Raw genomic sequence first — 212,455 nt, 5'->3', positions numbered from 1 at the left:
GGGGCGTGCTACCGGAGTGGGGGGCGGCGGTGGCGGTGCGGTATCCAGCTCATCCGGGGCCAGCCCTTCCCAATCGATCTCGTCGAGGTCGAACCCAGTTTTGGCCTTTGCCTTCGGAACTGCCTTGCCGGACTTCTTCTGCGCACGCATGTCCATTCGCCGCTGCCGCTTCCACTGATGCAGCTGGAAATTGGCGACGGCGGCGGTAACGAGAATCAGCAGGAGGAAGAACAGCAGCATGCAGTGTGTGGCCCTGTGGATAACTGCCGCGGCGTGCGGGCAGTGGCGGGAGGCCACCCTAGCGGGACGCGATGGATCAGGCGGTAGGCCTGTTCCCGCTGCGTTGTAGGACGCAGCTGTATCCGAAAGAGTGGGCCGGCCTATGACCGGCCCATCCCGTTTCAGTTCAGGAACTGCTCCGCATGGTGGCAGGCCACCTGGCGCTCATCGAGCACGCGCAGCTCCGGCACTTCGGCCTTGCAGCGCTCGGTGGCGTAAGGGCAGCGCTTGTGGAAGGCGCAGCCCGTGGGCGGGTTGAGCGGGTTGGGCAGTTCGCCCTGGATCTTGATCTTCGGTTTGTCCGGGTCGGGGTGGATGGCCGGGGTGGCTGACAACAGTGCCTGGGTGTAGGGGTGCAGCGGGCGCTCGTAGAGCTTGTTTGCCGGGCCCATTTCCGCCGGGCGACCGAGGTACATCACCAGCACATCGTCGGCCACGTGGCGAACCACCGCGAGGTTGTGGGAGATGAACACGTAGGCGGTGCCGAACTCCTGCTGCAGGTCCATGAACAGGTTGAGCACCTGGGCCTGGATCGACACGTCCAGCGCCGAGGTCGGCTCGTCCGCCACCAGCACCTTGGGCCGTAGCATCATGGCGCGGGCCAGGGCGATGCGCTGGCGCTGGCCGCCGGAGAACATGTGCGGGTAGCGCTGGTAGTGCTCGGGGCGCAGGCCGACCTGCTTCATCATCGCCTGCACGCGCTCACGGCGTTCGACGCGGGACAGGCTGGTGTTGATCAGCAGCGGCTCGGCCAACTGATCGCCGATCTTCTGCCGCGGGTTGAGCGAGGCGTAGGGGTTCTGGAAGACCATCTGCACGTCGCGGCGCAATTGCTTGCGTTGCTCGTGACTGGCGCCTTTCACCTCCTGGCCGGCGATCTGCAGCGAGCCGGAGGTGGGCTCCTCGATCAGGGTCAGCGCGCGGGCGAGGGTGGACTTGCCGCAGCCGGACTCGCCGACCACGGCCAGGGTCTTGCCGGCTTGCAGGTCGAAGGATACGCCGTTCAGGGCACGCACCAGGGCGTGAGGCTTGAACAGGCCCTGGGAGATTTCATAGTGACGGGTCAGGTCGCGGGCGGTCAGAACGGCGTTCATCGGGCCACCTCGGTGTTCAGGTTGAGCGGGTAGAAGCAGCGCACGGCGCCGCGCTCATGGTTTTCCAGCGCCGGGCGTACGCTGCGGCAGTTGTCCTGCACGTAGGGACAGCGTGGCGACAGCAGGCAGCCCTGAGGGCGGTCGTATTTGCCGGGAACGATGCCGGGCAGGGTGGCCAGGCGCTCTTCACCGGCACTGTGTTCCGGGATCGCCTTGAGCAGCGCTTCGGTATAGGGATGGGTCGGCAGGTCGAACAACGCCGGCACCTGGCCGATCTCCACCGCCTGACCCGCGTACATCACACAGACGCGCTGGGCGGTCTCGGCGACCACGGCGAGGTCGTGGGTGATCAGGATCAGCGCCATGCCCTGGTCGCGCTGCAGGTTCAGCAGCAGCTCCATGATCTGTGCCTGGATGGTTACGTCCAGCGCGGTGGTGGGTTCGTCGGCGATCAGCAGCTTGGGTTCGCCGGCGATGGCCATGGCGATGGCGACGCGCTGGCTCATGCCGCCGGAAAGCTGGTGCGGGTAGGCGTCCAGGCGCTGGGCGGCGCCGGGGATTTCCACCCGTTCGAGCAGTTCCAGGGCACGCTGGCGCAGGGCTTTACCGCGCAGGCCGAGGTGCAGCTTGAGCACTTCCTCGATCTGGTAGCCGACGGTGAAGCTGGGGTTGAGCGCGGTCATCGGGTCCTGGAAGACCATGGCGATGTCCTTGCCGACGATGCGCCGACGCTCACGGCCTTTCAGGCGCAGCATGTCGGTGCCGTCGAACTGCATGGCGTCGGCGGTGATGATGCCGGGGGCGTCGATCAGCCCCATCAGGGCCATCATGGTCACCGACTTGCCGGAGCCGGACTCGCCGACGATGGCCAGGACTTCGCCCTTGTCCACCGAGAGGTCGAGGCCATCCACCACCGGGATGGCGTTGCGGTCGCCGAAGCGCACCGAAAGATTGCGCAGGTCGAGGAGGCTCATACGGCGGTCTCCATCAGGCTTGTGTTCTTTTTGCAGGAACGAGGGGGACGCCTTAGTCCTTGCTCGCGAACGGGGAACGCGGAGGAGTGCAGGTTCGCGAGCAAGCTCGCTCCTACAGAAAGCGGGAAGGTATTCATCTGTCTGCTCCTCACGCCGCGTTCTTCAGCTTCGGGTCCAGCGCATCGCGCAGGCCATCGCCCATCAGGTTGATTGCCAGCACGCTGAGCAGGATGGTCAGGCCGGGCAGCGAGACGACCCACCAGGCGCGCTCGATGTAATCGCGCGCGGAGGCCAGCATGGTGCCCCACTCGGGCGTCGGCGGTTGTACGCCGAGGCCGAGGAAGCCCAGCGCGGCGGCGTCGAGGATCGCCGAGGAGAAGCTCAGGGTGGCCTGCACGATCAGCGGCGCCATGCAGTTGGGCAGCACGGTGACGAACATCAGGCGCAGGGTGCCGGCGCCGGCCAGGCGCGAGGCGGTGACGTAGTCGCGGTTCAGTTCGCCCATCACCGCGGCGCGGGTCAGGCGTACGTAGGCCGGCAGCGAGACGATGGCAATGGCGACCACCGTGTTGATCAGGCCCGGGCCGAGGATAGCGACGATGGCGACCGCCAGCAGCAGCGAGGGCAGGGCCAGCATGATGTCCATCAGGCGCATGATCACCGGACCCAGGCGGGTCGGCGAGAAGCCGGCGAGCAGGCCGAGGAAGATGCCGGGGATCATCGAGATCAGTACCGAGGTCAGGCCGATCATCAGCGACAGCCGCGCGCCATGCATCAGGCGCGAGAGCAGGTCGCGGCCCAGCTCGTCGGTGCCCAGCAGGAATTGCGCACTGCCGCCCTCGAGCCAGAGTGGCGGGGTGAGCAGGAAGTCGCGGAACTGCTCGCTCGGATCGTGCGGCGCGACCCAGGGCGCGAACAGCGCGCAGAACACGATGACCAGCATGAACAGCAGGCCGCCGACCGCGCCCTTGTTGCGCGAGAATGCGTGCCAGAACTCCTTCAGCGGGGACGGATAGACCAGGCTCGGGTCGCTGGCGGGAGCTTGGGAAACGTTGCTCATGGCGTGCTCCTTAGCGCTGGTGACGGATACGTGGGTTCGCGAGGCCGTAGAGGATGTCCACGATGAAGTTCACCAGGATCACCAGGGTCGCCACCAGCAGGATGCCGTTCTGCACCACCGGGTAGTCGCGGCGGCCAATGGCGTCGATCAGCCATTTGCCGATGCCCGGCCAGGAAAAGATGGTCTCGGTCAGGACCGCACCGGCGAGCAGCGTGCCGACCTGCAGGCCGAACACGGTGAGTACCGGGATCATGGCGTTGCGCAGGGCGTGCACGAACACCACGCGCGCCGGCGACAGGCCCTTGGCGCGGGCGGTGCGCACGTAGTCTTCACGCAGCACTTCGAGCATCGACGAACGGGTCATCCGCGCGATCACCGCCAGCGGGATGGTGCCCAGCACGATTGCCGGCAGGATCAGGTGGCGCACGGCGTCCATGAAGGCGCCTTCTTCATCCGACAGCAGCGTGTCGATGAGCATGAAGCCGGTCTTCGGCTCGATGTCGTAGAGCAGGTCCAGGCGCCCGGATACCGGCGTCCAGCCCAGGGAAACGGAGAACAGCATGATGAGGATCAGGCCCCACCAGAAGATCGGCATCGAATAGCCGGCCAGGGAAATGGTCATCACCCCGTGGTCGAACAGCGACCCGCGCTTCAAGGCCGCGATCACCCCGGCGAGCAGGCCGAAGGTACCGGCGAACAGCAGAGCGGCCAGGGACAGTTCCAGGGTCGCCGGGAACAGCGTGAGGAATTCGTGCCAGACGCTGTCGCGGGTGGTCAGCGATTCGCCGAGGTTGCCCTGGGCGAGGTTGCCGATGTAGTCGAGGTACTGCTGGTAGAGCGGCTTGTCGAGGCCCAGGCGGTGCATGGCTTCGGCGTGCATCTGCGGGTCGACGCGGCGCTCGCCCATCATCACTTCCACCGGGTCGCCCGGGATCAGGCGGATCAGCGCGAAGGTGAGCAGGGTGACGCCGAAGAAGGTCGGTATCAGTAGCCCGAAGCGCCGGGCAATGAAGGACAGCATTGTGGGGAGTTCTCCACATGGGATGGTCACGGTTGGGCCGCGTCATGGGCGGCCCGTTCTTGTCGACATCGACCCTTTTGGGGCCTGGTCCTTGTCGTTATGGTCCCGGTGAGCCCTGTAGCTGCACGCGGGAAAAATTGTTCGAGCCCAATGGGCTCAGGGTAAAGCCACTAACGCCCGGACGCACCACGGCGAACTGCTTCGGGTAGGCCAGGGCGATCCACGGCGCTTCGCGCTGATAGATGGCCAGCGCCTGGCGATAGAGGTTCGCGCGGGCGGCCTGGTCGGTAATGGCGCGGGCCTTGCGCAGCAGTTCGTCGAACTCGGCGTTGCACCAGCCGGCCTGGTTCTCGCCGCTTTTCGCCGCTGCACAGGACAGGTTCGGCGTGAGGAAGTTGTCCGGGTCGCCATTGTCGCCGGCCCAGCCCATGAAAATCAGGTCGTGCTCGCCCTGTTTGGCACGCTTGATCAGTTCGCCCCATTCGAACACGCGGATGTCCGCCTGAATGCCGATCTGCCCCAGGTCGTTCTGCAGCATCTGCGCGCCGATGCCGGGGTTGGGGTTGGTCGGCCCGCCGCCGGGGCGGGTCCAGATCGACAGCTTCAGGCCGGGCTTGATGCCCGCTTCCTCCAGCAGTTGTCTGGCGCGCGCAGGGTCGTGGGGCCAGACCTTGAGTTGCGGATCGGAACCCCACAGCGTTGGCGGGTAAGGCGCCACGGCGAGAGTCGCGGCGCCTTCGCCGAATTGCGCGCGCAGGTAGGCGTTGCGGTCGAAGGCGAGGTTGATCGCCTGGCGCACGCGCACATCGTCCAGCGGCTTGTGCCGGGTATTGATGCCGACGTAGGCGACCAGCAGCGAGTCCAGTTCCTCGATCTTCAGCTTCGGCTCCTGGCGCAGCGCGGGGATGTCGGTGGGCTTGGGGTAGACGGCGATCTGGCAGTCGCCGGCCTTGACCTTCTGGATGCGCACATTCGGATCGGGGGTGATCGCCAGCAGCAGACGTTCGATCTTCGGCTTGCCGCCCCAGTAGTCCGGGTTGGCGGTGAAGCGAACCTGGGCATCCTTCTGGTAGCGCTGGAAGATGAACGGGCCGGTACCGATGGGCAGGTTGTTCAACTGCTCGGCCTTGTTGGCGGCCAGCAGCAGGTCGCCGTACTCGGCGGAATAGATGGAGGCGAAGCCCATCGCCAGGTCGGCGAGGAAGGGGGCCTCGGGGTGCTTGAGGGTAAAGCGCACGCGGTGGTCGTCGAGCTTTTCCACCGCGCTGATCAGGCCGGGCAGGCCCATCGCCTCGGCGTAGGGGAAACCGCGCGGGGCGAGTTTGTTCCACGGGTGCTGCGGGTCAAGCTGGCGCTGGAAGCTCCAGAGCACGTCGTCGGCGTCGAAGTCACGGGTCGGGGTGAAGTAGTCGGTGCTGTGGAACTTCACGCCCTGGCGCAGGGCGAAGGTGTACTGCAGGCCGTCGTCGCTGATTTCCCAGCTCTGTGCCAGCGCGGGCACCACGCGTGTACTGCCGGGGGCAAACTGCACCAGGCGCTCGAAGACCGTTTCGGCGGAAGCGTCGGCAGTGGTGGCAGCGGTGTACTGGGTGATGTCGAAGCCTTCCGGGCTGGCCTCGGTGCAGACCACCAGGGATTGGCCAAAAGCCTGCGCGCAGCCAAGCAGGCTGACGAGGGTCAGGCGGATAAGCGCTCTGTGCATGGCGGCTGCGCCGGGGGAGAAGGCCGCCGGGAAGCCCGGCGGCCGCTGGCCTTACTTGCCTACGCTGACGCCGTAGAACGAGTTCAGCGCGAACGGGCTGATCTTGAAGTCCTGCACCGTCTTGCGCATTGGCTGGTATACGGTGGAGTGTGCGATCGGGGTGATCGGCACCTGCTCCTTGAGGATGTGCTGGGCCTGTTTGTACAACTCGGTGCGCTTGGCCTGGTCCGGAGTGCGCTTGGCATCCTTGATCAGCTTGTCGTAGGCCGGGTCGCACCATTTGGAGAAGTTGTTGCCGTCCACGGCATCACAGCCGTAGAGGGTGCCCAGCCAGTTGTCCGGGTCACCGTTGTCGCCGCTCCAGCCGATCAGCATGGCGTCGTGCTCGCCGCCCTTGGCGCGCTTGATGTACTCGCCCCATTCGTAGGTGACGATCTTCGCCTTGATGCCGACCTTGGCCCAGTCGGACTGCAGCATCTCGGCCATCAGCTTGGCGTTGGGGTTATACGGGCGCTGCACCGGCATGGCCCACAGGGTGATCTCGGTGCCTTCGGCGACGCCGGCCTTCTTCAGCAGCTCCTTGGCCTTTTCCGGGTTGTAGCCGGCGTCCTTGATGCTGTCGTCGTAGGACCACTGGGTCGGCGGCATGCCGTTCACGGCGAGCTGGCCGGCGCCCTGGTAGACGGCATCGATGATCGCCTTCTTGTTCACCGCCATGTCCAGCGCCTCACGCACTTCGAGCTTGTCGAACGGCTTGTGGAGGACGTTGTAGGCGATGTAGCCGAGGTTGAAGCCCGGCTGCGACGGCATGTTCAGGTTCGGGTCCTTCTTCAGCGACTCCAGGTCGGCGGGGCGCGGGAAGAGGGTGACCTGGCACTCGTTGGCCTTGAGCTTCTGCATGCGTACCGAGGCGTCGGTGTTGATGGCGAAGATCAGGTTGTCGATCTTCACGTCGCCCTTGTTCCAGTAGTCCGGGTTGGCCTTGAAGCGGATCATCGCGTCCTTCTGGTAGCGACTGAACACGAATGGGCCGGTGCCGATGGGCTTCTGGTTGATCTCGCTGGCCTTGCCCTGCTTGAGCAACTGGTCGGCGTATTCGGCGGACTGGATCGAGGCAAAGCTCATCGCCAGGTTCTGGATGAACGCGGCGTCGACTTCGTTGAGGCTGAACTTGACGGTCTTGTCGTCGACCTTCTCCACCTTGGCGATGTTCGCGTCCATGCCCATGTCGGTGAAGTAGGGGAATTCGGTCTGGTACGCCTTACGGAACGGGTGGTTCTTGTCGAGCATGCGGTTGAAGGTGAACAGCACGTCGTCGGCGTTGAACTCGCGGGTCGGCTTGAAGTAGTCGGTGGTGTGGAACTTCACGCCGGAACGCAGGTGGAAGGTGTAGGTCTTGCCGTCATCGGATACGTCCCACTTCTCCGCCAGGCCCGGGATGACCTGGGTGCCGCCGCGCTCGAACTGGGTGAGGCGGTTGAACACGGTTTCCGCCGAGGCATCGAAGTCGGTGCCGGTGGTGTACTGGCCCGGGTCGAAACCCGCAGGGCTGCCTTCGGAGCAGTAGACCAGGTTGTTGGCGGCGTGGGCGAGCGGGGCGCTGGCGATCAGCCCAGCGGCAATCATGGAGCGGATGACGGCGTTCTTACGCATTTGGACCTCTGTTTATTCTGGTTGTCATCGAGGGGCAGCCTCGTGAGCTGCGTTGCGTGAAGCTATGCACGGCACATGCCGGGTGCAAGCGGCTGACCGGGGTGAGTGTAGAAGTTGTGACGCGGGTGCAAGGGAATGTCGCAATTTCGACAATGGGAACCGTGCGGTCGAGCAACGGCGCCCCGGTCCCCCGAGGCGCCGCGCTGGAAGCCCCCGCGGGTGTTACGGCATCTGCACCTCGATCGTGCCGTCGGCACTGACGGTGACCTGGCTGGTGCCGGCTTCGATTTCCTGCGCCGGTGCCGAATCCATGGAGGCGAACTTGGCGGCGGCCATGCGCATCACCGGCATCGGCCGTGGCGCGCCGGAGGTGTTCAGGTTCAGGCTGACCAGCTTGTAGCCCTTGCCGCCGAGCGCCTCGGTGAGGACCTGGGCGCGGGCCTTGAAGGCATCCACGGCGCCTTTCATCATCGCGTCCTCATTCTTCGCGCGGGTAGCGTCGGCGATGCTGAAGTCCATGCTGCCCATCTTCAACTTGCCCAGCAGATCGGCGGTGAGCTGGGAAAGGGCGGCGAAGTCGGTGCTTTCCAGGCGGATTTCCGCACGCTCGCGCCAGGCGGTGATCTTCTGGCCCTTGTCGTCATACACCGGGTAGCTGTTGCGGCTGCCCAGGCTGACGGTCACGCCCTTGACCTTGCGTGCCTGCTCCACGGCCGCATTCAGTGTGGTGGTGGTCTCGCTGGCCAGCTTCGCCGGATCGGTGGCCTGGCCCTCGCTGAACAGGGTTACGTGCATCAGGTCGTGGGCGACTTCCTGGCTGACCTCGGCGCGCAGCGAAACCTGGTTGTAGCGAGGTTCGTCTGCCATGGCCCCGAGGCTGGTGGCACACAGGGCGATGGCGGCGGCGATGGCGGTGAAGGGTTTCTTCAGTACAGACATGGATGACTCCTTGCTCCAGAAAATGTCCGGGCCACAGCTTAGTAGAGGCAGTGGCGAGGACTGTCAGACCCTTTGACGAGGATTGGTTCGCAAACGGGTTAAGGGTCGATGTCACTAATTGTTTCGGACTGAGGCGGCGGTCACAGGCTGCGCTGGAGTATGCTGTGGCGCTATGCCGCATAAAGGAGAGGGGGCTCTTGGCTATACTCGCGCAAATTCCGGAATTCACCATGCGCCCACCGGTTTTCCAGCTGTCCGCCAGTCGTCAGAACCTTCTGCATCTGACACTCATCCGTATTCTCGTGCTTGCCGCTCAGGCCGGTTCGGTCGGGCTCGCCTACAAGGCCCAGTTGATCCAGCTGCCCTGGCTCGCGCTCGGTGTGACCCTCGGCGTCTCCCTCGTGCTGTGCCTGGGAACTGCGCTGCGCCTGCGCGGCCCGTGGCCGGTGACCGAACTGGAATACGCCGTCCAGTTGGCCTGCGACCTGGTCATCCACAGTGTGCTGCTCTATTACTCGGGCGGCTCGAGCAATCCCTTCGTTTCCTATTACCTGGTGCCGCTGACCATCGCCGCGGCGACCCTGCCATGGCTCTACACCATTGCCCTGGCCGGCCTGGCGCTGGCCAGCTACACGGTACTGCTGGTCTGGTTCCATCCGCTGGAGATGGCCGCAGGGCAGCGTGACAACCTCCTTGTCTATGGCATGTGGCTGAGCTTCGCCCTGGCTGCTGCGCTGATCACCTTCTTCGTCGCCCGCATGTCCGAGTCGCTGCGTCGGCAGGAGCAACTGCAGGCCCAGCGCCGCGAGGAAGGCATGCGTGACCAGCAGCTGCTGGCCGTTGCCACCCAGGCCGCGGGTGCCGCCCATGAGCTGGGTACGCCGCTGGCGACCATGAGCGTACTGCTCAAGGAATTGCGCCAGACCAATGCGGATCAGCCGCTGCTGCAGGAAGATCTCGCCCTGCTGCAGGAGCAGGTCAAGCTCTGCAAGACCACCCTGCAGCACCTGGTGCGCGCCGCCGAAGCGGATCGTCGCCAGGCGGTGGAAGAGCAGGGCGCCAACGAATGGGTCGAGTCGGTGCTGCGGCGCTGGCACTTGATGCGCCCCGAGGCAAGCTATCGCTACCAGACGTTGGGCAAGGGCAAGGCGCCGCGGATGACGCCGCCGACCGACCTGAGCCAGGCGCTGCTGAACCTGCTGAATAATGCGACGGACGCCTGTCCGGACGATCTGGACATCCGCCTGGACTGGGATGCCGGGGAAATCTGCCTGAGCATCCGCGACCAGGGCCCCGGCGTGCCGCTGGCCATTGCCGAGCAGCTCGGCAAGCCGTTCTTCACCACCAAGGGCAAGGGCTTTGGCCTGGGGTTGTTCCTCAGCCAGGCCAGCGTGACCCGCGCAGGTGGAACGGTGAAGTTGTATAACCATGAAGATGGCGGCACTCTGACTGAGTTGCGTCTGCCCAGAAGCTATGGCGTGGCCTGATCGCCGCGCCCGCGAGGAAGTACCATGAGCGAAGAGATCCTGTTCGAAGGCGAAGAGCAGCCCCACCTGCTGCTGGTGGATGACGATGCCACCTTTACCCGCGTCATGGCTCGCGCCATGACCCGTCGCGGGTTGCGGGTGTCGGTCGCCGGCTCCGCCGAAGAAGGCCTGGCCATGGCCAAGGAAGATCTGCCCGACTACGCCGTGCTTGACCTGAAGATGGACGGCGATTCCGGCCTGGTGCTGCTGCCCAAGCTGCTCGAACTCGACGCCGAGATGCGCGTGGTGATCCTCACCGGCTATTCCAGCATCGCCACCGCGGTCGAAGCCATCAAGCGCGGCGCCACCAACTACCTGTGCAAGCCGGCCGACGCCGATGACGTGCTGACCGCCCTGCTGTCGCAGCATGCGGACCTTGAGTCCCTGGTGCCGGAAAACCCCATGTCGGTCGACCGCCTGCAGTGGGAACATATCCAGCGTGTACTTGCCGAACATGACGGCAACATCTCCGCGACCGCCCGAGCGCTGGGTATGCACCGGCGCACCTTGCAACGTAAGCTGCAGAAACGCCCGGTGAGGCGTTAAGCGATCGATAACACAAAGGAGCGCCAATGAGCGCTCCTTTTTATTTCCAGCCGTGCGAGCCGACCCATGACCGACAGCGCCGAGTACCGGGCCGCGAACGACGCCGTTCGCAGCCGCTTCTTCCACCGAGTCTGGCAACTCACCGCGCCCTACTGGCGCAGCGAAGAGAAGGGCATGGCCTGGCTGCTGCTGATCGTGGTGATCGCCCTGTCGCTGGTGGGCGTGGCACTCAGCGTCTGGCTCAACAGCTGGTACCGCGACTTCTACAACGCCCTGCAGAACAAGGACCTGAAGAGCTTCATCCATTTGATGCTGATGTTCTGCGGCATCGCTGCCGTGTTCATCCTCACGGCGGTCTACCGGCTCTATCTGACGCAGATGCTCACCATCCGCTGGCGCCGCTGGTTGACGGAGAAGCACTTCGCCGCCTGGCTGGGCGACAAGAACTACTACCGACTGGAGCAGCGCGGGCACACCGACAACCCCGACCAGCGACTCTCCGAGGACCTCAACAGCTTCACCGACACCACCCTGACCCTGGGACTTGGCCTGATCCGCAACATTGTCAGCCTGGTGTCCTTCTCGGTGATCCTCTGGGGCGTGTCCGGCAGCATCGAACTCTTCGGCATCAGCATTCCCGGCTACATGTTCTGGGCGGCGCTGCTCTATGCCGCGGTCGGTAGCTGGCTGACCCACCTCATCGCACGCCGCCTGATCGGCCTGAACAACCGCCAGCAACGCTACGAGGCGGACCTGCGTTTCGGCCTGGTGCGGGTGCGCGAGAATGCCGAAAGCATCGCCCTGTACAACGGCGAGGCGAACGAGAGCAACCGCCTGATGGGGCGCTTCCGCAATGTCTGGAGCAACTTCTGGGAACTGATGAAGGTGCAGAAGCGCCTGACCTTCTTCAGCTCCGGCTATGCCCAGATCGCTACCGTGTTTCCCTTCATAGTCGCTGCGCCGCGCTACTTCTCCGGGCAGATCCAGCTGGGCGAGCTCATGCAGATCAACTCCGCCTTCGGCAACGTGCAGGACGGCCTGAGCTGGTTCATCGATGCCTATGCCAGCCTCGCCAGTTGGCGCGCTACCTGCGACCGTCTGCTGAGCTTCCGCCAGACCATGGACGAGACTGCCCACGAGTCCGCCAACATTGACGTGCGCAAGACCGGCGAGAACCTGCAACTGCACAACCTGACCCTGAAACTCGGTAACGGCCGCGAGCTGCTGCAACCCACCAGTCTTGCGTTCAACCCTGGCGAGCACGTGCTGATCGGCGGTCCGTCCGGCGGCGGCAAGAGCACATTGTTGCGCGCCATGAGCGGACTGTGGCGCTATGGCGGCGGTGTGGTGCAGATGCCCGAGGCGCGCAGCCTGTTCGTTCCGCAGAAACCGTACCTGCCCATCGGCACCCTGGCCGAAGCGCTCTGCTATCCGGATGCGGGCGACGCTCATGATCCCGAACAGATGAAGCAGGTGCTGCACCTGTGTCGCCTGGATTCGCTGGTGCCGCGCCTGGATGAGGCCGATCACTGGCAACGCGTGCTCTCACCGGGCGAGCAGCAGCGCCTGGCCATTGCCCGCGCGCTGCTCTATGCACCACAGTGGCTGTTCCTCGACGAAGCCACCTCCGCGCTGGATGAAACCGACGAAGCCGCGCTGTATCAGGTGCTGATCGATCAACTGCCGGGCGTGACCCTGGTCAGTATTGGCCACCGGGCCAGCCTGAAGCGATTCCACCCGCGCCAACTGCGCCTGGAGGAGCATCGTTTGCAGGAGATCGAGTCTGTTTTGCCGGCGTAGTGGCAGTTTGATTCACTGGGATAATGTGATCGCGTTAGTGGGAAACATCTGAAAGTATTCTCAGACATGATGATTTCTTCTTATTTATTTACATTTTTCAGTGTTTAGCCGCTGCGAAGTTTCCAATAAAAGGTACCCTGTGCACCCCGGCGGCCACCCGCCGGGCTGAATGCATTCCAACGGTACCGCCATGAAATCCCTTTCTCCGTCACGGCAAGCCCTGACTCGCTCGGACCTGCGCCTGGTCGACACGCGCCGGTATGTGCTGGGTGCTGCCTGCGTAACGCTGGTGCTTGCCACGGCCGCCTTCGCTGGTGGGCTGTGGCTGGGTCGAGGCCAGACCCAGACGGTGATGGTGCCAGTGGCGCAGGCCGAAGAAGCGCCGGATGAGTCCGGCGAGCGCTTTGCCGCCGAGCGCATCGGCGAGCTGACCGGCCGTCTGCAGGTCCTGGAAAAGGACGCGGATTACCTGCTCAAGGCTGTCGACAGCCATCAGGAAATCGCCCGCAAGCTGTCCAAGGTCGATCCCGAACTGGTGCCCGCGCCCAAGGGCAAGTCCACATCCACCCGCAACGAAGGCGGCATCCTGCTGCCGCCCAGGGCCTGCGTCGATCCGTTGCCCGCATCGGCCGCTGACCTTGAGCGCAACGAGCAATCGGCTGCGTGCCTGCGCCGGGTCTTCGACCTGCTGATGGACCAGGTGGCCCGGCGCAATGCCGACTTCATGGCGATTCCCGCACGCCGTCCGTTGGAGCAGGCGCGCCTGGGTTCACCGTTCGGCAACCGCTTCGACCCGTTCAATCACCATCTGGCGTTCCATTCCGGCCAGGACTTCTCAGCGCCGACCGGCAGTCCGATCCACGCGGCGGCTGGCGGCCGGGTCATCGTTGCCGGGCCGAACCCTTCCTATGGCAATCGCGTGGAAATCGACCACGGTAATGGCCTGGTCACGCGCTACGCCCACGCCTCCAAGTTGTTGGTGAAAGTGGGCGATGTGGTGCTGCCGGGGCAGGAAATCGCCAAGGTGGGTTCCACCGGGCGCTCCACCGGCCCGCACCTGCATTTCGAAGTGCTCTACCACGGGGAATTCGTCGACCCGCAGAACTTCCTTTCCCTGGGCGGCATGGAGATCGATAGCGATGGCCTGGCCACGGACTAAACGGCCCTCCACCCGTCAGTTGCTGCGCGCCGAGCACCGTCCCCACGTGCCCCGTGGCTTTGCCTGGCTGGGCTGGGCGGCGCTGGTACTTCTCGTGCTGGCGGCGCTCGCGTTGGGCGCCTGGCAGCTGCGCGCCCGCGACGATGGCCAACTGCGTGAGCGCATCGATGCGCTCGAGGCGCAGAACGCCGAGCTGACGCAGGAGGTGGAGGAAAAAAGCCTGCAAGCCGAAGAGGATCGTGCCAACCGCGAGCAGTTGATGCTGCGGATCGACGCGATGTCCGCCGAAATCAAGAAACTCAAGACCGAGCTGGCCTTCTTCCGCCAGCAGAAACCTGGCAAGTAGTACGCGCGAGGAATTGTGATGTTCAGCAGCAGCAAGAAAAAGAGCCCGCAGGTCTCGGTGGACAAGTTCTCCAGCCTGCTCTCGGGTAATGTCGATCTGGTCGGCGATATGCAGTTCCAGGATGGCCTGAAAATCCTCGGCACGGTGAAAGGCAACGTCCGCCACAAGCCTGGTGCGGCCAGCCTGCTGGCACTCAGTGCGGAAGGCCGGATCGAGGGTAACGTCAGCTGCTACGACGCGCTGATCGACGGCACCATCATTGGCGACCTCTACGTCGAGCACCTGCTGGAGTTGCATTCCAATGCACGCGTGACCGGCAACATCCAGTACCGCCAGCTGAGCATGGAAAACGGCGCGACGGTGGATGGCAAGCTGACTCGGCTGGCCGAGGGCGAGGAGCCCAAGCCACTGGAAGCGAAGGTCTCGAAGATCGAGGCGACACCGGTGGCAGCGCCGCCAGCGACGCTTTTGCTGGAAGCCGAACCGGTCACGGAGCAGGGCTACGTGCCGGGTGCCCCGCGCAAGAACAAAGCCTGATCCCTTCGCGGGGGATCAAGGTGGAAACGCCACCTTGCCCTGTCGTTTGCCTCTGTGCTCGGGCTCACCGAGCACCTCCGGCGGCAATTGCCCATCTCTGGCAGGCGCCAGCGGCCGCTGTTCTGCAGCGCATACGGGGCCACCATGTTGTATTCGGTGAGCCGGTAGAACCGTTGTGAAGCCCCTGGCGGCCGCTGCCAGGAGGGACGGATGAGCAAGGCTCTGGCAGGGGCGCCATGCCAGCGCCAGCAGCATGGTGCAACCCGCTGCAGCGTCGTCCTGTGCCAACCCGTCGCCCCAGTGCGCGATAACCCTTGCTATCATCGCCGGCCCCACTGTTTTCGCTGTTGCGCCCATGCTCGCTCTGTTGCTCCAGACCTTCGCCATCACCGCCCCGGTCTTCGCCATGCTGTTCCTCGGAGTGCTGCTGCGCCGCGTAGGAGCGATCAACCCGGAGTTCATCCAGACCGCCTCTGCACTGGTGTTCAACGCCACCATGCCGGCGATGCTGTTCCTCGGCATCTACCACTCCGACCTGCACAGCGCAGCGCGCCCGCAAGTGCTGCTGTACTTCTGCGCAGCGACACTGGCAGGCTTCCTACTGGCCTGGGGCTGGGCCGTCTGGCGGGTGCCGCGGGAGGAGCGCGGCGTCTACGTGCAGGGCTCGTTCCGGGGCAACAACGGCATCATCGGTCTGGCTTTGGCCACCAGCCTCTATGGTGAGCACGGCCTGGCGCTGGGCTCGGTGCTCGCCGCGCTGGTGATCCTCTGCTACAACACGCTGTCCTCGGTGGTGCTGGCGATCTACAGCCCGAGCATGAAATCCGACCCGCTGAGCATTGCCCGCAACGTTATCTGCAATCCGTTGATCATCAGTGTGCTGGCGGCGCTGCCGTTCTCCTGGTTCGGAATTGGCTTGCCGGCGTGGCTGCTGACCTCCGCTGACTACTTTGCCCAGATGACCCTGCCGCTGGCGCTGGTGTGCATCGGTGGCACCCTGTCGCTGGCTTCGCTGCGCGAGAGTGGCGGACTGGCGATCAGCGCGAGCCTGATGAAGATGATCTGGCTGCCGCTGATCTGCACCACGGCCGCCTGGTTGCTGGGTTTCCGTGGTGCGGAACTGGGCGTGCTCTTCCTCTATTTCGCCAGCCCTACGGCGGCTGCCAGCTACGTCATGGCTCGTGCCGCGAATGGCAATCACGAGCTGGCGGCGTCGATCATCGTGATCACCACGCTGGTGGCGGCGCTGACCACCAACGTCGGCATCTTCGTCCTGCAATGGGGCGGCTGGATGTGACTCGCGCAGAGTCGAGATTCTTCCAATCGGTATTGCGCCAAAAGCCACTTGGCTTGTAGGAAATTTCTGAAAGATCGCGCTGCGTCGCAACGCCGAGCGATGGCTCGTTCCGCGCACCGACAAGACCGGTTACATTTGGCTCCCCCCGCCATGCACGATCAAGGAATGTTCATGCAGCTCTCGCGTCGGATGGTTCGTGCCGTCTTTTATCTGTCAGCCAGTCTCCTGGCTGCGACGGTGGCTGCCGAACCGAGTGCGGACCTGTCCAGCCCGACTGCCGGCTGGCGCTATTCCGGGCTGACCGATGATCCCAGCGTTCCGCGCGTGGCCTATCCCACGCCGCCCATCGACCGTGGTGGTGTTCGTGGCCGCAGCCTGATCGAAGGGCACCTGCGTGAAGTGTCCGGCGTTGACCGTGCCCAGCGCCTGGTGGTCAACGGCAATCCCCTCCCGCTCTACACTGATGCCGAAGGAAAATTCGTTCGCCCCTACAACTTCGGTGCGGGTAGCAACAGCGTTGCAGTCAGCAGCGACCAGGGCAAATCTCTCAAGCGCGTACAGTTCTACGAAGCCAACAATGGTCGCATCCCGCCGCGCATTCGCCTGGTGCTCGGCTGGAACGATCCCAAGGCCGAGCTCGACCTGCATATCGTCACGCCTGACGGCCAGCATGCCTTCTGGGCGCAGCCACGCCTGAGCAATGGCGGCGGCCTCGACCCGGATGGCGTGGATGGCCCCGGGCCGGAAATGTTCACCATGGCCGCACCGCTGCACGGTACCTACCTGGTCTACGTGAACTACTGGGGCAACTACAACGCCAGCCAGGGTTACAACTTCCAGGAAGGCAATCACGAGCAGGACGTGATCACCGCCGAGATCAACCTGGTGTTCAACGAAAATACCGTCAACGAGAAGCGCGAGACCTTCGTGGTGCCCATGCGCACCATCGGCGATCTGGTGCTGGTGAAGACCTTCAACTACTGAATTCGCCCCTCGCAGGGATGACACGGGACAAGCGATCCATGAGCGACATTACGCCCTCCAGCAGCCAAGACAGCACCTCCACGCCGCCGGCCGCGCAGCCCTCGCGCCGTGGCCCGTTGATCGCCATCGGGGCGCTTGCCGCCGCGCTGGTCGCCGGTGGCCTGGCCCTGGCCTTCGGCCTGATTCCCGCCTTTCACTCGGCGCCGGTGGGTACCCTGGAGGCGCCGGAAAGTCCGGACGTGGTGCGTGACCTCAAGCGCCCGGACGCGCTGATCGAAAGTGCCTCCCTCAGCCAGTTGCCCAAGGCCGTGCTGGAAGTGCCGCTGCTGCGCGACGTGCTCACCGAGGACTTCGTCTTCTATTACGAGAACAATGCCGACCGCCTGGGCCTGACCGGCACCCTGCGCCGCATCGTCTACGAACACGACCTGAGCCTGAAGGACAGCGTGATCGAGGAACTGCTCGACCAGCCGGCCCAGGTTGCCCTGTGGCGTGGCGCCGATGGCCGCCTGCGCGACTTCATGGTAGTGCTCAAGCGCGGCGGTCTGGCCAAGGTCCTGGAACCGCTGGCCAAGGTCGCGGCGGATGACACCCAGCTCAAGAAGGTCGCGGAAATCCAGGTGAAGGGCAGCGCCACGCCGGTTTACAGCCTGCGCTACGGCGCCGAGAAAACCCTGCTGTTCGTCTCCCGTGGCGATCAGATGCTGGTGCTGTCGAACCCGAAGATGCTCTTCCCCAATCCCGACTACGACAATCTGGGCGAGCCCGATGCCGCCGTCGTCAAGGACCTGGGCAGCGCGCTGGAAGGCGAGCCGCTGTTCGCCAAGGACTTCGCCCTGGAGCCACGCGGCGAACTGAAACAGCGCATTACCCTGGGTGCCGGTGTGCTTGCCATGGGTTACCAGCGGCTGATCCCGACCTTCGCCGGCGTGCGCTTCGAACAGGGCAAGGACGGTTGGCACAGCTATCTGGCACTCAATGAAGTCGCCCGCCAGCCGGACCTGGACTTCGCGCCGGTCTGGCAGGCCATGCCCATGGGCGCCAGTGCCTGCGTCGCGCTACCGGTCACGCCGGGCCTGTACGACAGCATGCTGGTAAAGCTGGGCGCCGAGCAGAAGATGGCCGCGGCCTTCTCCGAGCACCTCTCCGGCGCCGCCGGCCTGTGCTGGTACCCGGACTCGCGCCTGCACTCGCCGCTGCTGGCGGTGAAGCTCGACGCACCCGCCAGCCCCGAGCTGGACGAGCAACTGGGCAAGCTGTTCGGCAGCATGATCGGTGCCTACGAGGCCAACGTGGAGGCGGGTGCCTTCGAGGTGGAAAGTCGTGCCGAGGGTGAAGGTCGCCTGTGGCAGCGCCAGGTCAGCTCGCGCTTCGGGCAGTACCCGGCCAGCGCGGCGGAGAATCCCGACCAGGTCAGCGGCAATGGCTTCTTCCGTGTCAGCCTGTTGCGCGATGGCAACACCCTGCTGTTCTCCATCGACGACAAGCTGCTCGACAAGGCGCGCAATACCCTGGCCAAGCGCTACCCGCCGCTGGCCGATGTGCTGCCCAAGGATGCCCTGGTGCCGGCCTACCTGGCGCCCAAGACGCTGTCCGAACTGCTCAAGCGCGAAACCCTCGACAGCCTGCCGCAGGACCTCGAACCGGTGTTCCGCAATGCCGCCGACACGCTGCTCCTGCCGCGCCTGAAGACCCTCGCCGGTAATGGTTCCTACGCCCTGACGCTGCCGGCCGGCAGCGAACCGAGCGGCGAATGGGAGTGGCTGCCGCTGGACTGGAAGGCGCTGTGATCCGCAAGCCTCTGACGCTGCTCGCAGGCTGGCTCGTCGCCACGCTGGCGCACGCGGCCGAGCCGGCGCTGGATGCGCAGCAGACCCAGGTGTTCCGCGCCTGGTTCGTGCGTATCGCCGAGGAGCAGCTGCGTCGCGGGCCGAACCCGCGCTGGTACCAGCAGGATTGCGCGGGGCTGGTGCGCTTCGCCGCCAATGAGGCGCTGAAGGTGCATGACGCCAAGTGGCTGCGTGCCAATGGCATGTCCAACCGCTACCTGCCGCCGGAGCTGGAGCTGTCCGACGCGCAGCGCAACCTTGCGCAAAGCTGGCAGCAGGGCGGCGGCAAGACCGGGCCCTACGTCAACGCGATCAAACTCATTCAATACAACAGCCAGCTCGTTGGCCGTGACCTCAACCAGGCGCGCCCGGGCGACCTGATGTTCTTCGACCAGGGCGATGACCAGCATCTGATGATCTGGATGGGTCGCGACATCGCTTATCACACCGGCACTCGTACGGCGACCGACAACGGCATGCGCTCGGTCAGCCTGCAACAACTCATGACATGGAAGGACACCCGATGGATACCCGACGAATCCAATCCCAACTTTATCGGCGTCTATCGCTTGTCCTTCCTGACCCGATGAGCGCGCTGCGCGGCATTGCCGCTGCCCTGGCCTGCGCCGGCCTGTTCGCCGCCGCGCCCGCAATCGTGCAGGCGGACGACGACGTCCCGGCGAGCAACTACACGCCCATGGCGGGGGAGTCGTTCTTCCTGCTGGCCGACTCGAGCTTCGCTTCCGACGAAGTGGCCAAGGTGCGCCTGGAAGCGCCGGGCCGCGATTACCGTCGCTACCGCATGGAGCCTTACGGCGGAGCGGACATCCGCGTCTACCGCATCGACCAGCCGCTGGATTTCCTCAAGCGCCAGAAGAACCTGCACCGCGTGCTGTCCGAAGGGCAGTTCAAGGGCGAGGGCCTGTCCAACACCCTGGCTTACCTGTGGGACAACTGGTACCGCAAGTCGCGTCGGGTGATGCAGCGGACCTTCTCCTACGAGTCGCGCCAGCAGGTCACCGAAGTGGTGCCCGAGCTGAAGATGGGCAATGCCATGCGCGCTCCGACGCCGTATGACGCGCAGCCGCAGTACGCGCCGATTCCCGGCCTGCCGATGGTCAGCCAGTTCCGCTACCCGCTGTGGGACGCCAAGCCGATCCAGCCGCCGAAGGAAGTGACCCTGGCCGGTTCTTCCAGCGAGTTCATCAACGTCGCGCCGGGCAACGTCTACGTGCCGCTGGGCAAGTTGAAACCCGGCCTGTATCTGGTCGAGGCGCTGGTCGGCAAATACCGCGCGACCACCGTGGTGTTCGTTTCCAACAGCGTCGCGGTGAGCAAGATCGCCGGCAACGAGCTGCTAGTGTGGACCGCGCGCAAGCATGAAGGCACCCCGGTGGGCGGCGCCAAGGTGCTGTGGACCGACGGCCTGGGCGTGATGAGCAGCGGCAGCAGCGACGCCGATGGCCTGCTGCGCCTGCAGCACGTCAGCCCGGAGCGCTCCTTCGTGATCGGCGAAGACGCGGAGGGCGGTGTCTTCGTCTCCGAGAACTTCTATTACGACAGCGAAATCTACGACACCAAGCTCTACGCCTTCACCGACCGGCCGCTGTACCGTCCGGGTGACTGGGTATCGCTGAAGATTGTCGGCCGCGAGTTCAAGAACTCCCGTGAATCGCAGGCGCCGCAAGCTGCCCCGCTGCGCCTGTCGGTGATCGACGCCGCCGGCACCACGCTGCAGACGCTGGATCTCAAATACGACGCCAAAAGCGGTACCAGCGGCCGCTTCCAGCTGCCGGCCAACGCCGTGGCCGGCGGCTATGAGCTGCGCTTCGATTACCGCGACCAGACCTACAGCAGCGCCTTCCGCGTTGCCGAGTACATCAAGCCGCATTTCGAGATTTCCCTCGATCTCGCCAAGCCGGACTTCAAGACCGGCGAGCCGGTGAAGGGCAACCTGATCCTGCTCTACCCGGACGGCAAGCCGGTGGCCAATGCGCGCCTGGAGCTGAGCCTGCGCGCCCAGCAGCTGTCCATGGTGGATAACGAACTGCAGTACCTCGGCCAGTTCCCGGTGGAGCTGTCCAGCGCCCAGATCACCACCGACGCACAGGGCCGCGCCGCGCTGGACCTGCCGGCGGCGGAGAAGCCCAGCCGCTACATGCTCACCGTGTTCGCCAGCGATGGCGCCGCGTACCGCGTGAAGACCAGCAAGGAAATCCTCATCGAGCGCGGCGCCGCGCGCTACCGCGTGAGTGCGCCGCAGCGCTTCAGCGCCGCCGGTGACAAGGTCGAGTTCAGCTACGCTGCCGAACAGCAGACGCCGATCCAGCCGACCGCCTACCGCTGGTTGCGCCTGGAAGACCGCAGCAGCGGCGACGGTGCAGTGGCCGACGGCAAGTTCGCCATCACCTTCGACAAGCCCGGCACCTACAGTGTCGAGTTGCGCGACAAGGCCGGCCAACTGCTCGGCGGTACTGGCCACTCGGTCAGCGGCGACGGCGTGAAGGCCGTGCCGGGCACCGTGGAAATCGTTCTCGACAAGGCCGAGTACCAGGCCGGTGAAGAAGCGCTGGCGCTGATCACCTTCCCGGAGCCGGTGGACGACGCACTGCTGTCGCTGGAGCGCGACAAGGTCGAGGCCACCGCGCTGCTGTCCAAGGGCGGCGACTGGTTGAAGCTGGAGAAGCTCAACCCCACCCAGTACCGCGCGCGCATTCCGGTGAAGGCCGAGTTCTCGCCGAACCTGACCTTCTCCGTGCTCTACACCCGCAGCGGCGACTACAGCTTCCAGAATGCCGGCATCAAGGTCGCTGTGCCACAGGTGGAAATCGCCGTCAGCACCGACAAGGAACGCTACGAGCCGGGCGAGACGGTCACCGTCAATCTCGACACCAGCTACGCGGGCAAGCCCGTCTCCAGCTACCTCACCGTGAGCGTGGTGGACGAGATGATCTACGCGCTGCAGCCGGAGATCGCGCCGGGCATCGACCAGTTCTTCTACCACCCGCGCCGCAATAACGTGCGCACCAGCGCCAGTCTGTCGTTCATCAGCTACGACGTCGCCTTGCCGGGCACGCCCAGCGCACCCGGCCGCGCCAACCGCAGCGAGCGGGGCGTGAAGGTGCTGGAGCGCCCGCGCCGCGAGGAAGTGGACACTGCCGCCTGGGAGCCGGAACTGGTCACCGATGCCAACGGCAAGGCGCAGTTCAAGTTCCGCATGCCGGATTCCCTGACCCGCTGGCGCATCACCGCCCGGGCCATGGATGACCAAGGCCAGGTCGGCCAGAAGAAGCAGTTCATCCGCTCGGAGAAACCGCTGTACCTGAAGTGGAGCGGGCCGAAACGCTTCCGCAGCGGCGATGCGCCGGACCTTGGTCTGTTCGTCTTCAACCAGGGCGAGCAGGACACCAAGGCCGAACTGCTGATCCGCGCCAACGGTGCGGAAAAGACCCAGGCGCTGGACCTCAAGCGTGGCGTCAACTACATCGCTCTGCCGCAACAGCCGCTCAGCGATGGCGACTGGAGCGTGGAACTGCGCCAGGATGGCCAGGTGCGTGACAGCCTTGGCGTGCACTTCAGCCTGGTGGCCGATAGCTGGCAGGTGCTGCAGTCCAAGCCGTTGCAGGTCAACGCGCAGAACACCCCGCTGCAGCTGCCGGCGGATGCCCGCGACGTCAGCCTGCGCCTGGATGACAGCGCCCAGGCCCTGCTGCGCGGCAACCTGGATTCGCTGCTGGACTATCCGTGGGGTGGTGTCGAGCAGACCGCCAGCCAACTGCTGCCGCTGAGCGTCGCCTACCCGATGCTGGCCAACGGCGAGCCACGAGTACGTGACCGCCTGCGCCTGATCATGCAGACCAGTCGCCTGCGCCTGGTGCAGATGGCTGGCCCGGATGCCTACTTCACCTGGTGGGGCGGCGAAGACAACGACGCCTTCCTCACTGCGTATGCCTATTACGCCGACTGGTATGCCAGCCGTGCGCTGGAAATCCAGCTGCCGCCTGACCACTGGCAGCGCGTGCTGGAGCTCTATTCCGCGCGTGCCAGCGCAACGCCGCTGCTACAGCGTGCGCTGATCCTGGCCTTCGCCCGTGACATGCAACTGCCGGTGCAGACCCTGGTCAGCGGCCTGCTCACCGACCTGGAAAACGCCGGCAATGGCGAGGCAGCGAAGTCGGTGAACGACTTCGACAGCGACGACAGCCTGGTCATGGGCCAGCCGGACTCCGAGCTGGGTCTGGCAGTGGCTCGCGTGCTGACCGCCAGCCTGGCCGAGCAGAACAAGGTCGCGCTGCCGCCAGGCTTCGCCAGGCAACTGGATGGCGCACGCCTGAAGCTGAACACCAGCGACCAGCCATTCGCTCGCGCCGTACAGCTCTATAGTGGAACCGTCGATGCCAACCGCGCTCGCGCGTTGCTGCAGAGCCTGGCGCCGCAGCAGTCCACCGTCGAACGCGCGCTGGCGCTGACCTGGATGCAGCGCGCAGTGGCGGATGCGCCGGCAACTGAGCTGCCCAAGCCGGTAGCGGACTGGAAAGAAGGCCGCAGCACCACCGGTGACGCCTTCTGGCAATGGCAGGGCAAGGAAGTGCCAGCGCAGCTGGACCTGAGCGCCGCGCCGTCGCGTCCGCTCAACGCCTCCGTGACCTTCCGCAGCGCCGAAGCGCCGACCAGCCAGTTGCCGGTGACCATCAAGCGCCGTCTGTTGCGCCTGGTGCCGGGGGAAGACGCTTTTGCTTTCAGTGCGGAGCCGCTGGGTGACAAGCCGCTGTCCAGCGACGAGCTGTATCTGGACGAAGTGACCCTCACCACCGAGCAGGCGCAGGCCCTGCGCTACGGCATGCTGGAAGTGCCGCTGCCGCCGGGCGCGGACGTTGAGCGCACCACCTGGGGCCTGCAGATCAGCGGCCTGGGTGGCGTCGAGGCGACCAGTCTGGAGCGCGCGCGCAACGAACCGGGCGACCTGTTCTACGGCGTGCCGGTGGATACCCTCGGCGGCGAGCTGCGCTTCCGTCATCTGGTGCGTTTCTCGCAGAAGGGCGAGTTCGTCCTGCCGCCGGCGCGCTACCAGCGCCTCTATGCGCCGCAGGAGCAGGCGCTGGAGCAGCAGCCGGCCCTGGCGAAGATCAAGGTCCGGTAATCCATGCGCGCGCGCCTTGCCGGGCTGATCCTGCTGTTGCCGCTGAGCGCCCTCGCGGCGCCCGGCTCGCAAGAGCAGGCGCAGCTGGCCTGGCGCACTACGCAGGGTGATGAGCTGCTGCGCCTCGGGCCGCAGCAGGTAATCGATCGCCAGCCCTTGTCGGCTGAGCTGAAAGCGCCGCTGGGCAGCCTGTGGAAGCTGTTCGTCTATGCCTGGCTGAACGACACCCATCAGCAGGAGCCGGCCTATCAGTGCCGAGGCGAGAGCAAGGAAGAAGTCTATTGCTGCGCGGCCGGGCAGAGCATCGAGCGCGACGCCGCGCTGGTGAAGTCCTGCGGCCTGTACTTCCAGCCGCAGCGCCTGGGGATCGACGGCGCGGACTGGCGGCAGTATTGGCAGGCGCGCCACGCGCCGGTCTGGATCACCCAGCTGGACCAGTTGGCGCCGCAAACCGAAGTGCCGGTGGGCGAACTGCTCGATCAACTGCAACACCTGCCCGCTCAGGAGCAGGCGCAGAAAGTGCTGCTGGACGTCAGCCTCGCCGCCGATGAAGGCCGCGCTCCGGCTGCGTTGGGTGGGCGCCTGCGGGTGAAGACCTGGAGCTGGGATGAGCACGGCAAGCGCGAAGGCGGTTTCGCCGGTTGGCTGGTGGACGGTACGCCGCTCTGGGCGCGCGGACCAGGCACCAGCAAGACGGTGCTGGCGATGTACGGCAATGCCATCGGCGCCGCACTGCCGGCGCCCTGGCCGCGTGACCCGGGGCGCTGCGTGGAGGTCGGCCTGTTCAGCCGCTATCCGCTGAAAGAGGTCTACGATGCGCACAATCAACCTGCCGCCGAAGGCTTGCTGGCCGGCCGGCAGAATGTGTTGTTTGCCAATGGCGTGCGCCTCGACGTGAATAGCAGTGGTGACCTCTTTCTCGTGCGTGGTGCCAAGGGCCCGCGTCTGACGGCCCGTCTTTCCCGCGAGGAGTACGTCGCCCGCGTGCTGGATCGTGAAGCGTCGGCCACACCGCCAGAGGCAGCCAAGGCGCTGGCGGTGACCATTCGCACTTACCTGCTGCAGAACGGCGCGCCACGTGGCGACTGCCTGAGCATCGACGACAGCAGCCAGCGCCAGCGTGTGGCGCCGCGACCGGCCAGCGAGGCGGCGCGAGGTATCGCCGCCTGGACCGCCGATCTGGTATTGGCCGGCGGCACTGTCACTTATCACTCGGACGAGGCGGGGCAGTCGAGACTCTCCTGGCGCGACGCCCAGGACCAGGCCGCCAAGGGCCTGCGCTACGACGCCATCCTCGCTCGCGTTTTTCCGCGCACCAGCCTGAGCCGCTGGAGCAACCCGAGCGCCGCCTGCCAACCTCTGCCGGAAGCCGAGCGCTGGTTGCAGGCGCAGCGGCGCAATTGGCGGCAGCGGCTGGAAGGCGAGGTGGGTTACGAAGAATTGCAGTCCTTCGCCGTTTGCCGGCTGAGCAGTGGCCGGCCTTACGTCGACCGCGAACGCCAGCGTATTTTCGTGCGTGGCCTGTATTCCCAGCAGGACCGCCTTGACCTCGCTCATGAATACCTGCACCTGGCTTTCCAGGCGCACCCCAATGGACAAGACGAGGGCTACGTGGAAAGCCTGGCCCGTCGCCTGATACTGGAATGATCAGCATGAAACTCGCCCACGTGCTCCGCCTGTCCCTGCTCGCCAGCCTGATTGCGCTGGGCGCGCAGGCCGCCGAATCGCCTATCAGCCTGGACACCCCGCTGGGCGGCTGGCGCGCGGGCGACGGCGACAAGGCCGACTTCCGCCAGACGGTGAACTACCCGGCGTCGTCGGTGAACTCGCGGGACGACCAGTCCGACACTGCGCGCATCCGCGGTGAAATCCGTGGCCTGCCCAAGGACAGCAAGGAGCCGGCGCGCCTGGTGGTCAACGGCGTGGCGATGCCGATGAGGGTCGAAGGCGACGGCCGCTTCGACCGTCCATTCGCCTTTCCGGCAGGTTCCAACAGCGTCGAGGTGATCAGCCCGAACGGCCAGCAGCACAAGCGCGTGCAGTTCTACCACGGTGGTGGCGGCGGTGAAGTGGCGGCCAAGCTGCGGGTCTTGCTGTCCTGGGATTCGGACAATACCGACCTCGACCTGCACCTGGTGACGCCCGATGGCGGGCATGTCTGGTACGGCAACCGCTCGCTGCCCAACGGCGCGGCCCAGGACGTCGACGTGACCACCGGCTACGGCCCGGAAATCATCGCCAGCCCGACGCCGCTCAAGGGGCAGTACCTGGTCTACGTGAACTACTACGGTGGTGGCTGGAGCTCGGACGAGAGCTCCGGCGACGTGAATGCGGCCAAGCCGCTGACCACGGCGCAGGTGACCATCGTCACGGAGGAGGGCACGGTGAACGAGAAGCAGGAGTCCTTCCTGATCCCGATGCGCCAGCCGGGTGAGCTGACCCTGGTGAAGCGGTTCAGTTACCCGTAACGAAAGCTGAATACCTCGTAGGAGCGGACTCTGTCCGCGATGGCATCCGGCGCGATGCGTACCTATCGCGGACGAAGTCCGCTCCTACCTAGAGGTCGAGTCAGGCCTTCTGATCCGCTTGCCAGGCGTCGATCACTTCCTGCGCCGCGCGGAAGGCGTCAATGGCTGCCGGTACGCCGGCATACACCGCGCAATGCAGCAGCGCTTCGCGAATCTCTTCCACCGTGCAGCCGTTGTTCAGCGCGCCACGCACGTGGCCTTTGAGTTCCTGTGGGCATTTCAGCGCGGTCAGCGCGGCCAGGGTGATCAGGCTGCGGGTCTTGCGCGGCAGGCCTTCGCGGTTCCAGACGCCGCCCCAGGCGTGCTCGTTGACGAAGTCCTGCAGCGGCTGGGTGAACTCGGTGGCATTGCCCAGGGCGCGGTCGACGAAGACGTCACCCATCACTTCGCGGCGAACCTGCTCGCCGGCCTTGCGCTTGTCGTTGCTCACTTCTGACTCCTTCAGAGACCTTCCAGGCGCACCCGGGCGGTGCCGGAGCGCAGCATGTTGAGTTGCTCGGCGGCCGCTTTCGACACATCGATGATGCGCCCGCGGCCGAATGGCCCGCGGTCGTTGATGCGCACCACGACGCTGCGGCCGTTGTCGAGGTTGGTGACTTTCACCCGCGTACCGAAGGCGAGGGTACGGTGTGCGGCGGTCAGGGCGTTCTGGTTGAAGCGTTCGCCACTGGCGGTGCGCTTGCCATGGTGGGCCTTGCCGTAATAGGACGCGGTGCCTTCGGCGCGGTAGCCGCGGCCGGAGACTTCCGAGTCGCTGTCGTAAGACGTGGTGCTACAGCCGGCCAGCAGGGCCAGGCAGCCGACGAGGGCCATGGGTCGCAGCATCGAACCTCCGGACGAAAAAACGCCGGGCAAGCCCGGCGTCGTTGAAGTGTGGGCTCAGGCTTCGAGCTTCTTCTTCAGCAGTTCGTTCACTTGCGCCGGGTTGGCCTTGCCCTTGGCCGCTTTCATGGCCTGGCCGACGAAGAAGCCGAACATCTTGCCGCGCTTGGCTTCGTCGCTGGCGCGGTACTGTTCGACCTGCTCGGCGTTGGCCGCCAGCACATCGTCCAGCAGCTTCTCGACGGCACCGCTGTCGGTGTTCTGCACCAGGTCCTTGGCCTTGATGATCTCGTCCGGCGAGCCTTCGCCCTCGGCCATGGCGGCGAATACGGTCTTCGCGGCCTTGCCGTTGATGGTGCCGTCCTTCAGGCGCAGGATCATCTGGCCCAGGTGCTCGGCGGAAACCGGCGACTGCTCGATCTCCAGGCCGTCCTTGTTGAGCAGGCTGGAGAGTTCGCCCATCACCCAGTTGGCGGCCAGCTTGGCGTCGCCGCAGATGGTCTGGACCTGTTCGAAGTAGTCGGCCATCTCGCGGCTGGCGGACAGCACGCTGGCGTCATAGGCGGACAGGCCGTACTGGCTCTCGAAACGCTCGCGCTTCTGGTCCGGCAGTTCCGGCAACTGGCCGCGCAGGTCGTCGAGGAAGGCGCGCTCGATCACTACCGGCAGCAGGTCCGGGCAGGGGAAGTAACGGTAGTCGTTGGCTTCTTCCTTGCTGCGCATGGAGCGCGTTTCGTCCTTGTTCGGGTCGTACAGGCGGGTTTCCTGCACGACCTTGCCGCCGTCCTCGATCAGCTCGATCTGGCGCTGCACTTCGTGGTTGATCGCCTTCTCGATGAAGCGGAAGGAGTTCACGTTCTTGATCTCGGCACGGGTGCCGAACTCGGCCTGGCCCTTCGGCCGTACCGAGACGTTGCAGTCGCAACGCAGCGAGCCTTCGGCCATGTTGCCGTCGCAGATGCCCAGGTAGCGCACCAGCGCGTGAATCGCCTTGACGTAGGCTACGGCCTCCTTGGCACTGCGGATGTCCGGCTCGGAGACGATCTCCAGCAGCGGCGTACCGGCGCGGTTCAGGTCTATGCCGCTCATGCCGTGGAAGTCTTCGTGCAGGCTCTTGCCGGCGTCCTCTTCCAGGTGTGCGCGGGTGATGCCGACGCGCTTGACGGTGCCGTCTTCCAGGGTGATGTCCAGGTGGCCCTTGCCGACGATGGGGTGGTCCATCTGGCTGGTCTGGTAGCCCTTGGGCAGGTCCGGGTAGAAGTAGTTCTTCCGGGCGAAGACGTTGCGTTCGGCGATCTCGGCGTTGATCGCCAGGCCGAACTGACAGGCCATGCGCACGGCCTCCTGGTTCAGCACCGGCAGGGTGCCGGGCATCGCCAGGTCGATCAGACTGGCCTGGGTGTTCGGGGCGGCGCCGAAGGTGGTGGCGCTACCGGAGAAGATCTTCGATTGGGTGGAGAGCTGTGCGTGGATTTCCAGCCCGATCACGGTTTCCCATTGCATGTGTGTCGTCCTCAGAATCCAGCCGGTGCTTGTTTGTGCCAGTCGGTCGCCAGTTGGTACTGGTGCGCGACGTTGAGCAGGCGGCCTTCCTGGAAGTACGGCGCGAGCAGCTGGACACCTACCGGCAGGCCGTCGACGAAGCCGGCGGGCATGGACAGGCCCGGAATGCCGGCGAGGTTGGCGGTGATGGTGTAGATGTCTTCCAGGTACTGGGCGACCGGGTCGTTGTTCTTCTCGCCCAGTTTCCAGGCCGGGTTGGGCGTGGTCGGGCCGAGGATGACGTCGACTTCGGCGAAGGCGCTGGTGAAATCGTTCTTGATCAGGCGGCGAATTTTCTGAGCTTTCAGGTAATACGCGTCGTAGTAACCAGCGGAAAGCGCGTAGGTGCCGACCATGATGCGGTTCTTCACTTCAGCGCCGAAGCCTTCGGCGCGAGAGCGCTTGTACAGGTCCTGCAGGTCCTTCGGGTCCTCGCAGCGGTAGCCGTAGCGCACGCCGTCGAAGCGCGAGAGGTTGGAGCTGGCTTCTGCGGGCGCGATCACATAATAGGCAGGGATCGCATGCTGCATGTTCGGCAGGGATATTTCCTTGACCACTGCGCCGAGCTGCTTGAGCTGCTCGACCACTTTCATCACCGCGTCGGCGATGCGGCTGTCGAGGCCGGCGCCGAAATACTCTTTCGGCAGGCCGATGCGCAGGCCGGTCAGCGGCTTGGCCAGGGCAGCCAGGTAGTCATCGACCGGCTGGTCGACGCAGGTGGAGTCCTTCGGATCGAAGCCGGCCATGGCGCCGAGCATCAGTGCGCAGTCCTCGGCGGTGCGGGCCAGCGGGCCGCCCTGATCGAGGCTGGAGGCGTAGGCAATCATGCCCCAGCGCGAGACGCGGCCGTAGGTCGGCTTGATGCCGGTGAGGTTGGTCAGCGCGGCCGGCTGGCGGATCGAGCCGCCGGTGTCGGTGCCGGTGGCGGCCGGAATCAGGCGTGCGGCCACGGCGGCGGCGGAACCGCCGGAAGAGCCGCCCGGTACACGGGTGGTGTCCCAGGGGTTCTTCACCGCGCCGTAGTGGCTGGATTCGTTGGCCGAGCCCATGGCGAACTCGTCCATGTTCAGCTTGCCCAGGCTCACGGCGCCGGCGTCGGCCAGGCGCTCGACGACGGTGGCGTCGTACGGCGAGACGAAGGCGTCGAGGATCTTCGAGCCGCAGCTGGTGCGCACGCCCTGGGTGCAGAACAGGTCCTTGTGGGCGATCGGCGCGCCGAGCAGGGCACCGTTCTCACCTTTGGCGCGCCGCTCGTCGGCGGCCTTGGCCTGGGCCAGGGCGCTTTCTTCGGTGACGGTGATGAAACTGTTCAGCTGCGGGTCGAGCTGCTGGATGCGCGCGAGCAGGGCAGTGGCCAGTTCCTGGGCGGAGAATTTCTTGTCGGCGAGTCCGCGGGCGACTTCGGCGAGGGTCAATTGATGCAGCATATGTCCGTGTCCTTCTCGCTTACTCGATGACTTTCGGGACGAGGTAGAGGCCGTCTTCCACGGCCGGCGCGATGGCCTGGTAGGCTTCGCGGCGGTTCTCCTCGGTGACTGCGTCGGCACGCAGGCGCTGCGTGGCTTCCAGCGGGTGGGCCAGGGGCTCCACGCCGTCGGTGTCGACTGCCTGCATGGCGTCGATCAGGCCGAGGATATTGTTCAGGGTGTCGGTGGTACGCGAAATGTCGGCTTCCTCCAGGCCCAGGCGGGCGAGGTGGGCGATCTTTTCCACGTCGGAGCGTTCAAGCGCCATCGGGATCTCCAGCTAGAGCGGCCCGGTTCGAACTGGACCTGGCCGGAAGGAATGAGGGGGCGGGGAACAGAACCCGCGGCAGACGGTCGAAGGCCGCTGGGAAGGGCCTGCAGGCCCGAAAAACGAGGAATCTAGCATAAATTGCCGCCTTGCCCAAAACCCCCGTCATTGTTAGAGTTTGCCGCACTTTTTTACCCGCGCACTTTTCACCCACGCGCCACCAATGGGTTTCTTTCCAATGTTCAAAAAACTGCGTGGCATGTTCTCCAGTGATCTGTCGATCGACCTGGGCACTGCCAATACCCTTATTTATGTGCGCGAACGCGGCATCGTCCTGAACGAACCGTCCGTGGTCGCCATCCGTAGCCATGGCAGCCAGAAAAGCGTGGTCGCCGTTGGTACCGAAGCCAAACGCATGCTCGGTCGTACTCCGGGCAACATTGCCGCCATTCGTCCGATGAAGGACGGCGTGATCGCCGACTTCAGCGTCTGCGAGAAGATGCTGCAGTACTTCATCAACAAGGTTCACGAGAACAGCTTCCTGCAGCCCAGCCCTCGCGTGCTGATCTGCGTGCCGTGCAAGTCCACCCAGGTGGAACGCCGCGCCATTCGTGAGTCGGCCCTGGGCGCTGGCGCCCGCGAGGTGTACCTGATCGAAGAACCGATGGCCGCGGCCATCGGCGCCGGCCTGCCGGTGGAAGAGGCTCGTGGTTCCATGGTCGTCGATATCGGCGGCGGCACCACCGAGATCGCCCTGATCTCCCTCAATGGCGTGGTCTACGCCGAATCCGTCCGCGTCGGCGGCGACCGCTTCGACGAAGCCATCGTTACCTACGTGCGCCGCAACTACGGCAGCCTGATCGGCGAATCCACCGCCGAGCGCATCAAGCAGGAAATCGGCACCGCCTTCCCGGGCGGCGAAGTCCGCGAGGTGGACGTTCGTGGCCGCAACCTGGCCGAGGGCGTACCGCGCAGCTTCACGCTGAACTCCAACGAAGTCCTCGAGGCGCTGCAGGAGTCCCTGGCGACCATCGTCCAGGCGGTCAAGAGCGCCCTGGAACAGTCCCCGCCGGAACTGGCTTCGGACATCGCCGAGCGCGGCCTGGTGCTGACCGGTGGTGGCGCACTGCTGCGCGACCTGGACAAGCTGCTGGCCCAGGAAACCGGCCTGCCGGTAATCGTCGCCGAGGACCCGCTGACCTGCGTGGCCCGTGGCGGCGGCAAGGCGCTGGAAATGATGGACCGTCATTCGATGGACCTGCTTTCCACCGAATAAGGTAGGAAAGCTCTGTAAAGGTCGGTTGACGTTTCGCTCATGCTGGTGAAACTTCAACCGACTTCGCACAGCTAGGAGCCGGTCATCAAACCGATATTCTCCAAAGGGCCCTCGCTGGGCGCGCGCCTGCTGGTGCTCGCCGTCCTGTCGGTCGCCTTGATGGTGGTCGACGCCCGCTTTGATTACCTGAAACCGGTACGCAGCCAGATGGGCCTCGTGCTGAGCCCCTTCTATGGCATCGCCGATATCCCCGTACGAGCCTGGGAAGGTGTGCGCGACCAGTTCACCAGCCGCAGCGAGCTGCTGGCCGAGAACGAGCGCCTGAAGGCCGAGCAGCTGCTGATGCAGCGCCGTCTGCAGAAACTGGCCACGCTGACCGAACAGAACGTACGCCTGCGCGAGCTGCTCAATTCCTCCGCCCTGGTCGACGACAAGGTGCTGGTCGGCGAGTTGATCGGCGTCGACCCGAATCCCTTCACCCAGCGCATCCTGATCGACAAGGGCGAGAAGGATGGCGTGTTCCAGGGCCAGCCAGTGCTCGACGCCAGCGGCCTGATGGGCCAGGTGGTTGAGGTCATGCCCTACACCGCACGCGTGCTGCTGCTGACCGATACCACCCACAGCATTCCGGTGCAGGTGAACCGCAATGGCCTGCGCGCCATTGCCGTGGGCACCGGCAACCCGGAACGCCTGGAACTGCGCTACGTCGCCGATACCGCCGACATCAAGGAAGGCGATCTGCTGGTCAGCTCCGGCCTTGGCCAGCGCTTCCCGGCCGGCTATCCGGTGGCGGTGGTGAAGGAAGTGCTGCATGACACGGGCGGGCCATTCGCCACCATTCGCGCCGTGCCGACCGCCAAGATGAACCGCAGCCGTTACGTGCTGCTGGTGTTCAGCGACAGTCGCACCCCCGAGCAGCGCGCCACCGATGCCGCCGAAGCTCAGGCCGAGGCCGATCGCAAGGCCGCCGAGGCCGGTGTGCCGGCGCAGCCTGCACCAGGCGCTGCAGTCGCCCAGCCGCATGATGGCGCGCAGCCCGCAGCCCCGGCAGCTCCCGCTGCGCAGCCAGCTCATCCGGCTGCTACCAATGGTGCGACGCCAGCCGCGCCTGCCGGTGCCCCGGCATCGCACCCGGATGCAAGGACCCGTCACTGATGGCGGGTCAGGGCTCGAACAATGGCTGGGCCATCTGGCTCACCCTGCTCCTGGCGCTGCTGCTGTCGGTGGCGCCCATGCCCAGCTTCATGGAGATCGGCCGCCCGCTGTGGCTGGCGATGTTCCTCACCTACTGGGTGCTCTACCTGCCGCACAAGGTCGGCATGCTGACCGCCTGGGTGCTGGGTGTCGCCGAAGACGTGCTCTACGGCAGTCTGCTGGGGCAGAACGCCCTGATCCTGAGCCTGATCATCTGTCTGGTGCTGTCGCTGCACCAGCGCTTGCGCATGTTCCCCATCTGGCAGCAATGCCTGGTGTTGCTGGTGGTCTTCGGTCTCGCCCAACTGGTCCAGCTGTGGATCAGTGCGCTGACCGGCAACCGCCCGCCGACCCTGGTGTTCCTCCTGCCGGCTCTGGTCAGTGCCTTGCTCTGGCCCTGGGTCTACACATTGCTTCGGGCCCTGCGGCTGCGCCTGAACATCAACTGATCGCCCCCTTGCGGGGGAATCGCCGGGCCTGCGTTGCGCAGGCCCGCTTCGGAGTCCCTGATGGCCCAGCTGTACCTCGCCTCCAGCTCGCCGCGTCGCCGCGAGCTGCTCACCCAGATCGGCCTGCCATTCCACATAGTGCCCGCATCCATCGATGAAACGCCGGAGGCCGGCGAGTCGGCGTACGCCTATGTCGAGCGCCTCGCGCGCAGCAAGGCGCTGGCCGGGCTGAACTTTCTCGCCCAGCGCGCCGATGTCTGCGTGCTCGGCGCCGATACTGCCGTGGTGCTCGACGGGCGCATCCTTGGCAAGCCGGTCGATCGCGACGACGCTCTGGCCATGCTGCAGGCCCTGTCCGGCCGCGAGCACGAGGTACTGACCGCCGTGGCGGTAGCTGACCGGGATCGCTGCGAAGCGCGCGTAGTCAGCAGCCGTGTGACCTTCCGCGCGGTATCCGCCGAGGAAGCCGAGCGCTACTGGGAAACCGGCGAGCCGCAGGACAAGGCAGGTGGCTATGCTATCCAGGGGCTCGCGGCGGTCTTCGTCAGCCGCGTCGAGGGCAGCTACAGCGCCGTGGTCGGCCTGCCCCTGTGCGAAACCTCGGCATTGCTGGCTGACTTCTCCATCCCCAGCTGGCAGTCTTGATCACGAAGTAGCGCTGGCATCACTCCGGGCGCGATAAGGAAGGGCGCATGAGCGAAGAAATCCTGATCAATATCACGCCGATGGAATCGCGCGTGGCGGTGGTGGAGAACGGCGTCCTGCAGGAGGTCCACGTCGAGCGCACGCTGCGCCGCGGGATTGTCGGCAATATCTACAAGGGCAAGGTCGTACGCGTGCTGCCAGGCATGCAGGCGGCCTTCGTCGACGTCGGCCTGGAGCGCGCAGCCTTCATCCACGCCGCGGAGATTTCCACACGCGAGGGCAGTGCGGTGGAGAGCATCGGGGCGCTGGTCCACGAAGGACAGAGCCTGGTGGTGCAGGTCACCAAGGACCCCATCGGTACCAAGGGCGCACGGCTGACCACGCACCTGTCGATCCCTTCGCGATACCTGGTCTACATGCCGCGCACCAGCCATGTCGGCATCTCTCTGAAGATCGAGGACGAACACGAGCGCGAGCGCCTCAAGCAGGTGGTCGCCAAGTGCGTCGAGGCCGAGGGTATCGTCGAGCGCGGCGGGTTCATCCTGCGCACCGCCGCCGAAGGCGCCGGCGAGGACGAGATCCTCGCCGATATCCGCTACCTGCGCCGCCTCTGGGACCAGATCGACGCGCAGATCCAGACTGTCGGCGCTCCGACGATGATCTACGAAGACCTCTCCCTGGCCCTGCGCACCCTGCGCGACCTGGTGAACCCGCGCATCGAGAAGATCCGCGTCGATTCCCGGGAGAATTTCCAGAAGATCACGCAGTTCGTCGAAGAGCTGATGCCGGAAATAGCCGACCGCCTGGAGCACTACCCGGGCGAGCGGCCGATCTTCGACCTTTACGGGGTCGAGGACGAAGTGCAGAAGGCGCTGGAGCGCAAGGTGCTGCTCAAGTCCGGCGGCTACCTGATCATCGACCCCACCGAGGCGATGACCACCATCGACGTCAACACCGGCGCCTTCGTCGGCCACCGCAACCTCGAAGAGACCATCTTCAAGACCAATCTCGAGGCGGCCACTGCCATCGCCCGCCAGTTGCGCCTGCGCAACCTGGGCGGGATCATCATCATCGACTTCATCGACATGGAAGACGAGGAGCACCGCCGCCAGGTCCTGCGGACCCTGGAGAAGCAGCTCGAACGTGACCATGCCAAGACCAACATCATCGGCATCACCGAGCTGGGCCTGGTGCAGATGACCCGCAAACGCACCCGCGAAAGCCTGGTGCAGGTGCTCTGCGAGCCCTGCCCGAGCTGCCAGGGGCGCGGCATGCTGAAGACTGCCGAGACCATCTGCTACGAGATTTTCCGCGAGATACTCCGGGAAGCGCGCGCCTACCAGGCCGACTCCTACCTGGTGCTGGCCAACCAGAAGGTGGTGGATCGACTGCTCGACGAGGAGTCGGGTAACGTGGCGGACCTGGAGCTGTTCATCGGTCGCCCCATCAAGTTCCAGGTCGAGGCCATGTATTCCCAGGAGCAGTACGACGTGGTCCTGCTTTGAGCGGCGGATCGCACAACCTGGGATTCCGGCAGGAGGCCGCCGTGCAATGGGGTTTTTTGGAGCTTTGCCTGACGCACACTGTCAGACCAGGTTCGACCTTGCATGGCTGGGAGGCCGCTCGATGACTCTTCGCTTCACTTCACAGGCAGCCGGCTGACATGGAACGCGCCGGGCGCCTGTTCGCCACCTCGCTGCGCATCGTCCTCGGCCTTCTGGCGCTGGGGCTGGTGCTGCTCGCGCTGTACGTCAGCCTCGGTCGGCAACTGGTGCCGCTGGTGGCGGAGTATCGCGACGACCTGGCGCAGAAGGCCAGCGAGCAACTGGGCCTGCCGGTAGCCATCGGTGCGCTGGAGGGGCATTGGCATGCCTTCAGCCCGATCATCGTGGTGCGCGACATCCAGTTGGGTGAAGGCAATGATTCGCTGCGCCTGGAGCGCGTGCGCCTGACACCGGACATCATCGGCAGCGTGATGGCTCGCCAGCCACGCGTCGACAGCCTGGAGCTGGAAGGCCTGCACCTGACCCTGCGCGAGGACGAGGACGGCAAGTGGCATGCCGACGGCCTGCCCAGTCGGGGGGGCGATACCGATCCGCGCAAGCTCATCGATCTGCTGCTGACTCCCCGGCGCCTGTCGCTGATGGATAGCCAACTGACGGTACTTCCGCAGCAGGCCAACCCGCTGTCGCTGACTTATGTCGGCATGACTCTGCGCAGCGGCAGCCGCCAGCGCCTGGAAGCGCGCCTGAGCCTGCCTGGTGGCGAGCCAGTGGCGGCGCGCCTGGAAACCCGCTTGAACCGTGACGACTGGGCGAAGAGTTCGGCCCAGCTGTACCTGAGCCTGCCGCAGGCCGACTGGGCCAAATGGCTGCCCGAGCGCCTCACTGGCGCCTGGAAGCTGTCCCAGGCCAAAGCTGGCGGCGAGTTGTGGGCGACCATTGACAGGGGCGTACCGACCGCCGCCGTGGCGCGTCTGAACGCGCCGAAGATCACTGCGGCGCTGGGCGAGCGCAAGCCGGTGAGCCTGAGCGACCTGGGCGTCAGCCTGTTCTTCCAGCGCAATGGCGACGATCTGGACATGCGCGTCGCCGATCTTGCAGCGAACCTCGGTGATACCCGCTGGGGCGAGGTGGAACTCGAACTGACACGCCGGATGAAGGGTGAAGAGCACTGGCAGTTGCGCGCCGACCGCCTCGACTTGACTCCGCTGGGGCCGACCATCAGCGCCCTGGCCCCCCTGCCGGACAAGGCCATCGAGTGGCTTGATGGCCTGAAACCACACGGCGTGCTGCACAACGTCAACTTCGATTACTGGCCGCAGCGCGAGGGCGCCGAGCGCGTCGCCTATGCCACCAACCTGGAGAAGGTCGGGGTCAGCGCCTTCCACGACGTACCCGCCGTGGCCAACGTCGACGGCACCTTCAGCGGCAACCTCGGCGGCGGCACGCTGGACGCCAACGCCCAGGACTTCATGCTGCACCTGGCCACGCTGTTTCCCGAGCCCTGGCACTACCGCACCGCGCGCACGCGGATGTTCTTCCAGCTCAACGACGAGGCCTTCACGCTCGGCAGCCACCTGATGCAGGTGGAGGGCGACGAGGGAACCATCGCCGGCGACATCCTGATTCGCCTGATGCGCGATCCGGCGCAGGAAGACTACATGGACCTGCGCGTGGGCATGAGCAATGGCGATGCGCGCTACACCGGTAAATACCTGCCCACCGTCATCCCGCAGATGAGCAAGGATCTGGCTGCCTGGCTCAAGGGCTCGATCAAGAGCGGGCGCATCGAGCAGGGCTATTTCCTCTGGCAAGGTTCGCTGCAGAAGGGCTCGGCGCCCGAAGCCCATGCCATGACCCTGTACTTCAAGGTCCATGACGGCGTGCTCGACTACCAGCCGGGCTGGCCTGGCCTGAGCAAGGCCGAGGGCGAGGTGCGCGTGGAGGACACCGGCGTCAGCATCAACGCAACCAGCGGGCAGATTCTCAACAGCCAGGTGCGCGATGTCTCGGTGGAAATTCCCCATTCCAACCCGGGGGAAGTCGCCCACCTGCATGTGGACGGCGATATCGACAGCAACCTCGTCGATGGCCTGAAGATCCTCCAGGACTCGCCTATCGGTGCGACGCACACCTTCGCCGGCTGGGAAGGCAAGGGCGACCTCAATGGCCACCTCAACCTCGATATTCCGCTGGCCAAGGGCGAGGCGAGCAAGGCGCGGGTGATCGTCGATTTCGACACCGACAAGGCACAGCTGAAGATCGCCAAGCCCGAACTGAACCTCGAACAGGTGAAGGGTAAGTTCCGCTATGACACCGACAGCGGCCTGAGCGGGCAGAACATCTCTGCTCAGGTGCTGGGTAGCCGTATCACCGGCAGCATTCGCGCCGAAGGCCGCAACGGCGCTCCGCGTACACGGGTGCTGGTGGGTGGCCAGGTATCGGTGAAGACCCTGCTCGACTGGGGCAAGGTACAGAAACAGTTGCCGGTCGACGGCCGCGTCCCGTTCCAGCTCAACCTGCTGCTCGACGGCAAGGACAGCCAGCTGCAGGTCGCCTCGAACCTGCAGGGCGTCACCATCGATCTGCCGGCGCCGCTGGGCAAGGCCGCGCAGGAAACCCGCGAGAGCGAATGGCGCATGACGCTCGAGGGCGCCGAGCGACGCTACTGGGCAACCTACGGCGATCGCGCCAGCCTGGCCTACGCGGCTCCGGCGGACCAGCCGCTGGCCGGCCGTGGCGTGCTGCGCCTGGGTGGCGACCCGGCCGTGCTGCCCAACTGGAGTGGTGTCCAGGTGCGCGGCAAGATCGACGAAGTCGACGCCGACGCCTGGATGGCGGTCGCGAAGAAATACTCCAATACCGGGGTTGAGGGCGCCGCTGGCCTGTTGCGCGGCGCAGACCTGCAGATCGGTCGCTTCAAGGGCTTCGGCCAGACCCTGGAAAATCTCACGCTGGATGTGGTGCGTGTCGACAGCAGTTGGCAGGTCGGCCTAGTCAGCTCGCTGGTCTCCGGCAAGGTCACCCTGCCCGACAGCAAGGTGAAGCCGATCCAGATCGCCCTGGACCGCCTCGACCTGCCCAAGGGTGAGGCCATCGATTCCGCGAAGGCAGTCGAGCAGCCCGACCCGTTGGCGAAGGTCGACCCGCGCAGCCTGCCGCCGATGGACGTGTCCATCCGCCAGGTCCTCAAGGCCGGCAAGCCGGTCGGTGCCTGGAGCTTCAACCTGCGCCCGACGCCTACTGGGGTTGGCTTCAACAATGTGAATCTGGACCTGCGTGGCCTGTCGGTGAAGGGCAACCTGCGCTGGGATGGTCTTGAGGCGAGCGCGCGCAGCACCTTCCAGGGCAAGCTCGAGGGCAAGAACCTGGGCGACGTGCTGAAGGCCTGGGACTTCGCGCCCAGCGTGACCAGCGAGCGTTTCAGTGTGGACATCAACGGCAACTGGCCGGGGTCGCCGGCGGCGCTGAATCTGCGGCGGTTCGGCGGAACTCTGGACGCCAGCCTGCGCAAGGGGCAGTTCGTCGAAGTGGAGGGCGGCGCCAATGCCCTGCGGGTGTTCGGCCTGCTCAACTTCAACGCCATCAACCGCCGCCTGCGCCTGGACTTCTCCGACCTGCTGGGCAAGGGCCTGAGCTACGACCGGGTCAAGGGTGTGCTCACCGCCACCGATGGCGTCTACTTCACCCGCGAGCCGCTGCGTCTGGATGGTCCGTCCAGCAACCTGGAGCTCAACGGCACCCTGGACATGGCCCACGACGAGATCGACGCCAAGCTGCTGGTGACGCTGCCGGTGACCAACAACCTGCCGTTGGCGGCACTGATCGTCGGCGCTCCCGCCATTGGCGGCGCGCTGTTCGTGGTGGACAAGCTGCTGGGTGACAAGGTCGCACGCTTCGCCAGCGTGCAGTACAGCGTGAAGGGACAATGGCAGAGCCCGACCATCACCTTCGAGAAACCCTTCGAAAAACCTCACTGAACCGTCGGCCAAGCACAATGCCCGGGCATCGGTTAGCATGAAACCCAGGTATTCCCGGAGCTGACCATGTCCATCGCCGTCATCCAGATGGTCAGCCAGGACGATGTCCTGGCTAATCTCGCCACCGCCCGTCGCCTGCTGGAGCAGGCCGCCAACGGCGGCGCACGCCTTGCCGTACTACCGGAAAACTTCGCCGCCATGGGGCGCCGAGACCTCGCGGACATCGGCCGTGCCGAAGCCCTTGGCGAAGGCCCGATCCTGCCCTGGTTGAAAAGCACCGCCCGCGACCTCAGGTTATGGATAGTCGCCGGCACCCTGCCGTTGCCGCCGGAGAACCAGCCGGAAGCCAAGGCCAATGCCTGCTCGCTGCTGGTGGACGAGCGCGGTGAAGTGGCGGCGCGCTACGACAAGCTGCATCTGTTCGACGTGGACGTTGCTGATGCCCGTGGTCGCTATCGCGAGTCGGACGACTACGCCTTCGGCCAGCGCGTGGTGGTGGCGGATACGCCGGTCGGGCGGCTGGGGCTGACGGTCTGCTACGACCTGCGCTTTCCCGAGCTTTACACCGCGCTGCGCGAAGCCGGCGCGGAGCTTATCAGTGCCCCCTCGGCATTCACCGCGGTGACTGGCGCCGCGCACTGGGAAATCCTCATCCGCGCCCGCGCCATCGAAACCCAGTGCTATGTGCTGGCGGCTGGACAGGGCGGGACCCACCCCAAAGGACGGGAAACCTGGGGCCAGTCGGCCATCGTCGACCCCTGGGGGCGTATCCTGGCCCAGCAGGCCAAGGGCGAGGCCGTGCTGCTGGCCGAGCGCGACAGCGAGGAACAGGCGGCGGTGCGGCAGCGCATGCCGATTGTCCGGCACAGAAGATTTTTCCCGCCGGTCGAACCACGACCGGCGCGTACGGAGTGAATATGAGCGAACTGTTGTCATCCGTCAGCCAGCACCTGCTGGCCCCCGGTGGTCTGGATATCGACCAGCTGTCGCCGATCCTGCACGAGCTGAGCGGCCCCGGCATCGACGCCGCCGACCTGTACTTCCAGAGCCAGGTCTCCGAGTCCTGGATGCTCGAAGACGGCATCGTCAAGGAAGGCAGCTTCCACATGGACCAGGGCGTCGGCGTGCGCGCACAGTCCGGTGAAAAGACCGGCTTCGCCTACAGCAACGCGATCAACCACGAAGCGCTGATCCAGGCTGCCCGCGCTGCACGCTCGATCTCCCGAGCCGGGCAGAATGGCACGGTGCAGGCGTTCCAGGCCGTGGTGCCGACCCGCCTGTATGCCGGCGAGAACCCGCTGGACGTGATGAGCCGCGCCGAGAAGGTAGAGCTGCTGCAGAAGATCGACGCCGCTACCCGCGCCCTCGATCCGCGCATCCAGCAGGTCACCGTCAGCCTTGCCGGCGTCTGGGACCAGGTGCTGATCGCCGCGGCGGACGGTTCGCTGGCCGCGGACATCCGCCCGCTGGTGCGTTTCAACGTCAGTGTCATCGTCGAGCAGAACGGCCGCCGCGAGCGCGGTGGTCATGGCGGCGGCGGTCGCACTGATTACAAGTACTTCCTGCAGGAAGACCGCGCCATGAGCTACGCCCGCGAGGCGCTGCGCCAGGCGCTGGTCAACCTCGAAGCAGTTCCCGCGCCGGCCGGCAGTCTGCCGGTGGTGATGGGCGCCGGCTGGTCCGGCGTGCTGCTGCACGAAGCCGTGGGCCACGGCCTGGAAGGTGACTTCAACCGCAAGGGCAGCTCGAACTACAGCGGTCGTATCGGTGAGAAGGTCGCGTCCAGCCTGTGCACTATCGTCGATGATGGCACCATCGCTGGTCGCCGCGGTTCGCTGTCGGTGGACGACGAAGGCACGCCGACCAACTGCAACGTGCTGATCGAGAACGGCATCCTCAAGGGCTACATGCAGGACAAGCTCAATGCCCGCCTGATGGGCGTGGCGCGCACCGGCAACGGCCGCCGCGAGTCCTACGCGCACCTGCCGATGCCGCGCATGACCAACACCTACATGCTGGCCGGGCAGAGCGATCCGCAGGAAATCATCGCCAGCGTCGAGCGCGGCATCTACTGCGCGAATCTCGGTGGCGGCCAGGTGGATATCACCAGCGGCAAGTTCGTCTTCGCCACCAGCGAGGCCTACCTGATCGAGAACGGCAAGATCACTCGCCCGGTGAAGGGCGCGACCCTGATCGGCAACGGCCCGGAAGTGATGAGCCGGGTGTCCATGGTCGGCAACGACCTGGCACTGGACAGCGGCGTGGGCACTTGTGGCAAGGACGGTCAGTCCGTGCCGGTCGGTGTCGGCCAGCCGACCCTGAAGATCGACGCGATCACCGTTGGCGGCACGGGCGCCTGAGGTCGTTGCCCGTGAGGCTCGACGTGCTGAACGCGGCTGCTCAGCGCAGGCCGCGTTTGAGCTCGTCCAGCTCGCGGATGTACTTGAAGATCTTCCGCGCTGCGGCCGGAGGCTTGTTGTGAGCGGCCTCGTGCTGGGCGTGGCGGATCAGTTGGAGCAGATGCTGGCGGTCGCTTTCCGGGTATTCGCCGAAGAACGCGGACAGCGCTGCGTCACCGCCGGTGATCAGGTGGTCGCGCCAGCGCTCCAGGGCGTGGAAGCGTTCGTTGTACTGGCGGGTCGAGGTATCTACCTGTTCCAGCAGGGCGAGGATGGCCTCGACGTCCTGGTCGCGCATCAGCTTGCCGATGAACTGCCGATGGCGTTTCTTGGCGGCATTGGCCTTGTGCTTGGGTGCTTCTTCCAGCGCGCGGCGCAGCGGATCGGTGAGCGGCATGCGGTCGAGCATGTCGGCCTTGAGCGTGGTCAGGCGCTCGCCGAGTTCCTGCAGCGCGTGCATTTCGCGTTTTACTTGCGACTTGCTCTTCTCATCGAAGGACGAGTCGTCATCGTGAATTTCAGCCATGGCGGGGGTCTCTTTGAAAACGCCGCCATGATAACGAGTCAGGGGCCGCTTGTCCGGCCCGCGCCGGTTGCCGCCGCCTGATGGCGGGGCCGGAACATGAACAGGAGAGGCATGCAATGAGCGAACACAACCCGGCAGTGAGCCCGGAGGTCCTTCCCGAACTGCACGAGCAGGTCGAGCGGATCATTGCCGAGGCTTCCCGGCAGGGCGCCAGCGCCTGCGAGGTGGCGGTGTCGGTGGAGCAGGGGCTGTCGACCTCGGTGCGCCAGGGCGAAGTCGAGACCGTCGAGTTCAACCGCGACCAGGGCTTCGGTATCACCCTCTACGTCGGCCAGCGCAAGGGCTCGGCGAGCACCTCGGCGACCGGCGCGGACGCCATCCGTGAAACCGTGGCAGCGGCGCTGGCGATTGCCAAGCATGCTTCCGAGGATGACTGCGCTGGCCTGGCGGACCCTGCGCTGATGGCGCGGGACCTGCCGGACCTGGATCTCTACCACGGCTGGTCGATCACCCCCGACCAGGCCATCGAGCGCGCGCTGGCCTGCGAGGCTGCCGCGTTCGCCACCGACAAGCGCGTCACCAAGGCCGACGGCACCACGCTGAACACTCACCAGGGCTGCCGCGTCTACGGCAACAGCCATGGCTTCGTTGGCGGCTATGCCAGTACCCGCCACAGCCTGAGTTGCGTGATGATCGCCGAAGGCGAAGGGCAGATGCAGCGCGACTACTGGTATGACGTGAACCGCCGCGGTGAGCTGCTGGCGACTCCCGAATCCATCGGTCGCCGTGCCGCCGAGCGCGCCGCCAGCCGGCTCGGCGCGCGCCCGGTGCCGACCGCTGAAGTGCCGGTGCTGTTCGCTCCGGAAGTCGCGGTCGGCCTGTTCGGCCACTTCCTCGGTGCCATCTCCGGCGGTAGCTTGTACCGCAAGTCATCCTTCCTCGAAGGTGCGCTGGGCCAGCGGTTGTTCCCGGAATGGCTGACCCTGGACGAACGCCCGCTGCTGCGCGGCGCGCTGGGCAGCGCCTCGTTCGACAACGACGGCCTCGCCACCTATGCCAAACCCTTCGTCGAAGGCGGCGAGCTGGTTTCCTATGTGCTCGGCACCTACTCCGGGCGCAAGCTGGGCATGCCCAGCACGGCCAACTCCGGCGGCGTGCACAACCTGTTCGTCAGTCATGGTGACGAGGACCAGGCCGCCCTGATCCGTCGCATGGGCCGTGGCCTGCTGGTCACCGAGCTGATGGGGCAGGGCGTCAACCTGGTGACCGGCGATTACTCGCGCGGCGCCGGTGGCTATTGGGTGGAGAACGGAGAAATCCAGTTCCCGGTACAGGAAGTCACCATTGCCGCCAACCTGCGTGACCTGTTCCGCAACATCGTCGCCATCGGCAACGACGTCGAGTACCGCGGCAACCTGCACACCGGCTCCGTGCTTATCGAAAAAATGATGGTCGCCGGTAACTGATCCACCCGCCGCGGCCAGCATGGCCGCGGCTTTCAGTCCGTCCCAAAGCCCTTCTCCAGACTGGCCGCCCAGCGCATTGCGTTCGGGCGGCTTGTTTTTTTGATTCTCGCAAACAATAATCAATCTCATTATCGATTGAGGGATTGCCATGTTTGTCGAGATCGACAGCTCGATCACCGACCGCTGGTACCGCCTGGGGACCCGCATCCGCTGCGCCCTGGAGCCGGATGAGCCGCGTCTGGTCGAACAGTACTTGTGCGAGGCGCGTTACCTGGCGGCCTGGGAGCCGGTGCCGGCCTGGCGCCTCTTCGAGAAGTGCTTCCAGTTGCTGCTCGACAGCAGCCGCGACATCGCATTGCCCTGGCACTGGCGGGTGCTTTGCCTGGATCACGCCTATCTCCCTCTACGCGAACTGCAACGCCTGGCGACCTCTACCGCTCAGCGCCAACGCCTGTGCCTGCTCGGCCGGCGGATGGCGCAGCAGGAGATGGCGCCTTCCCTGAAGCTGCAAGAAGGAATCGAGAATGACTGACAGCCGTATCGAACGCGACAGCATGGGCGAACTGGAGGTGCCGGCTGCGGCGCTCTACGGGGCCCAGACGCAGCGGGCGGTGAACAACTTCCCGGTGAGCGGCCAGCGCATGCCGCGTCCGTTCATCCGCGCGCTGCTACTGGCCAAGGCCGCCGCGGCACGCGCCAATGTCAGCCTAGAACAGATGGACGCGGAAACCGGCGCCGCCATCGTTGCCGCCTGCGAGGAACTGCTGGCCGGCGACCTGCAGCAGCACTTTCCGGTGGATGTGTTCCAGACCGGCTCGGGCACCAGTTCGAACATGAACGCCAACGAAGTGGTCGCGACGCTTGCCAGCCGCCGCCTGGGCAAACCGGTCAACGCCAACGACCAGGTCAACTGCGGGCAGAGCAGCAACGACATCATCCCCTCGACCATCCACATCAGTGCGGCGCTGGAGATCCACCAGCACTTGTTGCCGGCGCTGGACCACCTGCATGCAACCCTGGAGAAGAAGGCCAGGGCCGTGCACCAGCATGTGAAGACCGGACGCACTCACCTGATGGACGCCATGCCGGTGCGCCTGAGTCAGGTGCTTGGCGGCTGGGCGCAGCAGGTACGCCAGGCCTCGCAGGGCATCGAGGGACAACTGCCGGCGCTGCAGCAGCTTGCTCAGGGTGGCACCGCCGTTGGCACTGGAGTGAATGCGCATCCACAGTTCTCCGCGCGCTTCTGCGAGGAACTCAATGGCCTGACCGGGCTGGTGTTCCGTCCCGGCGATGACTTCTTCGCGCTGATCGGCGCCCAGGACATTGCGGTGGCCACCTCCGGCCAGCTCAAGGCCCTGGCCGTGGCGTTGATGAAGATCGCCAACGACCTGCGCTGGATGAACTCCGGCCCGCTCGCCGGCCTCGCCGAGATCGAGCTCGAAGCGTTGCAGCCGGGTTCGTCGATCATGCCGGGAAAGGTCAACCCGGTCATTCCCGAAGCCACCGCGATGGTTGCCGCCCAGGTCATGGGCAACGACACCACCATCGCCGTCGCTGGCCAGTCCGGCAATTTCGAGTTGAACGTGATGCTGCCGGTGATCGCCGACAACCTGCTGCACAGCATCCATCTGCTGGCCAACGTCAGCCGCCTGCTCGCCGACAAGGCCATTGCCAGCTTCAAGGTCAACGAAGCGAGCCTGCGCGAGGCGCTGTTGCGCAACCCGATCCTGGTCACCGCACTGAACCCGATCATCGGCTACCAGAAGGCCGCGGAGATCGCCAAGCAGGCCTACCGCGAAGGCCGGCCGATCATCGACGTTGCGCTTGAAAGCTCTGATTTGAAAGGGACTGACCTGGACCGTGCCCGCCTCGAGCAACTGCTCGATCCCGAGAAGCTCACCGCCGGCGGACTCTGAGTCCGCCCCACCCGCTGGAGGAACCTGCCATGCGCCATTGGCAACGCACCATCGAACTGGGCAACCGCTGCTTCATTCGCAACGAGTTGATCGATGCCCGTGAGCACTACCTCCACGCCCTGGCGCTGGCGCAGGTGCTGCTGGATCGCTGGCATGACGCCGAGGAAGCGGTGATGGCCTTCGTCATCTCGCACCACAACCTCGGCGACCTGCACCTGCAACTGGGCCAACCAGAGGAAACCGCCGAGTACCTGTGCGCCTGCCACGAGCGCCTGCTGGTGCTGGGCGAGGACCTGCGCAAATGCTCGGATCTGCGCGCGGCGGCGGTGCAGCACAGCCGCCGTACCTACGTCGAACTGCTCAACTTCATCGGTGAGCACGGTACCTATCCGCGCACCCAGCGCCTGCTGCGTCGCCAAGGCGCGGTCGAGTTGCGCCCAGGGCTGTTCACTGCCGTTCAATCGATGCGTTATCACTGAGTCGATGCGCTACCACTGAAGAAGGTTCGAAGATGCCCCACGTCCTGCCTGCCTTGACCTACGCCTACGATGCCCTGGAGCCGCACATCGATGCGCAGACTATGGAGATCCATCACAGCAAGCATCACCAGACCTACATCAACAACCTCAACGCGGCGCTGGAAGGCACCGAGTTCGCCGAGGTTGCGGTGGAGGAACTGCTGCAGCAACTCGACCGCCTGCCCGATGCCCTGCGCGGCCCGGTGATCAACAACGGCGGCGGCCACGCCAACCATTCGCTGTTCTGGACCGTGATGGCGCCGGATGGTGGCGGCCAGCCGCAGGAAGAGCTGCGTCGGGCGATAGACACCGAGCTGGGCGGCTACGACGCTTTCTGCCAGGCCTTCACCAAGGCTGCGCTGACCCGCTTCGGCAGCGGTTGGGCATGGCTGTGCGTCGATCCGCAGGGCAAGCTGGTGGTCGAAAGCAGCGGCAACCAGGACAGCCCGCTGATGCAGGGAAACCTGCCGATCCTCGGCCTGGATGTCTGGGAGCATGCGTATTACCTGCGCTACCAGAATCGCCGGCCGGAATACATTGCAGCTTTCTACAACGTCGTGGCCTGGCCGGAAGTACTGCGCCGCTACCGGCAGGCGTTGCAGGCACGAGGGCAGGGATGAAAGCGGTGGACCTGCGATGCGCCTGAGCGTCCAGAGCTTGCGTGAAAGCGGTGGGCGCAATCTGCGCTGGCTACTGGGGCTGGGCATCGTCCTGGGCGGCGGCGTGCTGGTGGCGCAGCATCTGATGCTGCTGGCAAGGCTGTCGCTGTCTGCACCCATGTACCTGGCCCTGCACGGCGGCATGCTCTGCGCGCTCGGCACCGCTCTGGGCGCGCTTCCCGTGCTGCTGGTACGTAGCATGCCGGCGCGTATCGCCGATGCGATGCTCGGCTTTGGCGCCGGGGTGATGCTGGCCGCTACGGCCTTCTCGCTGCTGTTGCCTGCACTGGAAGCCGCCGAAGTTTCCGGCCGGCCGACCTGGTTGGCGTCACTGCTGGTCAGCCTCGGCCTGGCGCTGGGCGCATTCGGCCTGGCGGTGTTCGGTCGGGTGCTCGAAGACGCGCAAGCGAACATTCAGGGGGCGGCCGAAGGCAAGGTGCCCGCACGCATCCTGCTGTTCGTCGCCGCCATTGTCCTGCACAACATTCCCGAAGGCATGGCCGTAGGCGTCGCGGCTGGCGGGGAAGTGCAGGGCGCCAGCGGCTTGGCGCTGGGCATAGCCCTGCAGGACGTACCCGAGGGGTTGGCCATTGCGCTGGTACTGGCGGGGGCGGGTGTGTCTCGCGGCAAGGCGGCGTTGGCGGGGGCTGCTTCCGGGCTGGTCGAGCCGCTGTTCGCCGTGCTCTGTGCCTGGCTGATCGGGATTTCGCGAATGTTCCTGCCCTGGGGGCTGGCCGCGGCGGCGGGGGCGATGCTCTATGTGGTGGTGCGCGAGATCATTCCCGAGTCCCAGCGTCGCGGGCATGCGGCCCAGGCCACACAGGGGCTGATCATCGGCTTCTGTCTGATGATGGTGCTGGATACGTCGCTGGGCTGATCGAAGGCCCGGCGCGTCACTCGCCTTCGTCGAAGTAGTTGTTGATCAGCTCGACCAGCGCCTTGAGCGCTTCGTCTTCCTGCTCGCCTTCGGCAGCGAGGTGCAGATTGGTGCCCTTGCCGGCGGCGAGCATCATTACCGCCATGATGCTCTTGCCGTCCACTGTGCTCTCCGGGTTGCGACCTACGCGAACCTGGCAGGGGAATCGCCCTGCAACGCCGACGAATTTGGCAGCCGCACGTGCGTGCAGGCCAAGTTTGTTGATGATGGTGACTTCGAGGGCGGGCATCGCGAGGGGCTGTCCTTTTGTTGTCTGTCGCTGCTTAGCTCAGGTCGCGGTGGCGAATCTGTACGTTGGTGAGGGTTTCCTTGAGGGCCTGACCAATGCGCTCGGCAATATAGGTCGAGCGGTGCTGGCCGCCAGTGCAGCCGATGGCGATGGTCACATAGGCCCGGTTGCTCGCGGCAAAGCGCGGCAACCATTTGTTCAGGTAGGTGAGGATGTCCTGGTACATCTCCTCGACATCCGGTTGCGCCGCCAGGTACTCCTGGACTTCCGTTTCCAACCCGGTGTGGTCGCGCAACTCTGGCTTCCAGTACGGGTTGGGCAGGCAGCGCACGTCGAACACCAGGTCCGCGTCCACCGGCATGCCGCGCTTGAAGCCGAAGGATTCGACCAGGAAGGCGGTGCCCAGTTCGGGCTTGTTCAGCAGGCGCAGCTTGAGCACGTCGCGCAGCTGGTAGAGGTTCAGGTTGGTGGTGTTGAGCTTGAGGTCCGCCAGATCGGCAATCGGTGCCAGCAGGTTCGACTCGTCGCTGATGGCCTCGGCCAGGGAGCGGGTGTCGGTGGTCAGCGGGTGACGTCGACGGGTCTCGGAGAAACGTTTGAGCAGGGTTTCATCATCGGCATCGAGGTACAGCACATCGCACTGGATGTGCTTTTCACGCGCCTCCTGCAGCAGCTCGGGGAAGCGTTGCAACTGGCTGGGCAGGTTGCGCGCATCGATGGAGACGGCGACCTGGGGGTGCAGCAGCTCGGTATGCAGCAGCGCGCGCTGGGCCAGGTCCGGCAGGAGGCTGGCCGGCAGGTTGTCGATGCAGTAGAAGCCGTTGTCCTCGAGCACGTTGAGCGCGGTGCTCTTGCCCGAGCCGGATCTCCCACTGATGATGATCAGGCGCATGCTCAGTGCCCGTTGTTCTGGAAATCCACGACGATCCGGTACAGGTCCTCGCCGTTGGCGGCGTGACGCAGGCGGTCGCGGACGTCGGAGCGGTCGAGCATGGAAGCGATCTGCCGAAGCAGTTCCAGGTGCTCCTCGGTGGCTGCTTCAGGCACCAGCAGCACGAACACCAGGTCAACCGGCGCGCCGTCGAGGGCGTCAAAATCTACCGGGTGGTCAAGGTGCAGGATGGCACTGATGGGCGACTGGCAGCCGGGGAGGCGGCAATGCGGAATGGCGATGCCATTGCCGAAGCCGGTGGAGCCCAGGCGTTCCCGGGCCACCAGGCTGTCGAAGATGTCTTGGGAATCGAAACCCTGCAGCTCGCGAGCCACCAGGTTGGCGATTTGTTCGAGGACACGTTTCTTGCTGCCGCCCGGCACGTTCACGAGGGAACGGCCGGGGGTCAGGATTTGCTCAAGTCGGATCATAGAGAGGGGTTAACGAACACCAACACCTTGCTGGCGTTCGAGGTATTTTTCCTTGTGCTTGATCAGTTGGCGGTCGAGCTTGTCGGTGAGCAGGTCGATGGCCGCGTACATGTCTTCATGTTCGGCGCAGGCCACCACTTCGCCACCGGCGATGTGGAGGGTGGCTTCAATTTTCTGCTTCAGCTTCTCGACCTCCATGATGACCTGAACATTGGTGATCTTGTCGAAGTGGCGCTCCAGTCGGCCAAGTTTCTCGCCGACATAGTCGCGCAGGGCGTCGGTCACATCCAGTTGATGTCCACTGATGTTGACTTGCATACCGCTTTCTCCTTGTTGCCCGTGTGTAAGTGGCAGGTTATGAGGCCTGCCGCCGGAACACCTTGGCGTGGATCAACGTCACACCAGCCGCTTGCGCTCACTCGAGGGAGAGATCCCTAGGGACTCCCGGTACTTGGCGACGGTACGACGTGCCACTTGAATGCCCTGTGCCTCCAGTAAACCAGCGATCTTGCTGTCACTCAATGGCTTTTTCGGACTTTCCGCCGCGACCAGTTTCTTGATGATGGCGCGGATCGCGGTGGACGAGCATTCGCCGCCTTCGGAGGTGCTGACGTGACTTGAGAAGAAATATTTCAGCTCGAAGATGCCGCGCGGCGTGTGCATGAATTTCTGCGTGGTGACGCGAGAGATGGTCGATTCGTGCATGCCCACGGCTTCCGCGATGTCGTGCAGGACCAGTGGTTTCATCGCTTCCTCGCCGTATTCGAGGAAGCCGCGCTGGTGCTCGACGATCTGCGTCGAGACCTTCATCAGCGTCTCGTTGCGGCTCTGCAGGCTCTTGATGAACCAGCGTGCTTCCTGCAGCTGGTTGCGCATGAAGGTGTTGTCGGCGCTGGAGTCGGCGCGGCGCACCAGGCCTGCGTACTGCGAGTTGACGCGCAGGCGGGGGACCGCTTCCTGGTTCAGTTCGACCAGCCAGCGGTCATTGTGTTTGCGCACGATGACATCCGGGACCACGTACTCCGCTTCGCCGGATTCGATCTGCGAGCCCGGGCGCGGGTGCAGCGACTGGATCAGCTCGATGGTTTCGCGCAGCTCGTCTTCCTTGAGCTTCATGCGGCGCATCAGTTGGCTGTAATCGCGGCTGCCGAGCAGGTCCAGGTGGTCACTGACCAGGCGGATGGCTTCGCTGAGCAGGTAGGTCTTGGTGGGCATCTGGCGCAGTTGCAGCAGCAGGCATTCGCGCAGGTTGCGCGCGCCGACACCGGCGGGTTCGAGCTGCTGCACACGGCGCAGTACGACTTCCACTTCATCCATCTCCAGACCCAGTTCGGGGTCGATGGAGGCGAGGATGTCGTCTAGGGATTCTTCGAGGTAACCGTCGTCGTTGATGCCGTCGATGATGCTCAGGGCGATCAGGCGGTCGGTATCGGACATGGGGGCCAGGTTGAGCTGCCACAGCAGGTGGCTCTGCAGGCTCTCGCCAGCGGAGGTGCGAGAGGTGAAGTCCCACTCGTCGTCATCGTTGCTGGGCAGGCTGCTGGCGCTGGTCTGGTAGATGTCTTCCCAGGCGGTGTCGACCGGCAGTTCATTGGGAATACGTTCGGCCCACTGGTCCTCGTCGAGGCTGTCGACGTTGGGCGTGGTGCTTTCCTGGAAATTGTCCTGAGAGTTGCTGCTGGCGCCGTTGGCTCCCGACTCGGCGCCGTCCGCCATGGGGTCGCTGTTATCGTAGTCCTCGCCTTCTTCCTGGCGCTCCAGCATCGGGTTGGACTCCAGGGCTTCCTGGATTTCCTGTTGGAGGTCCAGCGTGGAGAGCTGGAGCAGTCGGATGGCCTGTTGCAGCTGCGGAGTCATCGTCAGCTGCTGGCCCATCTTGAGGACTAGCGATGGTTTCATGGCTGGAACTAGGCACCTTGTTCGCTGGCGCAAAGCGCGCCATATCCACGACTACGGACACCGGGGTGCCGCGAGGAAGCAAATTATATGCCTGAGTTTGGACGCTTTGCCTAGGGCCTGTCGACCTTTCGTTACAACCCGGTTGCGCCGGGCTGGTCCGGGCAGCCGGATACGGCGCGGAACGGCCGTCGAGCCGCACCACGCGCAGGGAGAATATGGGGCTGCCGCGCCCCGGTTGGTCGCGGCGAAGGGCTTTAGAGTCGGAACTCGTGGCCCAGGTAGACTTCCTTCACCAGATCGTTGGCGAGGATGCTCTCGGCGCTGCCTTCGGCGATCAGCTGACCGTCGTTGACGATGTATGCCGTTTCGCAGATGTCCAGGGTCTCGCGGACGTTGTGGTCGGTGATCAGTACGCCGATGCCCTTGGCCTTGAGGTGATGGATGATCTGCTTGATGTCGCCCACGGAGATCGGGTCGACGCCGGCGAAGGGTTCGTCCAGCAGGATGAATTTCGGCGAACTGGCCAGTGCGCGGGCGATTTCCACGCGGCGGCGCTCACCGCCGGACAGACTCATGCCGAGGTTGTCGCGGATGTGGTGGATATGGAACTCCTCAAGCAGGCCTTCCAGGGCTTCCTGGCGGCCGGCGCGGTCGAGGTCGGCGCGGGTTTCGAGGATCGCACCGATGTTGTCCGCCACTGACAGCTTGCGGAAGATCGAGGCTTCCTGCGGCAGGTAGCCGATGCCGGCGCGCGCACGGCCGTGCATGGGCAGGTGAGTGACGTCCTGCTCGTCGATGCGCACGACACCCTGATCGGCGCGGACCAGGCCGACGATCATGTAGAAGCAGGTGGTCTTGCCCGCTCCGTTGGGGCCGAGCAGGCCGACGATCTGCCCGCTTTCGATGCTCATGCTGACATCGCGGACGACTTGCCGGCTCTTGTAGCTCTTGGCGAGGTGCTGGGCGGTTAGCGTAGCCATTACTGCGCTTGATCCTGCTTTTTCTTGGGCTGGATGACCATGTCGATACGCGGGCGCGGTGTGGTCACCTGGGAGCCGGTGGCGCGGCCTGCGTTGACGATCTGGCGCTGGGTGTCATAGACGATCTTCTCGCCTTCGAAGGTGTTGCCTTCCTGGATGACCTTGGCCTGGTCGATCAGCACGACCCGGTTCTGCGAGACGAAGTACTGGATCGTCAGGCCGTAGGCCTGGGTGATCTGCTTGTCCGGCGCCGGCTTCTGCTCGAAGTAGGCGGGCTTGCCGACCGAGGTGACGACTTCGATTTCGCCGTCCTTGTTCTGCTTGAGCGTAACGGTATTGCCAGTCAGCTTCATGCTGCCCTGGGTTACCACCACGTCGCCGCGATACACGGCCACGCCCTGCTTGTCATCCAGTTCGGCGCTGTCGGCCTGAACGCGGATCGGCTGTTCCCGGTCGGTGGGAAGAGCCCAGGCGGCAGAGCTGCCGATGGCGGCGGCGAGGCTGAAGAGAAGGGGGAGGGTGTTAACGAGCCTCATGCTGACCTCTTACGTTGGACAGCAGGAGCATCCGGCTGTCTTTCAGATACGCTTTCATGCCAACTGCCGTGGTCACACCGTTGGGTTCGGTGATCTTCACGGGCTGGTCAGTCTGCGCATAGTCCTTGTCTGGGAACACCGTCATGCGCGAGGTGTTGAGCAGGAGCGTGCGTTGCTGCGCGTCAGTGCGCGAAACGCGCACGTCGTCGATCAGCTCGACCTGCTTGCCTTCGGGGGCCACTTCGGCGCGAACGCTCTGGACATGCCACGGCTGAGGCTCGTTCTCCCGGTGGAAGAAGAGGTCGGGCGTGGTGACCAGAGTCACGTCGGTTGCTTTCAGGTGTTCGAGTTTGTCGGCGGTCATCTCGTAGGCGAGGGAACCGTCGACGCGGTATTGAATGCTCTTGGCATTCACCACGTAGAAGTCGACAGCGTCGCTGGTCTGCGACTTGAGTTGCCGCTCGTTGAAGTCCAGGCGCACGTTCCAGTAATAGCCGAGGGCGATCAGCAGGATGGCGATCAGGGCGAGCAACAGCTTCTGTTGGAGTGTCTTGGGCATGTTCGGCTCTAGAGGTACGCGTTCTGGGCAGCTTCGAGGTTGCCCTGGGCGCGCAGGATCAGTTCGCAGAACTCGCGGGCGGCGCCTTCACCGCCACGGGCCTGGGTTACGCCGTCGGCATGCTGGCGCACGAAGGCGTCGCCGCTGGCGACTGCCATGCCCAGACCGGCGCGGCGGATGGCCGGCAGATCGGGCAGATCGTCGCCCAGATACGCGACTTCTTCATAGCCTAGACCCAGTTCGGCGAGCAACTCGTCGAGGGCGACCAGCTTGTCTTCGCGGCCCTGGAACAGATGATTGATACCCAGGTTCTTCGCTCGGCGCTCGACCACCGGGCTCGAGCGGCCGGTAATGATTGCCGTGCGCACGCCGGAATTCATCAGCATCTTGATGCCCTGGCCGTCCAGGGTATTGAAGGTCTTGAACTCGCCACCGTCGGGCAGGAAGTAGAGTTTGCCGTCGGTGAGCACGCCATCGACGTCGAACACCGCCAGGCGGACCGCTTTCGCGCGTTGCAGCAGGTCGGCAGTCATTCAGATGACTCCTGCGCGGGTCAGGTCGTGGACGTGCAGTACGCCGACCGGATGATCCTTGTCGTCGACCACCACCAGAACGTTGATCTTGTGGTCGTCCATGATCTTCAGGGCTTCGGCGGCGAGCATGTCCGGGCGGGCGGTCTTGCCGTGCACGGTCATCACCTGGTCGATGGTCACCTGGCGCACGTCCAGGCCCTTGTCCAGGGTGCGGCGCAGGTCGCCGTCGGTGAACACGCCGGCGAGCTTGCCGTCTTCGCCGAGGATGACGGTCATGCCCAGGCCCTTGCGGGTCATTTCCAGCAGGGCGCCGCTGAGCGAAGTGCCGGGGGAAACCTGCGGCAATGCTTCACCCACGTGCATGATGTTTTCCACTTTCAGCAACAATCGACGGCCCAGTGCGCCGCCCGGATGCGAGAAAGCGAAGTCCTCCGCGGTGAAGCCGCGGGCTTCCAGCAGGGCGATGGCAAGTGCGTCGCCGATCACCAGGGAAACCGTGGTGGAGGAGGTGGGGGCCAGGTTCAGCGAGCAGGCTTCGTGCTCGACGCTGGCATCCAGGTTGACCGCGGCGGCCTTGGCCAGCGGCGACTCGGCATTGCCGGTCATGCTGACCAGGGTGATGCCCAGGCGCTTGATCAGTGGCAGCAGGGTGACGATTTCAGCGGTGGAGCCGGAGTTGGACAGGGCCAGGACGACGTCGTCCTTGGTGATCATGCCCATATCGCCGTGGCTGGCCTCGGCCGGGTGCACGAAAAAGGACGGCGTACCGGTGCTGGCCAGGGTGGCAGCGATCTTGCGGGCGATGTGCCCGGACTTGCCCATGCCGACCACGACGACGCGGCCCCTGCAGTTCAGCAGCAGCTCGCAGGCCAGGGAGAAATCGTCGCCAATGCGCGGCAGCAAAGCGTCGACCGAGTCACGCTCGAGGCGGATGGTACGTTGTGCCGACTGGATGAAATCGTGTTTCTGGCTCATGTTCGAAAGGCGCGGGGCAAAATGAAGTGCGAGATTATAACGGGAAAGCGACAAAGGCTTCATCACTGGCATCTCAATGTTGAGTGCATTTTGCTGAACTGTGCCTTAACGGCGGCTTAGCAGCCCTTGGGGCGCGGCTTCGCGCGGTGTTATAGTTCGCGGCCGTTCGGCCTGCCGCGCCGTGTTTCTGCCATGTGACAGACGGGGCAACGGACAGCGCCGTGATGAAAGGAGTTCTATGAGCACCAATGACCAATACGCGGTCGAGTTGAAGGGCCTGAGCTTCAAGCGTGGCACGCGTAAGATTTTCGATAACGTGGACATCCGCATTCCACGCGGCAAGGTCACCGGGATCATGGGGCCGTCGGGGTGTGGCAAGACCACTCTGCTGCGACTGATCGCCGCCCAGCTGCGTCCGGCGAGCGGCGAGGTGTGGGTCAACGGCCAGAACCTCCCGACGCTCGGGCGCAGCGACCTGTTCGACATGCGCAAGCAGTTCGGCGTGCTGTTCCAGAGCGGCGCGCTGTTCACCGACCTCGATGTCTTCGAGAACGTGGCCTTCCCGCTGCGCGTGCACACCGAGCTGCCCGAGGAGATGATCCGCGACATCGTCCTGATGAAGTTGCAGGCCGTGGGCCTGCGCGGAGCGGTGGAGCTGATGCCGGACGAGCTGTCCGGCGGCATGAAGCGCCGCGTGGCGCTGGCCCGCGCGATCGCGCTGGACCCGCAGATCCTGATGTACGACGAGCCCTTCGTGGGCCAGGACCCGATCGCCATGGGCGTGTTGGTGCGCCTGATCCGCCTGCTCAACGATGCGCTGGGCATCACCTCCATCGTGGTGTCCCACGACCTGGCGGAAACCGCCAGCATCGCCGACTACATCTATATCGTCGGGGACGGCCGGGTGCTTGGCCACGGAACGCCGGCCGACCTGCAGGGTCTTGATGATCCGCGGGTACGCCAGTTCATGAAGGGCATCCCGGATGGTCCGGTGCCGTTCCATTACCCTGCTCGCGATTACCGCGCCGACCTGCTGGGAGAACGTTGATGCGCAAGACTTCATCGCTCGAGCGAGTGCGCCTGCTCGGGCGCGCGGGCCTCGATGTCCTCGAGTCGCTCGGCCGTTCGAGCCTGTTCCTGGTGCATGCCATCTTCGGCCGCCGGGTGCACAGTGGTGCCTTCCAGTTGCTGGTCAAGCAGCTGTATTCGGTAGGTGTGCTGTCCCTGGCGATCATCGTCGTCTCCGGCCTGTTCATCGGCATGGTGCTGGCCCTGCAGGGCTACAACATCCTGGCGAGCTACGGTTCCGAGCAGGCGGTCGGGCAGATGGTTGCGCTGACCCTGTTGCGTGAGCTGGGTCCGGTAGTGACCGGGCTGCTGTTCGCAGGGCGTGCCGGGTCCGCGCTGACTGCCGAGATCGGCAACATGAAATCCACCGAGCAACTGTCCAGCCTGGAGATGATCGGCGTCGATCCGCTGAAGTACATCATTGCTCCGCGCCTGTGGGCCGGCTTCATCTCGATGCCGCTGCTGGCGGCGATCTTCAGTGTCGTCGGCATCTGGGGCGGTGCCCTGGTCGCTGTGGACTGGCTGGGTGTCTACGATGGTTCGTATTGGTCGAACATGCAGAACAGCGTGCAGTTCACCAAGGACATCCTCAATGGCGTGATCAAGAGTGTGGTGTTCGCCTTCGTCGTGACCTGGATCGCCGTGTTCCAGGGCTATGACTGCGAGCCCACCTCCGAAGGAATCAGCCGCGCCACCACCCGTACCGTTGTGTATGCCTCCCTGGCCGTGCTGGGGTTGGACTTCATCCTGACCGCCTTGATGTTTGGAGACTTCTGATGCAAACCCGCACCCTGGAAATCGGTGTAGGCCTGTTCATTCTGGCCGGCCTGCTGGCCCTGCTGCTGCTGGCCCTGCGTGTCAGCGGACTGACCATCGGCAATTCGGGCGATACCTACAAGCTGTATGCCTACTTCGACAACATCGCCGGCGTGACCGTGCGCGGCAAGGTCACCATGGCAGGCGTCACAATCGGCAAGGTCACTGCGGTGGACCTGGACCATGACAGCTATCGTGGTCGTGTGACCATGGAGATCAATCGCCAGGTCAACAACCTCCCGGACGACTCCACCGCCTCCATCCTGACTGCCGGCCTGCTGGGAGAGAAGTACATCGGTATCAGCGTCGGTGGCGACGAAGAGCTGCTGAAGGAAGGCGATACCATCAAGGACACCCAGTCGGCACTCGTGCTGGAAGACCTGATCGGCAAGTTCCTGCTGAATTCGGTCAACAAAGACGACTCGAAGAAATGAGGACTCATTCCATGTTGAAAACCTTGCGCCGTGGCTTCCTGGTACTGCTCGCGATCCTGCCGCTGTTCGCCCAGGCCGAGCAGACCGCTCAGCAGGTCGTGCAGCAGACCGTGGACAGCCTGCTGACGGACCTGAAAACCAACAAGGCCAGCTACAAGGCCAATCCCCAGGCGTTCTACGACACCCTGAACCGCATTCTCGGCCCGGTCGTGGACTCCGAGGGCATCGCCAAGGGCGTGATGACCGTCAAGTACTCCCGCCAGGCGACGCCGGAGCAGGTCAAGCGCTTCGAGGAAACCTTCAAGAACAGCCTGTTCCAGTTCTACGGCAACGCACTGCTGGAATATGACAACCAGGACATCCGCGTGCTGAACACCGGCAAGCAGGACCAGGATCGCGCTTCGGTGAACATGGAAGTGGTGGGCGGCAACGGTGCCGTCTATCCGGTGCAGTACACCATGGTCAACCAGGCCGGCACCTGGCGCCTGCGCAACGTGATCATCAACGGCATCAACATCGGCAAGCTGTTCCGTGACCAGTTCGCCGATTCCATGCGGAAGAACCGCAACGACCTGGAAGCCACCATCGCCGGTTGGGGACAGGTGGTCGCCAAGGCCAAGGACGCTGCCAAGGGGCAGCCGGAAGGCGGCGCGGAATGAGCCAGGGCAGTATCACGGAGCGTAGCGAGGGCGAACTGGCCCTCGCTGGCGTGCTGGACTACAGCACCGGTCCCGCGCTGCGTCAGCAGGGTGCCCGGCTGATCGCTGCCAGCAAGGCTGGCGCACTGCGTCTGGATTGCTCGGCGGTGGAACGCTCCAGCAGCGTCGGATTGTCGCTGTTGCTGTCCTACACCCGTGATGCACGCAAGGCCGGCAAATCGCTGCAGATATCCGGTCTGCCCAAGGACATGCAGGAAATCGCCAAGGTCGGCGAGCTTCTCGAGATCCTGCCGTTACAGCATTGAAACAGTGAGAAGGCCCTCCGTCCGCGACTTCCCCTGCCGGGGTTCGCAGGCGGGGGGCTTTTTTGTATCATGGCCGACCCGCGCGCGTAGGGCGCCGAACGAGGTTGAGCATGCAGGCCGTAGAAGTCAAAAACTTCCTGGAATCGAAACTCCCAGGTACCCAGATTGAAGTGGAAGGCGAAGGCTGCAATTTCCAGCTGAACCTGATCAGCGACGAGCTCGCCGGCCTGAGCCCGGTCAAGCGCCAGCAGCAGATCTATGCCCACCTGAACGAGTGGATCGCCTCGGGCGCCATCCACGCCGTCACCATGAAATTCTTCAGCCGCGCCGCCTGGGCCGAGCGTTCCTGAGCCCACGGGGAAAATAGCAATGGATAAACTGATTATTACCGGCGGAATTCGTCTCGATGGCGAGATCCGCATCTCCGGCGCGAAGAACTCCGCGCTGCCGATTCTCGCGGCAACCCTGCTGGCGGACACCCCGGTGACCGTCTGCAACCTGCCGCACCTGCACGACATCACCACCATGATCGAGCTGTTCGGTCGTATGGGCGTGCAGCCGATCATCGACGAGAAACTCAACGTCGAAGTCGACGCCAGCACCATCAAGACCCTGGTGGCGCCCTACGAGCTGGTGAAGACCATGCGCGCGTCGATCCTGGTGCTCGGCCCGATGGTTGCCCGCTTCGGTGAAGCCGAAGTCGCGCTGCCCGGCGGCTGCGCCATCGGTTCGCGTCCGGTGGACCTGCACATCCGCGGCCTCGAAGCCATGGGCGCGCAGATCACCGTCGAAGGCGGCTACATCAAGGCCAAGGCTCCGGCCGGTGGTCTGCGTGGCGCGCACTTCTTCTTCGACACCGTGTCCGTGACCGGTACCGAGAACATCATGATGGCCGCTGCACTGGCCAATGGCCGCTCCGTGCTGGAAAACGCCGCACGCGAGCCCGAGGTCGTCGACCTGGCCAACTTCATCAACGCCATGGGCGGTGACGTGCAGGGCGCCGGTACCGACACCATCATCATCAACGGTGTAAAAAGCCTGGGTGGCGGTGCCAAGTACAACGTCATGCCCGACCGCATCGAGACCGGCACCTACCTGGCCGCCGCCGCGGCTACTGGTGGCCGCGTCAAGCTCAAGGATACCGATCCGACCATCCTCGAAGCGGTGCTCGCCAAGCTGGTCGAAGCCGGCGCGCATATCACCACCGGCAGCAACTGGATCGAGCTGGACATGAAGGGCAACCGGCCGAAGGCGGTGAACATCCGCACTGCGCCGTACCCGGCATTCCCTACCGACATGCAGGCCCAGTTCATCTCCCTGAACGCCATTGCCGAAGGTACCGGCGCGGTCATCGAGACCGTGTTCGAGAACCGCTTCATGCATGTCTATGAAATGAACCGCATGGGCGCGCAGATCCTCGTCGAAGGCAATACCGCCATCGTCACCGGCGTTCCGCAGCTCAAGGGCGCACCGGTCATGGCGACCGACCTGCGTGCTTCCGCCAGCCTGGTGATCGCCGCCCTCGTGGCCGAAGGCGACACCATGATCGACCGCATCTACCACATCGACCGTGGTTACGAGTGCATCGAAGAGAAACTGCAACTGCTCGGGGCGAAGATTCGCCGCGTGCCGGGCTAAGGCAGAATCAGACAATGCTGACGATTGCCCTGTCCAAGGGCCGTATCCTCGACGACACCCTGCCGCTGCTCGCAGCGGCGGGCATCGTGCCGACCGAGAATCCGGACAAGAGCCGCAAGCTGATCATCCCCACTACGCTCGATGACGTGCGCCTGCTGATCGTGCGCGCCACCGACGTGCCGACCTATGTCGAACACGGCGCTGCCGACCTTGGCGTCGCGGGCAAGGACGTACTCATGGAGTACGGTGGCCAGGGCCTGTACGAGCCGCTGGACCTGAAGATCGCCAACTGCAAGCTGATGACCGCCGGTGCGGTCGGCGCGCCGGAGCCCAAGGGACGCCTGCGCGTGGCCACCAAGTTCGTCAATGTCGCCAAGCGCTACTACGCCGAACAGGGTCGTCAGGTCGACGTGATCAAGCTGTACGGCTCCATGGAGCTGGCACCGCTGGTCGGCCTTGCCGACAAGATCATCGACGTGGTCGACACCGGCAACACCCTGCGCGCCAACGGCCTGGAACCCCAGGAACTGATCGCGCACATCAGCTCGCGCCTGGTGGTGAACAAGGCCTCGATGAAGATGCAGCACGCGCGCATCCAGGCGCTGATCGACACCCTGCGCGAAGCAGTGGAGTCTCGACACCGGGCGTAATCCTTAGCGCGGCCCTCCCGCCGCGCCCGCCTATCCGTGTCATAGCCAAATTTTCTCGGGTGCCCGCACGGAAGGCTTGATAGTCTTGCGGCGCCCGAGATCATGCCAATTAAAGAGGCCAGCTATGACCGCACCCTTCGCTATCCGTCGACTCAACGCCGCCGATCCGGACTTCGCGCGTCATCTGGACCATCTGCTCTCCTGGGAAAGCGTGTCCGATGAGTCCGTGAACCAGCGAGTTCTGGACATCATCGCCGACGTACGCAAGCGCGGTGATGCCGCCGTGGTCGAGTTCACCCAGCGTTTCGATGGCGTCGATGCCAAGACCATGGCCGACCTGATCCTGCCGCGCGAGCGCCTGGAACTGGCCCTGACCCGCATTACCCCGGCCCAGCGCGAGGCGCTGGAGACCGCCGCCGAGCGCGTGCGCAGCTACCACGAGAAACAGAAGCAGGACTCCTGGCGCTACACCGAAGCCGACGGCACCGTCCTCGGTCAGCAGGTCACCCCGCTGGACCGCGCCGGCCTGTACGTACCTGGCGGCAAGGCGTCCTACCCGTCTTCGGTGCTGATGAACGCCATTCCGGCCAAGGTGGCCGGCGTCGCCGAAGTGGTGATGGTAGTGCCGACTCCGCGCGGCGAAATCAATGAAATCGTCCTGGCCGCCGCCTGCATCGCCGGCGTCGACCGTGTCTTCACCATCGGCGGCGCCCAGGCCGTGGCCGCGCTGGCCTACGGCACCGAGAGTGTGCCGCAGGTGGACAAGATCGTCGGGCCGGGCAACATCTATGTCGCCACCGCCAAGCGCCATGTGTTCGGCCAGGTCGGCATCGACATGATCGCCGGTCCGTCGGAAATCCTCGTGGTCTGCGACGGCGGCACCGATCCGGACTGGATTGCCATGGACCTGTTCTCCCAGGCCGAGCACGACGAAGACGCCCAGTCGATCCTGGTCAGCCCGGACGCCGCCTTCCTCGACAAGGTTGCCGCCAGCATCGAGAAACTGCTGCCGACCATGGAGCGTGCCGAGATCATCCGAACTTCGCTGACCAACCGTGGCGCGCTGATCCTCGTCGCCGACCAGGAGCAGGCCTGCCAGGTTGCCAACCGCATCGCCCCGGAACACCTGGAGCTGTCGGTGGCCGACCCGGAAAGCTGGCTGCCGAAGATTCGCCACGCCGGCGCTATCTTCATGGGCCGCTACACCGCCGAAGCGCTGGGCGACTATTGCGCCGGCCCGAACCACGTGCTGCCGACTTCCGGCACCGCGCGATTCTCTTCGCCGCTGGGCGTGTATGACTTCCAGAAGCGCTCCTCGATCATCTTCTGCTCCGCCCCGGGTGCTTCCGAACTGGGCAAGACCGCCTCGATCCTGGCCCGCGGCGAGTCGCTGACCGCCCACGCGCGCAGCGCCGAATTCCGCATTCTGGACAAGGGTGAATAACCGATGAGCAAGTTCTGGAGTCCCTTCGTCAAGGAGCTGGTGCCTTATGTTCCGGGCGAGCAGCCGAAGCTGGCCAAGCTGGTCAAGCTGAACACCAACGAGAACCCCTACGGCCCGTCGCCGAAAGTGGTCGCCGCGATCCAGGCGGAGCTGAACGACACGCTGCGTCTGTATCCCGACCCCAATGCCGACCGCCTGAAGCAGACGATTGCCGAATACCACGGCGTGAAGACCTCTCAGGTGTTCGTCGGCAACGGTTCGGACGAAGTCCTGGCCCACGCGTTCCACGCGCTGTTCCAGCACGGCAAACCGCTGCTGTTCCCCGACGTGACCTACAGCTTCTACCCGGTTTACTGCGGCCTCTACGGCATCGACTTCGAGGCGTTGCCGCTGGACGAGCAGTTCCAGATTCGTGTCGAGGATTACGCGCGCCCGAACGGCGGCATCATCTTCCCCAATCCCAACGCGCCTACCGGTTGCCTGCTGCCGCTCGAAGCCATCGAGCGTTTGCTGCAAGCCAACCCGGACAGCGTGGTGCTGGTGGACGAGGCCTACGTCGACTTCGGTGGCGAGACCGCGATTGCCCTGGTCAATCGCTACCCGAACCTGCTGGTGGCGCAGACTCTGTCCAAGTCGCGCTCGCTGGCTGGCCTGCGGGTGGGCTTCGCGGTGGGGCATGAAGACCTGATCGAGGCGCTGGAGCGGGTGAAGAACAGCTTCAACTCCTATCCGCTGGACCGCCTGGCCCTGGCCGGCGCGGTGGCGTCCTTCGAGGATCAGGCCTACTTCGAGCAGACCTGCAACGCAGTTATCCACAGCCGCGAGAAATTGGTGGCAGAGCTCGAGACCCTGGGCTTCGAGGTACTGCCGTCGGCGGCGAACTTCATCTTTGCCCGCCACCCGCAGCGCGACGGCGCCGAACTGGCCGCTGCACTGCGGGAAGAGGGCGTCATCGTGCGCCACTTCAAACAGCAGCGGATCAACCAGTTCCTGCGCATCAGCATTGGCACCGAAGAGCAGAACCAGGCGCTGCTCGATGCCCTGCGCCTGAAGCTGTAAGGCCGGTCAATTCGGCAAACGAAAACGGCGCCCCAAGGGCGCCGTTTTTCATGGCGAGATCAGTTGGCGTTGGGGGCTGGCGGTGGGCGCAGGCCGACTTCGGCGTTGAGCGTCACCGGCTTGCCGTTGCGCAGCACTTCGATGGTGATCTTCTCGCCCGGCTTGGTGCGCGCCACCTGGTTCATCGAGCGACGACCGTCACTGGCGGCTTCGCCATCGATGTTCAGGATGATGTCGCCCGGCAGCAGGCCCGACTTGGCGGCGGGACCATCGCGGTAGACCCCGGCGACGACGATGCCGGCCTTGTCCTTGAGGTCGAAGGATTCCGCCAGTTCCGGAGTCAGCGGCTGGACTTCGACGCCGAGCCAGCCGCGGATCACCTGACCATGCTCGATGATCGACTGCATGACTTCCAGGGCCAGCTTGGTCGGGATTGCGAAGCCGATGCCCTGGGAGCCACCGGACTTGGAGAAGATCGCCGTGTTGATGCCGATCAGGTTACCGTTGGCGTCCACCAGCGCGCCGCCGGAGTTGCCGGGGTTGATCGCTGCGTCGGTCTGGATGAAGTCTTCGTAGGTGTTCAGGCCCAGCTGGTTGCGGCCGGTGGCGCTGATGATGCCCATGGTGACGGTCTGGCCGACGCCGAACGGGTTGCCGATGGCCAGGCAGACATCACCGGTGCGGATACCGTCGGAGCGGCCGAGCATGATCGAGGGCAGGTCCTTGAGGTCGATCTTCAGCACCGCAAGGTCGGTCTCCGGATCGCTGCCCACCAGGCGAGCGATGGTCTCGCGGCCGTCGCGCAGGGCCACGACAATCTGGTCGGCGCCGGAGGTCACGTGGTTGTTGGTCAGCAGGTAGCCTTCGGGGCTCATGATCACCGCCGAACCCAGGCTCGACTCCATGCGCTTCTGCTGCGGCAGGTTATCGCCGAAGAAGCGTCGGAACAGCGGATCGTCGAGCATCGAGTTGTTTGGCTTGCTGACCATCTTGGTGGTGTAGAGGTTGGCCACCGCGGGCGAAGAGCGGGTCACGGCGTCGGCGTAGCTGACCGGGCCCTGCTGCAGACGGCTGAGCAGCGGAGCTTGTTGCAGGTGCACTTCCTGCTGCGGAAGGCCGACCCATTGCGGGTTATGCTGGATGATCAGCAGCGCCAACAGGACGCCAACCAGCACGGGCCAGCCGAGGAAACGCAGGGCCTTCAGCATCGAAGAAAATCCTTGGGGTTGCTTGGCCGGGGGATGGCCGATAGGGTGGCGGCCATTATACGGGCGGCGAGCCAAGAAAATAGACGCTCGCAGCCGATGTTGGAGGAATTTCGATGGCTATCGCACTGAGTACCCTGGTCGAGGAAGCCGACCGCTTTCTGGACGCCGCGAAGATTCAGGATTACTGCCCCAACGGCCTGCAGGTCGAGGGTCGCCCGCAGGTACGCCGCATCGTTTCCGGTGTCACCGCCAGCCAGGCGCTGCTGGATGCCGCCGTGGAAGCGGATGCCGATGTGGTGCTGGTGCACCACGGCTATTTCTGGAAGGGCGAGGACGCTCGCGTGGTGGGCATGAAACAGCGCCGCCTGAAAACCTTGCTGAACAACGATATCAGTCTGCTGGCCTATCACCTGCCGCTGGACCTGCATCCCGAGGTGGGTAACAACGTGCAACTGGGTCGCCAGCTCGGCTTCGAGATCGAAGGGCCGCTGGAGCCGGGCAATCCGCGCTCCATCGTGCTGGTCGGTTCGCTGGCCGAGCCGATGCTGCCCAGTGATCTGGCCATCCATGTGCGCGACGTGCTGGGTCGCGAGCCGCTGCTGGTGGATGGCGGCCAGCCGATCCGTCGCATCGCCTGGTGCACCGGTGGCGCCCAGGGCTACATCGACCAGGCGATCGCCGCGGGCGTCGATGCCTACCTCACCGGCGAGGTCTCCGAGCAGACCGTGCACAGCGCGCGGGAAAACGGCATCAGCTTCATCGCTGCCGGTCACCACGCGACCGAGCGCTACGGCGTGCAGGCGCTGGGGGATTACCTGGCCAAGCGCTTCGCCATCGAGCACCTGTTCATCGACTGCCCCAATCCCGCCTGATGACGTTCAGGCCAAGCGCCAGGCCGTGCAGGGAGACCTGTAGGAGCGAGCTTGCTCGCGAACCCACCCGGCGCTGAGGCGGCAGGAAACCTCGTTCGCGAGCAAGAACTGGGCGTCCCCCTCGTTCCTGCAAAGAGCCCGCTGCTCGATCACCCTGGCCTGCATCCGAAAACAGAAATGAAAAAGGCCGGCTCTGTGCGCCGGCCTTTGTCGTGGCTGTAAACGTGATTATCGGTAGCCGTGGCGCTGGCGGTCGACCGCCTTGCCCAGCTCCCACACGGCCATGGCGTAGTGCGTGCTGTGGTTGTAGCGGGTAATCACGTAGAAGTTGGGCAGGCCATACCAGTACTGGTAGGTATTGCCCATGTCCAGGCGCAGCAGGCTGGCGCTCTGGTGGTTGCCCAGCGAGCCCTGCGGGCGCAGCCCGGCGGCGGACAGCGCGCTGATCGGATATTGGGTCTTGAAGCCGTCTTCCAGCGAACGTGCCTGGCCCGTGGCAGGGATCGCTACCGCGTCGCCAGTAACCCAGCCGTGCTGCTTGAAGTAGTTGGCCACACTGCCGATGGCGTCGCGCGGGTTCCACAGGTCGCGGTGGCCATCGCCGTCGAAGTCGACTGCGTATTTTGTGAAGGAAGAGGGCATGAATTGCCCATAGCCCATTGCGCCGGCGTAGGAGCCGCGCATCTCCAGCGGGTTGTCGCCTTCCTTGCGCGCCTGGAGGAGGAACTGCTCCAGTTCGCCGCTGAAGAACTCGGCACGGCGCGGGTAGGAGAAGGAGAGGGTGGCCAGTGCGTCGATGATCCGCGTCTTGCCCATCACGCGGCCCCAGCGGGTTTCCACGCCGATGATGCCAACGATGATTTCCGGCGGTACGCCATAGGTACGCGAGGCGCGCTGCAGGTCGGCTTCGTATTCGTTCCAGAACTGCACACCCTTCTGCACGTTGTCCGGGGTGATGAACTTCTTCCGGTAGCGCAACCAGGCGCCGTTCGGGCCACTGGGCGCGGTATAGGTCGGTGCCTGGCGGTCCATCAGGCGGATTACCCAGTCCAGTTCGCGGGTCTGGGCGAACAGGTCCTGCAGGTCCTGGCGGTTGAAGTTGTGCTGGCTCACCATGCGGTCGATGAAGCGTTGGGCGCTGGCATTGCCGGCGAAGTCGCCGCGTAGCGGAGTGATGGGCTGTACCGAGCCGAATGCCGGGTGGGCGTTGGGCGAGATCAGGGTCGGCGCCTTTGGCTTCTGGGCCGGCTGCGGGGGGGGATTCGGATTGCTGCTGCACGCGGAGATGAAGACAAGCAGGGGCAGGGCGAAAGCGATGCGGCGCATGGGAAATCTTCTGGGGCAGGAAAACGTGCCGCTATGCTAGCGCAGTGCTGCGCCGGCACAAGCCGGGAGCGTATCGTAGAAGCGGCTGACTCTGTTGCAGGAAAAGTCCCGAGGAAGTTCCGAGATGGCATTTGAGCCTTTGCTGCGTCTCGTTCGAGCACCTTGGTAGTCACCCTTCAGACGTCGGTGAAAAGCGGTTTTTATACTGAGCGCGTATGGCTATATCAGTATATTTTTTCGGTATAACCCGCCCTCCGGTTAGAGCCTTGCGCTGTGATAGAGTGCGCGCTCGTCTACGGCCCGCCGGCCGTCCATAAGCAATTCCGTGAGTAGCCATGGTCGACAAACTGACGCATCTGAAACAGCTGGAGGCCGAGAGCATCCACATCATCCGCGAGGTCGCCGCCGAGTTCGACAACCCGGTGATGCTGTACTCGATCGGCAAGGACAGCGCGGTGATGCTTCACCTCGCGCGCAAGGCTTTCTTCCCCGGCAAGCTGCCGTTCCCGGTGATGCATGTCGACACCCGCTGGAAATTCCAGGAGATGTACCGCTTCCGCGAGAAGATGGTCAGCGAATACGGCCTGGACCTGATCACCCACATCAACCCCGATGGCGTGGCGCAGGACATCAACCCGTTCACCCACGGCAGCGCCAAGCACACCGACATCATGAAGACCGAAGGCCTCAAGCAGGCCCTCGACAAGTACGGCTTCGACGCCGCCTTCGGTGGTGCCCGCCGCGACGAGGAGAAGTCCCGCGCCAAGGAGCGCGTGTACTCCTTCCGTGACAGCAAGCACCGCTGGGATCCGAAGAACCAGCGCCCGGAGCTGTGGAACGTCTACAACGGCAAGGTGAAGAAGGGCGAGTCGATCCGCGTCTTCCCGCTGTCGAACTGGACCGAGCTGGACATCTGGCAATACATCTACCTGGAACAGATTCCGATCGTGCCGCTGTACTTCGCCGAAGAGCGCGAAGTCATCGAGATGAATGGCGCGCTGATCATGATCGACGACGAGCGCATCCTCGAGCACCTCACGCCCGAGCAGAAGGCCAGCATCCAGAAGAAGATGGTGCGCTTCCGTACCCTGGGCTGCTACCCGCTGACCGGCGCGGTGGAGTCCACCGCGACTTCGCTGCCGGAAATCATCCAGGAAATGCTGCTGACGCGGACTTCCGAACGCCAGGGGCGGGTCATCGACCACGACGCCGCCGGTTCGATGGAAGAAAAGAAACGTCAGGGCTACTTCTGAGAAGCAGCCACAGGCTGCAGGCTTCAAGCTGTAGGCTCCAGGCAAGAGCGGAGTACTACGAATGGATTTCGAACGGCTTGAAGTCTGGCAAAAGGCCAGGACGCTTACTGTAGATGTATATCGCGGCTTCGCAGGATGCCGTGATTACGGTTTCAGGGATCAGATCACTCGTTCGGCCCTCTCTATTCCCAGCAATATCGCCGAGGGAATGGAGAGAGGAAGCGAGAGGGATAAGTGTCGGTTCCTCTGGATTGCGAAGGGTTCTTGTGCGGAACTCAGGACGCAGATTCTGGTAGGTGCTGACATTGGTTATATCACCCCCTCAGACGCTGACCATTGGCTTGAAGAGTCCACTCGGATCTCGCGGATGCTGACCGGCTTGATTAGCCGGATGTCAGAGTAATTTTATGGTGCGCAAGCCTGCTGCCTGCAGCTTGCGGCCTGGAGCCCACAGAATGTCGCATCAATCCGATCTGATCAGCGAGGACATCCTCGCCTACCTGGCCCAGCACGAGCGCAAGGAACTCCTGCGCTTCCTCACCTGTGGCAACGTCGACGACGGCAAGAGCACCCTGATCGGGCGCCTGCTGCACGACTCCAAGATGATCTACGAGGACCACCTCGAAGCCATCACCAAGGAATCCAAGAAAGTCGGCACCACCGGTGACGACGTCGACCTGGCGCTGCTCGTGGATGGCCTGCAGGCCGAGCGCGAGCAGGGCATCACCATCGACGTGGCCTACCGCTACTTCAGCACCTCCAAGCGCAAGTTCATCATCGCCGACACCCCCGGCCATGAGCAGTACACCCGCAACATGGCCACCGGCGCATCCACCTGCGACCTGGCCATCATCCTCATCGACGCCCGCTACGGCGTGCAGACCCAGACCCGCCGGCACAGCTTCATTGCCTCGCTGCTGGGCATCAAGCACATCGTGGTCGCCATCAACAAGATGGATCTCAAGGGCTTCGACCAGGGCGTGTTCGAGCAGATCAAGGCCGACTACCTGCAGTTCGCCGAGAAGATCAACCTCAAGACCAACTCCCTGCACTTCGTGCCGATGTCGGCGCTGAAGGGCGACAACGTGGTCAACAAGTCCGAGCGCTCGCCGTGGTACACCGGCCAGTCGCTGATGGAAATCCTCGAGACCGTGGAAGTCGCGGGCGACCGCAACCTCGACGACATGCGCTTCCCGGTGCAGTACGTCAACCGCCCGAACCTGAACTTCCGCGGCTTCGCCGGCACCCTGGCGAGCGGCATCGTGCGCAAGGGCGACGAAGTCATCGCCCTGCCTTCGGGCAAGGGAAGCAAGGTCAAGTCCATCGTCACCTTCGAAGGTGAGCTGGAGCAGGCCGGTCCGGGCCAGGCCATTACCCTGACCCTGGAAGACGAGATCGATGTCTCCCGTGGCGACATGCTGGTGCACGTCGACAACCGTCCGCAGGTAACCGATGGCTTCGACGCCATGCTGGTGTGGATGGCCGAAGAGCCGATGCTGCCGGGCAAGAAGTACGACATCAAGCGCGCCACCAGCTATGTGCCGGGTTCGATCCCGAGCATTACCCACAAGGTGGACGTGAACACCCTGGAAGAGACCGTCGCCAGCGAACTCAAGCTCAACGAGATCGCCCGTGTGAAGGTCAGCCTGGACGCGCCCATCGCTCTGGACGGCTACGAACAGAACCGCACCACCGGCGCCTTCATCGTCGTTGATCGCCTGACCAACGGCACTGTCGGCGCGGGCATGATCATCGCCGCGCCGCAAGCCGGTCATGGCGCGGTCGTCCACCACGGTGCGAACGCCCATGTAGCTCGCGAGGAGCGCGCGGCACGCTTCGGTCAACAGCCGGCTACCGTGCTGTTCAGCGGCCTCTCTGGTGCTGGCAAGAGCACTCTGGCCTACGCCGTGGAGCGCAAGCTGTTCGACATGGGCCGCGCGGTCTATGTACTGGACGGCCAGAACCTGCGCCACGATTTGAACAAGGGGCTGCCGCAGGACCGTGCCGGTCGCACCGAGAATTGGCTGCGCACTGCCCATGTGGCACGGCAATTCAACGAGGCCGGCCTGATCAGCCTGTGCGCCTTCGTCGCTCCGAGTGCCGAAGGACGGGAGCGCGCCAAGTCGCTGATCGGCGCCGAACGCCTGGTCACCGTCTACGTCCAGGCGTCCCCGCAGGTCTGCCGTGAACGCGACCCGCAAGGCCTGTACGCCGCCGGCCAGGACAACATCCCGGGCGAGTCTTTCCCGTTCGATGTGCCGCTGGATGCCGACCTGGTGATCGACACCCAGAGCCAGTCGGTGGAAGACGGCGTCAAGGCGGTCCTCGACCTGCTGCGTCAGCGCGGCGCGATCTGATCGCATGGCGCTGAAGTGAAAAAGCCCCGCATCTGCGGGGCTTTTTCTTTTGACTTTTGTAGGAGCGAGCTTGCTCGCGAACCATACCCGGTTGATTGAGTATCCAGCGGTTCGCGAGCAAGTTCGCTCCTGCAGGTCGTGCATTGGCGGGGGCATGAAAAAGCCCCGCCGAGGCGGGGCTTATTCATGCAGCGAAGACTTCAGTACTTGCTCTTCAGCCCGTACGTTTCGTCGAGGGTGCCCGGACCGTCGCCGTTCTTGGGCGCATAGTCGCGCGGCGCCTCGTTGTTTGCCGGCGGAGTCAGGCGCTCGCGGCGCTCGGGGTATTCGTCGGCGTGCAGGGCGGCCAGCAGGCGCTGTTTGGTCTGTTCATCCAGGGCCAGGCGCTCGGCGCCTTCGGACAGGTGTTCCTGCACATCCTGATAGCTCTGGGTGAGCTTCTTCATCAGGCTGGCGGAGGTGCTGAAGTGGGTCACCACTTCGCGCTGGTAGCTATCGAAACGATCCTGCATGTCGTCCACCTGACGCTGCAGCTTGTTGGGCGCGGCGTTGGGCAGCAGGCGGGCGATCAGAAAGCCGATGCCGACCCCGACGATCAGGGCGAGTAGCGGCAGCAACCAGGTGGTGAGGGACTGTTCCACGCGAATCCTTCCTCTATAGACGGCTTTGCTTTACGTTAGCGGCTTGCACCTGTGCTTGTATACCGTGGCGAATGCTTCGCCGCCTGCGCAGGTATTGAGCTAGACGAGACGACCCGCCACGGGGTCACGGAGCTGTTGTTTGACCACCCGCGAAATCCCCCTGTTCCTCGATGGCCCCGAGGGCCAACTGGAAGCCCTGCACCTCGCCACGCCTGACGCCAAGGGCGTTGCGCTGATCTGCCATCCGCACCCGCTGTTCGCCGGCACCATGCAGAACAAGGTGGTCGCCACCCTGCAACGCGCCGCACGGGATGCAGGATACGCCACCCTGCGTTTCAATTTTCGTGGCGTGGGTCAGAGCGCCGGCAGTTATGCCGAAGGTCGCGGTGAAATCGATGACGTACTGGCCGCCGCGCACTGGCTGGCCGGGCAGCATCCGGGCCTGCCGCTGACGCTGATGGGCTTCTCCTTCGGTTCCTGCGTGGCCGGCAATGCTGCCGAGCGCCTGGAGGAGCAGGGCGCAGAACTCGCACAGCTGTTCATGCTGGCGCCGCCGGTGGAGCGCTTCGATGTCGACCTGCCCGAGCGCTGCCCGCTGACGGTGATCCAGCCCGAAGCCGACGAAGTGGTCACACCCGAGCGTGTCTACGCCTGGAGTGCGGAGCTCGCCAAGGCCCACGAGCTGATCCGTATCCCCGAGTGCAGCCATTTCTTCCACGGCAAGCTGATCGAGCTCAAGGACCTGATACAGGCCCGGCTCGCCTAGGCCGCCAAGCCGCGTTACCATCCGGCCCGCCATTTCATTTGTGTTGATTCCTGGATTCCCATGACGACCCGTATCCTGACCGGCATCACCACCACCGGTACTCCGCACCTGGGCAACTACGCCGGCGCCATCCGCCCGGCCATCGTCGCCAGCCGCGATCCGCAGGCAGACTCCTTCTACTTCCTGGCCGACTACCACGCACTGATCAAGTGCGATGACCCGACGCGCATCCAGCGTTCGCGTCTGGAAATCGCCGCGACCTGGCTGGCCTGCGGCCTGGATGCTGACAAGGCGACCTTCTATCGCCAGTCCGATATTCCCGAAATCCCCGAACTCACCTGGCTGCTCACCTGCGTCAGCGCCAAGGGCCTGCTCAACCGCGCCCATGCCTACAAAGCCTCGGTGGACAAGAACGTCGAGGCCGGCGAAGACCCGGACGCCGGCGTCACCATGGGCCTGTACAGCTACCCGGTGCTGATGGCCGCGGACATCCTGATGTTCAACGCGCACAAGGTGCCGGTCGGCCGCGACCAGATCCAGCACGTGGAAATGGCCCGCGACATCGGCCAGCGCTTCAACCACCTGTTCGGTAACGGCAGGGAACTCTTCACCCTGCCCGAGGTGGTGATCGAGGAAGACGTGGCGACCCTGCCGGGCCTGGACGGTCGCAAGATGTCCAAGAGCTACGACAACACCATTCCGCTATTCGGCAGCGCCAAGCAGCTCAAGGACGCCGTGGCACGCATCGTCACCGACTCCCGCGCCCCGGGCGAGCCGAAGGATCCGGACAATTCACACTTGTTCACCCTGTACCAGGCCTTCTCCACCCACGAGCAACAGGCTGCCTTCCGCGCCGAACTGCTCGGCGGCCTGGCCTGGGGCGAAGCCAAGCAGCGCCTCTTCGAGCTGCTCGACAACGAACTGGGCGAGGCCCGCGAGCGCTACCACGCGCTGATCACCCGTCCGGCCGACCTGGAAGACATTCTCCTGGCCGGCGCCGCCAAGGCTCGCCGCATTGCCACTCCGTTCCTCGGCGAGCTGCGCGAGGCCGTGGGCCTGCGCTCGTTCCGCGAGCAGGTGCAAGTGGCGACCGAAGGCAAGAAGAAAGCTGCCAAGGCTGCGCGCTTTGTCAGCTTCCGCGAGGACGATGGCTTCCGTTTCCGCCTGCTGGATGCCGCTGGCGAGCAACTGCTGCTCTCCATCGCCTTCGCCGACGGCAAGGCCGCCGGCCAGGTGACCAAGCGCCTGCAGTCCGAGGAACTGGAGCTGCACGCCGAACTGAACGCCTTCAGCGTGCGCCTGGATGGCGAAGCTGTGGCGTACAGCCCGGAGTTCGCCACCGACGCGGAGCGCGACACCGCCATGCAGCGTCTGCGCGAGGCTCTTGCTCCCCAGGAGTGAGGTGCAGCAGGCCGGTCCGACTACCGGCCAATTGCCAAGAAACGGGGGCGCCGCTAAAGTGTGCGCCCCCGTTTTCGTTGCCTTGCTACCGATCATGACGCCTCTTCAGCGCTACCAGGAAGACCTCAAACGCCCCGATTTCTTCCACGACGCCGCGCAAGCGAACGCCGTGAAGCACCTGCAACGCCTCTACGACGACCTGGTCGCCGCCGATAAAGGCAAGACCGGCCTGTTCGGCAAGCTGCTGGGCAAGAAGTCCCAGGAGCCAGTGAAGGGCCTGTACTTCTGGGGTGGCGTTGGCCGTGGCAAGACCTACCTGGTGGATACCTTCTTCGAAGCGCTGCCCTTCAAGCAGAAGATGCGCACGCACTTCCACCGCTTCATGAAGCGCGTCCACGAGGAAATGAAAACCCTCAAGGGTGAGAAGAACCCGCTGACCATCATCGGCAAGCGCTTCGCCGACGAAGCGCGGGTGATCTGCTTCGACGAATTCTTCGTCTCCGATATCACCGACGCGATGATCCTCGCGACCCTGCTGGAAGAGCTGTTCAAGAACGGCGTCAGCCTGGTGGCGACCTCCAACATCGTGCCGGACGGCCTGTACAAGGACGGCCTGCAGCGCGCGCGCTTCCTGCCGGCCATCGCGTTGGTCAAGAAGTACACCGAAGTGGTCAACGTCGACAGCGGCGTGGACTACCGCCTGCGTGCCCTGGAACAGGCCGAGCTGTATCACTGGCCGCTGTCCGAACAAGCCGAGCAGGCCATGACCCGCGACTTCAAAGCGTTGACCCCGGAGTGCGCTGCCGCCACCCGCGACGACGCGTTGATGATCGAGAACCGCGAAATCCGTGCGCGTATCACCTGCGATGACGTGGCCTGGTTCGAGTTCCGCGAGCTGTGCGACGGCCCGCGTAGCCAGAACGACTACATCGAGCTGGCGAAGATCTTCCACGCGATCCTGATTTCCAACGTCGAGCAGATGGGCGTGGCCAAGGACGACATGGCGCGTCGCTTCATCAACCTGGTGGACGAGTTCTACGACCGCAACGTCAAGCTGATCCTCTCCGCCGAGGTGGAGCTCAAGGACCTGTATACCGGTGGCCGCCTGGAGTTCGAGTTCCAGCGCACCCTGAGCCGCCTGCTGGAAATGCAGTCCCACGAATACCTGAGCCGCCCGCACCGTCCCTGACGGTTCGGTGAATGAAAAAGGCTGCCCTTGGGCAGCCTTTTTTGTTCCGGCTCTTCGTAGGAGCGAGCTTGCTCGCGAACATTTCACCGGCAGCTCGAAAGCTGGGCGGTTCGCGAGCAAGCTCGCTCCTACAGATCATGAATCAGCGCTGGGCCATCTCCTGCTGCGCTTTCTTCAGCAGTTGCTGGGCGTGGGCAATTTCCAGCGCCTCCATGGCATTGATCGGCTTGATTGCCACCGCTTTCTTCAACTGCTCCAGCGCTTTCTGCTCTTCATCTTCTCCGTACACGTAGCCCAGCGCGTTGGCGTACTCGTAGTGACCGATCGGCAGGTCGTCGGCGGCGCGGAAGGAGCGGGCGAAGTACTGCTCCATTTTGTCCGCGCTGACACCGTAGGTCATCTTGCCCACCAGCTTGCCGACCTTGCGGATCACGCCGGCTTCGTAGCCGCCGTAGAGTGCCAGGGCGAACGGCTGGTTTGGCTGCTTGGCCAGCAGGGCGTCCAGTTCCTTGGGGATCTCGCTGGTGTAGCCGCGCTTGAGTACCACCGGTACCGGCAGGTCCTCCGCCAGGCGGGCCTTGGCGTAGGCGCGGCCGAACTGGGCGATGGGGTCGGCGTTGAGCAGCGGGCCGGCTTCGTCGGTGTAACTGATCACCTCTTCCAGCAGGCGCTGTTTCTCGTCCTGGTTCGGCGCGAGAAACATGGCGTAGAGCACCTGGGCGAACATGCCTGGCACCTGCCCGCCGACGCCCAGCGCCAGGCCGTCCCGCTTGGCCTGGGCGAAGTCGCCACGGAATACCTTGCGCCACACGTCCTGCAGTTTTTCGGCGTAAACCTGCGCCTCCTCCGGCTTACCGCTGAAGCCGGTGCCGGCGGCCACGGTTTTCTCCAGGGCCTCGGGATGCTTCGTGGCCATGGTCACCACCCAGTCCGCATCCGGGAAGGGGTAGTTGGCGCCGAATCCTCGGGTCAGGCGCGGCCATGCCTCGCGCAGCTTGTCGCCGCTGTAGTCGAAGGCGCTCTGGTCGTAGGGGAAGGGTTTCCAGGTGTCGTCCGCTACAGCGTTCAGGCTGAAGACGGCCAGCAGGGCAAGCAGAAAGCGGCGCATGGCAATATCCCGTTGGGTTCTTGTTGTCGAAAGCTGCCCTGATCATAGGGCCGCCCCCGAGTCCGTGAACCCATCCTAGGGATGGCCTGTTTCAGGCTTCCTTCTGTTCGTACTGGCGCCGGTAATGATTCGGAGAAAGACCGGTATGTTGGCGAAACAGGCGGGCGAAGAAGCTGGCGTCGTCGTAGCCGACTTCGTAGCTGATGGTCTTGATGCTCTTGCGGCTGGTGGACAGCAGGTTGCGCGCCGTCTCGATGCGCAAACGTTGCAGGTAGTGCAGCGGCTTGTCGCCAGTGGCGGCCTGGAAGCGCCGCATGAAGTTGCGGATGCTCATGCCGTGCTCGCGGGCCACGTCCTCGAAGCGGAACTTGTCGCAGAAGTGTTCTTCCAGCCAGTGCTGGATCTGCAGGATCGCCGGGTCGTGGTGCAGTTTCTGTCCGCCGAAGCCCAGGCGGCCCGGCGTGTAGGTGCGTTGCACCTCGTAAAGGATGTCGCGGGCCACGCCCTGGGCGACGGTGGCGCCGCAGAAGTACTCGATCAGGTAGATGTACAAGTCGCGCACCGAGGTCAGGCCGCTGGCGCTGTAGATGTGGTCGGCGTCGGCGATGTGCTTGTCCTGGTTGAGCTGCACCTTGGGGTAGCGTTCGGCGAACTCGCGGAAGAAGCGCCAGTAGGTGGTCGCTTCCTTGCCGTCGAGCAGGCCCGCTTCGGCCAGCCAGAACACCCCTGAGACTTCGCCGCACAGCACGCAGCCGGCCGCGTGGCGCTCGCGCAGCCAGGGCATTACTTGCGGATACAGGGTGAGCAGTTCGTCGAAGTCGCCCCAGAAGGCCGGGAGGATGATCAGTTCTGGTTCGTCCAGGGCGCCGTGTACCGGCAGTAGGTCGCCGCTGAAGCTCATCACCGGCTGGCCGTCGGGGCTGACGATGCGCGTCTCGAAGCTGGGCTGCAGGCCCAGACCCTGTTGGCGGCCATGGCGCAGGGCGGCCATGTGGAAGAAGTCCTTGGCCTGCATCAGGGTGGAGCCGAACACGCCATGGGTGGCGAGGATGCTGACGCGGCGCAGCACGCGGGAAGCTGGGTTGGGCATCGGTTCTTGTACTTCTTATGGATGTCTATGCATGACGCTAAAGTGGTCATGATGCGGCTGGATCGTCTTATTTTTTGGCGAAAGTGTCCAGTGCAGAGCGGTTCGTGCTTGGCCTACAGTCGGCCTTCCAATAATTCCTACAATCGATTCGCAGGTGTGCCGCATGATTCCAAGAACCCTGTTCAGTTCCGATCACGAGCTGTTCCGCGACAGCGTCCGCAAATTCCTCGAACAGGAGGCGGTGCCGTTCCACGCCCAGTGGGAAAAGGACGGTCATGTCGACCGCAAGCTCTGGAGCAAGGCGGGTGAGGCCGGCATGCTCTGCTCGCATCTGCCCGAGGCCTACGGCGGCATGGCGGCGGACTTCCTCTACAGCGCGGTGGTAATCGAGGAGATCGGTCGACTGGGTCTGACCGGCATCGGTTTCTCGCTGCATTCGGATATCGTCGCGCCCTACATCCTTCACTACGGCAGCGAAGAGCTGAAGCAGCGCTACCTGCCCAAGCTGATTTCCGGCGAGATGGTCTCGGCCATCGCCATGACCGAGCCGGGCGCCGGCTCCGACCTGCAGGGTGTGAAGACTACTGCCGTGCTGGATGGCGACGAATACGTGATCAACGGTTCGAAGACCTTCATCACCAATGGCTGGCTGGCCGACCTGGTGATCGTGGTCGCCAAGACCGACCCCAAGGCCGGCGCCAAGGGTACCAGCCTGTTCCTGGTGGAAGCCGGCACGCCGGGCTTCAGCAAGGGCAAGCGCCTGGAAAAGGTGGGCATGAAGGCCCAGGACACCTCGGAGCTGTTCTTCCAGGACGTGCGTATCCCCAAGGAAAACCTGCTGGGCAAGGACGGGCAGGGCTTCATCTATCTGATGCAGGAGCTCCCCCAAGAACGCCTGACGGTTGCCCTCGGCGCGCTGGCCTCGGCAGAGGCGGCACTGAAGTGGACGCTGGAGTACACCCGTGAGCGCAAGGCCTTCGGCAAGTCCGTGGCGGATTTCCAGAACACCCGCTTCAAGCTGGCCGAGATCGCCACCGAGGTGCAGGTGGGGCGCGTCTTCGTCGATCGCTGCCTGGAGCAGCACCTGGAGGGCAAGCTGGACGTGCCGACGGCGGCGATGGCCAAGTACTGGACCACCGATCTGCAGTGCAAGGTACTCGACGAGTGCGTGCAACTGCACGGTGGCTACGGCTACATGTGGGAGTACCCGATTGCCCGCGCCTGGGCCGATGCGCGTGTGCAGCGCATCTATGCAGGTACCAACGAGATCATGAAGGAGATCATCGCCCGAGCGTTATAAGAGCGGCTTCGGGCCTCACGCTTCAGGCCGCAGGTTAGAGCGAAGTGCCTTGCTCTCACTTGCGGCCTGTAGCCTGCCGCCTTTAGCCGCCCTCAGGGCGCCGGGTTCGGCTGATCCTTGTGGATCGCCTCGATGCCGGCCAGCACCTCGTCGGAGAGCTTGAGGTCGAAGCTGCCGAGGTTGGCTTCCAGTTGCTCGAGGCTGGTCGCACCGATGATATTGCTGGTCACGAACGGGCGGTTGGTGACGAAGGCCAGGGCCATTTGCGCAGGGTCCAGGCCGTGCTCGCGGGCGAGGGTGACATAGCGGTCGCAGGCGCTGGCAGTCTGCGGATTGGTGTAGCGCGTGAAGCGGCTGAACAGGGTGATCCGTGCGTTAGCCGGGCGTGCGCCGCCGAAGTACTTGCCCGAGAGCATGCCGAAGGCCAGGGGCGAGTAGGCAAGAAGGCCGATCTGTTCACGGATGGCGATTTCCGCCAGGCCCACCTCGAAGCTGCGGTTGAGCAGGTTGTAGGGGTTCTGGATCGACACGGCGCGCGGCCAGCCGCGCTCCTGAGCGATCTGCAGGAAGCGCATGGTGCCCCACGGTGTTTCGTTGGACAGGCCTACATGACGAATCTTGCCGGCGCGGACCTGCTCGTCGAGTGCTTCCAGGGTGTCTTCCAGTGCCGTGAAGCTTTCTTCCTTGTGCTGGTAGCCCAGTTGGCCAAAGAAGTTGGTGCTGCGTTCTGGCCAGTGCAACTGGTAGAGGTCGATCCAGTCGGTCTGCAGGCGCTTGAGGCTGCCATCCAGCGCCGCAACGATGTTCTTGCGATCGAGTTTCGGCTGGCCGTCGCGGATGTGGCTGATCGAGTTGCCGGGGCCAGCGATCTTGCTGGCCAGTACCCAGTCGGTGCGATCGCCGCGCTGGGCGAACCAGTTGCCGATGATCTGTTCGGTGCGGGTGTAGGTTTCCGCGCGCGGCGGGACCGGATACATCTCGGCGGTATCGATGAAATTCAGACCGGCGGCCTTGGCCCGCTCGATCTGGGCGAAAGCTTCGTCCTGCGTGTTCTGCTCGCCCCAGGTCATGGTCCCCAGGCAGAGGGCGCTGACTTTCAGTTCGGTGCGGCCGAGCGGGCGGTACTCCATGCGGGTCTCCTCATGAAAACATGTGCGTCATACAGTTGAAAATTCTGCCGGAATCTGCATAATTCCGCAGCCTTTCATCGGTGGGGGATGCCAAAGCCTGCCGATTGATACATCTAGTCGTTACGGACGCACACCGACCCGAGCCCCAATTCGTGTCTGTCTTCGGCTGTCCTTGACTTGTCAAGGCAACCACTGTCCAGTAAGATTCGCCGTCTTATTTTCAGGCGGCCCCTGAGGCTATAACGAATGAAAACTTATACCGCGAAACCAGAAACTGTTAAGCGCGACTGGTTCGTCGTCGACGCTGCTGGCCTGACCCTGGGTCGTCTGGCTACCGAGATTGCTACCCGCCTGCGCGGCAAGCACAAGCCGGAATACACCCCGCACGTTGACACCGGCGACTACATCGTCGTGATCAACGCCGAGCAGGTTCGTGTCACTGGCGCCAAAGCTACCGACAAGATGTACTACCATCACTCGGGCTTCCCGGGCGGTATCAAGTCGATCAACTTCGAGAAGCTGATCGCCAAGGCTCCTGAGCGTGTTATCGAGACTGCCGTCAAAGGCATGCTGCCGAAGAACCCGCTGGGCCGCGACATGTACCGCAAGCTGAAAGTGTACAAGGGTGCCAACCACCCGCACACCGCTCAGCAGCCTCAAGAACTGAAGATTTAACGGGATAGCTCATTATGTCGGCGACTCAAAATTACGGCACTGGCCGTCGTAAGACCGCTACCGCTCGCGTCTTCCTGCGTCCGGGTACTGGCAAAATCTCCATCAACAACCGCTCCATCGAGCAGTTCTTCGGTCGTGAGACCGCTCGCATGGTTGTCCGTCAGCCGCTCGAGCTGACCGAGAACACCGAGAAGTTCGATATCTACGTGACCGTCGTTGGCGGTGGCGTAAGCGGCCAGGCCGGTGCGATCCGTCACGGTATCACCCGCGCTCTGATCGAGTACGACGAGACCCTGCGCAGCTCGCTGCGTAAAGCCGGCTACGTCACTCGCGATGCTCGCGAAGTTGAACGTAAGAAAGTCGGTCTGCGTAAAGCGCGTAAGCGTCCGCAGTACTCCAAGCGTTAATACGACGCTTCGAAAAAAACGCCCAGATCCTTTGGACTGGGCGTTTTTTTATGTCTTCAATAAGTTCGTGCGACACCTTGCCGCATCCGCGCAGGCCGCGTCGTGCAAGGCTTCCAGGGGTTGCGTAACAGGCTATTACCTTGTCATCACAAGGGCTTTTCTTTACCATTTGGCGAATTTTTTGCGCGGCTCGAATTTTTACTTAAAAGCCTGATTTGAACAGGCTTGAAGCTGATGGGAGACGACTGAATGAGTAATGACGGCGTGAATGCAGGCCGGCGTCGCTTCCTTGTCGCGGCCACTTCGGTGGTAGGTGCGGCAGGAGCGGTCGGAGCTGCGGTCCCGTTCGTGGGGTCATGGTTCCCCAGTGCCAAGGCGAAGGCCGCTGGCGCGCCGGTGAAGGTCAACGTAGGGAAGATCGAGCCGGGCCAGCAGGTCGTGGCCGAGTGGCGCGGCAAGCCGGTATTCCTGGTGCATCGCACCAAGGAAATGCTGGACGCTCTGCCGACCCTCGACGGACAACTGGCCGACCCGGAGTCCAAGGCTTCGGAACAGCCAACCTACGTCGATCCCAAGCTGCGTTCGATCAAGCCTGAACTGGCAGTGATCGTCGGCATCTGCACTCACCTGGGCTGCTCGCCGACCTTCCGCCCGGAAGTCGCTCCCGCGGATCTCGGTCCGGACTGGAAGGGCGGTTACTTCTGCCCCTGCCACGGCTCCCATTACGATCTTGCCGGCCGCGTTTACAAGGGACAGCCCGCGCCCCTGAACCTGCCGATTCCGCCCTATACGCTGGATGGTGATGAGTTGACCATCGGTGTGGACCAGGAGAAAGCCTGATGAACAAGTTCATGGCTTGGGTCGATGCCCGCTTCCCCGCGACCAAGATGTGGGAAGACCATCTGAGCAAGTACTACGCCCCGAAGAACTTCAACTTCTGGTACTTCTTCGGCTCCCTCGCACTGCTGGTCCTGGTTAACCAGATCCTCACCGGTATCTGGCTGACCATGAGCTTCACCCCGTCGGCGGAAGAAGCGTTCGCTTCCGTCGAGTACATCATGCGAGATGTAGATTACGGCTGGATTATCCGCTACATGCACTCCACCGGTGCATCGGCGTTCTTCGTGGTCGTCTACCTGCACATGTTCCGTGGCCTGCTGTACGGTTCGTACCAGAAGCCGCGTGAGCTGGTGTGGATCTTCGGCATGCTGATCTACCTCGCCCTGATGGCCGAGGCCTTCATGGGCTACCTGCTGCCCTGGGGTCAGATGTCCTATTGGGGTGCCCAGGTGATCATCTCGCTGTTCGGCGCCATCCCGGTCGTCGGCGAAGACCTGTCCCAGTGGATCCGTGGTGACTTCCTGATCTCCGGCATCACCCTGAACCGCTTCTTCGCCCTGCACGTGATCGCCCTGCCGATCGTCCTGCTGGGCCTGGTCGTGCTGCACATCCTGGCACTGCACGAAGTCGGCTCGAACAACCCCGACGGCGTGGACATCAAGAAGAAGAAGGACGAGAACGGCATTCCGCTGGACGGTATCCCGTTCCACCCGTACTACACCGTCAAGGACATCGTCGGTGTCGTGGTCTTCCTGTTCGTCTTCTGCACCGTGATCTTCTTCTTCCCGGAAATGGGCGGATTCTTCCTCGAGAAGCCCAACTTCGAGATGGCGAACCAGTTCAAGACCCCCGACCATATCGCGCCGGTGTGGTACTTCACGCCGTTCTACGCCATCCTGCGCGCCGTTCCGGACAAGCTGATGGGTGTCATCGCCATGGGCGCCGCCATTGCCGTGCTGTTCGTGCTGCCGTGGCTGGACCGTAGCCCGGTTCGCTCGATCCGCTACAAGGGCTGGCTGAGCAAGATCTGGCTGGTGATCTTCGCGGTGTCCTTCGTTGTCCTCGGCTACTACGGTTCGCAAGCGCCGTCCCCGCTGGGTACCACGCTGTCGCGCCTGTGCACCATTCTGTATTTCGCCTTCTTCATCCTGATGCCGTTCTACACCCGGATGGAGAAAACCAAACCGGTTCCGGAAAGGGTGACTGGCTGATGAAAAAGCAATTCGCTGCATTTGTACTGGCTCTGCTGCCTGTCTTCGGCTTCGCCGCTGAAGGCCATGGCCCGGCCCTGGACAAGGTTGATATCGACCTGACCGACAAGGCCGCCATGCAGGATGGCGCGCGTACTTTCGCCAACTATTGCATGGGCTGCCACAGCGCCAAGTTCCAGCGTTATGAGCGTGTTGGTCGTGATCTGGGTATCCCGGAAGAGCTGATGATGAGCCACCTGGTGTTCACCGGCGCGAAGATCGGTGACCACATGGACATCGGCATGAAGCCGGCTGACGCCAAGGTATGGTTCGGTGCTGCTCCGCCGGATCTGACCCTGGTAGCCCGCGTACGCGGCGCCGACTGGCTGTACACCTACCTGCGTTCGTTCTACGAAGATCCCAAGCGTCCGTGGGGCGTGAACAACAAGGTGTTCCCGAACGTCGGCATGCCGAACGTGCTGGTCAGCCTGCAAGGCCGCCAGGTCATCGGCTGCAAGCAGGTTCAGGTCGTCGAGGATGGCAAGAAGCAGTACGATCCTCTGACTGGTACCCCGCTGACCCACGAGGCCTGCGACCAGCTGACCATCGTGCCGAAGTCCGGTCAGCTGAACGAAGCTCAGTTCGACGAGAAGGTGAAGAACCTGGTGACCTTCCTGGCTTATTCGTCGGACCCGAACAAGCTGGACTCTCACCGTATCGGCACCTACGTCCTGCTGTTCCTGGCCTTCTTCTTCGTATTCGCCTACCTGCTCAAACGCGAATACTGGAAGGATGTGCACTAAGCACCACCCGTCGTAGTAACAAGCGCGCGCCCTACGGGGCGCGCGTGCGTTTTTCTACCTCCCACAAGAAGATCCTGCGAGGAGGCGCGCGGCATGGCCGCTATCAACAAGCTCACCTGCTTCTCCGACCCTTCCTGCCACTACAGCCATCGCGTGCGCCTGGTGCTGGCGGAGAAGAGCGTCGTCGCCGATATCATCGACGTACCTGCCGGCAACATCCCGGCCAAGCTCGCTGAAGTAAATCCCTACGGCAGCCTGCCGACCCTGGTGGATCGCGATCTCGCGCTCTACGAGTCGACAGTGGTCATGGAGTACCTCGATGAGCGTTATCCGCACCCACCGCTGCTCCCGGTCTATCCGGTGGCTCGCGCCAACAGCCGCTTGCTGATCCATCGTATCCAGCGCGACTGGTGCAGCCTGGTGGATCGTATCCTCGATACCCGCCGCAAGGATGCCGAGCGAGCCTTGGCGCGCAAGGAGTTGCGTGAGAGCCTTACGGGGGTATCGCCATTGTTTGCCGACAAGGCATTCTTCCTCAGTGACGAGCTGAGCCTGGTGGATTGCTGCCTGCTACCGATCCTCTGGCGCCTGCCAATCCTGGGTATTGAGCTGCCGCGCCCGGCGAAGCCTTTGCTGGACTATATGGAGCGACAGTTTGCGCGGGAAACTTTCCGTGCGAGCCTGTCCTCTATCGAACGTGATATGCGCTAAGGAGCCTGATGATGAACTCCAGTCGTCCCTACCTCGTGCGAGCCCTCTATGAGTGGATCGTCGACAACGGCTGCACGCCGCATATCCTGGTGAATTCCGAGTATCCCGGCGTGCGCGTGCCGCCGGGTTATGCCAGTGACGGACAGATCGTGCTCAACGTCTCCCCGACCGCGGTTCGCCACCTGCAGATGGACAACGACGCGGTCAGCTTCGAGGGTCGCTTCGGGGGTGTTGCCCAGGGCCTGTACATCCCTTCCCAGGCTGTGATGGCCATCTATGCGCGGGAGAATGGCCAGGGCATGGTCTTCGACCTGGAGCCGCCGGTGCCCACCGATGACGAGGACCTGCCGGATGACGGCCCTTCTGACGAGCCGCCGCGCCCCAGTGGCCGCCCGAGTCTCAAGGTGGTGAAGTAATAAAAAAGGCGACCCTGGGGTCGCCTTTTTCATGCCTGCAATAACTGCTCCGGTCAGTCGATGTACTCGAACAGGCGGACAATCTTCTGCACGCCGTCCACGCCCTGGACTACCTGGGTGGCCAGATCGCCTTCCTTGCGGGTAACCAGGCCCAGCATGTAGACGATGCCGTTCTCGGTCAGGACCTTGATGCGCGTGGAGGGAACGTTCGCGTCAGCGAGCATCTGGCTCTTGATCTTGGTGGTCAGCCAGGTGTCGTTGCTGCGGGCAGCCAGGGAGGAGGGCTGCAGAATCTGCAGCTCATTGTGCACGGTCTTGACCTTCTGCACTTCCTTGGCGGCCTGCTCAGCCTTGTTCTTCAGGTCGGCGCGCGGGGTCTGGCCGGCCAGCAGTACCACGCCGTTGTAGCTGATCACGACGACGTGGGAATTGCGGTCGAGGTCCGGATCGGCCTTGGCGACGTTCACTGCCACCTTGGTTTCGATCAGCGAATCGTCGATCTTGCTGCCAAGGGTGCGGGTGCCCTTGTCATCGTCGATCGGTTTGTCGCGGGTGGCGCTGACGAAACTGCTGCAGCCACCCAGTGCCATGGTCACGGCCAGTGCGGCTGCGATCAGAGGGGTACGGGTCATTCTTCACTCCCGAACAGTTGACGGTCGATGAGGTCGCACAGGCAATGGATGACCAGCAGGTGGACTTCCTGGATGCGTGCGGTGACCTTGGCCGGAACGCGGATTTCCACGTCTTCGGGCAGCAGCAACGATGCCATGTTGCCGCCGTCGCGGCCGGTCAGGGCTACGACAACCATTTCGCGATCATGTGCGGCCTGGATGGCCTGAATGACGTTCGCCGAGTTGCCGCTGGTGGAAATTGCCAGCAGCACGTCACCCGGTTGGCCCAGGGCGCGGATCTGCTTAGAGAAAACTTCGTTGTAGCTGTAGTCGTTGGCGATCGAGGTGATCGTGGAGCTGTCGGTGGTCAGTGCGACCGCAGGCAGGCTCGGGCGCTCGCGCTCGAAGCGATTCAGCAGTTCGGAGGAGAAGTGCTGGGCGTCGCCGGCCGAGCCGCCGTTGCCGCAGGAGAGGATCTTGCCCTCGTTCAGCAGGGCATTGACCATGACCATGCTGGCCTGCTCGATATGCGGGATGAGCACCTCGGTAGCCTGTTGCTTGGTCTCGATGCTGGCATGGAAGAGCTGGCGGATACGGGATTGCATGTCCATCAGGTGTGACCTTTCGTCGGGCGTCTGATCAGGTGTCAAAAGCGTTGGGGATCCAGTTCAAGTGCCCTGCGGAGCCTGGGGCGCGACTGTCGATGGCGACAACGTCGAATCGGCAGGGATGGCTGCTCCAGCGGGCGTTCTGCTGCAGGAAGAGTTCGGCGGAAATGGTCAGGCGTTGACGCTTGCGCCAGTCCACGCTTTCCAGCGCTCCTCCCCAGGCGGAATGCCGGCGGGAGCGAACTTCGACGAATACTACTGTATCGCCGTCCAGCATGACCAGATCGAGCTCGCCTCGGCGGCATGTCCAGTTCTGCGCCAGGAGACGCAATCCATGCTCTTCCAGGTGGGCCAGGGCGGCGGCTTCGGCCTGCCGCCCGGCCTTCTGGGTGGGGCTGTTGCCGATCAAATACCGCTGTTCTCCAGCGGCTGAACCTGGCCGTTCTTGAATTCGGCCCAGGGCAGGCGGCGTTCCACGCGTTGGCTGGCGCTGACGCTCAGGGTGCCGGTCAGGCCGTCCAGTTGCATGCTCGGCACTGCCTTGAGCTCCGGCAGGCGCGGGGCCAGCTGGTAGGCGTCGGCGCCCATGGCGTACAGGCGGCCGAGGCTGCCATTGGCGGCCGGCCACTGCGTGGCGACCTGCTGGCGCAGGGCGTTGTTCGGGTTCAGCAGCCATGGCGTTTCGCAGAAGCGAATACCGTTCAGGTCCTGGTCCTGGGCCGGGTTGTTCACGCCGGTGTACAGGTTGGAGGTGGCGTAGACCGGCAGGTCGCCAGCGTACTGGAAGGCCAGCGTCGGCTTGATCTGGCGGGCCTGCTGCGGAGTGGCAGCGAGGAAGATGAAGTCGATGTCCTGGCGGCGCGATGGCTGGGTGTCGACGCTGCTGTCGAGGACGCCCTGGAGGCGCTTGGCGCGGCCTTCGCTTTGGCGCAGTTGCAGCAGGTCGGCGATCTGGCGGGCCAGCTCTACCGGCTGGTCGACATGCTCGGCAGCGATCAGTGTGCCACCGGCGGCTTGCCAGTTGCGGCTGAAGGAGGCGAGCACGCGGTCACCCCATTCGCCCCGCGGGACCAGGGCCACGGCGCGGCGCATGCCGTCATTCCAGGCGCGGTTGGCGACTTCGCGGGCTTCGTCCTCGGCGGACAGGCCGAACTGGAACAGTTGTGCAGGGCCCTCCTGGTTGCCGTCGGCGTAGTTCAGGGCCAGGGTGGTGATCGGCAGTTGCGGCTGGCTGCTCATCTGCTTGACCAGATTCTTCTCCAGCGGACCTACCACCAGTTGCACGCCGTCGGCCTGGGCCTGGCGGTAGAACTCGTCCAGCGAGCGCACCTGGGTGCTGTCGTAGAGCTTGATGGCCGGCTGTGCCTGGCCGCCTTGCTGGGCCTGGTAGTGGGCGGCAAGGAAGCCGTCCTGCAGGGCACGGGCGACGGAGGCCAGCTGGCCTTGCTGCGGCAGCAGCAGGCCGATCTTGTTCAGCGGCTGGGCTGCCAGGGACTTCAGCTTGGTCAGGGCGTCCGGCAGCTGTTTGGCGGCCGGATGGTCCGGGTTCTGAGCGACCCAGTTGTCGATGTTCGACTGCTGTTCCTTCAGGGTCGAGGATGACTTGGTGATGCGCGCCAGTTCCAGCCAGCCGTTCAGATCGCCTTCGTTGCTGCTGGCCTGCATCTGATCGAGCGGCAGGCTGGAAACCAGTTTCCAGATTTCCTCATGGTTGGCCTTGCTGGCCTCGGCGTTGAGTAGCGGGTCGATGAAAACCCGCTCGCGCGCGGCGCTCAGGGCCTGGCCGTCGGCCGCCAGGGCCAGCGACTTCACCATGCCGGCGCGTGCCTGCAGGTCCACGGGCATTTCGCCCAGGCGCTGGAAGCTGGGGTTGTCAAAGGCCTTCAGGGCCGCCTTGGTCTTGTTGCGGGCCAGTTCGAGCTGCGCGCGCAGGGTGCTGGCGAAGACCTGCTGGGCGGGCTTCAGGCTGTCCATCGGGATCTGGTCGAGGATCTGCGTGGAACGGCCGAGATCTTTCTGCTTATAGGCCAGGTCGGCGGCGGACAGGCGCAGCACGGCAGCTTCGTCCGGCTTTGCGGTGGAGGCCTGCTGCAGCAGCTGTTCGATGCTGGCGTCCGGGGTGCGCGGCAGTTCGCCGAGATTGGACGACGGGGAGGACGCACAGGCGGCGAGCATGCCGGCCAGGAACAGAGCGGATAGCGGACGCAGACGAGCGATCATATCGGGCTTCTCGTAACGCATTCAAAGAGCTGCCGATTGTACCGAAGCGGGGAGGGTCACGCGATGGCGGCTGCCGGAATCGGGATACAATGCGGCTTTTTCAGATACTTCCGGCGAGGTCAGCACGTGACACTTGGCACTCTTTATGTGGTGGCCACCCCTATCGGCAACCTGGACGACATCAGCGCCCGTGCGCTCAAGGTGCTGGCCGACGTGGCGCTGATTGCGGCCGAGGACACCCGTCACTCCGTGCGACTGCTGCAGCATTTCGGCATCGAGACGCCGCTGGCGGCTTGTCATGAACACAACGAGCGGGAGCAGGGTGGGCGTTTCCTCACCAAGCTGCAGGCCGGCGAAGACGTTGCGCTGATTTCCGACGCGGGTACCCCGTTGATCTCCGACCCCGGCTACCACCTGGTGCGCCAGGCTCGCGCGGCGGGTGTCCCGGTGGTGCCGGTGCCGGGTGCATGCGCCCTGATTGCCGCGCTCTCTGCTGCCGGTTTGCCGTCGGATCGTTTCGTCTTCGAGGGTTTCCTGCCGGCCAAGGTAGTCGGTCGCCGTGGCCGCCTGGAGGCGCTGGCGGATGAGCCGCGCACTCTGATCTTCTACGAGGCGCCGCACCGTGTGCTGGAGTGTATCGAGGACATGGCGGCAATCTTCGGCGACGAACGGCCTGCGCTGCTGGCGCGCGAGCTGACCAAGACTTTCGAGACATTGAAGGGGCTGCCGTTGGGCGATCTGCGCGAGTTCGTGGCGGCCGACAGCAATCAGCAACGGGGTGAGTGCGTGCTGCTGGTGGCCGGCAAACCGGCGCCGGAGAGCGATGAGCAAGTGGATGCGCAGACGCTGCGAGTGCTCGATCTGCTGCTGGCAGAACTGCCGGTCAAGCGCGCAGCGGCGCTGGCGGCGGAGATCACCGGAGCGCGCAAGAATCAGCTTTATCAGCTCGCACTGGAGCGTCAGGGCAAGGCTTGAGCTTGTCCTGAGCGTCGTCAGCCGCTAACCTTGCGAACTGAGAGTCGATTGGACAGTCGCTGTTCCGTGGTGTTCCACCACGGGGTGGAGGAAAGTCCGGGCTCCACAGGGCAGAGTGCCAGGTAACGCCTGGGAGGCGCGAGCCTACGGAAAGTGCCACAGAAAATAACCGCCTAAGCGCGTAAGCGCCGGTAAGGGTGAAAAGGTGCGGTAAGAGCGCACCGCACGGCTGGCAACAGTTCGTGGCTAGGTAAACCCCACTCGGAGCAAGATCAAATAGGAACCCATTGGCGCGGCCCGCGTTGGGTTCGGGTAGATCGCTTGAGGCATGCAGTGATGTATGTCCCAGAGGAATGGCTGTCCTCGACAGAACCCGGCTTACAGATCGACTCTCAGCTCTTTTTCTCCACTTCTTCCCACATGACCATTTGTCGCTGGCTGGAAGAAGTTACAAACTTAAGAAATCACTTTAAGTATGAAAGCCCAGTGTTTTGAAAACACTGGGCTTTTCTCTTTTCTGGCGCGTCAAATTCCCTCCCCGAACCTCGCAAAAGTACGCTAAATCTCGGTCCTGTAAGGATTTTTCCCCTCCGACTTGCCTTGACGGTGGGGAGCGCGGATTTCTATAGTGTGCGGAAGTGGTATGAAGTGGGTAAAAGTGGGATCAACAGGCATGGATAGCCAACCACAGGGGAAGCGCTGACGTGTTTCGCGGAGCTAACGCCATCAGTCTCGACGCCAAAGGGCGCCTCGCGATGCCGAGTCGGTATCGTGACGAGCTCGTTTCGCGTTGCAATGGCCAGCTCATCGTCACCATCGATGCCGTCGACACCTGCCTCACCGTCTACCCCCTCCCTGAATGGGAACTCATCGAAGCCAAGCTGCGCGAACTGCCCTCGCTGCGTGAAGAGACGCGGCGCCTGCAGCGTTTGCTGATTGGCAATGCCGTTGACCTGGAGCTCGATAGCGCCGGGCGTTTCCTCGTTCCACCACGCCTGCGCGAGTACGCCGGCCTGGACAAGAAAGCCATGCTGGTCGGCCAGCTGAACAAGTTCCAGCTGTGGGACGAAGACAAGTGGAATGCGGTTGCCGAGGCCGACCTCGCAGCCATCAAAGAACCCGGCGGTCTGCCGGACGAATTGCGCGACCTTATTCTGTGAGCCTGCCTGTGACCAGTACCTTCCAACACATCACCGTTCTGCTCGAGGAGGCCGTCGAAGCGCTGGCCCCCCTGGAGGGCGGCCGCTATGTGGACGGCACCTTCGGCAGGGGAGGGCACAGCCGGGCGTTGCTTGGCAAGCTCGGCCCGGGCGGCCAACTGCTCGGGTTCGACAAGGACCCCCAAGCGATCGCGACGGGAAAAGCACTGGCGGCCGAAGACGGCCGCTTCGTCATTGTGCAAAGGTCCTTCGCCGAGATGGCTGAGGAGTTCTCTGCGCGCGGCCTGCAAGGCAGCGTGAACGGCGTTCTGCTGGACCTGGGAGTTTCCTCGCCGCAACTCGATGACCCGGAGCGGGGCTTCAGCTTCCTCAACGACGGCCCGCTGGATATGCGGATGAACCCGGATCAGGGCGTCAGCGCTGCGCAGTGGATTGCGACGGCTGCGGAAGACGAGATTGCCCGCGTGTTCAAGGATTACGGCGAAGAGCGCTTCGCCAAGCGCATGGCTCGTGCCATCGTGCAGCGCCGTGCGGAAAAACCGTTCGAGCGCACTGCCGACCTGGCGGCCGTGGTCACCGAGGCCAATCCGGCCTGGGAGAAGGGCAAGAATCCGGCAACTCGTGCCTTCCAGGGCCTGCGCATCTTCATCAACAACGAACTGGGCGATCTGGAGCGCGGCCTTGAAGCTGCGCTGGAAGGCCTGGCCGTGGGTGGTCGTCTGGTGGTGATCAGCTTCCACTCGCTGGAAGACCGCATCGTCAAGCAGTTCATGCGCAAGCAGGTGAAGGGCGAGGCGGACAACCTGCCGCGCAACCTGCCGATCCAGGTCAAGCCCTTCGAGCCGCGCATGAAGCTGATCGGCAAGCCGGTCTACGCCTCCGAGGCAGAGCTCAAGGCCAACCCGCGCTCGCGCAGCGCGGTCATGCGCATCGCGGAGAAGCTGAGATGAGTCGTCTCTTCTCCAAGCGCCTGCCCACCGGCAGCTTCTTCATGCTGTTGCTGTTCATCGGCGTGTTGCTGTCGGCCATCTCTGTCTCCTACAGCGCCTACTGGAACCGCCAGTTGCTCAACTCGCTGTACACCGAGCTCAGCGTGCGCGACAAGGCGCAGGCCGAGTATGGCCGCCTGATCCTCGAGCAAAGCACCTGGACGGCCCATAGCCGCATCGAAGGGCTGGCGACCGACCAGTTGAAAATGCGCGTCCCCGATCCGACCGAAATCATCATGGTGGCGCCATGAGAGACCTGGCCGGCGCTCGCTATCCCTGGCGCTTCCGCGTCGTCATCGTCCTGCTGCTGGCGATGGTGGCGGCGATCGCCTGGCGAATTGTCGACCTGCATGTCATCGATCATGACTTCCTCAAGGGGCAAGGTGATGCGCGCAGCGTGCGGCACATCTCCATCCCCGCGCACCGTGGGCTGATCACCGACCGCAACGGCGAGCCGCTGGCGGTCAGTACGCCGGTCGCCACTCTCTGGGCCAACCCCAAGGAACTGGTGCTCGAGCGTGAGAAGTGGGGCTTCCTCGCCGACGCCCTCGGCCAGCCGAAGGCGACACTGTCGGAGCGTCTGGAGGCGAACGCCGACAAGGAATTCATCTATCTGGTGCGCGGCCTGACCCCAGAGCAGGGCGAGGCCGTGATGGCCCAGGTGAAGTCCCATCGCATCCCGGGTGTCTACTCGGTCGAGGAGTTCCGCCGTTTCTATCCCTCTGGTGAAGTCGCTGCGCAGGTCGTGGGCTTCACCGACGTCGACGACCGTGGCCGCGAAGGCGTGGAACTGGCCTTCGACAGCTGGCTGGCCGGTGTGCCGGGCAAACGCCAGGTGCTCAAGGATCGTCGTGGTCATCTCATTCGCGATGTGCAGGTTACCCGCAACGCCAAGGCCGGCAAGACCCTCGCCCTGTCCATCGACCTGCGCCTGCAGTACCTCGCCAACCGCGAGCTGCGCAACGCCCTGGTGGAGAATGGCGCCAAGGCCGGCAGCCTGGTGATCCTCGACGTGAAGACCGGCGAAGTGCTGGCCATGGCCAACCAGCCGACCTACAACCCGAACAACCGTCGTAACCTGCAGCCGGCGATGATGCGCAACCGCGCCATGATCGACGTGTTCGAGCCGGGCTCGACCATGAAGCCGTTCTCCATGAGCGCGGCGCTGGAAACCGGCCGCTGGAAACCCACCGACAAGGTCGAGGTTTATCCGGGCACCCTGCAGATCGGTCGCTACACCATTCGTGACGTGTCCCGCACCGAAGGTCCGGTGCTGGACCTGACCGGCATCCTGATCCGTTCCAGTAACGTGGGCATGAGCAAGGTCGCCTTCGATATCGGCGGCGAAGCCATTTACAGCCTGATGCAGAAAGTCGGCCTCGGCCAGGACACCGGCCTGGGCTTCCCTGGCGAGCGCGTCGGCAATCTGCCGAACTACCGCGAGTGGCGCAAGGCCGAGACGGCCACGCTGTCCTACGGCTATGGCCTGTCGGTCACCGCCATCCAGCTGGCCCATGCTTATGCGGCGCTGGCCAACAATGGCCGCAGCGTGCCGCTGACCATGGTCCGCGCGGACCGCCAGCCCGATGCCACCCAGGTCATTCCCGAGCCGGTCGCGAAAACCATGCAGGGCATGCTGCAGCAGGTGATCGAAGCGCCCAACGGCGTATTCCGCGCTCAGGTGCCGGGTTATCACGTGGCTGGCAAATCCGGTACCGCGCGCAAGACGGCGACGGGCACCAAGGGCTATGCCGAAAACTCCTATCGCTCCCTGTTCGCCGGCTTCGCGCCGATGAGCAATCCGCGCTTCGTCGCCGTGGTGGTCATCGATGAACCCAGCAAGGCCGGCTACTTCGGTGGTCTGGTCTCCGCGCCGGTGTTCAGCAAGGTGATGTCCGGCACCCTGCGTCTGATGAACGTGCCGCCGGATAACCTGCCGACGGCGACTCCGCAGCAACAAGCTGATGCTGCGCCCGCTGCCAAAGGAGGGCGTGGCTGATGCCGATGAGCCTGAACCAACTGCTGCCCCAGGCGGAAAGCGGCGAACTGATTCGCGAACTGACCCTGGATAGCCGTACGGTCAAGCCGGGCGACCTGTTCCTGGCCGTGCCGGGTGGTCGCCAGGATGGCCGTGCGCACATCGCCGCTGCGCTTTCCCTGGGCGCTGCCGCCGTCGCCTATGAGGCTGAAGGCGCGATCGATCTGCCGCCCAGCGATGTACCGATGATCGCCATCAAGGGCCTCGCCAAACAGTTGTCCGCGATTGCCGGGCGCTTCTATGGCGAGCCGAGCCGTGGTGTCGATCTGGTTGGCGTGACCGGCACCAACGGCAAGACCAGTGTCAGCCAGTTGGTGGCCCAGGCGCTGGACCTGCTCGGCGAGCGTTGCGGCATCGTCGGCACCCTCGGCACCGGTTTCTACGGCGCGCTGGAAAGCGGCCGCCACACCACGCCTGACCCGCTCGCGGTGCAGGCCACCCTGGCACGCCTGAAGCAGGCCGGCGCCAGAGCCGTGGCCATGGAAGTGTCGTCCCACGGCCTCGAGCAGGGCCGCGTCGCGGCGCTGGGCTTCGACGTGGCGGTGTTCACCAACCTGTCCCGCGACCATCTGGACTACCACGGCTCGATGGAAGCCTATGGCGCCGCCAAGGCCAGGCTGTTCGCCTGGCAGGGGCTGCGCTGCCGGGTGATCAACCTGGACGACGACTTCGGCCGCCAACTGGCTGCCGAGGCTCGTGAGTCGCGCCTGATCGGTTACAGCCTGAGCGACCCGTCGGCCTACATCTATTGCCGCGAAGCCATCTTCAGCGATGCGGGCGTGCAGGCGCAGATCGTCACCCCACAGGGCGAAGGCCTGCTGCGCAGCTCGCTGCTGGGCAGATTCAATCTGAGCAACCTGCTGGCCGTGGTCGGCGCGCTGCTGGGCCTGGACTACCCCCTGGGCGACGTACTCAAGGTGCTCCCGCAGCTGGAAGGCCCCATCGGTCGCATGCAACGCCTGGGCGGCGGCGACAAGCCGCTGGTGGTCGTGGACTATGCCCACACCCCGGATGCGCTGGAGAAAGTCCTGCTGGCCCTGCGTCCGCACGTACATGGTCGGCTGCTCTGCTTGTTCGGCTGCGGTGGCGATCGCGACAGTGGCAAGCGCCCGATCATGGCGCAGATCGCTGAGCAGCACGCCGATCGTGTGCTGGTCACTGACGACAACCCGCGCACCGAGAAGAGCGAGGCGATCATCGCCGACATCCGTGCCGGCTTTGCCAAGCCCGAAGTGGTCGAGTTCGTCCCCGGTCGGGGTGAGGCGATCGCCCGCCTGATCGACTCTGCCGGCGCCGATGACGTCGTGCTGCTGGCTGGCAAGGGACACGAGGATTACCAGGAGATCGACGGCGTACGCCATCCGTTCTCCGATCTGGATCAAGCCGCCAAGGCGCTGGCTGCCTGGGAGGTGAAGCGTGCTTAAGCCCCTGTCGCTCAACGAAGTCGCTGGCGCGCTGCAAGGCCGTGTGGTCGGTGCCGATGTCACGTTCGCTGCCGTGAGCACCGACAGCCGCGCCATCGCGCCCGGCCAACTGTTCATTGCCCTGACCGGCCCGCGCTTCGACGGCCATGACTACCTGGCTGACGTCGCTGCCAAGGGCGCGGTTGCCGCTCTGGTCGAGCGTGAAGTTGCAGGTGCGCCGCTGCCGCAGCTGGTCGTGGAAGATACCCGTATCGCGCTGGGTCAGCTTGGCGCGTTGAACCGTGCCGCCTTTACCGGGCGTGTCGCCGCCGTCACCGGTTCCAGTGGCAAGACCACCGTGAAGGAGATGCTTGCCAGCATCCTGCGGACCCAGGGCGATGTCCTGGCGACCCGTGGCAACCTGAACAATGACCTCGGCGCTCCGCTGACCCTGTTGCAGCTGGCCCCGGAGCACAAAAGCGCGGTCATCGAGCTGGGCGCCAACCGTGTCGGCGAGATCGCCTACACCGTCGCGCTGACCCGCCCGCAGGTCGCCATCATCACCAACGCCGGTACCGCCCACGTGGGTGAGTTCGGCGGCCAGGACAAGATTGTCCTGGCCAAGGGCGAGATTCTCGAAGGACTGGCCGCCGATGGCGTGGCCATCCTCAACCGCGACGACAAGGCCTTCGATACCTGGCAGGCCCGCGCTGCCGGCCGCCGCGTCTCCAGTTTCGGTCTGCACGATGCCCGCGCCGACTTCCACGCCAGCGACCTAAAGCGTGACGCCCGTGGTTGCCCGGGATTCACCCTGCAGGGCCCTGCCGGCGAGGCTGCCGTTCAGCTGAATCTGCTGGGTGAGCACAACGTCACGAATGCGCTGGCCGCCGCTGCAGCCGCTCACGCCCTTGGCGTGCCGCTGGTCGGGATCGTTTCCGGCCTGCAGAACCTGCAGCCGGTCAAGGGGCGCGCCGCAGCCCAGCTGGCGACGAATGGCATGCGTGTGATCGACGACAGCTACAACGCCAACCCGGCTTCAATCTGCGCGGCGATTGATATACTCGCGGGCTTTTCCGGCCGGACCGTCCTGGTCCTCGGGGACATGGGCGAGCTGGGTGCCTGGGCGGAATCTTCCCACCGCGAAGTGGGAACCTACGCCATTGGCAAAGTCGCTGCCCTGTATGCAGTCGGTCCACTGATGAGCCACGCCGTGCAGGCGTTCGGTTCCGCGGGCCGGCACTTCGCCGATCAGGCCAGCCTGATCCATGCCCTGGCCGAAGAAGCTTCGACAACCACCATTTTGATCAAGGGTTCCCGCAGCGCGGCGATGGACAAGGTCGTCGCGGCGTTGTGTGGTTCCTCCGAGGAGATTCACTAAATGCTGCTGCTGCTCGCCGAGTACCTGCAACAGTTCTATAAGGGCTTCGGCGTCTTCCAGTACCTGACCCTGCGCGGCATCCTCAGCGTGCTGACCGCGCTCGCCCTGTCGCTCTGGCTGGGCCCGTGGATGATCCGCACCCTGCAGATCCGCCAGATCGGCCAGGCTGTGCGCAACGATGGCCCGCAATCGCACTTGTCCAAGAAGGGCACGCCAACCATGGGCGGCGCGCTGATCCTCACCGCCATCGGCATCAGCACGCTGCTGTGGTCCGACTGGTCGAACCGCTACGTCTGGGTCGTGCTGGCCGTGACCCTGCTGTTCGGTGCCATCGGCTGGGTGGATGACTACCGCAAGGTGATCGAGAAGAACTCCCGTGGCCTGCCGAGCCGCTGGAAGTACTTCTGGCAGTCGGTATTCGGCCTGGGCGCGGCGATCTTCCTTTATATGACTGCCGAGACGCCGGTCGAAACCACCCTGATCGTACCGATGCTGAAGAACGTCGAGATCCCGCTGGGCATCTTCTTCGTGGTGCTGACCTACTTCGTGATCGTCGGCTCCAGCAACGCGGTAAACCTGACCGACGGCCTCGACGGCCTGGCGATCATGCCCACCGTGATGGTCGGCGGCGCGCTGGGGATCTTCTGCTACCTGTCGGGCAACATCAAATTCGCCGAGTACCTGTTCATCCCGAGTGTTCCCGGCGCGGGCGAGCTGATCATCTTCTGCGGCGCCATCGTCGGCGCCGGGCTGGGCTTCCTCTGGTTCAACACCTACCCGGCGCAGGTCTTCATGGGTGACGTCGGCGCGCTGGCGCTCGGCGCCGCGCTGGGCACCATCGCGGTGATCGTCCGCCAGGAAATCGTGCTGTTCATCATGGGCGGCGTGTTCGTCATGGAAACCCTGTCGGTGGTGATCCAGGTCGCCTCCTTCAAGCTGACCGGCAAGCGCGTGTTCCGCATGGCACCGATCCACCACCACTTCGAACTCAAGGGCTGGCCTGAGCCGCGCGTGATCGTGCGCTTCTGGATCATCACGGTAATTCTCGTGCTGATCGGCCTGGCCACGTTGAAACTGCGTTGAGGACTGATCGAGCATGAGCCTGATCGCTTCCGACCAATTCCGCATCGTTGTCGGCCTCGGCAAGAGCGGCATGTCCCTGGTGCGCTACCTGGCGCGCCAGGGCGTGCCGTTTGCCGTGGCTGATACGCGCGCGAATCCGCCGGAGCTGGCGACCCTGCGCGAGCAGTATCCGCAGGTCGAGGTGCGCTGCGGTGACCTCGATGCCGATTTCCTCTGCCGTGCCCAGGAGCTCTACGTGAGCCCCGGCCTGTCGCTGCGCGTGCCTGCGCTGGTGGAAGCGGCTGCGCGTGGCGTACGCCTGTCCGGCGATGTCGACCTGTTCGCGCGCCACGCGAAGGCGCCGATCGTCGCCATCACGGGTTCCAACGCCAAGAGCACCGTCACTACTCTGGTGGGCGACATGGCCAAGGCCGCAGGCAAGCGCGTCGCCGTCGGCGGCAACCTTGGCACGCCGGCGCTGGATCTGCTGGCCGACGACGTCGAGCTGTACGTGGTGGAGCTGTCCAGCTTCCAGCTGGAGACCTGCGAGCGCCTCAACGCCGAGGTCGCTACCTGCCTGAACGTCAGCGAAGACCACATGGACCGCTATGACGGCATGGCCGACTACCACCTGGCCAAGCACCGCATCTTCCGCGGCGCGAAGCAGGTCGTGGTGAACCGCGCCGATGCACTGAGTCGTCCGCTGATCGCTGACAACGTGCCGTGCTGGACCTTCGGCATCAACAAGCCGGACTTCAAGGCCTTCGGCCTGATCGAGGAAGGCGGTGAGAAGTGGCTGGCCTTCCAGTTCGACAAGCTGATGCCGGCCCGCGAACTGAAGATCCGTGGCGCGCACAACCAGTCCAATGCCCTGGCGGCGCTGGCGCTGGGGCACGCCGTTGGCCTGCCGTTCGAACCGATGCTGCAGACGCTGCGCGAATTCGCCGGTCTTGCCCACCGCTGCCAATGGGTGCGCGAGCGCAATGGCGTGAATTTCTACGACGACTCCAAGGCCACCAACGTCGGTGCCGCCCTGGCTGCCATCGAAGGCCTGGGCGCCGATATCGATGGCAAGCTGCTGCTGATCGCCGGTGGCGACGGCAAGGGCGCCGACTTCCATGACCTGCGTGGCCCCGTTGCCCAGCACTGCCGTGCCGTCGTGCTGCTGGGGCGGGATGCCGAGCTGGTGGGGGCCGCCATCGGCAATGCCGTGCCCAAGGTTCGTGTGAATACCCTCGAAGAGGCTGTCGAGCACGCCGCCGACCTGGCCCTGCCGGGGGACGCTGTGCTGCTGTCGCCGGCCTGCGCCAGCCTGGACATGTTCAAGAACTACGAAGAACGCGGACGCCTGTTCGCCAAGGCCGTGGAGGAGCTCGCCTGATGTTCTCCTTCCTGCGCCCGTACCCGTCCCCGCTGATCAGCCGCAACGGCATCGATATCGACTTCCCGTTGCTGGCGGGTTGCCTGGCGCTGCTCGGCCTGGGGTTGGTGATGGTCACTTCGGCATCCTCCGAAGTCGCCGCGGCGCAGTCCGGCAACCCGCTGTACTTCTCGGTCCGCCACCTGATCTACCTGGCCATCGGCTTCGTCGCCTGCGGCGTGACCATGATGGTGCCCATGGAGACCTGGCAGCGCTGGGGCTGGAAGCTGCTGGCCGTGGCCTTCGTGCTGCTGGTGATGGTGATCACCCCCGGCATCGGCCGCGAGGTGAACGGCTCCATGCGCTGGATCGGCTTCGGCCTGTTCAACATTCAGCCCTCGGAGATCGCCAAAGTCTTCGTGGTGATCTTTATGGCCGGTTACCTGGTGCGCCGCCAGGAAGAAGTACGCGAGAGCTGGCTGGGCTTCTTCAAGCCGTTCGTGGTGCTGCTGCCCATGGCCGGCCTGCTGCTGCGTGAGCCGGACTTCGGCGCCACCGTGGTAATGATGGGCGCCGCTGCGGCGATGCTGTTCCTCGGCGGCGTGGGCCTGTTCCGCTTCGGTCTCATGGTGGCGCTGGCCGTTGGCGCCGTGGTGCTGCTGATCCAGACCCAGCCTTACCGGATGGCGCGCCTGACCAACTTTACCGATCCCTGGGCCGACCAGTTCGGCGCGGGCTACCAGCTCAGCCAGGCGCTGATCGCCTTCGGTCGTGGTGGCTGGACCGGCATGGGCCTGGGCAACAGCATTCAGAAGCAGTTCTACCTGCCCGAAGCGCACACCGACTTCGTGTTCGCCGTGCTCGCCGAGGAACTGGGCATCGTTGGCGCCATGGCCACCGTCGGCCTGTTCGTCTTCGTCAGCCTGCGCGCGCTGTACATCGGTATCTGGGCCGAGCAGTCGAAACAGTACTTCTCCGCCTACGTCGCCTATGGCCTGGCTTTCCTGTGGATCGGCCAGTTTCTGATCAACGTGGGGGTGAACGTCGGGCTGCTGCCAACCAAGGGTCTGACCCTGCCGTTCCTCAGTTACGGCGGCAGCTCGCTGGTGATCTGCTGTGCCTGCCTGGGGATGCTCCTGCGCATTGAATGGGAACGCCGCACCGTGATGGGCAGCGAGGAATATGAATTCAGCGAAGAGGACTTTGCCGATGAAAGGTAACGTCCTGATCATGGCGGGCGGTACCGGCGGACATGTGTTCCCGGCCCTGGCCTGCGCCCGTGAGTTCCAGGCGCGCGGTTACAGCGTGCACTGGCTGGGCACCCCGCGCGGCATCGAGAACGACCTGGTACCCAAGGCCGGCCTGCCGCTGCACCTGATCAACGTCAGTGGCCTGCGCGGCAAGGGCATCAAGTCGCTGCTGCGCGCACCGTTCGATCTGCTCAAGTCGTTGTTCCAGGCACTGGGCGTGGTACGCCAGCTCAAGCCGGTCTGCGTGCTCGGCCTTGGCGGCTATGTCACCGGCCCGGGTGGCCTGGCTGCCAAGCTGTCTGGCGTGCCGCTGGTGATCCATGAACAGAACGCCGTTGCCGGCACCGCCAACCGCAGCCTCGCGCCGCTGGCCAAGCGTGTCTGCGAAGCTTTCCCGGATACCTTCGACAGCAGCGCCAAGCGCCTGACCACCGGCAACCCGGTGCGTGTCGAGTTGTTCCTGGAGGAGGGCGCCCGCGCGCCGTTGCAAGGCCGTCGCGTCAACCTGCTGGTGCTGGGCGGCAGCCTGGGCGCCGAGCCGCTGAACAAGCTGCTGCCCGAGGCGCTGGCGCAGGTGTCGGCCGAGATTCGCCCGGCCATTCGCCATCAGGCCGGTCGTCAGCATGACGAAATTACGGCGGAGCGTTATCGCGCTGCCGGGGTCGAAGCGGACGTAGCTCCGTTCATCGCAGACATGGCCGCCGCCTACGTCTGGGCCGATCTGGTGATCTGCCGCGCGGGTGCGCTGACCGTCAGCGAGCTGACCGCCGCCGGTCTGCCGTCCTTCCTGGTGCCGTTGCCCCACGCGATTGACGATCACCAGACCAAGAATGCCGAATTCCTGGTGCGGGAGGGCGCGGCCCACCTGCTGCCACAGAAATCTACCAGCGCCGCCGATCTGGCCGCGCAGTTGTCCGAGGTACTGATGCATCCCGACTCCCTGACCCGCATGGCCGCTCGCGCTCGTAGCCTGGCCAAGCCCGAGGCTACCCGCACGGTAGTCGATGCCTGCCTGGAGGTGGCCCGTGGTTAAAGAGCCCACCGGCGTCACCCGCACCATGCGGCGCATCCGTCGTATCCACTTCGTCGGCATCGGTGGCGTGGGCATGTGCGGTATCGCGGAAGTGCTGCTCAACCTCGGCTACGAAGTCTCCGGCTCCGACCTCAAGGCTTCGCCCGTTACCGAGCGCCTGGAGAAGTTCGGCGCGGAAATCTTCATCGGCCACCGCGCGGAAAACTCCGACGGCGCTGACGTGCTGGTGGTATCCAGTGCGGTGAACAAATCGAACCCGGAAGTCGCCGCCGCGCTGGATCGTCGCGTGCCAGTGGTGCCGCGCGCCGAAATGCTCGCCGAGCTGATGCGCTACCGCCACGGCATCGCCGTTGCCGGCACCCACGGCAAGACCACCACCACCAGCCTGATCGCCTCGGTATTCGCCGCTGGCGGCCTGGACCCGACCTTCGTCATCGGCGGCCGCCTGAACGCTGCCGGCACCAACGCGCAGCTGGGCACCAGCCGCTACCTGGTGGCCGAGGCCGACGAGAGCGACGCCAGCTTCCTGCACCTGCAGCCGATGGTCTCGGTGGTCACCAATATCGACGCCGACCACATGAGTACCTATGGCGGCGACTTCAACAAGCTGAAGCGCACCTTCGTCGACTTCCTGCACAACCTGCCGTTCTACGGTCTGGCTGTGGTCTGCGTGGACGACCCGGTGGTGCGTGAAATCCTGCCGCAGGTTGCCCGCCCGACCGTGACCTACGGCCTGAGCGAGGACGCCGACGTCCGCGCCATCAACATTCGCCAGGAAGGCATGCGCACCTACTTCACCGTATTGCGCCCCGAGCGCGAGCCGCTGGACGTCTCGGTGAACATGCCCGGCCTGCACAACGTGCTGAACTCCCTGGCGACCATCGTCATTGCCACCGACGAGGGCATCTCCGATGAAGCCATCGTCCAGGGCCTTTCCGGCTTCCAGGGCGTCGGCCGGCGCTTCCAGGTCTATGGCGACCTGCAGGTTGAAGGCGGCAGTGTGATGCTGGTCGACGACTACGGCCACCACCCGCGCGAAGTCGCGGCGGTGATCAAGGCCGTACGTGGTGGCTGGCCGGAACGCCGCCTGGTGATGGTCTACCAGCCGCACCGCTTCAGTCGTACCCGCGATCTGTACGACGACTTCGTGCAGGTGCTGGGCGAGGCCAACGTACTGATGCTGATGGAGGTCTACCCGGCCGGCGAAGAGCCGATCCCTGGCGCTGACAGCCGTCATCTGTGCCACAGCATCCGCCAGCGCGGCCAACTCGACCCGATCTACCTGGAGCGCGGTGGTGATCTCGCTTCGCTGCTCAAGCCGCTGCTGCGTCCGGGCGACATCCTGCTCTGCCAGGGCGCCGGCGATATCGGCGGGCTGGCTCCGGCACTGATCAAGAATCCGATGTTCGGTGCCGCCGCTGCTGGCACCGAGGGGAACAAGCAATGAGTGACGCCCTCAAATCCGCCCTCGAGCCCCGCGCCTTCGGTCGCGTGGCCGTGCTTTACGGCGGCAAGAGCGCCGAGCGCGAGGTGTCGCTGAAGTCCGGCGCCATGGTCCTGCAGGCCCTGCAGGGTGCCGGCGTGGATGCCTTCGGCATCGATGTGGGCGACGACCTGCTGGAGCGCCTGACCCGCGAGAAGATCGACCGCGCCTTCATCATCCTCCACGGTCGTGGCGGGGAAGACGGCACCATGCAGGGCCTGCTGGAAATCGCCGGCATCCCCTACACCGGCAGCGGTGTGCTGGCGTCCGCGCTGGCCATGGACAAGCTGCGCACCAAGCGCGTGTGGCTGAGCCTCGGCCTGCCGACGCCCGACCATGCCGTACTCGCCAGCGAGGGCGATTGCCGTACCGCTGCGGCGAAGCTCGGTTTCCCGCTGATCGTCAAGCCGGCCAGCGAAGGTTCCAGCATCGGCATGGCCAAGGTGAACAGCGAGCAGGAGCTGATCGCCGCCTGGGCCGCTGCCGCGAAATACGACCCGCAGGTGCTCGTCGAACAGTGGATCAGCGGCCCCGAATTCACCGTCGCGATCCTCCGTGGTCAGGTGCTGCCGCCCATTCGCCTGGGCACTCCGCACACCTTCTACGACTACGACGCGAAGTACCTGGCCAACGATACCCAGTACCAGATTCCCTGCGGCCTGGATGCCGACAAGGAGCAGGAACTCAAGGACCTGACCGCGCGCGCCTGCGATGCCCTCGGCATCCAGGGCTGGGGTCGGACCGATGTGATGCAGGACGCCCAGGGGCGCTTCTGGCTGCTGGAAGTGAACACTGCACCGGGCATGACCGACCACAGCCTGGTGCCCATGGCCGCGCGCGCGGCCGGCCTGGATTTCCAGCAACTGGTGCTGGCGATCCTCGCCGACAGCGTCGAGGCAAGGGGGTAAGTCATGAACGGCGCGCAGCTTCGTCACCAGAATCCCGGAATCGGCCGTGCCCCAGCACGCAAGCCGGTGCCGCGCGGCGCCAGCCGTCTGGTGGCCAAGGAGCCGCTCAGCGCCCGCATGCCCAAGCCCAGCTTCGGTTTCCTGAAGGTGCTGCTGTGGCCTCTGGTGCTGGGCGTGCTCGGCGGCGGTGCCTACTACGGCGCGCAATACGTGCTGCCTTATGCGGACCGGCCGATCGCCAAGATCAGCGTGGAGGGCGACCTCAGCTACATCAGCCAGGCAGCGGTGCAGCAGCGGATCAGCCCCTACGTCTCGGCCAGCTTCTTCACCATCGACCTGGCCGGTATGCGCCAGGAACTGGAGCAGATGCCCTGGATCGCCCATGCCGAGGTGCGCCGCGTATGGCCTGACCAGGTGGTTATTCGCCTGGACGAGCAATTGCCCATCGCCCGTTGGGGTGACGAAGCCTTGCTGAACAATCAGGGTCAGGCTTTTGCACCGCGGGAAGTGGCCAACTACGAGCACCTGCCGCGCCTTTCCGGCCCGCAGCGCGCTCAGCAGCAAGTGATGCAGCAGTACCAGATTCTCAGCCAGATGCTCCGTCCGCTGGGCTTCACCATTGCCAGCCTGGACATGAGCTCGCGTGGCGCCTGGACCCTGGGCACTGCCCAGGGCGTGGAGATCATGCTGGGCCGCGATCACGCGGTAGAACAGATTCGCCGGTTCGTGACCATCTACGACAAGGCGCTGAAAGACCAGATTACGAAAATTGCCCGCATCGACATGCGCTATCCCAACGGCCTGGCCGTGGCGTGGCGTGATCCGGTGCCGGAAGCGACGGTGGCTCAGACCACCGCCGCGCAGTGAGTTGAGGAGAATTCTATAAACATGGCAAGCGTGCAGAGCGGCAAAATGGTCGTCGGCCTGGACATCGGCACCTCCAAGGTGGTGGCGCTGGTGGGCGAGGTGGCGGCCGATGGCAAGCTGGAAATCGTCGGCATCGGGACGCACCCGTCGCGCGGCCTGAAGAAAGGCGTGGTGGTGAACATCGAGTCCACCGTGCAATCGATCCAGCGCGCCATCGATGAAGCCCAGCAGATGGCGGGCTGCCGTATCCACTCGGCCTTCGTCGGCATCGCCGGCAACCATATCCGCAGCCTGAATTCCCACGGCATCGTGGCGATCCGCGACCGCGAAGTGAGCGGTGCGGACATCGAGCGCGTGCTGGACGCGGCCCAGGCCGTGGCCATCCCGGCTGACCAGCGTGTGCTGCACACCCTGGCGCAGGACTATGTGATCGATAACCAGGAAGGCGTTCGCGAGCCGCTGGGCATGTCCGGCGTACGCCTGGAAGCCAAGGTGCACGTGGTGACCTGCGCGGTTAACGCCGCGCAGAACATCGAGAAGTGCGTGCGCCGCTGCGGCCTGGAAGTGGACGACATCATCCTCGAGCAGCTGGCTTCGGCCTACTCCGTGCTCACCGAGGACGAAAAGGAGCTGGGCGTGTGCCTGGTGGACATCGGCGGCGGTACCACCGACATCGCCATCTTCACCGAAGGCGCCATCCGCCATACGGCGGTCATCCCGATCGCCGGCGATCAGGTCACCAACGACATCGCCATGGCGCTGCGCACCCCGACTCAGTACGCTGAGGAAATCAAGATTCGCTATGCCTGTGCGCTGGCCAAACTGGCCGGCCCCGGCGAAACCATCAAGGTGCCCAGCGTCGGAGATCGTCCGCCGCGGGAACTGTCGCGCCAGGCGCTTGCCGAAGTGGTCGAGCCTCGCTACGACGAGTTGTTCACCCTGGTTCAGGCCGAGCTGCGTCGCAGCGGCTACGAGGACCTGATTCCAGCCGGGATCGTCATGACCGGTGGCACCGCCAAGATGGAAGGTGCCGTCGAACTGGCCGAGGAAATCTTCCACATGCCGGTACGCCTGGGTGTGCCTCACAGCGTCAAGGGACTGGCCGACGTCGTGCGCAATCCAATCTATTCCACCGGTGTGGGGCTGCTCCTGTACGGACTGCAAAAGCAATCCGACGGCATCTCGATGTCCGGCAGCAGCTTCAGCAGCGACGAACCCAAGACACCGGTACTGGAAAAGCTCAAACGCTGGGTCCAGGGCAATTTCTGATTTACCACCGCGGTAAACGTAGGCAACACAACTAGAAAGGAAGGAGAGGGGAAATGTTTGAACTGGTAGATAACGTCCCGCAAACAGCAGTCATCAAGGTAATCGGCGTAGGTGGTGGCGGCGGCAACGCTGTGAACCACATGGCCAAGAACAACGTTGATGGCGTCGAATTCATTTGCGCCAACACCGATGCGCAGGCGCTGAAGAACATCGCCGCGCGCACCGTGCTGCAGCTCGGCCCTGGTGTGACCAAAGGCCTGGGTGCTGGCGCCAACCCTGAAGTAGGCCGCCAGGCCGCCATCGAGGACCGCGAGCGTATCGCCGAAGTCCTGGAAGGCGCCGACATGGTCTTCATCACCACCGGCATGGGTGGCGGTACCGGTACCGGTGCTGCGCCGATCATCGCCGAGGTTGCCAAGGAAATGGGCATCCTCACCGTGGCCGTGGTCACCCGTCCGTTCCCGTTCGAAGGTCGCAAGCGCATGCAGATCGCCGACGAGGGCATCCGCTCTCTGGCTGAAAGCGTCGACTCGCTGATCACCATCCCGAACGAAAAGCTGCTGACCATCCTGGGCAAGGACGCGAGCCTGCTGGCCGCCTTCGCCAAGGCTGACGATGTACTGGCCGGTGCCGTTCGCGGTATCTCCGACATCATCAAGCGCCCGGGCATGATCAACGTCGACTTCGCCGACGTGAAGACCGTCATGAGCGAAATGGGCATGGCGATGATGGGTACCGGCTGCGCCAGCGGTCCGAACCGTGCTCGCGAGGCGACCGAAGCGGCGATCCGCAACCCGCTGCTGGAAGACGTCAACCTGCAGGGCGCCCGCGGCATCCTGGTGAACATCACCGCAGGTCCGGACCTGTCCCTGGGCGAGTACTCCGACGTGGGTAACATCATCGAGCAGTTCGCTTCCGAGCACGCCACCGTGAAAGTGGGCACCGTGATCGATCCGGACATGCGCGACGAACTGCACGTCACCGTAGTCGCTACTGGTCTGGGCGCGCGCCTGGAGAAGCCGGTCAAGGTCGTCGACAACACCGTCCAGACCCAGGCCGTCAGCACCCAGGCTCCGGTTCAGCGCGAGCAGCAGTCGGTGAACTACCGTGACCTGGATCGTCCGACCGTCATGCGCAACCAGAGCCACGGCGGCGCTGCCACCGCGGCCAAGCTGAACCCGCAGGATGATCTGGACTACCTGGACATCCCGGCCTTCCTGCGTCGTCAAGCCGATTGAGTCGATTTATCAGGAGTATCAATGTGATTGGTGTTCAGCAAAGGGCGGTTCTGCTATCATCGCCGCCCATTGTTGACAACAGTTCGCAACTTGCGCGAAAGCGGCCAAAGCCATGATCAGACAACGCACCTTGAAGAACATCATCCGGGCGACCGGTGTCGGCCTGCACTCCGGGGAAAAGGTTTACCTGACCCTGAAGCCGGCTCCCGTCGATACTGGCATCGTGTTCTGCCGGACCGATCTCGACCCCGTGGTGGAAATTCCCGCCCGGGCTTCGAACGTCGGCGAAACCACCATGTCGACCACCCTGATCAAGGGTGACATCAAGGTGGATACCGTGGAGCACCTGCTCTCGGCCATGGCCGGCCTGGGTATCGACAACGCCTATGTCGAGCTGTCCGCGTCGGAAGTACCGATCATGGACGGCAGCGCGGGTCCCTTTGTATTCCTGATCCAGTCCGCCGGCCTGCAAGAGCAGGAAGCGGCCAAGAAGTTCATCCGCATCAAGCGCGAAGTAACGGTGGAAGAGGGCGACAAGCGCGCTACCTTCGTTCCGTTCGACGGCTTCAAGGTGAGCTTCGAGATCGATTTCGATCACCCGGTCTTCCGTGGTCGCACCCAGAAAGCCGTGGTGGATTTCTCCAGTACTTCCTTCGTCAAGGAAGTCAGCCGCGCCCGTACCTTCGGGTTCATGCGCGACATCGAGATGCTGCGTTCGCAGAACCTGGCTCTGGGTGGCAGCGTGGAGAACGCCATCGTGGTCGACGAGTATCGAGTGCTCAACGAAGACGGTCTTCGTTACGAGGACGAGTTCGTCAAGCACAAGATCCTGGACGCCATTGGTGACCTGTACCTGCTGGGTAACAGCCTCATCGGCGAGTTCATCGGCTACAAGTCCGGTCACGCCCTGAACAACCGTCTCCTGCGCACCCTCATCGCAGACAAGGACGCTTGGGAAGTGGTGACCTTCGAGGACGCCAAGACCGCGCCGATCTCCTATATGCGACCCGCCGCGGCCGTATAAGGAAACCTCCTCCTTTCAGCTACAACTTCAAAGGCCACCCTCGGGTGGCCTTTTTTTATGCCTGCAGATTATTCCTCGCCCGATTCCGGCGGTTTACGGCGGCTGGCGAGGCGCTCGAGAGCGGCCTTGAGTTGCGGATTGCTGATGCCTTCGGCGGCTTCATGGAGGGTGGCGGAGGCGGACTCGCTGATCCGGTTGGTGTTTACCCGCACCGGTGTTTGCGTTGTCGGCTGCACCTTGAACAGGATGCGCGCCAGCCCCCGGAACTCCTCGAATGCAGCGAGTTGCCGCAGCAAGCGGTTCTGCTGGTAGCGTAGGCGTGTGGCCCAGTGGCCGTCGGTGACGACCAGCAGCAGGCTGCCTTCACGCCAGGAGGCGACGCGGCAATAGGGGCGCGCGGCGGGCTGCAGTTGCGAGTCGAGCAATTCCTGCAGGCGCGAGAGGCGTTGCGCCTCGGCGAACAGCGACTGCAGCGGCCTGGCTTCGCGCAGCAGCTTGGTCATCGCCTTGGCGGGCAGGGGGCGGAAGGCCATGAAGAGCAACCGGGAATGAATGAAGAAGGATGGTAACAGATGCTGTCTGGGCCAGATGCCACCGTCGGCCCTTGAAGTTCCTCCCGTGCGTCACCATATCACCCACTCGGATTCAAAGTTGTCGGCCCATGCATTGCTCCGGCGCTCGCAGAATGCGAAGCTTCGGAGGATGACTTCGGCACTTTTTTCCCGGAAGTTTCCGGGTAGAATGCCCGCTTCATTGCCGTTCCGCGCCGCGGCCAGCCAGTCGGGCAGCCCTCCAATTCTCCAGTTCGGATGACCCAGTCGATATGTTTGCGCCTTTGTTGAAAAAACTCTTTGGAAGCAAGAACGAGCGCGAAGTGAAGCGCATGGCCAAGCAGGTTCAGGCCATCAATGCACTCGAGCCCCAGATGGTCCCGCTTTCCGACGAGCAACTGAAGGCCAAGACCGAAGAGTTCAAGGCACGCGTCGCCAAGGGCGAGACTCTCGACCAGATTCTTCCGGAAGCCTTCGCCGTCGCCCGTGAGGCTGGCAAGCGCGTGATGGGCATGCGCCACTTCGACGTCCAGCTGATCGGCGGCATGACCCTGCACGAAGGCAAGATCGCCGAGATGCGTACCGGTGAGGGCAAGACCCTCGTGGGTACCCTGGCTGTCTACCTGAACGCCCTGGCTGGCAAAGGCGTGCACGTGGTGACCGTGAACGACTACCTGGCCCGCCGCGACGCCAACTGGATGCGTCCGCTGTATGAATTCCTCGGCCTGACCGTCGGTATCGTCAGCCCGTTCCAGCCGCCGGAAGAGAAGCGTGCTGCTTACGCCTCCGATATCACCTACGGCACCAACAACGAATTCGGCTTCGACTATCTGCGCGACAACATGGCGTTCAGCCTGGAAGACAAGTTCCAGCGCGAGCTGAACTTCGCCGTAGTCGACGAAGTGGACTCCATTCTCATCGACGAGGCGCGGACTCCGCTGATCATCTCCGGCCAGGCCGAAGACAGCTCCGAGCTGTACATCAAGATCAACAAGCTGATCCCGCGCCTGAAGCGCCACGTCGAGGAAGTCGAAGGCCAGGTGACCCAGCAGGGCCACTACAGCATCGACGAGAAGACCCGCCAGGTCGAACTCAACGAACAGGGCCATGCCTACGTCGAAGAGCTGTTGACCCAGAACGGCCTGCTGGCCGAGGGCGAGAGCCTCTACTCGGCGCACAACCTCAGCCTGCTGACTCACGTCTATGCTGCGCTGCGCGCCCACACCCTGTTCCACCGCAACGTGGAATACATCGTCCAGGGCGACCAGGTCCTGCTGATCGACGAGCACACCGGCCGTACCATGCCGGGCCGCCGCCTCTCCGAGGGCCTGCACCAGGCCATCGAGGCGAAGGAAAACCTGCCGATCCAGGCCGAGAGCCAGACCCTGGCCTCGACCACCTTCCAGAACTACTTCCGCCTCTACACCAAGCTGGCCGGCATGACCGGTACCGCCGACACCGAGGCCTTCGAGTTCCGCCAGACCTACGGCCTGGACGTGGTGGTGATCCCGACCCACCGTCCGGTCGCTCGTAAGGACTTCAACGATCTGGTCTACCTGACCCAGGACGAGAAGTACGCTGCCATCATCACCGACGTGCAACAGTGCCAGGCGCTGGGCCGTCCGATCCTCGTGGGTACCGCCTCGGTCGAGACCTCCGAGTACGTCTCGCAACTGCTGCAGAACGCCGGCATCGAGCACAAGGTACTGAACGCCAAGTACCACGAGAAGGAAGCCGAGATCATTGCCCAGGCCGGTCGTCCGGGCTCGGTCACCATCGCCACCAACATGGCCGGTCGTGGTACCGACATCCTGCTGGGCGGCAACTGGGAAGTGGAAGTCGCCGCGCTGGAGAACCCCACAGACGAGCAGGTCGCGCAGATCAAGGCCGACTGGCAGAAGCGCCACCAGCAGGTCATCGAGTCGGGCGGCCTGCATGTGATCGCCTCCGAACGTCACGAATCCCGCCGTATCGACAACCAGCTGCGCGGCCGTGCCGGTCGCCAGGGCGACCCGGGTTCCAGCCGTTTCTACCTGTCGCTGGAAGACCACCTGATGCGCATCTTCGCCTCCGACCGGGTGAAGAACTTCATGAAGGCCCTGGGCATGCAGCCGGGCGAGGCGATCGAGCACCGCATGGTGACCAACGCCATCGAAAAGGCCCAGCGCAAGGTCGAAGGCCGCAACTTCGATATCCGTAAGCAATTGCTGGAGTTCGACGACGTCGCCAACGAGCAGCGCAAGGTGATCTACCACATGCGCAACACCCTGCTCGCGGCCGACAACATTGGCGAGACCATCATCGAGTTCCGCGAAGAGACCCTGAACAACACCGTCAGCGAGCACATTCCGCCGCAGTCGCTGCCCGAGCAGTGGGATGTGGCTGGCCTGGAAGCTGCGCTGTACAGCGATTTCGGCCTCAAGCTGCCGATCCAGCAGTGGCTGGACGAGGACGAGAAGCTCTACGAAGAAACCCTGCGCGAGAAGATCCTCACCGAGCTGGTCGCAGCCTACAACGAGAAGGAAGACATGGCGGGCGCCGAGGCCCTGCGTACCTTCGAGAAGCAGATGCTGCTGCGGGTGCTGGACGACCTGTGGAAGGACCACCTGTCCACCATGGATCACCTGCGCCACGGTATCCACCTGCGTGGCTACGCGCAGAAGAACCCGAAGCAGGAATACAAGCGCGAGTCCTTCAACCTGTTCCAGGAACTGCTGAACTCCATCAAGCGCGATACCATCCGCGTGCTGTCCTTCGTTCAGGTTCGCCGCGAAGACCCGGCCGAGGAAGAAGCGCGCCTGCGCCGCGAGGCCGAGGAAATGGCCAAGCGCATGCAGTTCCAGCATGCCGCCGCGCCGTCCATGGACCAGGTCACCAGCGAGCCGGAAGAAGACGGTGAAGTGCCGGCTGACAATGTGGTGCCGATGGAGCCCATCCGCAACGAACCGAAGATCGGCCGCAACGAGCCGTGCCCCTGTGGTTCGGGCAAGAAGTACAAGCACTGCCACGGTCAGGTGGAATAACCATCCCCGACCTTGATACCAACGCCGCGACCGGCCCTGCCGCTCGCGGCGTTTTTCTCATCTGAATCGCTGATTCGTAGATTCACTGACTAGATAGGAGCGCGCCACATGGCTGTTGGTCTCGGCCCCATGTCCACCCTGCACCCGGTCCCCGGTTTCGAACTCGGCATCGCCTCCGCCGGCATCAAGCGACCCGGCCGCAAGGACATCGTGGTGATGCGTTGTGCCGAAGGCTCTACCGTAGCGGGTGTGTTCACTACCAATGCTTTCTGTGCCGCCCCGGTGATCCTGGCGCGCAAGCGCTTCCTCGGCCCGGTGCGCTATCTGCTGACCAACACCGGCAATGCCAACGCCGGTACCGGCGAGTCGGGCCTGGCCAACGCCACCCGCACCTGCGCCAAGCTGGCCGAGCTGGCTGGCGTGCCGGAAAACGCCGTGCTGCCGTACTCCACCGGCGTGATCGGCGAGCCGCTGCCGGTCGAGAAGATCGAAGCCGCGCTGCCCGCCGCACTGGCCAACCTGTCTGTGGATAACTGGGCCGACGCCGCTGCCGGCATCATGACCACCGACACCCTGCCCAAGGGCGCCAGCCGCCAGTTCGAGCACGACGGCGTGACCATCACCGTCACCGGCATCAGCAAGGGCGCCGGCATGATCAAGCCGAACATGGCCACCATGCTCGGCTACATTGCCACCGACGCCAAGGTTGCCCAGGGCGTGCTGCAGGACCTGCTGCGCGATGCCTCGAACAAGTCGTTCAACCGCATCACCATCGATGGCGACACCTCCACCAACGACTGCTGCATGCTGGTCGCCACCGGCCAGGCTGCACTGCCGGAGATCACTGCCGCCACTGGCGCGCTGTTCGCCGCGCTGAAGCAGGCCGTGCTGGAAGTTTCCATGGAGCTGGCACAAGCCATCGTCCGCGATGGCGAAGGCGCCACCAAGTTCGTCACCGTGCAGGTGAATGGCGGTGCAACCCACCAGGAGTGCCTGGACGTTGGTTACGCCGTGTCCCACTCGCCGCTGATCAAGACCGCGCTGTTCGCGTCCGACCCGAACTGGGGGCGCATCCTCGCCGCCGTCGGCCGTGCTGGCGTGCCGGACCTGGATGTCAGCCTGATCGACGTGTTCCTGGACGATGTCGCCATCGCCAGCCGTGGCGGCCGTGCCGCCAGCTACACCGAGGACCAGGGCGCCAGGGTCATGGCCCAGGAGGAGATCACCATCCGCATCGATCTTGGCCGTGGCACCTGCAGCGAGACCATCTGGACCACCGACCTGTCCCACGAGTACGTGAAGATCAACGCGGAATATCGGACCTGACGGCGGCTCCAGGCTGCAAGCTGCAGGCAAGGGTGCGTTGGTCTTCGCCTGAAGCTTGCAGCCGCTCCCCTCGCATTCCCGATTTTCATGAGTCGATGAAAATCGGGAATTTGTTTTCATGGCTGTCGCGCTCTAAGGTCTCCTGACTGACCTCCAGGAGCATCGCGTCCATGTCCCTCACCCTGATCATCGGCAGCAAGAACGTCTCCTCCTGGTCCCTGCGCGGCTGGCTGGCCATGCAGCTCACCGGCGCCGAGTTCGAGGAAATCCTCATTCCCCTGGGTGGCCAGGACACCGCGCGGCGCATCCGCGAGCATTCGCCCAGCGGCAAGGTGCCGGCGCTCAAGTGCGAGCACGGGCTGATCTGGGATTCCCTGTCGATCGCCGAATACCTCGCCGAACGTTTCCCCGAAGCCCATCTCTGGCCCCGTGGCGAAGCGGCCCGCGCCCTGGCACGTACGGTCTGCGCGGAAATGCACAGCGGCTTCATGGCGCTGCGCTCGAACATGCCCATGGACCTCCAGCGCAACCAGCCCCTGGCCGAGATACCTGAAGCCGTGACGGCGGATATCGCCCGCATCGTCGAGCTCTGGGCGCTGTGCCGCCAGCAGTTCGGCCAGGACGGACCGTTCCTGTTCGGCCACGCCAGCATCGCCGATGCCTTCTACGCGCCGGTAGCCACGCGCCTGCGCAGCTACTGTGTGACGTTGCCGATGGACGCGCAGAACTACGTCGATGCGATCTACGCCTGGCCAGCCTTCCGTCCCTGGCTCGACGCGGCGATGGTCGAACGTGCCTGATGCCGCCGGTCAATGACGGTAGAATGCCCCTCTGCGCGGGCCCTGCCTGAATCGGATTGAGGAGTAGCACTGTGAAACGAGTACATGTCGCCGCCGCCGTGATTCGCGGACTCGATGGCCGGGTGTTGATCGCCCGCCGTCCGGACGACAAGCACCAGGGCGGCCTCTGGGAGTTTCCCGGTGGCAAGGTGGAGGAGGGCGAGGCCGTTCAGGCTGCCCTCGCTCGCGAGCTGAAGGAAGAGCTGGGCATCGATGTCGAACAGGCGCGCCCGCTGATCCGTGTACAGCACGACTACAGTGACAAGCACGTGCTGCTGGATGTCTGGGAGGTCTCCGCATTCTCCGGCGCGCCCCACGGTGCCGAGGGCCAGCCGCTGGCCTGGGTCGCTCCGCGCGATCTGCCGGATTATGAGTTTCCTGCCGCCAACGAGCCCATCGTGCAGGCTGCGCGCCTGCCCGATCGCTACCTGATCACTCCCGATGGCCTGGAAATTCCCCAACTGGTGCAGGGTGTGCGCGCCGCAGTGGCCAATGGCATCCGCCTGATCCAGCTGCGCGCGCCGAACATGTACAGCCCCGAGTACCGTGACCTGGCGGTGGATGTGCAAGGTCTGTGCGCTGGCAAGGCGCAGCTGATGCTCAAGGGACCGCTGGAGTGGCTGGGCGACTTCCCGGCGGCCGGCTGGCACCTGACCGCCGAGCAACTGCGCAAATACGCGCCCAATGGTCGGCCGTTCCCGCGTGAGCGCCTGCTTGCGGCTTCCTGTCACAGCGCCGAGGAACTGGAGCTGGCTACCCGCATGGGCGTGGATTTCGTCACCCTGTCGCCGGTGCAGCCCACCGAGAGCCATCCGGGCGAGCCTGCGCTGGGTTGGGAAACGGCAGCGGAGCTGATCGATGGCTTCAACCAGCCGGTGTTCCTGCTCGGCGGCGTCGGTCCGCAGGATGTCGAACGTGCCTGGCAGGCCGGGGCACAGGGCGTGGCGGGTATTCGTGCGTTCTGGCCGAAGATCGATCAACCGTCGAGCTGAAGGATCTTCGTAGGACCGAGGAAGCGCCTAGCCCTTGCTCGCGAACAGGCCTGGCTGAGGTGCTGGGCGGTTCGCGAGCAAGCTCGCTCCTACAGGTTCGGCACCTCTCGACACCTCTCGGTGCCGGAGTGAGGATGGCGGGTGGGAGGCTCAGGCGGGCTTTTCCGCGGCTTGCCAGAGGATTTCGTCCACCCCCTGGCGGCGGGCGATGAAGCGAGCGGCGACGAACAGCAGGTCGGATAGTCGGTTCAGGTAGCGCAGCCCCGTACCTTCCAGCGGCTCCTCGGCGTTGAGCTGCTGGCAGCGACGCTCGGCATTGCGCGCCTGGGCACGGCACAGGTGGGCGAGGGCGACCAGTCGCGAACCGCCGGGCAGGATGAAATTCTTCAGCGGCCCGAGCTCTTCGTTCCAGCGGTCGATCACTGTTTCCAGGCGTTCCACTTCGGCATCGTTCAGCGCACGGTACTCCGGCATTGCCAGCTCACCGCCGAGGTCGAAGAGGCGGTGCTGGATCGGCGCCAATACGCTGATCACCTCTTCCAGAGCACTGCTGCGCGCTTCGTGCAGCCCGGCCAGCAGCAGGCCGAGGTGGCTGTTCAACTCGTCCACGGCGCCCATGGCTTCCACGCGCGGGTGATGCTTTGGCACGCGGCGACCGTCGGCGAGGCCGGTTTCTCCGGCATCGCCGGTACGGGTGTAGATCTTCGACAGGCGATTGCCCATGGCTCAATGCTCCTTGTCGTCGCGCGCCAATAGCGGCAGCGGCGGGGATATCTCGGCGGCCAGTGGCAGACGGATGGTGAAGCAGGTGCCCACACCCAGCTCGGACTGCACCTCCATCTGCCCCTTGTGGTTGTTGGTGACGATGAAGTACGAGACCGACAGACCCAGCCCCGTGCCCTGTCCGACTTCCTTGGTGGTAAAGAACGGCTCGAAGATGCGCTTGCGCACGTTCTCCGGCATGCCGCAGCCGTTGTCTTCCACGTGGATTTCCGCCCACGGTGGATTGAGCCGGGTGCGCAGGGTGATGCGGCCGTACTCGCCTTCCTCTTCGTCGTCACGCAGGTGGATGGCCTGGGCGCCGTTCTTCAACAGGTTGAGCAGGACCTGTTCGATCTCGTTGGCGATGACCGGAACCGGCCCCAGGCGCGGGTCGTACTCGTGGACTATCTCCAGCGACTTGAAGTCGAAGCCGCCGGTGAGGTCGAAGTCGTTGCCGGCAATCTCCACAGCCTGGCCCAGCAGCGCCGGCAGCTCGCAGGCGGCCATCTGGCGGTGGCTGCGGCGGCTGAAGGAGAGCATGTGGGTGACGATTTTCGCGGCACGGGAGCCGGCGTACTGGATGCCATCCATCAGCTTGGGAATCTCCCGCGCTTCCAGGTAGTGGTTGAGGTCGTCCAGGCGCACGCCCACTTCACCGGCCACTTCCAGGTTCTTCGGCAGTTCCGGCGACAGGCGCCGGCGGATGTTCTGCACGTTGTGCAGGATGGCGCCCAGCGGGTTGTTGATCTCGTGCGCCATGCCGGCCGCCAGGCCGCCGACGGAGAGCATTTTCTCCGACTGCACCATCATCTCCTCCATCCCTAAGCGGTCGGTGATGTCGTCGATACGAATCACCGCGCCGCGGCCGGTGCCGCCCATCAGCGGGTAGAAGGTCAGGGCATAGTGACGCGGGGCGTCGGTGAGGGCCCAGGTGACGCGCTCGACGCGCTCGACCTTGTGCTGCTCGGCGGCGCGGGTGAGCTGCGGCAGGAAGGGTTTGAGCGAGGGGAAGGCGAGGAACACCGGCTGGTTCACCGCATCGTCCAGGCTGGTGCCGGAAAGCTGGCTGGCCTCCTGGTTCCACTGGGTGACGTAGAGCTGCTCATCCACCGCGATCAGCGCCGAGGGCATGGAGTCGATGATGCTGTTGAGGTAGTGCTGGAAGCCGGTGAGCTTCTTCTCGATCTTGCTGCGTACCTGGACTTCCAGTTCCAGCTTGCGGTTCGACCGGCGGGTCTCCTCGGCCAGCGACTGAGCCTGCTCCACGGCCTCCTGGGCGTCGTCGCGAGCGCGCTTGAGCTGCTGCTCGCGGGCCTCGATGCGGGTCAGCATGGTGTTGAAGGCGTCGGCCAGGCGACCGATTTCGTCGGCGTTGCCACGCTCGGCGCGCAGGGCGTAGTTCTCCTCGCGGGTGACTTGCCGCGAGAGTTCTTCCAGGCTGCGGATCGGCCGGGTGATCAGGCGGCGGATCTGCTGGGCGATGAGCAGCCAGAGCAGCACCGAGACGGCGAGGATTACCAGGCTGGCGGTGAGGGTGCCGGTGTAGAAGGCGCCGGGCAGTTCGCTGCTCGCCACCAGCAATAGGTAGCCGCTGTTGCGTCCGGCTTGCGGCAGTTCGAACAGCGCGTTGAGGCGGTATTCGTGCTGGCGCCAGCGCTCCAGGTGATCGAGGCGCTCGGGCAGGGCAATCGGGCCGTTGCTCGGCGTCTGCGCAATGCGCTCGCCATTGCTGTCATACAGCGCCGCGGCGCGCAGCGGCTGGTAGTCGTCCAGCTGGCGCAGCAGGACCTGGGCCTGGATCGGCGAGGACAATGCCGGCTCGCTGAGCGCCGGGTTGGCGATCAGCCGGCCGATGGTCTGCAGGGCCTGGGGCGCAACGCTGTCCTGGGATATCCAGTAGGCCGCGCTGATGAAGGCGAGGTTGGCCACCAGCATCACGGTCGCCAGCAGCACCAGCAGGGCGGCGAGGATTTTCTGGCCGACCGGCAGGTCTTCCAGGCGCTGGCGCAGGTTCATGGGTGAAGGCATGGGCGCGTCAAACAGAGAAAATCGAAGAGGCGGGCAGGGTAGCCCGCCATCAGTTGTCGGGCAATCCGCGCGCCACCAGCCAGGCCCGCAGGTGCTGGTGCAGGGCGCGTAGCCGCGGCAGTGCCAGATGCAGGCGGTCACCCTCGCGGCAGGCGTGGCCGAGCAGGTAGGCGATCTCGCTGCGCCGGCCCTTGGCGACGTCCTGGTACATGGAGGAGAAATTCGCCGCGGTGGCGGCAATCACGCGCTCCACATCACCCTGCAGCTCCCGGGCGGCAGCGGAGTAGCCGGCGGCATCGAGCAACTGGCCCAGCTCATCGCAGAGTCCGGCGACCTCGTCGGGATGCTGGGCCAGCTCGCCGTTGCGGCATTGGTGCAGCACCGTGAGTGGGTTGATCGCGCAGTTCAGGGCGAGCTTGCGCCACAGGCGCTCGAGTATGTTTTCGCTCCACTGGGCCGGGATCCCGGCCTGCCCCAGTTCGGCCAACCAGCCCGGAGCGGGGCCGCCTTGCTCGTCGCCCAGCCAGGTCTGGCCAATGCCGGCGAACACTACGCGGAAGTCGGCTTCGCGGAATGCACCTTCGGTGCTGGAGGCGTACAGGCAGCGCGCGCGCGGTAGGTGGGCGCTGACCGCCTGCTGGCTGCCGAGGCCGTTCTGCAGCAGGATCAGCTGCGCACCAGGGGCCAGGCGCGCGGCCACGCTGGCGGCGGCGGATTCGGCGTCATAGGCCTTGCAGGCGAGCAGCAGGCGCTGGATCGGTGCACCCTGCGCGGCGGTCTCCGCCGGGATCGGGTAGAGGCTCTCGCGGCCGTCTTCGACCAGCGTGACGCCGCCCAGGGCACGGTAGGCGTTCAGGCGCTGGCGGTCGCGCAGCAGCAGGCGCACCGGCAGGCCGGCGCGGGACAGGCGGGCGGCCCACAGGCAACCGAGGCTGCCGGCGCCGAGGATGGTCCAGGACATGGGAAGGACTTCGCGGGTTCGGGGGCGTACCGCGAAGTTTAGCGCAGGCCGGTCAGGCGGCTGGCATTGATTCGTCCACTGGCGAAGGCGTCGGGCAGCAGCGCGCGGCCTTGCTGCATCAGTTGCTCGACTTCCAGGGGCAGCGCCTTGGCGTCCAGGCCTACCAGGCTGATGCCGGCCTTGAGGCTGATGAAGCCCTCGCTGGTCTTGAATGCCTTGAGGTTCAGGCCTTCATGCAGGCGGCGGAAGCTGCTGGGGGAGCATTCCTGCAGGTCTTCAAGCAGGGTGATCAGGGCGAAGTGCTGGTCGTCGATACGTGCCAGCACGTCCAGCGGCCGTACCAGTTGCTGCAGGCGGCGGGCGACGCCGTGGAGCAGCTCGTTCTGGAACGACTGGCCGTGCTTGTGCCCCAGTTCGGCGAGCTCCGGCAGGCCGATGAGCATGTAGCACACCGCGCCGCCACGGGATTCCACCTGGCGGATGCTATCGGCCAGCTTCTGCTTGAGGTAACGCTGGTTGCCCAGGCCGGTGGCGCTGTCGACCAGGTTGCGCTCTTCCAGGCTGGTGATGTTCTCGGTGAGCAGGCGGTTTTCCATCAGCAGGCGCTGCAGGGTGTTGCTCAGGCGGTCGGCGGCTAGCACGCGGGGTACCAGTTGCTCGTTCATCGCCGACTTGCTGACGAAGTCGTCCACGCCGCGGTCGAAGGCTTCGGCCAGGGCGTTGTCGCCTTCCTTGCCGGTGAGCAGGATGATGTAGGTGTAGTGATCGCCGCTCTCGTCGAGCTGGCGTACCCGGGCGGTGAGCTCCAGGCCGTCCATCTCGGGCATCAGCCAGTCGGCGAGGAGCACGCTCACCGGCTCCTTTTCCAGCAGGTCGAGCGCTTCGCTCGCACTGCTGGCGAAGCGTACGTTCTGGTAGCCGGCCTGGCTCAGCGCACGGCCGATCATGGCGCTGGAGAACTTGGCATCGTCGACCACCAGGATGCTGAGATGGTTGGTTGGCATGGAAAGGAATGTCTCGCAAACAGGTGGGAAATGCCGAGTCTCGACGTCAGAGGCCGGGCGCGGTCTTGTCTGTCAGTTATAATGACCGCGCATTTTTATCGTCAAGCCAGGCTCGATGCTGACTGTGAACCGTATCGCGCCGTCCATCTGGAGAGATGTCATGCCTTCGTTCGACGTGGTGTCCGAACTGGACAAACACGAACTGACCAACGCCCTGGATAATGCTGCCAAGGAACTGGACCGCCGTTTCGACCTGAAGGGCAAGTGCAGCTTTGAAACCAAGGACAAGTCCGTCACCTTGACCGCCGAGGCGGATTTCATGCTCGAGCAGATGCTCGATATTCTTCGCTCCAGCCTGGTCAAGCGCAAGATCGATGTGCAGTGCATCGAGACCAAGGACCCCTTCCCGTCGGGCAAGGTGGTCAAGCAGGAAGTGACCTTCCGCGAGGGCATCGACAAGGACCTGGCGAAGAAGATCGTTGCCCTGATCAAGGACAAGAAGCTCAAGGTGCAGGCCGCCATCCAGGGTGAGCAGGTACGTGTCACCGGCAAGAAGCGCGACGACCTGCAGGAAGCCATCGCGCTGCTGCGCGGGGAGTCCCTGGGCATGCCGCTGCAGTTCAACAACTTCCGCGACTGAGGCACGCTGCTTTGTAAGAGCTGCGGAACCTCAGCGCCCGAGCGACGTCGCAGTAATAGAGTCGCTCGGCGAACTCCCGACCGCCATGGCTTGCCATGGCGGTTTTGTTTTTGGAATGGCAATAGACAAGGGGCCTGCATCCATGGATATGAATTACGAGCAGATCATGAACGGCGCGGAGGCGTGGACTCCGATAGCCCTGACCTACCTGGGCAATGCCGTGCTGGCGTTGCTGACCCTGCTGGTCGGTTGGTGGGTGATCAACCTGTTTACCCGGCGCGTGGGCGGGTTGTTGTCCACGAAACATGTGGACAAAACGCTGCAGGGCTTCATCGGCAGCATGGTGAACATCATCCTGAAGATCCTGCTGATGGTCAGCGTGGCGTCGATGATCGGCATCCAGACCACCAGCTTCGTCGCCGCCATCGGTGCCGCCGGCCTGGCCATCGGCCTGGCGCTGCAGGGCAGCCTGTCGAACTTCGCTGGCGGCGTGCTGATCCTGCTGTTCCGCCCGTTCAAGATCGGTGACTGGATCGAAGCCCAGGGCGTTTCCGGCACCGTGGACAACATCATGATCTTCCACACCGTGCTGCGTACCGGTGACAACCGCACCGTCATCGTGCCCAACGGCGCGCTGTCCAATGGCATCATCACCAACACCTCGACCCAGACCACCCGCCAGGTAACCTTCGACGTGAAGCTGGCCTTCGACGCCGACCTGGAAGGCGCCCGCGCCATTCTCAAGGAGCTGGCCGAGGATTCGCGCGTGCTCAAGTCGCCGGCGCCGGTGGTGGTGGTCGCGGGCCTGGGCGAGAACTCGGTGACCCTCTCGCTGCGCCTGTGGACTGCCAATTCCGACTACTGGGCCGTCACCTTCATGCTCAACGAACAGGTACGCCAGCGCCTGCGCGACGACGGCATCGACCTGGCGCCGAACAAGGTGGTGCGGGTGGTCAAGGGTGAAGAGGACGCCGTCCTGGCGGACTGATCCCGCCCGCAGGAATGAAAAAGGCCGGCATTTGCCGGCCTTTTTCATGGGCGTTGTCGCATGAGCAAGGATCAGTGCCGTTCGGCGCTGGGTTGTTGCGCTGGCGCTTCTGCGGCGGCCTCGGCGGCGCCGTTGGTCAAGTCGTTGTTGCGGCGCAGCCACAGCCAGCCGATCAGCAGCAGCGTCGGCACGCCGAGCAGGGCGGTGAAGAAGAAGAACCGCTCGTAACCCATGCCCTCGACCATGGTGCCGGAATAGCCGCCGATGAAGCGCGGCAACAGCAGCATGGTGGAGCTGAGCATGGCGTACTGGGTCGCCGAGAACTTCAGGTTGGTCAGGCTCGACAGGTAGGCGACGAAGGCCGAGGTCGCCAGGCCGCCGCTGAAGTTGTCGAGCATGATGGTCACCACCAGCATGGTGACGTGGGGCTCCAGCACCTTGAGCAGGGCAAAGACGTTCTGCCCCATCAGGTGCGGATCGTCGATCGCGCCCATCTGCGCCAGGAAGGCGAACAACAGGTTGGTTGCCGCCGAGGCTGCGCCGCCGATGAACAGGATCGGCAGGATGCTGAAGCGGGCAATCAGCACGCCGCCGGCCGCAGCGCCCACCAGGGTCATCACCACGCCGAACAGCTTGCTGACGGTGGCGATGGTGTCCTTGGAGAAGCCCATGTCGATGTAGAACACGCTGGCCATGGTGCCCATGACGGTGTCGGACATGCGATAGGTGGAGATCAGCCCGAGCAGCAGCAGGGCCTGCCAGCGGTAGCGGCGGACGAACTCGGTAATGGGCGTCAGCACCGGCGCCATCAGCAGGCGGCCGGGCGCGGAGATGCAGCTCAGGGCGATCAGCAGGTAAAGGATGGCGAGCCACCATTTGCCGGCTTCGGTCATGTTGATGAAGGCGGTGCCGGTGACCAGCAGGATGATCAGCACGATCACCGAGACAGCCTGGTGGACGAAGTCGAATTGCGGCAGGCCGCGTCCGTGCACGGCCAGCAGCAGTGGGCGGCGCACTTTCGACAGCAGTTCGCGAACCGGGCGGATCTGCCGGCGGCCATGGGGTGTCATGCAGATGCCGATGAAAATCGCGTACAGCGCCGCGCGCGGCCAGGCCTGGGCGGTCAGGGCGGTGAGCATGGCCGGCACCGAGATCAGCAGCACCAGCAGGGTCAGCACCGAGAGCAACTGGTGGTTGAAGGCAAAGGCCGAGCTGCCCGCCTGCGGTTGCACGTTCACCGGCGGCTCTTTCATCAGCAGCGTGGTAAGCAGGCCGGGCAGGATCGCCAGCGAGCACACGGCGTAGGTCAGCGCCCAGGCCGACTGGCTGTAGTGCAGGGCACTGGAGCCGGCCCATTCGGCGAGGAACAGCACGCCGGCGGTGGCGAACAGTACCGCGACCCGGTAGCCGGTCATGTAGCACGCGGCCAATGCGGCCTGACGGGTGTTTTCGGCGATTTCCAGGCGATAGGCGTCGATGGCGATGTCCTGGGTGGCCGAGGCGAATGCCACCACCATCGCCAGGGCAATCAGCCAGTTCAGGTGCGACTGCGGGTTGCACAGGGCCATGCCGAGCAGGCCGATGGCGATCAGTCCCTGGGAGAACAGCAGCCAGGAGCGGCGGCGACCCAGGCGCCCGATGAAGGGCAGGCGCCACTGGTCGAGCATCGGCGACCAGACCCATTTGAACGCGTAGACCAGCCCGATCCAGCTGGCGAATCCGATGGTTTCCCGACCGACACCCGCTTCACGCAACCACACCGAGAGGGTGGAGAGCACCAGCATGTACGGCAGGCCGGCGGCGAATCCCAGCAGCAAAAGCGCGAGGCTGGCGGGAGACTTGTAGGCAATCCATGCCTCGCGCCAGGAGTGCTCTTTCATGGGGGGTGTTTTCCAGCAGGACGAAAAATTACGCGAACTCTACTAGGACTGCTCACCGCTAGGCCAGCCGTGCCGACGTATGTCCACCCGATCGTTATGGATTCTGACACCCTCCGCACGCAATCGTGCGCGCTGCTCGTTACCTGAAACGCTGCCCAGTGGCAGGCTGATGCGTCCACCCGCAGCGATCACCCGGTGCCAAGGCAGGCGCGTGTCTTCCGGCAACTGGCTGAGGATGCGTCCTACCAGTCGTGCGCCACGGCCCAGCCCGGCCAGCCTGGCGACGTCGCCATAGGTGATGACGTGCCCCTCCTGCACCTGGGCAATCACCAGGAAAATCGCCTCGCGACGCACCTGCAGGCTCTCCAGTCCGAGATCGGCAACCGGTGCGCTGGGTGGGAGCTTGGGCTTGGGCATCGAAAGCACCATGGCAGAGGGGCTGAACGTCAGGATATAGGTTGGCGCGGTGCTGACAAGCGGGCTCATTCTCCAGCCCCATCTGTCAGCCATGGTGAACTCCCTGCAACTGGGCCTGTCAGTCGTTGCTCTGGTGTCGGGTATCTGGATAATGCCCGGCTTTTTGCCCATTCAATCCAGTTGAATTCGACTCATGTTCCCCAGAACCCTGCTTTCCATTGCGCTTGCGTCCTGCTCCCTGTCCGCCCTCGCCGATACCGTCTGGTTGAAGAATGGTGACCGTCTCTCCGGCACCATCAAACTGTATGACGGCGGCAAGCTGCTGCTGGCGACCGATTACGGCGGGGAAATCACCCTCAAGTCGGACGCGATCAAGACCCTGGAGACTGACCAGAACCTTCTGGTGAAGTACGACGAGGAAACCGGCGAGCACTCCAAGGGCCTGAAAGCGTCCGACCAGGGCATGGTCACGCTGGTCAACGGCGAGGCGCGCACGGTGGAGCTGGCGAAGATCGAACAGATGATGCCGCCCAAGCCGATCCTCGAAGACTGGGTGTGGACCGGCAACGTCGACTTCTCCCTGGACCACAAGCAGGCCGAGAACGATGTCGAGGATTACGACGTCGACTTCAAGACCAACGCCCGCCATGGCCGTTGGCGCCACAACCTGCAGGGTGAGTACAACCGCGAGAAGAAGGACGACCAGGTCAGCACCAACAATTATTCGGCGCAGTACGCGCTGGACCGCTTCCTCGACGAGCACTGGTTCTGGCAGGGCCAGGCGCAGTACAAGCGCGACTGGATCGAGGACCTGCAGAAAAAGCGCACCGTCGGTACCGGCCCGGGCTACCAGTTCTGGGATAACGAACTGGGCGCGTTCTCCCTGGCCACGCTGGTCAACCGCAACGATTACGAATTCGTCGACGACGAGAAGTCGCACTTCTACAGCACCAGCGTGAAGTGGGACTACAACCGCTACCTGCTGGCCAAGCAGTTCGAGCTGTTCACCAACGGCGAGGTCAGCAAACCGCTGGAATCCAACGTCGAGTATGAGCTGGAGAGCGAGGCGGGCATCCGCTACAAGCTCACCTCCTGGGCATCGCTGAGCCTGAAGGCCGAGTGGGACAAGCTCAGCGGCAACGATGGCGACGTCAACGAGCGTCGCTATACCCTGGGCCTGGGCGTGGGCTGGTAACGGCGATTCATGTGGGAGCGAGCTTGCTCGCGAACAACCCTAACGATGGCGGGAAACGTTCGCGAGCAAGCTCGCTCCTACAAGAAGCACAAAAAAGCCCCGCACATGGCGGGGCTTTTTCATGGACAGGCGAATTACAGGCGCAGGCCGCCGTCCAGCTCCAGCACGCGGCCGGTGTAGTAATCGTTTTCGAGGATGTAGGCCACCGAGTGGGCGATCTCCAGCGGCTTGCCCAGGCGCTTGAGCGGAATGCCCGCGGTCATCTTCTCCAGGGCCTCGGGCTTCATGCTGGCGACCATGTCGGTCTCGATGAAGCCGGGCGCCACACCCGCCACGCGGATGCCATAGCGTGCCAGCTCCTTCGCCCACACCACGGTGTCGGCGGCAACGCCGGCCTTGGCCGCGGAGTAGTTGGCCTGACCCATGTTGCCGGCACGGGAAATCGAGGAAATGTTGACGATCGCACCTTCGTTCTTCAGCTCGATCATCTTCGCCGCTACTTCGCGGGTGCAGAGGAACACACCGGTCAGGTTGACGTCGATCACCGCCTGCCACTGGGCCAGGCTCATCTTGCTCAGTTCGCCGTCCTTGACCTTGATGGTCAGGCCGTCGCGCAGGATGCCGGCGTTGTTGACCAGGCCGTTGATGGCGCCGAAGTCGCTGGCGACCTGGGCCACCATGTGGGTAACCTGTTCTTCATTGGCGACGTTGCACAGATAGGCGCGGGCGTCACCGCCAGCGGCCTTGCAGGCAGTCACGGCTTCGTCCAGTTTTTCGGCATTGAGGTCGACCAGGGCGACGCGCGCGCCCTTGCCGGAGAGGTATTCGCCCATGGCACGGCCCAGGCCCTGGCAGCCACCGGTGATGATGATGACCTTGTCTTTCAATTGCATCGGAACAACCCCACGAACAGTTTCTGGTGAAAGGCCCCGCCGGCAGCTGTGCACAGAGTCAGTCCTGCCCGTCCGTTTGCGACGGATTCTTTGCGAGGAGTCATAAGTTGAGCGTGAAAGCTGCCAAGCATGCCCGAGAACTGCTGCTCAAGGAATACCGCGGCGTCCTCTCCACCCACTCGAAGAAGTGGAGCGGATTCCCCTTCGGCTCCGTAGTGCCGTACTGCCTGGACGAGGCGGGCCGGCCGCTGATCCTGATCAGCCGCATCGCCCAGCACACCCACAACCTGCAGATGGACGGCAAGTGCTCGCTGCTGATCGGCGAGCGCGGCGTCGACGACATCCAGGCCGCCGGCCGCCTGACCCTGCTGGCCGAGGCGCTGCTGATCGAGGATGTCGACGCCATCGCTGGCGCCGCCGAGCGCTACTACCGCTATTTCCCCGGTTCGCAGGATTACCACATCGTCCACGACTTCGATTTCTGGGTGCTGGAGCCGGTGCAATGGCGTTTCATCGGCGGATTCGGTGACATCCACTGGCTGGGTGCCGACAGCGTGCCGCTGGCCAATCCCTTCGTTGGCGAGGCGGAAAAGAGCATGGTCGAGCACATGAACAGCGACCACGCCAACGCCATCGAACACTACGTCGAGCTGGCCGGGTTGCCCGCCGGCAAGGACCCGCAGCTGGCGGGAATTGATACCGAAGGTTTCCACCTGCGTATCGGCCAGGGCCTGCACTGGCTGCCGTTCCCCGCGCCCTGCAGCAACTCCGGCGCGGTGCGCCAGGCGCTGGTGCAGTTGGCCAGGGCGGACGTCTGGCCGGGTAATGAAGTGATCCAGGCCTGAGCAATCCCTTGTCATTCCCTTGAAATCGGCGCGAGGCGTCGCCACCTTGCCTGTTATCTGGGTGAACGTCCCGCCAAGGAAACATCGATGCGAGTTCCTCTTTTCCTGATTCTTCTGTTCCCGCTGATCGAGCTGGCCGTGATGATCAAGATCGGCAGCGTGATCGGCGTGGGCTGGACCCTGCTGCTGATCATCGCCGGCGCCTTCATCGGTGCCGCAGTGCTGCGTGTGGCCGGGGTTGCCACCGCGCTGCGCGCCCGCGAGCGCCTGAACCGCGGCGAGCTGCCCGAGCAGGAAATGCTCGAAGGTCTGGTCATCGCCCTCGGCGGTGGCCTGCTGATGCTGCCGGGCTTCATCAGCGACGTCGTCGGTCTGTTCTGCCTGATTCCCTTCACTCGCCGCCTGATGCTGGGCCGCGTGCGCCAGCGCATGCAGGAACAGGCCGAGCGCCGCCGGGCCTTCGCCGACGATCCGGCCGCCCAGCAGCGCGGCGGCCCCAGCGTGATCGAAGGCGAGTACCAGCGCCGCGAGGAAGATCGCGATCGCCTGCGTTGAGCGTCGGGCGGCCAAGCCCGCCCGAAGCACCCTCCGTTAGCAAATTTTTTTTGGTCACACCCTTGAAATGCCTTGTAGCGACCTTATGTACCGGTCACCGCAAGGTCCCTGTCACTTGGACAGGCTGCTCTTTACGCGTCTCGCCAGCCGGGACGCAAACCGGCTCCGCCGGATTCAATAAAACCCGCCGGGCATCGATCTGGCCGTTGGAAATCACAGTTTGGGAGAGTTACGACTATGAAGCTTCGTCCTCTGCATGACCGCGTCGTCATCCGTCGCAGCGAGGAAGAGACCAAAACCGCAGGCGGCATCGTGCTGCCGGGTTCCGCCGCCGAGAAATCGAACCGCGGTGAAGTGGTCGCTGTTGGTGCCGGCCGTGTCCTGGACAACGGCGAAGTTCGCGCGCTGGCCGTCAAGGTCGGTGACAAGGTGGTGTTCGGTCCTTACTCCGGCAGCAACGCCATCAAGGTCGATGGCGAAGAACTGCTGGTGATGGGCGAGTCCGAGATCCTCGCCGTCCTGGAAGACTGATTTCAGTCCGTCCACTCCCCACCGAATTCGATTTAGAGGAAACAGAACATGGCTGCCAAAGAAGTTAAGTTCGGCGATTCCGCTCGCAAGAAAATGCTGGTCGGCGTAAACGTCCTGGCCGACGCGGTTAAAGCGACCCTCGGCCCGAAAGGCCGTAACGTCATCCTGGACAAGAGCTTCGGTGCTCCGACCATCACCAAGGACGGCGTTTCCGTCGCCAAGGAAATCGAACTCAAAGACAAGTTCGAGAACATGGGCGCCCAGCTGGTGAAAGACGTTGCCTCCAAGGCCAACGACGCTGCCGGTGACGGCACCACCACCGCTACCGTTCTGGCCCAGGCCATCGTCAACGAAGGCCTGAAAGCCGTCGCTGCCGGCATGAACCCGATGGACCTGAAGCGCGGCATCGACAAGGCCACCGTGGCCATCGTTGCCCAGCTGAAAGAGCAGGCCAAGCCCTGCGCCGACACCAAGGCCATCGCCCAGGTCGGCACCATCTCCGCCAACTCCGACGACTCCATCGGCAACATCATTGCCGAAGCCATGGACAAGGTTGGTAAAGAAGGCGTGATCACCGTTGAAGAAGGCTCGGGCCTGGAAAACGAACTGTCCGTCGTAGAAGGCATGCAGTTCGACCGCGGCTACCTGTCCCCCTACTTCATCAACAAGCCGGACACCATGGTGGCCGAGCTCGATGGCCCGCTGCTGCTGCTGGTCGACAAGAAGATCTCCAACATCCGCGAAATGCTGCCGGTCCTGGAAGCCGTTGCCAAAGCCGGCCGCCCGCTGCTGATCGTGGCTGAAGACGTCGAAGGCGAAGCCCTGGCTACCCTGGTCGTCAACAACATGCGTGGCATCGTCAAGGTCGCAGCCGTCAAGGCTCCGGGCTTCGGCGACCGCCGCAAGGCCATGCTGCAGGATATCGCCATCCTGACCGGCGGCACCGTCATCTCCGAAGAAGTCGGTCTGAGCCTGGAAGGCGCCACCCTGGAGCACCTGGGTAACGCCAAGCGCGTCGTACTGAGCAAAGAAAACACCACCATCATCGATGGCGCTGGCGCTCAGGCCGACATCGAAGCCCGCGTCCTGCAGATCCGCAAGCAGGTCGAAGAGACTTCCTCCGACTACGACCGTGAGAAGCTGCAAGAGCGTCTGGCCAAGCTGGCCGGCGGTGTTGCCGTGATCAAGGTTGGCGCTGCCACCGAAGTCGAGATGAAAGAGAAGAAAGCCCGCGTTGAAGACGCCCTGCACGCTACCCGTGCTGCGGTCGAAGAAGGCGTGGTTCCTGGCGGCGGCGTCGCTCTGGTGCGTGCTCTGCAAGCCATCGAAGGCCTGAAGGGCGACAACGAAGACCAGAACGTCGGTATCGCCCTGCTGCGTCGCGCTGTCGAAGCTCCGCTGCGCCAGATCGTTGCCAACTCCGGTGACGAGCCGAGCGTCGTGGTCGACAAGGTCAAGCAAGGTTCGGGCAACTACGGCTACAACGCTGCTACCGGCGTGTACGGCGACATGATCGAGATGGGTATTCTCGATCCGGCCAAAGTCACCCGTTCGGCGCTGCAAGCTGCTGCTTCCATCGGCGGCCTGATGGTCACCACCGAGGCCATGGTTGCCGAAGTGGCTGACGACAAGGCTGCTCCGGCCATGCCGGACATGGGCGGCATGGGTGGCATGGGCGGCATGATGTAAGCCACCCGGCACCTGTTGTAAGAAGAAGCCCCGCCTAGGCGGGGCTTTTTCATGGGCGTCGGATATGCCAGTATTCACCGCAGGAGATGGCATTCCTCCTTCAACCGCCCTTGTGGCTGATGATGCCTACGCATAGACCTGGAAAGGCGCGTAGGCGCTCGCCTGCAGCCTGTCCAAAAAACTTCCTTCCAGGACAGGACCATGTGGAAATCCATTCTCGCCGTATCCCTCGGAGCCGCCCTCGGAGCCTTGCTGCGCTGGGTGCTCGGGCTCAAGCTCAATACTCTTCTGCCCTCCATGCCGCCGGGCACGGTAGTCGCCAACCTGGTGGGCGGCTACATCATCGGCGCGGCCATCGCTTTCTTCGCCAATTCCCCTGGCGTAGCCCCCGAGTGGCGCTTGCTGATCATTACCGGGTTCTGCGGTGGCCTCACCACCTTCTCCACCTTTTCGGCTGAAGTCGTCGTGCTGCTGCAGCAGGGGCGACTGGCATGGGCCATGGGCACCGTTGCCACGCACCTCGCCGGCTCGTTGCTGATGACCCTGGCCGGACTCTGGTCGGTGCACGCGTTGATGGGCCGTTAGGCCCCGGGAGGAAAACATGAACGGCTATCAGTTGAAGTTCTTCACCCAGCAGGACCGCAAGCATGCCGGCCTGCCGCTGGCCCAATGGCTGCTGGAGGAGGCTCGCCGCCAGGGCGTGCGCGGCGCCACCCTGATGACGGCGAGCGAGGGCTTCGGCAAAACCGGGCGTATTCACTACGCGCACTTCTTCGAACTGACCGACCAACCCCAGGAAGTCACCATGGCGGTCAGCGAGGAGGATTGCGAACGCATCTTCGCGGCGATTCGCCAGGCAGGGGTGAAGTTGTTCTACGTGAAGACACCGATCGAGTTCGGCGTCACCGGTGAGGACGACTGAGGCGGCATCTGGCGCGGCCTTTCGCCTGTTGCTCGGGAAATCGGCAGGTTAAGTGTGAAAATTCCGTAAAAGGTCTTTAAGTTCCATTTAAGCTGGTTAGGCTAGAGTGCACTGCGTTCGAGGAGAGCATATGCGCATTCTGTTGGTTGAAGACAATCGGGACATCCTGGCCAATATGGCTGACTACCTGGGCCTGAAAGGCTACACGGTGGATTGTGCCCAGGACGGCCTGTCCGGATTGCACTTGGCGGCGACGTCCCATTACGACCTGATCGTACTGGACGTCATGCTGCCGGGGCTGGATGGTTTCACCCTGTGCCGTCGCCTGCGCGAAGACGCCCGCCGCGACACTCCGGTGATCATGCTCACCGCCCGCGACCAACTGGATGACCGCCTGCAAGGCTTCCGCTCCGGTGCCGACGACTACCTGCTCAAGCCCTTCGCGCTCTCCGAGTTGGCCGCGCGCATCGAAGCGGTCCTGCGCCGCAGCCAGGGTGGTGGCCGTCGCGAATTGCAGGTCGCCGATCTCAGCTACAACCTCGACACCCTCGAAGTGAATCGCGCCGGCAAGCCGCTGAAGCTCAACCCCATTGGCCTCAAGCTGCTGGCGGTACTGATGCAGAAGAGCCCGCATGTGGTGCGCCGCGATGTCCTCGAGGAAGCCGTCTGGGGCGACGACTGTCCGGATAGCGACAGCCTGCGCAGCCACGTTCATCAGCTGCGCCAGGTGATCGACAAGCCCTTCGCTTCCTCCCTGCTGCACACGGTGCACGGCGTCGGCTACAAGCTGGCAGAGGAAACGCATGGAGTATAAGCAGAGCCTTTCCCGACGGATTGTCTTTGCCTTTGTACTCATGACCGCCGCCGTTGGCGGCCTGTTCTCGGTAGGAATCGTCGGCGTCGTCCACATCGTCGAGGAGCGCCTGATCTCCCGCGACCTGGGCGGCGAACTGGACCGCATCCTCAATGAGGACCTGGGCAACGGCCAGGCACCCAAGCTCGATCCAGGCATGCGCTTCTTCATCAGCGATGGCGTCGGCGTTTACGCCATGCCGCCGGCGTTGCGCCGCCTGGATGCGGGATTCCACGAAGTGTTCGATGGCGAACTGTCGTTCCATGCGCTGGCGCGGGATATCGACGGCCGGCGTTTCGTCCTGCTGCAGGACCAGAGTGATTTCGAGGCGCGCGAGCAGATCCTGTATGCCGCCGTCGTCACCGGTTACGTGCTCAGCCTGACGCTTTCCGGGCTGCTCGGCTGGCTGTTGTCGCGCAAGGTCATGGAGCCGGTATCGCGCCTGGCGCGCCAGGTTCGTCACCGCGACCAGTTGCTGGAGCTGGCGCCGCCGATGTCGCCCGACTACGCCAACGATGAGGTCGGTGAGCTGGCGGCAGCCTTCGATTACGCCATGGGTCGGCTGCACGATGTGCTGACCCGGGAGAAGCTCTTTACCAGCGACGTCAGCCACGAACTGCGCACGCCGCTGATGGTGATCGCCACCAGCTGCGAACTGCTGGCGGAAGAGTCGGGGCTCAGCCCGCGCGCACGCGCGCAGTTGGCACGCATGAACAGTGCCTGCGAAGAGATGCGCGACCTGGTGCAGACCTTCCTGATGCTGGCCCGCGCGCAGCGCAAGGACATGGCGATCGTGTCCCAGGCTGGGTTGCGGCAGATTGCCGACGAACTGGTTGCGCAGTGGCGGGGGCCCATCGAGGCGAAAGGGCTGACGCTGGAATACGAAGCCGGCCAGGAGATGCTCGGACAATTCAATGCGCCTTTCCTGCGTTCGGTGATGAGCAATTTATTGCGCAATGCCATGCACTACACCGAAAGCGGCAGCATCCGCTTACAACTTGGGCCGAACGGATTCTGGGTCGAAGACACCGGCGCCGGCATCCCGGAAGAGCAGCGCGAGCGCGTCTTCCAGCCGTTCGTTCGCGGCCAGAACCCGCGTGGCGAGGGGCTTGGGCTGGGGTTGTCGCTGGTCAAGCGGATTTGCGCCTCCGAAGGCTGGGACGTCACGCTGCGTCCGGCCGAGCCTCATGGCTGTCGCTTCGAAGTTCGCCTAGCCGTCGTTTGACAAAATCTTCACAAGTGCATGACCCGGCTGTGACAGGCTGATTTGTATCGTTTGACCTGAATTCGGGAAAGGTAAATATCCGATGACTGATAAACCCGTCGACCTGGAGTTCTCCCAAAAGTACGACCGCCAGCACGCAGAGCGTTATCTGCGCAAGCACCAGGCCGGACTCTCGCGGAAACTTTCCCACTGGCGCGATGTCCAAGTTGCCCGCCAGGCACTCAAGCTGGCCGGCCAGCCCAACCTGGTGCTCGACCTGCCGTGCGGCGCCGGGCGCTTCTGGCCGATGCTGGCCGAGAAGGAGAACCGGGTGATCATCGGTGCGGACAATTCGCCGGACATGATCGCCGTCGCCTGTGCCGGTCAACCGAATGAGGTTGTAAAACGCGTCCGACCTTTGCAGACTTCGGCGTTTGCCATTGATCTGCCCGACAACGCCGTCGACAGCATCTTCTCGATGCGCCTGATGCACCATATCGGTGAATCTGACGACCGTTTGACGATGTTGCGCGAATTTCACCGCGTAACTCGTGATTCGGTGATCCTGTCGATGTGGGTGGATGGCAACTTCAAGTCCTGGAAACGTGCGCGCGCCGAGTCAACTCGCCAGAAACACGCCTACCAGAACCGCTTCGTGATACCTGCCAAGACCATCGAGGCGGAGTTCCGCCAGGCTGGTTTCAAGGTCCAGGATCACATTGATTTCGTCCCGCTCATCCATATGTGGCGGGTCTACATTCTGCGCAAGGAGTGATGGATGGCCGTTGATCTGGCATCGCTGCAGCAAATTTCCGGTGATAACGCCATCGACCGTTGGCTTCAGGTGCCCGGCAAATGGGTCGAGGAACCCAACCGTCGGCGCGGTGGCGAAAGCGGCGTGCAGCGAGTCCTGACCTCCGACGGCCGTCTGCTGTACCGCAAGCAGCAGGTGGGACACATCTATCGCGACCTGCTGCATCCTTTCGGTTACCCCACCGCCATCCGTGAACGGGACGCCCTGCGCGCTGCCGAGGCGCTGGGGGTGAAGGTGCCGACCCTGGTCTACGCCGGTTGCCGCAAGGTCGACGGCGAGTGGCAGGCGCTGCTGGTCACCGAATCGCTGGATGGCTTCAGCAGCCTGGAAGACTGTTACGCCCGTGGCGACCAGGAGCGTTGGGGCGAAGCCCTGCACCAAAGAATTCTGCAACATTACGGTAGTACCCTTGCAAAGCTTAATGCCGGCCGTTGGCAGCATGGCTGCCTCTACCTGAAGCATGTCTTCGTGAAGGTGGACGGCGACAAGATCGACGTGGCCCTGATTGACATGGAAAAAGCCCGTCAGCGTTTCAGCGCCCAGCGTGCTGCCCGTCACGATCTTCGCCAGGTCAAACGCCGCTCGTCGTGGACAGAGGCGCAATGGCAGGCCTTTGTCTATGGTTACCAAGCGGCGTTTGGCAGCGCCATCAAAGGGTTGCAGACATGAAGTTAGAAATTACGCGAGGTTTGCTCCTCATCGGCGCGCTCGGGGTGGCGACCCTGGCGGCGGCGGCCTGGCATGAGCCGGGGCCTTCGGTCATTTCCGGAAAAGGTGGCCTGGACAGCTGCCCGATGCCGCCCAACCTGCGCGCCAAGCAACAGGACATCCGCCCGGATGACGACCTGCTGCTTTTCCTGTTCGGAATGTCGCAGAGCAAGGCCCGCTGATTTCTGATTCGAACTCCAAACCCCGCCTCGGCGGGGTTTTTTGTGGGCGACCGGTTTAGACTGCCGGTTCGAAGCCTGCGATGAGACGAGCATGAGCGACAGCGCATTTTCCCGGCGGATCGTGCAGAACCTGCTGGATACCGATTTCTACAAGCTGAGCATGATGCAGGCGGTGCTGCACAACTACCCCAACGCCGAGGTGGAGTGGGAGTTCCGTTGCCGCAACGAAGAGGACCTGCGCGCCTATCTGGACCCGCTGCGCGAACAGATCGAGCGCCTGGCGGAGCTCTCCTTCGCGCCGCAGGACCTGGCCTTCCTCGAGCGCATCCCTTTCTTCAAGCCGGACTTCATTCGCTTCCTCGGTCTGTTCCGCTTCAATCCCAGTTATGTGCAACTGGGCGTGGAGAACGACGAGCTGTTCCTGCGCCTGAAAGGCCCATGGCTGCACGTGATCCTCTTCGAGGTGCCGCTGCTGGCGAGCATCAGCGAAGTACGCAACCGCCATCGCCACCCGGGCACGACGCTGACGATGGTCCGCGAGCGCCTGCAGGAAAAGTTCGACTGGTTGCGCCAGGAGGCCAGTGGTGAAGAGCTGGCCGGCTTCAAGATGGCCGACTTCGGTACCCGCCGGCGCTTTTCCTACCCGGTGCAGGAGGCGGTTGTGCGTGATCTGCGTGACGGCTTCCCGGGGCATTTCGTTGGCACCAGCAACGTTCACCTGGCCCGCGAGCTGGGCGTGAAGCCCCTGGGCACCATGGCCCACGAGTGGCTGATGGCGCACCAGCAACTCGGCCCGCGGCTGATCGACAGCCAGGCCGCCGCGCTGGATGCCTGGGTCCGCGAATACCGTGGCCAGTTGGGGATCGCGCTGACCGACTGCATCACCATGGAAGCCTTCATGGCGGACTTCGACCTCTACTTCGCCAAGCTCTTCGATGGCCTGCGCCACGACTCGGGCGACCCGCTGGAGTGGGCGGAGAAGGCCATCCGTCACTACGAGCAACTGGGCATCGACCCGCAGACCAAGACGCTGGTGTTCTCCGACGGCCTCAACCTGCCACGCGCGTTGGAAATCTACCGGGCGCTGCGCGAGCGCATCGATGTCAGCTTCGGCATCGGTACTCACTTCACTTGCGATGTGCCGGGCGTACAGCCGATGAACATGGTGCTGAAGATGACCGCCTGCAATGGCCATCCAGTGGCGAAAATCTCCGATGCGCCGGGCAAGACCCAGTGCAAGGACGAGAACTTCCTGCACTATCTCAAACACGTCTTCAAAGTGCCGGCGTAGCCGATTGCGCGGCGCGGCCGGACGCGCCACTCTTGTTCAGGCACTCACAGCGACAGGCCCACTGAAAGGGGAACAACGGATGTCAGCCACGAACGAACTCATCATCGGCGCGGGCCCCGACGGGCAGCCGATCGGCCAGTCCTGGAAGCTGGCCAACCGTCACGGCCTGATCGCTGGCGCCACCGGCACCGGCAAGACGGTGACGCTGCAGCACCTTGCCGAGTCCTTCAGCGACGCCGGCATCGCGGTGTTCGCTGCCGACATCAAGGGTGACCTCTGCGGTATCGCCGCCGCCGGCAACCCGCAGGGTAAGGTGGCTGAGCGCATTGCCAGCATGCCCTGGCTGAACTACCAGCCGCAGGGCTACCCGGTGAGCATCTGGGACGTCGCCGGGAAGACCGGCCACCCGCTGCGCACCACGTTGTCGGAAATGGGCCCGCTGCTGCTGGCCAACCTGCTGGAGCTGACCGAGAGCCAGCAGGCGGCGCTGTTCGCCGCCTTCAAGGTGGCCGACCGTGAAGGCCTGCTGCTGCTCGACCTGAAGGACCTCAAGGCGTTGCTCAATCACTTCAAGGAGCATCCGGAAGTCCTCGGTGAGGACCGCGCATTGTTCACGGCGGCTTCGTCCCAGGCGCTGCTACGGCGCCTGGCGCTGCTGGAGCAGCAGGGCGCCGAGGACTTCTTCGGTGAGCCGGCGCTGCAACTGGAAGACCTGCTGCGCCCCGAGGCCGACGGCCGTGGCCGTATCCACCTGCTGGACGCCAGCAAGCTGGTGCACGATGCGCCCAAGGTCTACGCCACCTTCCTGCTCTGGCTGCTGGCCGAGCTGTTCGAGCAATTGCCCGAGCGTGGTGATGCCGACAAACCGATCCTCGCGTTGTTCTTCGACGAGGCGCACCTGATGTTCAACGGTACGCCCAAGGCCCTGCAGGATCGCCTGGAGCAGGTGGTGCGGCTGATTCGCTCCAAGGGCGTGGGTGTCTACTTCGTCACCCAGTCGCCCAGCGACCTGCCCGACGATGTACTGGCGCAGCTGGGCCTGCGCATCCAGCACGGCCTGCGCGCGTTCACCGCCAAGGAGCAGAAGTCCCTGCGTGCGGTGGCCGATGGCTTCCGCCCGAACCCGGCGTTCGACACCCTCAAGGTTCTCACCGAACTGGGTATCGGCGAGGCGCTGGTGGGCACCCTGGAAGAGAAGGGCACGCCCGCGATGGTCCAGCGCGTGGCCGTAGCGCCGCCGCAGTCGCGCATCGGCCCGCTGACCGATGCCGAGCGCGCCGAGATCATCCGGCGCTCTCCGCTGGCCGGCCGCTATGACCAGCCGATCGACCGCGAGTCCGCCTACGAGAAACTGACCGGCCGCGCTGACGACAAGATGGCTACGACCCAGGAGAAGGAAGAGAAGGGCACTGATTTCGGTGGTATGGCCGGCGAAATCCTCGGTTCACTGGCCAGCCAGGTCAGCAAGACGGTGGTGCGTCAGGCGGCGAATCAGATCGGCCGGCAACTGGTGCGTGGGCTGATGGGCGCGCTGTTGGGCGGAAGCAAGCGGCGGTAATCGCGGAGCCGTCTGTCACGGATCAGATCGGTCCCAGTGAAAGCAGAGTTTGCCGGTGGATTTTTCGGGAGGCGGTTCGCGAGCAAGCTCGCTCCTACAAAGAGCACGCAGCGCCCTGTCGGACCGTGGGGGCGCCTAGCCCTCGCTCGCGAACAAAAAAGGCGCCTTCAGGCGCCTTTTTCGTTTTCCGCTGCGGTCAGATGCGGAAGCTGTCCACCAGATGGCGCAGGCGGCCAGCCTGGTTTTCCAGGTCGGCGCAGGCACGCAGGGTAGCCTGCAGGTTCTCCACGCCTTCCTGGTTCAGGGTGTTGATCTCGGTGATGTCCATGTTCAGCGAGTCGACCACCGCGGTCTGCTCCTCGGTGGCGGTGGCCACCGACTGGTTCATCGAGTCGATCTCGCCAATGCGGTGGGTGACGCTGGCCAGGCGCTCGCCGGCGCGGTTGGCGATTTCCACGCTCTCCAGGCTGTAGCGCTGGCTCTCGGTCATGGTGTCCACGGCTTCGCGGGCACCGACCTGCAACTCCTCGATCATCTTCTGGATCTGCTGGGCCGATTCCTGGGCGCGGTGGGCGAGGTTGCGCACCTCGTCGGCGACCACGGCGAAGCCACGGCCGGCTTCCCCGGCGCGGGCGGCCTCGATGGCGGCGTTCAAGGCCAGCAGGTTGGTCTGTTCGGAGATGCCCTTGATCACCTCCAGAATCTGCCCGATGTTCACCGTGCGGCTGTTCAACGCCTCGATGTTGGCGCAGGCGGAGCTGATCTTGTCCGACAGCAGGTTCATCGCGCTGATGGTCTGCTCGACCACCTGGCGCCCGTCGCCGGCCTGGTGCGAAGCATCGGTGGCGTGGTGCGAGGCGTCGGCGGCGTTACGCGCGATCTCCTGGGCGGCGGCGCCCAGTTCGTTGATTGCCGCGGCCACGCTGTTGGTGCGGTTGGCCTGCTCGTCGGAGTTGCTCATCGACGAGTTGGAGGCGTTCACCACCAGTTGCGAGACGTCGTGCAACTGGCGCGCGGTGGAGGCCACTTCGCGGATCGACTCGTGGATACGCTCGACGAAGCGGTTGAAGGCATTGCCCAGCACGCCGAACTCGTCGTTGCTGGCGACTTTCAGGCGCTTGGTCAGGTCACCCTCGCCCTGGGCGATGTCTTCCATGGCGCGGCCCATGGTGGTCAGCGGCTGCATCAGCACGCGGATCAGCATGCCCAGCAGGAGCAGGATGGCGACGATGGCGATGGCCGCGGCGATGACGGCCGAGGTGCGGAATTTGCTCAGCATCGAATAGGCAGCGTCCTTGTCGATGGACAGGCCGATGTACCAGTTCACCGATGGCAGGCCTTTGACCTGGGTGAAGCTGAGGATGCGGGTGTGACCGTTGAGTTCGGCCTCGCTGAAGCCGCCGCCGATTCTGGGTGTGTTCTGCGGGTAGATGTCGGCCAGGGACTTCATGATGAAGCTCTTGTCCGGATGCACCAGGATCTTGCCGTCGCCGCTGACCAGGAAGGCATAGCCCATGCCGCTGAAGTCCAGCGAGTTGATGATCTGCACCAGGGTCTGCAGGCCGAGGTCGCCGCCGACCACGCCCACGGTCTTGCCGCCGGCGCGTGCCGGGGTCGCCACGGTCATGATCAGTTCCTGGGTGGCCGCGTCGATGTAGGGTTCGGTCAGCGTGGTGCCGCCGGCGGCAACGGCATCCTTGTACCAGGGGCGGGTGCGCGGGTCGTAGCCATCAGGCATGGGGCTGTTCGGGCGCATGGTGAAGGTGCCGTCTTCCTGGCCCAGGTAGGTGAAGTTGAAGGTCTTGCGCAGGGTGTCCTGTTCCAGCAGCGCGCTCAGGTGCTCCGTTGTGCTGTCGCGGGCAATGGTCTGTGCGGTGCTTTCGATCAGCAGCAGCCGGCCGCTCAGCCAGTTCTGAATGTTGCTGGCGCTCACGTCGCCCATTTCCCGCAGGTAGTCTTCGAGGTCCTCGCGGATCGCGTTGCGCTGCAGGTAGTCGTTGTAGAGGGTGAAGAGGGCGAATGCCGAGAAAACAACAAGAGAGGCGGCCAGGAGAATCTTATGGCTGAATTTCAGGCTCTTGATCATGCTGCGTCGAGTCCGGAGGTAGTGGGATGCCTGAACGGCGTAGGTCCGGGCGACAGATCCGGTGTCGCCGCAGAACGTCCGTCCCCGTGGTGTGAAACGGACGGCGCCGACGCGGCGGGTAGCCGTGCGGGCGTGGCCGGTACTCCCTTGTGCCGGCGGTACTGACAGGCCCGGTTTGTTGGTTGCTATCAAAGGCCTTCACCCTTGCTTTCGGCGTGCCCAAGGGAAGCTTGAAAGAGTCGGACGAACGGTAGGGGTGGCTCTGTGGTGGGTGTTTCAGCGGTGATACAGGTTGCTGGGCCAGGCCCGAAAGTGCGGTTCAGCGGCGGTTTTGTCGCGGGGTGGTTCGCGAGCAAGCTCGCTCCTACAAAGAGCACGCAGCGCCCTGTCGGACCGTGGGGGCGCCTAGCCCTTGCTCGCGAACAAAAAAGGCGCCTTCAGGCGCCTTTTTCGTTTTCCGCTGCGGTCAGATGCGGAAGCTGTCCACCAGGTGGCGCAGGCGGCCGGCCTGGTTTTCCAGGTCGGCGCAGGCGCGCAGGGTCGCTTGCAGGTTTTCCACACCTTCCTGGTTCAGGGTGTTGATCTCGGTGATGTCCATGTTCAGCGAGTCGACCACCGCGGTCTGCTCCTCGGTGGCGGTGGCCACCGACTGGTTCATCGAGTCGATCTCGCCAATGCGGTGGGTGACGCTGGCCAGGCGCTCGCCGGCGCGGTTGGCGATCTCCACGCTTTCCAGGCTGTAGCGCTGGCTTTCGGTCATGGTGTCCACGGCTTCGCGGGCGCCAACCTGTAGCTCTTCGATCATCTTCTGAATCTGCTGGGCGGATTCCTGGGCGCGGTGGGCGAGGTTGCGCACCTCGTCGGCGACCACGGCGAAGCCGCGGCCGGCCTCACCGGCACGGGCGGCCTCGATGGCGGCGTTGAGAGCCAGCAGGTTGGTCTGTTCGGAGATGCCCTTGATCACCTCCAGAATCTGCCCGATGTTCACCGTGCGGCTGTTCAACGCCTCGATGTTGGCGCAGGCGGAGCTGATCTTGTCCGACAGCAGGTTCATCGCGCTGATGGTCTGCTCGACCACTTGGCGCCCGTCGCCGGCCTGGTGCGAAGCATCGGTGGCGTGGTGCGAGGCGTCGGCGGCGTTGCGCGCGATCTCCTGGGCGGCGGCGCCCAGTTCGTTGATCGCCGCGGCCACGCTGTTGGTGCGGTTGGCCTGCTCGTCGGAGTTGCTCATCGACGAGTTGGAGGCGTTCACCACCAGTTGCGATACGTCATGTAGTTGGCGCGCGGTGGAGGCCACTTCGCGGATCGACTCGTGGATACGTTCGACGAAGCGGTTGAAGGCGTTGGCCAACACGCCGAACTCGTCGTTGCTGGCGACTTGCAGGCGCTTGGTCAGGTCGCCTTCGCCCTGGGCGATGTCCTGCATGGCACGGCCCATGTCGGTCAGCGGCGCCATCAGCACGCGGATCAGCATGCCCAGCAGGAAGAGGATAGCGACGATGGCGATTACCGTGGCAATGATGGCGGTGTTGCGGAAGTCGCTCAGCATCGCGTAGGCCGAGTCCTTGTTGAGCACCAGGGCGACGTACCAGGTGACGCCCGGCAGGCCCTTCACCGGTGTCATCGAGACCAGTTGCTCTTCACCGTTGATGCTGACTTCCTGCACGCCCGGCTGCACCTTCGGTGCGCCTTGCTGGTAGACCTCGCCGAGGGATTTGAAGATCAGGCTGCTGTCCGGGTGCAGGAGGATCTTGCCGGCATCGCTGACCAGGAAGGCATAGCCGTCGCCGTCGAATTTCAGCGAGTTGATGATCGCGGTGATGGTTTCCAGCTTCATGTCGCCGGCGGCTACGCCGACCAGTTGGCCGTTGCGCATGACCGGCATCGACATGGCGAGAATCTGCTCGTTGGTGCCGGCGTCGAGGAAGGGCTCGGTGACGATCAGCCGGCCGGCGGCCACGGCGTCCTTGTACCAGCCGCGAGTGCGCGGGTCGTAGCCGTCGGGCATCGGTGCGTAGGGGCGCATGGTGAATACGCCGCTGGAGGCTTCGCCCAGGTAGACCGATTCGAAGTTCTTCTGGAATACCGCCTGCTCCAGTACATGCTGGATGCGTTCGGGCGTCGGCTCGCCATCGGCCAGTTGCGCGGCCTCCGCCTCGACCAACTGGATGCGGCCTTCCAGCCAGCTCTGGATGTTGCTGGCGGTCAGGCTGCCGACCTCGGAGAGGTAGGACTCGGTGTCGGAGTGGATGGCCTCGCGCTGGCGGAAGTCGTTGAAGAGGATGAAACAGGCGAAGGCGAAGGTGACCACCAGGGAGGCTGCCAGGAGAATCTTCCTGGAGAAGGACAGCGAACGAAGCATCGGTAAAGCATCCTGCTGCAAAACGGGTTTGAGCAGGTTGTATCGGCTGCGCCGGGAAAAACTTTAGCGGCGTTGCACAAACATGCAGCCGAACAAGTTCCCGCGCAGTAGCGCGGGAACTATCGATTCGAAATAATCGGGGTGGTCGAACTGCGGAAACTTATTTGACGGCTTTAGCCACTTCATCCTGGATGCTGGTCATGATCGTGCCCAGATCACCACCGATTACGCTGGCCCCCGCGATTACCACCACCGAGATCAATCCAGCGATAACCGCATATTCGATCGCGGTTGCCCCTTCCTTGTCGGCGGCGAATGCCTTGGCTGCGCAGTACAGCTTCAGGGACAGGTTCTTGATTTTCAGGTCCATGGCGGGTGCTCCCTCGAATACCACCGGGGCGGCGCCCCGACTTCATCGTCAGGCTAGGCGTCGTATGGCCGAATGCAATTGTTCAAATAGCGCTAATACCAAAGTTATAGCTATCTCGGCATATAAGTAATTGCATGGCGTAAATTTAACGGGCGTGGTTGACGCTATAAACACAGCTACTAGATTCAGCCTTGGAACAAACAGAGTCTGATTATGAGGAATGATTCTTATCGAACTTCCTCGACTGGCCGAAACAACAATAAAGGTCTGAAGGACAAGCATCGGCGATACCGGTGACGGAACTTCTTACGCTAAGGCCGTGGACTTCCGGGTCCGCATTCCCGACATCGCCCAAGGATGTGCTCATGAATAGCAAGGTGCTGATGGTGTTCGCCGGGCTGTTGTTGGTATGTGCCGGCGTGGTGGGGTATCTCGGGCTCAAGGTCGGCAAGCCCGCCGCTCCCGTCGCCGGAGTGGTGCAGGAGGTTGCACCGGCAGCGCTGGCGGAGGCCGATAAGCTGCAACGCACCGCCGTGGTGGTGGCGGCCCGCGACCTGCCGGCCCTGGCGGTGATCGGCAAGGACGATCTCACGGTCGAGATGCTGCATACCGCTCCCGCCGGCAGCTTTCCCAAGCCCGAGGCGCTGATCGGCCAACGCGTCTGGGTCGCCGTTCCGGCGGGCAACATCCTCACTTCCGCGGTGACCGAGCCGGGTGGCCCCCTGGCTCGCACCATCCGGCCGGACGAACGCGCCATGGCGATTGCCGTCGACGAGGTCATCGGCGGCGGCGGCTTCGTGCTGCCCGGCGACTATGTCGACGTCATGCTCTTCGTCCAGGACCAGCAGAGCAGCGAACGCAGCCTCAGCGCCCAGGTAGTGCTGCCGGGCGTGCGGGTGCTGACCTATGGCGAACAGATCGCCGTTTCTGCCGATGGCCAGGCGCGCAACGCCGGCGACCCCAAGGACAAGACCCCCAAGCCGCCGCGCACCGCCGTGCTGGCAGTGCCTGCCGAGTCGGCCGCGCGCCTGATGCTCGCCAGCCAGGCCGGCTCCCTGCGCCTGGCCGTGCGTAGCAAGGACGAGAATCTCTACGAGAAGGAGCAGCAAGGGCGTTATATCCAGGCCTCGCTCGGTGCCTCCAGCAGTCAGTCGATCACCCTCGACCAACTGATCGGCAAGCCGCGGCAGCCTCAGGCTCCCGCCGTGCGCCAGGTCTCCGCTCCGCAGGTCGACGCCGGTGTGGTGGTCTACCGCGGTACCGCCGTTACCCGTGAAGCACATTGAGCAAGGAGTGCATCGATGTCCAAGCGCTTCATCCTTCCCCTGGTCGCCATGCTGGCCTGTGCCGTTCACTCCGCGGCGCAGGCTGTGCCGAGTGCCTGCGCCGGCTTCGCTGACCAGCAACTGAACCTCGACGTCGAGCAGGGCGCGCAGCGCGACCAGCAACTACCGGTGCCGATCAAGCGCCTGGCCATCGGGGATCCGAACATTGCCGACGTGCAGGTGCTGGACAAGCGTGACTTCCTCATCACCGGCAAGGCCGAGGGCCTGACCAGCCTGCTGATCTGGACCAGTTGCAGCGACCAGCCGATACGCACCGTGGTGCGTGTCGGCGGGCGTGCGGTTGGCGATGTCGCTGGCGTTGCCGGCGTCGCTGCCGGCAGCCTGCCCAACCAGGTGCAGACCGATATCCGCTTCGTCGAAGTCAGCCGCAGCAAGCTCAAGCAGGCCAGCACATCGCTGGTGCGGCGCGGCTCCAACACCTTCGTGCTGGGCTCGCCAGGCAGCCTGGGCAACATGACGGTCGACCCCGTGGGTAACCTGGATGGCACCTTCGGCAATGCCAACGGTGGTTTCAACATCATCTGGGGTGGCGGCAGCAGCAAGTGGCTGGGCTTCATCAACGCCCTCGAAGGCAGCGGCTTCGCCTACACCCTGGCGCGGCCCAGCCTGGTTGCCACCAGCGGGCAGAGCGCTTCGTTCCTGGCCGGTGGCGAGTTCCCGATTCCGGTGCCCAATGGCGACAAGGACACCATCACCATCGAGTACAAGGAGTTCGGCGTGCGCCTGACCCTGACCCCGACGGTGATGAACGACAAGCGCATCGCCCTCAAGGTCGCACCGGAAGTCAGCGAACTGGACTTCTCCAGCGGCATCCGCACCAACGACATCGCCGTGCCCGCGCTGACCGTGCGGCGCACCGACACCAGCGTGATGCTGGCCGACGGCGAGAGTTTCGTGATCAGCGGGCTGATCAGCAGCAGCACCATCAGCAACGTCGACAAGTTCCCCTTCCTCGGCAGCATCCCGGTCATCGGCGCACTGTTCCGCTCCTCCAGCCTGGACAAGGACGACCGCGAGCTGCTGATGATCGTCACGCCCCACCTGGTCCAGCCGCTGGCGGCCAATGCCGCGTTGCCGAAGCTGCCGGGCGAGGGACTGCGCGACTACGACCCTGGGTTCGGCGAGTTCTACTTCCTCGAGGACGGTCGCTTCGACAAGCGCAAGGCCAGCAGCGGGATGTCGCACTGATGGATACCTACGAAGCGCTGACCCGCCAGAGAGCGGGAGGCAAGGCAAAGGAAGGGAGCACGGGCATGAGTCAGACTTTCGTGGCGCTGGTCCAGCATCCCGGCGAGCAGGAGTGGTTGCAGAGCAGCCTGGCCGGCTGCGGGCAGGTGGTGCTGGCCAACAGCGGGACCCTGGAAGAGCTGCTGTCGCTGCTCGACGTCACCGGCGCGACGGTGCTCTTCACCAGCCTGAACAAGGCCAACCTGGTGTCCCAGGGCTCGCTGATCGAGGGCCTGGTCTCCGCGCGGCCGCTGCTTTCGGTCGTGGCCGTCGGTGATGGCCTGGACAACCAGCTGGTGCTGGCCGCCATGCGCGCCGGCGCCAGGGACTTCGTCACCTACGGTGCCCGCGCCAGTGAGCTGAGCGGGCTGGTCCGCCGCCTCGGTGGACGCCTGCCGACGGTGCCGGTGAGCGCCACCCAGCAGGGCGAGCTGATCAGCCTGATCAGCGCCCGGCCCGATGCCGACGGCGCCTTCGTCGCGCTGCACCTGGCCCTGGCGCTGCAACGCCAGCCGGAGCATCGCGTGCTGCTGGTGGATATCGGCCAGCCCACCGGCGAAGCGCTGGCGATTCTCGGCATGGAGCCGGCCTTCACCTTCGCCGATGCGCTGCGCAACCTGAGGCGCCTGGACCAGACCCTGATCGACAGCGCCTTCACCCGTCACGAATCCGGCCTGCGCGTGCTCAGCCTGTCGGACGAGCCCGGCGTGCTGGAACGCATCACCACCGCCGAGCTGTACCTGCTGCTGGGCAACCTGCGCAGCGCGTTCAGCCACATCCTGATCAACCTCACCGGCGTCGCCGAAGGCGATCTCAGCGGGCAATTACTGATGCAGGCCAGTCGCGTGCTGTGGCTGGTGGACCAGAGCGTGCCGTCCTGCAAGAAGGGACTGGAGCGCCTGCGCCGCCTGCGCGAGCGCACGCCGACGCTGCCGCGTATCGAGCTGCTGATCGAGCGCTACTGGCCCTCGGTGCCGCCCGATGCGCCGGCGCTGGGCAAGATGTTCGGCCTGGAGCTGTTCGGCATCCTGCCGGCTTCGCCGGAAGCCCGCCTGCGCGCCAAGAACGTCGGCCAGAGCCTGTTCGACCTGGCCCCGCGTGACCCGCTGACGGTCAAGCTGCGTGACCTGGCCGAAGCGCTGGGCGCGGGCGTGGCCGAGAAGCGCGGGCTGTTCGGCTGGATCGGCCGCACCAAGGCCGTGCGCTCATGAGCCAGCACTACGGCGGGGGCCACGGTCGCCACGACCAGGACCTGCAGACGCTGAAAATGCGCCTGCACCGCTACATCATCGACGAGATCGACGAAGACGGCATGAACCTGCTGGAGGGCGCGCGGCCCGCGGTAGCGCAGTACGTCTCGGAGAAGGTCTGCGAGTACGCCTCGCGCCGCCAGCTGGCGATCTCCCGCTACGAACTCGACCGCCTCGCCGAAGAGGTGGTGGACGAACTGACCGGTTTCGGCCCGCTGGAAATCCTCCTGCGCGATCCGGGTATCTCGGAAATCCTGGTCAACGGCCCGGACCGGGTGTTCATCGAGCACGAAGGCCGGCTGTACCAGAGCGATCTGCGCTTCATCGACGATCACCACGTACAGCGCGTGATCCAGCGCATCCTCGCGCCCCTGGGGCGGCGCCTGGACGAATCCAGCCCGATGGTGGATGCGCGCCTGCCCGACGGCAGCCGGGTCAACGCGATCATCCCGCCGGTGGCGCTGGACGGGCCTTGCCTGTCGATCCGCAAGTTCAGCAAGGAACTGCTCAAGAGCGCCGACCTGCTGGCCTACCAGAGCGTCGACGAGGCCATGCTGGCATTCCTCCGCCAGGCCGTGGCGAGCCGCTGCAATATCCTCATCAGCGGCGGTACCGGCACCGGCAAGACCACGCTGCTCAACGTGATGAGCAGCTTCATCGACGAGCGCGAGCGCATCGTCACCATCGAGGACACCGCCGAGCTGCAACTGGGCCACGACCACGTGGTGCGCCTGGAAACCCGTCCGCCGAACGCGGAAGGCTTCGGCGAAGTCACCGCCCGTGACCTGATCCGCAACGCCCTGCGGATGCGCCCGGACCGCATCATCCTCGGCGAGATCCGTGGCGTCGAAGTGCTCGACGTGCTGCAGGCGATGAACACCGGCCACGACGGTTCGATGAGCACCGTGCATGCCAACTCGGCCATGGATTCGCTGCTGCGCCTGGAAATGCTGGTGGGGCTCACCGGCCAGCGCGTGCCGGAGCAGACCCTGCGGCAGATGCTCTGCTCGGCGCTGGACATCATCGTGCAGATCACTCGCCTGTCCAACGGCCGCCGCTGCGTCAGCGAGATTCTCGAGGTGCTGGAGGTGCGTGATGGCGTCTACGTCACCAATTCCCTGTTCAGCCTCGACCGGCGCGGCAGCGGGCAGTTCGTCCGCACTGCCCAGCCGGGCGGCCTGAAGTTCCGCCAGGTGTTGCTGTGAGCGGCGCGCTCTGGCTGGTCGTGGTCAGCCTGGCGCTGGCGGCGCTGGGTGTGCTGCTGGCGGGGATGAGCTGGCGGGCGCGGCACCATGAAGTGGTGATGCGCCGCCTGAGCGGGGAGAGTGTGGTCAGCGGCGGCGGTCGCGCCCGCAGCAGCCACTGGCTGGCCCGGCGCATGCGCCGAGCCGGCATCGGCGAGATGCGCCACTGGGTGCTGGGAGCGGTGGTGGTCTGCATCCTGCTGGCGCTGTTCGGGCAGCGCCTGGGCGGCCCGGTCGGGGCACTCTGCGGTGTCGGACTGGGCGTGCTGGGCTTCCATGGCTTGCTCAACCTGCTGTACCGCCGGCGCCTGCAGAAAATGATCCGGCAGATGCCCAATTTTCTCGACCAGGTAGTGCGCAGCCTGCACTCGGGGCGCACCCTGGGCGACGCCATCACCCAGGCGGTGAATGGCGCCGACGACCCGCTGCGGGAAATCTTCTCGCTGGTGAACAACCACGTGCTGCTGGGCATCAGCCTGCCCGAGGCGCTGCAGGAAGTGGCCGAGCTCTACGACGTGGAAGAACTGCACGTGCTCTCCCTCGGCGTGGCGGTGAACCATCGCTACGGCGGCAACACCACCGACCTGCTGGAAAACATCATCAAGGTCATCCACGAGCGCGAGAAGCTCGGCCGCCAGTTGCGCGCGATGACCGGCGAAACGCGCATGAGCGCCCTGGTCCTGGCCTTGCTGCCGATCAGCCTGGGCGGCTACATCCTGTTCAGCAATCCGGGCTACCTGATGAACATGTGGCACGACCATGGCGGCCGCCTGATGCTGCTGACTTCCCTGGGGTTGCAGGTGCTGGGGTGCTACACGCTCTGGCGCATGCTCAAGAGCATCTGAGGAGGCCGGCATGCCCCTGATGTACGGATTGATGGCAGTGATCCTGGCCCTGGCGGCGATCCTCCTGCTGCTCTCGCAGAGCCGCGCCGCCAGCCGCGAGCAGCGCCTGATCGAGCAGCGCCTGGGCAGTGACGCGTTGCCGCGCGGTGCCGGCCAGCGCGTGGCGCAGGCATTCGACCGGATGAGCGACAGCGGCCTGGGCCGGCGCCTGCAACTGCGCGACGAGGAAGTCCGGCTGCTGCTCAACCAGGCAGGCTGGTCCGGCAGCACGCCGCGCAGTATCTACCTGATGTCGATCTTCCTGGTGCCGGTGCTGTTCGTGACCATCGTGCTGGTGATCCTTGCCACCCCCGGGCATGCGCACACCTCGCCGCTGTTGCCGTTGTCCTTCGCCGCCGGCATCGGCTTCCTGCTGCCCAAGCGTGTGCTGGCCTACTTTGCCGGTCGGCGCCGGCAGCGCCTGGCCGACGAGGTGATCCTGTTCATCCAGCTGATCCGCATCCTCTTCGACTCCGGCCTCACCGTGGAGCAGAGCCTGCGCGTGGTCTGCCGCGAGGGGCGGAGCATCGTGCCGGTGCTGGTGGAAGAGCTGGACGGCGTGCTGGCCCATGCCGAGAGCGGCCTGGACCTGGCTGACGAGCTGGAACTGCTGAGCAAGCGCCTGGCGGTGGGGGAGTTGAGCGACTGCTGCAACGTGCTGCGCCAGATGGTGCGCCAGGGCGGCAGCGCGCGCGGGTCGCTGCTCACCCTCAAGCAACTGTTCGAGGACCGGCGCCTGACCGGCCTGCAGGAAAAGGTCAGCAAGATGTCGGCGAAGATGAGCCTGGTGATGATGACGCTGCTGTTTCCGGCATTGCTGATCATCCTTGCCGGGCCCGGTTTCCTCGCGATTACCAAGGCCCTGGGGAGAATGGGATGAGAAACGCCTGCTTGATCGGCCTGCTCGGCATGATGCTCGGCGGCTGCGCCAACTTCGACACCCTCGGCGGGCCGAGCGTCGGGCAGAACTGCGACGAGAAGCTCGGCCAGGCGGTGGAGCTGCAGCTCAACCTGGCCCGCGAGATGCTCGACAACGGCCGTGCCCATGCGGCCCTGGCCAACCTGGAAACCCTGCCGCCCAACTCGCTGGAAGTGCGCGAAAGCAAGGCGCTGGCCCTGCGCCGGATTGGCGACCCGAAGGCGCGGATGGTCTACGAGGGGCTGCTGGGGACCTGCAAGTCCGCCGAGGCACACCACGGCCTGGGGCAGATCGCCATGCGCGCCGGCAATACCGTTGAGGCCGAGCGCGAACTGCGTGAGGCGGCGCGCCTGCAGCCCACCGACAGTGCCCTGCGCAACGACCTGGGCTATGTCCTGCTGCGCCGCGGTGATCTGGAGAAGGCGCGCTTCGAGTTCATCACCGCCATGGAACTGAACGAGCACGACAAGCTGCCGGCCACCAACCTGCTCAGTGTCATGTTCATCCAGGGCGAGAACAGCGAGGCCGGCCGGCTGATCCAGAGTGTCGGGCTGTCTGCCGACCAGGTGCGCGCCGCCCAGGACCAGGCCAGGGACCTGCGCCCGGCAGGCCCCGCCAGCCCCGCCAGCCAACCGGCGGTGCAGGCCGAAAGCGTGAGCTATGTGGACGAGCCGGCAGAGGACGCGCATCCGGCCCTGGTCGAGTCGACGCCTGCGGTAGCGCGTGACGCCAAGCTGCTGGTCAAGGCCCGCTGAGGCGGGCAGGGAGGACGGGATGAAGACATGGATTCTGGCTGCTGCGCTGCTGGCTTCGCCGATGCTGGCCGAAGCCGTCGACAACACCCGCACGGAGGCCGGCACCACGGCTCGCGACCAGCAGGAAGTGCTGACCTGGCTGGAACTGCAGAGCAGCGGCCAGGCGGCCTCCAGTAACCGGCAGAGCGCCACACCGGCCGAGCGCGACCGCGCCTACCAGCGCTACCTGAAGAGCTATACCCGCGAGATTCCCGAGTATCTGCTCGACGACAACGGCTTCAGCACTGACAAGAAATGATCCCTTCCGGAGGCTGCCATGGGACGTGAACGGCAGCGAGGCGCAATCGGTGTCATGGCGGTGGGAACGCTGCTGCTGGCGCTGATCTGCCTGGCCCTGGTGGTCGACACCGGGCGCCTGTACTTCGAACAGCGCAAGTTGCAGCGCGTGGCCGACATGGCGGCGCTGGAGGCGGCGACGCAGAGTGGCATGTGCGGCACCCAGCAGGCGGCGGCGATCCAGGGGCTGGTAGTGGCCAGCGCGGCGAAGAATGGTTTTGTCCCGGCCGCCGGTGACACGCTCACCGGACAACTGGGCAGCGTGCTGCTGGATGCCGGCAACGGTGCGCCACAGTCGCGGCGGATCTTCAGCCCGGGAGGCGCTTTCGCTGACTCGGTGCAGGTGGAGGTTTCCCACAAGGTACCCTCCAGCCTGATCCTCAACGTGGCCAGCCTCTTCACCCAGGCACCCGCGCAAACCGAGCTGGTGGCGCACGCTGTTGCACGGCGCAGCGCAATTGGCGCGCTGTCCGCGGGCAGCGGCCTGCTGAACCTGGATACCAGCCGCTCGGCGCTGCTCAATGGGCTGCTCGGCTCGCTGCTGGGCATCACGCTCAATCTCGATGTCGCCAGCTACAACGGCATCGCCGGCGCCAACCTCTCTCTGCGTGACCTTGCCTCCCAGTTGAACCTGAGTGTCGGCACGGTCCAGGAGTTGCTCAACACCAACGTCGGCGTGGCGCAGTTGCTCGGTGCCGCCGTCAGGGCGGTCAGCGCTTCCGGAACGGCAGGGGTGAACACCGCGCTGCTCGGCAACGCGCTGGCGACGGTCAAGGTGCCCACGACCAACATCAGCCTGGCGTCGATCCTCAGCGTCGCCACGCCCAGCGCGCTGCCCGATACCGCACTGGACTCCAAGGTGAACCTGCTCGACCTGCTGATGGCCACGGCGATGGCGGCGAACCAGGCAACGGCGGTGACCGTCCCCGCCCTGAGCCTGACGGTGCCTGGCGTCACCAACCTGGGGGTGAGCCTCTACATCATCCAGCCGCCGCAGGTCGCCATCGGCTTTCCGGGCAAGAACACCGATGGCTCCTGGCGCACCGATGCCAAGCCGGCGCAGGTGCGGGTATCTCTGAAAGCTACGGCGAACCTGCTGGGTATCGCTAATACGACAATCAACCTGAGCCTCAAGGCGATCAGTGGCCACGCCGCGCTGGAGAGCATTCAGTGCGCGGGCATCGGCCAGCCTGCCAGCGCCACGGTGCAGGCTTCGGCCAGTCTGGCGACAGTGGAGAACCTCAGCTTCGTCACCAACCTGCTGCCCTCGGCGACGGCCAGCCTGGCGTCGATCAGCATTGCGCCCAAGCCGGGCGTGGTGCCGGCGATGATCGACCTGGGCAGCAACGCCGATCAGCAACTGACGTTCATCGTCGCCAGCCGCAATGACCTGCCCAGCGCCGTGCAGCGCATCACCACCCCGGTGGGTAACGCCCTGGCCAAGGGCCTGAGCAACATCGGCCACAACCTGGATATCCAGGTCGCGCTGGCGCCCTGCAACAACATTCTCGGTTGCCTGGTGGGGGATATTCTCGGCGGGCTGCTCAACGGCCTGTTCAAGACCGTAACGGCGCTGATCGGCGGGCTGGCCGATGCGCTGGCGCCGATCCTCGCTTCACTGGGCTCACTGGTACTCGACCCGTTGCTCAGCCTGCTGGGGATTCAACTGGGTACGCTGGATGTCCGCCTCATCGATCTGCAGACGCAATCGATCGAGATGCTCATCTGACGGCGCGGGCGCCCCGCAAGCGGGGCGCCCGGCACTCAGTGCACCGCGCTGCTCTGCGCGGCGGAAGGGGAGATGGCGAGGGCGAGCTGGGTGCGGTTGTGCATGTGCATCAGCCGCAGCACCTGGGAGACATAGAGCTTCACGGTGTTCTCGGTGATGCCCAGGTCGTAGGCGATCTGGTAGTTGGTCAGCCCTTTGCTCACCAGGCGCGCCACCGCCTGCTGGCGCGGCGAAAGCTTGTTGAACAGCGGGTTGTTGACCACCGGTGTCATCTGCTCCGCGTTGCTCGGCGCGCCGCTGGTGGCCGGCTCGGGCTGTTCCTGCTTGAGCGCGCCACTGCTGGCCGGCTGGCCGCTGCCATGGACCTCGTACTTGATCTTGTGGATATCCCGCGAGATCGAGTTGAGCGATTCGGCAAGGTACTCCAGGCGCTGGTTCACATGGCTCAGGCTGAGCTGGCTGCGGATGCGTTCGTGCAGGCGGGCTTCCAGGCGCTCCAGGCCCTTGAGCAGGTCCATCGGCGCCACCGGCTTCTGATAGTAATCGGCGACACCCACGCGCATGGCCTCGATCACTTCCTGGCTGCCCTGCTGGCCGGTGAGGATGATGGTCTCGAAGAACCGCGTCGAGCCGGCCAGGTCCTTGAGCGCCTCGACCACGCGGATGCCATTGTCGCGACCCAGGCCCAGGTCGCAGATCACCAGGCCGATCGAGGTGTCATCGCGGAATTTCTGCAGGGCGCTGTCCTTGCTGTCGCTGATTACGCAGCGGTAGCCGCTGTTCTCCAGCAACTCGGAAAGCTCGCTGGTGACTTGAGGCTCGTCATCGATGACCAGCACGCTGAAACGGCGATTGGCCGTTTTGTCCATGACTGCACGCTCCTTGAAAGAATACTTCCATTGTTTTTATCGTCCGGCTGTTCAATAACCGCAGCCGAATCGTCCCATCAGGCGATAGGTGGTATTAACCCTTAGCATATAGTCGTTAAGTTTGGATTCTGCCAATTGTCGGATTCAATTTTAATGGACGAACGACAGGGTCGTCAGAAGACCGGCGAATAGCGCAAAGATGAAGGGGAATGACTTGAACTTTGACGGTCGCAGACGGGCTAATTGCGATTTGCAATTAACCGGTACTTTGTCCGAATCAATCAAAAGTTTGCTGGCGAACATCAGCCCCACGCAGAACAGGCACGCCAGCGCCAGGGTGTACAGCAGCGTCAGCGGATCACTGGCCAGGGCCAGGGCGACCAGCAGTTTCACATCGGCTGCACCCAGCTTCCCCAGCCAGTAGCCCGGCACCGTGAGCAGCGCTGCGAGCAGCGCCGCCACTGCTGCGGCAACTGGCGTGAAGCCGGTCAGCGTATGCCCCTCGAGCATCAGGAACAGCAGGGCCGCCAGCGCCCCGCCGAGGGTCAGCCAGTTGCTCACACGCAACCGTGTGAGGTCCTGATAGGCACACACCGCGAACCAGCCCAGCAGGCAGAGTTTGAACAGCATCGAGCGTTTCCTTGTCTCGTTCGGCGAATTCGAAGCGCTGTGTGGAGTTTTAAGGTATCGACTATTCCAGCGCTATATTGCAATTCAAGCCAGAAGCAATCGAATTTGGCTCGTAACGTTACTCTGCTCAGCAGGAGGGCGAATTCAGCAAGAGCGCCTAGTATTGCTCGGTAGTGGAATTTATCCGACGGCGAGTATCTTCAGTAAAGTTTTGCCGCGCCGATAAGTTGAACGATCATTCAAGCTGGAAGTTGGCCTGGGAGTATTGCGCATGAACGGAGTCGGCGGGCGTGGCGGGCAGCGAGGCGCGATGGCCATCGAGTTTGCCGGCGTATTCGTGCTGTTCTTCGCGGTGCTCTACGGCCTGCTCGGCTATTGCGTGCCGCTGCTGATGCTGCAGTCGTTCAACGATGCCGCGGCGGCCGGCGCGCGTCTTGCCGTTTCGGTGAACCCGCAGGTGCCGAACTACAACGCTGCCTTGAAGTCCGCCGTGGACCGGGCGGTGACGCAGCGCCTGAGCTGGATGCCGGCAAGCTGGCGCAACGGCTGTTACAACGGCGAGTTCATGGCGACGCCGGTGACAGAAACGGTCTCGGGTCGCCAGTACACGCGCATCCAGGTGTGCGTCAGCTATCCCTACGCCACCAAGCCCATCGTGCCGCTGCTGACGCTGCCGGGAATCGGCACGGTGCCGCGCCTGCCTGATGTGCTCAGCGGCACCGCCAGCGTCCTGCTCTGAGGCTCTGGATGTTTGATTTCTGGCGATCAAGGTCGCGCGGCCAGCAGGAGCTGATCGACAACCCGCTACCCAGTCGGCCCCTGGCGGCTCGCCGGCGCCCGGCGTTGCCGCTGGAGGAGCTGGCCGAACCGCTGCCGAGCGGCCACTGGGACCTCTGGCTGGAGCTCGATAGCCGCGATCGGGTGATTGCCCGTGGCGGCAGCCAGGCCCACCGGCTCCTGCCACCGGTGCCGGGCAATGGTGATCTGCCGGGGCTGGGCGATTACCTGGACCGCCGCATCCCTGGCGGCATGCAGGTCTCCAGCCTGCGCGGCGGCGAGCGCCTCGACCTGGTGCTGCGCAGCACCGGCGACCTGCCGCTGGTCTGCCGTTTTCAGGCCGTCCTGCAGGCCAACGAGCATTGCCTGCTGCTCGGCACGGATATCTCCGACCTGAACTGGCAGTCCGACAGTCAGCAGCACAAGCTGCAGTGCCTGAACCTCAGCAAATTGCTCCTCGCCCGCCTGCGGCACAGCTCGCAGCGCCGCCTCGGCGAGGCTGTCAGCGAAGTGCTGGAAGCCTTCTGCAGCAACTTCCACATGCGCAGCATGGCCCTGCTGCTGGAAGCCCCGGACCAGAGCCTGCGGGTCTTCGCCTGCTACGTGCAGCCCGGCTTCGACAGCCTGCTGCGGGAAAACCTGGCGGTACCCGGCGACGAGCTGCGGGCGGCCAGCGGCGCCTGCCTGCTGGGGGCGGACGACAGCCCATCGGAGTTGCTCCGGTCGCTGTGCTGCGACCTTCTCTACCTGATCCCGGCGCCGGTGCGCGGTGGACGCCTGGCCGGGCTGCTGGCCGAACCGATGGAGCATGGCGGCAGCTGGCCGGGACTGTCGCCGAGCGATTGGCAGTACCTGGCAGAGATCCTCACCAACCTGGTTCACGAACGCACCGAACTGCACAGCCTGCGTGACAGCAGCCGGCGCCTGAACCTGCTGCAGGAGATGGTCGGCGGTGGCTGGTGGCGGTTGCGCGTCGACGACGGGCTGTTCGAACTGTCGCCAGCGGTGGCGGCGAGCCTGGGGTTGCCCGCCGGGCAACTGCAGCTGGCGCTGGCTGACCTGCTGAGCCAATTGCACCCGGCTGATGCCGATGAGCTGAGTTTGCGCCTGCGCAACCTGCAGCCAGGCGGGCGGCTGGTCCAGGACCTGCGTTTGCGCGAAGCCGCCTCTACCCAGACGCGCCGCTGGCTACGCCTGCAGGGCCGGCGGCAGGCCCGCGCCGGCGACCAGCTGATGGACGGCGTGCTGCTGGATATCAGCGAGGGCAAGTTGCAGGAAGAACAGGCGCTGGCTGCCCACGCGCGGTTGCGCAACCTGATCGATAGCGCGCCAGTGGTGATCTATGTGCAGCGGGTGGAGGAGGGGCACCTGATCCCCGAGTTCTACAGCGAGAGCGCCGGCAACCTGTTCGGCCTCGACCTGCTCGGGCAGAACTGGCAGGCGCTGGCCGAGCGGGTGCATCCCGAGGACCTGGAAACCTTTCTCGACCGCGGCCGCGAGCTGTTGCGCGAAGGCCGCGTGCGCACCGAGTACCGCCTGCGCGACAGCGCCGGCGAGTGGCACTGGCTGTACGACGAGGCCAAGCTGCTGCGCGATATCCAGGGCATTCCACAGGAGGCTGTCGGCCTCTGGCTGGACGTCACCGAGCAGCGCCTCGCGGCAATGCAGATCGCCGAGAGCGAAGAGCGCTATCGGGTGCTGGTGGAGGATTCGCCGGCGTTGATCTGTCGCTACGATCCAGACCTGCAACTGACCTTCATCAACCACACCTTCGCCCAGGTGCTGGGTGAACCGGTGGAGGCGCTGCGTGGCCGCAGGCTTGACGAGTGGCTGTCGGAGCAGGATTGCAGTGCCTTGCGCGCGCGCCTGGTGGGCGGCGGCAAGAGCACGGCGGACGACTCCTGGGAGCTGCGATTCTGTCTTTCCGGCCAACGCAACCTCTGGCTGATCTGGTCGGAGCGGCCATTGCAGGACGCCGAAGGGCGGCTGGTCGAGGTGCAGGCCGTAGGCCGCGACAACACCGCCGTACGTCACGCCCAGCAGCAACTGGCCCAGGGCGCGAAGATGGCCAGCCTGGGCGAGATGGTCAGCGGCATGGCCCACGAGATGAAACAGCCGCTGCACGTCATGCGCATGTCTCTCTACAACGCCCGGCAGAAGCTCGGCGAACCGGAATACCTGAAGGAGAAGCTGGAGCGCGCCGACGCGCAGATCGACCGGCTCTCGCGGGTGATCAGCCACATGGGGGTGTTCAGCCGCAAGTCGGAGCTGGAAGCCGCGCCCTTCGACCCCTACGACGCCTGTGAAGGCGCCGTTGCGTTGCTCGGCGAAAGCCTGACGCAGCAAGGCATCAGCCTGGAGTGCCGGCCACCGGCGCAACGCGTGGTGGTGCGTGGCTATGCCGACCAGTTGGAGCAGGTGCTGATCAACCTGCTGGCCAACGCCCGTGATGCGCTGCTCGGGCGTGCGGACGAGGGCGCGCGCTGGGTTGGTGTGTCGCAGGAACCCTGCACCGACACTGGCTGGGTGGAATTGCACGTGCGCGACAACGCCGGTGGCATCGACCCGGCGGTGATCGAGCGGATTTTCGAGGCTTTCTTCACCACCAAGCCCGTCGGCAAGGGAACGGGGCTTGGGCTGTCGGTGAGCCACGACCTGATCCGCAACATGGGCGGCAGCCTGTCGGTGGACAACTTCCGCGGCGGCGCCCGTTTCGTCATCCGCCTGCCGCGGCAGACGGTCAACCTTTGAGCACCCGGAAATGAAAAACGCCTGCGGATGCAGGCGTTTTTCGTGGTGCGCGACGCGGGCTCAGCCGATGAAGCGCGAGGACAGCCAGAACAGGCCGGCGGCCAGCGCGATCGACACCGGCAGGGTCAGTACCCAGGCCATGAGGATGTTGCGGATGGTGCTGCCTTGCAGGCCGCTGCGGTTCGCCACCATGGTGCCCGCCACGCCAGAGGATAGAACGTGCGTCGTGGACACCGGCAAGCTGTAGATGTTGGCCATGCCGATGGCGGCGGTTGCGGTGAGCTGGGCGGCAATGCCCTGGGCGTAGGTCATGCCCTGCTTGCCGATCTTCTCGCCGACGGTCAGCACCACGCGCTTCCAGCCGACCATGGTGCCGATACCCAGGGCCAGGGCCACCGCGATGATCACCCAGAAGGGCGCGTACTCGGTGGTGCTGGTCAGGTCCTTGCGCAGCTTCTCCAGGTCCGCCTTCTCGCGCGATGGCAGCTCGGACAGCTTGCCGACCTTCTTCGCGGTGTCGTCCAGGCAGAGCAGGTAGCGGCGTACCTGGACGCGCTCGTCGTCGTTCAGTTCGGTGTAGCTGGAAACGCCGTGCAGGTCGCTCAGCAGGCCCTTGAGGGTCGCTTCGGTCTGCTTCGGTTCGCAGCGGTACAGGTCCGGCAGGTCCGCTTCACCGGCCTTGCCCAGGGCGAGCATCTCGCCAAGGGTGTCGGAGTGGCGGTTGTAGAACTGTTGCAGGTGGATGGCGGCGTCGCGGGTGCGCTCGATCTGGTAGGTGGTGCTGTTCAGGTCGAGGACGAACTTCGCCGGGACGATGCCGATCAGCACCAGCATGATCAGGCCGATGCCCTTCTGGCCGTCGTTGGAGCCGTGCACGAAGCTCACGGTCATGGCCGAGATCACCAGCACCAGGCGGTTCCAGAACGGCGGGTGCTTCTTCTCGTCGACGTCGCGGCGGGTTTCCGGCGTCTTGTGCATCTTCGACAGCGGATACAGCCACTTCAGGCCGATCAGCAGGGCGCCGGCGACCAGGAAGCCGGCCAGCGGCGAGAAGATCAGCGACAGGCCGATGTCGATGGCCTTGCCCCAGTTGATCCCGTCGGCCACCGGTACGCCGTTGATCAGTGCATTCGCCAGGCCCACGCCGAGGATCGAGCCGATCAGGGTGTGCGAGCTGGACGCCGGGATGCCGAAGTACCAGGTACCCAGGTTCCAGGTGATGGCGGCGGCGAGCAGCGAGAACACCATGGCCAGACCATGGCCGGTGTTCACATTGATCAGCAGTTCCACCGGCAGCAGGTGGACGATCGCGTAGGCGACACCGACGCCGCCGAGCAACACGCCCAGGAAGTTGAAGATGCCGGAGAGGATCACCGCGCGGTACGGGGACATGGCCTTGGTGTAGATGACCGTGGCCACCGCGTTGGCGGTGTCGTGGAAGCCGTTGATGAACTCGAACGCCAGGACGAATGTGAGTGCCAGCACCAGGCTGATACCCACCCAGAGATCGAGTCCGCTGAAAAGATCGAACATGAAAATTCTATGACCGGTCGGAGACGGGGCGGCGATTATGCCAGAAGCTTTGAGCACCGTATTTAGCCTGAAACGGTTTCTCCAATTTGCGCGACGCCTCGTCGCACGGCGCTTTCAGGCAAGGTGGAAAAAGTTTGCAATGCTTCCACGCGGGCCGCCGGCCCATCGGATGAGTGTTTGCAGGCCAACCGGCGGGCTCCCCCACGGAGCGCCGCTCGTCCATCGCCCGCGGACTTCCCTGGGTGGATTCAGGGGCAGTCTTCAGGCCTGGAGCCGTACCTGCGATTTAAAGGGAAGCGGCTTCCTGATCCTTTTTCAGTCGTTCTTCTTCGATTCTTTCCAGTTCCCGGTCGAAGGCCTTGTCCTGCACGCTGGGGCGCTTGCGCCAGGGCTTTCTTTCCGGTTCGGGCTGGGCGGCATAAAGCTTCACTTCGCCGCCCTGTTCATCCTTGAAACGTTGCTCCTGGCGCTCCAGTTCCGCGCGCAGTTCGTCTTTGGTCACGGTGGTTCCTGATGACAAGAAGCTGATGAAAAAACTGATGACTCGAAGCCGATGACGATGGGTCGTGCACTGGCGATCAACGTCGCGCCGGGACGTCGTACTGGCAGTGTAGACGCTCAGATTGCACTGGCGTGCCGGCGGAAAAAACGGCGCGGATTATAACCTTTCGCAGGGGGAGGCCGGGCGGGGATCACCGACGGACGGTTTCGGCCCACGGCTGGCGCGGGCTGAACCGACCTCAGCCGGTGCGGCTGAGGTTCAGTTCACCGATCTTTTCCAGGCGCGCGCGGACGATGTTGCGGCTGATACCCAGCAGACGGCCGGTCTGCAACTGGTTGCCGTGGCAGAAGTGGTAGGCGGTGCGGAACAGCACTTCCTCGACGTGCTCGTAGAGGTCGGGCTTGTTGCTTTCGAACAGTTCCAGCAACGCCTGCTCCAGGGTGGCCTCGACCCTGGGAGCCAGGGCGTGGGGGAAGGCCTCGTGGCGCAGGGCTTCGTAGCGCGGCGCCGACGGCAGCTCGGCCAGTTGCAGGTCGCCCGGCTGCACCTGCTGGTTGCGGCAGACCAGCAGGGCATGGTGGATGGCGTTCTCCAGCTCGCGGATGTTCCCCGGCCAGGTGTGGCCGAGCAGCTTGCGCTCGGCTTCGGGACTCAGGGACGCGCGGTTGTAGCCCAGGCGCTGGCAGTGCTCCTCGAGGAAGAATTCGGCCAGCGGCAGGATGTCACCAGGGCGTTCGCGCAGCGGGGGCAGGCGGATCGTGGCGACGTGCAGGCGGTAGAACAGGTCCTCGCGAAAGTGCCCGGCGACCACGGCGTCGGCCAGATTGACGTTGGTCGCGGCGACCACGCGGACATTGATCGGCACCGGTGTGCGCGAGCCCAGGCGGACGACTTCGCGCTCCTGCAGCACGCGCAGCAATTTCACCTGCATGTTCAGCGGCAGGTCGCCGATTTCGTCAAGGAACAGCGTGCCGCCGTTGGCCGACTCGAACCAGCCCGCCTTGCTGCTGGTGGCGCCGGTGTAGGCGCCTTTCTCGTGGCCGAACAGCTCGCTCTCCACCAGCGTCTCGGAAAAGGCGCCGCAGTTGACCGCCACGAAAGGCGCGCCGCTGCGGCGGCTGAGCTTGTGGATATGCCGCGCGACCAGCTCCTTGCCGGTGCCGGTCTCGCCGATGATCAGCGCATTGGCTTCGCTGGGCGCCAGGCGTTCGATGCGGTTGAGCAGCTCCTGCGAGCGCGGGTCCTTGAACACCAGCACCGTGGCGCGGACCGACTTGGTTTGCTCGCGGGCATTGGGAAGGGTCAACAGCGACATGGTGGGTTCCTGGCGTACCGAAGGGGTGGCAGCGCCATACTGCGGCATTTTTGTTATTTCAAAAAATTATCAATTAGAATTTATATATAACCATTTTAAATTTCTGCGCCGCAAAAGGCGTCACGGAGCTGGCGCCGCGAACTGAGCTGCCGCGTTACAGGCCTCGCGAATGCTGGGCTGCGAGCTACGCTCAGAGTGGCAATTCCATCCTGGGAGACCACTCCATGACCACCGTTCGGATTCCGCTGCTCGTCCTGGCCCTGCTCTTTTCGGCGCAAGGCTTTGCTGCCACCGCCGCGCAGACCGCGCAGCAGGAGAAGATGAAGTCCTGTAACGCCGATGCCACCGCCAAGACGCTGAAAGGCGATGAGCGCAAGGCGTACATGAGCACTTGCCTGAAGGCTGGCGGCGGCGACGCCAAGAAGATGACCCCGCAGCAGGAGAAGATGAAGTCCTGCAATGCCGATGCAACCACCAAGGCGCTCAAGGGCGATGAACGCAAGGCGTTCATGAGCACCTGTCTGAAGAAGTAAGGATGGAACGCGGCAGGGCCGCGTGGGGTACGAAAAGGGCAGCCGTGGCTGCCCTTTTTTTGTTTGTGGCCGGTTCGCGAGCAAGCTCGCTCCTACAGGGGGGGACCTTGGCAAGCCCCTGGTAGGAGCGAGCTTGCTCGCGAACCTGACCGGGCCTACAACCCGGAAAAAACCAGCCAGGCGGTGGCCAGTGCGTAGAGGACGATCACCGCATCCATGCGCAGCGCAGGCGGGAGTCGCCGCACGAGGTTCATTTCTTCGCCACCGCGGACCAGAAGCCCTGGGCATTGCGGAAGGGCTGGCGGGCCATCTGTTCGGGACGGGTGATGCCGTCGGCACGCAGGGCGTTGACGAGGGCGGAAAAGGACTTGGCGCTGTAGCTCATGTTCGGCTCCCGATGCTTTCTCTCCTTGGGGTGGAGCTATGAAAACACCCGGGCCACCATCGACGGAAATGGATCGCCTTAAGGGTGACCATCGATGAAATTGATGGAAGGCCAGGAGAGCTCCAGCTGGCTCCTGAAATGCCGCGCCTCGCCGGTGAGCGGATCGCGGAACGCCAGCTGCCGGGCCAGCAGCTTCAGCGGCTTGTCGAAGTCCTCCGGCGGGCGTTCGCCGCGCGGCGGCAGGGTCGGATAGAGCGGGTCGAAGCACAGCGCCGCGCCCAGCCCCGACATGTGCACGCGCAACTGGTGGCGCTTGCCGGAAACCGGGTGCAATCCATAGCGCCACAGGTCGCCGCGGCGCTCGAGCACTTCGATGCGCGTTTCGCTGTTGGGCGTGCCGTCCACTTCCTGCATGCGGATGAAGGGGTCGCCCTCGACCATTCGCGAACGATGCACAAGGGGAAACTCCCGCTCCGGCAGCGCCGGCGCGATGGCTTCGTACATCTTGTCGATGCGCCGTTCGCGGAACAGCGCCTGGTAGGCATCGCGGTTGTCCGGGTTGGCGGAGAACAGCACCAGCCCGGCGGTGAGCCGGTCGATGCGGTGCAGCGGCACCAACTGCGGGTTGTCCAGGCGCCTGGCGAGGCGGGCGAGGAGGGTCTCCTCGACGTACTGGCCCGCGGGCGTCACCGGCAGGAAGTGCGGCTTGTCTGCCACCACCAGGTGTTCGTCGGCATACAGGATGCTTTCCTGGAAGGGGATCGGTGCTTCCTGCGGCACCTCGCGGAAGTAATGGATGCGCAGCGCTTCGCGATACGCATGCTCGGGGCCGATGGGTTGGCCGTCGTTGTCCAGCACCTTGCCGCGCGCCATGCGGTCCAGCCAGGTGTCGCGGCTGATCGCCGGGAAGCGCGCGCACAGGCAATCGAGCACCGTCGTCCAGGGGCCGGCGGGCAGGTGCAGGATGCTGGCGCGTTGCTGGGCAGTGGAGAAGCGGGAGCTGGACATGCGGGCAGGCGATCGCGGTTCGACAGGCTGCGCATTAGGCCGCAGCGGCGTGGCGGTCGTCAAAGCCGCCACGACTTCCGGTCTTTCCAGGGCTGCTCTCAGGCGGGGATCGGGTTGATCTCCACCGTGATGTGCGCGAGTTCCTCGTGCACTTGCAGGCGCTGGCGCACCAGTTCGGGCGTCAGCTCGCCGCTGCTGGCGAGGCTGAGGATGCAGGCGTAGCGCGACTTGCCGACTCGCCACAGGTGCAGGTCGGTGATCCGCGCCGGTTGCGGCAGCGCGGCGACCACCTCGCGGATTTCCTCCACCACCGGGTCGTTCATCTCCGCGTCCAGCAACACCCGGCCGCTCTGCCTGAGCAGGCCGACCGACCAGACGGCCACCAGCACGGCGCCGATCATGCCCATCAGCGGGTCGAGCCAGGCGGCGCCCCAGATCAGGCCGCCGATCAGGGCGATGATCGCGGCCACCGAGGTGGCGGCATCGGCCAGCACGTGCAGGTAGGCGGCGCGCAGGTTCAGGTCGTGGCCATGGTCGTGGCCGTGGTGGTGAGCGTGGTCATGCCCGTGCTCATGGCCATGGTGATGGTGCTCGCCGCGCAGCAGCCAGGCACAGGCCAGGTTCACCAGCAGGCCGATCACCGCGATGACGATGGCCTGCTGGTAATGGATCGGTGAAGGCGAGAGCAGCCGCGCCACGGACTCGAACATCATCAGCGCCGCCACGCCCAGCAGCAGGATGGCGCTGGTGTAGCTGGCGAGAATCTCGATCTTGAAGGTGCCGAAGGCGAAGCGCGCGTCGCCCTTGAAGCGCCGCGCCGCCACGTAGGCGAAGAAGGCCAGCCCCAGTGCCAGGGCATGGGAACTCATGTGCCAGCCGTCCGCCAGCAGCGCCATGGAGTTGAAGATCCAGCCGCCGGCAATCTCCACCACCATCATCACAACCGTCAGCAGCGCGGCGCGCAGGGTGTTGCGTTCGGCCAGGGGATTGCCTTCGTGGAACTGGTGGTCGTGGCGACCGTCTTGCGGGTGGGCGGCGTGCTGCATGATGATGGTCCGTAGATTCAGTCTGGATACTATACCCCAGTATACATTTGGAGTTTGAGCGTGGGACATACCATCAAGGACCAGAAGAAGCTGTTGACCCGGGTGCGGCGCATCAAGGGCCAGAGCGAGGCGCTGGAACGGGCGCTGGAGGCGGGCAGCGAATGCGCGGCGATCCTGCAGCAGATAGCTGCCATCCGCGGCGCAGTGAACGGCCTGATGGCCGAGGTGCTCGAAGGCCACCTGCGCGACCACCTGGGGGCCGAGGACCGCACCGCCGCGCAGCGCCACGAAGACCTGGAGCAGGTCATGGGCGTGCTGCGCTCCTATCTCAAGTGAGGTAGCGGCGGATCAGTCGGACAGCCGCACCGCCAGTTCGTCGGCTTCTTCGGTCCAGTCCGAGTCCTGCTGCAGCGCCTCGCGCAGGAATTGCGCCTGGGCGGCGTTCCAGAATGGCGCGTCCGGCAGTTTCTGGCCTTCGGCGAGGCGGTGGCTGCCGAGAAAGGCGTCGATCTCCTGGCGCCCGTCGGGCAGCCCCAGTTGCTTGAACAGGGCGCCCAGGCTGTGCTGGCTGGTATCCATGACGATCTCCTTGCTGCAGGTGGAGCGCACCGCTACGGCGCGCGGCAATGGAACAACTATAGGAGCCGCGGGCGGCAAGCAAGGTTCGGATTGGCAATCGCGACGGAAATAGATAGCCTGCTTTCAATCTGTCCCGCCACTCGTACTGCTACCCACCGTCAGGCCCGTCCATGAGCTCGTCCGAGCAGCGAACTGCCTCCGTCACCCTGCGCATTCTCGCCACCGTCGTCTTCACCTTTGTCCTGTTCCTGAGCATCGGCCTGCTGCTGCCGGTGTTGCCCGGCTTCGTCCACGAAGAGCTGGGCTACTCCACCGTAGTCGCCGGCGTGGTCATCGGCCTGCAGTACATCGCCACGCTGCTGTCGCGGCCGCTGGCGGGCTACCTGGCCGATACCTACGGGGCCAAGCGCGCCGTGCTGTATGGCCTGGGCGTGCTGGGGATGGGCGGAGTGCTGGTGCTGGCGTCTACCAGTGTCGATTCCGTGGCCTGGCTGAGCCTGGCGCTGTTGCTCGGCAGCCGCCTGCTGTTCGGCCTGGCGCAGGGGCTGCTGGGGATCGGCACGGCGAGCTGGGGCATTGCGCTGGTGGGTACGCAGAATACCGCCAGGGTGATTTCCTGGAACGGCATCGTCAGCTACGGCGGAATCGCCATCGGTGCGCCGCTGGGGGTGACCATGTCGGCATCGCTGGGCCTGTGGAGCCTGGGCGTGAGCATCCTGCTGCTGACCGCGCTGGGCTGGCTGGCGGCCCGAGGACGGGCCGAGGTGCCGACCATCGCCGGCACGCGCATGGCCTTCCACGCAGTGCTCGGCCGGGTACTGCCCTACGGGATGTGCGTGATGCTCGGCTCCATCGGTTTCGGCACTCTGGCAACCTTCATCACCCTGTATTACGGCAGCCAGGGCTGGGCGAATCCGGCCTGGTGCCTGACCGCCTTCGGGGTCTGTTTCGTCGGTGCGCGGCTGATCTTTTCCGGCACGGTCAATCGCTTCGGCGGCTTTGCCGTGGCGGTGGTCTGCCTGGCGGTGGAGGTTTTCGGCCTGCTGCTGCTCTGGCAGGCGCCGGGGCCAGGCTTCGCGCTGCTGGGGGCGGCGCTCACCGGCTGCGGCCTGTCGCTGGTCTATCCGTCGCTGGGGGTCGAGGCGGTGCTGCGTATCCCGGCCAGCAGCCGCAGCGCGGGGCTGGGCGCCTACGCGCTGTTCTTCGACCTGGCGATGGGCGTTGCCGGGCCGTTGATGGGGCTGGTCGCCGCCCGCCACGGTTACCCTTCGATCTTCCTGGCGGCAGCCGGGCTGGCGCTCTGCGGCTTCGTCATCTGCTTCGGCCTGTTGCGCTTCACCCGGCAGCGGCATGAGGAGCTGCCCAAGGACTGAGCCTCAGAGAACGTAGGAGCGGCCTTTGTCCGCGATAGCTCACAGGCGCGCAGGGAACCCATCGCGGAGGGAGTCCGCTCCTATGCCCGTGCCAGGGGGTCAGACCGGCGGGAACGCCTTGAACACCTCCAGCGCTTCAGCCTGCTGCGCCCAGTCGGCTACCGCCGGGTAGCTGTCTGCCGGGATGTCTTCCGAGTGCAGCAGCTGCACGAAGGTCCAGGCCACCGCGATGCTCAGCCCGGCCTGGTCCAGCGGTGCGGCAGCATCCAGCGACAGTTCGCGCAGTTCGCTCTCCAGTTGCGCCAGGGCGGCGTGCAACTGCTGGTCGACCCTTTCCTGCCAACTGGCGAGCTGCCTGTCCTGTGGCCGCTGCTGTTCGTAGTAACGCTGCACCGCCTTCTCCATGACCGCCAGGGCGAGGCCCAGCAGGCGCGTGGCGCGCACCCGCGCGGCCGGCTCGGTGGGCATCAGGCTACGCCCGGCAAGGTGTTCGAAGCAATCGATGATCAGAGTCGAGTCCATCAGCACCTGGCCATCGCCCATGACCAGGGTCGGCGCCTTCACCACCGGGTTGATGCCGCGGAATTCCTCGTAGGTGCGGAACACCGACAGCGACTGGTGGCTGAACTCGATGCCAAGCAGGCGCAGGGTGATGGCGACCCGGCGCACGTAGGGCGAGTCGAGCATGCCGATCAGGTGCGGAAGCTTCTGTTGCATGGGCACATCCTGTTAGTGGAAATTGCATGGTGGCTGGCGCGGTCCTCCGCGCGATGGCCATGAATCTAGCGGCTTTGACCGTTGGGTAATAGCGACGATTAGTGACCGATTCGGTTAGGAAAACTTACATGAGCGCATTGCCTCCGCTCGCCGCCCTGCGCAGTTTCGAGGCCGTTGCCCGGCTCGGCAGCGTGACCCTCGCCGCCAACGAACTGCACGTCACCCACTCGGCCATCAGCCAGCAGGTGCGCCAGTTGGAGGGCTTGCTGGGGATCACCCTGCTGCAGCGCGAAGGCCGCGGCTTGCGCCTGAGCGAAGAGGGCCGCCTGTATGCCCTGCAGATTCGCGGCGCGCTACGCGATATTGCCGAAGCGACCCGCCTGGCGAAGGCACGTCCGGGCGAGGATGAGCTGGTGGTGGCGCTGACTCCGTCGTTCGGCCAGAAGTGGTTGCTGCCGCGCCTGCCGGCGTTCCGCGCGAGTTATCCACAGTACCGCCTGCGCCTGCTGGCCAGCCTGGAGGTCATGGACCTGCGCCAGGGCCTGGCCGACGTGGCAATCCGCATTGGCCAGGGGCATTGGGAGGGGCTCGCGCAGGAGTACCTGTTCGAGGACGAAGTGGTGGTCGTTGCCGCGCCGGATTTCAACGGCGGCCAGTTGCCTCGCACCCCCGAGGAAATCCTGCGCTGCCCGCGTATCACCGGCTTCGAATCCTGGCTGGGCTGGTGCCAGGCGGCAGGGGTGACGGTACCCCAGGAGCCGGCGGAGTTCGTGGTCAACGACTCCAACCTGAGCATCGAAGCCGTGCGCATGGGGCAGGGAATCGGCCTCGAGCGGCGCAGCCTGGTGGCCGGCGCGCTGGAAAGCGGCGAACTGGTGGCTCTGAGCGACCTGCGCGTGCCCTATGGCTTCCCCTATTGGCTGGTCTGGCCGGAGCGCGAGTCGACCCAGGCCAAGGTGGCGGCCTTTGCCGAGTGGCTGGGCGCTGAGGTCGAGGGTTATCTGAGCGCCATTGCCTGAGGTGGGCATAAGGTGGGAGCAACTGTCTTTTCCTGGGGAGTCCGGACCAATGCATCCCCCTCACCCCAGCCAGGGTCAGGGTGAGGGCCGACCCGAGCGCAGAACTTTCACGTAGGAGCGGACTCTGTCCGCGATCGATTTCCGACCGCTCGGTGCTGGCCGGTGGCACATCGCGGACAGAGTCCGCCCCTGCAAAAAGGCCGCTCGGGCGTGCGCAAGTAGTCACCAGATCCGAACGATGCGGGGCCGGCGTGTGCCGGCCCCGGTTGCCATCAGAATTTCTCTTCGATGTAGTGGATCGGATAGTCGGGGCTCTTGTACTTGCCGATCTTGCCGCGCCTGGGCAGCTTCACTTCCTCGCGGGGGAGGTCCTTGTACGGCACGTGCTTGAGGACGTGGCTGATGACGTTCAGGCGCACGCGCTTCTTGTCCTCGGACGGTGCCACGATCCAGGGCGCCCAGGGCGAGTCGGTGGCGGCGAACATCAGGTCGCGGGCGCGGGTGTATTCGTCCCAGCGGGTGAAGGATTTCACGTCCATCGGCGAGAGCTTCCAGATCTTCCGGCCGTCGGTGATGCGATCCTTCAGGCGGCGCTCCTGCTCCTCGGGGCTGACCTCCAGCCAGAACTTCAACAGGATGATTCCCGATTCGGTGAGCATTCGCTCGAACAGCGGGGTCACGGCGAGGAACTTGTCGGCCTGCTCCTCGGTGCAGAAGCCCATCACCCGCTCGACGCCGGCGCGGTTGTACCAGCTGCGGTCGAAGATCACCACCTCGCCGGCCGAAGGCAGGTGGCGGATGTAGCGCTGGGCGTAGAGCTGGGATTTCTCCCGTTCGGTGGGCGTGGGCAATGCCACCACGCGGAACACCCGCGGGCTGACGCGCTCGGTGAGGGCCTTGATGGTGCCGCCCTTGCCGGCGCCGTCGCGGCCCTCGAAGACGATGCAGACCTTCAGCCCCTTGTGGACTACCCATTGCTGCAGCTTGACCAGTTCCACGGACAGCTTGCGCAGGTGCTCTTCGTAATCCTTGTTCTTCATCTTCCCGGTCTGTTCGGGAACCGGGTTCTTCGCTTTGCTCTTCTTGCCCATCGTTTCCTCCATGGCTGGCCTGGAACGGCCGTGGAATCAGCATAGCTGCTGGGCGGAGCAACGAACCGTAATCCAGTCAGTTTCGAAAATGTCGGAGAGGCCCGGTTGCCAGCGTGTTTGCGTGACAGCAGAGGTCAGGCGATTCGCGGCGACGGGGAAATCCTTCCGTCGAGTGGGAAAAAGGCTGCTCGCGGCCACGGTTTTTGGTGAAATGCCGCTCATCCCTCGCGGTGCGCCATCGCCGCCGCCTGACCCAGGAGATCCGATGAGCGAGCAGCGACTGACCCCCGGCCTGATGGTGATCCACGGCAACCATCCGGAAGCGCTGCGCGACCTGCTGGTGCAGTGGATGAGCCTGCACCCGCTGGCGCCGCTGGAGAACGAGGTGATCCTGGTGCAGAGCAACGGCATCGCCCAGTGGCTGAAGCTGGCGCTGGGGCGCGACGTGGAGGAGGGCGGCTGCGGCGTCACCGCTGCGCTGGACGTGCAACTGCCGGCGCAGTTTCTCTGGCGCGCCTACCGCGGTGCGCTGGGCCGCGACGAAATCCCCGAGGTCTCGGTACTCGACAAGGGCCCGCTGACCTGGCGCCTGATGCGCCTGCTGCCGACCCTGCTGGAGCAGGGCGAGTTTGCCACCCTGCAGCGCTTCCTCGCCGACGATGCCGACCTGCGCAAGCGCCACCAGTTGGCCGAGCGCCTGGCCGACCTGTTCGACCAGTACCAGGTCTACCGCGCCGACTGGCTGGAGGACTGGAGCCGCGGTGTCGACCAGCTGCGTCTGGCCAACGGCAGCGTGAAGGAACTGGACGCTGACAACCGCTGGCAGGCCGCCCTGTGGCGCGCGCTGCTCGACGACGTCGGCGCCGAGGGCCTGGCTACCAGCCGGGCCGGCGTGCATGGGCGCTTCATCCAGAAGCTCAAGTCCGCCGAAAACCCGCTGCCAGGATTGCCGCGTCGCGTGGTGGTGTTCGGCATTTCCGCCATGCCCGCGCAAACCGTCGAGGCGCTCGCCGTGCTGGCGCGCCAGGCGCAGGTGCTGCTCTGCGTGCACAACCCCTGCCGCCACCACTGGGCCGACATCGTTGCCGACAAGGACCTGCTGCGCCACGAATACCGCCGCCAGCGCCGCCGCGCCGGTACCCCGGAGCTGCTCAGCGACGACCAGCAACACCAGTACGCCCAGCCACTGCTGGCGGCCTGGGGCAAGCAGGGTCGCGACTACATCAACCTGCTCGACCAGTACGACGACCCGGAAAGCTACCGCGCACGTCTGGGCGCGGTGAGCAATGGGCGCATCGACCTGTTCAGCGAGGTGGCACCGAGCAGCCTGCTCGGCCAATTGCAGGACGACATCCTGGAGCTGCGGCCGCTGGATGAAACCCGCGAACACTGGCCGGCGGTCGACCCGCAGGCCGACGATTCGCTGCGCTTCCACGTTGCCCACAGTGCCCAGCGCGAAGTGGAAATCCTCCACGACCAACTGCTCGCACGCTTCGACGCCGACCCGACGTTGCGCCCGCGCGACGTGATCGTCATGGTGCCGGACATCAACCCCTACGCGCCGCACATCGAAGCGGTGTTCGGCCAGTTGCCGCGCGACGACAAACGCTTCATCCCCTACACCCTGGCCGACCAGGGGCAGCGCGGCCGCGAGCCGCTGCTGGTGGCGCTTGAGCACCTGCTGCGGCTGCCCGATAGCCGCTTTGCCGTGAGCGAAATCCTCGACCTGCTGGACGTCGCCGCCGTGCGTGCGCGCTTCGGCCTGGCCGACGCCGACCTGCCGCTGCTGCGCCGCTGGATCGACGGCGCCGGCGTGCGCTGGGGCCTCGATGGCCAGCAGCGCGAACGCCTCGGCCTGCCTGCCGCCGCCGAAGCCAACAGCTGGCGCTTCGGCCTGCGGCGCATGTTGCTGGGCTTTGCGGTGGGCGAGGGCGAGGCCTTCCAGGGCATCCAGCCCTACGCGGAAATCGGCGGTCTCGACGCTGCCGCGCTCGGTCCATTGGCGGGCCTGCTCGCCGCGCTGGAAAAGGCCTGCGATCTGCTCGCCGAGGAAGCCGATCCTGCCACCTGGGTGCAGCGTTTGCGCACGCTGCTGGAGGACTTCTTCCAGGTCACCGACGACTACGATGAGCTGCTTCGCCAGCAACTCCTGCAACTGCTCGAAGGCTGGCTGGAAACCTGCGGCCATGCCGGCTTCAGCGACCCGCTACCACTCTCGGTGGTGCGCGAGGCATGGCTGAGCGGGCTGGACGCCGGCGGCCTGAACCAGCGATTCCTCGCCGGCGCGGTGAGCTTCTGCACCCTGATGCCGATGCGCGCGATTCCCTTTCAGCTGGTCTGCCTGCTGGGCATGAACGATGGCGACTACCCGCGCCCGCAGTCGCCGCTGGACTTCGACCTGATGCGCAACGACTACCGCCCCGGCGATCGCTCGCGGCGCGAAGACGACCGCTACCTGCTGCTCGAAGCATTGCTCTCGGCGCGCCGGCAGCTCTACGTCAGCTGGGTAGGGCGGAGCATCCGCGACAATTCCGAGCGCCCGCCGTCGGTGCTGGTCGGCCAGTTGCGCGACCACCTCGCCGCCGGCTGGCAGCGCGCGGACGGCGGCGACCTGTTGCACGGCCTGACCCTCGAACATCCGCTGCAACCTTTCAGCCGGACGTATTTCGAGGCGCCTGCGGACCGCGGCATCGACGGCCTCTACACCTATGCCCGCGAGTGGCGTGACGTGCACCGCGAACATGATGACGAGAAGAGCGACGCGCCGTTGTCGCCGCTCGTGCTGGACGCCCCCATCGGCCTGCGCGTGCTTGCCGACTTCCTGGCCAACCCGGTTGGCGCCTTCTTCCTGCAGCGCCTCAAGGTGCGCTTCGCCGAGGAGCAACTGACTGGCCAGGATGAAGAGCCCTTCGAGCTGAACGGGCTGGACGTCTGGCAGCTGCAATTCGAACTCTGCGAACGCCTGCGCCCGTGGGTGGAGCAGCACTGGCAGGCCGACCAACTGGCCGCGCAACTCACCGGCCAGGTCGAACGCCTGCGCCGCGAAGGACGGCTGCCGCTGGCGGCCTTCGGCGACTTCTCCGCCCAGGCGCTGGTGGCGCCGCTGCACGACCTGCTGGCGCGCTACCGTGAGCAACTGGAGCACTGGTCGCAGGTGGAAGAGGAGCAGCGCGAGCTGCAGCATGAGCATGCCGGCATCGAACTGGCCGACTGGCTCGGTGGCCTGCGCCGCAACGCCGATGGCCAGCTCGCCAGCCTGCAACTGGTCAGCGGCAAACTCCACGAAGGCAAGGGCTACAAGTGGCACGGGCTGGTGCGCCCCTGGGTGCGCCACCTGGCGTTGCAGTTGTGCGGCGAACCGGTGACCAGTGTGCTGGTCGGCCTGACCGGCACCCTGGAATTTCCACCGCTGCCGGCTCAGGAAGCGCGCGCCGAACTGGACGCGCTGCTGGACGCCTGGTTCCAGGGCATGAGCCGTCCGCTGCCGGTGGCCTGCAAAACCGCCTTCGCCTGGCTGGCGGCTGGAGAAGATCAGGAACGTGCAGCCCGCGAAGCCGCCAAGCGCTATGACGGCGGTTTCAACCTGAGCGGCGAGGCGGCATCCTCGGCGGCCCTGGCGCGGGTCTACGCGGATTTCGCCACGCTCAATGCCAGCGAGGAATTCGCCGCCTGGGCCGAGGCATTGTACGGGCCGCTGTTCGCGATACTGCAGCGCAAGGAGGCCGAACAATGAGCGCTGTAGAGCTCAACCCCCTTGATTTCCCGCTGCACGGCAGCCGGCTGATCGAAGCCAGCGCCGGCACCGGCAAGACCTTCACCATCGCGCTGCTCTACGTGCGCCTGGTTCTCGACCACGGCGGCGAGCAGGCCGCCTTCGGCCGGCCATTGAGCCCGCCGGAAATCCTCGTGGTGACCTTCACCGAGGCCGCGACCCAGGAGTTGCGCGAGCGCATCCGCGCGCGCCTGGGCGAGGCCGCGCGCTGCTTCGCCGAGCCCGGGGAGAAACACGACGGCCTGCTGGTGAAGTTGCGCGATGGTTATGCGCCCGAGCGCTGGCCCGGTTGCGCACGCCTGCTGCGCCTGGCTGCCGAATGGATGGACGAGGCCGCCGTGTCGACCATCCACAGCTGGTGCTACCGCATGCTGCGCGAGCACGCCTTCGACAGCGGCAGCCTGTTCACCCAGGACCTGGCCGCCGACCAGAGCGAACTGCTCGCCGAAGCGGTGCGCGACTACTGGCGGCGCAACTTCTACCCGCTGGGCGTGGCCGCCGCCAATGCCGTGCGCCATTGCTACGCCGGCCCGGAAGCCCTGGCCCGCGCCCTGCAACCGCTGCTGGCGGCGCAGGAAGCCGGGTTCCGCTATGCCGATCAACCGCTGACCGCACCGGCCTCCCTCGGCGAGCTGCTGGAGGCCACCGGCCAGTTCTACGACGAACTCGACGCCGCCGAGACCCGCGCCCGCGAAGCCTGGGCGGCAGACCGTGCTGGTGTGGCCGAGCTGCTGCGCAACCTGCGCGGCGACCTCAACGGCAACAGTTATCGCGGCAAGGATGACGACAGCGTCTTTGCCGGCTGGATCGAGGCGCTGGATGCCTGGAGCGAAGGCGCAGATGCGCCGGACAACCTCGTCAAGTTCGGCCAGACGCGGATCAAGGTGAAAGCCAAGGCCGTGGTGCCGGAGCACCCGGCCTTGCAGGCCATCGACGCCTGGGTGGAGCGCGCCGAACAGCGCCCGGAGATCGGCCCGCAATTGCTGCTGCATGCGCTGAATGAAGTGCGCCAGAACCTCGAAGCGGAGAAGCAGAAGCGCGCCGAACTGGGTTTCGACGACCTGCTGGTGCGCCTCGATCGCGCCCTCGCCGGCAGCGGCGGCGAGCGCCTGGCCGAGCGTATCCGCGAGCAGTTCCCGGTGGCGCTGATCGACGAATTCCAGGACACCGACCCGCTGCAGTACCGCATCTTCGAGCGCGTCTACCGCATCGCCGAGAACCCGCGAGAGGGCTCTTCAGAAAAGCAATTGGGTCTATTCATGATCGGCGACCCCAAGCAGGCGATCTATGCCTTCCGTGGCGCCGACATCCACACCTACCTGCGCGCCCGCGCCGCTACCGCCGGGCGGCACTACACGCTGGGTACCAACTACCGCTCCACGCTGGCGATGGTCGAAGCGGCCAACCGCTGCTTCCTGTTCGCCGAAGGCCACCCGCGCGGCGCGTTTCGCTTTGCCGTGGACGGGCAGGAAAACCCCGTGCCCTTCCTCGAAGTGGGCGCGCGCGGGCGTGATGAGACACTGCTGCTCGAAGGCAGCGAAGCGCCGGCCATGACCTTCTGGCAGCTGGACAACGATGGCCAGGTCTGCGGCTCCACGCTGTACCGCCAGCAGATGGCCGAGCGCAGCGCCAGCGCCATCCAGCGCTGGCTGAGCTCCACGCAGAGCGGTTTCCGCGATGCCGAGGGGCAATGGCGCGCGTTGCGCCCGGCGGACATCGCGATCCTCGTGCGCGGTCGCGGCGAGGCCGAGGCCATCCGCGGCGAACTGGCCAGGCGCCGGCTCGCCAGCGTCTATCTGTCCGACCGCGATTCGGTGTTCGACAGCCCCGAGGCGGTCGACCTGCTGCACTGGCTGCGCGCCTGCGCCGACCCCGGCGACGACGCGGCCCTGCGCATCGCCCTGGCCACCCGCAGCCTGGCGCTGGACTGGGCGACCCTGGAGCGGCTGAACCAGGACGAGCGCTTCTGGGAAGACATGGTCCTGCGCTTCCGCGACTACCGCGGGCTCTGGCAGCAGCAGGGCGTGCTGCCGATGTTGCGTCGCCTGCTCGCCGACTTCAGCTTGCCGGCGCGCCTGCTGCGCGCGAGCGATGGCGAGCGCAGCCTGACCAACCTGCTGCACCTGGCCGAATGGCTGCAGCGCGAGGCCGTGGAAGTGGATGGTGAACATGCGCTGCTGCGCGTGCTGGCCGAGCAACTGGAAAGCCCCTCCAGCGAGGAAATCCTCCGCCTGGAAAGCGACGCCGACCTGATCAAGGTGGTGACCATCCACAAGTCCAAGGGCCTGGAGTACCCGCTGGTGCTGCTGCCCTTCATCTGCACCTGGCGCGAGCTGGACGGCAAGAGCGGCACGCCGCCGAGCTTCCAGGTCGGCGATGCGCGGGTGGTAGAGCTGTCCCGCGACAAGGAGCAGGCCAAGGCGGCCTTCCAGCAGGCCAACGACGAGCGCCTGAGCGAGGATATGCGCCTGCTCTACGTGGCCCTGACCCGTGCGCGCCATGCGGTATGGCTGGGCATGGCGCCGCTGGTGATGAGCAACAGCAAGAGCCCCGAGCTGCACAAGGGCGCCATGGGCTACCTGCTCGGTGGCGGCAACGCGCTGAGTGTCGAGGAGGTGGCTGCGCGCCTGGGCGAGTTGCAGGCTGGCCAAGCGGAAATTGCCCTGCTGCCGGTACCGCAAGTCGGCTCCGAGCTGTTCGTCGGCGCACCGGCCGGCGAGCTGGGCGCGGCTCGCGAGCCGCGTCGCCGGGTGGCGGAGAAATGGTGGATCGCCAGCTACTCCGCGCTGGCCAACCTGGCCACCGAGGGCGCCAGCGAGGGCGACAGCGCCGTCACGCCGGCACCTGCCGCCGACGAGCCGATCAGCGCCAGTGAGGACCTGCTGCGCGAAAGCGGCCTGGAAGACCTGCGTGAGGTGGAAGCCGTGCCGGCGCCATTCAGCCTGCACGCCTTCCCGCGCGGGGCGAACCCCGGCAGCTTCCTCCATGGCCTGCTGGAGTGGGCGGCTGACGAAAACTTCGACGTCGATGAAGAACAGCTGCGTGACCAGGTCGCCCGGCGCTGCGCCCTGCGTGGCTGGGAAGAGTGGATCGAGCCGCTCAGCGGCTGGCTCGGGCAGTACCTGCGCACCGCCTTCCGCGTGCCCGCCGCCGCGCCGGTCAGCCTGGCCGGGCTGGCCAGCTTCCAGAAGGAAATGGAGTTCTGGTTCGCCACCCGCAACGTCGACAGCCAGCGCCTCGATGCCGTGGTGATCCGCCATACCCTCGGCGGCGTGGCGCGGCCGACGCTGCAGGCGAACCTGCTCAACGGCATGCTCAAGGGCTTCATCGACCTGGTGTTCGAGCACGAAGGCCGCTACTACGTGGCCGACTACAAATCCAACTGGCTGGGCGCCGACGACGAGGCCTACACGCACGATGCGCTGCGCGAGGCGCTGCTGGAGCACCGCTACGACCTGCAGTACGCGCTCTACCTGTTCGCCCTGCATCGGCTGCTGCAGGCGCGTCTGCCTGACTATGACTACGACCGCCACATCGGAGGCGCGATGTACCTGTTCCTGCGCGGCAGTTCCTCGGCAACCCAGGGCATGTACCTGGAGCGTCCGCCGAAGGTGCTGATGGACGAACTGGATCGCCTGTTCCGCGCGGAGGTGCCGGCATGAAGAGCACTGCCGAGATGCTCGCACTGATCGGTCGCTGGGCCGAACGCGGCTGGTTGCGCGAGCTGGATCGCGCCTTCGCGACCTTCCTCGTCGAGCGCGCGCCGGACGCCAACCCGCTGCTGATCCTCGCTGCCGCACTGGCCAGCCACCAGCTCGGCCGTGGGCACGTCTGTCTCGACCTGGAGGCAACGCTGGCCGACAGCCGCTTCGCTCTTTCACTGCCGCCCGAAGGCGACTCGGCGAAGGATGCCCCGGAGCTGCCCGGCGTGCTGCTGGAAGGCTTCGATCTCGACGCTTGGCGCCGCGTGCTCGACGACTCGCGGCTGGTCGGCGACGGCCCCGGCGATACGCCGCTGGTGCTGTCCGGCCGGCGTCTGTATCTGCGTCGCTACTGGCAGTACGAGCGCGAAGTGCGCAGCGCTATCGACCAGCGTCTGCAACAGGGCGACGCACTGCGCGCGGCGCTGCCCGTCGCCCAGTTGCGCCAGGCGCTGGAGGCGTTGTTCCCGAAAAAAACAGGTGCCCCGGCAGACTGGCAGAAACTCGCCTGCGCGCTGGTCGCCGGCAATGCCTTCGGCATCGTCACCGGCGGCCCCGGCACCGGCAAGACCACTACCGTGGTGAAGCTGCTCGCCCTGCTGCAAAGCCTGGCGCTGGGGGAGGGCGGCCGGGCGCTGCGCATCCGCCTGGCCGCGCCTACCGGCAAGGCCGCGGCGCGCCTGAACGAATCCATCGCCGGCGCCGTGCAGCGCCTCGACCTCTCCGGCCTGGCCAATGGCGAGGCCGCGCGCGCGGCGATCCCCACCGAAGTCACTACCTTGCACCGTCTGCTCGGCAGCCGCCCGGACAGCCGGCAGTTCCGCCACCACGCCGGCAACCCGCTGGCGCTGGAGCTGCTGGTGGTGGACGAAGCCTCGATGGTCGATCTGGAAATGATGGCCGCGCTGCTGGCCGCCCTGCCGCCGCGTGCCCGTTTGATCCTGCTGGGCGACAAGGACCAGTTGGCCTCGGTGGAGGCCGGCGCGGTGCTCGGCGAGTTGTGCAGCCGCGCCCGCGAAGGCCACTACCGCCCGGCCACCCGCGACTGGCTGCAAGCCGTGACCGGCGAAGCCATTGACGACGTGCTGCTGGATGCCTCCGGCAGCGACCTCGACCAGGCGGTGGCCATGCTCCGCCACAGTCACCGCTTCAGTGCCGGCAGCGGCATCGGCCAACTGGCCGAAGCGGTCAACGCCGGCGATATCCCAGCTTTGCGCCAAGTCTGGAAGGCGCAACACCAGGACCTCGCCCGCATCGCCGTGGACGCCCAGGAAACCCGCAGCCTGCGCGACCTGGTGATCGACGGCGGGCGTGGCGGTGACCTGTTCGGCCCGGTCGGCTACGCCCACTACCTGCGCGTGGTCAGCGGCGCGCGTCCGGCCCATGACGCCGGCCAGGCTGCGCTGGATGCCTGGGCAAGAACAGTGCTCGAGGCCCACGGCCAGTTCCAGTTGCTCTGCGCATTACGGCGCGGGCCCTGGGGCGTGGAGGGGCTGAACAACCTGATCGGCGATCTGCTGCAACGCGAAGGGCTGATCACCACGGCGAACGGCTGGTTCGCCGGCCGTCCGGTGCTGGTCACCCGCAACGACTACGGCCTGGGCCTGATGAACGGCGATATCGGCATCACCCTGGCGCTGCCGCAGACGGCTGACGATGGTTCGGTGCGCTGGGTGGCGCGCGTGGCCTTCCCGGCGGGCGACGGCAGCGACAATATCCGCTGGATCCTGCCCAGCCGCCTGCAGGCGGTGGAAACGGTGTTCGCCATGACCGTGCACAAATCCCAGGGCTCGGAGTTCACCCACGCTGCGCTGCTGCTGCCCGATAGCCTCAACCCCATCCTCACCCGCGAGCTGGTCTATACCGGCATCACCCGCGCCCGCCAGTGGTTCACCCTGGCCAGCGCCGGGCGTGGCAGGCAGGTGCTGGAAGCGGCGACGGAGCGACGAGTACAGCGGGCGAGCGGATTGCTGGACGGCTGACCGGCGAGGTAAGGGTTTCTGGGTGATCGCTCGCGAATCGGCACTTTTTAGATTTGTCTGATGTCCGTCTGGCCCGCTTTTCTCCAGGCTGGCGGACATGAAACTCAAGCAGTTCCTTCGTCGCCAGGATTCGTCCTTTTCCACCCCGAAGGCAGCCCGAAAGCTCCTTCGTCTGCTGGCCTGGGTGGTGATCGCCTGCCTGTTCTTCACGCTCAGCCTGTTTCTCGCCGCAAGCTTCAACAGTGAAGTGTCGCAGCTGCGTCGGCAGATGAACGCGGCCATGTACGAGGCCCAGGATTACCTCGGCCAGCGCGAATCGCTGCTCGAACACATCAGCCGGGGAGTGACCTGGAAAGTCCACGAGCCGCTGGTGCAGTGGCGCCAGCTGAGCGTGCCGGTGCCGCCCCATGAGCAGGTTTTCGTCACCCTGGGCGAGCCCGGTTCGAGCTGGAGCCTGGCCCTCTCCGGGCGCGACCTGTCGGAGATGGAAGCCAAGCGGCTGAACCTGATCTATGTCTCGCCAGGCCCCAATCGCTCGGTGACCCGCCTCTACGGCGCTCCAGCGCTCAACGCGGTGGTGCCGCCGTCGGTGCTCGAAGCGCTGGGGCAGCCCGGCACACCGAAGGAGGAGCGGCAGGTACGCTGGCTCGCCGACCCGACCGACCCGCAAGCGCGGCAGTACCTGTTCACCCGCGTGACCAACGAGGAAGACAACGGCTGGCTGGGCCTGGAGCTGTTCGGCGCCGATTTGTCCGCGGCCTTCGGCGTGCCCGAGGCGGGGCGTTTCCTGCTGCTCGACCGTGAGCACCGGGCGATCCTCGGCAGCGCGGTCACGCCACAGCTCGGCCTGCAGTTCAGCGACCTCTGGGAAGGCGACAACTTTTCCTTCAGCGGTGCCGGCCTGCTGCCCAGCCACCTGGCGCTGCTCAAGCACCTGGGCAGTTCCGACTGGTCGCTGATCTACTACTTCAACCTTGCCGAGCTGCTGGTGCCGATGTGGCCCCGGGTACTCGCCTCGCTGGCCTTCCTGATGGGTTGCTCGCTGCTGGTCTGGGGCATGTGCCGGCGCATCAACCGGCGCCTGATCGGCCCGGCGCAGCATCGCCTGAACGCGCTGGTGGAGAACGAGGGTTTCCACCGCGCGATGATCCAGACCGCGCCGGTGGCGCTCTGCGTGTTGCGCCGCAACGACGCCGAGGTGGTGCTGGAGAACCGCCTTGCCCAGCAGTGGCTCGGCAGCGGCGACGAGCGCCGCTACTGGAGCCACGGCTGGCTCGAACGGGGCTTCAACAGTGGCGAGGAGGGAGGCTCCGAGGAGGTCGAGACGCACACGGGGCGGCACCTCTACCTGAGCTACACGCCGACGCGCTACAAGGGCGAGGAAGTGCTCTGCTGTGCCTTCAGCGACATCAGCGCACGCAAGCAGACGGAAGCCGCGCTGGCCGAAGCCAAGCGCCTGTCCGACACCGCCAACGAGGCCAAGACGCTGTTCCTGGCGACCATGAGCCATGAGATCCGCACACCGCTCTATGGCGTGCTCGGTACCCTCGAGCTGCTCGGCCGCACGGCGCTGGACCACCAGCAGTCCGGCTACCTGCGTGCGATCCAGCGTTCCTCGTCGACCCTGCTGCAACTGATCAGCGACGTGCTCGACGTATCGAAGATCGAGGTCGGCCAGCTGGGCCTGGAGCCGGTGGAATTCTCGCCGCTGGAGCTGACCCTTGATACGGTCCAGTCCTACGCCGCTACCGCCCGCGCCAAAGGCCTGCAGATCTATGCCTGCTGCGACCCGCAGATGCCCGAGCGGATGCTCGGCGACGCCACGCGCATCCGCCAGATCCTCAACAACCTGCTGAGCAACGCGGTGAAGTTCACCGATAGCGGGCGCATCGTCCTGCGGGTGCGCTCGGAGCCGGGGGAGGGCTGGCATGACACCCTGCACTGGCAGGTCGCCGATACCGGTATCGGCATCCCCGAGGACCAGCAGGCGCACCTTTTCGATGCCTTCTACCAGGTCTCCGGCAACGCCCGCATGGCCGGCGGCACGGGCCTTGGCCTGTCGATCTGCAAGCGCCTCACCGAGTTGATGGGCGGGCAGCTGCGAGTCGTCAGCGACGTCGGCCTGGGCAGCAGCTTCGCCCTCAGCCTGCCGCTGCAATGCGTGGACCGGCAGGCGCACAACGAACCCCGGCTGTACAACTCGATGGTCTGGGTGCATGCGCCGACCCGCGAGCTGGCCGAGAGCCTGTGCGGCTGGATCACTCGCTGGGGCGGGCGGGCCCAGGTGGTGGCCTGTGAGCAGCCGGTCGAGGAAGACGCCTCCAGTGTGCTGGTGGACCTGCGCTTCAACCCCCATGACCGCAAGCCGCTGCCCAACTGGCGCGGCTGCCGGGTGCTGGTGACCGACCTGGGGGGCGAGCAGCCGCGCCAGGAAGGCTGCGACTGGCACGTCGGCCGTTACAACCTCGAAGGGCTGCGCCGTGCGCTGGCGGCGGCACAGGGCTGCCTCGGTGGTGAGGCGGCGCGCCTGGCCGAAGCCCTGCCGGACATCGGCCTCGGCCTGCGCGTGCTGCTGGTGGAGGACAACCCGATCAACCAACTGATTCTGCGCGACCAGCTGGAAACCCTCGGCTGTGCGGTCGAGCTCGCCGTGGACGGCCGGCAGGCGCTCACGCGCTGGCAGCCGGATGCCTTCGAGGTGGTGCTCACCGACGTCAACATGCCCCATCTCAATGGCTACGAACTGGCGCGTGCGCTGCGCCAGCGCGGCTATCGCGGGCCGATCATCGGCGCCACCGCCAACGCCATGCACGAGGAAAACGAGCGTTGCCTCGCCGCTGGCATGAACCTCTGCCTGCTCAAGCCGGTGGACCTGCGCACCCTGCGCCAATGCCTGACCAGCCTGCCCGCGGAGGTGCCGACATGCGACATCAGCGAATCCTGATCGTCGAAGACCAACCCTTCCAGCGCGAGTACCTGCTTAACCTGTTTCGCGAGCAGGGCGCGGTGGAACTGCGCGCCGCCGAGGATGGCGCCGAGGCGCTGCGCTGGCTGGAGCATGAACGCTTCGACCTGGTGGTCAGTGACCTGATGATGCCGGGCCTGGATGGCGTGCAACTGATCCAGCGCCTCGCCGCGCTGAGCCATCCGCCGCTGCTGGCGATCATGAGTTCGGCGTCGCGCCCGCTGATGGGCAGCGCCTGCATGGTGGCCCGCGCCCACGGCATCACGGTGCTCGAACAGATCGCCAAGCCGGCCCGTGCGCCAGTGGTCCGGCGCCTGCTGGACAAGCTCGTCTCGCGCCTTGAACGCGCCGAACAACACCGCGCGCCGGCCATCCCCGCACCGACCCGGGCAGAGCTGGAGCACGCCCTGGAACAGCGGCAGTTGTGTGCCTGGTTCCAGCCCAAGGCTTCGTTGATCGACGGCCGCATCGTCGCCGCCGAGGCACTGGTGCGCTGGGAGCATCCGCGCCATGGCGTGCTGCAGCCGGGCAGCTTCATGCCGGCTCTGACAGCGGCCGGGCTCGACGAGGCGCTGCTCTGGACGGTGCTCGAGCAGGCCCTGCAGGCCCAGGCCGACTGGAGCCAGCTGGGATTCCACCTGTCGGTGGCGGTGAACCTGCCGACCCATCTGCTGGACGATCCCGAGCTGCCCGATCGTCTCGCCGCCTTCGTTGCAGCCCGTGGCGGGGTTCCGGCACACATCGTCTTCGAGCTGCTCGAATGCAGCCACACGGCGACCCCGGCGAACTACTATGCCGGCACCTACCGCCTGCGCATGAAGGGCTTCGGCCTCGCCCAGGACGATTTCGGCCAGGGCTACAGCTCGCTGTACAACCTGGTCTCGACGCCCTTCACCGAGCTGAAGATCGATCGCGCGCTGGTGCATGGCTGCGTGGATGACGAAGGGCTGGCGGCGGCACTGGAAAGCATCGTCAAGCTCGGTCGGCAACTGGGCCTGGAGGTGATCGCTGAAGGTGTCGAACACCCGGACGAACTGGCCCTGCTGCGCCGCCTGCGCTGTGACTGCGCCCAGGGCTTTCTGTTCTCCGAAGCGGTGCCGCCGGCCGTGTTCACCCGCCAACTGCTCCAGGAGCGATCTGCCATGGCTCATTGATCCATGGCAGACACATCGTGCATGCAAGGGCGATCGTCGGCTTCAGCGAGGCCGTCGGGTCGCCTTATCGCGTACTCGCATCTACAGTCTGCTGGTATCCGGCGGGCCCTCCGCCGCTACTTTCCGCGACACCGGATACTGTGCATGAAGGAACATGACCACGGCTCGATTCGCAAGCTGGCCAGCACCTCGCTGCGCCTGAACGTCGTGCTGCTGTGCGCCGTCTCCCTTGCCCTGATGCTGGTCGGTGCCTGTTACTGGGCGCTTGGCCGGGTCGTGCAGGAGGAGCGAGACAAGGTGCACTTCCACTTCAGCCGCCTGGTGGGCGACATCCACGAGCACGAGGCCTTCCTCAACCGAGTTGCACAGCAGAGCGACGAGTCCACCCAGCGCCAGGACCTGGATGTGGTCCCGCTGCAGCGACGCATGCTGGTCCGTGAAAACGGCATGGAGATCCACGAAGGCCGGGAGTTCTCCTTCGCCATGTCCTTCACCCTGGCTCAACTGATGCGCCCCACTCCGCAGGAGCGGCCTGGCACCTTCTCGTTTGGCGTGATGCTGACGAATTTCTACAGTAGTTACTGGAGCACCTCGTCCTTTCCTTCGCCGCAGGTACTGGTCGTCGACCTGCACGGTTCCACCAGCCTGGCGGTGCCGTCGATCGGCAACTTCCGTGGGCAGCGGCCACTGACACGGGGCAATTACCTGCGGGTAATCGAACGGGTGCATGAAGCACTGGAAGAGCGCGCGCCCAAGCGCAGCGACACGCAGGTGCACTGGGCTCAGGCGCAGGCCTACACAGGTGGTACGACTCGTGAGCTGTTGGCCTACGTCAGTCTCGACCTGCCCGATGCGCTGTGGTGGGAATCCGACCTGGATCGTCGCGTCGTCGCGGTGTCGCTGCTCGACCTGGGGCGTATCAACGATCTCGAGCAGGTGCTCGACCGCCCGGTGTTCGACGAACTGCAGCTGGTCTCCCCCGACGGCCAGGTGCTGATCGATTTCTCCGGCGGTGAGAAAGACTATCAGGAGGGCCTGAACTTCAGTGTCGACGGCCTGGTGTTCAAGGTCCGCAGCGAGTTCACAGGCGGCTGGACCGCGCTCTACCGCCTGAGCTACGCCAGCTTCTTCCGCTATGCCAAGTGGCAGTTCCTCGGCGGGCTGGCGCTGATCCTCGGTAGCCTGGCCGGCGGCTGGTTCGCCATCCGCTGGTACTCGCGGCGGGTGATCCGGCCGGCGCGCCGCGCGCATCTGGAGATAATCGAGAGCGACGCGTTCAGCCGCGCGGTGATCCAGACCGCGCCGGTAGCGCTGTGCGTGCTGCGCCACGGCAGCCACCAGGTGGTGATGCAGAACCGTCTGGCCGAGCTCTGGCTGGGCGATGCCGAGGCGATTACCCGCATCAGCCGGGAATGGGACCTGGGTGAGCGCAGCGCCGACATGGGCGGTGAGGTGGTCTTCGAGGTGGAAGGCCGCGCGCTGCACGCCAGCTTCGCGCCGACCCGCTATCGCGGCGAGAACGTGGTGCTCTGCGCCTTCAACGATATCAGCGCGCACAAGCAGGCACAGCAGATGCTGGCCGACGCCAAGCTTTCGGCGGATGCCGCCAGCGAGGCGAAGTCGGTGTTCCTGGCCACCATGAGCCATGAAATCCGCACGCCGCTCTACGGCGTGCTGGGCACGCTGGAGCTGCTCGGGCTGACCGAGCTGACCGGCCAGCAGCGCGATTATCTCGCTACCATCCAGCGCTCGTCCTCGACCCTGCTGCAACTGATCAGCGACATCCTCGATGTGTCCAAGATCGAGGCCGGGCAGATGGCCCTGGAGGTGCTGGAATTCAATCCGCTGGAACTGGCCGAGGACGTGGTCGCCGGATATGCCGGCGTCGCCGAAGGCAAGGAGCTGCAGCTCTATGCCTGTATCGATGCGAACGTTCCCGGCCTAGTGCGTGGCGACGCTGCGCGCATCCGGCAGATTCTCGCCAACCTGCTGAGCAACGCGCTGAAGTTCACCGACATCGGTCGGGTGGTGTTGCGCCTGCGGGTCGTCGTGAGTGAGGCCGGCGAGACAGCCCTGCAGTGGCAGGTGACGGATACCGGCATCGGCATGTCCGACGCCCAGCAGCAGCGCCTGTTCGAGCCCTTCTACCAGGCCCATGGGCATGAGCACACGGTCAGCGGCACCGGCCTGGGGCTGTCGATCTGCGCGCGGCTTAGCCAGTTGATGGGAGGGCAACTGCGGGTGGTGAGCGAAACCGGGCTGGGCAGCAGCTTCACCTTCACTCTCGCGCTGCCGGTGCTGGAGCGCGTCCAGCCGCTGGCCGACGGCTCACCGCTGTTGCCGCAGCCGGTCTATGTGCGCGCACCGGTGAAGGAGCTGGCGCAGAACCTGGCTGCCTGGATCGATTGCTGGGGCGGTTCGGCGTTGCTGCAGGAGGAACTGCCATCGTCCACGCCGCCGGGCGCCGTGCTGCTGGACCTGCTCGAGGCTGGCGAGGAGCCGCTGTGGGGCGGGCCGCGGGTGTGCGCACTGACCGATGCCAGCGCGCAGCCGCAGGCGTCGGCGCAGGGTTGGGAGGTCAGCCTTTATCATCTGTCCGGCATTGCCCAGGCCTTGCGCCTGGCACAGCAGGGCGTGGGCAGTGAGGCCCGGCAGGTGCCGCGGGTGGCCCGACTGGGCAAGCTCGGCCTGCGGGTGTTGGTGGCCGAGGACAATCCGATCAACCAGGCGCTGCTCAAGGAGCAGCTGGAAGAACTGGGTTGCCGCGTCACCCTTACCAGCAACGGCCGCGAGGCCCTGCAGCGCTGGGCGCCCGGCGCCTTCGATGCGCTGTTGACCGATGTGAACATGCCGGTAATGAATGGCTACGAGCTGGTCGGTGAGCTGCGTCGGCACGACAGCTGGCTGCCGATCATCGGCGTCACCGCCAATGCCCTGCGCGAGGAGGGCGAACGCTGCATGGCGGTGGGCATGAACGCCTGGCTGGTCAAGCCGATGAGCCTGCGCACGCTGCACGATGGGCTGCTCAAGGTCTGCGGCCATGCCGCGGCAGAGCTGCCGGCGAGCGAGAACACGAGTGAAACGCCGGTGCCGGAGCGCATCCAGGTCTCGGAAAAGATGCGCGACCTGTTCCTGCGTACCATGCGCCAGGACATGCAGGGCGTGACCGATGCCCTGCAGCGCAATGACCTGGCGACCGTCCGTCAGCAGGTGCACCGCCTGCGCGGCGCCCTTGCAGTGGTCCAGGCTCATGGGCTCAGCGATGCCTGCGGTGCCGTGGAAGAGGCCCTGATCGCGCAGCCTGCCGGGCCGGAACTGTCCGCGGCGGTGACGATGCTGATGGGACGAATCGAGGCGGCCCTGGCCAGCCTCTGAGAGCCTGTCTGGTAACCGGGGCTACTCTGGAATAGTGGTCGTGCCCTGTGGCCGGCCGACGATCGCAAACGTTGGGACTCAAGAAACTCATGGAAAAAGTCAGAGTGGCACTAGCGGACGACCATCCCATCGTGCTGATGGGCGTTCGCGAGGTGATCGAACGGGACGATCGCTTCGAGGTGATCGGCGAAGCGCACAACTCCAGCGAACTGGTGGCCCTTTACCGCGAGCAGCGGCCGGCCATCGTCATCACCGACTACAACATGCCGGGCGACCAGACTTACGGCGATGGCATCAAGCTGATCGAGTACCTGCTGCGCAACTTCCCCGATACGCGCATCCTGATCCTCACCATGTTGTCCAATCCGCTGATTCTCTCCAGCCTGTACGACCTGGGGGTGTCGGGGGTGATCCTGAAGAACGGCGATCTCGACGAGATCCTGGTGGCGCTCAAGGCGCTGTCCCAGGATCGCATCTACCGGGGGCCGGGCATGCAGTCCTCGACCAGCGTGCTGGCCGGCGGGGACGATGTGGAGGGGCGCATCGCCAGCCTGTCGGTGAAGGAGTACGAGGTGTTGCGTCACTTCGTCTCCGGGATGAGCGTGCGCGACATCGCGCTGCTGCTCAACCGCAGCGTGAAGACCGTGAGCGCGCAGAAGATTTCCGCCATGCGCAAGCTCGACGTGGATACCGACCAGGCGCTGCTGACGTTCTGTGTGAAGGCCAATCTGTTTCAGTAGGCCGGGCCCAGGATGCGCCTGTAGGAGCGAGCTTGCTCGCGAACTGCCCCGATGCTGAAGTCCATGGTAGGCCAACTGTCCTCTTCCTGAGGCTCCGCTCCTGCCAGATCAAGAGCCCCTCACCCTGGCCCTCTCCCGCAAGCGGGAGAGGGGACTGTTCAGTGCAGAAACCAACGATGGCGTCAGCCGGCACGGACGGGTGCCTCTCTCAGCGCAGCTCGGCCTCGCCCTGCTGGCTGTTGCCGCCATCGTCGATCCACAGGTAACGCACCTCTCCGCCACTGGCGGGCAATGCCTGCCTGGGCGTCAGTGTGCGTTTCGAGAAGGGCGGCACTAGCTCGGCCGCAAGCGCCACGCCGATATTGCCCTGGCGAACTTCGGCTCCAGCCAGGGTGATGAAATAGGGGGTCGGATTGTCCGCCTGCACAACCTCGCCCTGGCGGCGGAAGGTGAGCTGCCGCGGCGCTTCTTCCGCGTCTTTCACCAGCGCGAGCGGCCGGTAGATGACCTTCATCTGGGTGCGCAGGGTGACCGTCAGGCGTGACTGCCCTTCGGCCAGGGGCTCGTTGGATTGCGGTGGAATCTCGTAGAGGTTGAGCCAGTACAGCGATTCGCGGTCAACGGGGAGTTTTTCCCCGGTATGCAGCAGGCGCAGGCTGCGCTGCTGGCCGGGGTTCAGGCGGAACACCGGCGGCAGCGGCATGATCGGCGCCTGGGCGGTCTGCGGTGCGCTGTTGAGGTCGCCATCGTCGATCCAGGTCTGCACGATGACCGGGTAGCTGTTCTGGTTCACCAGTGCCAGCGAGGCCTCGCGCTTGCCTTGCTCGAAGATCACCCGCGTGCGTTCGGCGGTGACGCCGGCATGGGCATTGGCGCCGACCAGCAGCGCCAGGCCGAGCAGGGCGGCGCACAGCCAGTTACTGGACACGGATCACCACCTGCGCGGTGGCTTCCACGCGGCCTGGGGTGACGGTGGGCATGCTGCCGAGGCTGAGCTTTTCCAGGCGGGCGCGGAACGTCTCGCTGTACTGCGAGATGCCGCCCACTTCGCCGGTCTTGTTCGAGGCGTTGCCGATTACCGGGTACCAGCCGCGCGCTTCGGCATTGCTGCCGTTGGCGGAATCCTCGCTGGCCAGCAGGTTCATCGCGCTGCCGTTGCGCAGCAGGCGGATGCCCACGCCCTGGGCCATGCCTGGTTCGCTGTAGCGGTCGGAGACGAGGTAGGACAGCCCGCCGCTGGCATTGACCAGCCCGAGCCCGGCGGAGGCGGCCAGCGCGCCGGCGGAAACCTTGATGCCCAGCGCGGTACCGCTGGTACCGGATTGGCTGGTACTGGGGGTGGTGCTGCTGAGCACGCCGCTCTGGCATTTGAAGTCGACCTGGAAGGGCATCTCGCGGTTGGCCCCGGCGTTGATCTCACCGATGGATATCGACGGGAACACCACGTGCGGCGTGACATTGGTGACCGCGCAGGTCGGGTAGCGCTTGAGGGTCACGTCACCGTACAGGCCGATGGCGCCCGGCCAGTTGTAATGCCAGCCGCTGTAGTTGGCGTAGTGGGTCTGGCCGACATTGGGATAGTTCAGGCCCGGCCCCTTGATGGCGATGTAGCCGGCGGGCTGGGTGCGGCCATACAGCTGCGATTTCGTATTCGGCGAATAACCCTGGGTGGTCTCCAGCGGCGCCCTGAAGAGTTCGGCGCGCACGGCGCTGAGGTTCTTCGCCTTGACCAGCTGGAAACCGCGCGAGTCGATGTCCAGCCCGCTGAGCTGACGCTCGCGCCAGACATCGGTGAAGTACTGGCCGGTTTCCACGTGGGTGAGGCGCAGCAGCACATTGGGCCAGGCGGTGCGGTAGGCGGATTGCAGGCCGATGGAGTTGCCCACGCTGTCGCCGCCCTGGTACCAGCCGCTGTAGAGGTCGTCGGCGTTGGTGGAGAACATCTCGTAGACCGCGTCCCCCGGTGCGCAGCGGAAGAACACGCGCTCGGCGTCGTAGCCGGCGGAGTTGCCGTACTGGGTGATGGGTGACACGGCGCTGGCGATCAGGGTGCCGTCGGGCTGGAAGCTGGCATCGCTGACGTTGATCACGCTGGGCAGGCCGAGCGAGCCATTGCAGGTGTCGCAGGCGCCATCGCCGGGCCAGGCCCCGGCCACGCCTTCGCCGGGACGGATCGAGGTGTTGGACGTGGTGGTGGCGCTGCCGACAGCGGTGACCTTGTAGCAGGTGGCCCAGGCGCTCGGTGCAAGCAGCAGGGCGAGCAGTGGCAGGCTGCGCAGGATGGGGTTCATGAAGCCTCCGGTAGGCAGGTTGCCTGCAGGCGCACCAGCACCTGGTCGAGGTCGGCGCCTTTCAGGTCGTACGGGAGCAGGCAGCCGTCTTCGGCCCGCTCGCCCCATTGCACGCGCAGCCGGCCCTGTTCGCCTTCGGCGCGGGCATAGACCTGCCCGCCCTGGCCGACCATGCCGATGTTCACGCCGTTGCCGTCGAGCACGTCGGCGCCCAGCGGCAGCGGCTGGCCATCGGGCAGCCTGGCCTGGATCAGCAGCGGGTGGCCGGTCAGGGTCTTGAACTCGACCTTCACGGCAGCGCCGGCGTAGGGCGCGATCTTGCGCTCGGTCTCCACCAGCTCGGCGTTCTCGTCGATGCCTTGCGGGTCGAGGCTGATGGGGTTGTAGCGGTAGGGCGAAAGCGACGGCACCACGGCGTAGCCATTGCTGTCGACGCGCGCGCCCTGGCCGCCGCGCACGCCGGCGCCGCTGGCGCCCTTGGCTTCCACCAGGGCGAAGGTATCGCCGACGTACGGGCCCAGGGTCAGGCCGCCGCTGTGCAGCACCGCCGCGCCGCGCAGTCCGCCGTTGACCTGGCGGTAGCTGGAGCTTTCGGCATAGCCGGCGTTGAGCGTGGCGACCGCGGTCTGCTTCTGCAGGCTGCCGTTGAAATCGGTGCCCTGGCCTTCGCTGTCGCGCCCGGCGGACAGCGAATAGCTCAGGGTGCGGTCTTCGCCCAGGGTGCCGTTGAGGCCGGTCTGGTAGGTGCTGCCGCTGCTGTCGCCGGAGCGCCGTGAGGCCATGGCGCTCAGGCTCGGCGCGCGGCTGCTGGAGCCCAGCGGCATGGAAACACTCAGGGTGAGGGTGTTGTTGCGGTTGCTGCCATGCTGCAGGTTGTACTGCGGCGGCTGCGACGGGTCGTAGTCGTCGTTCACGTCGCGGTACCAGGTGGTCTGCTGGCGCGAGTAGGCGAGGTTGTAGCTGAGCTGGCGCCAGGTATTGGAGTAGCCGACCTGCAACTGCGTATCGCGGCTCTTGCCGTCGTAGTAGTCGGCGGTGGAACCGGACAGGTAGAGGTTGCCGTACTGCCCCAGGCCCTGGTTGACCAGCAGGGTGAACTGGTTGCGCTGCTTGTAGCTGCTCGAGTCCCAGCTGTCGCCGTGGTTGTCGGCATCGCGTGCGGAAAGCGCATCGCCGAGGTCGCGGTAGCCTTCGGTGGAGTAGCGGTAGCCGGCCAGGGTCAGGGTGGTCTGGGTCGGCTGGAAGGTCCGGCTGTAGTTGAGGCCGACGCGCCAGCCCTGCTTGCGCTGGTCGTTCTCCACGGTGGCGCTGGAGAAAGTGGTGTTCATGCCGAAGGCGCCGTAGGGCGTGGCCAGCACGCCGCCGCCGAGCAGCGCCAGGTAATCCTCGGCAACCCGCGCGCCGAGGTTGGCGGTGAGGGCGTTGGTGAGGCCGCGCTGGTAGGTCAGGTCGCCGAACAGATCGTCGCCGTCGCCATACTGGCGCGCCTGGCCGAGCGTGGCGCTGTAGCGCGAGAGGCCGGGGCGCATGGATTCGGGCACGGCGGAGAAGGGTACGGAGAAGCGCGAGACGCTGCCGTCGGCCTCGATCACCTGTACGTCCAGGTCGCCGTCGTAGGCAGTGCCGTAGAGGTCATCGATGATGAAGGGGCCGGGTGCCACGGTGGTCTCGTGGATCTTCCGGCCATTCTGGCTGATGACCACCCGCGCATTGGTGTTCGCGGTGCCGCGTACCTGCGGTGCGTACTGGCGCTGCGAGTCCGGCAGCATGCGATCGTCGGTGGCCACGCGCACGCCGCGGTAGCCCATGCTGCCGAACAGATTGCCCTCGGTGTAGCTGTCGCCCAGGGTCAGTTCGCTGCGCAGTCCGGGCAGCGCGCGCTGGGCGTAGGTGCGAATGCTGTTCCAGTCGCTGCGGGTATTCCCCGCGTAGCTGGAGTAGGTGTAGTTGGACTGGTGGCGCAGACGCCACAGGCCGAGGTTCACGCCGCCGTTCAGGCCGAGGTAGCCGTAGTCCGAATCGCCGCCGCTGCCGGAGCCTGCGAAGCTCGAACGGTAGAGGTTGGCGTCGTAGTTGACGAAGCCCATGGTGCTGCCGGCATCCCACTCGTCCGGGCTGACGTAGCCGCGCGGCTTGATGTCGAGCAGCGCCTGGGGCACCGAGAGGTCCAGGCGCAGGCGCGCGGTGTCGAAGTTCCAGGTCGAGTCGGGCAGGCGCTCGCTGAGCCAGTGGCAGATGCCCTGGTCGTCCTTGCCGGCCAGCGGGTCCGGGCGCGCGCCCAGGCTCTGGCGCAGGAAGCGCTCGCTGAAGCAGGGTTCGGCGCGTTCGCCGCGCTGGCGCATTTCCACTTCGGCGCGGGTGGCGTACTGGCCGTTGAGGTACAGGTCGACGTGGTAGCTGCCGGGGTCCACCTGGTCGGCGCGGTTGAAGCGCTCCAGGCTGCCGCCGGCCAGGCCCGAGCCCATCAGCAGGCTGTCGTCGAAGCGATACTCCGCATCACCCTGGGCCAGGCCCGCAACCACCATGGCGAGGGTTCCGAGGGCGAAGGGCAGCAGCGGTCCATGGCTGAGGTCAACGCGACAGATCATGGCGAAGTTCCACTCTTGCGCCGTAGTCGTTGATCAGCAGGGCAGACAGTCGCGGTGTGCCGGCGGGCAGTGCCGAAGGTTTTTCCGCCCGCCATTGGGCCTGCCCCATGGGCGCGACCATGCCTGGCTGCAGCTTCCACTGGCGCTCGCCGACGCTGAGCGTCGCGCCGCCGAAGGAGGCGTGGAAGCCGCTGGGGTTCTCCACTTTCACACTCCAGTCGTTGCCGCTCCGGACGAGGGAGAAACGCAGCTTTTCGGGCAGTTGTTCCGGGCTGCCGGCGATGCCCGCCGGGCGATAGAACAGCTTCAGGCGGTTGCGCAGCATCAGCAGCATCTGGTTCTGCTCGGCCTTGGCGGCATTGCGCGGCGGAATCTGCAGCACGTTGAGGTGGAACAGCGATTCACGGTCCTGGGGCAGGCCGGAACCGGTGTAGAGGATGCGCAGCGTCTGGCCGCTGCCGGGCGCCATGCGCGACACCGAAGGGTTCACCACGAAGGGCGCCTTGGCGGTATCCGGCGTGGATGCGGGATCGTCGACGTCGATCCAGGCCTGGATGACGTTGGGGAAGCCGTCCTTGTTGGTCATCTGCACGGTCTTTTCCCGTGCATCGCCGGGGTAGATGACGCGGGTGCCGGTGATCACCACGCTGGCCTGGGCGAGCGAGGCGGTGAAGGATGCCAGCAGGGCGAGCGCGAGCGTCGCCGCGCGAAGCGGGCGCAGTGGGAGGGCGTTCATCCGGTTCACCTTTGTGGCCGGGCCGCTCGGGACAGGTACGGGACGGTTGTCCCTGAGCGGGGCGGCTTGATGCGGGAGTGCGGCACCGGGGGGCGGTGCCGCGGGGTATCACTCGTAGCGCAGGGTGTAGGTCACCGAGCCGAGTACCGGACCGGGGGTCACGGTGGTGGCTTCGGAGATGTACTGCACCGCGTAGTCGTAGCTGGCGCTGGTTTCACCGTCAGCGAGAACGATGTCACCGGCGGCCACGGCCGCGCCGCCCGCCAGGTTCACCGGGACGCCGGCCGGGCCGTCGAGCAGTTGCAGGGCCACGCCGGTGGCACCGCCGGAAGCGGTGTTGGTCAGGTTGCCCGAGGCAGTGGCGTTGGTGGCCTGGAACAGCGCGGTGAAGTGCTCGTCGGCACCGCTGGGCGCGGCGCAGCCGGTCAGTTGCAGGGTGAAGCTGGTCTCGCCGGTGGTCTGCCCGACGGTACCGTTCAGGGCGCTGACGGGGACGCTGTCGAGGATCACGGTCGGGTCGGTGTTGCCGTCGACCACGGCCGAGCAGGTCTGGTCGGTTACCTCGCCGCTGAAGTTGATGGTGTTGGCGGCGAAGGCAAAGCCCGGCACAGCGAAGGTCGCTGCGACAGCCAGGGCGGTTGCGTGAAGTTTCATTTCCATGTGCTCCTAAGTCAGCGGTTGTCGCTGTGCATAGGGTGCGATGGCACGTCCTTCAGGTATTTCAGACAAATCCTAAAAATGATTGTTACGTCAAGTGCAATGGGCCTTTGCTAGATGCTTTGCGTGATTTTTCTCAATGAAAGTTCGAATTGTGGTAGCGGCTTATGAGATTCGTCTGATGTTTTCCTGACTCCCACGACAGCAAAGTGCGCCCCGTCCAAACCACCACCCGGCGCCATCCCGGCTCCAGGGTTTGGGCATTGGAAAGTGGCCGATCGATAAGGTCGCACCCCAATCGAGACTTTGTAATCGGGAGAGCAACACATGAAATCCAAGCTGCACGCTGCACTGATCTGCCTGGCGAGTGCCGGCCTTTGCACCCAGGCCATCGCGGCCACTCCGCAGACCGGGGTGATCAACATCACCGGCAAGGTCACCGAGACCAGCTGCGTGCTCGATTCCTCCGCCACCAACATCGACGTGAAGCTGCCGGCCGTGAACAAGGACCTGCTCGCCGCCGCGCAGAGCAGCACCGGCCGTACCGGTTTCACCATGAAGGTGACCGGCTGCGCCGATGGCGTGAAGGTCTCCGCGGCCTTCACTCCGGACAGCAACGTCGATGCCTACGGCAACCTGAAGAACTCCGTCAGCACTGGCGGCGCCGCCGGCGTCCAGGTGCAGCTGCTCGACCAGAACCAGGCGGCCATCAACATCAACAGTGACGATGCCACCTCGCAACTGGCTCGTGCAGTCACCGTCAGCGGCTCCAACCCGGTCACCCTGCAGTACTACGCCCAGTACTACTCGCAGGCGGGCAGCGCTGGCGCCGGTGATGTCGCCGCCATGGCGAACTACCAGCTGACCTACGAGTGATCCACCGGGCCCGGAGCGCAAGTTCCGGGCCACATGAGGTACCTGCAATGAAGTCCGTTCCTTCTCACTGGCTGTTTTCCCTGTTCGCTGGCGTGCTGCTGAGCACGTTCGCCCTCGCTGGCGCCCAGGCTGGCGTCATGATCGACGGAACGCGAATCGTCTATCCCGCGAAGGAACGCGAAGTCACCGTGAAACTCACCAACAAGGGCGCATCGCCCGTGTTGATGCAGGTCTGGGTCGACCGCGGCGATGCGCAGAGCAAGCCGCAGGATGCCGACGCCCCGTTCCTGATCACGCCACCGATCTTCCGCCTCGACCCGCAGAAGGGTCAGAGCGTGCGCCTGGCCTTCACCGGCGAGAACCTGCCGCAGGATCGCGAAAGCCTGTTCTGGTTCAACGCGCTGGAAATCCCGCCGGTGCCCCAGGACGCCAGCGGCAACATGATGCAGATCGCCGTGCGTTCGCGGCTGAAACTGTTCTACCGCCCCGCAGGCCTGCCGGGCGACCTGCCCAGTGCCATCGAGCAGGTGCGCTGGAGTGTGCAGAAGCAGGGCGCGGGCTACGTGCTGCGTGGCGAGAATGCCAGCCCCTATCACCTGTCCTTCAGTGCCCTGGCGCTGCAGCAGGGTGGCCGCAGCCACGACACCGGCGGCGGCATGATCGCCCCGTTCAGCCACCGCGAGTTCCCTCTGGCCGGCTTCGATGGCGGTAGCGGCGGCAAGCTGCGCTATCGCTGGATGAGCGATTTCGGTGCCTCCGCCGAGCAGCAAGCCGAGCTGCGCTGACCCTGAAACGGCACGCCATCTGCGCGTGCCTTCCCCGACCCATGCCGTAGGGATAGACCATGCCTCCGACGACCCGAACGCCGCGTGTCAACGCCGGCGGGCCGCCGAATGCCCAGCGTTTGCTGCTGGCGGTGGCCGTTGCCAGTGGATTGGCCGTTACCGCCAAGGCCACCGCCGACAGCGACCTGCAAGCCTCGTTCAACCCCGCGTTCCTGCAGGGGCCGGCAGGCCAGCAGGTCGATATCAGCCGCTTCGAGCGCGGCAATCCGGTCTCGCCGGGCAGCTACCGGCTGGACGTCTACGTCAACCAGAACTGGATCGGTCGCCAGGAGGTGCGGGTGCGTGAAGGCCAGCCGCCGAGCTACTGCTTCGCCCGCAAGCAACTCTCCAGTCTCGGCCTGGACAGCACGCGCTTGCCGGCCGCGCCGAGTGGCAGCGATGTCGAGGATGACTGCATCGATGTCGCGCAGCGCATTCCCAATGCCCGCGCCGACCTCGACCTGGCCGGCCTGCGCCTGGACCTGAGCATTCCCCAGGCCTACCTGAGCCGCGTCGCCCGTGGCTACGTCGACCCGCAGGACTGGGACCGCGGTGTCACCGCGGCCTTCGTCGACTACAACGCCAACGCCTACCGCAATGAAGGCGGCGGCCAGAACAGCACCCAGTACTACACCGGCCTCAACGCCGGGGCCAACCTGGGTGACTGGCGCCTGCGTCACAACGGCAGCTACAGCCGCAGCGCCGGCAACGGACCGACGACCAGCCACTACGACGCGGTGAGCAGCTACGCCCAGCGCGACCTTACCGGGCTGAAGTCGCAATTGACCCTGGGTGAGTACTTCACGCCTTCGGAGCTGTTCGACAGCGTGCCCTACACCGGCGTCCAGCTCGCCTCCGACGACCGCATGCTGCCCGACTCCCAGCGCGGCTTCGCTCCGGCCATCCGCGGCACCGCGGAAAGCAACGCGCGCGTCAGCGTGCGCCAGGGCGGCAACCTGCTGTATGAAACCACCGTGGCGCCGGGCCCGTTCGTCATCGACGACCTGTACAACACCGGCTACTCGGGCGACCTGGAAGTGACGGTCACCGAGGCCGACGGCCGCGCGCGCAGCTTCACCGTGCCCTTCGCCTCGGTGGCGCAGTTGCTGCGCCCCGGCACTTCGCGCTACAGCGTCACCGCCGGCAAGTACCGCGACGACCGCCTCGCCGATGAGCCCAACTTCGTCCAGGGCACCTACCAGCGCGGCATCTCCAACAGCTGGACCGGCTATACCGGCGGCATCATCGCCGACCAGTACCTGGCGGTGCAGGGCGGCCTGGCGCTGAGCACGCCAGTGGGCGCCTTCGCCTTCGACGCGACCCATTCCAGCGCCTCGGGCCTGGAAGCGCGCGATGGCCTGGACAGTTCTTCCAGCGGCCAGAGCTATCGACTGAGCTACAGCAAGCTGCTGGAAACCACCCGCACCAACTTCGTGGTGGCGGCGTACCGCTTCTCCAGCGAGGGCTACCTGAGCTTCGGCGACTATGCCCAGGCGCAGGATTCCAATGCCAATGCGCCGTACCGCCAGCGCAACCGCGTGCAGGTCAACGTCAACCAACCGCTGGCCGACGGCTACGGCAGCCTGTACCTGAGCGGCTCCTCGCAGAACTACTGGCAGAACGGCAAGTCCAGCGACACCAGCTACCAGGCCGGCTATTCCAACAGCTACCGCTGGGGCAGCCTGAGCCTGTCGGCCAGCCGCACGCGCATGGACCGTGGCGATAGCGACACCCAGTACATGCTCAGCCTGTCGCTGCCGCTGGGCCGCTCCAGCCACGCGCCGTACCTGAGCACATCCACCACCTATTCCGACAGGGGCGACCTGAACAGCCAGTTGAGCGTTTCCGGCTCGCTGGGCGACTTCAACGAATTCAGCTACGGCGTCTACGGGTCCCGCTCGCGGGTCGACGGCGACACCAGCACCGCCAACGGTGCCAATGCGCAATATCGCGCCGCGGCCACCAACCTCTCCGGCAGCTACAGCGAGGGCGACGGTTTTCGCCAGGTTGGCCTGGGCCTCTCGGGCAGCATCGTCGCGCACCCCGGCGGCATCACCTTCAGCCAGGCCCAGGGCGAGACCCGCGCCATCGTCGAGGCCAAGGGCGCCGAGGGCGCGCGGCTGCTCAACAGCAGTGGCGCGAAAGTGGACGGCAGCGGCTACGGCGTGGTTTCCAGCCTGATGCCCTATCGCCAGAACGAAGTGGCGCTGGACCCCAAGGGCACTGCCGACGACGTCGAGCTGCAACTCACCTCGCAGAACGTCGCCCCGCGCTTCGGTGCCGTAGTCATGCTCAAGTACCCCACGCTCACCGGCGAGCCGGTGTTGCTGACCCTGCGTGATGATCGCGGCGAGGCGCTGCCGGTCGGCGCCGAGGTGCTCGACGCCAAGGGCAACAGCCTGACGCTGGTGGGGCAGGGCAGCCGCGTGTTCATCCGCGCCGCCGAGCGCGAGGGCGAGCTGACCGTGCGCTGGGGCGAGGGCAGGGAGCGCGAGTGCCGCGTTCGCTACCAGCTGCCAGTCGCGCAAGAGAAGAACGCGTCCGCCTTCATCAAGGCCGAGGCACTGTGCTCCCGCAGCGACGGGCCGACGCAGATCGCCGCCCGCTGACCGAAAGAGGAAACCATGCGAATCCTGATCCTGCTTCTTGCCCTGTTCTGCGCGCCCTCCGCGCTGGCGGCGGTCTGCACGTTCCAGTCAGGCAGCGCCAGTGTGCTGGCGACCATGGCGCTGCCGGCGACCCTGAGCGTGCCGCGCAATGCCAGCAACGGCACTGCCCTGTGGGACAGCGGCTGGAAGGCCTATTCCGGCACCACCATCAATTGCAGCGCCGCCGGCACCGTCAAGGGTGGCAACGCCACCGGCGTCGGCACGGCGGAACCCGGCTACACCAGCAATGGCTTCGCTTCGGTGTTCAAGACCAACGTGCCCGGGATCGGGGTCTCGGTGTTCTGGTGCAACCAGCCTACCGCCGACTGCAACCCCGACCCGAGCAAGGTCACTCCCGTGCCCAGCCTCGCCTGGAATGTGTCGGCCGTGCAGTACCCGCTCAATACCAACTGGCGGGTGCGCCTGATCAAGACGGCGGACATCGATGCCAGCGCCGGGGCGGTCAGCGTGCCCGGCCTGTCCTACGTCTCCTACGCCGACCTGGGCGTGACGACGCTGATGCTCACCGGCACCTCGCAGATCAGCGGCCTGGGCTGCGAGGTGAATGCCGACAGCCGCAATATCGATGTACCGCTGCCGACCATCGCCAAGACCGATTTCGTGGACTCGCCCATTCCCCGCGCGAACGACAAGGCGAAGGCCTTCAAGATCAACCTGTTGTGCGACAGCGGGGTGAAGGTCAGCTACCAGGTCGATGGCGCGCAGACCACCGGTGATGGCAACGTACTGGCCAACGCGAGCGGCACGGGCATGGCGACTGGGGTCGGCGTCACGCTGTTCATGGGTGATCTGAGCAGCGTCACCCGACTGCCACTGGCCTCCAGGCTCCTCCACACTACGACCTCCAGCGGCAACCTGCCGGTGAGCATCCCGCTGACGGCCCGTTACTTCCGCACGGCCGCCACTCCTGCCGCCATGGGCGCGGGCCTGGTTTCCACCACGGCGACCTTCACGCTGTTCTACGAATGAGTGGCGGGGCCGCCCGGCCCCGTTGCTGTTTCCCGCCCGACGAGCGGCCCGGTGCCGCTTTCCAGACGCTGCGGCTGGCATCCATGGCCAGCGCCGCGCTCATTCTCGAAAGATTTTCGCCACGGCCTGTCGATTTCCCCGCCGCTGCTTCGACTATGAGGTAACTGCAAGCGCGCTGCGTGGGGAGACGAGCATGAAGTACCTCTGCCTGATCTATGTGGATGACCAGCGTCTCGCCCGTCTATCGGACGTGGAATATCGCCGGCTGATGGACGAGTGCTTCGCCAACGACGAGTACCAGCGCCGCGCTGGCCGGGTGCTCGCCTCCGAGGCGCTGGAAACCGTGGAGACCGCCACTACGCTGCGTCATGAGCCGGCGGGGCTGTCGATCATCGACGGGCCCTTCGCCGAGACCCGCGAGTACCTCGGCGGCTTCGTGCTGATCGACGCCCGCGACCTCAACGAGGCGCTGCAGATCGCCCAGCGCATTCCCAGCGGCCGCCTCGGTGCCGTGGAAGTGCGCCCGGTGCGCGATTGGGACCGATACTTCGCCGGGCGCTGAGGCCCGGTACTTCAAGTGATGGCAACGTCAGGAGGATGTGATGCTGAAGTGGATTGTGTTGGTGGTAGTACTGGCTGTAGTGGTCGTGCTGGTGTTGGCGGCTGGCCGCCCGGACAGCTTCCGGGTGGAGCGCAAGGTGCTGATCCAGGCGCAGCCGGAGAAGATCCAGGGGTATATCGAGGACTTCCACCTGTGGCCGCAATGGTCGCCGTTCGAGAAGCTCGACCCGGACATGAAGCGCACCTTCTCCGGCGCCGCCAGGGGCAAGGGCGCGGTGTACGCCTGGGCCGGCAACGGCAAGGCCGGCGAAGGGCGCATGGAGATCACCGAGGTGACGCCGGCGACGCGGGTGAGCATTGCGCTGGACTTCCTCAAACCGTTCAAGGCCAGCAATACCGCCGAGTTCACCCTGCTGCCGCGTGACGGCGGCACTGAAGTGACCTGGGCCATGTACGGCCCTTCGCCCTTCGTGGCGAAGCTCATGCAGTTGTTCTTCAGCATGGACAGCGTGGTTGGCAAGGACTTCGAGGCGGGCCTGGCCAGCCTCAAGGTGCTGGCCGAGAAGGGCTGATGCAAATCGCAAACTGAAGGAGGCGAGCCATGTGCCCTCTGTGCGTTTCGACCCTGACGCTGGCCGTGACCAGTGTCCTTTCCGCCGGCGGCGTCAGCGCATTCGCCGTCACCCGCCTGCGCGGCCGGCGCCGCGCCCGGTCCAGCGAGCAACGGGGGCTGTCTCAGGAGCCTCCCCAGGAGCGTGCAACATGAAACTGGCCAATCAAGACTTTCCCCGAGTTGTTTCCCAGGCCGCCTGGCGCCAGGCGCGGATACGCCTGCTGGAGCAGGAAAAGGCCGCCACCCACGCCCGCGACGCACTCAACGCCCAGCGCCGCGAGCTGCCGGTGGTGCGAATCGACAAGGACTACCGTTTCGAAGGCCCGCATGGTGCGTTGCGCCTGCTCGACCTGTTCGAAGGGCGGCCGCAACTGATCGTCTACCACTTCATGTTCCACCGCGATACGGGGCTGGGCTGCGAGGGCTGCTCCTACCTGATCGACAACCTTGGTCGCCTGGAGCACCTGCACGCCCGTGGCACCACCTTCGCCATGGTCTCCCGCGCACCGCTGGAAGAGATCGCGCCGTTCCGCGCTCGCATGGGCTGGCAATTCCCCTGGTATTCGTCTTTCGGCAGCGACTTCAACTACGACTTCCACGTCAGCGTCGACGAGTCCGTCGCGCCGATCGAATACAACTATCGTGACAAGGCGGAGCTGGAGAGCCTGGGCCAGGACTACCACGTGCGCGGCGAACAGCCCGGCATGAGCGTGTTCCTGCGCGATGGCGAGCAGGTCTTCCACAGCTACTCGACCTATGGCCGAGGGCTGGAGGCGCCGCTGTTCACCTACCACCTGCTCGACCTCACTCCGCTGGGCCGCGGCGAAGGCTGGGGCGGCATGCCCGACTACCAGGGCAAGGGCATGAACTGGACGCGCTTCCACGACGAATACGACGAAGCCCCGCAGCCCCATAGCTGCTGCGGGTCCTGATACTTGAGCAGGAGACATTCCATGACTGCCGCCGAAAACAACGCCGCCCACGCCGAACTTCACGCGCTGCTGGAAAGCTGGCTGAAGTCCGTGCGCGCCTCCGACGTGGAAGGCATCACCCGCCATTACACCCGTGACATCCTCGCCTTCGATGCGGTGAAGCAACTGCAATTCCAGGGTGTCGAGGCCTACGCCAGCCATTGGCGCGACTGCACGCAGATGTGCAGGGAACCGACTTTCGAGATCCATCAGCTGAGCTTCGAGAGCGGCGGCGATACGGCCTTTGGGCACTACCTCGCCTACTGCGGTGGCACCGACGACAAGGGCCAGCACAACGCCTCCTGGGCGCGGGTGACGGTCGGCCTGCGCCGTGAGGCGGGGCAATGGAAGATCGTCCATGAGCACTTCTCGATTCCCTTCGATCCGGCCACGGGGCAGTTGCTCTTCGATGCCAAGCCTTGAGCCCGACCTCGACTTGTAGGAGCGAGCTTGCTCGCGAACGCCGTACCCGAAAGCTCCGGCGTGAAGCGGGTTCGCGAGCAAGCTCGCTCCTACAGGGGAGGTCACACCATCTGCAACACCCCGCAACCCTCTCGGGCCGAACACCTGTCCGATGATTTTCCTCGGTGACGAAAACCCGTGCAGGATAGGCAGACCTTTCCTACGCCAAGGATTCTCGGCCCATGCACGATTACGCGCCCCAGCCCCTGCGCGACAAAGTCGACGAGGTCTACCGCCGTGAATCGCGCCGGGTGCTGGCCACGCTGATCCGCCTGCTGGGTGATTTCGACCTGGCCGAGGAGGCGTTGCATGAGGCCTTCGTCGCCGCCGTGGAGCAATGGCGGCGGGACGGCGTACCGGCCAACCCGCGTGCCTGGCTGGTCTCCGCCGGGCGCTTCAAGGCCATCGATGGGCTGCGCCGCCGTTCGCGCTTCGACGCATCCCTGGCACAGATTGCCGAGCAACTGGAGATCGACGCGCAATCGGTGGAGGAACTGGCCGATGAAAGTGTCGAGGACGACCGCCTGCGGCTGATTTTCACCTGCTGCCACCCGGCGTTGCCGGCGGACTCGCAGGTGCCGCTGACCCTGCGTGAAGTTTGCGACCTGAAGACCGAGGAAATCGCCCGCGCCTACCTCGCCGCCCCCTCGACCATCGCCCAGCGCATCGTGCGCGCCAAGGCGAAGATCCGCGACGCGCAGATTCCCTACCAGGTGCCGGAAGCCGCCGAGCTGCCGGAGCGCCTGGCCAGTGTGCTGCGGGTCATCTACCTGGTGTTCAACGAGGGCTATTCGGCCTCGGCCGGCGACTCGCTGACCCGCACCGACCTCTCCGCCGAAGCCATCCGCCTGGGCCGGCAACTGCTCGAACTGCTGCCGGAGGCCGAGGTAATGGGCCTGCTGGCGCTGATGCTGCTGCACGAGTCGCGGCGCGAGGCGCGCACCGCCGAGGACGGCGAACTGATACTGCTGGAAAACCAGGACCGCTCGCGCTGGAACCGCGCGCTGATCCAGGAAGGGCAGCAACTGATCAGTGCTGCACTCGCCACCCGCCGCGTCGGCCCGTACACCTTGCAGGCGGCGATATCGGCCGTGCACGCCGCTGCTGCCGACATGGCCAGCACCGACTGGGCGGAGATCGTCGGCCTCTATGACCTTCTGCTGGCGATGCAGCCTTCGCCGGTGATCGAGCTCAATCGTGCGGTGGCGCTGGCCATGCGCGACGGACCGGAAGCCGGGCTGGCGCAGGTCGACGCCATCCTTGCCCGCGGTGAGTTGCAGGATTACCACCTGGCCCACGCGGCCCGCGCCGACTTCCTGCGTCGCCTGGGGCGCAACGCCCAGGCGCGCGAAGCCTACGAGCGCGCGCTGGAGCTGGCGAAGCTGGAGCCGGAACGGCGCTTCCTCGAACAGCGGATTCGCGAACTGGGCAAGTGACTTGCACTGCAACATCGAGGTGCCAGACTGCCTGGCTGGTTTCCCTTGATCCTCAGCCATGACCGAAGCGACGCCGCGCGATTCCCTCTGGACCGTCTTCCTGATCTTCCTGCGCCTGGGCCTGACCTCCTTTGGCGGGCCGGTGGCGCACCTGGGTTACTTCCGCGAGGAGTTCGTGTGCCGGCGGCGCTGGCTGGACGAGCCGCACTACGCCGATCTCATCGCCCTCTGCCAGTTCCTCCCAGGCCCCGCCAGCAGCCAGCTGGGCATGGCTCTGGGGGTGTTGCGCGCGGGGCAGTGGGGCGCGCTGGCGGCCTGGGTTGGCTTCACTCTGCCGTCGGCCTTGCTGATGCTGCTGGTTGCCCTGGGGCTTTCGCGGTACGGCCAATGGTTGCCGGCGGAGGCACTGCACGGGCTGATGCTGGTGTCGGTCGCGGTGGTGGCTCATGCCGTCTGGGGTATGGCCAAAGCGCTTTGTCCGGACTGGCAGCGCCAGGGACTGATGATGGGAGTGACCGTCGTGGCGTTGCGTTGGCCCGGGGTGACCGTGCAGATGCTGGTGATCCTGGGGGCCGCGCTGCTCGGCGTGGCCTGGCTGCGGCCGGCGCCTGCGAGCGACTCAGTAGGGCCTGTTCATTCGATGTCGCGGCGCCGTGGCGGTGTCTACCTGCTGCTGTTCCTCGCCTTGCTGGCGCTTCTGCCGTTGCTGGCGGCAGCGTGGCGTTGGCCATGGCTGGAGCAGTTCGACGCCTTCTACCGTGTCGGCAGCCTGGTCTTTGGTGGAGGGCACGTGGTGCTGCCATTGTTGCAGAGCGCGACAGTGGATACCGGCTGGATTGATGCGCGGACCTTCCTCGCCGGCTATGGCGCGGCACAGGCATTGCCGGGGCCGCTGTTCACCTTTGCCGCCTACCTCGGCGCAACCATCGCCGAACCCGGCGGCGCGGTAGGCGCGCTGCTGTGCCTGGTGGCGATTTTCCTGCCGTCGTTCCTGCTGGTACTCGGCGCCTTGCCGCTCTGGGAGAGCCTGCGCCACCAGCGTCGCCTGCGTGCGGCGCTGGCCGGGATAAACGCCGCCGTGGTCGGGCTGTTGCTGGCGGCGCTGATCCATCCCATCGGCAGCGAGACCATCGTCGGCCTGCTCGACATTGCCCTGGTCGCACTGGCCTTGCTGGCACTGCTCAGTGGCCGCCTGCCGCCCTGGGCGCTGGTGCTGCTGGGGGCGCTGGGCGGTGGCCTGGTCAGTGCGCTCTAGAGACTGCTCACCAGGTGTCCGCCGTCCACGGCCAGCACGGCGCCGGTCATGAAGGCACCGGCGTCGCTGGCCAGTAGCAGGAAGGGGCCTTCCAGCTCCTGCAGTTGGCCGAGGCGGCGCATCGGCACGGTATCGCGGATGTAGGCCTGGCCCTTGTCGCTGTCGAAGTAGGCGTCGTTCATCTCGGTCTTGAAATAGCCCGGGGCGATGGCATTGACCCGCACGTTGAAGCGCGCCAGCTCCAGCGCCAGGGATTTGCTCAACTGCACCACGCCGGCCTTGGCCGCGCAGTAGTGGCTGTAGCCGCCGCCCACGCGCAGGCCGAGGATCGAGGCGATGTTGACGATGCTGCCGCCGCGCCCGGCCTTGGCCAGGCGCTGTGCCGCGCACTGGGCGACGCGCCAGACGCCGTCGAGGTTGGTGGAGAGCATGGCGCGCCAGTCGTCTTCGCTGACCTCCAGCGCACGCTGGCCGTTGCCGATGCCGGCATTGTTGAGCACCACATCGACCACGCCGAACTGCGCCTCGGCGCTGTCGAACGCCGCCTCGACACTGGCGCGGTCAGTCACGTCCAATGCCACGGCATGGGCCTCGCCGCCCTCGGCGCGGATCGCTTCTGCCAGTTGCGCCAAGCGCTCGGTGCGTCGAGCCGCGAGCACTACACGAGCGCCAGCCTGCGCAGCCACGCGCGCCAGATGGGCGCCGATACCGCTGGAGGCACCGGTGACCAGCACGGTCTTGCCGGAGAGGGAGAAAAGGTCGTTGCTCATGGCTGTTCCTTGGTCGGTCAAGCGTAATCGCTGACCGCCAAGGTTAGCCCGAGGCGCCCTCAAGGGCGTGCAGGGTGTGCCATTCGCGCGGCTGATGACGTTTTCCGCATGGGTATCGCCTAGGCTCCACCCATCCTACGGCCACGCTCCATCATGGCCGGCGGAACCGGACGTAGGATGGCGTGGAGCGAAGCGATACCCATCGATGAACGGGTATGCCGCAGTCGGATAGCCAAAGAAATCGCCTAGGCTCCACCCATCCTGCGACCACGCTCCATCATGGCCGGCGGAACCGGATGTAGGATGGTGTGGAGCGAAGCGATACCCATCGATGAACGGGTATGCCGCAGCCGGGATCGTCAAAGAAAAAGCCCGGCACAGGGGCCGGGCTTTTTCATGACGCGGAAGGCGAATCAGGCAGCCAGCTGGCGAGCCTGCTTCTTCTTCACCTGCTGACGGCAAGCATCGCCGAACGCCTGGAAGATCTTCACCGAGTCGGGGTTCTTCGCGGCTTGCCACTCCGGGTGCCACTGCACCGCGAAGAGGAAGGGCGACAGCGTCGGCGCATGGATCGCCTCGACCAGGCCGTCTTCGGCGTGGGCGATGGCTTCGATGCCCTTGCCCAGGTTTTTCAGGCCCTGGCCATGCAGCGAGTTGACGCGGATCTCGTCACCCAGCAGCCGCTGCAGCCAGCTGCCTGCAACCGGGCGAACGCCGTGGACCTGGCTGTACTGCACGTCGACCGGGTCTTCGGGATTCTCGCGATGGTCGTTGAAGCCGGGCTCGGCGTAGACCTTCTGGTAGATATCGCCGCCCAGGGCCACGTTGATTTCCTGCATGCCGCGGCACACGCCGAAGATCGGCAGGCCACGGGCGATGGCGGCCTTGATCAGCGGGATGTCGAAGTTGTCGCGGTCCTTGTCCTGGCCCTTGCCGGGAGTTTCGTTCTCCTGGCCATACAGGGTCGGATCGATGTTGCTGCCGGCGCCGGTCAGGTACACGCCGTCAGCCATGTCCAGGTATTGCTCGAGGTCTTCGATGCCGCAGCAGGTCGGTACCAGTACCGGCACGCAATCGGACTGTTCGACCAGGGGCACGATGTATTTGTGGGTCATTACCTGATAGTCGTGGCCTTTGCGCTCTTGGCTGCCCATGGACATCAGGACGACGGGTTTTCGGAGGGTCTGTTTCTTGTTGCCAATGTTGCTGTTGGACATATGTCACCTTTGGACGAGCTGCAGCCCATCGTTTTTGTGCAGGCGCGCAGCGGAAAGGCGCGCTACCTGAGGCCCCGAGCACTGCCGGGAGCGCACAGAAGGCGAAGTTTCCCGGTCGAAACCTGCCTACCAGCCTGCCAGAGCCGTTAAATATGTCAAACGAATTCGACGGAGGGCGTCAAAAATAATGGCCGAAATCCTGTCCTACAATTATTTTATCTAATTGTTTTTAAAGGATTTTTGTAAATATCCAAGAGTGCTGAAAAGTCCATTATTTAAAACGCCGGATCATAATGGTGAAAAATTCTGCACATTTTTTCATGGCTGCCGTTCAGGATCGGCAACGCCCCGCGAGCGGCGCGCTCTGCCTCGCGGGTTTGCCAGGGTGACGCCGGATCAGTGGCACTCGATGCGGTTGCGGCCGTTCTGCTTGGCCCGGTAGAGCGCGCTGTCGCTGCGGGAAAGACCGGCCTCCGCGGAGGCATCGGCGGCCTCCAGGGTGGCGATACCGATGCTGATGCTCAGCGGAATGCGTTGGCCACTCTGCAGTAGCGGCTGCTCGCGTAATTGCTGCTGCAGGCGTTGGGCGAAGACCTGGGCGGCGGCGATATCGGCATCGCCCAGCACCACGGCGAATTCCTCGCCGCCCATGCGCCCGGCGAAGTCGACGCGGCGGATGTCGCGGCCGAGGATGCTGGCGAAGTGGCGCAGGGCCTCGTCACCCACGGCGTGGCCCCAGCGGTCGTTGATCGCCTTGAAGTGGTCGATGTCGCACATCAGGATCGCCGCCTGGTGCGTCGCCGAGCGCTGCACGCGGCCCAGCTCGGCCTCGATCAGGCGCATGAAGTGGCCACGGTTGGGCAGTTGCGTGAGGAAGTCGGTGGTAGCCAGCACCTGCAGCTCGGCTTCGATGCGTTTGCGTTCGGTGATGTCGGTGATGAAGCCATGCCAGATCAGGCTGCCGTCGGCCAGGCGCTTGGGGTGGGCGTTGCCCTGGCGCCAGAGGGTGCCGCGCCCGGCGATCTGCACGCGGTATTCGTGCCGCCAGGGTTGCAGCTGGTTGGCGGAGGTTTCCAGCGAAGCGAGGCAGGAGGGCAGGTCCTCGGGGTGGATCAGGTCGCGCAGAAATATCGCGTCGTGGCGCATCTGCTCGGCGGGAATCCCGTAGATGTCCATCACCCCGGCGCTGACGTAGGGGAAGGTGCCCGTGCCGTCGGGGCGGCGGCGGAACTGGAAGACCATGCCGGGGATTTCGTTGGTCAGGTCGGTGAGCAGTTCCACGCTCTCGCGCAATTGCTCGGCCATGCCGCGCAGGGCCGTGATGTCGGTGGTGGTGCCGAGCATGCGCAGGGCGTTGCCGGCGGCGTCGCGTTCCACCACCTTGCCGCGGCTGCAGACCCAGATGTAGTGGCCATCCTTGTGCTGCAGGCGATGCTCCACCTCGTAGGCCTCGCTGCGGCCCTCGAAGTGCTCGCGCATGGTGGCCTGCACGTAGTCGAGGTCATCGGGGTGTATGCGGGTGTAGGCGTCCTCGATGCGGCTGCCGATCTCGTCCTCGCCGTAGCCCAGCAGGGACTTCCAGGCGCTGGAGTAGTGGATCTCGCCGCTGGGCACGTGGCGATCCCAGATGCCGGTGCCGCTGCCGTCCACCGCAAGGGCCATGCGCTGCTCGCTCTCCTTGTGCGGCGCGTGGTCGAGCAGGGCTTCGCCCAGTTCCAGCGCATCGGCGAGCAGGGCCTGCTGCTCCTGGCTGAGCGCCTGGTCAGGGTTGCCGAGCAGTACCAGGCGTGCCTGGGGGAAGCCTTCCTGGTCGCGCAGCGTCTGGCTGGCGAGCAGGTTGAGGGACTGGCCCTGGTGCTTCAGGGGACTGGTGGCGGCATTCAGGGAAAGCAGGGTGGCCAGGGAGAGCGCGCCGGCACCGTCGATGCCGAGTTGGCCAAGCAGCTGGCCGCGCATGTCGATGAGCAGGACGGCGCAAGCGCCACCTGCGTGGCGGGCGAGACGCAGCAGGCCGTCGTATCGCCCGTACTCCTTTACCCCAGGATTACTGGAAGTTCGCATCCGATAGCAGCTTCTTCAACGGAGGATGGGCGTTGTTCTGGATTGTAGTCCGAACCGCTGGTGCGGCAGTCGGACGCAGCTGGCTTTATGAAATCACGGGCAGGCGAGCGGCCACAATCTCCACCTGCGACATCGGCGACGAGCGCGCGTCGCCCGCCGGGCTGCCGGCGGGCGAAGAGGACGTCAGTTGAGCAACTGGTCGATCAGCACGGCGTTGGTGTAGATCAGGCTGCCGTCGCTGGCGCGGTGGCCGACGAGGTGGAACTGTCCGCGTTGCTCGGCACCGCCCAGGTACACGCGGAACATGCAGTCGGCCAGCGGTCCGTAGCCTTCGGGCATGTGCAGGTCGAGGGTATCGAGGTCGGCGTCGACCATCATTTCCCGCTGGCCGTTTTCCTGCAGGTAGACCTCTGCCTGTTCCAGGTGCAGGCGGTCGTTGGCGGTCAGGTGGAAACGGATATCTTCCAGCGGCGTGGGCTTCTGCTCGGCGCTGGTCTTGCACCAGCCTTCGAGGGTCATTGCGCTCATGATGAGGTGCCTCCTGGGGTCGCGGGCGGAATTGGCGCGTTGTCCTGAAGTTGGACCGCTGGAGCAGAAGGTTCGATCAATTTTTGTTCAGTTGCTGTTCGGGCGATAAATCCCGAGCATAAAAAAAAGCCGCTCCAGAGGAGCGGCTCGAAGGACGTCGAAGGAGCAATCACAATATCAACGTCAGGAGTTGTCTTCCGCAGGGAAAGTGCGGAAGCGGGAAGATGGGGTCATTCTAGAAAGTTGCCCGGGCGGGATAAACCGTTATTCCGGGAAGAGACTTTCTGCGCGGACGTAATAATCTCACCTGAACACGGGGCAAACTTTCAGATGAATCCGAAAGTTGCCCCGTGCATGGGCCGCACAAATTATCCGTGCTGAATTACAGGATCGACAGCGGGTAATCGACGATCAGGCGCAGCTCGTTGTTGTCGTCTTCGGCCTGGTCGCCGTTGGAGCGGTGGAAGGCCTGACGCAGGCGGAAAGACAGGTCCTTGGCCGGGCCCGACTGCACGACGTACTTGGCTTCCAGGTCGGTCTCGTGGTGGCTGCCGTCCTCGCCATAGCCATAGCCCAGGTACTTGCTGTCGGAGTCCATGTGGCTGCCGTCGATGCCGGTGCCGTTGATGTAGCGGGCCATGAAACTCAGGCCCGGTACGCCGTAGGTGTCCATCGCCAGGTCGTAGCGGACCTGCCAGGAGCGCTCGCCCGGGCCGTTGAAGTCGGAGTACTGCACGGAGTTGGCGAGGAAGATCGAGTCACCGCCTGCACCGGCGCCGTTGTCGCCGAATCCGACGTAGTCGAACGGGGTATCGCCGTGCACTTTCTGGTAGGCCAGGGTGACGGTGTGCGCCTGCAGGAAGGAGTACGCGGCAGCCAGCGACCAGGTGGTGTTGCTGATCTCGCCGGCCTTGGCCTGGCCGTAGTCGTTGGTGCGGTAGATGTTGAAGTCGAAGCCCAGCGACTGGTCGTCGGCCACCGGCAGCAGCCAGTTCAGGTTGCCGTAGTACTGGCGCCAGACGTCTTCGAGTTCCGAGCCGTACAGCGACACGCTGAGGTTGTCGTTGATCGCGTACTTGCCGCCGATGAAGTCGGCGCTGTTGGCTTCGACGTCAGCGTAGGTGGCGTAGATGCCACCATCACGGGCGGTGGTGATCGGGCTGGTGCCGGAGGTGAAGTGGCCGGCTTCGAGGTCCAGGCCTTCGATCTCGCTGCTCAGCAGGTTGAAGCCCGAGGCGGTCTGCGGAAGCAGACGGGTGCCGCCAGCGGCGAATACCGGGGCGGTCGGCTGCATGTCGCCGAATTTCAGCTCGGTTCTGGAGATACGCACCTTCAGCGCGCCGCCGGCCTTGCCGTAGTCGTCGTCCGGCTTGCCGTCGTTGCCCACCGGCAGGTTGCCGGTGCCCGCGCGGCCGCGGCCGGCGTCGAGCTTGATGCCCAGGTAGCCGAAAGCATCCACGCCGAAGCCGACGGTGCCCTGGGTGTAGCCGGAGGAGAAGTTCGCCAGGAAGCCCTGGGTCCAGTCGCGGTTGTCGGCTCCGCCGTTCTTGCCGTCGTGGTCGTAGTACTGGTTGCGCAGCAGGACGTCGAACTTGGCGTCTTCGACGAAGCCCTTGGCATCGGCCTGGGCGGAGACGAAGGGCTCGGCGCTGGCGAACTGGCTGGCGGCGGCGGAAACAGCGAGCACGATGGCGCTGCGTTTGAGGTGCTTCATGGATATTGCCCCTAGAGTCTTGGAGGACCGGCTCGATGAATAGCGTGAGAACCGGACGTTTTTATAGGCAGGCACAATGAATCCGAACATGGCTTGACCACGGCGGAAAGTCGCAGGAAGTTGCGTTGGCATTGTTGCAGTTAACTGGCTTTTAATTCCCCCGCGAATTGCTCCAGACGCGGAAGAGCCGACGTCATAATGCCCAAAGAGTTCGCTGTTTAAATCACGGATTATGAAAAGGTCTATGTCTCAAACTGTAATAATCAGGACATTGGTCCAATTGACATAATTAATCCGGAAGTTCTGCGGATATAGCCGATGTCACTGTTCCCGGGGGCTGCGGGCACGGTGACATGGCGCGTGGCGGGGCGATACGGCTAAGCTGCGCGACCCGGCCGCCACACCTGGTGCGGCGACGTGTCCCATTCACCGACAGCAGAGATTTGTCCCATGACGCCAACCTTCATCCCCGACGCGGACCCCGAATCCATCTCCTCCGACGTCGCCGGCTTCGGCGGCCTGCTGGTTTCCACGCAGATCCCCACCCTTGAGGACGGCAGCCTGGAGCTGGGCGACATCAAGGCCCAGAGCGAAGCCACCCTGCGCAGCCTGCAAGTCGCCCTGGAAAAGGCCGGCAGTGGCCTGGACCACGTGCTGCACCTGACCATCTACCTCACCAGCATGGCCGACCGTGCCGCGTTCAATGAGGTGTACTGCAGCTTCTTCGCCAAGCCCTACCCGGTTCGCGCTGCCGTTGGTATCGCCGAGCTGGCGGTGGAAGGCATGAAGGTCGAGGTCACCGCCATCGCTGCCAAGCGCGCCAGCTGACTATCCTGCCTTGGTAGAAAAGGGCCGCTTTGCGGCCCTTTTCTTTTCTGCCATCGCCAGGACAGGGCCAATGCCTCTGGTTCGCGAGCAAGCTCGCTCCTACAGGTCTGCCGTCTGTTGCTCTTCGCAGGAGCGAGCTTGCTCGCGAACCTCCCCGCCCCAGATTCCTGCCGCTTGTATTGCTTTGTATCTGCCGCTCCCTGAGCAGACACACGCATACAAAAGCCTCCAGTCGCCGATACGCCCGCGATACATCGTTGCGGCGAAATAGCCCTACCCGAACGAAACACGCGACGGCAGGGAAACCCTCCAGAGCATCGTTCCAGGGATTCGCCCTTGCGGCATGACCCGGCGCACAACGCGCCTCAGCATCTGGAGAAGCACAATGACTCGACTCTCGAAATCCCAACTGGGCCTGATCGCTGTCGCCCTGGCCGGCGGCCTGAACATGGCGTCTTCCGCCTTCGCCGTCGAAGCCCTGCCGCAGGGCTACCAGCTGGCTTCCGCCGCCAAGGCCGGGGAGGGTAAGTGTGGCGAGGGCAAGTGCGGCGCCGCCAAGCAAACCAAGGCCAGCCAGACTGAAGGCAAGTGCGGCGAAGGCAAATGCGGTGCCGACGGCGCTCAGGCCAAGGCCAAGGCCAACGGCGCCGAGGGCAAGTGCGGTGAAGGCAAATGTGGCGACGCTTCCTTCGCCCGTACCGACACTGACCACGATGGTCGCGTCTCCCGCGCCGAATTGCTGGCCGTGGCACCCAAGGCGAATGCCGAGTTCGATGCGATCGACGCCAACCACGACGGCTACCTCTCCGAAGCCGAGGTCTACCAGTTCCGTAAGAACCAGTTCGACTCCAACGGCAAGCCGTTCCCGGCCGACCTGTACAGCAAGCTGAGCCAGGCCAGGAACTGACATTCCCCGCAGACCTCCCCGCGCCGCTGGCCGGGGAGGGCACTTCGCCTAGGAGACCGCCATGACCACATCCCTCAATGGAGCCGGCCTCGGCCTGCGCCGCGCCCTGCTGCCCGAGTTGCTGAAAATGGACGACCGCGCCGTGGATTTCCTCGAAGTCGCCCCGGACAACTGGATCGGTGTCGGCGGTTCCTATGGCGAAGGCCTGGCGCGCCTGGCCGAACGCTTCCCGCTGTCCTGCCATGGGCTGTCGCTGTCCCTCGGCGGCCCGGAACCGCTGGACCAGGTGTTCCTGCGGCGTGTTCGCGAGTTCCTCGACCAGCACCAGGTGTCGCTGTTCAGCGAACACCTGAGCTACTGCTCCGACGATGGCCATCTCTACGACCTGATTCCCATGCCCTTCACCGACGAGGCCGTGCGCCACATCGCCGGGCGTATCCGTGAGGTGCAGGACGTCCTCGGCCGTCGTATCGCCGTGGAAAACATTTCCTACTACGCCGCGCCCTATCAGGCGCTGAGCGAAATCGACTTCCTCCGCGCGGTGCTCAGCGAGGCTGACTGCGACCTGCTGCTGGACGTCAACAACCTCTACGTCAACGCCCACAACCACGGTTACGACGCTGCCGGATTCCTGGCACGCGTGCCGGCCGAGCGCGTGGTTTGCCTGCATGTCGCCGGGCACTACGACGAGGCGCCGGACCTGAAGATCGACACCCACGGCGCTGCCGTAAAGGACGACGTCTGGAGCCTGCTGGCCAGCGCCTACCAGCATCTGGGCACGGTCCCGACCCTGCTGGAACGCGACTTCAACCTGCCTCCGCTGGCCGAGTTGCTTGGCGAGGTGGAGTACATCCGCGGCCTGCAGGCTGCCGCGCGCCAGCCGGAGGTGCGCCATGGCTGAGTCCCTGCGCGAACAGCAACTGCGCATGACCCGCTATATCCGCGACCCGCAGGGCAGCGAGCCGCCGCCCGGCATCGAGGCGCGGCGCCTGGTGGTGTACCGGCAGCTGTTCTTCGGCAACCTGCAATCGCTGCTGGCCGGCAATTTCCCGGTGCTGCATGCCAGCCTCGCGCACGAGCATTGGCAAGCGCTGACCGAGGATTTCTACGCCGGCTTCCGTTGCCAGACGCCTCTGTTCACCGAGGTCGCCGGCGAGTTCGTCGAGTACCTCGAAAGCCGCGGCGAGCAGCCCGGCTGGGTGGCCGAGCTGGCCCACTACGAATGGATCGAGACCGCGCTGCTGCTCAGCGACAGGATCGAACCGGCCCATGATCCGCACGGCGACCTGCTCGACGGCGTGCCGCAGCTCTCCAGTCTCGCGCTGCCGCTGGCCTACACCTGGCCGGTCAGCCACATCGGCCCCGAACACGTCCCGCAGCAAGCCCCGGCCGAGCCGACACTGCTGCTGGCACGCCGCGGCGCGGACCTGAAGGTGCACTTCTCGCGCCTGGCCCCGCTGGCCCATGCGCTGCTGGTGTCGCTGCAACAATGGCAACTTACCGGTCGCCAACATCTCAAGGCGCTGGCGGAAATCGCCGGCATCGAACTGGCCGCCATCGAAGAGCAGGGCATCGCCCTGCTGCGCAGCCTGAAAGAGCAAGGCGTGGTGCTCGGCACCCGCCCCAACTGCACCACATCGCGTCGTCCCCCATTGCATCGCCCCTGAAGGAGAAGCGCCATGACCGAAACTCTGGCAAGCGTGATCTACACCGCCCACACCCATACCACTGGTGGCCGCGACGGCCGCGGCCAGACCACCGATGGTGAGCTGGACCTGCCGCTGAGCCCACCTGGCTCGGGCCGCCCCGGCAGCAACCCCGAGCAGTTGTTCGCCATCGGTTGGTCGGCCTGTTTTATCGGCGCCTTGCGCCGCGCCGGGCAGAAGCTGAACCTGCGCCTGCCGGCCGATGTGGCGGTGGACGCCGAAGTCTCCCTGGGCAACACCGCCGACGGCGGCTTCGCCCTGGCCGCCCAGCTCACCGTGCACCTGCCAGGGCTGGACGCCGCGGACAAGGCCAGGCTGGTCGACGAAGCGCATCAGATCTGCCCGTATTCCAAGGCAACTCGCGGCAATATCGAGGTCGGGTTCGTCATTCCCTGATCAGATTTTTATTCACAACCCAGCCCGCGCACCCCCATCGGTGCGCGGGCTTTTTGCTTTTGCCTTTTTGTAGGAGCGAGCTTGCTCGCGAACCGATCCAGCGCCGGAGCTGCCGGGAGAACCGTTCGCGAGCAAGCTCGCTCCTACGGCGTTCGGCTGTGCCCGGCGTTTCCTGAGCAGAAACGGCCCATGCCCGGCGCACGATCTTTTGGCTTTTTGTAGGAGCGAGCTTGCTCGCGAACCGATCCAGCGCCGCAGCTGCCGGGAGCACCGTTCGCGAGCAAGCTCGCTCCTGCAGTGGTCGGTTGTATCCGGTGCTTCCTGAACAGAAACGGCCCATGCCCGGCGCCGGATCTTTTGGCTTTTTGTAGGAGCGAGCTTGCTCGCGAACCGACCCTGCGCCGCAGCTGCCGGGAGCACTGTTCGCGAGCAAGCTCGCTCCTACAGTGGTCGGTTGTATCCGGTGCTTCCTGAACAGAAACGGCCCATGCCCGGCGCCGGATCTTTTAGCTTTTCGTAGGAGAGAGCTTGCTCGCGAACCGATCCGGCGTTGCAGCTGCCGGGAGTACCGTTCGCGAGCAAGCTCGCTTGTATGTCATAGGGTAGGAACCTGTCGCGGGGCGGGACCAGGCTCGGTTCTGCAAGCCTGTACAACTTTCCTGCAGACAAACGAAAACGCCCTCTCCCAAGGAGAGGGCGTTGCCCGGTTCTCTTCAGAATCAGCAGCCGATCAGGCCATGCGCGAAGCCCCCATGAACCGCCGCACCAACCCATCCACACTCAGCGTGCCCGCACCCTTGAGCAGCAGCGGCAACAACGCCACCAGATAGATCAGCGGCAGCTTGTAGTTGCCGAAGCCATGGTCGGTGATCGAATAGCCCTGGGCGAGCTCGGACAAGGTCGACCACTGCGCCGGCCAGTGCACCGCGGCGATGGCCACGATGGTGACGACGATCAGCGAGGCGGACGCGAAGCGTGTCGCCAGGCCCAGCAGCAATAGCACCGGTGCGACCAGTTCGGCCCACATAGACACCTGCCAGTCGAAGCCGGCGGAGAAGTGGTTGAAGGGGAAGGGGAAGCTGGCGTGGATCTGCTCGAACCAGTTGTCGCCGTGCCATTTCTCCAGGCCTGACTCGAAGAACTCCCAGGCCAGGAACAGCCGCAGGGGAATGTCCCAGCCCCAGGCGGCGAGGCGGTCGAGTTGGTCGAAGGCGGTCTTGAGCGGGTTCAGGGTCAGCAGGGTCATGGTGCACCTCTTGGGCAAGGTCGTGGGCAAGGCTCGGGTGGCCGGGCGGCGGATAGCCCGGTTGTCGATGAAGTCGGAGTCAGGCGTTCGGCAGGGCGGGGCGCGCGCCACGGCGCAGGTGCACGGCCAGCTTGGCGACGAGCTTGAAGGCGATGGCGCTGAAGATCAGGCCGAAGCCCAGCGGGTACCAGGAGCCCATCGGCAGGCGCTTGTAGAAGGAGAGCAGGAACACCCCGGCGATCACCCAGGTGCCGGTGCTGTGCAGCAATTTCCAGGCACGGGCGCCGAGCAGTCTCACTGCATAGGGGAAAGAGGTGAGGGTCAGCAGGAGGATGAAGACATAGCCAACGGAGCCGGGGATGTTCGCGGCGGCGCTGCGGCCGTGCCAGAAGGTCTCGGGGAAGAACTTCACATAGAGAATAATCAGCAGCGCGTGCACGGCGTGGGAGAAGGCGAAGGCCAGCCCGAGGAAGCGCCGCTCACGCAACAGGCCGCGGGTGAAGCCGCTCGGTAC

At 65.0% G+C, this 212,455-nt stretch carries 193 protein-coding genes, 1 other RNA gene, 1 pseudogene and 1 riboswitch (1 of these 196 running past the window's edge); of the genes and pseudogenes, 127 read left to right on the top strand and 68 right to left on the bottom strand.

The window, feature by feature from the left end; translation table 11 throughout:
- The 8 genes from L6D89_RS19550 to L6D89_RS19515 all read right to left on the bottom strand — a co-directional run.
- Positions 1-240: hypothetical protein (locus tag L6D89_RS19550; protein WP_236200842.1), on the bottom strand; the 240-nt coding region annotated here is incomplete at its 3' end.
- Positions 241-401: 161 nt separating this feature from the next.
- Positions 402-1,373 (bottom strand): peptide ABC transporter ATP-binding protein, encoded by a 972-nt coding sequence (locus L6D89_RS19545; RefSeq protein ID WP_236174378.1) that lies wholly within the window; start codon positions 1,371-1,373, stop codon positions 402-404.
- Complete coding sequence (locus tag L6D89_RS19540) at positions 1,370-2,347, bottom strand: ABC transporter ATP-binding protein (protein ID WP_236200841.1); 978 nt, start codon at positions 2,345-2,347, stop codon at positions 1,370-1,372. Before L6D89_RS19540 ends, L6D89_RS19545 begins: the two co-directional genes overlap by 4 nt.
- 148 nt (positions 2,348-2,495) lie before the next feature.
- Positions 2,496-3,407: an ABC transporter permease subunit gene (locus L6D89_RS19535; protein WP_236200840.1), complete on the bottom strand. Its 912-nt coding sequence runs from the start codon at positions 3,405-3,407 to the stop codon at positions 2,496-2,498.
- A gap of 10 nt (positions 3,408-3,417) precedes the next feature.
- Positions 3,418-4,428 carry an ABC transporter permease subunit gene (locus L6D89_RS19530; protein WP_236174381.1) on the bottom strand — a complete coding sequence of 337 codons (1,011 nt, stop codon included), beginning with the start codon at positions 4,426-4,428 and terminating at the stop codon, positions 3,418-3,420.
- 97 nt (positions 4,429-4,525) lie between these two features.
- Complete coding sequence (locus L6D89_RS19525; RefSeq protein ID WP_236200839.1) at positions 4,526-6,130, bottom strand: ABC transporter substrate-binding protein; 1,605 nt, start codon at positions 6,128-6,130, stop codon at positions 4,526-4,528.
- Between the two features lie 51 nt (positions 6,131-6,181).
- Entirely contained in the window at positions 6,182-7,783 is a 1,602-nt protein-coding gene (locus tag L6D89_RS19520; protein WP_236200838.1) for an ABC transporter substrate-binding protein, read from the bottom strand.
- Positions 7,784-8,005: 222 nt separating this feature from the next.
- Positions 8,006-8,722 (bottom strand): SIMPL domain-containing protein, encoded by a 717-nt coding sequence (locus L6D89_RS19515; protein WP_236174384.1) that lies wholly within the window; start codon positions 8,720-8,722, stop codon positions 8,006-8,008.
- Positions 8,723-8,952: 230 nt separating this feature from the next.
- On the opposite strand from L6D89_RS19515, the gene L6D89_RS19510 reads away from it, so the two are divergent.
- The 13 genes and pseudogenes from L6D89_RS19510 (at position 8,953) to L6D89_RS19450 (ending at position 26,354) form a co-directional block, all read left to right on the top strand.
- Positions 8,953-10,209 carry an ATP-binding protein gene (locus L6D89_RS19510; protein ID WP_236174385.1) on the top strand — a complete coding sequence of 419 codons (1,257 nt, stop codon included), beginning with the start codon at positions 8,953-8,955 and terminating at the stop codon, positions 10,207-10,209.
- A 24-nt stretch (positions 10,210-10,233) separates the two neighbouring features.
- A complete protein-coding gene (locus L6D89_RS19505) occupies positions 10,234-10,794 on the top strand; it encodes a response regulator transcription factor (RefSeq protein ID WP_081517431.1) in 561 nt (186 codons plus the stop codon).
- A 66-nt stretch (positions 10,795-10,860) separates the two neighbouring features.
- Positions 10,861-12,594, top strand: a complete 1,734-nt coding sequence (locus L6D89_RS19500) for an ABC transporter ATP-binding protein/permease (protein ID WP_236200837.1) — start codon at positions 10,861-10,863, stop codon at positions 12,592-12,594.
- Positions 12,595-12,784: 190 nt separating this feature from the next.
- The gene (locus L6D89_RS19495) at positions 12,785-13,753 is read left to right on the top strand and encodes a M23 family metallopeptidase (RefSeq protein ID WP_236200836.1); all 969 of its coding nucleotides are present in this window, start codon (positions 12,785-12,787) and stop codon (positions 13,751-13,753) included.
- Positions 13,734-14,099 (top strand): hypothetical protein, encoded by a 366-nt coding sequence (locus L6D89_RS19490; RefSeq protein ID WP_236174388.1) that lies wholly within the window; start codon positions 13,734-13,736, stop codon positions 14,097-14,099. The genes L6D89_RS19495 and L6D89_RS19490 overlap by 20 nt, the downstream gene beginning before the upstream one ends.
- Positions 14,100-14,117: 18 nt before the next feature.
- Positions 14,118-14,498, top strand: a pseudogene (locus tag L6D89_RS19485) (bactofilin family protein); the annotation flags it as partial.
- 493 nt (positions 14,499-14,991) lie between these two features.
- Entirely contained in the window at positions 14,992-15,933 is a 942-nt protein-coding gene (locus L6D89_RS19480; protein WP_236174389.1) for an AEC family transporter, read from the top strand.
- A 189-nt stretch (positions 15,934-16,122) separates the two neighbouring features.
- Positions 16,123-16,917: a DUF2135 domain-containing protein gene (locus tag L6D89_RS19475; protein WP_236200848.1), complete on the top strand. Its 795-nt coding sequence runs from the start codon at positions 16,123-16,125 to the stop codon at positions 16,915-16,917.
- Positions 16,918-16,955: 38 nt separating this feature from the next.
- Positions 16,956-18,707 (top strand): DUF2138 domain-containing protein, encoded by a 1,752-nt coding sequence (locus L6D89_RS19470; RefSeq protein ID WP_236200835.1) that lies wholly within the window; start codon positions 16,956-16,958, stop codon positions 18,705-18,707.
- Positions 18,671-19,336, top strand: a complete 666-nt coding sequence (locus L6D89_RS19465; RefSeq protein ID WP_236200834.1) for a DUF1175 domain-containing protein — start codon at positions 18,671-18,673, stop codon at positions 19,334-19,336. Before L6D89_RS19470 ends, L6D89_RS19465 begins: the two co-directional genes overlap by 37 nt.
- A complete protein-coding gene (locus L6D89_RS19460) occupies positions 19,333-23,886 on the top strand; it encodes an alpha-2-macroglobulin family protein (RefSeq protein ID WP_236200833.1) in 4,554 nt (1,517 codons plus the stop codon). Before L6D89_RS19465 ends, L6D89_RS19460 begins: the two co-directional genes overlap by 4 nt.
- A 3-nt stretch (positions 23,887-23,889) precedes the next feature.
- Positions 23,890-25,533 (top strand): DUF2300 domain-containing protein, encoded by a 1,644-nt coding sequence (locus L6D89_RS19455; RefSeq protein ID WP_236200832.1) that lies wholly within the window; start codon positions 23,890-23,892, stop codon positions 25,531-25,533.
- 20 nt (positions 25,534-25,553) lie between these two features.
- Positions 25,554-26,354: a YfaP family protein gene (locus tag L6D89_RS19450; protein ID WP_236200847.1), complete on the top strand. Its 801-nt coding sequence runs from the start codon at positions 25,554-25,556 to the stop codon at positions 26,352-26,354.
- 100 nt (positions 26,355-26,454) lie between these two features.
- Here L6D89_RS19450 and L6D89_RS19445 read toward each other — a convergent pair whose 3' ends face one another.
- Genes L6D89_RS19445 through gatC form a run of 5 tightly spaced genes read right to left on the bottom strand, consistent with a single transcriptional unit; the run spans position 26,455 to position 30,512 of the window.
- Positions 26,455-26,796: a carboxymuconolactone decarboxylase family protein gene (locus L6D89_RS19445; protein ID WP_054906694.1), complete on the bottom strand. Its 342-nt coding sequence runs from the start codon at positions 26,794-26,796 to the stop codon at positions 26,455-26,457.
- A gap of 59 nt (positions 26,797-26,855) precedes the next feature.
- Positions 26,856-27,239, bottom strand: a complete 384-nt coding sequence (locus tag L6D89_RS19440; protein WP_024765927.1) for a septal ring lytic transglycosylase RlpA family protein — start codon at positions 27,237-27,239, stop codon at positions 26,856-26,858.
- Between the two features lie 54 nt (positions 27,240-27,293).
- Positions 27,294-28,739 carry an Asp-tRNA(Asn)/Glu-tRNA(Gln) amidotransferase subunit GatB gene (gene gatB, locus L6D89_RS19435; protein ID WP_236200831.1) on the bottom strand — a complete coding sequence of 482 codons (1,446 nt, stop codon included), beginning with the start codon at positions 28,737-28,739 and terminating at the stop codon, positions 27,294-27,296.
- 11 nt (positions 28,740-28,750) lie between these two features.
- Positions 28,751-30,205 (bottom strand): Asp-tRNA(Asn)/Glu-tRNA(Gln) amidotransferase subunit GatA, encoded by a 1,455-nt coding sequence (gene gatA / locus L6D89_RS19430; RefSeq protein WP_236200830.1) that lies wholly within the window; start codon positions 30,203-30,205, stop codon positions 28,751-28,753.
- Positions 30,206-30,224: 19 nt separating this feature from the next.
- Complete coding sequence (gatC, locus tag L6D89_RS19425; RefSeq protein WP_015475813.1) at positions 30,225-30,512, bottom strand: Asp-tRNA(Asn)/Glu-tRNA(Gln) amidotransferase subunit GatC; 288 nt, start codon at positions 30,510-30,512, stop codon at positions 30,225-30,227.
- 238 nt (positions 30,513-30,750) lie between these two features.
- Between gatC and mreB the strand changes: the two genes are divergently transcribed.
- From mreB to tldD, 8 genes are all read left to right on the top strand, one after another.
- Positions 30,751-31,788 carry a rod shape-determining protein MreB gene (gene mreB, locus L6D89_RS19420; protein WP_017518164.1) on the top strand — a complete coding sequence of 346 codons (1,038 nt, stop codon included), beginning with the start codon at positions 30,751-30,753 and terminating at the stop codon, positions 31,786-31,788.
- 93 nt (positions 31,789-31,881) lie between these two features.
- Entirely contained in the window at positions 31,882-32,943 is a 1,062-nt protein-coding gene (gene mreC / locus L6D89_RS19415) for a rod shape-determining protein MreC (protein ID WP_276574815.1), read from the top strand.
- Positions 32,943-33,431 (top strand): rod shape-determining protein MreD, encoded by a 489-nt coding sequence (gene mreD / locus L6D89_RS19410; protein WP_024766558.1) that lies wholly within the window; start codon positions 32,943-32,945, stop codon positions 33,429-33,431. The genes mreC and mreD overlap by 1 nt, the downstream gene beginning before the upstream one ends.
- A gap of 60 nt (positions 33,432-33,491) precedes the next feature.
- Entirely contained in the window at positions 33,492-34,076 is a 585-nt protein-coding gene (locus tag L6D89_RS19405; RefSeq protein WP_236200828.1) for a Maf family protein, read from the top strand.
- A 47-nt stretch (positions 34,077-34,123) separates the two neighbouring features.
- A complete protein-coding gene (gene rng / locus L6D89_RS19400; protein ID WP_236174399.1) occupies positions 34,124-35,581 on the top strand; it encodes a ribonuclease G in 1,458 nt (485 codons plus the stop codon).
- A gap of 158 nt (positions 35,582-35,739) precedes the next feature.
- Positions 35,740-39,558: a YhdP family protein gene (locus L6D89_RS19395; RefSeq protein WP_236200827.1), complete on the top strand. Its 3,819-nt coding sequence runs from the start codon at positions 35,740-35,742 to the stop codon at positions 39,556-39,558.
- A gap of 66 nt (positions 39,559-39,624) precedes the next feature.
- Positions 39,625-40,473, top strand: a complete 849-nt coding sequence (locus L6D89_RS19390; protein ID WP_236200826.1) for a carbon-nitrogen hydrolase family protein — start codon at positions 39,625-39,627, stop codon at positions 40,471-40,473.
- 2 nt (positions 40,474-40,475) lie between these two features.
- On the top strand, positions 40,476-41,918 hold the full coding sequence (tldD, locus tag L6D89_RS19385; RefSeq protein ID WP_236200825.1) for a metalloprotease TldD: 1,443 nt from the start codon (positions 40,476-40,478) through the stop codon (positions 41,916-41,918).
- A 40-nt stretch (positions 41,919-41,958) separates the two neighbouring features.
- Here the strand turns inward: tldD and yjgA are convergent, their stop codons facing one another.
- Positions 41,959-42,483, bottom strand: a complete 525-nt coding sequence (yjgA, locus tag L6D89_RS19380; protein WP_024766553.1) for a ribosome biogenesis factor YjgA — start codon at positions 42,481-42,483, stop codon at positions 41,959-41,961.
- Positions 42,484-42,599: 116 nt separating this feature from the next.
- Between yjgA and pmbA the strand changes: the two genes are divergently transcribed.
- From pmbA to L6D89_RS19350, 6 genes are all read left to right on the top strand, one after another.
- Positions 42,600-43,949 (top strand): metalloprotease PmbA, encoded by a 1,350-nt coding sequence (gene pmbA / locus L6D89_RS19375; RefSeq protein ID WP_236200824.1) that lies wholly within the window; start codon positions 42,600-42,602, stop codon positions 43,947-43,949.
- Positions 43,950-44,097: 148 nt separating this feature from the next.
- Positions 44,098-44,481: a FagA protein gene (locus L6D89_RS19370; protein WP_236174403.1), complete on the top strand. Its 384-nt coding sequence runs from the start codon at positions 44,098-44,100 to the stop codon at positions 44,479-44,481.
- Complete coding sequence (gene fumC, locus L6D89_RS19365; RefSeq protein ID WP_236200823.1) at positions 44,474-45,865, top strand: class II fumarate hydratase FumC; 1,392 nt, start codon at positions 44,474-44,476, stop codon at positions 45,863-45,865. The genes L6D89_RS19370 and fumC overlap by 8 nt, the downstream gene beginning before the upstream one ends.
- A 29-nt stretch (positions 45,866-45,894) precedes the next feature.
- On the top strand, positions 45,895-46,344 hold the full coding sequence (locus tag L6D89_RS19360) for a DUF2753 domain-containing protein (protein ID WP_236174405.1): 450 nt from the start codon (positions 45,895-45,897) through the stop codon (positions 46,342-46,344).
- A gap of 32 nt (positions 46,345-46,376) precedes the next feature.
- The gene (locus L6D89_RS19355) at positions 46,377-47,003 is read left to right on the top strand and encodes a superoxide dismutase (protein ID WP_236200822.1); all 627 of its coding nucleotides are present in this window, start codon (positions 46,377-46,379) and stop codon (positions 47,001-47,003) included.
- A 22-nt stretch (positions 47,004-47,025) separates the two neighbouring features.
- Positions 47,026-47,919: a ZIP family metal transporter gene (locus tag L6D89_RS19350; protein ID WP_373873609.1), complete on the top strand. Its 894-nt coding sequence runs from the start codon at positions 47,026-47,028 to the stop codon at positions 47,917-47,919.
- Between the two features lie 16 nt (positions 47,920-47,935).
- Here the strand turns inward: L6D89_RS19350 and L6D89_RS19345 are convergent, their stop codons facing one another.
- The 10 genes from L6D89_RS19345 to L6D89_RS19300 all read right to left on the bottom strand — a co-directional run bounded on the left by L6D89_RS19345 (position 47,936) and on the right by L6D89_RS19300 (position 55,052).
- On the bottom strand, positions 47,936-48,208 hold the full coding sequence (locus L6D89_RS19345; RefSeq protein WP_184588989.1) for an HPr family phosphocarrier protein: 273 nt from the start codon (positions 48,206-48,208) through the stop codon (positions 47,936-47,938).
- A gap of 34 nt (positions 48,209-48,242) precedes the next feature.
- The gene (rapZ, locus tag L6D89_RS19340; protein ID WP_236174408.1) at positions 48,243-49,100 is read right to left on the bottom strand and encodes an RNase adapter RapZ; all 858 of its coding nucleotides are present in this window, start codon (positions 49,098-49,100) and stop codon (positions 48,243-48,245) included.
- Positions 49,101-49,102: 2 nt separating this feature from the next.
- Positions 49,103-49,570: a PTS IIA-like nitrogen regulatory protein PtsN gene (gene ptsN / locus L6D89_RS19335; protein ID WP_236200821.1), complete on the bottom strand. Its 468-nt coding sequence runs from the start codon at positions 49,568-49,570 to the stop codon at positions 49,103-49,105.
- A gap of 9 nt (positions 49,571-49,579) precedes the next feature.
- Positions 49,580-49,888 (bottom strand): ribosome hibernation-promoting factor, HPF/YfiA family, encoded by a 309-nt coding sequence (gene hpf / locus L6D89_RS19330; RefSeq protein WP_017518151.1) that lies wholly within the window; start codon positions 49,886-49,888, stop codon positions 49,580-49,582.
- A gap of 78 nt (positions 49,889-49,966) precedes the next feature.
- Positions 49,967-51,469, bottom strand: a complete 1,503-nt coding sequence (locus L6D89_RS19325) for an RNA polymerase factor sigma-54 (protein WP_236174409.1) — start codon at positions 51,467-51,469, stop codon at positions 49,967-49,969.
- A gap of 254 nt (positions 51,470-51,723) precedes the next feature.
- Positions 51,724-52,449, bottom strand: coding sequence for an LPS export ABC transporter ATP-binding protein (gene lptB / locus L6D89_RS19320; RefSeq protein ID WP_236174410.1), 726 nt, complete (start codon positions 52,447-52,449; stop codon positions 51,724-51,726).
- Positions 52,449-52,985, bottom strand: coding sequence for a lipopolysaccharide transport periplasmic protein LptA (lptA, locus tag L6D89_RS19315; protein WP_017518148.1), 537 nt, complete (start codon positions 52,983-52,985; stop codon positions 52,449-52,451). The genes lptB and lptA overlap by 1 nt, the downstream gene beginning before the upstream one ends.
- Positions 52,972-53,544: an LPS export ABC transporter periplasmic protein LptC gene (lptC, locus tag L6D89_RS19310; protein WP_236174411.1), complete on the bottom strand. Its 573-nt coding sequence runs from the start codon at positions 53,542-53,544 to the stop codon at positions 52,972-52,974. Before lptC ends, lptA begins: the two co-directional genes overlap by 14 nt.
- Before the next feature lie 8 nt (positions 53,545-53,552).
- Complete coding sequence (locus L6D89_RS19305) at positions 53,553-54,077, bottom strand: KdsC family phosphatase (RefSeq protein ID WP_054906618.1); 525 nt, start codon at positions 54,075-54,077, stop codon at positions 53,553-53,555.
- A complete protein-coding gene (locus tag L6D89_RS19300; RefSeq protein WP_236200820.1) occupies positions 54,078-55,052 on the bottom strand; it encodes a KpsF/GutQ family sugar-phosphate isomerase in 975 nt (324 codons plus the stop codon). It lies immediately after the preceding gene.
- 238 nt (positions 55,053-55,290) lie between these two features.
- On the opposite strand from L6D89_RS19300, the gene L6D89_RS19295 reads away from it, so the two are divergent.
- The 10 genes from L6D89_RS19295 (at position 55,291) to hisC (ending at position 63,125) form a co-directional block, all read left to right on the top strand.
- Positions 55,291-56,100, top strand: a complete 810-nt coding sequence (locus tag L6D89_RS19295) for an ATP-binding cassette domain-containing protein (protein ID WP_088421221.1) — start codon at positions 55,291-55,293, stop codon at positions 56,098-56,100.
- Positions 56,100-56,897: a lipid asymmetry maintenance ABC transporter permease subunit MlaE gene (mlaE, locus tag L6D89_RS19290; protein ID WP_024766539.1), complete on the top strand. Its 798-nt coding sequence runs from the start codon at positions 56,100-56,102 to the stop codon at positions 56,895-56,897. Before L6D89_RS19295 ends, mlaE begins: the two co-directional genes overlap by 1 nt.
- Positions 56,897-57,370, top strand: coding sequence for an outer membrane lipid asymmetry maintenance protein MlaD (mlaD, locus tag L6D89_RS19285; RefSeq protein ID WP_045209590.1), 474 nt, complete (start codon positions 56,897-56,899; stop codon positions 57,368-57,370). The genes mlaE and mlaD overlap by 1 nt, the downstream gene beginning before the upstream one ends.
- 11 nt (positions 57,371-57,381) lie before the next feature.
- The gene (locus tag L6D89_RS19280) at positions 57,382-58,029 is read left to right on the top strand and encodes a Tgt2/MlaC family protein (protein WP_236200819.1); all 648 of its coding nucleotides are present in this window, start codon (positions 57,382-57,384) and stop codon (positions 58,027-58,029) included.
- Positions 58,026-58,334, top strand: a complete 309-nt coding sequence (locus L6D89_RS19275; RefSeq protein WP_236200818.1) for an STAS domain-containing protein — start codon at positions 58,026-58,028, stop codon at positions 58,332-58,334. The genes L6D89_RS19280 and L6D89_RS19275 overlap by 4 nt, the downstream gene beginning before the upstream one ends.
- Before the next feature lie 110 nt (positions 58,335-58,444).
- Positions 58,445-58,684: a BolA family protein gene (locus tag L6D89_RS19270; protein ID WP_017518139.1), complete on the top strand. Its 240-nt coding sequence runs from the start codon at positions 58,445-58,447 to the stop codon at positions 58,682-58,684.
- 19 nt (positions 58,685-58,703) lie between these two features.
- Complete coding sequence (gene murA, locus L6D89_RS19265) at positions 58,704-59,972, top strand: UDP-N-acetylglucosamine 1-carboxyvinyltransferase (protein ID WP_236200817.1); 1,269 nt, start codon at positions 58,704-58,706, stop codon at positions 59,970-59,972.
- Between the two features lie 14 nt (positions 59,973-59,986).
- The gene (hisG, locus tag L6D89_RS19260) at positions 59,987-60,622 is read left to right on the top strand and encodes an ATP phosphoribosyltransferase (RefSeq protein WP_017518137.1); all 636 of its coding nucleotides are present in this window, start codon (positions 59,987-59,989) and stop codon (positions 60,620-60,622) included.
- Between the two features lie 124 nt (positions 60,623-60,746).
- Positions 60,747-62,066: a histidinol dehydrogenase gene (gene hisD, locus L6D89_RS19255; RefSeq protein ID WP_236200816.1), complete on the top strand. Its 1,320-nt coding sequence runs from the start codon at positions 60,747-60,749 to the stop codon at positions 62,064-62,066.
- 3 nt (positions 62,067-62,069) lie between these two features.
- The gene (gene hisC, locus L6D89_RS19250) at positions 62,070-63,125 is read left to right on the top strand and encodes a histidinol-phosphate transaminase (protein WP_236200815.1); all 1,056 of its coding nucleotides are present in this window, start codon (positions 62,070-62,072) and stop codon (positions 63,123-63,125) included.
- 59 nt (positions 63,126-63,184) lie between these two features.
- On the opposite strand, the gene algW is transcribed toward hisC, so the two are convergent.
- Positions 63,185-64,333: a Do family serine endopeptidase AlgW gene (algW, locus tag L6D89_RS19245; protein ID WP_138521262.1), complete on the bottom strand. Its 1,149-nt coding sequence runs from the start codon at positions 64,331-64,333 to the stop codon at positions 63,185-63,187.
- A gap of 113 nt (positions 64,334-64,446) precedes the next feature.
- Between algW and L6D89_RS19240 the strand changes: the two genes are divergently transcribed.
- Positions 64,447-65,205 (top strand): Nif3-like dinuclear metal center hexameric protein, encoded by a 759-nt coding sequence (locus L6D89_RS19240; protein ID WP_236200814.1) that lies wholly within the window; start codon positions 64,447-64,449, stop codon positions 65,203-65,205.
- Between the two features lie 228 nt (positions 65,206-65,433).
- Here the strand turns inward: L6D89_RS19240 and mltB are convergent, their stop codons facing one another.
- Positions 65,434-66,531 carry a lytic murein transglycosylase B gene (gene mltB, locus L6D89_RS19235; protein ID WP_236200813.1) on the bottom strand — a complete coding sequence of 366 codons (1,098 nt, stop codon included), beginning with the start codon at positions 66,529-66,531 and terminating at the stop codon, positions 65,434-65,436.
- 335 nt (positions 66,532-66,866) lie between these two features.
- Between mltB and cysD the strand changes: the two genes are divergently transcribed.
- The 3 genes from cysD to cysN all read left to right on the top strand — a co-directional run bounded on the left by cysD (position 66,867) and on the right by cysN (position 70,141).
- Positions 66,867-67,784 (top strand): sulfate adenylyltransferase subunit CysD, encoded by a 918-nt coding sequence (gene cysD / locus L6D89_RS19230; RefSeq protein WP_236174420.1) that lies wholly within the window; start codon positions 66,867-66,869, stop codon positions 67,782-67,784.
- A 61-nt stretch (positions 67,785-67,845) separates the two neighbouring features.
- Positions 67,846-68,187, top strand: a complete 342-nt coding sequence (locus L6D89_RS19225) for a four helix bundle protein (RefSeq protein ID WP_236174421.1) — start codon at positions 67,846-67,848, stop codon at positions 68,185-68,187.
- Between the two features lie 52 nt (positions 68,188-68,239).
- On the top strand, positions 68,240-70,141 hold the full coding sequence (gene cysN / locus L6D89_RS19220) for a sulfate adenylyltransferase subunit CysN (protein ID WP_236200812.1): 1,902 nt from the start codon (positions 68,240-68,242) through the stop codon (positions 70,139-70,141).
- 200 nt (positions 70,142-70,341) lie between these two features.
- Here cysN and L6D89_RS19215 read toward each other — a convergent pair whose 3' ends face one another.
- A complete protein-coding gene (locus L6D89_RS19215) occupies positions 70,342-70,782 on the bottom strand; it encodes a Z-ring associated ZapG family protein (RefSeq protein WP_236174423.1) in 441 nt (146 codons plus the stop codon).
- A 139-nt stretch (positions 70,783-70,921) separates the two neighbouring features.
- Here L6D89_RS19215 and L6D89_RS19210 point away from each other — a divergent pair, with 139 nt between their 5' ends.
- From L6D89_RS19210 to zapE, 3 genes are all read left to right on the top strand, one after another.
- Complete coding sequence (locus L6D89_RS19210; RefSeq protein ID WP_236200811.1) at positions 70,922-71,548, top strand: alpha/beta hydrolase; 627 nt, start codon at positions 70,922-70,924, stop codon at positions 71,546-71,548.
- A gap of 60 nt (positions 71,549-71,608) precedes the next feature.
- Positions 71,609-72,949: a tryptophan--tRNA ligase gene (locus tag L6D89_RS19205; RefSeq protein ID WP_236174425.1), complete on the top strand. Its 1,341-nt coding sequence runs from the start codon at positions 71,609-71,611 to the stop codon at positions 72,947-72,949.
- A gap of 94 nt (positions 72,950-73,043) precedes the next feature.
- Entirely contained in the window at positions 73,044-74,138 is a 1,095-nt protein-coding gene (gene zapE, locus L6D89_RS19200) for a cell division protein ZapE (protein WP_138212299.1), read from the top strand.
- A 142-nt stretch (positions 74,139-74,280) separates the two neighbouring features.
- Here zapE and L6D89_RS19195 read toward each other — a convergent pair whose 3' ends face one another.
- Both L6D89_RS19195 and L6D89_RS19190 read right to left on the bottom strand, forming a co-directional pair.
- Complete coding sequence (locus L6D89_RS19195; RefSeq protein ID WP_236200810.1) at positions 74,281-75,246, bottom strand: hypothetical protein; 966 nt, start codon at positions 75,244-75,246, stop codon at positions 74,281-74,283.
- A 91-nt stretch (positions 75,247-75,337) separates the two neighbouring features.
- Positions 75,338-76,237 carry a GlxA family transcriptional regulator gene (locus L6D89_RS19190; protein WP_236200846.1) on the bottom strand — a complete coding sequence of 300 codons (900 nt, stop codon included), beginning with the start codon at positions 76,235-76,237 and terminating at the stop codon, positions 75,338-75,340.
- A 253-nt stretch (positions 76,238-76,490) separates the two neighbouring features.
- On the opposite strand from L6D89_RS19190, the gene L6D89_RS19185 reads away from it, so the two are divergent.
- Positions 76,491-77,636, top strand: a complete 1,146-nt coding sequence (locus tag L6D89_RS19185) for an acyl-CoA dehydrogenase family protein (RefSeq protein WP_236200809.1) — start codon at positions 76,491-76,493, stop codon at positions 77,634-77,636.
- A 92-nt stretch (positions 77,637-77,728) separates the two neighbouring features.
- Here L6D89_RS19185 and L6D89_RS19180 read toward each other — a convergent pair whose 3' ends face one another.
- Entirely contained in the window at positions 77,729-78,766 is a 1,038-nt protein-coding gene (locus L6D89_RS19180) for an NADP(H)-dependent aldo-keto reductase (RefSeq protein WP_236174428.1), read from the bottom strand.
- A gap of 246 nt (positions 78,767-79,012) precedes the next feature.
- Between L6D89_RS19180 and rplM the strand changes: the two genes are divergently transcribed.
- From rplM to L6D89_RS19145, 7 genes are all read left to right on the top strand, one after another.
- Positions 79,013-79,441 (top strand): 50S ribosomal protein L13, encoded by a 429-nt coding sequence (gene rplM, locus L6D89_RS19175; protein ID WP_015475857.1) that lies wholly within the window; start codon positions 79,013-79,015, stop codon positions 79,439-79,441.
- Between the two features lie 14 nt (positions 79,442-79,455).
- Complete coding sequence (gene rpsI / locus L6D89_RS19170) at positions 79,456-79,848, top strand: 30S ribosomal protein S9 (protein ID WP_015475858.1); 393 nt, start codon at positions 79,456-79,458, stop codon at positions 79,846-79,848.
- 249 nt (positions 79,849-80,097) lie between these two features.
- The gene (petA, locus tag L6D89_RS19165) at positions 80,098-80,688 is read left to right on the top strand and encodes a ubiquinol-cytochrome c reductase iron-sulfur subunit (RefSeq protein WP_236174429.1); all 591 of its coding nucleotides are present in this window, start codon (positions 80,098-80,100) and stop codon (positions 80,686-80,688) included.
- A complete protein-coding gene (locus L6D89_RS19160; RefSeq protein WP_024764050.1) occupies positions 80,688-81,899 on the top strand; it encodes a cytochrome b in 1,212 nt (403 codons plus the stop codon). Before petA ends, L6D89_RS19160 begins: the two co-directional genes overlap by 1 nt.
- Positions 81,899-82,681, top strand: coding sequence for a cytochrome c1 (locus tag L6D89_RS19155; RefSeq protein ID WP_236174430.1), 783 nt, complete (start codon positions 81,899-81,901; stop codon positions 82,679-82,681). The genes L6D89_RS19160 and L6D89_RS19155 overlap by 1 nt, the downstream gene beginning before the upstream one ends.
- 93 nt (positions 82,682-82,774) lie before the next feature.
- The gene (locus L6D89_RS19150; protein WP_138212304.1) at positions 82,775-83,392 is read left to right on the top strand and encodes a glutathione S-transferase N-terminal domain-containing protein; all 618 of its coding nucleotides are present in this window, start codon (positions 82,775-82,777) and stop codon (positions 83,390-83,392) included.
- Between the two features lie 11 nt (positions 83,393-83,403).
- Positions 83,404-83,808: a ClpXP protease specificity-enhancing factor gene (locus L6D89_RS19145; protein ID WP_236174431.1), complete on the top strand. Its 405-nt coding sequence runs from the start codon at positions 83,404-83,406 to the stop codon at positions 83,806-83,808.
- Between the two features lie 53 nt (positions 83,809-83,861).
- Here the strand turns inward: L6D89_RS19145 and L6D89_RS19140 are convergent, their stop codons facing one another.
- The 4 genes from L6D89_RS19140 to L6D89_RS19125 are packed head-to-tail and all read right to left on the bottom strand — an operon-like array spanning position 83,862 to position 87,247.
- On the bottom strand, positions 83,862-84,440 hold the full coding sequence (locus L6D89_RS19140) for a BON domain-containing protein (RefSeq protein WP_024764053.1): 579 nt from the start codon (positions 84,438-84,440) through the stop codon (positions 83,862-83,864).
- Complete coding sequence (locus L6D89_RS19135) at positions 84,437-85,030, bottom strand: phosphoheptose isomerase (protein WP_017518113.1); 594 nt, start codon at positions 85,028-85,030, stop codon at positions 84,437-84,439. The genes L6D89_RS19140 and L6D89_RS19135 overlap by 4 nt, the downstream gene beginning before the upstream one ends.
- 28 nt (positions 85,031-85,058) lie before the next feature.
- Positions 85,059-85,436 (bottom strand): YraN family protein, encoded by a 378-nt coding sequence (locus L6D89_RS19130; protein ID WP_236174432.1) that lies wholly within the window; start codon positions 85,434-85,436, stop codon positions 85,059-85,061.
- Positions 85,433-87,247: a penicillin-binding protein activator gene (locus tag L6D89_RS19125; RefSeq protein ID WP_236174433.1), complete on the bottom strand. Its 1,815-nt coding sequence runs from the start codon at positions 87,245-87,247 to the stop codon at positions 85,433-85,435. The genes L6D89_RS19130 and L6D89_RS19125 overlap by 4 nt, the downstream gene beginning before the upstream one ends.
- A 126-nt stretch (positions 87,248-87,373) precedes the next feature.
- Here L6D89_RS19125 and rsmI point away from each other — a divergent pair, with 126 nt between their 5' ends.
- From rsmI to lpxC, 18 genes are all read left to right on the top strand, one after another.
- Positions 87,374-88,222 (top strand): 16S rRNA (cytidine(1402)-2'-O)-methyltransferase, encoded by an 849-nt coding sequence (gene rsmI, locus L6D89_RS19120; RefSeq protein WP_236174434.1) that lies wholly within the window; start codon positions 87,374-87,376, stop codon positions 88,220-88,222.
- A gap of 40 nt (positions 88,223-88,262) precedes the next feature.
- An RNA gene (gene rnpB, locus L6D89_RS19115) (RNase P RNA component class A) lies at positions 88,263-88,619 on the top strand.
- 307 nt (positions 88,620-88,926) lie between these two features.
- A complete protein-coding gene (gene mraZ / locus L6D89_RS19110; protein ID WP_024764056.1) occupies positions 88,927-89,382 on the top strand; it encodes a division/cell wall cluster transcriptional repressor MraZ in 456 nt (151 codons plus the stop codon).
- Between the two features lie 8 nt (positions 89,383-89,390).
- Positions 89,391-90,332 carry a 16S rRNA (cytosine(1402)-N(4))-methyltransferase RsmH gene (rsmH, locus tag L6D89_RS19105; protein WP_236200808.1) on the top strand — a complete coding sequence of 314 codons (942 nt, stop codon included), beginning with the start codon at positions 89,391-89,393 and terminating at the stop codon, positions 90,330-90,332.
- Positions 90,329-90,622: a cell division protein FtsL gene (ftsL, locus tag L6D89_RS19100; protein ID WP_236174437.1), complete on the top strand. Its 294-nt coding sequence runs from the start codon at positions 90,329-90,331 to the stop codon at positions 90,620-90,622. Before rsmH ends, ftsL begins: the two co-directional genes overlap by 4 nt.
- Positions 90,619-92,370, top strand: a complete 1,752-nt coding sequence (locus tag L6D89_RS19095; protein WP_236174438.1) for a peptidoglycan D,D-transpeptidase FtsI family protein — start codon at positions 90,619-90,621, stop codon at positions 92,368-92,370. Before ftsL ends, L6D89_RS19095 begins: the two co-directional genes overlap by 4 nt.
- Positions 92,370-93,833, top strand: coding sequence for a UDP-N-acetylmuramoyl-L-alanyl-D-glutamate--2,6-diaminopimelate ligase (locus L6D89_RS19090; RefSeq protein WP_236200807.1), 1,464 nt, complete (start codon positions 92,370-92,372; stop codon positions 93,831-93,833). The genes L6D89_RS19095 and L6D89_RS19090 overlap by 1 nt, the downstream gene beginning before the upstream one ends.
- Positions 93,826-95,190 carry a UDP-N-acetylmuramoyl-tripeptide--D-alanyl-D-alanine ligase gene (locus L6D89_RS19085; protein WP_236200806.1) on the top strand — a complete coding sequence of 455 codons (1,365 nt, stop codon included), beginning with the start codon at positions 93,826-93,828 and terminating at the stop codon, positions 95,188-95,190. The genes L6D89_RS19090 and L6D89_RS19085 overlap by 8 nt, the downstream gene beginning before the upstream one ends.
- A complete protein-coding gene (mraY, locus tag L6D89_RS19080; protein ID WP_236174441.1) occupies positions 95,191-96,273 on the top strand; it encodes a phospho-N-acetylmuramoyl-pentapeptide-transferase in 1,083 nt (360 codons plus the stop codon).
- A 13-nt stretch (positions 96,274-96,286) separates the two neighbouring features.
- Complete coding sequence (gene murD / locus L6D89_RS19075; protein WP_236200805.1) at positions 96,287-97,633, top strand: UDP-N-acetylmuramoyl-L-alanine--D-glutamate ligase; 1,347 nt, start codon at positions 96,287-96,289, stop codon at positions 97,631-97,633.
- Entirely contained in the window at positions 97,633-98,832 is a 1,200-nt protein-coding gene (ftsW, locus tag L6D89_RS19070) for a putative lipid II flippase FtsW (protein WP_236174443.1), read from the top strand. Before murD ends, ftsW begins: the two co-directional genes overlap by 1 nt.
- Entirely contained in the window at positions 98,822-99,895 is a 1,074-nt protein-coding gene (gene murG, locus L6D89_RS19065; protein WP_236200804.1) for an undecaprenyldiphospho-muramoylpentapeptide beta-N-acetylglucosaminyltransferase, read from the top strand. Before ftsW ends, murG begins: the two co-directional genes overlap by 11 nt.
- On the top strand, positions 99,888-101,342 hold the full coding sequence (gene murC / locus L6D89_RS19060) for a UDP-N-acetylmuramate--L-alanine ligase (RefSeq protein WP_236200803.1): 1,455 nt from the start codon (positions 99,888-99,890) through the stop codon (positions 101,340-101,342). Before murG ends, murC begins: the two co-directional genes overlap by 8 nt.
- The gene (locus tag L6D89_RS19055) at positions 101,339-102,286 is read left to right on the top strand and encodes a D-alanine--D-alanine ligase (protein ID WP_236174446.1); all 948 of its coding nucleotides are present in this window, start codon (positions 101,339-101,341) and stop codon (positions 102,284-102,286) included. Before murC ends, L6D89_RS19055 begins: the two co-directional genes overlap by 4 nt.
- A gap of 3 nt (positions 102,287-102,289) precedes the next feature.
- Positions 102,290-103,153, top strand: a complete 864-nt coding sequence (locus L6D89_RS19050) for a cell division protein FtsQ/DivIB (RefSeq protein ID WP_236174447.1) — start codon at positions 102,290-102,292, stop codon at positions 103,151-103,153.
- Between the two features lie 21 nt (positions 103,154-103,174).
- Complete coding sequence (gene ftsA / locus L6D89_RS19045; protein ID WP_024764065.1) at positions 103,175-104,422, top strand: cell division protein FtsA; 1,248 nt, start codon at positions 103,175-103,177, stop codon at positions 104,420-104,422.
- A gap of 53 nt (positions 104,423-104,475) precedes the next feature.
- Positions 104,476-105,660, top strand: coding sequence for a cell division protein FtsZ (gene ftsZ / locus L6D89_RS19040; protein WP_045209631.1), 1,185 nt, complete (start codon positions 104,476-104,478; stop codon positions 105,658-105,660).
- A gap of 112 nt (positions 105,661-105,772) precedes the next feature.
- The gene (lpxC, locus tag L6D89_RS19035; protein ID WP_184589107.1) at positions 105,773-106,684 is read left to right on the top strand and encodes a UDP-3-O-acyl-N-acetylglucosamine deacetylase; all 912 of its coding nucleotides are present in this window, start codon (positions 105,773-105,775) and stop codon (positions 106,682-106,684) included.
- 68 nt (positions 106,685-106,752) lie between these two features.
- On the opposite strand, the gene L6D89_RS19030 is transcribed toward lpxC, so the two are convergent.
- On the bottom strand, positions 106,753-107,217 hold the full coding sequence (locus L6D89_RS19030) for a DUF721 domain-containing protein (protein ID WP_236200802.1): 465 nt from the start codon (positions 107,215-107,217) through the stop codon (positions 106,753-106,755).
- A 290-nt stretch (positions 107,218-107,507) separates the two neighbouring features.
- On the opposite strand from L6D89_RS19030, the gene secA reads away from it, so the two are divergent.
- The 4 genes from secA to L6D89_RS19010 all read left to right on the top strand — a co-directional run bounded on the left by secA (position 107,508) and on the right by L6D89_RS19010 (position 113,415).
- Positions 107,508-110,258: a preprotein translocase subunit SecA gene (gene secA / locus L6D89_RS19025; RefSeq protein ID WP_236200801.1), complete on the top strand. Its 2,751-nt coding sequence runs from the start codon at positions 107,508-107,510 to the stop codon at positions 110,256-110,258.
- Between the two features lie 108 nt (positions 110,259-110,366).
- Positions 110,367-111,584: a bifunctional glutamate N-acetyltransferase/amino-acid acetyltransferase ArgJ gene (argJ, locus tag L6D89_RS19020; RefSeq protein WP_236200800.1), complete on the top strand. Its 1,218-nt coding sequence runs from the start codon at positions 110,367-110,369 to the stop codon at positions 111,582-111,584.
- A 170-nt stretch (positions 111,585-111,754) separates the two neighbouring features.
- The gene (locus tag L6D89_RS19015; RefSeq protein WP_236200799.1) at positions 111,755-112,384 is read left to right on the top strand and encodes a glutathione S-transferase family protein; all 630 of its coding nucleotides are present in this window, start codon (positions 111,755-111,757) and stop codon (positions 112,382-112,384) included.
- Positions 112,385-112,455: 71 nt separating this feature from the next.
- A complete protein-coding gene (locus L6D89_RS19010) occupies positions 112,456-113,415 on the top strand; it encodes a Nudix family hydrolase (RefSeq protein WP_236200798.1) in 960 nt (319 codons plus the stop codon).
- Between the two features lie 150 nt (positions 113,416-113,565).
- Here the strand turns inward: L6D89_RS19010 and L6D89_RS19005 are convergent, their stop codons facing one another.
- The 4 genes from L6D89_RS19005 to L6D89_RS18990 all read right to left on the bottom strand — a co-directional run bounded on the left by L6D89_RS19005 (position 113,566) and on the right by L6D89_RS18990 (position 118,170).
- Positions 113,566-114,138, bottom strand: coding sequence for a cob(I)yrinic acid a,c-diamide adenosyltransferase (locus L6D89_RS19005; RefSeq protein WP_236200797.1), 573 nt, complete (start codon positions 114,136-114,138; stop codon positions 113,566-113,568).
- Positions 114,139-114,141: 3 nt separating this feature from the next.
- Positions 114,142-116,193, bottom strand: a complete 2,052-nt coding sequence (locus L6D89_RS19000) for a sensor histidine kinase (RefSeq protein ID WP_236174474.1) — start codon at positions 116,191-116,193, stop codon at positions 114,142-114,144.
- Between the two features lie 61 nt (positions 116,194-116,254).
- The gene (locus L6D89_RS18995; RefSeq protein WP_236174454.1) at positions 116,255-117,166 is read right to left on the bottom strand and encodes a putative 2-dehydropantoate 2-reductase; all 912 of its coding nucleotides are present in this window, start codon (positions 117,164-117,166) and stop codon (positions 116,255-116,257) included.
- A gap of 38 nt (positions 117,167-117,204) precedes the next feature.
- Positions 117,205-118,170: a response regulator gene (locus L6D89_RS18990; RefSeq protein WP_236174455.1), complete on the bottom strand. Its 966-nt coding sequence runs from the start codon at positions 118,168-118,170 to the stop codon at positions 117,205-117,207.
- Positions 118,171-118,330: 160 nt separating this feature from the next.
- Between L6D89_RS18990 and L6D89_RS18985 the strand changes: the two genes are divergently transcribed.
- Both L6D89_RS18985 and L6D89_RS18980 read left to right on the top strand, forming a co-directional pair.
- Positions 118,331-118,810: a YajQ family cyclic di-GMP-binding protein gene (locus L6D89_RS18985; protein WP_037016362.1), complete on the top strand. Its 480-nt coding sequence runs from the start codon at positions 118,331-118,333 to the stop codon at positions 118,808-118,810.
- A 142-nt stretch (positions 118,811-118,952) separates the two neighbouring features.
- Positions 118,953-119,798: a mechanosensitive ion channel family protein gene (locus L6D89_RS18980; protein ID WP_236200796.1), complete on the top strand. Its 846-nt coding sequence runs from the start codon at positions 118,953-118,955 to the stop codon at positions 119,796-119,798.
- A 71-nt stretch (positions 119,799-119,869) separates the two neighbouring features.
- Here the strand turns inward: L6D89_RS18980 and L6D89_RS18975 are convergent, their stop codons facing one another.
- Complete coding sequence (locus L6D89_RS18975; RefSeq protein ID WP_236174457.1) at positions 119,870-121,678, bottom strand: AmpG family muropeptide MFS transporter; 1,809 nt, start codon at positions 121,676-121,678, stop codon at positions 119,870-119,872.
- Between the two features lie 42 nt (positions 121,679-121,720).
- Positions 121,721-122,095 (bottom strand): MGMT family protein, encoded by a 375-nt coding sequence (locus L6D89_RS18970; RefSeq protein ID WP_236200845.1) that lies wholly within the window; start codon positions 122,093-122,095, stop codon positions 121,721-121,723.
- Positions 122,096-122,288: 193 nt separating this feature from the next.
- Between L6D89_RS18970 and L6D89_RS18965 the strand changes: the two genes are divergently transcribed.
- A complete protein-coding gene (locus L6D89_RS18965; protein WP_236174459.1) occupies positions 122,289-123,290 on the top strand; it encodes a DUF481 domain-containing protein in 1,002 nt (333 codons plus the stop codon).
- 134 nt (positions 123,291-123,424) lie between these two features.
- Here L6D89_RS18965 and L6D89_RS18960 read toward each other — a convergent pair whose 3' ends face one another.
- Positions 123,425-124,183 carry an SDR family oxidoreductase gene (locus tag L6D89_RS18960; protein ID WP_236174460.1) on the bottom strand — a complete coding sequence of 253 codons (759 nt, stop codon included), beginning with the start codon at positions 124,181-124,183 and terminating at the stop codon, positions 123,425-123,427.
- 107 nt (positions 124,184-124,290) lie between these two features.
- Between L6D89_RS18960 and L6D89_RS18955 the strand changes: the two genes are divergently transcribed.
- From L6D89_RS18955 to L6D89_RS18895, 13 genes are all read left to right on the top strand, one after another.
- Complete coding sequence (locus tag L6D89_RS18955; protein ID WP_236200795.1) at positions 124,291-125,028, top strand: HugZ family pyridoxamine 5'-phosphate oxidase; 738 nt, start codon at positions 124,291-124,293, stop codon at positions 125,026-125,028.
- Positions 125,029-125,115: 87 nt separating this feature from the next.
- A complete protein-coding gene (locus L6D89_RS18950) occupies positions 125,116-125,583 on the top strand; it encodes an FxsA family protein (RefSeq protein ID WP_236200794.1) in 468 nt (155 codons plus the stop codon).
- 237 nt (positions 125,584-125,820) lie between these two features.
- Entirely contained in the window at positions 125,821-126,114 is a 294-nt protein-coding gene (locus tag L6D89_RS18945) for a co-chaperone GroES (RefSeq protein WP_236200793.1), read from the top strand.
- Between the two features lie 48 nt (positions 126,115-126,162).
- A complete protein-coding gene (groL, locus tag L6D89_RS18940) occupies positions 126,163-127,803 on the top strand; it encodes a chaperonin GroEL (protein WP_184589138.1) in 1,641 nt (546 codons plus the stop codon).
- A gap of 73 nt (positions 127,804-127,876) precedes the next feature.
- A riboswitch (Fluoride riboswitch) is annotated at positions 127,877-127,939 on the top strand.
- A 65-nt stretch (positions 127,940-128,004) separates the two neighbouring features.
- Entirely contained in the window at positions 128,005-128,388 is a 384-nt protein-coding gene (crcB, locus tag L6D89_RS18935) for a fluoride efflux transporter CrcB (protein ID WP_236174463.1), read from the top strand.
- 16 nt (positions 128,389-128,404) lie between these two features.
- Positions 128,405-128,725 carry a DUF190 domain-containing protein gene (locus L6D89_RS18930; RefSeq protein ID WP_236200792.1) on the top strand — a complete coding sequence of 107 codons (321 nt, stop codon included), beginning with the start codon at positions 128,405-128,407 and terminating at the stop codon, positions 128,723-128,725.
- A gap of 130 nt (positions 128,726-128,855) precedes the next feature.
- Positions 128,856-129,539, top strand: a complete 684-nt coding sequence (locus L6D89_RS18925) for a response regulator transcription factor (protein ID WP_024764087.1) — start codon at positions 128,856-128,858, stop codon at positions 129,537-129,539.
- Positions 129,529-130,803 carry a sensor histidine kinase gene (locus L6D89_RS18920; protein ID WP_236200791.1) on the top strand — a complete coding sequence of 425 codons (1,275 nt, stop codon included), beginning with the start codon at positions 129,529-129,531 and terminating at the stop codon, positions 130,801-130,803. The genes L6D89_RS18925 and L6D89_RS18920 overlap by 11 nt, the downstream gene beginning before the upstream one ends.
- An 82-nt stretch (positions 130,804-130,885) precedes the next feature.
- Positions 130,886-131,557, top strand: a complete 672-nt coding sequence (locus L6D89_RS18915) for a class I SAM-dependent methyltransferase (protein WP_236200790.1) — start codon at positions 130,886-130,888, stop codon at positions 131,555-131,557.
- Between the two features lie 3 nt (positions 131,558-131,560).
- Complete coding sequence (locus L6D89_RS18910; RefSeq protein WP_236174467.1) at positions 131,561-132,265, top strand: lipopolysaccharide kinase InaA family protein; 705 nt, start codon at positions 131,561-131,563, stop codon at positions 132,263-132,265.
- Positions 132,262-132,486 (top strand): hypothetical protein, encoded by a 225-nt coding sequence (locus L6D89_RS18905; protein ID WP_081517518.1) that lies wholly within the window; start codon positions 132,262-132,264, stop codon positions 132,484-132,486. The genes L6D89_RS18910 and L6D89_RS18905 overlap by 4 nt, the downstream gene beginning before the upstream one ends.
- A gap of 91 nt (positions 132,487-132,577) precedes the next feature.
- The gene (gene pncB / locus L6D89_RS18900) at positions 132,578-133,777 is read left to right on the top strand and encodes a nicotinate phosphoribosyltransferase (protein WP_236200789.1); all 1,200 of its coding nucleotides are present in this window, start codon (positions 132,578-132,580) and stop codon (positions 133,775-133,777) included.
- A gap of 79 nt (positions 133,778-133,856) precedes the next feature.
- Positions 133,857-135,335 carry a helicase HerA-like domain-containing protein gene (locus tag L6D89_RS18895; protein WP_236200788.1) on the top strand — a complete coding sequence of 493 codons (1,479 nt, stop codon included), beginning with the start codon at positions 133,857-133,859 and terminating at the stop codon, positions 135,333-135,335.
- Between the two features lie 196 nt (positions 135,336-135,531).
- On the opposite strand, the gene L6D89_RS18890 is transcribed toward L6D89_RS18895, so the two are convergent.
- The 3 genes from L6D89_RS18890 to L6D89_RS18880 all read right to left on the bottom strand — a co-directional run bounded on the left by L6D89_RS18890 (position 135,532) and on the right by L6D89_RS18880 (position 140,141).
- Positions 135,532-137,421 (bottom strand): methyl-accepting chemotaxis protein, encoded by a 1,890-nt coding sequence (locus L6D89_RS18890; RefSeq protein WP_236200787.1) that lies wholly within the window; start codon positions 137,419-137,421, stop codon positions 135,532-135,534.
- Between the two features lie 466 nt (positions 137,422-137,887).
- Positions 137,888-139,783, bottom strand: a complete 1,896-nt coding sequence (locus tag L6D89_RS18885) for a methyl-accepting chemotaxis protein (protein ID WP_236200786.1) — start codon at positions 139,781-139,783, stop codon at positions 137,888-137,890.
- Between the two features lie 160 nt (positions 139,784-139,943).
- Positions 139,944-140,141, bottom strand: a complete 198-nt coding sequence (locus L6D89_RS18880) for a Flp family type IVb pilin (RefSeq protein WP_236174858.1) — start codon at positions 140,139-140,141, stop codon at positions 139,944-139,946.
- Positions 140,142-140,518: 377 nt separating this feature from the next.
- Here L6D89_RS18880 and cpaB point away from each other — a divergent pair, with 377 nt between their 5' ends.
- From cpaB to L6D89_RS18835, 9 genes are all read left to right on the top strand, one after another.
- Positions 140,519-141,439 carry a Flp pilus assembly protein CpaB gene (cpaB, locus tag L6D89_RS18875; RefSeq protein ID WP_236174777.1) on the top strand — a complete coding sequence of 307 codons (921 nt, stop codon included), beginning with the start codon at positions 140,519-140,521 and terminating at the stop codon, positions 141,437-141,439.
- A 15-nt stretch (positions 141,440-141,454) separates the two neighbouring features.
- Positions 141,455-142,687, top strand: coding sequence for a type II and III secretion system protein family protein (locus L6D89_RS18870; protein ID WP_236174778.1), 1,233 nt, complete (start codon positions 141,455-141,457; stop codon positions 142,685-142,687).
- Positions 142,688-142,752: 65 nt separating this feature from the next.
- Positions 142,753-143,937 carry a CpaE/TadZ family protein gene (gene tadZ, locus L6D89_RS18865; RefSeq protein WP_236200785.1) on the top strand — a complete coding sequence of 395 codons (1,185 nt, stop codon included), beginning with the start codon at positions 142,753-142,755 and terminating at the stop codon, positions 143,935-143,937.
- On the top strand, positions 143,934-145,181 hold the full coding sequence (tadA, locus tag L6D89_RS18860; RefSeq protein ID WP_236174780.1) for a type 4b pilus Flp biogenesis ATPase TadA: 1,248 nt from the start codon (positions 143,934-143,936) through the stop codon (positions 145,179-145,181). Before tadZ ends, tadA begins: the two co-directional genes overlap by 4 nt.
- The gene (locus L6D89_RS18855; RefSeq protein WP_236174781.1) at positions 145,178-146,065 is read left to right on the top strand and encodes a type II secretion system F family protein; all 888 of its coding nucleotides are present in this window, start codon (positions 145,178-145,180) and stop codon (positions 146,063-146,065) included. Before tadA ends, L6D89_RS18855 begins: the two co-directional genes overlap by 4 nt.
- A 10-nt stretch (positions 146,066-146,075) precedes the next feature.
- Positions 146,076-146,984 (top strand): type II secretion system F family protein, encoded by a 909-nt coding sequence (locus L6D89_RS18850; RefSeq protein WP_236200784.1) that lies wholly within the window; start codon positions 146,076-146,078, stop codon positions 146,982-146,984.
- Positions 146,981-147,778 carry a tetratricopeptide repeat protein gene (locus tag L6D89_RS18845; protein ID WP_236200783.1) on the top strand — a complete coding sequence of 266 codons (798 nt, stop codon included), beginning with the start codon at positions 146,981-146,983 and terminating at the stop codon, positions 147,776-147,778. The genes L6D89_RS18850 and L6D89_RS18845 overlap by 4 nt, the downstream gene beginning before the upstream one ends.
- 19 nt (positions 147,779-147,797) lie before the next feature.
- The gene (locus L6D89_RS18840) at positions 147,798-148,076 is read left to right on the top strand and encodes a DUF3613 domain-containing protein (RefSeq protein WP_236174784.1); all 279 of its coding nucleotides are present in this window, start codon (positions 147,798-147,800) and stop codon (positions 148,074-148,076) included.
- An 18-nt stretch (positions 148,077-148,094) separates the two neighbouring features.
- Positions 148,095-149,843 (top strand): pilus assembly protein TadG-related protein, encoded by a 1,749-nt coding sequence (locus L6D89_RS18835; protein WP_236200782.1) that lies wholly within the window; start codon positions 148,095-148,097, stop codon positions 149,841-149,843.
- Between the two features lie 35 nt (positions 149,844-149,878).
- Here the strand turns inward: L6D89_RS18835 and L6D89_RS18830 are convergent, their stop codons facing one another.
- Positions 149,879-150,712, bottom strand: a complete 834-nt coding sequence (locus tag L6D89_RS18830; protein WP_236200781.1) for a response regulator transcription factor — start codon at positions 150,710-150,712, stop codon at positions 149,879-149,881.
- A 150-nt stretch (positions 150,713-150,862) separates the two neighbouring features.
- Positions 150,863-151,342 (bottom strand): prepilin peptidase, encoded by a 480-nt coding sequence (locus tag L6D89_RS18825; protein WP_276574812.1) that lies wholly within the window; start codon positions 151,340-151,342, stop codon positions 150,863-150,865.
- 271 nt (positions 151,343-151,613) lie between these two features.
- Between L6D89_RS18825 and L6D89_RS18820 the strand changes: the two genes are divergently transcribed.
- Both L6D89_RS18820 and L6D89_RS18815 read left to right on the top strand, forming a co-directional pair.
- Positions 151,614-152,081: a TadE/TadG family type IV pilus assembly protein gene (locus L6D89_RS18820; protein WP_236200780.1), complete on the top strand. Its 468-nt coding sequence runs from the start codon at positions 151,614-151,616 to the stop codon at positions 152,079-152,081.
- A gap of 8 nt (positions 152,082-152,089) precedes the next feature.
- Positions 152,090-154,870, top strand: coding sequence for a PAS domain-containing sensor histidine kinase (locus L6D89_RS18815; protein WP_236200779.1), 2,781 nt, complete (start codon positions 152,090-152,092; stop codon positions 154,868-154,870).
- Between the two features lie 60 nt (positions 154,871-154,930).
- Here L6D89_RS18815 and L6D89_RS18810 read toward each other — a convergent pair whose 3' ends face one another.
- The 3 genes from L6D89_RS18810 to L6D89_RS18800 all read right to left on the bottom strand — a co-directional run bounded on the left by L6D89_RS18810 (position 154,931) and on the right by L6D89_RS18800 (position 158,220).
- Complete coding sequence (locus tag L6D89_RS18810) at positions 154,931-156,403, bottom strand: inorganic phosphate transporter (RefSeq protein ID WP_236174789.1); 1,473 nt, start codon at positions 156,401-156,403, stop codon at positions 154,931-154,933.
- A gap of 286 nt (positions 156,404-156,689) precedes the next feature.
- The gene (locus L6D89_RS18805) at positions 156,690-156,905 is read right to left on the bottom strand and encodes a hypothetical protein (protein WP_236174790.1); all 216 of its coding nucleotides are present in this window, start codon (positions 156,903-156,905) and stop codon (positions 156,690-156,692) included.
- 238 nt (positions 156,906-157,143) lie between these two features.
- The gene (locus L6D89_RS18800; RefSeq protein WP_236200778.1) at positions 157,144-158,220 is read right to left on the bottom strand and encodes a sigma-54 interaction domain-containing protein; all 1,077 of its coding nucleotides are present in this window, start codon (positions 158,218-158,220) and stop codon (positions 157,144-157,146) included.
- 224 nt (positions 158,221-158,444) lie between these two features.
- Between L6D89_RS18800 and L6D89_RS18795 the strand changes: the two genes are divergently transcribed.
- Positions 158,445-158,753, top strand: coding sequence for a PsiF family protein (locus L6D89_RS18795; protein ID WP_236174792.1), 309 nt, complete (start codon positions 158,445-158,447; stop codon positions 158,751-158,753).
- 250 nt (positions 158,754-159,003) lie between these two features.
- Here L6D89_RS18795 and L6D89_RS32625 read toward each other — a convergent pair whose 3' ends face one another.
- From L6D89_RS32625 to dmeF, 3 genes are all read right to left on the bottom strand, one after another.
- A complete protein-coding gene (locus L6D89_RS32625) occupies positions 159,004-159,138 on the bottom strand; it encodes a hypothetical protein (protein WP_017519380.1) in 135 nt (44 codons plus the stop codon).
- Positions 159,139-159,216: 78 nt separating this feature from the next.
- Positions 159,217-160,146: a pseudouridine synthase gene (locus tag L6D89_RS18790; RefSeq protein WP_236200777.1), complete on the bottom strand. Its 930-nt coding sequence runs from the start codon at positions 160,144-160,146 to the stop codon at positions 159,217-159,219.
- A 98-nt stretch (positions 160,147-160,244) separates the two neighbouring features.
- Entirely contained in the window at positions 160,245-161,192 is a 948-nt protein-coding gene (gene dmeF, locus L6D89_RS18785; protein ID WP_236200776.1) for a CDF family Co(II)/Ni(II) efflux transporter DmeF, read from the bottom strand.
- A gap of 60 nt (positions 161,193-161,252) precedes the next feature.
- On the opposite strand from dmeF, the gene L6D89_RS18780 reads away from it, so the two are divergent.
- Positions 161,253-161,528, top strand: coding sequence for a metal/formaldehyde-sensitive transcriptional repressor (locus tag L6D89_RS18780; protein WP_024764116.1), 276 nt, complete (start codon positions 161,253-161,255; stop codon positions 161,526-161,528).
- Between the two features lie 12 nt (positions 161,529-161,540).
- Here L6D89_RS18780 and L6D89_RS18775 read toward each other — a convergent pair whose 3' ends face one another.
- Positions 161,541-161,771 (bottom strand): DUF2789 domain-containing protein, encoded by a 231-nt coding sequence (locus tag L6D89_RS18775; protein WP_236174795.1) that lies wholly within the window; start codon positions 161,769-161,771, stop codon positions 161,541-161,543.
- 170 nt (positions 161,772-161,941) lie between these two features.
- On the opposite strand from L6D89_RS18775, the gene L6D89_RS18770 reads away from it, so the two are divergent.
- Positions 161,942-163,144 carry an MFS transporter gene (locus L6D89_RS18770; RefSeq protein ID WP_236174796.1) on the top strand — a complete coding sequence of 401 codons (1,203 nt, stop codon included), beginning with the start codon at positions 161,942-161,944 and terminating at the stop codon, positions 163,142-163,144.
- A gap of 99 nt (positions 163,145-163,243) precedes the next feature.
- Here the strand turns inward: L6D89_RS18770 and L6D89_RS18765 are convergent, their stop codons facing one another.
- Positions 163,244-163,861 (bottom strand): glutathione S-transferase family protein, encoded by a 618-nt coding sequence (locus L6D89_RS18765; protein WP_236200775.1) that lies wholly within the window; start codon positions 163,859-163,861, stop codon positions 163,244-163,246.
- 128 nt (positions 163,862-163,989) lie between these two features.
- On the opposite strand from L6D89_RS18765, the gene L6D89_RS18760 reads away from it, so the two are divergent.
- Positions 163,990-164,880 (top strand): LysR substrate-binding domain-containing protein, encoded by an 891-nt coding sequence (locus L6D89_RS18760; RefSeq protein WP_236200774.1) that lies wholly within the window; start codon positions 163,990-163,992, stop codon positions 164,878-164,880.
- A gap of 272 nt (positions 164,881-165,152) precedes the next feature.
- Here L6D89_RS18760 and ppk2 read toward each other — a convergent pair whose 3' ends face one another.
- Positions 165,153-165,971 carry a polyphosphate kinase 2 gene (gene ppk2 / locus L6D89_RS18755; RefSeq protein WP_236200773.1) on the bottom strand — a complete coding sequence of 273 codons (819 nt, stop codon included), beginning with the start codon at positions 165,969-165,971 and terminating at the stop codon, positions 165,153-165,155.
- A 265-nt stretch (positions 165,972-166,236) separates the two neighbouring features.
- Here ppk2 and recC point away from each other — a divergent pair, with 265 nt between their 5' ends.
- From recC to L6D89_RS18720, 7 genes are all read left to right on the top strand, one after another.
- Positions 166,237-169,704: an exodeoxyribonuclease V subunit gamma gene (gene recC, locus L6D89_RS18750; RefSeq protein ID WP_236200772.1), complete on the top strand. Its 3,468-nt coding sequence runs from the start codon at positions 166,237-166,239 to the stop codon at positions 169,702-169,704.
- A complete protein-coding gene (gene recB / locus L6D89_RS18745; protein ID WP_236200771.1) occupies positions 169,701-173,405 on the top strand; it encodes an exodeoxyribonuclease V subunit beta in 3,705 nt (1,234 codons plus the stop codon). Before recC ends, recB begins: the two co-directional genes overlap by 4 nt.
- A complete protein-coding gene (recD, locus tag L6D89_RS18740) occupies positions 173,402-175,426 on the top strand; it encodes an exodeoxyribonuclease V subunit alpha (RefSeq protein WP_236200770.1) in 2,025 nt (674 codons plus the stop codon). Before recB ends, recD begins: the two co-directional genes overlap by 4 nt.
- A 97-nt stretch (positions 175,427-175,523) precedes the next feature.
- Complete coding sequence (locus L6D89_RS18735) at positions 175,524-178,370, top strand: ATP-binding protein (protein ID WP_236174803.1); 2,847 nt, start codon at positions 175,524-175,526, stop codon at positions 178,368-178,370.
- Positions 178,349-179,545: a response regulator cyclic di-GMP phosphodiesterase PvrR gene (gene pvrR / locus L6D89_RS18730; RefSeq protein WP_236200769.1), complete on the top strand. Its 1,197-nt coding sequence runs from the start codon at positions 178,349-178,351 to the stop codon at positions 179,543-179,545. Before L6D89_RS18735 ends, pvrR begins: the two co-directional genes overlap by 22 nt.
- 144 nt (positions 179,546-179,689) lie before the next feature.
- Complete coding sequence (locus L6D89_RS18725) at positions 179,690-182,920, top strand: hybrid sensor histidine kinase/response regulator (RefSeq protein ID WP_236174805.1); 3,231 nt, start codon at positions 179,690-179,692, stop codon at positions 182,918-182,920.
- 89 nt (positions 182,921-183,009) lie between these two features.
- On the top strand, positions 183,010-183,660 hold the full coding sequence (locus tag L6D89_RS18720) for a response regulator (protein ID WP_236174806.1): 651 nt from the start codon (positions 183,010-183,012) through the stop codon (positions 183,658-183,660).
- 208 nt (positions 183,661-183,868) lie between these two features.
- On the opposite strand, the gene L6D89_RS18715 is transcribed toward L6D89_RS18720, so the two are convergent.
- The 5 genes from L6D89_RS18715 to L6D89_RS18695 all read right to left on the bottom strand — a co-directional run bounded on the left by L6D89_RS18715 (position 183,869) and on the right by L6D89_RS18695 (position 189,929).
- Positions 183,869-184,588 carry a fimbrial biogenesis chaperone gene (locus L6D89_RS18715; protein ID WP_236200768.1) on the bottom strand — a complete coding sequence of 240 codons (720 nt, stop codon included), beginning with the start codon at positions 184,586-184,588 and terminating at the stop codon, positions 183,869-183,871.
- Positions 184,578-185,951, bottom strand: coding sequence for a fimbrial protein (locus L6D89_RS18710; protein ID WP_236200767.1), 1,374 nt, complete (start codon positions 185,949-185,951; stop codon positions 184,578-184,580). The genes L6D89_RS18715 and L6D89_RS18710 overlap by 11 nt, the downstream gene beginning before the upstream one ends.
- Entirely contained in the window at positions 185,948-188,539 is a 2,592-nt protein-coding gene (locus L6D89_RS18705) for a fimbria/pilus outer membrane usher protein (protein WP_236200766.1), read from the bottom strand. Before L6D89_RS18705 ends, L6D89_RS18710 begins: the two co-directional genes overlap by 4 nt.
- On the bottom strand, positions 188,523-189,275 hold the full coding sequence (locus L6D89_RS18700; protein ID WP_236200765.1) for a fimbrial biogenesis chaperone: 753 nt from the start codon (positions 189,273-189,275) through the stop codon (positions 188,523-188,525). Before L6D89_RS18700 ends, L6D89_RS18705 begins: the two co-directional genes overlap by 17 nt.
- A 108-nt stretch (positions 189,276-189,383) precedes the next feature.
- Positions 189,384-189,929 carry a fimbrial protein gene (locus L6D89_RS18695; protein WP_236174811.1) on the bottom strand — a complete coding sequence of 182 codons (546 nt, stop codon included), beginning with the start codon at positions 189,927-189,929 and terminating at the stop codon, positions 189,384-189,386.
- 330 nt (positions 189,930-190,259) lie between these two features.
- Between L6D89_RS18695 and L6D89_RS18690 the strand changes: the two genes are divergently transcribed.
- The 10 genes from L6D89_RS18690 (at position 190,260) to chrA (ending at position 200,568) form a co-directional block, all read left to right on the top strand.
- Positions 190,260-190,808 carry a fimbrial protein gene (locus L6D89_RS18690; RefSeq protein ID WP_236200764.1) on the top strand — a complete coding sequence of 183 codons (549 nt, stop codon included), beginning with the start codon at positions 190,260-190,262 and terminating at the stop codon, positions 190,806-190,808.
- A gap of 47 nt (positions 190,809-190,855) precedes the next feature.
- Positions 190,856-191,593, top strand: coding sequence for a fimbrial biogenesis chaperone (locus tag L6D89_RS18685; RefSeq protein ID WP_236200763.1), 738 nt, complete (start codon positions 190,856-190,858; stop codon positions 191,591-191,593).
- A gap of 59 nt (positions 191,594-191,652) precedes the next feature.
- Entirely contained in the window at positions 191,653-194,241 is a 2,589-nt protein-coding gene (locus tag L6D89_RS18680) for a fimbria/pilus outer membrane usher protein (RefSeq protein WP_236200762.1), read from the top strand.
- A gap of 15 nt (positions 194,242-194,256) precedes the next feature.
- Positions 194,257-195,270 (top strand): fimbrial protein, encoded by a 1,014-nt coding sequence (locus L6D89_RS18675; protein ID WP_236200761.1) that lies wholly within the window; start codon positions 194,257-194,259, stop codon positions 195,268-195,270.
- Positions 195,271-195,463: 193 nt separating this feature from the next.
- Positions 195,464-195,832, top strand: a complete 369-nt coding sequence (locus tag L6D89_RS18670) for a YciI family protein (RefSeq protein ID WP_236174816.1) — start codon at positions 195,464-195,466, stop codon at positions 195,830-195,832.
- A gap of 40 nt (positions 195,833-195,872) precedes the next feature.
- Positions 195,873-196,403 (top strand): SRPBCC family protein, encoded by a 531-nt coding sequence (locus L6D89_RS18665; RefSeq protein ID WP_236200760.1) that lies wholly within the window; start codon positions 195,873-195,875, stop codon positions 196,401-196,403.
- A gap of 190 nt (positions 196,404-196,593) precedes the next feature.
- On the top strand, positions 196,594-197,376 hold the full coding sequence (locus L6D89_RS18660; protein WP_236200759.1) for a DUF899 domain-containing protein: 783 nt from the start codon (positions 196,594-196,596) through the stop codon (positions 197,374-197,376).
- A gap of 21 nt (positions 197,377-197,397) precedes the next feature.
- Positions 197,398-197,838, top strand: coding sequence for a YybH family protein (locus L6D89_RS18655; protein WP_236200758.1), 441 nt, complete (start codon positions 197,398-197,400; stop codon positions 197,836-197,838).
- Positions 197,839-198,059: 221 nt separating this feature from the next.
- Positions 198,060-199,313 (top strand): RNA polymerase sigma factor, encoded by a 1,254-nt coding sequence (locus tag L6D89_RS18650; protein ID WP_236200757.1) that lies wholly within the window; start codon positions 198,060-198,062, stop codon positions 199,311-199,313.
- A 58-nt stretch (positions 199,314-199,371) separates the two neighbouring features.
- Entirely contained in the window at positions 199,372-200,568 is a 1,197-nt protein-coding gene (gene chrA, locus L6D89_RS18645; protein WP_236200756.1) for a chromate efflux transporter, read from the top strand.
- Here chrA and L6D89_RS18640 read toward each other — a convergent pair.
- The 5 genes from L6D89_RS18640 to L6D89_RS18620 all read right to left on the bottom strand — a co-directional run bounded on the left by L6D89_RS18640 (position 200,565) and on the right by L6D89_RS18620 (position 206,858).
- Complete coding sequence (locus tag L6D89_RS18640) at positions 200,565-201,338, bottom strand: SDR family NAD(P)-dependent oxidoreductase (protein WP_236174823.1); 774 nt, start codon at positions 201,336-201,338, stop codon at positions 200,565-200,567. The two genes, chrA and L6D89_RS18640, sit on opposite strands and share 4 nt — an antisense overlap.
- Before the next feature lie 413 nt (positions 201,339-201,751).
- Positions 201,752-202,555 carry a gamma-glutamyl-gamma-aminobutyrate hydrolase family protein gene (locus tag L6D89_RS18635; protein ID WP_236174824.1) on the bottom strand — a complete coding sequence of 268 codons (804 nt, stop codon included), beginning with the start codon at positions 202,553-202,555 and terminating at the stop codon, positions 201,752-201,754.
- A 396-nt stretch (positions 202,556-202,951) separates the two neighbouring features.
- A complete protein-coding gene (locus L6D89_RS18630) occupies positions 202,952-204,616 on the bottom strand; it encodes a sensor domain-containing diguanylate cyclase (protein WP_236200755.1) in 1,665 nt (554 codons plus the stop codon).
- A gap of 183 nt (positions 204,617-204,799) precedes the next feature.
- Complete coding sequence (locus L6D89_RS18625) at positions 204,800-205,144, bottom strand: hypothetical protein (RefSeq protein WP_236174826.1); 345 nt, start codon at positions 205,142-205,144, stop codon at positions 204,800-204,802.
- Positions 205,145-205,526: 382 nt separating this feature from the next.
- Positions 205,527-206,858, bottom strand: a complete 1,332-nt coding sequence (locus tag L6D89_RS18620) for an OprD family porin (RefSeq protein ID WP_236200754.1) — start codon at positions 206,856-206,858, stop codon at positions 205,527-205,529.
- A 450-nt stretch (positions 206,859-207,308) separates the two neighbouring features.
- Between L6D89_RS18620 and L6D89_RS18615 the strand changes: the two genes are divergently transcribed.
- From L6D89_RS18615 to L6D89_RS18595, 5 genes are all read left to right on the top strand, one after another.
- Positions 207,309-207,686: a RidA family protein gene (locus L6D89_RS18615; protein ID WP_236200753.1), complete on the top strand. Its 378-nt coding sequence runs from the start codon at positions 207,309-207,311 to the stop codon at positions 207,684-207,686.
- Positions 207,687-208,071: 385 nt separating this feature from the next.
- Complete coding sequence (locus L6D89_RS18610; RefSeq protein WP_236200752.1) at positions 208,072-208,593, top strand: HvfA family oxazolone/thioamide-modified RiPP metallophore; 522 nt, start codon at positions 208,072-208,074, stop codon at positions 208,591-208,593.
- 61 nt (positions 208,594-208,654) lie between these two features.
- Positions 208,655-209,494, top strand: a complete 840-nt coding sequence (locus L6D89_RS18605) for an HvfB family MNIO-type RiPP peptide maturase (RefSeq protein ID WP_236200751.1) — start codon at positions 208,655-208,657, stop codon at positions 209,492-209,494.
- On the top strand, positions 209,487-210,260 hold the full coding sequence (locus L6D89_RS18600) for an HvfC family RiPP maturation protein (RefSeq protein ID WP_236200750.1): 774 nt from the start codon (positions 209,487-209,489) through the stop codon (positions 210,258-210,260). The genes L6D89_RS18605 and L6D89_RS18600 overlap by 8 nt, the downstream gene beginning before the upstream one ends.
- A 12-nt stretch (positions 210,261-210,272) precedes the next feature.
- Positions 210,273-210,695 carry an organic hydroperoxide resistance protein gene (locus tag L6D89_RS18595; RefSeq protein ID WP_236200749.1) on the top strand — a complete coding sequence of 141 codons (423 nt, stop codon included), beginning with the start codon at positions 210,273-210,275 and terminating at the stop codon, positions 210,693-210,695.
- Positions 210,696-211,425: 730 nt separating this feature from the next.
- Here the strand turns inward: L6D89_RS18595 and L6D89_RS18590 are convergent.
- Positions 211,426-211,941 carry an HvfX family Cu-binding RiPP maturation protein gene (locus L6D89_RS18590; protein ID WP_236200748.1) on the bottom strand — a complete coding sequence of 172 codons (516 nt, stop codon included), beginning with the start codon at positions 211,939-211,941 and terminating at the stop codon, positions 211,426-211,428.
- Between the two features lie 79 nt (positions 211,942-212,020).
- Positions 212,021-212,455, bottom strand: partial view of a cytochrome b family protein gene (locus tag L6D89_RS18585; protein WP_236200747.1) — the 3' portion only. Its footprint extends 204 nt past the window's final position; 435 of the gene's 639 nt are visible here — the last part of the coding sequence; the start codon falls outside the window, past its right edge; the stop codon is at positions 212,021-212,023.

Source organism: Pseudomonas pseudonitroreducens (genome assembly GCF_021603645.1).
Lineage (GTDB): Bacteria > Pseudomonadota > Gammaproteobacteria > Pseudomonadales > Pseudomonadaceae > Pseudomonas > Pseudomonas pseudonitroreducens.
This window is presented reverse-complemented; position numbering and strand designations above follow the sequence as displayed.

Coding starts and splice junctions, on each gene's coding strand:
- hisC (WP_236200815.1), top strand. CDS start 62,070: ATGAGCAAGTTCTGGAGTCCCTTCGTCAAGGAGCTGGTGCCTTATGTT.
- L6D89_RS19515 (WP_236174384.1), bottom strand. CDS start 8,722: ATGTCTGTACTGAAGAAACCCTTCACCGCCATCGCCGCCGCCATCGCC.
- L6D89_RS19155 (WP_236174430.1), top strand. CDS start 81,899: ATGAAAAAGCAATTCGCTGCATTTGTACTGGCTCTGCTGCCTGTCTTC.
- mreD (WP_024766558.1), top strand. CDS start 32,943: ATGGCGGGTCAGGGCTCGAACAATGGCTGGGCCATCTGGCTCACCCTG.
- L6D89_RS19355 (WP_236200822.1), top strand. CDS start 46,377: ATGCCCCACGTCCTGCCTGCCTTGACCTACGCCTACGATGCCCTGGAG.
- L6D89_RS18970 (WP_236200845.1), bottom strand. CDS start 122,095: ATGCCCAAGCCCAAGCTCCCACCCAGCGCACCGGTTGCCGATCTCGGA.
- L6D89_RS19505 (WP_081517431.1), top strand. CDS start 10,234: ATGAGCGAAGAGATCCTGTTCGAAGGCGAAGAGCAGCCCCACCTGCTG.
- L6D89_RS18620 (WP_236200754.1), bottom strand. CDS start 206,858: ATGAAGCACCTCAAACGCAGCGCCATCGTGCTCGCTGTTTCCGCCGCC.
- secA (WP_236200801.1), top strand. CDS start 107,508: ATGTTTGCGCCTTTGTTGAAAAAACTCTTTGGAAGCAAGAACGAGCGC.
- L6D89_RS19545 (WP_236174378.1), bottom strand. CDS start 1,373: ATGAACGCCGTTCTGACCGCCCGCGACCTGACCCGTCACTATGAAATC.
- L6D89_RS18675 (WP_236200761.1), top strand. CDS start 194,257: ATGCGAATCCTGATCCTGCTTCTTGCCCTGTTCTGCGCGCCCTCCGCG.
- L6D89_RS19300 (WP_236200820.1), bottom strand. CDS start 55,052: ATGAGCCAGAAACACGATTTCATCCAGTCGGCACAACGTACCATCCGC.
- lpxC (WP_184589107.1), top strand. CDS start 105,773: ATGATCAGACAACGCACCTTGAAGAACATCATCCGGGCGACCGGTGTC.
- zapE (WP_138212299.1), top strand. CDS start 73,044: ATGACGCCTCTTCAGCGCTACCAGGAAGACCTCAAACGCCCCGATTTC.
- L6D89_RS18895 (WP_236200788.1), top strand. CDS start 133,857: ATGTCAGCCACGAACGAACTCATCATCGGCGCGGGCCCCGACGGGCAG.
- L6D89_RS19140 (WP_024764053.1), bottom strand. CDS start 84,440: ATGACCCGTACCCCTCTGATCGCAGCCGCACTGGCCGTGACCATGGCA.
- hisD (WP_236200816.1), top strand. CDS start 60,747: ATGACCGCACCCTTCGCTATCCGTCGACTCAACGCCGCCGATCCGGAC.
- L6D89_RS19495 (WP_236200836.1), top strand. CDS start 12,785: ATGAAATCCCTTTCTCCGTCACGGCAAGCCCTGACTCGCTCGGACCTG.
- L6D89_RS18650 (WP_236200757.1), top strand. CDS start 198,060: ATGCACGATTACGCGCCCCAGCCCCTGCGCGACAAAGTCGACGAGGTC.
- L6D89_RS18660 (WP_236200759.1), top strand. CDS start 196,594: ATGAAACTGGCCAATCAAGACTTTCCCCGAGTTGTTTCCCAGGCCGCC.
- L6D89_RS19015 (WP_236200799.1), top strand. CDS start 111,755: ATGTCCCTCACCCTGATCATCGGCAGCAAGAACGTCTCCTCCTGGTCC.
- lptB (WP_236174410.1), bottom strand. CDS start 52,449: ATGGCTACGCTAACCGCCCAGCACCTCGCCAAGAGCTACAAGAGCCGG.
- L6D89_RS19465 (WP_236200834.1), top strand. CDS start 18,671: ATGGGAGTGGCTGCCGCTGGACTGGAAGGCGCTGTGATCCGCAAGCCT.
- L6D89_RS19150 (WP_138212304.1), top strand. CDS start 82,775: ATGGCCGCTATCAACAAGCTCACCTGCTTCTCCGACCCTTCCTGCCAC.
- L6D89_RS19205 (WP_236174425.1), top strand. CDS start 71,609: ATGACGACCCGTATCCTGACCGGCATCACCACCACCGGTACTCCGCAC.
- L6D89_RS19050 (WP_236174447.1), top strand. CDS start 102,290: ATGAACGGCGCGCAGCTTCGTCACCAGAATCCCGGAATCGGCCGTGCC.
- L6D89_RS18605 (WP_236200751.1), top strand. CDS start 208,655: ATGACCACATCCCTCAATGGAGCCGGCCTCGGCCTGCGCCGCGCCCTG.
- groL (WP_184589138.1), top strand. CDS start 126,163: ATGGCTGCCAAAGAAGTTAAGTTCGGCGATTCCGCTCGCAAGAAAATG.
- L6D89_RS19490 (WP_236174388.1), top strand. CDS start 13,734: ATGGCCTGGCCACGGACTAAACGGCCCTCCACCCGTCAGTTGCTGCGC.
- murD (WP_236200805.1), top strand. CDS start 96,287: ATGAGCCTGATCGCTTCCGACCAATTCCGCATCGTTGTCGGCCTCGGC.
- pvrR (WP_236200769.1), top strand. CDS start 178,349: ATGCGACATCAGCGAATCCTGATCGTCGAAGACCAACCCTTCCAGCGC.
- ptsN (WP_236200821.1), bottom strand. CDS start 49,570: ATGATCCGACTTGAGCAAATCCTGACCCCCGGCCGTTCCCTCGTGAAC.
- L6D89_RS18820 (WP_236200780.1), top strand. CDS start 151,614: ATGAACGGAGTCGGCGGGCGTGGCGGGCAGCGAGGCGCGATGGCCATC.
- pmbA (WP_236200824.1), top strand. CDS start 42,600: ATGAGCGAACACAACCCGGCAGTGAGCCCGGAGGTCCTTCCCGAACTG.
- L6D89_RS19280 (WP_236200819.1), top strand. CDS start 57,382: ATGTTGAAAACCTTGCGCCGTGGCTTCCTGGTACTGCTCGCGATCCTG.
- mltB (WP_236200813.1), bottom strand. CDS start 66,531: ATGCGCCGCATCGCTTTCGCCCTGCCCCTGCTTGTCTTCATCTCCGCG.
- L6D89_RS19460 (WP_236200833.1), top strand. CDS start 19,333: ATGAGCGCGCTGCGCGGCATTGCCGCTGCCCTGGCCTGCGCCGGCCTG.
- cysD (WP_236174420.1), top strand. CDS start 66,867: ATGGTCGACAAACTGACGCATCTGAAACAGCTGGAGGCCGAGAGCATC.
- L6D89_RS18590 (WP_236200748.1), bottom strand. CDS start 211,941: ATGACCCTGCTGACCCTGAACCCGCTCAAGACCGCCTTCGACCAACTC.
- algW (WP_138521262.1), bottom strand. CDS start 64,333: ATGCTGAAGGCCCTGCGTTTCCTCGGCTGGCCCGTGCTGGTTGGCGTC.
- L6D89_RS18890 (WP_236200787.1), bottom strand. CDS start 137,421: ATGATCAAGAGCCTGAAATTCAGCCATAAGATTCTCCTGGCCGCCTCT.
- lptC (WP_236174411.1), bottom strand. CDS start 53,544: ATGCCCAAGACACTCCAACAGAAGCTGTTGCTCGCCCTGATCGCCATC.
- L6D89_RS18595 (WP_236200749.1), top strand. CDS start 210,273: ATGACCGAAACTCTGGCAAGCGTGATCTACACCGCCCACACCCATACC.
- pncB (WP_236200789.1), top strand. CDS start 132,578: ATGAGCGACAGCGCATTTTCCCGGCGGATCGTGCAGAACCTGCTGGAT.
- gatB (WP_236200831.1), bottom strand. CDS start 28,739: ATGCAATGGGAAACCGTGATCGGGCTGGAAATCCACGCACAGCTCTCC.
- L6D89_RS19295 (WP_088421221.1), top strand. CDS start 55,291: ATGAGCACCAATGACCAATACGCGGTCGAGTTGAAGGGCCTGAGCTTC.
- L6D89_RS18775 (WP_236174795.1), bottom strand. CDS start 161,771: ATGGATACCAGCCAGCACAGCCTGGGCGCCCTGTTCAAGCAACTGGGG.
- tadZ (WP_236200785.1), top strand. CDS start 142,753: ATGAGTCAGACTTTCGTGGCGCTGGTCCAGCATCCCGGCGAGCAGGAG.
- chrA (WP_236200756.1), top strand. CDS start 199,372: ATGACCGAAGCGACGCCGCGCGATTCCCTCTGGACCGTCTTCCTGATC.
- murA (WP_236200817.1), top strand. CDS start 58,704: ATGGATAAACTGATTATTACCGGCGGAATTCGTCTCGATGGCGAGATC.
- L6D89_RS18655 (WP_236200758.1), top strand. CDS start 197,398: ATGACTGCCGCCGAAAACAACGCCGCCCACGCCGAACTTCACGCGCTG.
- hpf (WP_017518151.1), bottom strand. CDS start 49,888: ATGCAAGTCAACATCAGTGGACATCAACTGGATGTGACCGACGCCCTG.
- L6D89_RS19470 (WP_236200835.1), top strand. CDS start 16,956: ATGAGCGACATTACGCCCTCCAGCAGCCAAGACAGCACCTCCACGCCG.
- L6D89_RS18680 (WP_236200762.1), top strand. CDS start 191,653: ATGCCTCCGACGACCCGAACGCCGCGTGTCAACGCCGGCGGGCCGCCG.
- L6D89_RS18815 (WP_236200779.1), top strand. CDS start 152,090: ATGTTTGATTTCTGGCGATCAAGGTCGCGCGGCCAGCAGGAGCTGATC.
- gatA (WP_236200830.1), bottom strand. CDS start 30,205: ATGCTGCATCAATTGACCCTCGCCGAAGTCGCCCGCGGACTCGCCGAC.
- L6D89_RS19275 (WP_236200818.1), top strand. CDS start 58,026: ATGAGCCAGGGCAGTATCACGGAGCGTAGCGAGGGCGAACTGGCCCTC.
- L6D89_RS19005 (WP_236200797.1), bottom strand. CDS start 114,138: ATGGGCAATCGCCTGTCGAAGATCTACACCCGTACCGGCGATGCCGGA.
- L6D89_RS19525 (WP_236200839.1), bottom strand. CDS start 6,130: ATGCACAGAGCGCTTATCCGCCTGACCCTCGTCAGCCTGCTTGGCTGC.
- L6D89_RS19395 (WP_236200827.1), top strand. CDS start 35,740: ATGGAACGCGCCGGGCGCCTGTTCGCCACCTCGCTGCGCATCGTCCTC.
- L6D89_RS18800 (WP_236200778.1), bottom strand. CDS start 158,220: ATGTCGCTGTTGACCCTTCCCAATGCCCGCGAGCAAACCAAGTCGGTC.
- L6D89_RS18905 (WP_081517518.1), top strand. CDS start 132,262: ATGAAGTTAGAAATTACGCGAGGTTTGCTCCTCATCGGCGCGCTCGGG.
- L6D89_RS19360 (WP_236174405.1), top strand. CDS start 45,895: ATGCGCCATTGGCAACGCACCATCGAACTGGGCAACCGCTGCTTCATT.
- ftsW (WP_236174443.1), top strand. CDS start 97,633: ATGTTCTCCTTCCTGCGCCCGTACCCGTCCCCGCTGATCAGCCGCAAC.
- L6D89_RS18990 (WP_236174455.1), bottom strand. CDS start 118,170: ATGCCAACCAACCATCTCAGCATCCTGGTGGTCGACGATGCCAAGTTC.
- dmeF (WP_236200776.1), bottom strand. CDS start 161,192: ATGCAGCACGCCGCCCACCCGCAAGACGGTCGCCACGACCACCAGTTC.
- L6D89_RS18625 (WP_236174826.1), bottom strand. CDS start 205,144: ATGAGCGCAATGACCCTCGAAGGCTGGTGCAAGACCAGCGCCGAGCAG.
- L6D89_RS18640 (WP_236174823.1), bottom strand. CDS start 201,338: ATGAGCAACGACCTTTTCTCCCTCTCCGGCAAGACCGTGCTGGTCACC.
- L6D89_RS18925 (WP_024764087.1), top strand. CDS start 128,856: ATGCGCATTCTGTTGGTTGAAGACAATCGGGACATCCTGGCCAATATG.
- L6D89_RS19030 (WP_236200802.1), bottom strand. CDS start 107,217: ATGGCCTTCCGCCCCCTGCCCGCCAAGGCGATGACCAAGCTGCTGCGC.
- ftsZ (WP_045209631.1), top strand. CDS start 104,476: ATGTTTGAACTGGTAGATAACGTCCCGCAAACAGCAGTCATCAAGGTA.
- lptA (WP_017518148.1), bottom strand. CDS start 52,985: ATGAGGCTCGTTAACACCCTCCCCCTTCTCTTCAGCCTCGCCGCCGCC.
- L6D89_RS19125 (WP_236174433.1), bottom strand. CDS start 87,247: ATGATCGCTCGTCTGCGTCCGCTATCCGCTCTGTTCCTGGCCGGCATG.
- L6D89_RS18945 (WP_236200793.1), top strand. CDS start 125,821: ATGAAGCTTCGTCCTCTGCATGACCGCGTCGTCATCCGTCGCAGCGAG.
- ftsA (WP_024764065.1), top strand. CDS start 103,175: ATGGCAAGCGTGCAGAGCGGCAAAATGGTCGTCGGCCTGGACATCGGC.
- L6D89_RS18975 (WP_236174457.1), bottom strand. CDS start 121,678: ATGAAAGAGCACTCCTGGCGCGAGGCATGGATTGCCTACAAGTCTCCC.
- L6D89_RS19520 (WP_236200838.1), bottom strand. CDS start 7,783: ATGCGTAAGAACGCCGTCATCCGCTCCATGATTGCCGCTGGGCTGATC.
- L6D89_RS19325 (WP_236174409.1), bottom strand. CDS start 51,469: ATGAAACCATCGCTAGTCCTCAAGATGGGCCAGCAGCTGACGATGACT.
- L6D89_RS19370 (WP_236174403.1), top strand. CDS start 44,098: ATGTTTGTCGAGATCGACAGCTCGATCACCGACCGCTGGTACCGCCTG.
- L6D89_RS19180 (WP_236174428.1), bottom strand. CDS start 78,766: ATGGAGTACCGCCCGCTCGGCCGCACCGAACTGAAAGTCAGCGCCCTC.
- L6D89_RS18965 (WP_236174459.1), top strand. CDS start 122,289: ATGTTCCCCAGAACCCTGCTTTCCATTGCGCTTGCGTCCTGCTCCCTG.
- L6D89_RS18695 (WP_236174811.1), bottom strand. CDS start 189,929: ATGAAACTTCACGCAACCGCCCTGGCTGTCGCAGCGACCTTCGCTGTG.
- L6D89_RS19535 (WP_236200840.1), bottom strand. CDS start 3,407: ATGAGCAACGTTTCCCAAGCTCCCGCCAGCGACCCGAGCCTGGTCTAT.
- L6D89_RS18795 (WP_236174792.1), top strand. CDS start 158,445: ATGACCACCGTTCGGATTCCGCTGCTCGTCCTGGCCCTGCTCTTTTCG.
- L6D89_RS18870 (WP_236174778.1), top strand. CDS start 141,455: ATGTCCAAGCGCTTCATCCTTCCCCTGGTCGCCATGCTGGCCTGTGCC.
- L6D89_RS18760 (WP_236200774.1), top strand. CDS start 163,990: ATGAGCGCATTGCCTCCGCTCGCCGCCCTGCGCAGTTTCGAGGCCGTT.
- L6D89_RS19475 (WP_236200848.1), top strand. CDS start 16,123: ATGGTTCGTGCCGTCTTTTATCTGTCAGCCAGTCTCCTGGCTGCGACG.
- L6D89_RS19440 (WP_024765927.1), bottom strand. CDS start 27,239: ATGCTGCGACCCATGGCCCTCGTCGGCTGCCTGGCCCTGCTGGCCGGC.
- petA (WP_236174429.1), top strand. CDS start 80,098: ATGAGTAATGACGGCGTGAATGCAGGCCGGCGTCGCTTCCTTGTCGCG.
- L6D89_RS19225 (WP_236174421.1), top strand. CDS start 67,846: ATGGATTTCGAACGGCTTGAAGTCTGGCAAAAGGCCAGGACGCTTACT.
- L6D89_RS18835 (WP_236200782.1), top strand. CDS start 148,095: ATGGGACGTGAACGGCAGCGAGGCGCAATCGGTGTCATGGCGGTGGGA.
- recC (WP_236200772.1), top strand. CDS start 166,237: ATGAGCGAGCAGCGACTGACCCCCGGCCTGATGGTGATCCACGGCAAC.
- L6D89_RS18910 (WP_236174467.1), top strand. CDS start 131,561: ATGGCCGTTGATCTGGCATCGCTGCAGCAAATTTCCGGTGATAACGCC.
- cysN (WP_236200812.1), top strand. CDS start 68,240: ATGTCGCATCAATCCGATCTGATCAGCGAGGACATCCTCGCCTACCTG.
- L6D89_RS18765 (WP_236200775.1), bottom strand. CDS start 163,861: ATGCAACAGAAGCTTCCGCACCTGATCGGCATGCTCGACTCGCCCTAC.
- L6D89_RS18985 (WP_037016362.1), top strand. CDS start 118,331: ATGCCTTCGTTCGACGTGGTGTCCGAACTGGACAAACACGAACTGACC.
- L6D89_RS18845 (WP_236200783.1), top strand. CDS start 146,981: ATGAGAAACGCCTGCTTGATCGGCCTGCTCGGCATGATGCTCGGCGGC.
- L6D89_RS18710 (WP_236200767.1), bottom strand. CDS start 185,951: ATGAACCCCATCCTGCGCAGCCTGCCACTGCTCGCCCTGCTGCTTGCA.
- L6D89_RS19160 (WP_024764050.1), top strand. CDS start 80,688: ATGAACAAGTTCATGGCTTGGGTCGATGCCCGCTTCCCCGCGACCAAG.
- rpsI (WP_015475858.1), top strand. CDS start 79,456: ATGTCGGCGACTCAAAATTACGGCACTGGCCGTCGTAAGACCGCTACC.
- L6D89_RS19190 (WP_236200846.1), bottom strand. CDS start 76,237: ATGGCCGCCCTGCGCCATGGCCGCCAACAGGGTCTGGGCCTGCAGCCC.
- L6D89_RS19445 (WP_054906694.1), bottom strand. CDS start 26,796: ATGGGTGACGTCTTCGTCGACCGCGCCCTGGGCAATGCCACCGAGTTC.
- L6D89_RS19480 (WP_236174389.1), top strand. CDS start 14,992: ATGCTCGCTCTGTTGCTCCAGACCTTCGCCATCACCGCCCCGGTCTTC.
- L6D89_RS18960 (WP_236174460.1), bottom strand. CDS start 124,183: ATGCAATTGAAAGACAAGGTCATCATCATCACCGGTGGCTGCCAGGGC.
- fumC (WP_236200823.1), top strand. CDS start 44,474: ATGACTGACAGCCGTATCGAACGCGACAGCATGGGCGAACTGGAGGTG.
- L6D89_RS18915 (WP_236200790.1), top strand. CDS start 130,886: ATGACTGATAAACCCGTCGACCTGGAGTTCTCCCAAAAGTACGACCGC.
- L6D89_RS19455 (WP_236200832.1), top strand. CDS start 23,890: ATGCGCGCGCGCCTTGCCGGGCTGATCCTGCTGTTGCCGCTGAGCGCC.
- L6D89_RS18630 (WP_236200755.1), bottom strand. CDS start 204,616: ATGCGAACTTCCAGTAATCCTGGGGTAAAGGAGTACGGGCGATACGAC.
- L6D89_RS19145 (WP_236174431.1), top strand. CDS start 83,404: ATGAACTCCAGTCGTCCCTACCTCGTGCGAGCCCTCTATGAGTGGATC.
- L6D89_RS19500 (WP_236200837.1), top strand. CDS start 10,861: ATGACCGACAGCGCCGAGTACCGGGCCGCGAACGACGCCGTTCGCAGC.
- L6D89_RS18735 (WP_236174803.1), top strand. CDS start 175,524: ATGAAACTCAAGCAGTTCCTTCGTCGCCAGGATTCGTCCTTTTCCACC.
- L6D89_RS18665 (WP_236200760.1), top strand. CDS start 195,873: ATGCTGAAGTGGATTGTGTTGGTGGTAGTACTGGCTGTAGTGGTCGTG.
- L6D89_RS18725 (WP_236174805.1), top strand. CDS start 179,690: ATGAAGGAACATGACCACGGCTCGATTCGCAAGCTGGCCAGCACCTCG.
- L6D89_RS18670 (WP_236174816.1), top strand. CDS start 195,464: ATGAAGTACCTCTGCCTGATCTATGTGGATGACCAGCGTCTCGCCCGT.
- mlaE (WP_024766539.1), top strand. CDS start 56,100: ATGCGCAAGACTTCATCGCTCGAGCGAGTGCGCCTGCTCGGGCGCGCG.
- L6D89_RS19530 (WP_236174381.1), bottom strand. CDS start 4,428: ATGCTGTCCTTCATTGCCCGGCGCTTCGGGCTACTGATACCGACCTTC.
- L6D89_RS19240 (WP_236200814.1), top strand. CDS start 64,447: ATGGCTATCGCACTGAGTACCCTGGTCGAGGAAGCCGACCGCTTTCTG.
- mreB (WP_017518164.1), top strand. CDS start 30,751: ATGTTCAAAAAACTGCGTGGCATGTTCTCCAGTGATCTGTCGATCGAC.
- L6D89_RS19270 (WP_017518139.1), top strand. CDS start 58,445: ATGCAGGCCGTAGAAGTCAAAAACTTCCTGGAATCGAAACTCCCAGGT.
- yjgA (WP_024766553.1), bottom strand. CDS start 42,483: ATGGCTGAAATTCACGATGACGACTCGTCCTTCGATGAGAAGAGCAAG.
- L6D89_RS32625 (WP_017519380.1), bottom strand. CDS start 159,138: ATGAGCTACAGCGCCAAGTCCTTTTCCGCCCTCGTCAACGCCCTGCGT.
- L6D89_RS18720 (WP_236174806.1), top strand. CDS start 183,010: ATGGAAAAAGTCAGAGTGGCACTAGCGGACGACCATCCCATCGTGCTG.
- L6D89_RS19135 (WP_017518113.1), bottom strand. CDS start 85,030: ATGGACATGCAATCCCGTATCCGCCAGCTCTTCCATGCCAGCATCGAG.
- L6D89_RS18950 (WP_236200794.1), top strand. CDS start 125,116: ATGCGAGTTCCTCTTTTCCTGATTCTTCTGTTCCCGCTGATCGAGCTG.
- mlaD (WP_045209590.1), top strand. CDS start 56,897: ATGCAAACCCGCACCCTGGAAATCGGTGTAGGCCTGTTCATTCTGGCC.
- ftsL (WP_236174437.1), top strand. CDS start 90,329: ATGAGTCGTCTCTTCTCCAAGCGCCTGCCCACCGGCAGCTTCTTCATG.
- tadA (WP_236174780.1), top strand. CDS start 143,934: ATGAGCCAGCACTACGGCGGGGGCCACGGTCGCCACGACCAGGACCTG.
- L6D89_RS19055 (WP_236174446.1), top strand. CDS start 101,339: ATGAGTGACGCCCTCAAATCCGCCCTCGAGCCCCGCGCCTTCGGTCGC.
- argJ (WP_236200800.1), top strand. CDS start 110,367: ATGGCTGTTGGTCTCGGCCCCATGTCCACCCTGCACCCGGTCCCCGGT.
- L6D89_RS19305 (WP_054906618.1), bottom strand. CDS start 54,077: ATGACTGCCGACCTGCTGCAACGCGCGAAAGCGGTCCGCCTGGCGGTG.
- L6D89_RS18930 (WP_236200792.1), top strand. CDS start 128,405: ATGAACGGCTATCAGTTGAAGTTCTTCACCCAGCAGGACCGCAAGCAT.
- L6D89_RS18685 (WP_236200763.1), top strand. CDS start 190,856: ATGAAGTCCGTTCCTTCTCACTGGCTGTTTTCCCTGTTCGCTGGCGTG.
- hisG (WP_017518137.1), top strand. CDS start 59,987: ATGCTGACGATTGCCCTGTCCAAGGGCCGTATCCTCGACGACACCCTG.
- L6D89_RS18700 (WP_236200765.1), bottom strand. CDS start 189,275: ATGAACGCCCTCCCACTGCGCCCGCTTCGCGCGGCGACGCTCGCGCTC.
- rapZ (WP_236174408.1), bottom strand. CDS start 49,100: ATGCGCCTGATCATCATCAGTGGGAGATCCGGCTCGGGCAAGAGCACC.
- L6D89_RS19345 (WP_184588989.1), bottom strand. CDS start 48,208: ATGCCCGCCCTCGAAGTCACCATCATCAACAAACTTGGCCTGCACGCA.
- L6D89_RS18840 (WP_236174784.1), top strand. CDS start 147,798: ATGAAGACATGGATTCTGGCTGCTGCGCTGCTGGCTTCGCCGATGCTG.
- L6D89_RS18600 (WP_236200750.1), top strand. CDS start 209,487: ATGGCTGAGTCCCTGCGCGAACAGCAACTGCGCATGACCCGCTATATC.
- recB (WP_236200771.1), top strand. CDS start 169,701: ATGAGCGCTGTAGAGCTCAACCCCCTTGATTTCCCGCTGCACGGCAGC.
- murG (WP_236200804.1), top strand. CDS start 98,822: ATGAAAGGTAACGTCCTGATCATGGCGGGCGGTACCGGCGGACATGTG.
- L6D89_RS18995 (WP_236174454.1), bottom strand. CDS start 117,166: ATGTCCTGGACCATCCTCGGCGCCGGCAGCCTCGGTTGCCTGTGGGCC.
- gatC (WP_015475813.1), bottom strand. CDS start 30,512: ATGGCGCTTGAACGCTCCGACGTGGAAAAGATCGCCCACCTCGCCCGC.
- L6D89_RS18770 (WP_236174796.1), top strand. CDS start 161,942: ATGAGCTCGTCCGAGCAGCGAACTGCCTCCGTCACCCTGCGCATTCTC.
- ppk2 (WP_236200773.1), bottom strand. CDS start 165,971: ATGGGCAAGAAGAGCAAAGCGAAGAACCCGGTTCCCGAACAGACCGGG.
- L6D89_RS19195 (WP_236200810.1), bottom strand. CDS start 75,246: ATGCGCCGCTTTCTGCTTGCCCTGCTGGCCGTCTTCAGCCTGAACGCT.
- L6D89_RS18825 (WP_276574812.1), bottom strand. CDS start 151,342: ATGCTGTTCAAACTCTGCCTGCTGGGCTGGTTCGCGGTGTGTGCCTAT.
- mraY (WP_236174441.1), top strand. CDS start 95,191: ATGCTGCTGCTGCTCGCCGAGTACCTGCAACAGTTCTATAAGGGCTTC.
- L6D89_RS18810 (WP_236174789.1), bottom strand. CDS start 156,403: ATGTTCGATCTTTTCAGCGGACTCGATCTCTGGGTGGGTATCAGCCTG.
- L6D89_RS18920 (WP_236200791.1), top strand. CDS start 129,529: ATGGAGTATAAGCAGAGCCTTTCCCGACGGATTGTCTTTGCCTTTGTA.
- L6D89_RS18635 (WP_236174824.1), bottom strand. CDS start 202,555: ATGTCCAACAGCAACATTGGCAACAAGAAACAGACCCTCCGAAAACCC.
- L6D89_RS18885 (WP_236200786.1), bottom strand. CDS start 139,783: ATGCTTCGTTCGCTGTCCTTCTCCAGGAAGATTCTCCTGGCAGCCTCC.
- L6D89_RS19510 (WP_236174385.1), top strand. CDS start 8,953: ATGCGCCCACCGGTTTTCCAGCTGTCCGCCAGTCGTCAGAACCTTCTG.
- L6D89_RS18850 (WP_236200784.1), top strand. CDS start 146,076: ATGCCCCTGATGTACGGATTGATGGCAGTGATCCTGGCCCTGGCGGCG.
- L6D89_RS18610 (WP_236200752.1), top strand. CDS start 208,072: ATGACTCGACTCTCGAAATCCCAACTGGGCCTGATCGCTGTCGCCCTG.
- L6D89_RS18830 (WP_236200781.1), bottom strand. CDS start 150,712: ATGGACAAAACGGCCAATCGCCGTTTCAGCGTGCTGGTCATCGATGAC.
- L6D89_RS19405 (WP_236200828.1), top strand. CDS start 33,492: ATGGCCCAGCTGTACCTCGCCTCCAGCTCGCCGCGTCGCCGCGAGCTG.
- L6D89_RS19390 (WP_236200826.1), top strand. CDS start 39,625: ATGTCCATCGCCGTCATCCAGATGGTCAGCCAGGACGATGTCCTGGCT.
- crcB (WP_236174463.1), top strand. CDS start 128,005: ATGTGGAAATCCATTCTCGCCGTATCCCTCGGAGCCGCCCTCGGAGCC.
- tldD (WP_236200825.1), top strand. CDS start 40,476: ATGAGCGAACTGTTGTCATCCGTCAGCCAGCACCTGCTGGCCCCCGGT.
- L6D89_RS19540 (WP_236200841.1), bottom strand. CDS start 2,347: ATGAGCCTCCTCGACCTGCGCAATCTTTCGGTGCGCTTCGGCGACCGC.
- rng (WP_236174399.1), top strand. CDS start 34,124: ATGAGCGAAGAAATCCTGATCAATATCACGCCGATGGAATCGCGCGTG.
- cpaB (WP_236174777.1), top strand. CDS start 140,519: ATGAATAGCAAGGTGCTGATGGTGTTCGCCGGGCTGTTGTTGGTATGT.
- recD (WP_236200770.1), top strand. CDS start 173,402: ATGAAGAGCACTGCCGAGATGCTCGCACTGATCGGTCGCTGGGCCGAA.
- L6D89_RS19090 (WP_236200807.1), top strand. CDS start 92,370: ATGCCGATGAGCCTGAACCAACTGCTGCCCCAGGCGGAAAGCGGCGAA.
- L6D89_RS18705 (WP_236200766.1), bottom strand. CDS start 188,539: ATGATCTGTCGCGTTGACCTCAGCCATGGACCGCTGCTGCCCTTCGCC.
- L6D89_RS19095 (WP_236174438.1), top strand. CDS start 90,619: ATGAGAGACCTGGCCGGCGCTCGCTATCCCTGGCGCTTCCGCGTCGTC.
- L6D89_RS18790 (WP_236200777.1), bottom strand. CDS start 160,146: ATGTCCAGCTCCCGCTTCTCCACTGCCCAGCAACGCGCCAGCATCCTG.
- L6D89_RS18615 (WP_236200753.1), top strand. CDS start 207,309: ATGACGCCAACCTTCATCCCCGACGCGGACCCCGAATCCATCTCCTCC.
- rplM (WP_015475857.1), top strand. CDS start 79,013: ATGAAAACTTATACCGCGAAACCAGAAACTGTTAAGCGCGACTGGTTC.
- L6D89_RS18980 (WP_236200796.1), top strand. CDS start 118,953: ATGGATATGAATTACGAGCAGATCATGAACGGCGCGGAGGCGTGGACT.
- L6D89_RS18690 (WP_236200764.1), top strand. CDS start 190,260: ATGAAATCCAAGCTGCACGCTGCACTGATCTGCCTGGCGAGTGCCGGC.
- L6D89_RS19000 (WP_236174474.1), bottom strand. CDS start 116,193: ATGAACCTGCGCCAGCGCCTGGAAGACCTGCCGGTCGGCCAGAAAATC.